General features: G+C 32.5%; 186 protein-coding genes, 1 tRNA gene and 16 pseudogenes (2 of these 203 running past the window's edge). 98 read left to right on the top strand and 105 right to left on the bottom strand.

The window, feature by feature from the left end; translation table 11 throughout:
* The 3 genes from AD998_01285 to AD998_01275 all read left to right on the top strand — a co-directional run.
* Window positions 1-133 carry the final stretch of a hypothetical protein gene (locus AD998_01285; protein KOY84961.1) on the top strand. Its footprint begins 302 nt before the window's first position, so only the last 133 of its 435 coding nucleotides appear in the window; its start codon lies off the left edge, out of view; its stop codon occupies window positions 131-133.
* 88 nt (window positions 134-221) lie between these two features.
* On the top strand, window positions 222-2,657 hold the full coding sequence (locus tag AD998_01280; GenBank protein ID KOY84960.1) for a 3-hydroxyacyl-CoA dehydrogenase: 2,436 nt from the start codon (window positions 222-224) through the stop codon (window positions 2,655-2,657).
* Window positions 2,658-2,744: 87 nt separating this feature from the next.
* Window positions 2,745-3,914: an acetyl-CoA acetyltransferase gene (locus tag AD998_01275; protein ID KOY84959.1), complete on the top strand. Its 1,170-nt coding sequence runs from the start codon at window positions 2,745-2,747 to the stop codon at window positions 3,912-3,914.
* A 22-nt stretch (window positions 3,915-3,936) separates the two neighbouring features.
* On the opposite strand, the pseudogene AD998_01270 reads toward AD998_01275, so the two are convergent.
* The 6 genes and pseudogenes from AD998_01270 to AD998_01245 form a co-directional block, all read right to left on the bottom strand.
* A pseudogene (locus AD998_01270) lies at window positions 3,937-4,388 on the bottom strand (hypothetical protein).
* A 3-nt stretch (window positions 4,389-4,391) separates the two neighbouring features.
* Window positions 4,392-5,114: a 4-hydroxy-tetrahydrodipicolinate reductase gene (locus AD998_01265; protein KOY84958.1), complete on the bottom strand. Its 723-nt coding sequence runs from the start codon at window positions 5,112-5,114 to the stop codon at window positions 4,392-4,394.
* Between the two features lie 27 nt (window positions 5,115-5,141).
* A pseudogene (locus AD998_01260) lies at window positions 5,142-5,588 on the bottom strand (hypothetical protein).
* Window positions 5,589-5,748: 160 nt separating this feature from the next.
* A complete protein-coding gene (locus AD998_01255; GenBank protein ID KOY84957.1) occupies window positions 5,749-6,624 on the bottom strand; it encodes a chromosome partitioning protein ParB in 876 nt (291 codons plus the stop codon).
* A 181-nt stretch (window positions 6,625-6,805) separates the two neighbouring features.
* Window positions 6,806-7,171, bottom strand: a pseudogene (locus AD998_01250) (hypothetical protein).
* A gap of 12 nt (window positions 7,172-7,183) precedes the next feature.
* Entirely contained in the window at window positions 7,184-7,969 is a 786-nt protein-coding gene (locus AD998_01245) for a chromosome partitioning protein ParA (protein KOY84956.1), read from the bottom strand.
* 199 nt (window positions 7,970-8,168) lie between these two features.
* Here AD998_01245 and AD998_01240 point away from each other — a divergent pair, with 199 nt between their 5' ends.
* Window positions 8,169-9,860, top strand: coding sequence for a hypothetical protein (locus tag AD998_01240; protein ID KOY84955.1), 1,692 nt, complete (start codon window positions 8,169-8,171; stop codon window positions 9,858-9,860).
* 48 nt (window positions 9,861-9,908) lie between these two features.
* Here the strand turns inward: AD998_01240 and AD998_01235 are convergent, their stop codons facing one another.
* Window positions 9,909-10,664: an imidazole glycerol phosphate synthase subunit HisH gene (locus AD998_01235; protein KOY88005.1), complete on the bottom strand. Its 756-nt coding sequence runs from the start codon at window positions 10,662-10,664 to the stop codon at window positions 9,909-9,911.
* Between the two features lie 306 nt (window positions 10,665-10,970).
* Here AD998_01235 and AD998_01230 point away from each other — a divergent pair, with 306 nt between their 5' ends.
* The 3 genes from AD998_01230 to AD998_01220 all read left to right on the top strand — a co-directional run bounded on the left by AD998_01230 (window position 10,971) and on the right by AD998_01220 (window position 13,005).
* The gene (locus AD998_01230) at window positions 10,971-11,345 is read left to right on the top strand and encodes a hypothetical protein (protein KOY84954.1); all 375 of its coding nucleotides are present in this window, start codon (window positions 10,971-10,973) and stop codon (window positions 11,343-11,345) included.
* Between the two features lie 9 nt (window positions 11,346-11,354).
* Entirely contained in the window at window positions 11,355-12,314 is a 960-nt protein-coding gene (locus tag AD998_01225) for a hypothetical protein (GenBank protein KOY84953.1), read from the top strand.
* Between the two features lie 118 nt (window positions 12,315-12,432).
* Window positions 12,433-13,005 carry a hypothetical protein gene (locus tag AD998_01220; protein ID KOY84952.1) on the top strand — a complete coding sequence of 191 codons (573 nt, stop codon included), beginning with the start codon at window positions 12,433-12,435 and terminating at the stop codon, window positions 13,003-13,005.
* 56 nt (window positions 13,006-13,061) lie between these two features.
* Here AD998_01220 and AD998_01215 read toward each other — a convergent pair.
* Together AD998_01215 and AD998_01210 are read right to left on the bottom strand one after the other, a co-directional pair.
* A tRNA-Ser gene (locus AD998_01215) sits at window positions 13,062-13,151 on the bottom strand.
* Between the two features lie 33 nt (window positions 13,152-13,184).
* A complete protein-coding gene (locus AD998_01210) occupies window positions 13,185-13,811 on the bottom strand; it encodes a hypothetical protein (GenBank protein KOY84951.1) in 627 nt (208 codons plus the stop codon).
* 168 nt (window positions 13,812-13,979) lie between these two features.
* Here AD998_01210 and AD998_01205 point away from each other — a divergent pair, with 168 nt between their 5' ends.
* The 13 genes from AD998_01205 to AD998_01145 all read left to right on the top strand — a co-directional run bounded on the left by AD998_01205 (window position 13,980) and on the right by AD998_01145 (window position 25,022).
* On the top strand, window positions 13,980-15,254 hold the full coding sequence (locus AD998_01205; GenBank protein KOY84950.1) for a hypothetical protein: 1,275 nt from the start codon (window positions 13,980-13,982) through the stop codon (window positions 15,252-15,254).
* Window positions 15,255-15,259: 5 nt separating this feature from the next.
* Window positions 15,260-15,844 (top strand): hypothetical protein, encoded by a 585-nt coding sequence (locus AD998_01200; protein KOY84949.1) that lies wholly within the window; start codon window positions 15,260-15,262, stop codon window positions 15,842-15,844.
* Between the two features lie 88 nt (window positions 15,845-15,932).
* Window positions 15,933-17,126 carry a Signal peptidase-like protein gene (locus tag AD998_01195; GenBank protein KOY84948.1) on the top strand — a complete coding sequence of 398 codons (1,194 nt, stop codon included), beginning with the start codon at window positions 15,933-15,935 and terminating at the stop codon, window positions 17,124-17,126.
* A gap of 47 nt (window positions 17,127-17,173) precedes the next feature.
* On the top strand, window positions 17,174-17,632 hold the full coding sequence (locus AD998_01190; protein KOY88004.1) for a hypothetical protein: 459 nt from the start codon (window positions 17,174-17,176) through the stop codon (window positions 17,630-17,632).
* Between the two features lie 116 nt (window positions 17,633-17,748).
* Window positions 17,749-18,093, top strand: a complete 345-nt coding sequence (locus tag AD998_01185; protein KOY84947.1) for a DNA-binding protein — start codon at window positions 17,749-17,751, stop codon at window positions 18,091-18,093.
* A 41-nt stretch (window positions 18,094-18,134) separates the two neighbouring features.
* Entirely contained in the window at window positions 18,135-18,671 is a 537-nt protein-coding gene (locus AD998_01180) for a hypothetical protein (GenBank protein KOY84946.1), read from the top strand.
* Window positions 18,668-19,330 (top strand): hypothetical protein, encoded by a 663-nt coding sequence (locus AD998_01175; GenBank protein ID KOY84945.1) that lies wholly within the window; start codon window positions 18,668-18,670, stop codon window positions 19,328-19,330. The genes AD998_01180 and AD998_01175 overlap by 4 nt, the downstream gene beginning before the upstream one ends.
* Before the next feature lie 14 nt (window positions 19,331-19,344).
* Window positions 19,345-19,839, top strand: coding sequence for a hypothetical protein (locus AD998_01170; GenBank protein KOY84944.1), 495 nt, complete (start codon window positions 19,345-19,347; stop codon window positions 19,837-19,839).
* 129 nt (window positions 19,840-19,968) lie between these two features.
* On the top strand, window positions 19,969-21,099 hold the full coding sequence (locus AD998_01165; protein KOY84943.1) for an ATPase: 1,131 nt from the start codon (window positions 19,969-19,971) through the stop codon (window positions 21,097-21,099).
* 59 nt (window positions 21,100-21,158) lie between these two features.
* Window positions 21,159-21,638, top strand: coding sequence for an adenylate cyclase (locus AD998_01160; GenBank protein ID KOY88003.1), 480 nt, complete (start codon window positions 21,159-21,161; stop codon window positions 21,636-21,638).
* A 94-nt stretch (window positions 21,639-21,732) separates the two neighbouring features.
* Window positions 21,733-23,478, top strand: a complete 1,746-nt coding sequence (locus AD998_01155; GenBank protein KOY84942.1) for a hypothetical protein — start codon at window positions 21,733-21,735, stop codon at window positions 23,476-23,478.
* Window positions 23,479-23,506: 28 nt separating this feature from the next.
* Window positions 23,507-24,022: a hypothetical protein gene (locus AD998_01150; GenBank protein ID KOY84941.1), complete on the top strand. Its 516-nt coding sequence runs from the start codon at window positions 23,507-23,509 to the stop codon at window positions 24,020-24,022.
* Between the two features lie 16 nt (window positions 24,023-24,038).
* Window positions 24,039-25,022 (top strand): magnesium chelatase, encoded by a 984-nt coding sequence (locus AD998_01145; GenBank protein ID KOY84940.1) that lies wholly within the window; start codon window positions 24,039-24,041, stop codon window positions 25,020-25,022.
* Window positions 25,023-25,115: 93 nt separating this feature from the next.
* Here AD998_01145 and AD998_01140 read toward each other — a convergent pair whose 3' ends face one another.
* Window positions 25,116-25,808: a hypothetical protein gene (locus AD998_01140; protein ID KOY84939.1), complete on the bottom strand. Its 693-nt coding sequence runs from the start codon at window positions 25,806-25,808 to the stop codon at window positions 25,116-25,118.
* Window positions 25,809-25,921: 113 nt separating this feature from the next.
* Between AD998_01140 and AD998_01135 the strand changes: the two genes are divergently transcribed.
* The gene (locus AD998_01135) at window positions 25,922-26,953 is read left to right on the top strand and encodes a hypothetical protein (protein KOY84938.1); all 1,032 of its coding nucleotides are present in this window, start codon (window positions 25,922-25,924) and stop codon (window positions 26,951-26,953) included.
* Here AD998_01135 and AD998_01130 read toward each other — a convergent pair.
* A complete protein-coding gene (locus tag AD998_01130; GenBank protein KOY88002.1) occupies window positions 26,946-27,485 on the bottom strand; it encodes an RNA methyltransferase in 540 nt (179 codons plus the stop codon). The genes AD998_01135 and AD998_01130 overlap by 8 nt on opposite strands.
* A gap of 279 nt (window positions 27,486-27,764) precedes the next feature.
* On the opposite strand from AD998_01130, the pseudogene AD998_01125 reads away from it, so the two are divergent.
* The 4 genes and pseudogenes from AD998_01125 (at window position 27,765) to AD998_01110 (ending at window position 30,214) form a co-directional block, all read left to right on the top strand.
* Window positions 27,765-28,037 (top strand): annotated as a pseudogene (locus tag AD998_01125) (hypothetical protein).
* A gap of 41 nt (window positions 28,038-28,078) precedes the next feature.
* Entirely contained in the window at window positions 28,079-28,945 is an 867-nt protein-coding gene (locus AD998_01120) for a hypothetical protein (GenBank protein ID KOY84937.1), read from the top strand.
* A gap of 70 nt (window positions 28,946-29,015) precedes the next feature.
* Window positions 29,016-29,297, top strand: coding sequence for a DNA-directed RNA polymerase subunit omega (locus tag AD998_01115; protein ID KOY88001.1), 282 nt, complete (start codon window positions 29,016-29,018; stop codon window positions 29,295-29,297).
* 95 nt (window positions 29,298-29,392) lie between these two features.
* The gene (locus AD998_01110; protein KOY84936.1) at window positions 29,393-30,214 is read left to right on the top strand and encodes a hypothetical protein; all 822 of its coding nucleotides are present in this window, start codon (window positions 29,393-29,395) and stop codon (window positions 30,212-30,214) included.
* A gap of 30 nt (window positions 30,215-30,244) precedes the next feature.
* On the opposite strand, the gene AD998_01105 is transcribed toward AD998_01110, so the two are convergent.
* Window positions 30,245-32,176, bottom strand: coding sequence for a 1-deoxy-D-xylulose-5-phosphate synthase (locus AD998_01105; GenBank protein KOY84935.1), 1,932 nt, complete (start codon window positions 32,174-32,176; stop codon window positions 30,245-30,247).
* 816 nt (window positions 32,177-32,992) lie between these two features.
* Between AD998_01105 and AD998_01100 the strand changes: the two genes are divergently transcribed.
* Window positions 32,993-34,813, top strand: a complete 1,821-nt coding sequence (locus AD998_01100; protein ID KOY88000.1) for a hypothetical protein — start codon at window positions 32,993-32,995, stop codon at window positions 34,811-34,813.
* A 25-nt stretch (window positions 34,814-34,838) separates the two neighbouring features.
* Window positions 34,839-35,348 carry a hypothetical protein gene (locus AD998_01095; GenBank protein KOY84934.1) on the top strand — a complete coding sequence of 170 codons (510 nt, stop codon included), beginning with the start codon at window positions 34,839-34,841 and terminating at the stop codon, window positions 35,346-35,348.
* A 4-nt stretch (window positions 35,349-35,352) separates the two neighbouring features.
* Here the strand turns inward: AD998_01095 and AD998_01090 are convergent, their stop codons facing one another.
* Together AD998_01090 and AD998_01085 are read right to left on the bottom strand one after the other, a co-directional pair.
* Window positions 35,353-35,895, bottom strand: coding sequence for a hypothetical protein (locus AD998_01090; GenBank protein KOY84933.1), 543 nt, complete (start codon window positions 35,893-35,895; stop codon window positions 35,353-35,355).
* Window positions 35,896-35,956: 61 nt separating this feature from the next.
* Window positions 35,957-37,819, bottom strand: a complete 1,863-nt coding sequence (locus AD998_01085; protein KOY84932.1) for a tRNA uridine 5-carboxymethylaminomethyl modification protein — start codon at window positions 37,817-37,819, stop codon at window positions 35,957-35,959.
* Between the two features lie 220 nt (window positions 37,820-38,039).
* On the opposite strand from AD998_01085, the gene AD998_01080 reads away from it, so the two are divergent.
* A complete protein-coding gene (locus AD998_01080) occupies window positions 38,040-39,290 on the top strand; it encodes a diaminopimelate decarboxylase (GenBank protein ID KOY84931.1) in 1,251 nt (416 codons plus the stop codon).
* Here the strand turns inward: AD998_01080 and AD998_01075 are convergent.
* Genes AD998_01075 through gmhA form a run of 3 tightly spaced genes read right to left on the bottom strand, consistent with a single transcriptional unit; the run spans window position 39,287 to window position 42,524 of the window.
* On the bottom strand, window positions 39,287-40,999 hold the full coding sequence (locus AD998_01075; GenBank protein KOY84930.1) for a hypothetical protein: 1,713 nt from the start codon (window positions 40,997-40,999) through the stop codon (window positions 39,287-39,289). The two genes, AD998_01080 and AD998_01075, sit on opposite strands and share 4 nt — an antisense overlap.
* A gap of 1 nt (window position 41,000) precedes the next feature.
* Window positions 41,001-41,933 carry a hypothetical protein gene (locus AD998_01070; protein ID KOY84929.1) on the bottom strand — a complete coding sequence of 311 codons (933 nt, stop codon included), beginning with the start codon at window positions 41,931-41,933 and terminating at the stop codon, window positions 41,001-41,003.
* 12 nt (window positions 41,934-41,945) lie between these two features.
* Window positions 41,946-42,524 carry a phosphoheptose isomerase gene (gene gmhA, locus AD998_01065; protein KOY84928.1) on the bottom strand — a complete coding sequence of 193 codons (579 nt, stop codon included), beginning with the start codon at window positions 42,522-42,524 and terminating at the stop codon, window positions 41,946-41,948.
* A gap of 134 nt (window positions 42,525-42,658) precedes the next feature.
* Here gmhA and AD998_01060 point away from each other — a divergent pair, with 134 nt between their 5' ends.
* From AD998_01060 to AD998_01035, 6 genes are all read left to right on the top strand, one after another.
* Window positions 42,659-42,874: a hypothetical protein gene (locus AD998_01060; GenBank protein ID KOY84927.1), complete on the top strand. Its 216-nt coding sequence runs from the start codon at window positions 42,659-42,661 to the stop codon at window positions 42,872-42,874.
* Window positions 42,871-43,674: a UDP-diphosphatase gene (locus tag AD998_01055; protein KOY84926.1), complete on the top strand. Its 804-nt coding sequence runs from the start codon at window positions 42,871-42,873 to the stop codon at window positions 43,672-43,674. The genes AD998_01060 and AD998_01055 overlap by 4 nt, the downstream gene beginning before the upstream one ends.
* Before the next feature lie 63 nt (window positions 43,675-43,737).
* Window positions 43,738-44,472, top strand: coding sequence for a hypothetical protein (locus tag AD998_01050; GenBank protein ID KOY84925.1), 735 nt, complete (start codon window positions 43,738-43,740; stop codon window positions 44,470-44,472).
* 15 nt (window positions 44,473-44,487) lie between these two features.
* Window positions 44,488-45,525, top strand: coding sequence for a pseudouridine synthase (locus tag AD998_01045; protein ID KOY84924.1), 1,038 nt, complete (start codon window positions 44,488-44,490; stop codon window positions 45,523-45,525).
* Between the two features lie 66 nt (window positions 45,526-45,591).
* On the top strand, window positions 45,592-46,101 hold the full coding sequence (locus AD998_01040) for an NADH dehydrogenase (protein ID KOY84923.1): 510 nt from the start codon (window positions 45,592-45,594) through the stop codon (window positions 46,099-46,101).
* 99 nt (window positions 46,102-46,200) lie between these two features.
* Window positions 46,201-48,087 (top strand): 3-phosphoglycerate dehydrogenase, encoded by a 1,887-nt coding sequence (locus AD998_01035; protein ID KOY84922.1) that lies wholly within the window; start codon window positions 46,201-46,203, stop codon window positions 48,085-48,087.
* A gap of 23 nt (window positions 48,088-48,110) precedes the next feature.
* Here the strand turns inward: AD998_01035 and AD998_01030 are convergent, their stop codons facing one another.
* The gene (locus AD998_01030; protein KOY84921.1) at window positions 48,111-48,488 is read right to left on the bottom strand and encodes a hypothetical protein; all 378 of its coding nucleotides are present in this window, start codon (window positions 48,486-48,488) and stop codon (window positions 48,111-48,113) included.
* Window positions 48,489-49,779: 1,291 nt separating this feature from the next.
* Here AD998_01030 and AD998_01025 point away from each other — a divergent pair.
* Both AD998_01025 and AD998_01020 read left to right on the top strand, forming a co-directional pair.
* A pseudogene (locus tag AD998_01025) lies at window positions 49,780-50,067 on the top strand (hypothetical protein).
* Between the two features lie 53 nt (window positions 50,068-50,120).
* Entirely contained in the window at window positions 50,121-50,864 is a 744-nt protein-coding gene (locus AD998_01020) for a hypothetical protein (GenBank protein ID KOY84920.1), read from the top strand.
* Window positions 50,865-50,868: 4 nt separating this feature from the next.
* On the opposite strand, the gene AD998_01015 is transcribed toward AD998_01020, so the two are convergent.
* The 5 genes from AD998_01015 to AD998_00995 all read right to left on the bottom strand — a co-directional run bounded on the left by AD998_01015 (window position 50,869) and on the right by AD998_00995 (window position 56,349).
* Window positions 50,869-51,750 (bottom strand): class A beta-lactamase, encoded by an 882-nt coding sequence (locus AD998_01015; protein KOY84919.1) that lies wholly within the window; start codon window positions 51,748-51,750, stop codon window positions 50,869-50,871.
* 21 nt (window positions 51,751-51,771) lie between these two features.
* A complete protein-coding gene (locus AD998_01010) occupies window positions 51,772-52,893 on the bottom strand; it encodes a hypothetical protein (GenBank protein ID KOY84918.1) in 1,122 nt (373 codons plus the stop codon).
* A gap of 3 nt (window positions 52,894-52,896) precedes the next feature.
* Window positions 52,897-55,203, bottom strand: a complete 2,307-nt coding sequence (locus AD998_01005; protein KOY84917.1) for a hypothetical protein — start codon at window positions 55,201-55,203, stop codon at window positions 52,897-52,899.
* Between the two features lie 97 nt (window positions 55,204-55,300).
* Window positions 55,301-55,861, bottom strand: coding sequence for a hypothetical protein (locus AD998_01000; GenBank protein ID KOY84916.1), 561 nt, complete (start codon window positions 55,859-55,861; stop codon window positions 55,301-55,303).
* Window positions 55,862-55,863: 2 nt separating this feature from the next.
* Entirely contained in the window at window positions 55,864-56,349 is a 486-nt protein-coding gene (locus AD998_00995) for a hypothetical protein (GenBank protein ID KOY84915.1), read from the bottom strand.
* A gap of 176 nt (window positions 56,350-56,525) precedes the next feature.
* On the opposite strand from AD998_00995, the gene AD998_00990 reads away from it, so the two are divergent.
* From AD998_00990 to AD998_00975, 4 genes and pseudogenes are all read left to right on the top strand, one after another.
* Window positions 56,526-57,455, top strand: coding sequence for a hypothetical protein (locus AD998_00990; protein KOY87999.1), 930 nt, complete (start codon window positions 56,526-56,528; stop codon window positions 57,453-57,455).
* Between the two features lie 40 nt (window positions 57,456-57,495).
* Complete coding sequence (locus tag AD998_00985) at window positions 57,496-58,863, top strand: hypothetical protein (protein KOY84914.1); 1,368 nt, start codon at window positions 57,496-57,498, stop codon at window positions 58,861-58,863.
* 103 nt (window positions 58,864-58,966) lie between these two features.
* Window positions 58,967-59,743: a hypothetical protein gene (locus AD998_00980; GenBank protein KOY84913.1), complete on the top strand. Its 777-nt coding sequence runs from the start codon at window positions 58,967-58,969 to the stop codon at window positions 59,741-59,743.
* A gap of 692 nt (window positions 59,744-60,435) precedes the next feature.
* Window positions 60,436-61,371: pseudogene (locus tag AD998_00975) on the top strand (hypothetical protein).
* Between the two features lie 416 nt (window positions 61,372-61,787).
* Here the strand turns inward: AD998_00975 and AD998_00970 are convergent.
* Window positions 61,788-64,205, bottom strand: a complete 2,418-nt coding sequence (locus tag AD998_00970) for a hypothetical protein (GenBank protein KOY84912.1) — start codon at window positions 64,203-64,205, stop codon at window positions 61,788-61,790.
* A 250-nt stretch (window positions 64,206-64,455) separates the two neighbouring features.
* On the opposite strand from AD998_00970, the gene AD998_00965 reads away from it, so the two are divergent.
* From AD998_00965 to AD998_00950, 4 genes are all read left to right on the top strand, one after another.
* Window positions 64,456-65,100: a hypothetical protein gene (locus tag AD998_00965; GenBank protein KOY84911.1), complete on the top strand. Its 645-nt coding sequence runs from the start codon at window positions 64,456-64,458 to the stop codon at window positions 65,098-65,100.
* Between the two features lie 172 nt (window positions 65,101-65,272).
* A complete protein-coding gene (locus tag AD998_00960; protein KOY84910.1) occupies window positions 65,273-65,917 on the top strand; it encodes a hypothetical protein in 645 nt (214 codons plus the stop codon).
* A 206-nt stretch (window positions 65,918-66,123) separates the two neighbouring features.
* A complete protein-coding gene (locus AD998_00955; GenBank protein KOY84909.1) occupies window positions 66,124-66,786 on the top strand; it encodes a hypothetical protein in 663 nt (220 codons plus the stop codon).
* A gap of 153 nt (window positions 66,787-66,939) precedes the next feature.
* Window positions 66,940-67,617: a hypothetical protein gene (locus AD998_00950; GenBank protein ID KOY84908.1), complete on the top strand. Its 678-nt coding sequence runs from the start codon at window positions 66,940-66,942 to the stop codon at window positions 67,615-67,617.
* A gap of 283 nt (window positions 67,618-67,900) precedes the next feature.
* Here the strand turns inward: AD998_00950 and AD998_00945 are convergent, their stop codons facing one another.
* The 5 genes from AD998_00945 to AD998_00925 form a co-directional block, all read right to left on the bottom strand.
* Window positions 67,901-68,275 carry a hypothetical protein gene (locus tag AD998_00945; GenBank protein ID KOY84907.1) on the bottom strand — a complete coding sequence of 125 codons (375 nt, stop codon included), beginning with the start codon at window positions 68,273-68,275 and terminating at the stop codon, window positions 67,901-67,903.
* Between the two features lie 110 nt (window positions 68,276-68,385).
* Window positions 68,386-69,207, bottom strand: coding sequence for a dihydroxynaphthoic acid synthetase (locus AD998_00940; GenBank protein KOY84906.1), 822 nt, complete (start codon window positions 69,205-69,207; stop codon window positions 68,386-68,388).
* A gap of 32 nt (window positions 69,208-69,239) precedes the next feature.
* Window positions 69,240-69,956 carry a hypothetical protein gene (locus tag AD998_00935; GenBank protein ID KOY84905.1) on the bottom strand — a complete coding sequence of 239 codons (717 nt, stop codon included), beginning with the start codon at window positions 69,954-69,956 and terminating at the stop codon, window positions 69,240-69,242.
* Window positions 69,953-70,807, bottom strand: coding sequence for a hypothetical protein (locus tag AD998_00930; GenBank protein KOY84904.1), 855 nt, complete (start codon window positions 70,805-70,807; stop codon window positions 69,953-69,955). The genes AD998_00935 and AD998_00930 overlap by 4 nt, the downstream gene beginning before the upstream one ends.
* A gap of 31 nt (window positions 70,808-70,838) precedes the next feature.
* A complete protein-coding gene (locus tag AD998_00925) occupies window positions 70,839-71,741 on the bottom strand; it encodes a hypothetical protein (GenBank protein ID KOY84903.1) in 903 nt (300 codons plus the stop codon).
* 115 nt (window positions 71,742-71,856) lie between these two features.
* On the opposite strand from AD998_00925, the gene AD998_00920 reads away from it, so the two are divergent.
* Window positions 71,857-73,722, top strand: a complete 1,866-nt coding sequence (locus AD998_00920; GenBank protein ID KOY84902.1) for a peptidase M41 — start codon at window positions 71,857-71,859, stop codon at window positions 73,720-73,722.
* Window positions 73,723-73,733: 11 nt separating this feature from the next.
* On the opposite strand, the gene AD998_00915 is transcribed toward AD998_00920, so the two are convergent.
* The 3 genes from AD998_00915 to AD998_00905 all read right to left on the bottom strand — a co-directional run bounded on the left by AD998_00915 (window position 73,734) and on the right by AD998_00905 (window position 78,878).
* Complete coding sequence (locus AD998_00915) at window positions 73,734-74,765, bottom strand: hypothetical protein (protein ID KOY84901.1); 1,032 nt, start codon at window positions 74,763-74,765, stop codon at window positions 73,734-73,736.
* 69 nt (window positions 74,766-74,834) lie between these two features.
* Entirely contained in the window at window positions 74,835-78,635 is a 3,801-nt protein-coding gene (locus AD998_00910) for a methionine synthase (GenBank protein KOY84900.1), read from the bottom strand.
* A gap of 27 nt (window positions 78,636-78,662) precedes the next feature.
* Complete coding sequence (locus tag AD998_00905; protein ID KOY84899.1) at window positions 78,663-78,878, bottom strand: hypothetical protein; 216 nt, start codon at window positions 78,876-78,878, stop codon at window positions 78,663-78,665.
* Between the two features lie 371 nt (window positions 78,879-79,249).
* Between AD998_00905 and AD998_00900 the strand changes: the two genes are divergently transcribed.
* Entirely contained in the window at window positions 79,250-81,526 is a 2,277-nt protein-coding gene (locus AD998_00900; GenBank protein ID KOY84898.1) for a hypothetical protein, read from the top strand.
* A gap of 128 nt (window positions 81,527-81,654) precedes the next feature.
* Entirely contained in the window at window positions 81,655-83,469 is a 1,815-nt protein-coding gene (locus tag AD998_00895; GenBank protein ID KOY84897.1) for a molecular chaperone Hsp90, read from the top strand.
* A 31-nt stretch (window positions 83,470-83,500) separates the two neighbouring features.
* On the opposite strand, the gene AD998_00890 is transcribed toward AD998_00895, so the two are convergent.
* From AD998_00890 to AD998_00875, 4 genes are all read right to left on the bottom strand, one after another.
* The gene (locus AD998_00890; GenBank protein KOY84896.1) at window positions 83,501-83,887 is read right to left on the bottom strand and encodes a hypothetical protein; all 387 of its coding nucleotides are present in this window, start codon (window positions 83,885-83,887) and stop codon (window positions 83,501-83,503) included.
* A 5-nt stretch (window positions 83,888-83,892) separates the two neighbouring features.
* Window positions 83,893-85,440: a chemotaxis protein CheY gene (locus AD998_00885; GenBank protein KOY84895.1), complete on the bottom strand. Its 1,548-nt coding sequence runs from the start codon at window positions 85,438-85,440 to the stop codon at window positions 83,893-83,895.
* A gap of 68 nt (window positions 85,441-85,508) precedes the next feature.
* The gene (locus tag AD998_00880; protein ID KOY84894.1) at window positions 85,509-88,586 is read right to left on the bottom strand and encodes an acriflavin resistance protein; all 3,078 of its coding nucleotides are present in this window, start codon (window positions 88,584-88,586) and stop codon (window positions 85,509-85,511) included.
* 7 nt (window positions 88,587-88,593) lie between these two features.
* Window positions 88,594-89,646: a hypothetical protein gene (locus AD998_00875; protein ID KOY84893.1), complete on the bottom strand. Its 1,053-nt coding sequence runs from the start codon at window positions 89,644-89,646 to the stop codon at window positions 88,594-88,596.
* Between the two features lie 164 nt (window positions 89,647-89,810).
* On the opposite strand from AD998_00875, the gene AD998_00870 reads away from it, so the two are divergent.
* Complete coding sequence (locus AD998_00870) at window positions 89,811-90,836, top strand: DNA polymerase III subunit delta (protein ID KOY84892.1); 1,026 nt, start codon at window positions 89,811-89,813, stop codon at window positions 90,834-90,836.
* Window positions 90,837-90,847: 11 nt separating this feature from the next.
* Window positions 90,848-91,453, top strand: a complete 606-nt coding sequence (locus AD998_00865; GenBank protein KOY84891.1) for a hypothetical protein — start codon at window positions 90,848-90,850, stop codon at window positions 91,451-91,453.
* A gap of 20 nt (window positions 91,454-91,473) precedes the next feature.
* Here the strand turns inward: AD998_00865 and AD998_00860 are convergent, their stop codons facing one another.
* From AD998_00860 to AD998_00830, 7 genes are all read right to left on the bottom strand, one after another.
* A complete protein-coding gene (locus AD998_00860; GenBank protein KOY84890.1) occupies window positions 91,474-91,926 on the bottom strand; it encodes a D-tyrosyl-tRNA(Tyr) deacylase in 453 nt (150 codons plus the stop codon).
* 99 nt (window positions 91,927-92,025) lie between these two features.
* A complete protein-coding gene (locus AD998_00855) occupies window positions 92,026-92,772 on the bottom strand; it encodes a glycosyl transferase family 2 (protein KOY84889.1) in 747 nt (248 codons plus the stop codon).
* Window positions 92,773-92,845: 73 nt separating this feature from the next.
* Window positions 92,846-95,935 (bottom strand): leucyl-tRNA synthetase, encoded by a 3,090-nt coding sequence (locus AD998_00850; protein ID KOY84888.1) that lies wholly within the window; start codon window positions 95,933-95,935, stop codon window positions 92,846-92,848.
* A gap of 163 nt (window positions 95,936-96,098) precedes the next feature.
* Window positions 96,099-96,962 carry a hypothetical protein gene (locus AD998_00845; protein KOY84887.1) on the bottom strand — a complete coding sequence of 288 codons (864 nt, stop codon included), beginning with the start codon at window positions 96,960-96,962 and terminating at the stop codon, window positions 96,099-96,101.
* Between the two features lie 32 nt (window positions 96,963-96,994).
* Window positions 96,995-97,459, bottom strand: coding sequence for a hypothetical protein (locus AD998_00840; protein ID KOY84886.1), 465 nt, complete (start codon window positions 97,457-97,459; stop codon window positions 96,995-96,997).
* Between the two features lie 280 nt (window positions 97,460-97,739).
* Window positions 97,740-98,156: a chemotaxis protein CheY gene (locus AD998_00835; GenBank protein ID KOY84885.1), complete on the bottom strand. Its 417-nt coding sequence runs from the start codon at window positions 98,154-98,156 to the stop codon at window positions 97,740-97,742.
* 52 nt (window positions 98,157-98,208) lie between these two features.
* Window positions 98,209-99,753, bottom strand: coding sequence for an aldehyde dehydrogenase (locus tag AD998_00830; GenBank protein ID KOY84884.1), 1,545 nt, complete (start codon window positions 99,751-99,753; stop codon window positions 98,209-98,211).
* Window positions 99,754-99,995: 242 nt separating this feature from the next.
* Here AD998_00830 and AD998_00825 point away from each other — a divergent pair, with 242 nt between their 5' ends.
* Window positions 99,996-101,108: a cytochrome C peroxidase gene (locus tag AD998_00825; GenBank protein ID KOY87998.1), complete on the top strand. Its 1,113-nt coding sequence runs from the start codon at window positions 99,996-99,998 to the stop codon at window positions 101,106-101,108.
* Window positions 101,109-101,157: 49 nt separating this feature from the next.
* Here AD998_00825 and groEL read toward each other — a convergent pair whose 3' ends face one another.
* Both groEL and AD998_00815 read right to left on the bottom strand, forming a co-directional pair.
* Entirely contained in the window at window positions 101,158-102,786 is a 1,629-nt protein-coding gene (gene groEL, locus AD998_00820) for a molecular chaperone GroEL (GenBank protein ID KOY84883.1), read from the bottom strand.
* 67 nt (window positions 102,787-102,853) lie between these two features.
* Complete coding sequence (locus tag AD998_00815) at window positions 102,854-103,138, bottom strand: molecular chaperone GroES (GenBank protein ID KOY84882.1); 285 nt, start codon at window positions 103,136-103,138, stop codon at window positions 102,854-102,856.
* Between the two features lie 281 nt (window positions 103,139-103,419).
* Between AD998_00815 and AD998_00810 the strand changes: the two genes are divergently transcribed.
* Complete coding sequence (locus AD998_00810) at window positions 103,420-104,760, top strand: adenylosuccinate lyase (protein KOY84881.1); 1,341 nt, start codon at window positions 103,420-103,422, stop codon at window positions 104,758-104,760.
* Window positions 104,757-105,383, top strand: coding sequence for a hypothetical protein (locus AD998_00805; protein ID KOY84880.1), 627 nt, complete (start codon window positions 104,757-104,759; stop codon window positions 105,381-105,383). The genes AD998_00810 and AD998_00805 overlap by 4 nt, the downstream gene beginning before the upstream one ends.
* A 31-nt stretch (window positions 105,384-105,414) precedes the next feature.
* Here the strand turns inward: AD998_00805 and AD998_00800 are convergent, their stop codons facing one another.
* The 5 genes from AD998_00800 to AD998_00780 all read right to left on the bottom strand — a co-directional run bounded on the left by AD998_00800 (window position 105,415) and on the right by AD998_00780 (window position 108,997).
* Window positions 105,415-106,083 (bottom strand): hypothetical protein, encoded by a 669-nt coding sequence (locus AD998_00800; GenBank protein ID KOY84879.1) that lies wholly within the window; start codon window positions 106,081-106,083, stop codon window positions 105,415-105,417.
* 65 nt (window positions 106,084-106,148) lie between these two features.
* A complete protein-coding gene (locus AD998_00795; GenBank protein ID KOY84878.1) occupies window positions 106,149-106,721 on the bottom strand; it encodes a hypothetical protein in 573 nt (190 codons plus the stop codon).
* Window positions 106,722-106,753: 32 nt separating this feature from the next.
* Window positions 106,754-107,494, bottom strand: coding sequence for a subclass B1 metallo-beta-lactamase (locus AD998_00790; protein ID KOY84877.1), 741 nt, complete (start codon window positions 107,492-107,494; stop codon window positions 106,754-106,756).
* Between the two features lie 110 nt (window positions 107,495-107,604).
* Window positions 107,605-108,165 (bottom strand): hypothetical protein, encoded by a 561-nt coding sequence (locus tag AD998_00785; protein KOY84876.1) that lies wholly within the window; start codon window positions 108,163-108,165, stop codon window positions 107,605-107,607.
* Window positions 108,166-108,352: 187 nt separating this feature from the next.
* Window positions 108,353-108,997: a hypothetical protein gene (locus AD998_00780; GenBank protein ID KOY84875.1), complete on the bottom strand. Its 645-nt coding sequence runs from the start codon at window positions 108,995-108,997 to the stop codon at window positions 108,353-108,355.
* A 62-nt stretch (window positions 108,998-109,059) separates the two neighbouring features.
* Between AD998_00780 and AD998_00775 the strand changes: the two genes are divergently transcribed.
* From AD998_00775 to AD998_00750, 6 genes and pseudogenes are all read left to right on the top strand, one after another.
* Complete coding sequence (locus AD998_00775) at window positions 109,060-109,665, top strand: ABC transporter ATP-binding protein (GenBank protein KOY84874.1); 606 nt, start codon at window positions 109,060-109,062, stop codon at window positions 109,663-109,665.
* A gap of 93 nt (window positions 109,666-109,758) precedes the next feature.
* Window positions 109,759-110,976 (top strand): annotated as a pseudogene (locus tag AD998_00770) (hypothetical protein).
* A 73-nt stretch (window positions 110,977-111,049) separates the two neighbouring features.
* Window positions 111,050-112,114, top strand: a complete 1,065-nt coding sequence (locus tag AD998_00765) for a transcriptional regulator (protein KOY84873.1) — start codon at window positions 111,050-111,052, stop codon at window positions 112,112-112,114.
* A 66-nt stretch (window positions 112,115-112,180) separates the two neighbouring features.
* Window positions 112,181-112,489: a hypothetical protein gene (locus AD998_00760; GenBank protein KOY84872.1), complete on the top strand. Its 309-nt coding sequence runs from the start codon at window positions 112,181-112,183 to the stop codon at window positions 112,487-112,489.
* Between the two features lie 59 nt (window positions 112,490-112,548).
* The gene (locus AD998_00755) at window positions 112,549-113,211 is read left to right on the top strand and encodes a hypothetical protein (protein ID KOY84871.1); all 663 of its coding nucleotides are present in this window, start codon (window positions 112,549-112,551) and stop codon (window positions 113,209-113,211) included.
* Complete coding sequence (locus AD998_00750; protein ID KOY84870.1) at window positions 113,211-114,185, top strand: hypothetical protein; 975 nt, start codon at window positions 113,211-113,213, stop codon at window positions 114,183-114,185. The genes AD998_00755 and AD998_00750 overlap by 1 nt, the downstream gene beginning before the upstream one ends.
* On the opposite strand, the gene AD998_00745 is transcribed toward AD998_00750, so the two are convergent.
* The 6 genes from AD998_00745 to AD998_00720 form a co-directional block, all read right to left on the bottom strand.
* The gene (locus AD998_00745; protein ID KOY84869.1) at window positions 114,166-114,675 is read right to left on the bottom strand and encodes a hypothetical protein; all 510 of its coding nucleotides are present in this window, start codon (window positions 114,673-114,675) and stop codon (window positions 114,166-114,168) included. The two genes, AD998_00750 and AD998_00745, sit on opposite strands and share 20 nt — an antisense overlap.
* A 58-nt stretch (window positions 114,676-114,733) precedes the next feature.
* The gene (locus AD998_00740) at window positions 114,734-116,263 is read right to left on the bottom strand and encodes a catalase (GenBank protein ID KOY84868.1); all 1,530 of its coding nucleotides are present in this window, start codon (window positions 116,261-116,263) and stop codon (window positions 114,734-114,736) included.
* 99 nt (window positions 116,264-116,362) lie between these two features.
* Entirely contained in the window at window positions 116,363-117,301 is a 939-nt protein-coding gene (locus AD998_00735) for a hypothetical protein (protein KOY84867.1), read from the bottom strand.
* An 88-nt stretch (window positions 117,302-117,389) separates the two neighbouring features.
* On the bottom strand, window positions 117,390-119,249 hold the full coding sequence (locus AD998_00730) for a hypothetical protein (protein ID KOY84866.1): 1,860 nt from the start codon (window positions 119,247-119,249) through the stop codon (window positions 117,390-117,392).
* A 133-nt stretch (window positions 119,250-119,382) separates the two neighbouring features.
* Window positions 119,383-120,591, bottom strand: a complete 1,209-nt coding sequence (locus tag AD998_00725) for a hypothetical protein (GenBank protein ID KOY84865.1) — start codon at window positions 120,589-120,591, stop codon at window positions 119,383-119,385.
* Between the two features lie 62 nt (window positions 120,592-120,653).
* Window positions 120,654-123,515 (bottom strand): hypothetical protein, encoded by a 2,862-nt coding sequence (locus AD998_00720; GenBank protein KOY84864.1) that lies wholly within the window; start codon window positions 123,513-123,515, stop codon window positions 120,654-120,656.
* Between the two features lie 101 nt (window positions 123,516-123,616).
* Here AD998_00720 and AD998_00715 point away from each other — a divergent pair, with 101 nt between their 5' ends.
* The gene (locus AD998_00715) at window positions 123,617-124,564 is read left to right on the top strand and encodes a hypothetical protein (protein KOY84863.1); all 948 of its coding nucleotides are present in this window, start codon (window positions 123,617-123,619) and stop codon (window positions 124,562-124,564) included.
* 1 nt (window position 124,565) lies between these two features.
* Here the strand turns inward: AD998_00715 and AD998_00710 are convergent, their stop codons facing one another.
* Window positions 124,566-125,468 carry a hypothetical protein gene (locus AD998_00710; protein ID KOY84862.1) on the bottom strand — a complete coding sequence of 301 codons (903 nt, stop codon included), beginning with the start codon at window positions 125,466-125,468 and terminating at the stop codon, window positions 124,566-124,568.
* A 202-nt stretch (window positions 125,469-125,670) separates the two neighbouring features.
* Complete coding sequence (locus AD998_00705; protein KOY84861.1) at window positions 125,671-126,561, bottom strand: NAD-dependent dehydratase; 891 nt, start codon at window positions 126,559-126,561, stop codon at window positions 125,671-125,673.
* A gap of 162 nt (window positions 126,562-126,723) precedes the next feature.
* Here AD998_00705 and AD998_00700 point away from each other — a divergent pair, with 162 nt between their 5' ends.
* From AD998_00700 to AD998_00690, 3 genes are all read left to right on the top strand, one after another.
* A complete protein-coding gene (locus tag AD998_00700) occupies window positions 126,724-127,044 on the top strand; it encodes a hypothetical protein (protein ID KOY87997.1) in 321 nt (106 codons plus the stop codon).
* Between the two features lie 115 nt (window positions 127,045-127,159).
* Complete coding sequence (locus AD998_00695) at window positions 127,160-128,974, top strand: acetate kinase (protein KOY84860.1); 1,815 nt, start codon at window positions 127,160-127,162, stop codon at window positions 128,972-128,974.
* Between the two features lie 89 nt (window positions 128,975-129,063).
* Window positions 129,064-130,125, top strand: coding sequence for a hypothetical protein (locus AD998_00690; protein ID KOY84859.1), 1,062 nt, complete (start codon window positions 129,064-129,066; stop codon window positions 130,123-130,125).
* Window positions 130,126-130,163: 38 nt separating this feature from the next.
* Here the strand turns inward: AD998_00690 and AD998_00685 are convergent.
* The 7 genes and pseudogenes from AD998_00685 to AD998_00655 all read right to left on the bottom strand — a co-directional run bounded on the left by AD998_00685 (window position 130,164) and on the right by AD998_00655 (window position 135,065).
* Window positions 130,164-130,427 (bottom strand): annotated as a pseudogene (locus AD998_00685) (hypothetical protein).
* Between the two features lie 160 nt (window positions 130,428-130,587).
* Entirely contained in the window at window positions 130,588-131,226 is a 639-nt protein-coding gene (locus tag AD998_00680) for a Tellurium resistance protein TerD (GenBank protein KOY84858.1), read from the bottom strand.
* 73 nt (window positions 131,227-131,299) lie between these two features.
* Window positions 131,300-132,142 (bottom strand): hypothetical protein, encoded by an 843-nt coding sequence (locus tag AD998_00675; protein KOY84857.1) that lies wholly within the window; start codon window positions 132,140-132,142, stop codon window positions 131,300-131,302.
* A gap of 3 nt (window positions 132,143-132,145) precedes the next feature.
* On the bottom strand, window positions 132,146-133,105 hold the full coding sequence (locus AD998_00670) for a 3-oxoacyl-ACP synthase (protein KOY87996.1): 960 nt from the start codon (window positions 133,103-133,105) through the stop codon (window positions 132,146-132,148).
* Window positions 133,106-133,140: 35 nt separating this feature from the next.
* On the bottom strand, window positions 133,141-133,740 hold the full coding sequence (locus AD998_00665; protein ID KOY84856.1) for an Appr-1-p processing protein: 600 nt from the start codon (window positions 133,738-133,740) through the stop codon (window positions 133,141-133,143).
* Window positions 133,741-134,523 (bottom strand): enoyl-CoA hydratase, encoded by a 783-nt coding sequence (locus tag AD998_00660; protein ID KOY84855.1) that lies wholly within the window; start codon window positions 134,521-134,523, stop codon window positions 133,741-133,743. It lies immediately after the preceding gene.
* 20 nt (window positions 134,524-134,543) lie between these two features.
* Window positions 134,544-135,065 carry a hypothetical protein gene (locus AD998_00655; GenBank protein KOY84854.1) on the bottom strand — a complete coding sequence of 174 codons (522 nt, stop codon included), beginning with the start codon at window positions 135,063-135,065 and terminating at the stop codon, window positions 134,544-134,546.
* A 121-nt stretch (window positions 135,066-135,186) separates the two neighbouring features.
* On the opposite strand from AD998_00655, the gene AD998_00650 reads away from it, so the two are divergent.
* From AD998_00650 to AD998_00635, 4 genes are all read left to right on the top strand, one after another.
* Complete coding sequence (locus AD998_00650) at window positions 135,187-137,160, top strand: hypothetical protein (GenBank protein KOY84853.1); 1,974 nt, start codon at window positions 135,187-135,189, stop codon at window positions 137,158-137,160.
* A 13-nt stretch (window positions 137,161-137,173) separates the two neighbouring features.
* Window positions 137,174-137,776: a hypothetical protein gene (locus AD998_00645; protein ID KOY84852.1), complete on the top strand. Its 603-nt coding sequence runs from the start codon at window positions 137,174-137,176 to the stop codon at window positions 137,774-137,776.
* On the top strand, window positions 137,757-138,209 hold the full coding sequence (locus tag AD998_00640; protein KOY84851.1) for a CMP deaminase: 453 nt from the start codon (window positions 137,757-137,759) through the stop codon (window positions 138,207-138,209). Before AD998_00645 ends, AD998_00640 begins: the two co-directional genes overlap by 20 nt.
* A 132-nt stretch (window positions 138,210-138,341) precedes the next feature.
* Window positions 138,342-139,229 (top strand): 5'-nucleotidase, encoded by an 888-nt coding sequence (locus AD998_00635; protein ID KOY87995.1) that lies wholly within the window; start codon window positions 138,342-138,344, stop codon window positions 139,227-139,229.
* Here the strand turns inward: AD998_00635 and AD998_00630 are convergent.
* Together AD998_00630 and AD998_00625 are read right to left on the bottom strand one after the other, a co-directional pair.
* Entirely contained in the window at window positions 139,226-140,257 is a 1,032-nt protein-coding gene (locus AD998_00630) for a hypothetical protein (protein KOY84850.1), read from the bottom strand. The two genes, AD998_00635 and AD998_00630, sit on opposite strands and share 4 nt — an antisense overlap.
* 12 nt (window positions 140,258-140,269) lie before the next feature.
* Complete coding sequence (locus tag AD998_00625) at window positions 140,270-140,578, bottom strand: hypothetical protein (protein KOY84849.1); 309 nt, start codon at window positions 140,576-140,578, stop codon at window positions 140,270-140,272.
* A gap of 103 nt (window positions 140,579-140,681) precedes the next feature.
* On the opposite strand from AD998_00625, the gene AD998_00620 reads away from it, so the two are divergent.
* The 3 genes from AD998_00620 to AD998_00610 are packed head-to-tail and all read left to right on the top strand — an operon-like array spanning window position 140,682 to window position 142,717.
* A complete protein-coding gene (locus AD998_00620; GenBank protein ID KOY84848.1) occupies window positions 140,682-141,080 on the top strand; it encodes a molecular chaperone DnaK in 399 nt (132 codons plus the stop codon).
* A 2-nt stretch (window positions 141,081-141,082) separates the two neighbouring features.
* The gene (locus AD998_00615; protein KOY84847.1) at window positions 141,083-141,643 is read left to right on the top strand and encodes a segregation and condensation protein B; all 561 of its coding nucleotides are present in this window, start codon (window positions 141,083-141,085) and stop codon (window positions 141,641-141,643) included.
* A 42-nt stretch (window positions 141,644-141,685) separates the two neighbouring features.
* Window positions 141,686-142,717, top strand: a complete 1,032-nt coding sequence (locus tag AD998_00610) for an alpha/beta hydrolase (protein ID KOY84846.1) — start codon at window positions 141,686-141,688, stop codon at window positions 142,715-142,717.
* Between the two features lie 104 nt (window positions 142,718-142,821).
* Here AD998_00610 and AD998_00605 read toward each other — a convergent pair whose 3' ends face one another.
* Window positions 142,822-143,505, bottom strand: a complete 684-nt coding sequence (locus tag AD998_00605; GenBank protein KOY84845.1) for an aminopeptidase — start codon at window positions 143,503-143,505, stop codon at window positions 142,822-142,824.
* Between the two features lie 290 nt (window positions 143,506-143,795).
* Here AD998_00605 and AD998_00600 point away from each other — a divergent pair, with 290 nt between their 5' ends.
* The gene (locus tag AD998_00600; protein KOY84844.1) at window positions 143,796-145,553 is read left to right on the top strand and encodes an aspartyl-tRNA synthetase; all 1,758 of its coding nucleotides are present in this window, start codon (window positions 143,796-143,798) and stop codon (window positions 145,551-145,553) included.
* 26 nt (window positions 145,554-145,579) lie between these two features.
* Here AD998_00600 and AD998_00595 read toward each other — a convergent pair.
* Window positions 145,580-146,329 (bottom strand): annotated as a pseudogene (locus AD998_00595) (hypothetical protein).
* A 1,490-nt stretch (window positions 146,330-147,819) separates the two neighbouring features.
* Window positions 147,820-149,481 (bottom strand): hypothetical protein, encoded by a 1,662-nt coding sequence (locus AD998_00590; GenBank protein KOY84843.1) that lies wholly within the window; start codon window positions 149,479-149,481, stop codon window positions 147,820-147,822.
* Between the two features lie 109 nt (window positions 149,482-149,590).
* Here AD998_00590 and AD998_00585 point away from each other — a divergent pair, with 109 nt between their 5' ends.
* Entirely contained in the window at window positions 149,591-149,944 is a 354-nt protein-coding gene (locus AD998_00585; protein ID KOY84842.1) for a hypothetical protein, read from the top strand.
* Window positions 149,945-149,975: 31 nt separating this feature from the next.
* On the opposite strand, the gene AD998_00580 is transcribed toward AD998_00585, so the two are convergent.
* Window positions 149,976-151,988, bottom strand: coding sequence for a DNA ligase (locus tag AD998_00580; protein KOY84841.1), 2,013 nt, complete (start codon window positions 151,986-151,988; stop codon window positions 149,976-149,978).
* Window positions 151,989-152,019: 31 nt separating this feature from the next.
* Window positions 152,020-153,588 (bottom strand): methylmalonyl-CoA carboxyltransferase, encoded by a 1,569-nt coding sequence (locus AD998_00575; protein KOY84840.1) that lies wholly within the window; start codon window positions 153,586-153,588, stop codon window positions 152,020-152,022.
* 227 nt (window positions 153,589-153,815) lie between these two features.
* Here AD998_00575 and AD998_00570 point away from each other — a divergent pair, with 227 nt between their 5' ends.
* Genes AD998_00570 through AD998_00555 form a run of 4 tightly spaced genes read left to right on the top strand, consistent with a single transcriptional unit; the run spans window position 153,816 to window position 159,229 of the window.
* Entirely contained in the window at window positions 153,816-156,140 is a 2,325-nt protein-coding gene (locus AD998_00570; protein KOY87994.1) for a hypothetical protein, read from the top strand.
* Window positions 156,141-156,158: 18 nt separating this feature from the next.
* On the top strand, window positions 156,159-156,686 hold the full coding sequence (locus AD998_00565) for a hypothetical protein (GenBank protein ID KOY84839.1): 528 nt from the start codon (window positions 156,159-156,161) through the stop codon (window positions 156,684-156,686).
* Between the two features lie 39 nt (window positions 156,687-156,725).
* Entirely contained in the window at window positions 156,726-158,432 is a 1,707-nt protein-coding gene (locus AD998_00560; GenBank protein KOY84838.1) for a hypothetical protein, read from the top strand.
* A gap of 41 nt (window positions 158,433-158,473) precedes the next feature.
* A complete protein-coding gene (locus tag AD998_00555) occupies window positions 158,474-159,229 on the top strand; it encodes a hypothetical protein (protein ID KOY84837.1) in 756 nt (251 codons plus the stop codon).
* Between the two features lie 3 nt (window positions 159,230-159,232).
* Here AD998_00555 and AD998_00550 read toward each other — a convergent pair whose 3' ends face one another.
* The 20 genes and pseudogenes from AD998_00550 to AD998_00455 form a co-directional block, all read right to left on the bottom strand.
* Window positions 159,233-160,450, bottom strand: coding sequence for a hypothetical protein (locus AD998_00550; protein KOY84836.1), 1,218 nt, complete (start codon window positions 160,448-160,450; stop codon window positions 159,233-159,235).
* Window positions 160,451-160,507: 57 nt separating this feature from the next.
* The gene (locus tag AD998_00545) at window positions 160,508-160,918 is read right to left on the bottom strand and encodes a hypothetical protein (protein ID KOY84835.1); all 411 of its coding nucleotides are present in this window, start codon (window positions 160,916-160,918) and stop codon (window positions 160,508-160,510) included.
* Window positions 160,909-162,909, bottom strand: a complete 2,001-nt coding sequence (locus AD998_00540) for a hypothetical protein (protein KOY84834.1) — start codon at window positions 162,907-162,909, stop codon at window positions 160,909-160,911. Before AD998_00540 ends, AD998_00545 begins: the two co-directional genes overlap by 10 nt.
* 47 nt (window positions 162,910-162,956) lie before the next feature.
* Window positions 162,957-165,275 carry a hypothetical protein gene (locus tag AD998_00535; GenBank protein ID KOY84833.1) on the bottom strand — a complete coding sequence of 773 codons (2,319 nt, stop codon included), beginning with the start codon at window positions 165,273-165,275 and terminating at the stop codon, window positions 162,957-162,959.
* A gap of 92 nt (window positions 165,276-165,367) precedes the next feature.
* A complete protein-coding gene (locus AD998_00530; GenBank protein KOY84832.1) occupies window positions 165,368-166,624 on the bottom strand; it encodes a hypothetical protein in 1,257 nt (418 codons plus the stop codon).
* Between the two features lie 92 nt (window positions 166,625-166,716).
* Entirely contained in the window at window positions 166,717-168,141 is a 1,425-nt protein-coding gene (locus AD998_00525; GenBank protein ID KOY84831.1) for a glutamate dehydrogenase, read from the bottom strand.
* 453 nt (window positions 168,142-168,594) lie between these two features.
* Window positions 168,595-168,885 (bottom strand): annotated as a pseudogene (locus tag AD998_00520) (hypothetical protein).
* Entirely contained in the window at window positions 168,882-169,289 is a 408-nt protein-coding gene (locus AD998_00515) for a hypothetical protein (protein ID KOY84830.1), read from the bottom strand. Before AD998_00515 ends, AD998_00520 begins: the two are co-directional and overlap by 4 nt.
* Window positions 169,290-169,307: 18 nt before the next feature.
* Window positions 169,308-170,396: a hypothetical protein gene (locus AD998_00510; GenBank protein ID KOY84829.1), complete on the bottom strand. Its 1,089-nt coding sequence runs from the start codon at window positions 170,394-170,396 to the stop codon at window positions 169,308-169,310.
* A 64-nt stretch (window positions 170,397-170,460) separates the two neighbouring features.
* Window positions 170,461-171,150: a hypothetical protein gene (locus tag AD998_00505; GenBank protein ID KOY84828.1), complete on the bottom strand. Its 690-nt coding sequence runs from the start codon at window positions 171,148-171,150 to the stop codon at window positions 170,461-170,463.
* Window positions 171,144-171,521 carry a diacylglycerol kinase gene (locus AD998_00500; protein KOY84827.1) on the bottom strand — a complete coding sequence of 126 codons (378 nt, stop codon included), beginning with the start codon at window positions 171,519-171,521 and terminating at the stop codon, window positions 171,144-171,146. The genes AD998_00505 and AD998_00500 overlap by 7 nt, the downstream gene beginning before the upstream one ends.
* Before the next feature lie 86 nt (window positions 171,522-171,607).
* Window positions 171,608-174,013, bottom strand: a complete 2,406-nt coding sequence (locus AD998_00495; protein ID KOY84826.1) for a hypothetical protein — start codon at window positions 174,011-174,013, stop codon at window positions 171,608-171,610.
* 456 nt (window positions 174,014-174,469) lie between these two features.
* Window positions 174,470-175,405, bottom strand: a complete 936-nt coding sequence (locus AD998_00490) for a hypothetical protein (GenBank protein KOY84825.1) — start codon at window positions 175,403-175,405, stop codon at window positions 174,470-174,472.
* Window positions 175,402-175,680: a hypothetical protein gene (locus tag AD998_00485; GenBank protein KOY84824.1), complete on the bottom strand. Its 279-nt coding sequence runs from the start codon at window positions 175,678-175,680 to the stop codon at window positions 175,402-175,404. The genes AD998_00490 and AD998_00485 overlap by 4 nt, the downstream gene beginning before the upstream one ends.
* Before the next feature lie 15 nt (window positions 175,681-175,695).
* Complete coding sequence (locus AD998_00480) at window positions 175,696-176,628, bottom strand: ABC transporter ATP-binding protein (protein KOY84823.1); 933 nt, start codon at window positions 176,626-176,628, stop codon at window positions 175,696-175,698.
* A gap of 27 nt (window positions 176,629-176,655) precedes the next feature.
* Window positions 176,656-177,366, bottom strand: coding sequence for a hypothetical protein (locus AD998_00475; GenBank protein KOY87993.1), 711 nt, complete (start codon window positions 177,364-177,366; stop codon window positions 176,656-176,658).
* Window positions 177,367-177,454: 88 nt separating this feature from the next.
* Window positions 177,455-179,161 carry a hypothetical protein gene (locus AD998_00470; protein ID KOY84822.1) on the bottom strand — a complete coding sequence of 569 codons (1,707 nt, stop codon included), beginning with the start codon at window positions 179,159-179,161 and terminating at the stop codon, window positions 177,455-177,457.
* A 65-nt stretch (window positions 179,162-179,226) separates the two neighbouring features.
* Window positions 179,227-180,144, bottom strand: coding sequence for a hypothetical protein (locus tag AD998_00465; protein ID KOY84821.1), 918 nt, complete (start codon window positions 180,142-180,144; stop codon window positions 179,227-179,229).
* Window positions 180,145-180,494: 350 nt separating this feature from the next.
* Window positions 180,495-181,346, bottom strand: a complete 852-nt coding sequence (locus AD998_00460; protein KOY84820.1) for a hypothetical protein — start codon at window positions 181,344-181,346, stop codon at window positions 180,495-180,497.
* 122 nt (window positions 181,347-181,468) lie between these two features.
* Window positions 181,469-182,380: a hypothetical protein gene (locus AD998_00455; protein KOY84819.1), complete on the bottom strand. Its 912-nt coding sequence runs from the start codon at window positions 182,378-182,380 to the stop codon at window positions 181,469-181,471.
* On the opposite strand from AD998_00455, the gene AD998_00450 reads away from it, so the two are divergent.
* Window positions 182,321-183,424, top strand: coding sequence for a hypothetical protein (locus AD998_00450; GenBank protein KOY84818.1), 1,104 nt, complete (start codon window positions 182,321-182,323; stop codon window positions 183,422-183,424). The two genes, AD998_00455 and AD998_00450, sit on opposite strands and share 60 nt — an antisense overlap.
* Here AD998_00450 and AD998_00445 read toward each other — a convergent pair whose 3' ends face one another.
* The 4 genes and pseudogenes from AD998_00445 to AD998_00430 form a co-directional block, all read right to left on the bottom strand.
* The gene (locus AD998_00445; GenBank protein ID KOY84817.1) at window positions 183,425-183,691 is read right to left on the bottom strand and encodes a hypothetical protein; all 267 of its coding nucleotides are present in this window, start codon (window positions 183,689-183,691) and stop codon (window positions 183,425-183,427) included.
* Between the two features lie 13 nt (window positions 183,692-183,704).
* Window positions 183,705-184,535 (bottom strand): annotated as a pseudogene (locus tag AD998_00440) (hypothetical protein).
* A 1,116-nt stretch (window positions 184,536-185,651) separates the two neighbouring features.
* Entirely contained in the window at window positions 185,652-186,557 is a 906-nt protein-coding gene (locus AD998_00435; protein KOY84816.1) for a serine dehydratase, read from the bottom strand.
* Between the two features lie 24 nt (window positions 186,558-186,581).
* Window positions 186,582-188,183, bottom strand: a complete 1,602-nt coding sequence (locus tag AD998_00430) for a nucleotide pyrophosphatase (GenBank protein KOY87992.1) — start codon at window positions 188,181-188,183, stop codon at window positions 186,582-186,584.
* 176 nt (window positions 188,184-188,359) lie between these two features.
* On the opposite strand from AD998_00430, the gene AD998_00425 reads away from it, so the two are divergent.
* From AD998_00425 to AD998_00395, 7 genes and pseudogenes are all read left to right on the top strand, one after another.
* A complete protein-coding gene (locus AD998_00425; GenBank protein KOY84815.1) occupies window positions 188,360-190,957 on the top strand; it encodes a hypothetical protein in 2,598 nt (865 codons plus the stop codon).
* 122 nt (window positions 190,958-191,079) lie between these two features.
* Window positions 191,080-192,267: an N-acyl-L-amino acid amidohydrolase gene (locus tag AD998_00420; GenBank protein ID KOY87991.1), complete on the top strand. Its 1,188-nt coding sequence runs from the start codon at window positions 191,080-191,082 to the stop codon at window positions 192,265-192,267.
* Between the two features lie 102 nt (window positions 192,268-192,369).
* On the top strand, window positions 192,370-194,211 hold the full coding sequence (locus AD998_00415) for a hypothetical protein (protein ID KOY84814.1): 1,842 nt from the start codon (window positions 192,370-192,372) through the stop codon (window positions 194,209-194,211).
* Between the two features lie 82 nt (window positions 194,212-194,293).
* Complete coding sequence (locus AD998_00410) at window positions 194,294-194,902, top strand: hypothetical protein (protein ID KOY84813.1); 609 nt, start codon at window positions 194,294-194,296, stop codon at window positions 194,900-194,902.
* 99 nt (window positions 194,903-195,001) lie between these two features.
* Window positions 195,002-196,051 carry a hypothetical protein gene (locus AD998_00405; GenBank protein KOY84812.1) on the top strand — a complete coding sequence of 350 codons (1,050 nt, stop codon included), beginning with the start codon at window positions 195,002-195,004 and terminating at the stop codon, window positions 196,049-196,051.
* Between the two features lie 2 nt (window positions 196,052-196,053).
* Window positions 196,054-199,128: pseudogene (locus AD998_00400) on the top strand (acriflavin resistance protein).
* Between the two features lie 1,429 nt (window positions 199,129-200,557).
* The gene (locus AD998_00395; GenBank protein ID KOY87990.1) at window positions 200,558-201,526 is read left to right on the top strand and encodes a hypothetical protein; all 969 of its coding nucleotides are present in this window, start codon (window positions 200,558-200,560) and stop codon (window positions 201,524-201,526) included.
* Window positions 201,527-201,538: 12 nt separating this feature from the next.
* Here the strand turns inward: AD998_00395 and AD998_00390 are convergent, their stop codons facing one another.
* The 3 genes from AD998_00390 to AD998_00380 all read right to left on the bottom strand — a co-directional run bounded on the left by AD998_00390 (window position 201,539) and on the right by AD998_00380 (window position 203,646).
* Window positions 201,539-201,868, bottom strand: a complete 330-nt coding sequence (locus tag AD998_00390; protein ID KOY84811.1) for a hypothetical protein — start codon at window positions 201,866-201,868, stop codon at window positions 201,539-201,541.
* A 77-nt stretch (window positions 201,869-201,945) separates the two neighbouring features.
* Window positions 201,946-202,776 (bottom strand): hypothetical protein, encoded by an 831-nt coding sequence (locus AD998_00385; protein ID KOY84810.1) that lies wholly within the window; start codon window positions 202,774-202,776, stop codon window positions 201,946-201,948.
* A gap of 69 nt (window positions 202,777-202,845) precedes the next feature.
* Window positions 202,846-203,646 carry a hydrolase gene (locus AD998_00380; GenBank protein KOY84809.1) on the bottom strand — a complete coding sequence of 267 codons (801 nt, stop codon included), beginning with the start codon at window positions 203,644-203,646 and terminating at the stop codon, window positions 202,846-202,848.
* Window positions 203,647-203,741: 95 nt separating this feature from the next.
* On the opposite strand from AD998_00380, the gene AD998_00375 reads away from it, so the two are divergent.
* Complete coding sequence (locus tag AD998_00375) at window positions 203,742-206,129, top strand: hypothetical protein (GenBank protein ID KOY84808.1); 2,388 nt, start codon at window positions 203,742-203,744, stop codon at window positions 206,127-206,129.
* A gap of 2 nt (window positions 206,130-206,131) precedes the next feature.
* Here AD998_00375 and AD998_00370 read toward each other — a convergent pair whose 3' ends face one another.
* Together AD998_00370 and AD998_00365 are read right to left on the bottom strand one after the other, a co-directional pair.
* Window positions 206,132-206,836: a hypothetical protein gene (locus AD998_00370; GenBank protein ID KOY84807.1), complete on the bottom strand. Its 705-nt coding sequence runs from the start codon at window positions 206,834-206,836 to the stop codon at window positions 206,132-206,134.
* Between the two features lie 51 nt (window positions 206,837-206,887).
* A pseudogene (locus AD998_00365) lies at window positions 206,888-208,036 on the bottom strand (hypothetical protein).
* 312 nt (window positions 208,037-208,348) lie between these two features.
* Between AD998_00365 and AD998_00360 the strand changes: the two are divergent.
* From AD998_00360 to AD998_00330, 7 genes and pseudogenes are all read left to right on the top strand, one after another.
* The gene (locus AD998_00360) at window positions 208,349-209,395 is read left to right on the top strand and encodes a hypothetical protein (GenBank protein KOY84806.1); all 1,047 of its coding nucleotides are present in this window, start codon (window positions 208,349-208,351) and stop codon (window positions 209,393-209,395) included.
* 61 nt (window positions 209,396-209,456) lie between these two features.
* Window positions 209,457-209,969 carry a hypothetical protein gene (locus AD998_00355; protein KOY84805.1) on the top strand — a complete coding sequence of 171 codons (513 nt, stop codon included), beginning with the start codon at window positions 209,457-209,459 and terminating at the stop codon, window positions 209,967-209,969.
* Between the two features lie 82 nt (window positions 209,970-210,051).
* Window positions 210,052-211,035, top strand: a complete 984-nt coding sequence (locus tag AD998_00350) for an aspartate-semialdehyde dehydrogenase (protein ID KOY84804.1) — start codon at window positions 210,052-210,054, stop codon at window positions 211,033-211,035.
* Window positions 211,036-211,196: 161 nt separating this feature from the next.
* Window positions 211,197-211,436: pseudogene (locus AD998_00345) on the top strand (hypothetical protein).
* A 282-nt stretch (window positions 211,437-211,718) separates the two neighbouring features.
* On the top strand, window positions 211,719-212,780 hold the full coding sequence (locus tag AD998_00340) for a recombinase RecA (GenBank protein ID KOY87989.1): 1,062 nt from the start codon (window positions 211,719-211,721) through the stop codon (window positions 212,778-212,780).
* A gap of 96 nt (window positions 212,781-212,876) precedes the next feature.
* On the top strand, window positions 212,877-214,580 hold the full coding sequence (locus AD998_00335) for a hypothetical protein (GenBank protein KOY84803.1): 1,704 nt from the start codon (window positions 212,877-212,879) through the stop codon (window positions 214,578-214,580).
* Window positions 214,581-214,634: 54 nt separating this feature from the next.
* On the top strand, window positions 214,635-215,846 hold the full coding sequence (locus AD998_00330) for a tryptophan synthase subunit beta (protein ID KOY84802.1): 1,212 nt from the start codon (window positions 214,635-214,637) through the stop codon (window positions 215,844-215,846).
* A gap of 47 nt (window positions 215,847-215,893) precedes the next feature.
* Here AD998_00330 and AD998_00325 read toward each other — a convergent pair whose 3' ends face one another.
* From AD998_00325 to AD998_00315, 3 genes are all read right to left on the bottom strand, one after another.
* A complete protein-coding gene (locus tag AD998_00325; GenBank protein KOY84801.1) occupies window positions 215,894-216,220 on the bottom strand; it encodes a heme biosynthesis protein HemY in 327 nt (108 codons plus the stop codon).
* 62 nt (window positions 216,221-216,282) lie between these two features.
* The gene (locus AD998_00320) at window positions 216,283-218,838 is read right to left on the bottom strand and encodes a hypothetical protein (GenBank protein KOY84800.1); all 2,556 of its coding nucleotides are present in this window, start codon (window positions 218,836-218,838) and stop codon (window positions 216,283-216,285) included.
* 222 nt (window positions 218,839-219,060) lie between these two features.
* On the bottom strand, window positions 219,061-219,366 hold the full coding sequence (locus AD998_00315) for a hypothetical protein (protein ID KOY84799.1): 306 nt from the start codon (window positions 219,364-219,366) through the stop codon (window positions 219,061-219,063).
* Window positions 219,367-219,485: 119 nt separating this feature from the next.
* Between AD998_00315 and AD998_00310 the strand changes: the two genes are divergently transcribed.
* Both AD998_00310 and AD998_00305 read left to right on the top strand, forming a co-directional pair.
* Window positions 219,486-221,927 carry a phenylalanyl-tRNA synthetase subunit beta gene (locus AD998_00310; GenBank protein KOY84798.1) on the top strand — a complete coding sequence of 814 codons (2,442 nt, stop codon included), beginning with the start codon at window positions 219,486-219,488 and terminating at the stop codon, window positions 221,925-221,927.
* Between the two features lie 132 nt (window positions 221,928-222,059).
* Window positions 222,060-223,586, top strand: a complete 1,527-nt coding sequence (locus AD998_00305; protein ID KOY84797.1) for a magnesium chelatase — start codon at window positions 222,060-222,062, stop codon at window positions 223,584-223,586.
* 29 nt (window positions 223,587-223,615) lie between these two features.
* Here AD998_00305 and AD998_00300 read toward each other — a convergent pair whose 3' ends face one another.
* Complete coding sequence (locus AD998_00300) at window positions 223,616-224,905, bottom strand: hypothetical protein (protein KOY84796.1); 1,290 nt, start codon at window positions 224,903-224,905, stop codon at window positions 223,616-223,618.
* A 128-nt stretch (window positions 224,906-225,033) separates the two neighbouring features.
* Here AD998_00300 and AD998_00295 point away from each other — a divergent pair, with 128 nt between their 5' ends.
* The 5 genes and pseudogenes from AD998_00295 to AD998_00275 form a co-directional block, all read left to right on the top strand.
* Window positions 225,034-226,488, top strand: a complete 1,455-nt coding sequence (locus tag AD998_00295; protein KOY84795.1) for a nicotinate-nucleotide adenylyltransferase — start codon at window positions 225,034-225,036, stop codon at window positions 226,486-226,488.
* Between the two features lie 71 nt (window positions 226,489-226,559).
* Entirely contained in the window at window positions 226,560-228,305 is a 1,746-nt protein-coding gene (locus AD998_00290) for a signal peptide peptidase SppA (GenBank protein KOY84794.1), read from the top strand.
* 51 nt (window positions 228,306-228,356) lie between these two features.
* Window positions 228,357-228,938: a crossover junction endodeoxyribonuclease RuvC gene (locus AD998_00285; protein ID KOY84793.1), complete on the top strand. Its 582-nt coding sequence runs from the start codon at window positions 228,357-228,359 to the stop codon at window positions 228,936-228,938.
* Window position 228,939: 1 nt separating this feature from the next.
* Window positions 228,940-229,692 (top strand): annotated as a pseudogene (locus tag AD998_00280) (hypothetical protein).
* 417 nt (window positions 229,693-230,109) lie between these two features.
* A pseudogene (locus AD998_00275) lies at window positions 230,110-230,686 on the top strand (hypothetical protein) (it continues 275 nt past the right edge of the window).

Raw genomic sequence — 230,686 nt, 5'->3', positions numbered from 1 at the left:
AGCTGGAACATATGTTCCCGTAAAAGTTTCATGGGGATTTTACTTTTGGTTGACAAGTATGGTAATGGGAGGCTTTTATAGATACTTTATTCAATATCAAGATATAATAAATAGTCTATTTAACTTTTTCTAAAAAACAGTATGCAAGCCGAATATTTTTTTGTATATTTCGGGCAAAATCGTTTTTTGTTAATCACTTTTAGGTTTAAACAAAATATATAATGGAAACAACCTTAGAAAAAAACAAAGTTCAAAAAGCTTATGAAACACGCCGAATTCGAAAGGTAGCTGTTTTAGGAGCAGGTGTAATGGGAAGTCGAATTGCTTGTCATTTTGCCAATATTGGAGTGGAAGCCTTATTATTGGATATTGTTCCAAAAGACTTAACTCCAGAAGAACAAGCCAAAGGCTTAACATTAGACCACCCCGCCGTTCGCAATCGTATTGTCAATACTGCCTTCCAAAACACCATCAAATCTAAACCTGCTGCCCTTTATAACGAAAAATTTGCTAATCGTGTAAAATTAGGAAATTTTGAAGATAATATGGCAGAAATTGCTTCTGCAGACTGGATTATTGAGGTAGTAATGGAGCGTTTGGATATCAAACATAAAGTATTTGAACAAGTTGAAAAATACAGAAAACCAGGTACACTTATCACATCTAACACCTCTGGTATTCCCATTCACATGATGGCTGAAGGTAGAAGCGATGATTTTAAGGCTCATTTCTGTGGTTCTCACTTCTTCAACCCTCCTCGTTATTTAAAATTATTAGAAGTTATCCCAACTCCTTATACAAAACCTGAAGTCGTAGATTTCTTGATGGAATATGGAGCTCAATTATTAGGTAAAACAACTGTATTGTGTAAAGATACTCCTGCATTTATTGCTAACAGAGTAGGCGTTTATGCTATTATGGATGCTTTGCATACAATTGAATCTATGGGGTTAAGCGTAGAAGCTGTTGACAAACTAACAGGACCAGTTCTTGGAAGACCTAAATCAGCTACTTTCAGAACTTTGGATGTAGTAGGTTTGGATACCATGACACTCGTTGCGGGCGGTTTGGCTGCCAATGCTCCTCACGATGAAAGCAAAGAATCTTTTAAGTTGCCTAAATCACTTGCCTTTTTAAAAGATAAAAATTGGTTAGGAGATAAATCAGGACAAGGTTATTATAAAAAAGATAAAGAAACCAAAGAAATTTTCGCTTTAGACTTGAACACACTTGAGTACAAACCTCAAGAGAAAGTAAAGTTTAAGGCTCTGGATGCAACCAAAATGATTGAAAATGTAAAGGAGCGTTATCCTGTACTTTTAAAATCAGATGATCAAGCAGGTGAGTTTTACAGAAAAACATTTGCATCTGTTTTTGCTTATGTAGCAAATCGTATTCCTGAAATTGCAGATCACTTATATCAAATTGATGATGCTGTTTCTGCTGGTTTTGGCTGGGAAGTTGCTCCTTTTGAAAGTTGGGATGCAATTGGTGTAGAATATGGTTGTCAGCTTATTCAAGAAGCTGGTAAAACAGTTGCTCCTTGGGTACAAGAAATGCTTGCAGCGGGACATACTTCTTTCTATAAATTAGAAAATGGCAAACAATTATATTATGATATTGCTTCAAAAAGCTATAAATCTATTGCAAAAAGTGGAGAGATTATCATTTTAGACAATATTCGTAAAACTAATAAAGTATGGGGCAATTCAGGCACAACTCTTTTTGATATTGGAGGAGGAGTTCTTGGTTTAGAGTTCCATACCAAAATGAACTCTATTGGTGCTGAAGTAATTGAAGGTATCAATAAAGCTATTGAAATTGGTGAAAAAGACTTTAGAGGTTTGGTAATTGGTAATAATTCAGAAAACTTTTCGGCAGGTGCAAACTTAGGTATGTTATTCATGTTTGCAGTAGAACAAGAGTGGGACGAAGTGAACTTGATGATCGCTCAATTCCAAAAAACTATGATGAGAGCAAGGTATTCTGCTATTCCTGTGGTTACAGCTACTGCTGGACTTGCTTTGGGTGGTGGATGTGAGTTAAATTTACATGCAGATCATATCCATGCACATGCAGAAACCTATATGGGTTTAGTAGAGTTTGGTGTGGGGCTTATTCCTGCTGGTGGTGGCTCTAAAGAAATGGCTTTGAGAGTTTCTGATTCTTTTAAAGAAGGAGATGTAGAGTTTAATAGTCTGCAAACTGCTTTTATGAATATTGCTACAGCAAAAGTTGCAACATCTGCACATGAAGCCTTAGAAATGGGTTATTTACGTAAAAATGATACAATTGGAGTAAATCGTGCATTCCATATCGCAGAAGCTAAAGCTAAAGCTATTGAAATTGCAGAAATGGGATATTCACAACCTAAACAAAGAGATGATATAAAAGTATTAGGGAAAGGTGCTTTAGGTACATTGAAAGCTGGTATTACAGGTATGGTTTACGGCAGATTTATTTCTGAGCATGATGCTAAAATTGCTGAAAAATTTGCTTATGTAATGACTGGTGGTGATTTGACAAGTCCTCAATTTGTATCAGAACAATATTTGTTGGATTTGGAAAGAGAAGCATTTTTATCACTTTGTGGTGAAAAGAAAACTCTTGAGCGTATTCAAAGTATTTTGACTACAGGAAAACCTTTGAGAAATTAAAGATATAATCTTCATACTTTGGTATTTTGATTAATAATTCTGGATTTCCAAACAAAATTCAATATTCACATTAAATTGAAATTCATAATGAACGCATATATAGTGGCTGGTTATCGTACAGCCGTAGGAAAATCTAAAAGAGGTGGGTTTCGTTTTACTCGCCCTGATGACCTTGCTGCTGAGGTTATCAAACATTTGGTAAAGTCTGTACCTAATTTTGATGCCTCAAGAGTAGAAGACCTTATCGTTGGTTGTGCTATCCCTGAAGCTGAACAAGGTATGCAGATTGGTAGAATGATTGCTTTGCAATCATTGCCTGTAAATGTTCCTGGTTTTGTAATCAATCGTTATTGTGGCTCTGGTTTAGAAGCAATAGCAATTGCTTCTGAACGTATCAATGCTGGTATGGCAGATTGTATCATTGCTGGAGGAACTGAATCTATGTCTCTTGTACCCATGATGGGTTATAAACCCGCTCTAAACTTCCAAGTAGCGACCAATCATCCAGCATATTATTTAAGTATGGGACTTACTGCTGAGCAGGTTGCTCAAGATTATAAAATTGGTAGAGATGCTCAAGACGAATTTGCTTACATTTCTAATATGAGAGCTGTTGAAGCTATCAAAAGTGGTAAATTTAAAGATCAAATTGTACCTATTAGTGTTGAGGAAGTTTATGTTGAAGAAGGTAAAAAGAAGAAGAAAACTTGGATTGTAGATACAGATGAAGGACCAAGAGCAGAAACAACTGTTGAGGCTTTGGCTAAATTAAAACCTGCATTTGCAGCAGGTGGAAGTGTAACAGCTGGAAATTCTTCTCAAACTTCTGATGGAGCAGCTTTTGTAATGATTATGTCTGAAAAAATGGTTAATGAGCTTGGTTTAAAGCCTATTGCTAGACTATTATCTTACAGTGTAATGGGCGTTGAGCCTCGTATCATGGGTATCGGTCCTGTGGCTGCTATTCCTAAGGCTTTGACTAAAGCAGGCTTAAAGCTTTCAGATATTGGCTTGATTGAACTCAATGAAGCATTTGCGGCTCAAAGCTTAGCTGTTATTCAAGAATTAGGTATTGATAAATCTATCACCAATGTAAATGGTGGTGCTATTGCTCTTGGACACCCCTTAGGCTGTTCTGGTGCAAAGTTATCTGTACAACTATTTAATGAGATGCGTTTAAGAAATGCCAAATATGGTATGGTCAGTGCATGTGTAGGTGGAGGACAAGGAGTTGCAGGTATTTTTGAATTGTTATAAGAAACTAAAAGCCTTTGTAAAATTACAAAGGCTTTTTTTCTATTATTTTTTGCTTGATTTTTTCTATCCAATCTCCATCATCTGGTTTGATACAAAGCACCTCAAAACCATATTTTTCTCCTTCTATTTTTACCCCTTCACTATCATCTATCAATAAATCTATTCCAAAAGCAGGAGGGTATTTACTGGCTTTATGCTTTGCTTTTTTATTATAAACACTTTGATTTACAACACCTTGCAAATGTGTTCCATTTAACCAAAATAAAAAGTAGATATAAAATTTACTTCTAAATGAGGTTGTGTAAATCCATGTTTCTATTTTATTGTTTTGACAAAAATGAAAAATATTTGTTGTATTTTTCTTAAATGTTCCACATGAAACATTTTTGCAAATAACTGATATTTAGGATTTTGTACTGAAAATTTATGATTAGATGGTATCAAACTATCATCCAAATCGAAGGCAATTCGCATAAATTATAAAGCTCCAGCAAGGAGGTCTTTCATTCCTAAAACACCTTTTTTATCTTTGATAAATTCAGCAGCAAGTACAGCCCCTAAAGCAAATCCTTTTCGGCTGTATGCTTCATGTTTTATTTCTATAAAATCTTCAGGAGAACTATATGTAATAACATGTGTACCTGGGACATGTGGTTCTCTTTTAGAAATAATGCCTATTTCTTCTTGTGCTTCTGTTTTTTGGTTTACCCAACTTATTTTTTGTGGATAGTTTTCGATAATACCTTTTGCCAAACTAATAGCCGTACCACTTGGAGCATCTTTTTTCTCTGTATGATGAATTTCTTCCATACTTAATTGATATTGACTATGCTTACTCATTAATTTTGCAAGATATTCATTAAGCTGAAAAAACAAATTTACTCCCAAACTAAAGTTTGATGCATAGAAAAATGCTTTTTCTTGAGAAACAGCAAGTTGTTCGACTTCTGATTGTCTGTCTAACCATCCTGTTGTACCAGAAACAATAGAAACTTTGTTATTCAAAGTTGTTTGAATATTTTCAAATGCTGTTTCAGGCTGAGTAAACTCAATGGCTACATCTGTATTATTGGAATTGATTTTGAAAAGGTCTTCTTTATTTTCGATATTAATTCTAAAAGAGATATGGTGTCCACGTTCAAGGGCTATTTTTTCAATTTCTTTACCCATTTTTCCATAACCAATCAAAGCGATATTCATAATTGTAAAAAATTTTATGTTGAAGTCTCAAAACTGTAATTTCTTTTTATTTTTTATTCCAAACTGTATGGTAGTAGCAAAATATGCCTGCCCTTGTGGGCTAAAGTCTATCTTAGGATATATTTTAAGGCTTAAATTATCACTAATATCATAAGTAGAAAAATGTGCATCCACAATTGCATCTACAACTGTTAGTCCATAAAATACAATACTTCCAATAATAAGCTGTTCTTTACTTCTTCTAAATTCATTTCTTAAAAGAGCCGCTTGATCTAGATTTATATTATTAGGATTTCCGGTGAGGAATGCTTCCTGATAAATTCCTCTATAATACTGATAATAAGCATTATTCCAGTAAATACCATAACCCAAACCCATTGCACCACCATATACCAAAGGTAATTTCCAATATTTTTTATTATAGATTTGCCCCCAACCTGGCAATACAGCAGCTCGAAGTGCTGCTATTTTGGGCGAACGTCCCTTTAGTTTTTGAATCGTATCTTTCTTACGAATTTGACTAGTGTCTGTTTGAGCGAAATTTAATTGGGGTAAAAAGAAAATTAGGAAAATAAGTAAAACACTTATTTTCCATTTTTCAAGGTTTTTAAGATAAATATATTGGAGTGTTAAGCTAAACATTTAATATATCAAGTATGCGATTCAAGTCTTCTGTAGAATTAAAAGGTATTTTTATTTCCCCTTGATTTTTGTTATTAGCTTGTACAGATATTTTCGTGCCAAAATGTGATGATAGCTTTGTTTGAACTTGTTTTATTTCAAAACTATTTCCTGATTTTGTAGGAGTTTTTACCTTTGTCTTTGATGCTGAAAGATTTCTTACCATATCTTCCACAGCCCTTACAGATAAATCCTCAAGTAATATTTTCTTCAAAATAGCAATTTGGTCATCTGGATTGTCAACATTGATAATAGCTCTTGCATGCCCCATGCTAATCTGTTTATCTCTCAGAGCAGCCTGAACCATTGGAGGTAATTTCAATAATCGCAAATAGTTTGTAACAGTTGTTCTATTTTTACTTACTCTATCTCCTAATTCTTCTTGCTTTAAATTACATTCTGAGATTAGTCGTTGATAACTAAGAGCAATTTCAATAGGATTTAGGTTTTCTCTTTGAATATTTTCTATCAAAGCCATTTCGAGCATTTGCTGGTCGTTGGCCGTACGAATATAAGCAGGTATCGCTTTAAGTCCTGCTCTTTTAGAAGCCTGCAAACGGCGTTCTCCTGAGATTAATTGATATTTACCTTCACTTAATCTTCTGACAGTAATAGGTTGTATAATACCTTGTAACTTAATAGATTCAGATAACTCATTGAGAGCATCCTCATCAAAGTCAGTACGAGGTTGATATGGATTAACTTCTATACTTTCTACATCTATTTCGTTGATACTGGCTTGTACAATTGTTGGTTTTTCATTTTCTTCCTGTTGAACTGAGTCTGTAAGTAATGCCCCTAAACCACGTCCTAATACACCTTTTTTCATCTTTTTTACTTTTTATCAATATCTAGAATTTTAGGCAAAATTAAGAATTTTTCTTAGAAATCATGAACATCTTTATAATAAAGTATATAGTAGAAATAAAAATCAAGCTTATAATTCCAAAAATTAAGATATTAGGTAGTGTACCTACATTATTTTTAGCAATATTGATATTGAAAATCTCTACAATACACATAACTAAAATTGTCAAAAATTTTAAATATCGAAGCATCTGATTGCTCAAATAATATAGTTTGAAAGCATTTTCTTCTGTAACAGTTACAGGATAGTTGAGGAGGTGAGGAATTTTTTTAAGAACAGATAGTACAATGTAGATAATGGTTGCTAAAATGGCTAAGATAAAAAGGTTGTTTTTATGTCCGAAACCATCTGCTTGTCCATTAAAATTAAAATGAGTTGGTATTCTTTCTGGGAGATTAGAATAATGATATAACAACCATACCCACATAAAAAACAATAGAAACCCTGTTAGGATTTCTATTGTTTTATCTAAAGGCTTTATTTCCAAATTAATTTTGGGATTGCTCATCAGAGTAAAAATTTATTTTACAGCACTTTTTTTAATTTTATTTTTCTCAAGAATTTCTTTAGCAAGTTCTAAATAGCTTGCTGCTCCTTTACTTGAAGAGTCATGTTGGATTGCAGGAAGTCCAAAACTTGGAGATTCACTTAAACGTACATTTCTTGGAATAACTGTTTTAAAAACCATCTGTTTGAAGTGATTACTTACATCTTCTACAACTTGTGTAGAAAGGCGAACACGGGAATCATGCATAGTAAGTAATATTCCTTCTATTTCTAAGCGTGTATTCAATCTAGATTGAATAATTTTAATAGTATTGAGTAATTTTCCAAGTCCTTCTAAAGCAAAATATTCGCATTGAACAGGTACAAGAACAGAATCAGCTGCTGTAAGAGAATTTACAGTTATGAGTCCTAATGAAGGCGAACAATCTATTACTATAAAATCGTACTCATTTTTAATAGCATTGAGTGCAATTTTCATTTTTTCTTCTCTACTTTCAAGATTAATCATCTCAACTTCTGCACCTACTAAATCAATATGTGAAGGTATTAAGAAAAGATTATCTATAGATACGGGCAAAGTAGCTTGAGCTGCACTTGCACCATCCACCATACATTCGTAGATACTTGTTTGTATTTGCTTAGGATTATGCCCTAAACCTGAGGTAGAATTTGCCTGAGGGTCAGCGTCTACAAGCAATGTTTTATAACCCAAAGTAGCCAAACTTGCAGCTAAATTGATGGCTGTGGTTGTTTTACCTACTCCTCCTTTTTGGTTCGCTATGGCAATAATTTTACCCATATTTAAAAATAGTGTTAGTATGTAAGTTCAAAACCGTTTGTTTATATAGAATAAAAGCAAGAAACGTTTTTTTTTTCTAAAAAAAAATTTAATTTGCTTACCAAAAATAATATATATTTGTGATGTTTCTTGTAAAAGTGAATTTTCTTAGAAAATTTATGCAAATATAGAACTTTAATTCAAACAATTTCAAAATTTTATGATGAGACAATTATTATTGTTCGCTGTGGCTTTATTTCTCTTTGCTTCTTGTGGTGGTAAAGAAGATAATGGAGGCAAGAAAGTCTTTCGTTACAATCAAACTGGTGGTCTGAATTCACTAGACCCTGCTCAGGCTCGAAATAGAGCAAGTGTTTGGGCTACGAGTCAAATTTTCAATGGACTTTTGGAATTGGATGAAAATATGCACCCAACACAATCCATTGCAGAGTCTTACTCTTGGGACTCTACAGAAACGGTTTATACCTTCAAATTAAAGAAAAACATTCGTTTTCATGATGATCCTTGCTTTCCAGGTAACACAGGAAGAGAAGTTCATGCTGATGACTTTGTTTATAGCTTTCAAAGAATTTTGAATCCTAAAACTCGTAGTACAGGTGCTTGGATTTTTAGAGGTAAAGTACACCAAAATCCTGATTCTGCATTTATAGCTCTTGATAGATATACATTACAGATTCGTTTACAGAAAAAATTTCCTCCTTTTTTAGAGATGCTTACGATGCCTTATGCATTTGTAATACCAAAAGAAGCTATTGAAAAATATAAAGATGATTTTAGGGCACATCCTATTGGAACAGGAGCTTTTCAATTAAAAGAGTGGAAAGAGGGCGAAAAGCTGATTTTATCTAAAAATGAACATTATTGGAAGATGGATCATGATGGTCGTAAATTACCATTCATTGATGTTGTACAAGTTTCATTTATCAATGACCCCAATCAAGCATATAATGAATTTGTTGCTGGTAAATTAGATTTTATTACAGGACTTCCTGAAACAGCAAAAGATATTTTGGATAAAGGAAAGGTGAAAGAAGAATTCCGTAAAAAATATAATGTTGATAAAGTTCCCTACATGAACACTGAGTACATTGGTTTTCAGCTTAATACAGGAAAATATAAAGATACTACACATCCTTTCTTGAAGAAGAAATTCCGTCAAGCTTTAAGTTATGCTATTGACAGAGATCAAATTGTTCTTTCTTTACGTAATGGATTGGGAATGCCTGGTATTTCAGGTATCACTCCTGCTGCACTTCCATCTTTTGATTCTGTAAGAGTAAAAGGTTATACTTATAATTTAGCAAAAGCTCGTCAATTATTAAAAGAAATTGGTCATGAAGGTGGAAAAGGTTTACCTGAATTAAAACTTCATACTTATCAAACGGACAAAGAAATTGCAGAGTTTATCAAAAAACAATGGAGTGAAATTGGTGTAAATGTTACTATAGAGAGTAATCAGTTTGTAACGCATCAACAAATGGTAGATGATGGAAAAGTTACTTTGTTTAGAGGTTCTTGGTTAGGAGATTATCCTGATGCTGAAAATTATTTTGCAATGTTCTATAGCCAAAACTTCTCTCCTGTAGGTCCTAATAAAACAAACTTTGTAAGCAAAGAATTTGATAGACTTTATGATGAAGCACAATCGAAGGACGAACATGATGAAAACCATCTGCTTCTTTATAAATACTACCATGATATGGATAATTTATTGATTGAAGAGTCTCCTATTATCGTATTGTATTATGACGAAATTTTAAGGATTTATAATAAAAAATTAAAAGGTTTAAAAACTAACCCTACTAATATTTTATTCTTAGAAAATGTAGATTTTGGAGATAAGGCAGAAAAAGAAGGTGAAAAAGAAAAGAAAGCAACTGCTTCAAAATAATAACTAGTATTTGATACTAAAAGGATAGCTAAAATTAGCTATCCTTTTTTATTGTCTTACTGAAATATTTTGCTGATATAAATAGCTTTTTAAATCTTGAATGGCTATTTCTTTAAAGTGAAAAATACTTGCGGCAAGAGCAGCATCTGCTTTACCTGTTGTGAATACTTCTGAAAAATCTTGTATTGAACCCGCTCCTCCAGAGGCTATTACAGGAATGGAAACAGCTTCTGAGATTTTGGCTGTAATAGATATATCAAAACCTGCTTTTGTCCCATCTGCATCCATAGATGTAAGTAAGATTTCACCAGCTCCTCTTTCTGCTACTTCTTTTGCCCATAAAAATGTTTGTATATCAGTAGGTTTACGTCCTCCATGAGTATGAACATAATGAGTTTTATCAATATTTTTAGTATCAATGGCTAGTATAATACATTGACTACCAAATTCTAATGCTAATTCATCAACAAGCTTAGGGTTTCGTACTGCTGAAGAATTGATAGAAATTTTATCAGCTCCTGCATTTAAAAGTTCTGATACATCTTGTTTACTACTAATTCCGCCACCTACAGTAAAAGGAATATTGAGATGGGCAGCAATTTCTTTTACCAAAGCTACCAGTGTCTTTCTACCTTCAACTGTTGCATTGATATCTAAGAAGACTAACTCATCAGCTCCTTCTTCTGCGTAGCGTTGAGCTAATTCTACAGGATTTCCAGCATCTATTAAATTTTCAAAATTTACACCTTTTACTGTTCTACCATCTTTTATATCTAAACAAGGGATAATTCGTTTTGTGAGCATAATAGTTTTTATAAAATGGAAGGCAAATATATAATTTTTATATTTTCTGTTTTCTTTGTTTTTTACATTTATCACTACAATACAAAACTTCGTTCCATACTTTTTCCCATTTTTTTCGCCAAGAGAATGGTCTTTTGCAAATTACACAGGTTTTTTCAGGCAAGTCACTTTTTTTTCGCATTTTAGCCATTCATCTATTTTTTTAAGTAAAACCCTTCTTAATAGTTGAGTGTTTTATATTTTTACTATTATTTTTACTCTCAAATGAACTAATATTATTTTTGTTTTCGTTAAAGTAAAGAATTCATGATAATGGAAAATACATATAAAGAATCCGCCCCCGAACGTCCTGAAGCAAAGAGAAGTGTTTTTCTTTGGATTGATAATTTAGTAAACGTAGATTTTCTTACCCAAAAAAGAAAACCTATCAATTATATTCCTTATGTACTATATCTCACAATTTTAGGTATATTTTATATCAGTAACACTCATTATGCAAGGAAGCTCCAACGACAAATTATTATTTTAGAAAAAGACGTCACTAATCTTCGTTCTGACTATACACAATCTCAGGCTAAGTATATGAATACTACAAAGTATTCAGAAGTCGAAAAGCGAGCTAAGGATATGGGTCTTGAACGAGCCGAAAAAGTTCCTTATCAAATCATTATCAAAAAATAACCCTATACCATGAAAAAGTATCTTATTTTAGCATCATTACTCTTATTTATTGTAGATGTTGCTATTGCACAAAAAAAAGTAAAAAACTCAGCAAAAAGCAGTATTACTCCAAATTTAGAACTTGAAAACTCTGTTTTTTGGGAAATTTCGGGAAAAGGAATTAAAGAACCATCTTATTTATTTGGTACACACCACTTATATCCACCAGATTCTGTTAAGAAGAATGAGTTTATAAAAGAGAAAATCAGAAAAAGCAAAACTGTTATTGGCGAAATAGCATTAGATAACATGATGGCTACATCCATGGCTATGATGAAAGTAGCTATCATGCAAGATACAACACTTAAAGATTTGTTGGGGGAAAAGAAATTTAACCAAGTAGATGAATATTTACAAACAAATATGGGCATGAGTGCTGCTCTTTTTAATAAAATGCGTCCCATGATGCTTATTCAAATGATTTCTGTAAAGAAGATTTCTAAAGAATTGGGCTTAGATGAGAACAAAATGATGAGTGGCGACCCCAGTAATAGTTTGGATGGATATTTTCAAACGTATGGAAAATCTTTAGAAAAAGAGATTATTGGTTTGGAAACTGTTGAATTACAAGCTAATGTTTTATTAAAAGGGTCGTCTTTACAACGCCAAGCTGAAATGTTGATGGAAGTTATTGAAGATAAAGGTTCACAATCATCAGAATCTATGAAGAAATTGAATAAGTATTATGCAGAGCAAAATCTGAATGAATTGGCAAAATTTGGATTAGATGACAAAAATATGAAACCTGAAGAATACAATTCTTTACTAAAAAACAGAAATGACGCTTGGATGCCTCAAATCTACAAATTAGTTCAAGAAAAACCAGTTTTTATAGCTGTAGGAGCATTGCATTTAGTTGGCAAAGATGGCTTGATTTATCAATTACGTAAGCAAGGTTATACCGTTAAACCTCTCAAAACTAAGATATAAAAATTGATTCATTAAGCCGTAATATAATTTGATAAACAAAAAAGTTTCTTTCATAAAAAGACCCTCTATATTTTATGGAGGGTTCTTTATTTTTGAGAAATTTTAAACAAAATGTATTATGAAAAAGCTACAATTTCCTTTTCTACTTTTACTAACAGTTTTATTCATGGGTTCATGTATTTCTTCTGAATATCTTATAACTGATAAAACTGCATTTGTTGATGATGACCAATTAGTTGGCTCTTGGAAGTTTGTTCCTCCAGCTAAAAAATCTGCTGAAGAATTAGAACTTCCTATTGATAAAATTATTTTCACAAAAAGCTCTTCAACAGGAACATACACCCTTGATATCAAGAATAAGCCAACAGAAGGTGAACAGCCCAAAGAAGATAAACCTTTAGATGCGTATATATCTATACTAAAAGGAACAAAAATCGTTAATTTTGGAGCAGAAGAAGAAGGTAAAAAAGGATATTGTTATTTTAAGTATAAAGTAAAAGATGGAAAATTATCTGTATCTCTATTTTTTGAAAAAGGTGTAAATGAGGCAAAAGCCAAAGGCAAAAGATATGATGCGAGTAATGCAAAACCTACAAAGTTTGCAAGTGAAAAGATTTTCAGAGATTTTATAGCTAAAAACTTGAATAATAAACTTTATTGGAGTGAAGAGCTTGTTTTCACAAAAGAGTAGATGTAGAATATATAAAAAGAAAAGCTATCTATAATATGTATAGATAGCTTTTCTTTTTGAGGAGAAGAAGAGATTCGAACTCTCGATACAGTTTCCCGCATACACGCTTTCCAGGCGTGCCCCTTCAACCACTCGGGCACTTCTCCAATTTTTAGGAATGCAAATTTAGTAAATTTCCTTTAGAGTGTGTTATAGTAATCAAATATTTTTATCATGTCAAGACGTTGTTGTACTCCCAATTTATTCTTTTTCATAAATGTTTCTAATTGAGAAGTCTCTTCTTTCATTTGGGACAAAAATTGTTTTTTACTTCCTGTTCTCAGTTTTACAATTTTTCCGCTTTTATTCATAATGTAAAACTCTGTAATGATTCTATAAGAAAAAGTCCGTCCTCCTGTACCATACCAACCCCATCCTGCTTGCGGATTCATGCGAGTTTCTAAATACTCTGTTCCTAATAGTGTTACTTTGTTTCCCTCTGTAAGCACCTCAAAAAAAGTAGCAGATTCATAACTGATATTAATGTTTTTTGCATACATAAGGGTTAAAAATCTTCTATTTGCTTTCACTTTACTATCATAAAACGAAAAACTCTCAATGTTTCTTGCATTAAAGGTTTTTAGTGTTCCTCCATTGTCTACCATCACTGTTTGTTGTTTGGTATCATATTTTATTTGTCCTCCCCATGTATTTCCTTCTTTATCTTTTACACTCCCTGCGTGGAATGTTCCTTCAGCAAGAATTTGCCCACAAACATTTTGACTTATGCCAAGTAAAATTGTTAAAATTAAAATAAAGGCTTTCATATCTTCTTTGAATTTAAGTATTTATTTACAAAACAATTTAAAATCACAATTTATCTCTCTAAATTTGCAAAATAATAATTTGATGTTGTAGAATTTTTTGATAACTTTTTTTACAATTTATAATAATTTATAACCATAGTCGTTTTTATAGAAATTACTACAATAAATATGCGATTTTACATTTTACTTATCATTATTTGGGGTTGGATTGGCGTGTCAGTTGCACAAAAGCTGACAAGAAGGGCTTTTTTAGGCATTGATCCAGTAGAAAAAAATCAAGTTTTAGTTATCAATAAGATTTATCCCAAAACTGCTGCAGAAAGGTCTGGAATGAAAATCGGAGATGAATTATTGAGTATCAATGATTTTCAGCCTCATTCTATTCAAGAGCTTATTCAAGGACTTAAAAAATTTAGTCCAAAAGAAAAAGTAAAACTAAAAGTTCGTAGAAATGATCAGGAAATAATTCTTGATGCTCGTTTAGATGAAGCACCCAAAGAAATTACCTTTGCTAACAGAACCATTTATGGCGAAATCCCTGTAAATAATGCTGTTTTACGTAGTATTATTACGGTTCCCCAAAAAGAAGGTAAATATCCTGCTGTAATTTTTATTCAAGGGGTAGGTTGTTATCCTGTTGATACTCCTATGGATACTACTTATGGGCATGTTCAAATGTTGCGTCATTTAAGTAAAAACAATATTGTAACCATGAGGGTTGAAAAATCTGGTGTTGGAGATAGTCAAGGTACTCCTTGTGAAAAACTTGATTTCCAAACAGAATTAGCTCATTTCACAGAAGCTCTCAAAGCCTTAAAAACATATCCTTTTGTAGATAAAGATAACATTTTTGTAATTGGGCATAGTTTAGGAGGCGTAATAGCCCCTATGATTGCACAAAAAGAAAATGCAAAAGGAGTTGTGGTTTATGGTACTATTGGTCAGAATTGGACAAATTATTTGATAGACTCTCGCAAGGCAATGGCTATACAAAAAGGAGAAGATTATGAAGATGTAGAAGAATGGACAAAAAATGTAACAGATTGTAGCGTTAGATTTTTTATGCAAAAACAACATTTAGATAGTGTTTTTAAATATAATTCAGATTGTCAAGACTTTTTAAAAAGATTCAGTTTCAGAAGTCCACAATATTGGTATCAATTAAGTGAGATTAATGTAGCTCAACAATGGAAAGAATATAATGGTTATGTTCTTTCCATTTGGGGAGAATCTGATAGGTCAACTTTTGCTTCTGAACATCAGCTTATTACAAATATTATCAACCAACATAATCCTAAAAAAGGAACTTTTATCAAAATAAATAGAGCAGATCATAAAATGTGTTTGCGTAACTCCCAAGATACTGATAAAGAATCTGATTTTAATCCACAAATTGCTGAAAGCATTTACGAATGGATAGGTAAAGTAATAGGAGGTTTATAATATTTATGTTAAAAGCAGATATTCGTAAAATATATAAAGAAAAAAGGCTTTCTTTATCTGAGTCTTCTTTTAAAGATAAAAATAATACTCTTTCTAATCTTTTTATTTCTTGGGATAAAATAAAAAACATTGAATTTATTCACACTTTTTTACCCATTTTATCTCAAAAAGAACCTGATACTTGGAGTTTTATTCATAAAGCTTGGGAACAAAAACCTAAAATTTCTTGGATTATCGCAACTACAAACTTCAAAAAGAAGGAATTAGCTCATTTTCATCTAAACAAAGAGACCAAACTACTTACCAACCAATGGGGAATTAGTGAACCTGTTGATGCCCAAATATTTTCTATCGAAAATATTCAAATGGTTTTAGTTCCTCTTTTAGCTTTTGACAAACAAGGGTTTAGAGTAGGTTATGGACAAGGGTTTTATGATCGGTTTTTGGCTCAATGCCCTCAAGTCATTAAAGTTGGTATATCATTGGAGCCCCCTTTGGAAGAAAATATCACAGATATAGATAATTATGATGTGTCTATGAATTATTGTATTACTCCTGAAGGCATCATTGATTTTTCCAAACAATTTTAGAATACGTTTGTTTTTTGTCGTTAAGCAAGCTAACTTTGTAGTTGGTTAGATTTATTTTTGTTGATTATTTTATTTTTACTGAAAATTTATGGGTTGTTCTTCTTGTTCTTCAGGAGGTTGCTCTACTGATAAATCATCTGGTTGTGGGGGAGGTTGTAAAACAGGTGGCTGTAATAAAATGAACTCTTTTGACTGGCTTTCTAATATGGATTTGCCTGTTGACCAAAAGTTTCGTATTGTAGAGGTTCGTTTTAAAAATGGCAATAAAGGTTTTTTCCGAAATACCCAACATTTTGATTTATATACTGGTGATGCAGTAGTTGTAGAAGCACAAAACGGTTATCATTTGGGGCATGTTTCTTTGCAAGGTGAGCTTGTCCGCCTCCAAATGTTAAAAAAAAATGTAATAGAAGAGAACGAAAATATCCTCAATATTTTGCGTATAGCCTCTGAAAAAGATATTGAAAAATTTAAGGAAACTCAAGCTCGTAATTTGCCTACTATGTTTAGAGCAAGGCAAATTATTGGAGAACAAAGTTTGCCTATGAAACTTTCAGATGTTGAGTTTCAAGCAGATAATACCAAAGCTACTTTTTATTATTCTGCAGAAAATCGAATAGATTTTAGAGAGTTAATCAAAATTCTTGCTTCTGAGTTTAAAATTCGTGTTGAAATGCGTCAAATTTCTCTTAGAGAAGAAGCTGGTAGGCTTGGAGGTATAGGCGTTTGTGGGAGAGAGCTTTGCTGTTCTACTTGGCTAACTGATTTTAAGAGTGTTACCACAACGGCTGCTCGTTATCAAAATCTTTCTCTAAACCCTGCTAAACTCTCTGGACAATGTGGAAGACTCAAATGTTGCTTGAATTATGAATTAGATACATATATTGAAGCTGTTAAAGATTTTCCAAATATTGAAAAACCTTTAAAAACCAAACAAGGAAACGTAAGTCTCAAGAAAACTGACATTTTTAAGAAAATTATGTGGTTTGGTTATGAGAATGATAGCAATTGGCACCCTCTTACTATTGAAAGAGTAAAGGAAATCATGGAGTTAAATGAAAAAGGCATTATTCCTGAAACTTTAGCACAAATAGAAACAGGACAAGTTTCAGCAGAAGCTAAAAAAGCAAAAGAGATTGCTACAGAAAAAGGAGCTATTCAGGCATTGGATAAAAAATTAAAAAATAGAGAGAAAAAAAATCTAAAAACTGAAAAGCCTAAAACTTCAAAAAATCATCCTAATAAAAATAACAAACAACATCCTCCAAGAAATAATAAATAATGAATTCCTATAAAAAAATTCTATTTTTTAGCTTTTTGATTATCAATATGACGTTTCTTAGTGCTTGCAAAGAAGAGGGCGTTGTATTTGAAGATAATGAGAGTATTAAAGAAGGAAAATGGGCTATGGAAAAACCTGTAAAACTAAACTTTGAAATCAAAGACACTTCCAAAGCCTATAATTTGTACTATAATATTCGTAATGAGCTTTCATATCCTTACTATAACGTATATGTTACTTATTATTTACGTTATCCTGATGGTAAAAAAGTTGATTCTTTATTGCAAGATGTTGTTCTTTTTCATCCCAATACAGGTGAGCCCTATGGAATAGGAACTGGAGGTATCAGGGAGCATCAATTACCTGTTTTTCAAAATTTTAAGTTTAAGCAAAAAGGAAAGTATACTTATGAGTTCAAGCAATTTATGCGTATCAATCCACTTAAAGGGATTCTTTCTATGGGTTTACGAATTGAAGATGCTCAAAGTGAAGTACATAAAAAATAATCATTCAAAAAAATATATTCATAAGGGAAATTTTTTAAATATTTTTTTGTGTAGCGATAAAAATTTCTAATTTTACGCACTCAATAAACGAAAGGTTCAACTAAAATTTAAGGATTGTGGAAGAGTACAAAGAAACCAACGACCGAGCTGCGGATGTTTACTCTAAAAGAGTAAGGGCAGGTAAAAGAACTTATTTCTTTGATGTAAAATCTACAAGAGGTAGCGACTTCTACCTTACTATCACTGAAAGCAAAAAACGTTTCCGTGATAATGGATTTTACTACGAAAAACATAAGATTTTCTTGTATAAAGAAGATTTCGGGAAGTTCATCGAGTCTTTAGAAGAGGCTATCGTGAAAATTAAAGAATTGATGCCTGATTATGACTTCAATCAAGTTGTAGAGCAGGAAGCTTTTGAAAGCAATGATGAGGCTCAAGAAAGCGAATTGAAATGGGAATAAAAAAAGAGGCTTAAGCCTCTTTTTTGTTTTATATTTAGCTTATGAAAACCCAATATTTAGAAGAGCTTAAGTTTCTAAGAAAACGTATTCCCATTCCCATCTCTCAGGCAGTTTCATTATTAAATGAATATCAAGGAAATACAGATATTATTCAAAAAATATTTAAAGAACAATGTATCCAAGAAATTATAGAAGCAACTGATTGCTCTTGGGAAATTGCAGAAGAAGCCTATCGTTATACACGTTATGACATTACCAAAGCCATTACATTAGTAATTGAAGATGAATTTGATAGAAATTATGTCTTTCATTCTGAAATCACCAAAGAAAAGTTAGAAATTGTACGTGATTGGCTCAATTGGATGACTGATTATCATTACTGGGAGCTACCTTTATCTTTAACAGAAACAACAAATATTGTAATTGACATTTTAACACACCTAAAAGATTTTGATGAATTAAAAAATATTTTAAATTCTAATCCTATTCTTGATGAAAAAACTTTCAATTTGTATAAAGATAAATTAGACAAAGCCCTCAGCAGACATTGGCGAAATTTAAACAGAGATTTTGAATGAAATATTGTATTATAGTTTTATGTGCAAGTTTTTTGTTTTTTTCCTGTAAAGAAAAAAGACATACTAAAAGTTTTATTGTTTGGAAAAATACAGAAGGTATCAAGAAGTTTGTTCATATAAAGGATAAGTCTTACAGGGCTTTATTTTTACATACTAAGGAGAAAAAAATAAATGATACCATTTCGCAATCTATAAGTAGTTGGTTTGTAAACAGCTTGATTTTTAGTGATTATACCGAAAATATCAGCCCTAATTACGTAGATTTAGTCGATATAGGTATGTATGAGTTAGATTCTAATAACACACCTATGAGACTCAATGGTGAAATTTTAAGAAAACAGCTACTCAAAAATGGATACTTAGAACATCATATTCAATATATTTCTAAAAGGAACATTGGACTTACCTATGACATCAAAAGAAAAACGAAATCTCTAATAAAATCTATTGATACTTTGGATATTAAATGTTCAGATTGCATGATTATACAAGGCTCCTCTATAGTGAAATTGATTTACAATAATTTAAGCAATAAAAAAGATACAATGGGATACTCAGAAAGTATAAGTATCTTAAAAAAAAATGAAGGACTTATATTCTTTGGCAACAAAGAGAACAACATTAGTAATTTTTATGTTTTAGAAAAGTATTTAGAATAAAATCACCCTACTATATGGCAGAAAACGTTTTCATCCCTCAGAATTCAACAAAAAAAGATATTTATAATGCCCTTGTACCACAAATAGATGGCATTTTACAAACAGAAACTGATCTTACAGCCAATTTAGCAAACTTTGTAGCTATTCTCAAAGAAGCTTTTGGATTCTTTTGGGTTGGCTTTTATTGGGTAAAAAATGAACAATTAGTACTTGCTCCTTTTCAGGGAACATTGGCATGTACACGTATTGCTTTTGGCAAAGGTGTTTGTGGGGCTTCTTGGAAAGAACAAAAAACCATCCTTGTACCTGATGTAGATGCTTTCCCTGGGCATATTGCTTGCAGCTCTCTTTCAAAATCTGAGGTAGTTGTTCCCATTTTTCAAAATGAAAAAGTTGTAGGAGTTTTAGATGTAGATAGTGATAAACTCAACGATTTTGATGAGCAAGACCAAATTGGGTTAGAAAATCTTATCAAAATTTTAGAAAAGCATTTATCTAAAATGCAATAAAAGCCAAAAACATCCCATTATAAAATCTTTATTTCTAAAAACTAAAAAACTAATTCATTTTCTTTTTCTTGAGAGAGTAATTTTTTTATATTTGAACATCTACATTTTTAGAATTAAAAACTTACAGAAATGGCAAAAAAAACCACTAATAATAGTAGTTCCACCAGCAACACAAATAGTACTGGCGTTCTTCGTCAGCATGCTGAAATACAATTTGCCCAAGAATTAGAAGAATTAAAAAAACAAGATTCAGGAAATGTTCCACCTCTCTGGCATATGTCTCCTGCATCTGTAGTTATTTACCTAATGGGTGGTAAATTAAAAAATGGTTTTGAAGTAAGCCCCAAATATATTGGTTCTCGCAGATTGATGGAAATAGCTGTTGCTACACTCACTACTGATAGAGCTTTGTTGTTGTATGGTTTACCTGGTACAGCAAAATCTTGGGTATCAGAGCATTTATCTGCTGCTATTTCTGGAGATTCCACTTTGCTTATTCAGGGTACAGCAGGTACAGGTGAAGAAGCTGTTCGTTATGGTTGGAATTATGCTCGTTTGCTTGCTGAGGGTCCCAGCGAAAATGCTTTGGTAGTTACGCCTATGATGGTGGCTATGAAAGAAGGCAAAATTGCTCGTATTGAGGAGCTTACTCGTATCACAGCAGATGTTCAAGATACATTGATCACCATTCTTTCAGAAAAAACAATGCCTATTCCTGAATTGAATACAGAAGTTCAGGCTGTAAAAGGATTTAATGTTATTGCAACAGCCAACAATAGAGATAAAGGTGTAAATGAACTTTCTGGAGCATTGAAACGCCGTTTCAATACGGTTATTCTTCCATCACCAGAAAGTATTGAGGAAGAAGTAGATATTGTAGAACGTCGTGTCAATAGCATTGCTAAAAACTTAGAATTGCCTGCAGAAATGCCTCCTCTTAAAGAAATAAAGAGAATTGTTACGATTTTTAGAGAGTTGAGAGCAGGTGTAACCTTAGATGGTAAAACCAAAATTAAAACTCCTACAAGTACGATGAGTACAGCAGAAGCTATTTCTGTGGTAAACAGTGGTTTAGCTTTGGCTGCACACTTTGGTGATGGTACGATGAGTGCTTTGGACGTAGCTTCTGGTTTAGTTGGTGCAGTTGTAAAAGACCCTATACAAGATAAAGTTGTTTGGACAGAGTACCTTGAAACAGTTCTTCGTACACGTGAAGATTATAAAGATCTTTACAAAGCTTGTAAAGAAATGATTCTTTAATTTTAAGAATACTTGTGTTGAAAGCCTTGCTTTTGCAGGGCTTTTTTATTACTAATTTTATGGGATTAGAAATTGAAAGGAAATTTTTAGTAAAAAAAGATATTTGGAACATTCTTTCTATAGAAAAAGGAGAGTTTTACAAACAAGGTTACATTTCAACAGAACCTTCCAAAACAATGCGAGTACGACTAACAGAAAGCCATGCCTTTTTAACTATAAAAGGCTCCTCACAAGGGTTTTCAAGAATGGAATTTGAATACTCTATCCCACAAGAAGATGCCAAACAATTATTAGAAAAGTTCTGCTCAAATATCATCAGTAAAAAAAGGTATAAAATATTTTATCACAACCATTTATGGGAAATAGATGTATTTTTAGAAGATAATGAAGGACTTATAATTGCTGAAATAGAACTTACATCAGAAAATGAACATTTTGAACTGCCTCCTTGGGTAGACAATGAAGTAACCACAGATGAAAGATATTACAATTCTTATTTATCACAAAATCCATTTAAAAATTGGAAAAACAATCTTTAATTCTCTCAAATAAAAAAGATTATAGTCTTTGTTTTTCTTTTCTCTTTGCTGTTTTATCCTTACATTTGCACAAAAATGTACCGACTTATAAATCATGAAAAAACTTTTTTTTGTAATAACTATACTTGTCTTACAATTATCTGTTGTAGCTCAAAATAAAAAATTGACAGCTCAATATCAAAAAGGTAAAACAGCTTTAAATGCTAAACAATATCAAGAAGCTATTACAGCTTTTGAGCCTCTACAAAAACCTACAAAAGGAAATATTTATAGAGAATATGCCTATTTTTATACTGCTCTTTGTAATTTTAATCTAAAAAAATACAAAGATGCTGAAAAGTCTTTGGAGAACCTTTCAGAGAAGTTTCCTAATTGGGATAAAATGCAAGAAGCTTTGTATTTGCAGGCAAATATAGCTTTTGAACGCAAAGAAGATAATATAGCTCTTACTTATATAGATAAAATCAAAGATGCTTCTATTGCCAAAGATGCCAATGAAATGAAATCTTTTTACTTAGGCAAAAGAGAAATCAGTGCCTTAAAAAACCTTCAAATTGTTTATCCAAAAGACAAACAAGTAGCTCAGGTGTTGGTAGATAAGCTTGCAGCAGAATCCATTGAACCAGCAGATTTAGATTTGATTGATAGTTTAATAGAAAAACATGGACTCAGCCGTCCTGAAAAAACTCGTTTACAAAAAGTTTCTAAAGGTTCAAAAAGAGCATTTAAAGATACTTTGAATGTAGGTGTTTTCTTACCCATTAATTTCAAAGACTACAAAGACTCTAAAAAAAGAACAACAGCTACCAACTTAGGCATTGAGTTTTATCATGGAATGCGTATAGCCAAAAGACAATTAGATACTTCCAGAGTATTTGTAAATCTATTGGTGTATGATGTATATCAAAATCCTGATACATTGGAACTCATGTATAAGAAAAATGAATTTGCAAGAATAGATATGTTTGTGGGACCTTTTTATGATGAAGATTTTGCAAAAGCTCTCGAAATAGCAGAAAAGAAAGACATCCCGATTATCAATCCATTTTTAAGTACTCCTAAATTTTTAGATAGTAAAAATGCTTATTTTTTACAACCTACTGTGGAAACACAAGGTAAGCAATCTGCTACCTTTGCCATTAAAACATTTGGTAAAAAAGTTATTATTTTCCATAGCGACCTTGCTGATGACCTAAAACTCATGAATGCCCATAAAGCAGAAGTAGAACGTTTGGGTGGACAAGTGCTTGCTCAACAGAAACTTTCAGTTACAACTATTCCTCTTATTGAAGAAATTTTGGCAAAACCTGAAAATAAAGATGTTGCTTATATTTTTGTAGCAAGTCCAAGCCAAGCCGCTGCCGAAAAAATTATGGAGCAGATGAAAGAAAAAATGCCCAATGTGCCTATCATTACAACACTTGCTTGGAAAAAATTTGCTGAAATCAAACCTCAAGATTTAGAGGCTCAAAAAGTACATTTTATAGACCCTGATTATACAAGATTAGGAGGAGAAAAAGATAAATTAAAAATCCAATACAACCTTAAAGTTCGTCATGTAGAAATGTACAGCAACATGGTTGCTCCGCCTCTTGCTACACACAAAGGTTATGATGTTACAAGAACCTTCATTAAAACTCTTTATGAAAGCAAAGATAATTTTTATAAAAAAGTTGTGGATAATGAAGATTTTAAACGAACTTACAGAGGCTATATATTCGGAGATAAACAACGAGATAACCAATATGTACCTATATTAAAATATTCTGAGAAAAAACTAATTGTTGTAAACCCTCTTTTTGAAGAAAAGCCAGAACCCAAAAAAGATGGCAATCGATAATTTTTAAGCTTATTAAAACTATACTTTTATGGAAATATTTCTTGCAATTGTGTATTTACTAGTTTCTCTAATTTTAGGACTACTAGTTACATTTAGTACAACAAGGCTTTTTATCAGAGCTATTCGTAGAAAATATAATATTACACATCAAAATACTTCTTTTGCAATTTTACTTGCATCTGTTATTTTTTCAGTGGGTTATATTATTTCGGGTGTTTTAGAACCTGCTTTCAAAATGATAGCAACAGTAAGAATGCTTGAAAAGAATGGAGCTGATGTATTTTTTAGTGTTGTCAAATATGGCACTATTTTCGGAATTGTAGGCTTTGTTGTGTCATTTCTGGTCATTTTTTTAGCCATGTATCTATTTAATTTTTTAAATACAGAAATCGAAGAATTAGAAGAAATTAGTAATAACAATATTGCTGTTGGTATTTTAGTGGGTACAATTATTATAGTTATCACTTTATTCGTAAAAGGAAGCATTATTTTCTTCTTAGAAAACTTAATACCTTACTCAGAATTACCAAGAAATATAGGTTAAATACAGATTATAAATTATGGAGCATCAAGAAAATTTATTTGATAACAGATTAGACCTGAATGGTTTGCAAACAAAAGTAAGCCAAATAAAAACAGAGATTGGTAAAGTAATAGTTGGACAAGAAGATGTAATAGATTTGATGCTAACAGCTATTTTAGCTGATGGACATATACTTTTAGAAGGTGTACCAGGTGTTGCTAAAACCCTTACAGCAAAACTTTTTGCTAAAATTATGGCTATTGATTTCTCCCGAATTCAGTTCACGCCAGATTTAATGCCCTCTGATGTAATAGGAACGTCTATTTTTAATCTAAAAACCTCTGATTTTGAGTTCAGAAAAGGTCCTATATTTAGCAATTTAGTCTTGATTGATGAAATCAATAGAGCTCCCGCCAAAACACAAGCTGCTCTTTTTGAAGTCATGGAAGAAAGGCAAATCACTTTTGATGGTACAACTTATATTTTACCTCCTCCGTTTTTAGCAATAGCTACTCAAAACCCTATAGAGCAAGAAGGAACATACAGATTGCCTGAAGCACAACTTGACAGATTTTTATTCAAAATACAAGTAAATTATCCAAATTTAGGTCAGGAAATTGGTATTTTAGAAAAAGCAAATTCAAGAAAATCGAACTCCCAATTGGCTGGTGTTGAGCCTATTTTAGCAGGCCATGAAATTATGGAGTATAGAAAAGTTATCAAAGATATTCATGTTGAAAATAACTTGTTGAGTTATATAGCTCAAATTATAGACCGTACACGAAACAATCATTCTTTATATTTGGGTGCTTCTCCAAGAGCATCTTTAGCTCTTTTAAATGCATCAAAGGCTTATGCTGCCATTGATGGTAGAGATTTTATTAGTCCAGAAGATATTAAACATCTTGTTTACCCTATTCTAAGACATAGAATTATGCTTACTCCTGAAAAAGAAATTGAGGGTGTAAGTATCGAAGATGTTATCAATCAGATAGTACAGTCTATTGAAGTTCCAAGATAAACTTTATTCTTCAAAGTTATTTTGTTATCAAATTATTTAGAGGTAAAAAAGCAAGCTTTTATGCTTGCTTTTTTATTGATTTTATCTTGTTTATTATTTTGTTAAGTAATAACGGAAACCTAAAGAGAATGAAGGTCTGATAGAATTAGCACTCAAACCAAATGTAGAATTTGTGAATTTTGATTCGTTACCATTACCCAAATCCGTTTTTGAAGTAGTAGATGAAAAACCTACAAATCCAAAATTTGCTTCTAAACCAACTTTGCTTGTAGGGAAAAACACGATACCAGGTGTGATTCCTATTTCTAAATCTGTTGTTTTGGGTCCATCATTAGTTACAGTTGTATTTCCATTTTTTTCTTCTATTTTAGAACTTCCAAATGCTACACCTGCACCAAATGTACCTGTAAAACCAAAATTATCACCCACCATCCAATATTTACGAACATAAGGAGTAAAGCCAAAGCTTGTACCCGATGTTTTTTCATAATCATCTGGATCGTTATTATCTGGTACTTGAACAGAAGAAGAGTTTACTGATAGGTCTAAACCAACAGCCAATTTATCAGCTACAAAATAACCTACACCTGGTACAATAGAGAAAGTTGTTGATTTAACACCATCAGATTCAATAGTTGTTCCTCCAAGTGTTGTGGTAAATTTTCCAGAAGAACTTGTAAAACCTAAACCACCTCCAACAAACAACGTACCTTTAGAAGTTTGTGCAAAGCTACTCATAGCTGTAGCAAAAAGAATTGCAATTGTTAAAAGATTAATCTTTTTCATATTATGATTTTTAGTTGAAACTGTGATAGTGTTTACAAACAAAATGCCAAAAATAAATTTGTAGTCTTAAAATTTTTACTAAATTTTGAAGACAATTTAATTTTCAAGAAGTTATGAGGCATATAAGTTTGTTTTTTGTTTTGCTTTTTTTGAATGTCAGTGTGTATGGACAAACTGTCAAAGTAGATTTAGTGGCTCAAGAAAGCCCCACAGATGCCCATTTTAGGGGTTTATGGGTTGTCAATGAGTCTATTGTTTGGGCAAGTGGTACAAAAGGAAATGTAGTTAAAACTTTAGATGGTGGGAAAACTTGGCAAAAAATAGTTGTAACAGGTTTTGAAGACAAAGATTTTAGAGATATTGTAGCATTTGATGACAAAAAAGCTTTTATTATTAATGCTGGTTCGCCTGCTTATATTCTTAAAACTGAAGATGGAGGCAACTCTTGGACTTCTGTTTATCAAAATGATTCACCTAAAGCATTTTTAGATGACATGGGATTTTGGGATGAAAAGACTGGTTTTGTTTTTGGCGACCCAGATGATTCTGGTAAGTTTGTTTTATTACAAACCTCTGATAATGGAAAATCATGGAAAAATATAGGAGATAAACTTCCAACACCACAAGAAAACGAGGCAGGTTTTGCCGCAAGTGGCACAATTATGCGTTTCAAAGACAAGACCCATATATGGATAGGAACAGGAGGCGGGAAGGATTCAAGAATACTCTTTTCTAATGATGGAGGGAATTCTTGGAGTTTTTTTCAAACACCTATTTTAAGTGGTAAAAATTCTCAAGGTATTTTTTCAATGGCTTTTAAAGATAAAAAAAGTGGAATAGCTGTAGGTGGTGACTACACTACTCCCAACGAGCCGAACAAAACATCCATTTATACAAGAAATAGTGGGAAAACTTGGAAGCTATCTAAAAAAATGCCCAATGGATATCGTTCTTGTGTCTCTTATGTAAGAGGTGATATCTATATTTGTGCAGGAACAAATGGTTCAGACATATCCAAAGATGGAGGAAAAACTTGGCAGAGTGTTTCTTCAGAGGGTTTTAATACCATTCGCTTTGCTCAAAACGGAAAAGTTGGTTGGGCAGTTGGAAACAAGGGAAAAATTTTCAAGGTTTCAATTAATTAGCTTTTTTGAGTTGTTCATTTATTGAATGCCAACAAACAATCCCAATAGTTACAGAAACATTAAGCGAATGTTTTGTCCCAAATTGAGGTATTTCTAAACAAATATCTGAATTTGCGACAATATCAGCATTTACTCCAAAAACCTCGTTTCCAAATACAAAGGCATATTTTTTTTCTGTATCAATAGTAAAATTTTGTAACAATGTACTATTGTGAGTTTGTTCAATACTTACAATGATGTAACCTTTATTTTTTAGATTTTCTATTAGTTCATTTATTTTTTCTATATACTCCCAAGCTACTGATTCCGTTGCACCTAAAGCTGTTTTTTGTATTTCTCTGTTAGGGGGTGTTCCTGTAATACCACATAAATAAATTTTTTCTGCTGCAAATGCATCGGCTGTTCTAAAAGCAGAACCTACATTGTGTAAGCTTCGTACATCATCTAAAACAATCACAAAACTATTTTTATGAGTATTTTGAAATTCTTCTACTGAAAGGCGTTGTATTTCGAATGTTTCTAATTTTTTCATCTTCATCATGGAAAATATTTTGACAAAAATAAAACTCTATTTTCTTTTTTTGAGTTTTTGGCAAGGATTTTGACAATTTTTTTCACATACAAGGCAACTTTTTACTATATAATGTCGTCTTAGTGTTGAAGATTGTTTATTTTTGTAAATGTTATATCCTGAATCACTATGAAATTATTCTTTAAACTTACTTTTATTGCTTTTTTATTAATTGGGGTTTCTACTTTTCAGGCTTGTGCCAATACTATTGTTGAAGTGGTGCCTCCAAATACAGGAAAGCTATTTGAAAATCACCAAATTAGCATTTCAAATCCATACCCATATCCTGCCAATGAAGTTGTATCATTCAATTATCAGCTTCTACAAAATAATATAGATGCTAAAATTGAATTGTATGATGTTTTAGGTAATGAAGTTGGTTCTTATCGTTTACAATCTGAATACAACAAGGTTGTAATCCAAACATCTTCTTTAAAAACTGGTGTATATTTCTTTACACTGATTATAGATGGCAAAAATATGATTACAAAAAAATTAGTTGTAAATCATTGATTTTTAACTTAACTTTGCAAAAAATTTTTCAATAATTTTCTATGAAGAAGGCTTTTTTAGTGTGGGTGATATTATTATTAACTTTCTCTGCGTGTAGCAAACTTAATAAAATTCGTAAGAGCAAAGACCCTTTAGAAAAATATCAAGCTGCTATTAATTATTACGAAAAAAAAGAATATAACAACACCTTAATTCTATTGGAAGAAATAGAACCTTTGCTTAGAGGGAAAAAAGAGGGAGAAAAAGCTCAATTTGTAGTAGCTAACTGTTATTACAAATTAAAACAATATGAGATGGCTTCATATAACTTCAAGAGATTTTATGAAACTTACCCAAGGAGTGAGTGGGCTGAGGAATCTTTATATTTTCATGCTTATGCTTTGTATAATCAATCTCCTGAAAGTGAATTAGATCAAACTCCTACACTTTCAGCTATTCAATCAATACAATCTTACTTAAATTCTTATCCTCAAAGCAAACGTATAGAAGAAGCTAATGGGATTATTAAAGAGTTGAGAAGTAAACTAGAACTAAAAGCTTATCAAAATGCTTTGTTGTTTTATAATACTCAAAACTACAAAGCTGCAATTCAGTCTCTAGCAAATTTTGAAAAAGATTATTCAGACTCTGATTTCATAGAAGAAGTTTCTTATAAAAAATTTGAAACTGAATATAATTTGGCTCGTCAGAGTATCGTAAGCAAGAAAATAGCTCGTTTTAATGAAGCAATTGTATTTTATGAAGAATACAAATACAAGTATCCTAATGGTAAATATCTAAAGGATGCTAAAAATTTATATGAATCTTGTTTGAAACAAATAGAAGAAATTAAGAAGTTGGATAATCCCAATAAAAATAATTCAGAAAATCAAAGTAGAACTCCCAATTCGCAAGGCAATGAAAAATAACAAAAATCTTATTAGTGCATCTACTTCAGGTAAACTAACAACAACATCTGCCTCTCTTATTACAAGAGATATGTCTGATATTGCTAAAAGAACAGGCAATGTTTATGAATCTGTGTTTATTATTGCACAAAGAGCAAAACAAATTGCAGTTAAAACCAAAGAAGAATTAACAAATAAACTCAATGACTTTTCTTCTCCTATTGACAATCTTGAAGAAATCTTTGAAAATAGAGAGCAAATTGAAATCTCTAAATTCTATGAAAGAATGCCTAAACCTACTTTGGTAGCTACTGAAGAGTTTATTGAAGACAAACTTACTTGGAAATATCTTGATGAAAATCAAGGTGAGTAAATTTTCATAAAAGATTATAGATGAAATCACACAAAAATTTTTGTGTGATTTTTTTGTTTCTATTTTTTATATAAATTGCCAAAAACAAAAATAATATGAGCTTCAAATTAGGTGTACTGATTGTTCATGGTATTGGAAATCAAAATCCTGCCTACGCCAATGATTTTATCAAAGATTTACAGGAAAAAATCAGACTTTTTGATAAAAATCCTGATTTTGTAAAAATGATGCCTACCACTTGGGCAACAGAAGTACAACCCGACGAAGAAGAATTGTGGAGAAATGTATCTCATGGTGAGCCTCTTAATTTTGGTAAACTCCGCAAATTCTTGATTAGTTATGTGGGAGATGCTGTTGCCTATGGAGGAACTCCTAACAAAAGCAATGGTGTTTACCAAAAAATACAAAAAAATATCCATGAAACTATTGAAAAGCTTTACATAGACTTGGGAAAACAAGATAAGCCTCTCATTGTTATTTCACATTCTTTTGGAACACAAATCATTTCAGATTATATTTGGGATAGACAAAAAGCTCATAAAGAAAATAATTTAGACCTTCTTGCTGACAACGAGTTTGAGCGAATGAATACATTATCAGGTTTATTTACTTTTGGTTCAAGTATTCCTTTATTTACAATTGGTTATCATCCTTTAGAAGCCATTGAGTTTCCTCCCAAAGCATTGCCAGAAGATTTAAAAAATAAAGCTCGTTGGTATAATTTTTATGATGTAGATGATGTATTGGGCTATCCACTCAAAAATTTAAGTGAAAGTTATCAACAGAATGTAACTGATGATGTAGAAGTGAATGTAGGAAATTGGTTACAATCTTGGAATCCATTATGCCATTTTGGATATTGGAAAGATGATGATTGCCTCAATTCTATCGCAGAATTTATTGCAGGAGTGATATAAAAAAAGCCCTCTAAAAAGAGGGCTTTTCTATTAAAATGCTAATTGTTTATTTGAAACAGTTAATTTTTTGACTTCTGCGATAATTTGCTCATGAGCAAAACCTGCTTCTTTATGTAACTCTAATTGTGTTCCATGTTCATAAACTTTATCTTCCATACCTAAACGGTGTACTTTTGCACTATAACCTTTATCTGCCATCCATTCTAATACAGCACTTCCAAAACCGCCCATTACACAACCATCTTCAATAGTAAGTACTTTATCGAATTTTTGAAATATTTCATGTAACAATGCTTCATCAAGAGGTTTTACGAAACGCATATCGTAGTGAGCTGGAGATAAGCCTTGTTTTTCAAGCTCTTTATATATATCATTCACATAATTTCCTATATGTCCAATTGTTAGAATAGCAACTCCTTCACCATCCCTTAATTTTCTACCTTTACCAATCTCTAATTTCTCAAAAGGAGTTTTCCAGTTAGGCATCACACCTTCACCTCTTGGATAACGAATAGAAAATGCTTTTTTTCCACCTTCTTCCATATTAAGCATGGCTGTGTACATCAAATTTCTAAGTTCTTGCTCATTCATAGGAGCAGAAACTATCATATTTGGGATACAACGCATATAAGCTATATCATAAGCTCCATGATGTGTTGGACCATCAGCACCTGCAAAACCACCTCTATCCATACAAAATATAACTGGCAACTCCTGAATACATACATCATGGATTACTTGGTCATAGGCTCTTTGCATAAATGTAGAATAGATATTACAAAAAGGAATAAGTCCTTGTGTTGCTAAGCCTGCTGAAAATGTTACGGCATGTTGTTCACAAATCCCTACATCGAATGCTCTTTCAGGCATTTCTTTCATGATAATATTCATAGAAGAACCTGAAGGCATTGCTGGGGTAATACCCATTACTTTTGAATTTAATTTAGCAAGTTCAACCAATGTATGTCCAAAAACATCCTGATACTTTGGAGGTTGAGGTATTTCATGTACTTTTTTAAATATTTCTCCTGTTACCTTATCAAAAACACCAGGAGCATGCCATTTAGTTTGGTCTTTTTCTGCAAGAGCATAACCTTTTCCTTTGGTTGTTACACAATGCAATATTTTAGGACCAGGAATATTCTTAAGATCTGATAATACATGATATAAATGATCTATATCGTGTCCGTCAATGGGTCCAAAATAACGTAACCCTAAAGCCTCAAATAAATTACTGTGTTTAAGAAGTCCACCTTTTATAGTATTTTCTAATTTAGAAATAGCTTCTCTTGTCAATTTACCTATTTGAGTTTTACCTAAAATATTCCAAACCTCATCTTTAAGCTTATTATATGTTGATGAAGTTGTTATATCTGTTAAATAATCTTTCAATGCTCCTACATTGGGGTCAATAGACATGCAGTTATCATTTAAAATGATAAGCATATTTGCATCAGAAGCACCTGCATTATTCATTGCTTCGAATGCCATTCCACCAGTGATAGCTCCATCACCAATTACAGCAATGTGTTGTTTATTTATTTCACCTTTATATTTAGAAGCAAGAGCCATCCCTAAAGCAGCTGAAATAGAGGTTGAAGAATGTCCTACACCGAAAGCATCATACTTGCTTTCTTTTCTTTTTGGAAAACCAGAAATACCATTATGTAAGCGATTGGTATGAAATACACTTCTTCTTTCTGTAAGTATTTTATGCCCATAAGCCTGATGCCCTACATCCCAAATTAATTGATCATATGGAGTATCAAATACATAATGAAGAGCAACTGTAAGTTCTACCACACCTAAACTGGCTCCGAAATGTCCTCCATAAACAGAAACTATATCAATGATGTACTGACGTAATTCTTGCGTTACTTGTGGAAGTTGTTGAGGAGTAAGTTTTCTTAAATCTTCGGGTCGTTCAATTGTAGCAAGCAGTTGTCCAGGTTCGATGAGCATACAATAAAAAAAATTAAATGAAATTTGTATTTCAACTATATTCAGTAAGAAATTGTTTTTAGTTTTTTCAAATACAATGCCAAATTTACTGATTTTTTATCAACCTACCTAAATCATTTAAAATATCTTTTTAGTATAGCATTTCTTTCTCCTCATTTCTAAGAAAAATACAATTAATAAAAAAATATTATTATTTTTTTGTTGAAAATTAGGATATGTAGATATCCACAATTTTATAAAAAACTTTGTGGATAACACACTTTTTTTGTGGATAACTTGTGGGTAACCCTGTGGGTAACTTTTATTGGCATTCTAATTGCTAAGGAAATCTATCAACATTGTATGTGTATAACTATGTGGAAAACTCATTATTTTTCCACATTTTGCAAAAACTTTGTTTATAAGATTATGACTTGTTCACATTGTTCTCTTCATGCTTATCCACATGTTTATTCGATTTATCCACAATTATACCATGCTTATCCACATTTTATCCACATTTTTCGAGTACTTATCCACGTACTTGTGGATAAGTACTTATCCACATTTTATCCACATTTTTTTGATTTTTATGTGGATAATAGAAATAATATTTTTGATTATCAGTCGTTTATATTGTTTATAACACTTATCCACATTTTATAATTTATGTGGATAAGTCTGAATTTTCGTAAAAATCTTTAATTATCCACATACCAATAACAATAAAAATAGTTTTAAAAAATTTATTATTATTATTGTTTATAAAAAAAAGGAATGAAAAAAGTCGTTTGGAAAAAAAGAAAAAAATCGTTATCTTCTGAAAAATTCACTACTATGGAAAAAAGTCATATCAGAAAAATACTATATTTTATTTTTCTAATTACACTGATAAGTTCGCCTGTTGCAGCACAAGATTTACAACTTGCTGAAGAATACTTTGTACAAGGAAAATATGAAAAAGCTAAAGACATTTATGATAAACTAGCTCGAAATTCATCAAATTGGAGAAGTATTCATCAGTCGTACCTACTTACACTTATTAATCTGAAAGATTATAAGACAGCAGAAGATTTTCTTAAAAAACAAATTAAAAATGACCCTAACAATCTACCTTATAAGATAGATTATGGAGTTATCTTAGAAATGCAAACCAAAATAAAAGAAGCTGAGAAAGAGTTCGATAATGCTATTAGTATTGCTAAAAAAGATAAAGAAAAAACATTGACTACTCATGCTAACTTCGAAAGGTATGATAAGTATGAATGGTCTGAAAAGCTATTTTTAGAGGCAAGAAGACACGAAGGTGTATCAGATAAATATGCACTTCAATTAGGTGATATATATGCTAAAATGGGCAAAAAAATGCTTATGATTGAGGAATATGTAAAGCTATATAATAAGGATGAAGATTATGCTGAACATGTAAAAGGAATGTTACAAGATGAAATACGTTTGGATGAGGAAATGGATAAGCTGGAACAATATCTTCTAGGTGTTGTACAAGAAACTCCCAATCATACTGCTGGTAACGAATTACTTTTATGGCTATATATGCAACAAAAAAACTTTAGTAAAGCATTTTTACAAGCTAAAGCAATAGATAAACGCTTTAAAAAACAAGGTAGCCAACTTTTTGATATAGGAAGAATAGCTTTTGAAAATAGCGATTATCCTGCTACTGAAAAAATACTAGGATATTTTGTAGAACAATATCCTAATAGCGAATTGTATTATATTCCTGCCAGAAGATACTTAATTCGTTCTAAAGAAGAGGTAATTAAAAATGTATATCCCATTGATAAAGGAAAAGTTAAAACAATTATTAAAGATTATCAGGATCTTGTAAATTCTCAAGGGAAGAGTAGAGCAGTGGAAGCAATTAAAGATATGGCATTGTTGTATGCTTTTTATTTAGACGATAAAGATAAAGCTCTGAGTCTTTTGAATGAAGCTATTGAAGAAGCTAAATACAATTTGAAATTTACAGCTTTGTGTAAAATTGCTTTAGGTGATATTTATGTTCTGATGGGTGATTATGGTGAAGCCAGTTTATTATATTATCAAGCTGAAAAAGCTCAGAAAGATAGTCCAATTGCTTATGAAGCCAAACTAAAAAATGCAAAATTAAGCTATTATAAAGGAGATTTTGAGCTTGCTCAAACACACTTGGATATTCTAAAAAATGCTACTTCTCGTGAAATCTCTAATGATGCTATTGACCTGAGTGTATTTGTACAAGATAATGTAGGTATGGATAGTACTGAAACTGCTATGAAAGAATACGCTAAAATAGATTTACTAATATTTCAGAATAAAACAGATGAGGCTCTTATGGGTTTAGATAAAATGCTCAAAACTTATAGTGGACATAGCCTCACAGACAATATTTATTGGACAAAAGCTGGTATTTATATAAAAATGGGTAAACCTGAAAAGGCTGTTGAAATGTATGAACTAATTCTAAAAGACTATAAATTTGATATACTAAGTGATGATGCTCACTTTAATTTGGCTAAAACCTATGAAGAACGTCTGAATAACAAAGAAAAAGCCATGAATCTATATCAAGAACATTTGACTCAATACCCAGGGAGTGTGTATGTAGCAGAAGCTCGTAAACGTTTTAGACTTTTGAGAGGAGATAAGTTGAAATAGTAAAGATATGAAAAACATAATTTTGATGCTTTTTCTTTTATTTTATCAAATAAGCTTTGCTCAACTAAAAACGTATAAAGGAAAAGGTGTGGTAGATGATATAAAACGAGCCGATTCAGTGATTATATTGAGTCATTTGAATAGTAATGGAGAATACTCTCAAAATGGTAGTCTCTTGGATACGAGAGTTGTTATTAACGATTCAATAAATAATTTTATAATTAAAGAGAAACAGGTTTTAAACTTAAGCCAAAAAAAAGAATTAATAAAAATTATTAATACGGCTAAATATAAGCCACCTAAAGGAAAACCAACAGAAATTAAAAAAGCAGGTTGTTATATTCCACATCATTCAGTTCTAATTTATATTAATGGAGAGATATTTCATTGGGAAATATGTTTTAGTTGTATAGGTATGAGTTCTAATACTCATGATCATTATAGTAGTATTGATGATTTATTTGATAATAAAAAATATACCTTGCTTCAAGAGTTTTTTAAGAATCAAGGTATGAAATACGAGTTGAATAAGTAAAGTTCTATGATAATTCTATCAAATCAAAAATTTTACGAGATTCTTCAATACTTCTTATCGGTGATAATAATAAATATGAATTTCTAATCATATTTATTATTTCAAGATTTATATTAATATCATTTTTAGTTTGATAAAGTAAAGACAAAATAGCTGTTTTTAGAGAATTGGCATTACTTCTGATAGAATTTGGAGAATAACGACTTGGGTGAATATGAATATATTTATTTACTTCATTGCCTTTTAGAAGTGTCCAAATAGAGTTATCAGATAATTCTATTTCTTGGTAATTTTTATTTTCTTGTAACCATTTTAGATATTTCTCTTCCTCTAAACAATCTTTTTCCTGTAAAATTGAAATAACTTCTTGATAAATATTTTCAACTGAAAGCGAACCGATATACAAATCAAGAACTGAGTGTCCTATTATTTTTATTTGATTATTTAAGTCTTCAATTTGTTCAAACTCTTTAATTTGTTTTTGGATATATTTCCAATGATGTTTCCAAGCATTGAATAAAATAGGTGATAGATTTTCCGATTTCATAGTAATAAAAAAACTCCCATAGATTTTTTATGGGAGTGAAGTTAGTTTTGTAATATAAAAATTATTTACCCATGTAAACCATCAATATCGAAATATCTGCTGGAGATACACCACTAATTCTTGAGGCTTGTCCTAAAGTTTCAGGACGTATCTTATTTAATTTTTGTCTACCCTCCATCGATAATGCTTTTACTCGTTCATAATCAAAATCATCTCGAATTTTGAAATCTTCTAAGTCTTTCATTTTTTGAGCATTCTGCTGCTCCTTCACTAAGTAGTCTTCATACTTAATAGCAATCTCTGCTTGTTCTATTTCTTCCTCATTATATTTGCTTAAATAGATTTTTAACTCTTCATAATGTTTTGCTAATTCTGCAAGTTCTATTTGAGGACGTTTTAGTAAACTATAAAAACTGCTTTTTTCTTTGATGCCTGATGTACCTAAGTTTTCTAACGTACTATTAATTTCTTCAGGTTGTACTTTTTTCTGTTTTAAATCATTCAGAAGTTTTGCAATAGAATCTTCTTTTTTCTTTAAACGTTCTAAACGCTCATCAGAAGCTAAACCTAACTGATGCCCAAGTTTTGTAAGTCTGCTATCAGCATTATCTTGTCTTAATAAAATTCTATATTCTGCTCTTGATGTAAACATTCTGTAAGGTTCCTCAGTACCTTTATTGATAAGATCATCAATCAATACACCAATATAGGCATCCGAACGTTGCAGAATACAAGGCTCTTTCTCATATACTTTATTATGAGCATTGATACCAGCCATTAGACCTTGGCAAGCTGCTTCCTCGTAACCAGTTGTTCCATTAATTTGACCAGCAAAAAATAGATTTTCAATTAGTTTTGTTTCGAGAGTTAGCTTGAGTTGGGTAGGAGGGAAGTAGTCGTACTCAATAGCATAACCAGGTCTAAACATTTTCACATTTTCTAAACCTTGTATTTTTCTGATTGCTTTATACTGAACGTCCTCTGGTAAAGAAGTGGAAAAACCATTTACATATACTTCTACAGTTTGCCAACCTTCAGGTTCTATAAAAATCTGATGACGTTCTTTATCTGCAAAACGATTAATTTTATCTTCTACAGATGGGCAATATCTCGGACCTAAACCTTGGATACGTCCTGTAAACATTGGAGATTTATCAAAACCTGTTTTTAAGACTTCATGTACTTCCTGATTGGTATAAGTAATCCAACAACTCATTTGTTTTGTGAGTTCAGGAGTATCTAAAAATGAAAATTTACTTGGTTTCTCATCACCTAACTGTTCTTCAGTTGCTTCATAATTAATAGTCCTTCCATCTAAACGGGGAGGAGTTCCTGTTTTCATTCTGCCTGCTTCAAAACCTAATTCTACTAATTGTTCTGTAATACCTGTTGCTGCTTTTTCTCCTGTTCTACCTCCTCCAAATTTCTTTTCACCAATATGAATAATACCATTTAAGAATGTTCCACTTGTTAAAACCACAGATTTACTTTCTATTTCTATACCCATACTGGTTCTAATACCTGCAACTTTCCCATTTTTTACAAGAATTCCTGTTGCCATATCTTGCCAAAAATCAAGATTAGGAATGGCTTCCAAAGCTAATCTCCACTCTTCAGCAAAACGCATTCTGTCATTTTGTGTTCTTGGACTCCACATAGCAGGACCTTTAGAACGATTTAACATTCTAAACTGTATAGCTGTTTTATCACTAATTATCCCAGAAAGTCCACCAAGAGCATCAATTTCTCTTACAATTTGTCCTTTGGCAACACCACCCATTGCAGGATTACAAGACATTTGCCCAATTACTTGCATATTCATAGTAATCAATAAAACTTTGGAGCCCATGTTTGCTGCTGCTGCTGCTGCTTCATTTCCTGCGTGTCCTGCACCCACTACAATTACATCATATACTGGAAACATATTTTTTTATTTATCGAGTATGAAAATGTTCCACGTGGAACATTAGGTTATTTTATTTTTTACAAAGTTACAACAAAAACAAAGAATATGCATGATTTGTTCATTGTAAATAAGAACAAAAAATACAATGTTCCACGTGGAACATCTGAAATATTCTTTCTCCAAAAACGTTGATAAATAAGCCTTTTTCTGTATTTTTGAATAAATTATACCATTTAATATGCAACTTTCAACCAGCAACCAGTACCAAATTCAAGGAGTAAATGTCTTAGAACTCTGTGAAAAATTTGATTCACCTTTGTATGTATATGATGCAAACAAGATGCAAGAAAAGGTGAATCTCCTCAAAGATTCGTTTAAAGATGTAAATGTAAAAATAAAATATGCTTGTAAAGCTCTTAACAATTTATCAGTTTTAAAGCTTTTTAAATATTATGGAACAGGTTTAGATACTGTTTCAATTCAAGAAGTACGCTTGGGTTTAATGGCAGGCTTTGTTCCAAAAGAGATTATTTTTACGCCTAATTGTGTAAGTTTTGAGGAAATAAAAGAAGCTGTTCGTTTAGGAGTTGTTATTAATATTGATAATATTTCCATTTTAGAGCAGTTTGGACATGAGTATGGAAACTCTGTTCCTTGTTGCATCCGTCTGAACCCACACATTATGGCAGGAGGGAATCATAAGATTTCTACGGGGCATATAGACTCTAAATTTGGTATTTCTGTCCTTCAAACAAGACATCTTCTACGTGTAATCAAAACCAATAATATAAAAGTAAACGGATTGCACATGCATACAGGTTCTGAAATTGTTGATTCAGAAGTGTTTTTACAAGGTGCAAATATCCTTTTTGATATTGCTAAGGATTTTCCTGATTTAGAATTTATGGACTTTGGAAGTGGCTTTAAGGTTGCTTATAAAGAAGGAGACGTAATTACAGATATTGCAGATTTAGGAAAAAAACTTACAAAAGCTTTTCAAGGTTTCTGTAAAGAGTACGGCAAAGAACTAGAATTATGGTTCGAACCAGGGAAGTATTTGGTAAGTGAGTCAGGATATTTGTTTGTAAAAACAAATGTGATTAAAACTACTCCAGCAACAGTATTTGTAGGTGTAAACTCAGGGATGAATCATCTTATCCGTCCTATGATGTACGATTCGTTTCATGATATTGTAAATGTTTCAAATCCCATGGCTCCTACGAGAGTTTATACAGTGGTGGGCTATATATGTGAAACTGATACTTTTGGTTGGGATAGAAAGCTTAATGAGGTGAGGGAAGGGGATATTTTGTGTTTAAAAAATGCAGGGGCTTATGGTTTTACAATGAGTTCACAATATAATGCTCGTTTCAGACCTGCTGAAGTATTGATATTTGAAGGAGAAGCTCACTTAATCCGTCAAAGAGAGGCTTTAGAAGATATTTTAAAAAATCAAGTTGTTATGGATTTTGAAACAGTAAAACTTTAGAATCTACTAATAAATCCAAAATGTATTTTGGATTTCGTAACACTTAGACTTTGGTTTTGGGAGTAACCCAAAGCATAACTTAAATTGAAGATACCTCCTTTAGTCTGGAAACTTATACCTGTTCCAATACCAAAGGGGGTATCATTTGTTTTTATCTCAAGTATTTTTGTTTCTAAAATAGCTTGGTCATAAAAAAATGAAAAATAGGCATCATCTTGCCAAAAGAAACGATATTCTAATGTACTCAAGGCGTAAGAAGAAGCAAAAAAGAAATTCTGATTAAAACCCCGAATACTTAACAAGCCTCCTAAACGAAATAGCTCATTTTGAAGTAAGTTACTATTTAATAAAATGCCACCTTCAAGCTTTGTATACACACCACTTTTTTTGTTAATCATTCTATAAAAATTTTGTTTAAAATTGATAGTGGTTTGTAAACTTCGGAGTTGAATGTTTTTGTACAAACTATCAGATAAGAAAGGCAGGCGTTCAATAATCTTATTTCCTGTTTGTAAATCTAACTGTATTTGAAAACCATTTTTAGGTAAAAAAATATCATCTGTACGATTATACTCATAACCTAATCCATAAAAAGTATATTTGTTTTCTTGATTTATAGGTAGCGTATTAATATTGATATTGGGAGTGAAACCTGTTTGAGAACTTTGTACTCCTCCAAACAATTTAAAATTTGTATAGATATTGATAGGGTATGTAAAACGTAAATTCCTATTAATATTAACAAAATTAGTATCTTCTCTGAGAAGTTTAAAATTGAATTCAAAGTTGAGTTTAGAGCGAAAAAGTATGGGGTGTTTGTAAATGGCTTGGAGTAATTGATGATTAGGTTTGAGTTGCTGAAACTCTGCTTCTAAACTTTTAGCAGAATTAAATAAATTTCTTAGTTTTACTTGAGCTTGTCCTGTGAGTAATAAAGTATTTGGAGAAAGTTCATTGGGCATAAAACCTAAAATACCATCTATCTCATTACTTCTACTTTGATTTACGAAAAAAATAGGTTTTGCTCTCTGAGCTTCAAAAAGAACTTGAGTAGGTTTTGTTATTTTTATAAAACCTAAATTCTTTAATAGCTTTTCTGCTCTTTCAAGTTGTTCTTGACTATAAGATTCGTCTTTTCGGATTTGTAAATAGCGTTCTAAAAAAGAACGTTTTAATTTTAGATTTCCTTGTACACTCAGAGTATCCCAAGTAACATAAAATCCTTTTTGAAAATTGATTTTGGCAGAAATAGAATCATTCTTGTTTTGAATACTATCCAATTGAATTTTTGCAAAAGGATAACCTTTATTCTCTGCATTTCTTAAAACTCTTTCTGAAAAAGCTTCCCAAATACTAAAATCAAAAATTTTATTTTTAAAATCATTCAAAGAAAGTTTTCCTAAGAACAAATTTTCTATATTCCCTTGTTCAAGAGCTTTCCAATAAACTTCTTTATTTAAAATCACTTTAATATTTAAAGTATTGTTAAAATATTTTTTCTCTTGAATATTAGAATACCAATATCCTTTTTTTTGCAGAGTAGATAGAATATTATTTATATGAGACTCTCTTGAAAGAGAATCTATGAATTTTTTTTGATAAAAATAATGAATATTAGGTATAAATTCAATTTGTAAAGTTTTTTGAGCAAATGAAAAGAGGCTCAAAAAAAGAAAAAAAGGGGTTAGTATCGCAAGTTTTTTAATCAAATCATTTTATAAATTTTACAATACCATTTATTAAACCATCTGAAAGGGGTAAATCAGGTTTTGAATAAGTATCAAAATTCTCTTTCCTATCAGCAGAACTGGTTTTAAGCACATGGTTCATTTTTTCTATAAGCAAATATTGTGCTTTAGGACTTGCTTTTAATAATAATTGAGCCTCACTTTCAGGAATTTGTAAATCTGTTGTTCCTTGAACAACTAAAATAGGTAGAGTTAATTTTTTTATTTCTTCTTGTGGATTGTACTTGAGCCATGAAATCATGTAAGGTTGTACACTTGGACGGAAAAGACTGTAATACATTGGGTTAGGCTTTTCTATTTTGTTGCCTTTTTTCAATTCACCAAACATATCTGTTATATCTTTGAGTATATTTTCAGGTTGTTTTTGGTCTTTCAACTGTTGTAAAATCACTTCATCAATAGGTCTGCCTGTGCCTGCTAATGAAATGTATTTGGATACTTTAGAATTTTTAGAAGCAATCATTCCAACCAAAGAGCCTTCACTATGTCCTAAAATTATAATTTTATTAAATCTTTTATCTTTACTTATAATATCTATCCACCTGGTTACATCATTGATATATTGGTCAAAATCAAGATTATCTTCTTTAAAATTAGGAACTACGCTTTTTGCGATACCACGTTTATCATAACGTAGAGAGGCTATATTATTTTGAGCTAAACCTTCAGCCAATAATTTATAAGAATTAGATTTTCCTGCTAATGGATTATTGCCATCTCGGTCGGTTGGTCCAGAGCCTGCAATGATAATAACTAAAGGAACAGGAGTTTTATTTGTTGGAATTAATAAAGTACCTTCTACTATATCATTTTTGATACTTTCCTCTTTTGTATTTTGAGAAAATACAAAATTTACCCAAAATAGAAACAAAATAATTCCAACAACTTTTTTCATAATGATTATAGTTTATGATAACCCTAAACCCTTTTCAATCAGACCAATCCAAATATGGATAATTTTAATATGTATCTCTTGGATTCTGTCAGCATAACCCGTGTGAGGAACACGAATCTCAAAATCAGCTAATTCAGCCAATTTTCCACCATTTTTACCAGTAAGAGCAACAGTTGTAATGCCTTGATTTTTAGCTACTTCAAAGGCTTTTATAACATTTGTAGAATTTCCACTGGTACTAATACCTACCAATACATCTCCTGATTGTCCTAATGCTTCTATAAATCGAGCATATATGTGGTCAAAACCATAATCGTTTCCTACACAAGTAATATGTCCACTATCTGAAATGGAGATAGAAGGAAGAGCTTTACGGTCATTTCTATATTTTCCACTTAATTCTTCAGCAAAGTGCATGGCATCACAATGTGAACCACCATTACCACAAGCCAATATCTTACGATTGTTTTGGATAGCATCTATCATTTTTTGAGCCGTAAGAACTATTTTATCAAGGTTCTCTTTATCCTCAAAAAAAGAATTTAAAACTTTTTGAGCTTCCAATAATTCAGCTTTTACAAAATTTAACATACTGGCTTTTACTTTATGATGCAAATTAAGAAATAATCAAGGTTTCTCAAAATAAAATACCTATTTCAAGCATTTTATAGATAGTTGGAAAATTCAACAAAAAACGTTTTCTTTGCCATTCAAAAAGCTATTTTATGCAAAATTCAGAAAATAAACCTTTTCCTTTTGATAAAGCCAATTATATCATCATGATAGTAGGGCTATTACTTCTTTTATTGGGCTTTGTAATAATGGCAAGTGATAAAGAACGATATGGTTTTGGCTTTATGGGTATTACACTTGGTCCCATTGTATTATTATTAGGCTTTCTTACTCAATTTATTGCTATTTTCTATAAATCGAAAAAATGAGTTTATTAGAAGCTATTTTATTAGCCATTGTAGAGGGACTTACGGAGTTTTTGCCCATATCTTCTACAGGACACATGATTATTACGGCTTCATTTGCACAAATGAAAGCTGATAATTTTTTTAAAATGTTTATTGTTGCTATTCAGTTAGGAGCAATTCTTTCGGTAGTGGTATTATACTGGAAGCGATTTTTTCAAAGTATTGATTTTTATTTTAAACTCATAGTAGCCTTTATCCCTGCAGCTATAGTGGGTTTGCTTCTCAAAAAACATATTGATACCTTGCTTGAAAGAGTAGATGTAGTGGCTGTTGCATTGCTTTTAGGAGGCATAATACTTTTGTTTGTAGATAAATGGTTTTCTAAGAATGAATTAAATCAAAACCAAACCACTCAGGACATTAACTATAAAACAGCTTTTATCATTGGTTGTTTTCAGTGTATTTCTATGATACCAGGGGTAAGCCGTTCAGCATCAACGATTATAGGAGGGCTAACTCAACGCCTAAATAGAAAAGTGGCAGCAGAATTTTCTTTCTTTTTGGCTGTTCCTACTATGTTTGCTGCTACTGTCAAAAGTATTTGGGATGTAAAAGAAGATTTTTTGAATCAAACACAAGAACAATGGACTTTATTTTTTGTTGGGAATATAGTAGCTTTTGTAGTAGCTCTGATAGCAATTAAATTTTTTATTGGTGTTTTGACTAAATATGGCTTTAAAGCATTTGGTTGGTACAGAATTATTGTAGGATTGATATTATTAACCTTAATAATTAGAGGCTATTCTTTGGAAATGCTTTAGAAGTTTTTTATCTTACTCTTTTCTATATACTTGATGTTCAAAAGGCTTTTTATAGTAACTCTCATGTTTGTGTATTCTTTACAGGGATACTCACAAGGTGCTATAGATAGCTCTCTGGTGGAAGTACGTAGTTTTAAAGATAAAAATTTAGAAAAATTAAGAAATGACCCTGATTTTAACTACGAAGAAGAAGATATAAAAGATTATAATAAAGAAGATAGTGATTGGGAGTGGAAACAATGGCGTTATGAGCAGGAACAAAAAAGAAATGGTAAAAATCAAGGAAATGGAGAAAATGAATGGGAAGTAAAGAAAATAAGAAGACAAGAATCTCCTAAAATTCAACTGGGCGAAAGTGCTATTTATATTGCTTCAGCAATTGCAATCATATTTTTAGTGCTTGCCTTACTGGGAATCAATCCTATGAGTCTCTTTAGAAGAAATAATAAAATAGTTGTACAAGAAGTTCTGGAAGAAGATATTGATAAATTAGATAAAAGTAATTTAGATGAGAAAATAAACAAAGCAATAGCCAAAGGAGATTATACCCAAGCTGTAAGATTCTTATATTTAAAGACATTATTTTTACTTTCTCAAAAACAATATATTCATTTACAAAAAGAAAAAACTAATTTAGAGTATCAACAAGAACTAAGACAAAATAAAAAACCTTTGTACGAAGATTTTAAATATCAAAGTAAAATATTTGCCTATATCAAATATGGTGGTTTTGAAATATCGTCATCTCAATTTGATAGTTTACATACTCAATTCAAAAACTTACATAGTAAAATATAAGAATCCCATTAAAAAATGAATCAGGATGAACAAGATGACTTCTTGGAAGATGAAGATGTTTCGGAATTGTACGAACATTATAAAATTATTGTAGATAAGGGTCAAGGCTTGCTCAGAGTAGACAAGTTTTTGGTTGATAGAGTTCAAAATGCAACTCGTAATAGAATACAAAATGCTATAGAAGCAGGCTTAATAAAGGTAAATGATAAGATTATCAAATCGAATTATAAAATAAAGCCTTTTGATAGTATAACGCTTCATTTACCTACTCCACCTCGAAACAAAGAAATTCTTCCTGAAAATATTCCTCTTAATATTATTTATGAAGACGATGAATTTTTGATTGTCAATAAAGCTGCTGGAATGGTTGTCCATCCTGCTCATGGTAACTGGGATGGGACGCTTGTAAATGCTTTGGTATATCATTTTCAGCAACTTCCACACTTTAAAGATGGAGAAATACGTCCAGGATTGATACATAGAATAGACAAAGATACCTCTGGTCTTTTGGTAATTGGTAAAACGGAAAGAGCTTTAAGTTTTATAGCCAAACAGTTTTTTGACCATAATATTGAAAGAACATATTACGCATTGGTTTGGGGTGAACCTAAAGAGTCAAAAGGAACGGTTAATGCTCCCATTAATCGTAGTACAAAAGATAGGAAATTAATGGATGTGTACCCTTTAGACTCAGAAATTGGAAAAAGAGCTGTTACACACTATCAGGTAATACGCTCATTTAAATATGTGAGTTTGATACGTTGTAATTTAGAAACAGGAAGAACACACCAAATACGCATACACATGAAATCCATTGGTCATCCATTATTCAATGATGTATCTTATGGAGGGGATAAAATACGTAGGGGCAATGCTACAGGCAAATACAAAAAATTTGTAGAAAATTGCTTTGAAATGATGCCACGTCAAGCCCTACATGCAAAAAGTTTAGGATTTATTCATCCTACAACATTAAAACCTGTTTTTTATGAGAGTGAATTACCTGAAGATTTTCAAAATTTACTAAAAAAATGGGAAGATTATACAGAATAGAGTATTTCGAAACAAAATATTTCTAAGAATTGTTAAAATTATTATCTTGCTCAAAAATTAAGTTTTATGGCTGTACTTACTAAAGAAATTATTATTGAAGATATCTTAGCAAAATTTGAAGGTAGTTTGATTTTGGATGAACAAACAGCAACAGACTTGCCTCTATTGATTTGCAAAAGAGAAAGCATCATCAATCTTTTAGAGTATCTATATTTTCATAAACAATTTCAGTTTCAGTTCCTGACAACACTTTGTGGGATTCATTATCCTGATAATCAAGGAGCAGAGTTTGCGGTGATGTATCAAGTACATAGCCTTTTAAGTAATATTCGTTTGCGTTTTAAGGTGTTTTTATCTCAAGACGATTTGCATCTTCCAACACTTACAACACTATTTGCATCTTCTAATTGGATGGAAAGAGAAGCTTACGATTTCTATGGAATTATCTTTGATGGACACCCGAAGCTGACGAGAATTTATAACGTAGATGAAATGGATTATCACCCACTACGTAAAGAGTATCCTTTGGAAGACCAAACACGCCAAGATAAAGAAAATTTATATTTTGGAAGATAATACAAATAACTTTAGAATATAAAGTAAGCTCACTTGATAGTGGGCTTTTTTGCTTATTAGGGTTTTTCATGTAGTTTTGTATAAATACCAATACCAGCCATGAACAAATATATTATTATTGATTTTGACAGCACTTTTACACAAGTAGAAGGCTTGGATGAACTTGCCCGAATAGCCTTAGAGGGCAAACCCAACCAACAAGAAATAGTTTCTAAAATAGAAGAAATTACTAAAGCAGGAATGGAAGGGAAGCTCTCATTTGAACAAGCTTTGGAACAACGCATACAACTACTTTCTGCAAACAAAAACGACATCTTAAAATTGGTTGAGTTTTTAGAAAGTAAAGTATCTGTTTCATTCTCAAGGAATAAGACATTTTTAGAAACTTATTCAGGAAATATTTTAATTATCTCAAGTGGTTTCAGAGAGTTTATAGAGCCTATCGTGACTAAATATGGCATTAAACCTGAAAATATTTATGCCAATGAATTTGTATTCAATGAATCGGAAAATATCATAGGTTATGATAAAAATATTCTCCTCTCTAAAAATAAAGGTAAAGTTCTATTACTCAAAGAATTAAATCTAGAAGGAGAAGTGTATGTAATAGGAGATGGTTATACAGATTACGAAATGAGAGAAGCAGGGCTTGCCAATCATTTTTATGCATTCACAGAAAATATTGAACGCCCACAAGTAGCTGAAAAAGCCGATTACATTCTACCTAATTTAGACGAATTTCTATTTATCCATAAACTACCTATGCAAGTTTCTTATCCAAAACATCGAATAAAAGTTTTATTACTAGAAAATGTACATCCTAAAGCTCAAGAAATTTTTAAGAATGAAGGTTATCAAGTAGAAGCATTGAAAGGAGCCTTGAATGAAGATGAATTAATTGAAAAAATAAAAGATGTATCTATTCTTGGTATACGTTCAAAAACAAATGTAACAGCTAAGGTTTTAAAACATGCTGAAAGACTTATAGCCATTGGAGCTTATTGCATTGGTACAAATCAAATAGACTTAAATACTTGTATGCAAAAAGGGATAGCTGTGTTCAATGCTCCTTATAGCAATACAAGAAGTGTTGTGGAAATGGCTCTTGGTGAAATGATTATACTCACAAGGCAGATTGCAGAGAAAAGTCAGAAAATGCACCAAGGAATTTGGGATAAATCGGCAAACAACAGTAGAGAAATTAGAGGTAAAAAATTGGGAATAGTGGGCTATGGGAATATTGGTTCACAACTTTCTGTCATTTCAGAAGCTTTGGGAATGCAGGTCTATTTTTATGATGTGGTAGATAAATTGGCTTTAGGAAATGCTCAAAAATGCAATAGTTTAGAAGAACTTTTACAAATAGCGGATTTTGTAACACTTCATGTAGATGGCAGAAAAGAAAATGAAAATTTGATAGGAGAAAAAGAATTTGATTTGATGAAGCAAGGAGTTGTTTTCTTGAATTTGGCAAGAGGTCATATTGTTGATATAGAGGCTCTTGTAAAGAATATTCGTTCTGGAAAAATAGCGGGTACAGCTGTAGATGTATTTCCTTATGAACCTAAAACCAATGATGAAAGTTTTGAAAATGAATTGAAAGGCTTACCAAATGTAATTCTCACACCACATATTGGAGGTAGCACAGAAGAAGCTCAGGAAAATATAGGCACTTATGTTCCTAATAAACTCATAGAGTATATCAATACAGGAAGCACTTATGCAAGTGTAAATATCCCAAATTTACAGCTTCCTGCTCAGAAAAATGCTCACAGATTGCTTCATATCCATAAGAATACAGCAGGTATTTTAGCTAAAATAAACCTGATTTTGGCTAATCATCAAATTAATATTTTGGGACAATACTTAAAAACTAATGAAGAAATAGGATATGTAATCACAGATATAGATAAAGAATATAGTAAAGATGTGATTACAGATTTAAAAGAAATAGAAAATACAATCAAGTTTAGAGTGTTGTATTAAAATAAAAAGGGTTCATGCAAATATTATGAACCCTTTTTATGAAATTTATTATAAATTATAAAACCCAACCAACAAAAAGGATAATAAAGAATAAAAAATCCAATTGAATTAGAAACAAACTTAAGATTAAAAGTTTCATGCCGAATAATAAAAAACTCTGTTCCAAAAAATAGAATATGATTCAATATCATTGATAACCACCCTAAAAGACTTCTTTCTAAAAGATTAAAAGATAGAGTTCTCCAATACCAAGCTAACAAATAGCCATTAAAAATCAAGGCGATCATTACAGTAAAGCCTAAAATACCTAGTCCTTTATTCCATAAAATAGACCACAATACAAAACCTACGGGTATATTAAAGGCAAAACCTAATATGATGATTTTAAAAGATTTTGGCATAAGGTACAAGATTATGTCTTTTATAAGGTCAAAAATTGAACCAAATAAGACTTAACTATGAATAAACTTATTTTGGAAAGATCTTTGAGAATTTGTATATTTTCAAAAAAATGTTTGGGTTATGAATACACCTTTAAAACAAAAAAGCCCTTTAGTACCGATTATAGTGTTGGTGTCGGGTTTGGTAAGTGCATTTGCAATAGCCCCTATCACAGGGCAAAATGCTGTTGAAAAAGAATACAGAGGGGATTTTTCGAGATGGGAAGAAACTGAAAAAGACATTCAAAAAAATGTTATTAATTGGTTTAAACCATCAGAAATAGAGGATTTTACGAAAGATTTTGAAAATATAAAAAGTTCATATAAAAATGCAAAAACTCTTTATGAACAGAAAAAGAAAAGCTATTCGGTGATAGGATTACAAGATGTTTATACTGAAATGAGAATATTCAGGACGAATCAATCTTATTTCTATAATAAACATATTAGTCTCATTAGTTTGAAAAGTAAAACTAAGAAAGACATAGAGGGCATTACAGCACAACAAAAGATGCTCAATTCTAATGCTGAAAAATTAAAAGGAAAAATTAATGAATCTCCTTTTGAAGAAAGACATAAAAAAGCATTATTAGACTGTTTGGCTATTTTTAATACTTCTAATAATAAGATAGACAATAGTTTGCAACTGATTAATGAATTTTACGCTTCTAATTATGAAGGCAAATCTGCTGTTAGCCAACATACCTTAATGACAAATAGTGCTATTGCAGAAATAGAGTCAAAAAGAATGATGGGTAGTTATGAATATACTAATAATTTATTTGTAGGCTTTGTGAATGCTCCAGCAACGGTGCCTAATTCAATAATATCATTATCTAGGAATATTAATCTGATTAAACTTGAAACAAATATTAGTACATCACAACCCAAAATGTTGGTTAGTGGTTCACCAGCCATGAAAAGAACAGACTCATTATTAAAAATATGTATGAATTTGTTACCACAGGCTCAAATAAAGTCCACTAATAAAGAATACATAGATGCTTTGTTTATACTGGAAAAATTAGCTCCTTATGAAATGGCTCTTATGAATGAGTACAATACCCAAAAAGAATCTTATAATAACTTTATAACCCAATACAATGCCATTGATAAAGACTTGAAATCTACAAAAAGTGCGAGTATTAGTAGTTCTGATAGAAGCTCATACGATAGACTATCTAATGAAGCATTTTTGGCACAACAATTGGCATGGCAGTACGCTATGGCGGGTAATTGGATGTATGCTCAAAATCAGTTACAAACTAGTTCTGAAAAATCGAATAAAGTATATAATCTAGCTTTTAAGAAACCCTCAACACGTAGTTATTCATCTTCAAGTAGTTCAGGATCAGGATCTAAAAATTACAGTAGTAGCTCAAACTCTGGTTCTAAAAGTAGTAGTGGGTCGAGTAGTGGAAGTTCTTATTCTAGCTCTAGTAAAAAATCAGATTCACGTTCTTGGAGTTCATCATCAAGCTCGTCTAAAAAATCGAGTTCATCATCCTCTAGCTCAAGTTCCAAACGTTCAGATTCACGTTCTTGGGGTAGTAGTTCTAGAAAAAAACGTTAAACAATATAAAGTATTAAAATATGGGTTCAACTTATTTCTTTTTTTATGTAGGAATTATTGTAGCAATAGTAGGAGGTATTTGGTTGGTAAGGAGGCTATTATATAATCGTAAAATAACACAAACCGAAAAACAAATTGAACGAACTAAATTTGAAGAACAAATGGCTTTTGATAATGCTTCCGTTTACGATAAACTTCGTAAAATTCAAATAGGTAATTTGATAGTACATTGGGAAAAAAACTATCAGGTTTTAGGAAAAATGAAACTTGTAGAAATGACTTGGGACGAAAATGACAATCATCTTGAGACAGGTCGTTTTTTTCCAATATTGAGTGTAGATGATAAGAAAGCACTTATTAGTATGCCTAAAGGAGAAGGAGCTGATATTATTTGGTTCTTTTTACAAAGACAAAGTATTGAAAAACCTCTGACACCATTCTTTTTGGGGACAGATGATAACCCTGGACCAGCCATGCAGTTTGCAGATAGTGATCAAACAGCAGATGTATTTTTCAGTTTGCCTAATGGACAAGAACAATGGAAAATGGTAGATGTCGGGAGCTTCTTTTTTGAGGCTGAAGGTGAAAACTTTGTAGAAGGTAAAGGAGAAACTAGACATGTATTGGCTCAAAGTAAGGATGCTCCAAAACGCTATATGTTATACTTCGATTTGCTTGAAGGACAAGGCAGTAACGCTTTTTATGTTGGAGAAACTCTTAATCCTGAATCAGAAATAGAGTATATCTTGAGAAATAATCCATAAATTTTTATTTTGTGCACTCATCCCAAATCATTTTTGTGACATCTGCAATAATTTGCTCATTGGTTTGAAAATCTTCTTTGGAATTAGACACAAATACACAAACAGCAATGTAGTTTCCATTCGGTAACATAATGATACCCATATCATTAATAGCTGATGTAATGCCATCTTTATTGTCTGATGTTCCTGTTTTGTGAGCTATAATGGTATTTTTAGGTAAGAGATATTTCATTCTTTTTAAACCAGTAGAAGTTTCGACCATTGTTTTCCAAAGAAACTCTTGAGAGGTTTTAGAAAGAATATTCTTTTGATGAAAAATTTCTAAGAGCTGAACTGTAGCTAAAGGTGTCGTCCAGTTGGTAAACTGTACATCCCACTCTTTGTGCATTTCTTCTTCTGTTGCTTTGATAGCAATTTCTTTGATTCCTAAAGATTTAATATATTTATGGACTTTTTTTGTACCTCCCAATAGTCTGAAAAGAATATCACAACCATTGTTATCGCTGATTGCTACTGTATAATGAATAATTTCACTTAAAGGCAATTCTATATTTCCTTGTGGATATTTTTCTCGGAGAGGACTCCAAGTATTGGGCAGTAAATCTGACTTTTTTACTAAAATTTTCTGTTCTAAAGATAATTTACCTTTATCTACTTGATGCAAAACCGCCAAAGCTAAATGAAACTTATAGACACTTTGCATAGGATACTTTCTATAATTACCCCATGTAATGGTGTCTTTGCTTTGTAAATCATAAATAGCAATTCCTACATCTGCTTTTTTTGTTTTGAGCAAACTATCTATTTTCTGTCTGATATTTTGAGCAAAAGAGTTTTGAACAAATATTAATAAGAATAAAAGGCTAAGAATTTTTTTTGAGTACATACAAATAAAAGACAAAATGAATTAGTTTTTAGGTAGAGGAATTGTAAACCAAAAAGAACTACCTTTGTTTTCTTGACTAGTTACACCAATATTTCCTCCATTGGCTTCCACAAACGATTTACAAAGTAATAAGCCCAAACCAGTTCCCAGTTCATTGTTTGTTCCTTTTGTACTGAGTTGTCCTTCTTCAAAAATTTTCTCAAGATTCTCTTGACTAATACCTATGCCTGTATCATTACAGAAAACAGTAACTTGGTTATTATTTGTGAGTGTTTTAATTTCTATGGAGTCATTTGTGGAACAAAATTTAATCGCATTGGAAATTAGGTTACGAATAACTGTTTTGAGCATTTCTTTATCAGCCTTAATAGTTAAATCTTGAATGTTATTGTGTAGTATCGTAATTTTTTTTGCAAAAGCAATAGGTTTTAATAGTTCTATGGTTGGTAGTAGAACTTCTTGTATATTAAAACTAGAGACATTGGGTTTTGGTTGTTCAAACTGATTTTTTGCCCAATGTAAAAGATTATCTAAAAAGTTATTGACTTGTTCTGATTGGATGATAATCTTTCCAACAGTATCTTTCATTTCTTCTTGTGTTAAAGCATCATTTTCAAGAAGAAAAAGAGTTCCTTTAAGAGAATTTAATGGACTACGAGTATCATGAGAAACTACAGACAAAATTCTGTTTTTGAGTATATTGAGTGTTTCAAGCTCTTCTTTTTGTTCTTTAATTTTTCTGTAAGAGGCTGAAAGAGTAAGCATAGATTGTACTCTTGCCAAAAGTTCAATGGGTTCAATAGGTTTTTTGATATAATCAGCAGCACCAGCTTCCAAAGCAACTTTTAAGTCGTTGGGAGTAATCATTATTCCCGTACAAATAATTATAGGAATATCTTGTGTATCAGGGTGTTGTTTTAATTCGGAAATGGCTTCTAAACCATTCATTTCAGGCATTTCCCAATCTGTAATAATTAAATCGGGTTGTTTCTTAATAGCAATATCTACAAGTACTTTTCCATTAGGAACATTGATGAATTCAAATTGTAAGGATGATTTTTGCAGAATCTCAATAATAGCTCTTAAATTATCAGGTTGATCATCAGCTATTAACAATGTAGGCTTATCTTTCAGTGTAATCATATTTTAAGAATTTATTTCCTTTACAATCTGTAAATACAGAGGCTGATTCATAGTAAAAATAGCATTTCTTAATCGATTGTGCCAATGCTGAAGCCGTTCATTATCATCTAAAAAAGAGATACTTTGTAAAAGATTTTCTAAATCGGATACATAATATACTTCTAACTTTTGTAAAGCAGAGAAAAAAGGCTCTAATAATAATTTATCTTCATGCGAAAGTTCTAAAGAATCTTTATGCAAAACAAAATTTTCTTGAGTTTTTTCTCCAATGCTTTGACTATCAGATGTTGTAAGAGGTATTTTAAACCAAAACTCTGAGCCTTGTCCTTGCTGAGAGCTAACACCTATAATTCCATGATGAGCCTCAATAGCCATTTTGCAATAAGTAAGCCCTAAACCTGTAGAACGCATACCAATAGAGGAACGAGCTTCCATTTGCACAAACTTATTAAAAACCAAATGAAGTTTTTCTTCAGGGATGCCAATCCCAAAGTCTTTTACACTACAAAAAACTTGTTCATGATTTTTATTGACTTTGATTTGTACTTCTTGATTGAAAGAGGAATATTTGATGGCATTTGTTAATAAATTGACAAATACTCTTTCCAACATTTCTTGGTCAGCATAGACATACAAATCTTTTTGAATATCTTTTTTGATAACAATATTTTTCTGTGATATTAAGAAGTGTGTTTGATTCAAGGCATTTTCAACAATATTTGTAATATGGATAGTCCGTTTATCCAAAGAAATTTGAGCTTCTTCAAATTTTTGTACATCTAAAATATTAAGGACCAAACGTTGCATTTGTTGAGCATAACTTCGTATTTGTTCTGTATAATTAAGCATTTTTTGTGGTGAAATATTTAAAAGAGCATTGAGTGGGTTTTTTAAATCGTGAATAATCATGCTGGTCATGTTTTGTTTGAACTCGTCTAACTCCACTAACCTATGATTGATAGCTCTTAATTCTTCTGCTTGAGCAGAAATTTCTTCTTTTTGACTGGCTAATCTTCTATTATTCTGCATTCGGGTTTTATTACTTTTCCATAGAAAATAAATTAAGAAAAAGCTCAAGATCAGAATTACAATAAAACTGATAATCAATTTGTTTTTTTGCTCATTTTCAAGAAATTGAGCTTGTTCCTTTTCAATGTGTTTATCTATCTCTATCTGATTTTGAATTTCACTTGCCCTTTGATTTTCTTCTGCCAATTCAAGGCTATCTTTTAAATGATGAAACCTTTCTGAGTAAGCAAAAGCTTCTTTATAATCACCAAGCTGTTGATAATATAAACCACACATTTCATAATAATTTCTTGCTAGTCTTTTATTTCGACCTCTATCATGAGGTATATTGTTTGTGGCACTATCTTTATAAATCTTAGCATTTTTTAAATCATTTAATCCCAAATAAGCTTTTGCAATGCCCACTACAACATTGATGGTATTACCATCTAAACGAGTATTTTTGTGATTCCTTGTGGCTAAAGACAAATTGATAAGCATATAAGGAATAGCCTTTTCATATTGTTTTTCAAGAAGATAAGTGCTTCCTATATTACCATTTGCAATACTTATCCAAGCTGTATCTTTATAAAAAATAGCCCTCTCAATTACTTTTTTGAAGTAAAATCGGGCTGAATCGTGTTTTTCTTCATTACGATAAGACACACCTATCGTGTTGGTAATCGTTAAGTGTCTTCTCAAATCCTTTCCGTCAGTTTTGATGCCTAACAAAAAATATTCTCTTGATTTGGCATATAGTCTGCCTCGATAATAAACACTTCCAATAAAATAGTTAGCAGAATTGGAAAGACTATCATGAGACACTTGCTTACTGATTTCAAGAGCTTTGGTTGCAAAATACAAAGCTGAATCATATTTATTGGCTTGTAGAAAATAAGCCGATTTTTTCATTCGGAAATAAAATAAAGCAACAGTATTATCACCCTTAAACAGATATTTTTCTGCATTTTTTAAACTTTTAATTCCTAAAGGAGAGCTTTTATCAACAAGGGTATTTACTTCACTTAATTTGCTATAAATAATACTTTTGAAAAAAGGAGATTTTGTTTTGATGGCTTCTTTTTCAAGATATGTTATCATTCTTCTTCGACAGGTGTCATCATTTGCATGATTTACTACTCGTTTCAGATTTTGGAGTTCAAATATTTTCTCCAATTTAATTAAACTGTGAGCATCTTCTGTTTTATACAAATCAAAGAGAAGGCTATCTAAAACAGATTGAGCTTTAGAAGGCAAAATATTGTGAAGTAAAATAAATACAGCAAATAGGCGAAAAAACATATAAGGTGTGATCGGATTCAAAAGCTATTAAAAAAATAAAAAAAAAGCAAGGAAATATATATTATCCTTGCTTTTTAAATATTCAATAATCCATACTTTAAGTATTATTAAAAGAATAAAAAGTAGCACTTTTCCAGTTTACAATTAAATGCTCTTCGGGATTATCTTTTATATCGTAAAACCATGAATGTATGGGATTTTCAAACATATTTAAGGGTTTCTTAATTAAGAGCTCTTTAAGACTTTTATGAACATAGATTATGTCATCCCAAAGGTCTCTATTTTGAGTGTAAATATCCCCTTCACCATTGTCAAAAATCTCACCAGCTTCCAAAAAGAAATAATCACTTATCCTGTCAGGATTTTCTTCAAAAAACTTTTTAGTATCTGATAATGATTTTTCTAATAATTCTTGAGGTATTTGTTTTTGGGTTTTAAAATAATCCAATAAATCATAGAAAAATTGTAAGCCTTTTATGAAATCTCCTTTGATAGCTATTGGATGAGCATAGTTTTCCCATAATTGAGATTTACAGATTTCTGCATCTACCCCTAAAATGATTTTATAAAAAAACGGAATAGAGTTTTTGCACTCTGACAAATCTCTTAATTTTGTAAAACTTTGATTTGCACTATAAAGAAATGATCTTTTCCCCATAATTAATTGTCTTTAGATTTTTTTGTAGTGATAGCAACAATAAGAGTTGTCAAAATACCCATAATAGGAGCTCCAATAGTTCCTTGAATTATATAATTTTTCAAATTAAAGAAATCTTGGGCTTCTGTTAAAGTCATTTTTTTGTTTTTAACAGTAAAATTGATAGCGTTTGTAAAAAAATCTGGAGTGATGAATGTCAAAATAATATATTGTGATAGAGGAGTACATATTGTAACAATGAGTGTGATTATCAAACCTGAAATAACACCTTGTTTGTAAGTCATATAACCTTCATAAACATTTTTACGTTTATCTAGCAAGGCAAACACATAAATAGCAATAGCTGGAATAGCAATAAAATTAGTGTAAATAGGGTGTTTTTCTATATTTACATCGTGTAAGCCAATTGTTTTTTCAAGCAACATCCACAAGAAGGTCATTATTATAAAAATAATAGCCCATTTAATTTCAATAACAATGTTTTTCATAAAAGTTTTATTTAAATTGTTAGTTAATAAAACACTTTATGAGCAAATAAAGGTACTTAGTCCGTAAAATTTATATGTAGTATGTAATTAAAAAAAACATATTTCAATTGAGTTTGTATTAGAAATTTCACACATTTGTAGTAATTCATAGATATCAATTCAGCATGAAAAAACTAATCTTTTTATTTTTCTTTACATTTTTTGGTCAGGGGCTTATAGCTCAAACAGACACAGTAAAAATTGGATGTTATATTATTAGTTTACATGATTTAGACTTTATTGAAGAACAATACACCGCTCGTTTTTGGCTTTGGATGATTCATAAAAGACCTATAGAAAAGCCCACAGATGCTGTGGAACTACCTGATGCAAAAGATTATAAGATAGATAATATCATAGCTGATAGTCTTAATGGAAAAGGTTGGTTACAACTCAAAATAAAATCAGTGATGAAACAAAGATGGGAACTTCACAATTTTCCATTTGACAAACAAAAACTTAGAATTAAAGTAGAAAACCCACAATTTACAACCAAAGATTTAATTTTTATTCCTGATACTTTAGGAAAATCGTATGATCCGAAATTAGAAGTAGATGGGTGGAAAATAACAAGTTTTAAAATAACAAATGGAATAGGGCATTACAACACAGCTTTTGGAGATAATACACAAAAAAAGCCAGAATCCTACTATTCTCAGTTTTTAGTAGATATTACTATAGAACGGGATGCTTGGGGACTTTTTTTCAAACTTTTTTTAGGTATGTATGTGGCATTTGCAATATCTTTTGTAACATTTTTCATTGACCCAAGCCATGCTGAACCTCGTTTTGGATTGCCTGTGGGTGGTTTGTTTGCAGCAGTAGGTAATAAATATGTAATAGATAGTTATTTACCAGAAACATCTACTCTTACAATTGTTGATACTCTACATGGCTTAACATTCATCATGATTTTTGTAATCATTGCATTCTCAGCACTTTCGCTTCGCCAAGATGATGACGGACAAGACAAATTATCCAGTAATACAGATAGATTGGTCGCTTGGATATTGGGTTCTATTTATCTGATTTTCAATTTGGTATCAATTATTATGGCTTTGGATTAATATTTGTTTTGCTTAAAAAACCTCAAACCTCTTACTTCTTATGCAACGTAGAGATTTTTTAAAAAAGACAGGACTTGCAACTCTGGGCAGTCTTTTAAGCACATCATTGGCCAATGCCCAAATAAATACTCTTAAAAAAGGAGATACTATTTTAATTTTAGGAGCGGGTATTGCGGGACTAACAGCTGCCTATAGACTTTCGCAGAAAGGCTTTAAAGTAATTGTTTTGGAGGCTCGTAGTAGAATAGGAGGAAGAGTTTTTAGCTATTCTTTTCCAGAGATACCAAATTTATATGCTGAATTAGGGGCAGAGTGGATAGGGAAATCTCATAAACAACTAATAAAATTGTGTGAAGAGTTAAATGTAAAAACGGTTAAACATCAATACAATATTGATATGTTACTTCAAAACCAACATATCCGTTTTGATAAAGTTAAGATGGATAAAGTATGGGAAGAGAAAATAGCTCAAATATTTAAAGATTTTAAAAATTTATCTCTAAAAGAACAAAAGAAGATAGATTCCATTAGCTGGTGGCGTTTTTTGATGGAAAATGGTATTCCTGAAGACGCATTACTGATGAGAGAATTAAATGATAGTACGGATTTTGGTGAAAGCATTAGGCAAGTTTCTGCTTATGCAGCCCTTTCAGAGTATGCAGAATCAAGTGATTACAATGAAATGGATTACCAGATGATAGGAGGAAACTCTCAAATTATCAATGCGTTATCTGAAAAAATTGGTAAAGAAAATATTTTACTAAATAAAAAAGTAAATGCCATTATTCAAGATAAAAAAGTAAAAGTAGTTTGTGAAGACAAAACCATATTTGAAGGAGATAAAGTGATTTGTACACTTCCAACATTTGCATTTTCTAAAATAGACTGGCAACCACATTTACCACCATTAAAAAAAGAAGCTATCAGGCAACTACTGTATTCTCGTATCATAAAAATACAGTTGTTATTTAAAGAAAGATTTTGGGGTAGAGAGGATTTTGCTATGAATACAGATAGTTTATCTCATTTTATTTTTCACACAAGCCAACAACAAACTCATGAAAAAGGCATACTAACTTCTTATGCTATTGGTGATAAAGCATTTCTTCTGAGTCAAATGAATAAAACCCAACAAGCAAAATATGTATTAGATGCTTTAATGCCTGTTTTTGGTGATAAACAACATTTATTTGAGCAAGCTGTTTCCTATTATTGGGGAGGAGATATATATACACAAGGAGCATATGCTATTTACAATATCCATCAATGGTTTGGTATGAAAAGTATTTTAACTCAACCTTTTGAAAATGTATTGTTTGCTGGAGAATATATTGGAGAATGGCAAGGTTTTATGGAAGGTGCTGTACAAACTGCACAAGATTGTGTAGAGATGTTATTAAATAAATAAAATCATAGATAGAAAATCGCTAAAAAACTAATATTTTAGCAAGCAAATCATAAGAAAACCAATTTCTATGATTAAATTGTAGCCAAACAAAATTTTAAAAAATATGTCCGATTTAGTAATTGTAAGTAAACACGAATCTATAAAAACAATAAGCCTTAATAACACAACTCGAAAAAATGCCCTTACCAAACAAATGGTATTGGATATACACCAAGCAATTACAGAAAGTGAAACAGATGGCACAAAAGTCATAGTGCTTACAGGAGAAGGAAAAGATTTTTGTAGTGGAGCTGATTTGGTAGCAGGAGGAGCTGAGCTGATGTCGGGTGTTACAAAGTATTTAAAAGAATGTGTAAATCCTCTTATTTTGGCGATGCATAATACCAATATTCCTATTATTGCAAAAATCAGAGGTGTTTGTGTAGGTTTAGGGTTTAATATGGCACTGGCTTGTGATATGCTTTTTGCAGCTGAAGATACACGTTTCAGCCAAATATTTACGAATATAGCCTTATCAAGTGATGGAGGTGGAGCTTTTTTCCTTTCAAGACGTATAGGATATTACAAGGCATTTGAACTGATGAGTTTGGCTAGTATTTTTAGTGCAGAAGATGCATATAACCTTCGCCTTATCAATAGAGTATGCACAGAAGAAATGTTGGATAAAGTAGTAGATGAAATTAGTGAACGTTTAGCAACAGGACCTTTCATTGCTATCAAAAATACCAAAGCTAATCTTAAGGAGGGTTTTGAGGGGACTTTAGAAAAAACATTAGAATTGGAAGCTGATAATCAAGGAGTTAATTTTAAAACAGAAGATTTTGCTGAAGGTGTTCAAGCCTTTTTACAAAAAAGAAAACCAAACTATACAGGGAAATAAATTTGCATTAGTATCAATTTGAGTTTATGAGTGAGGTTCAAAAGAAGAACAAGAATATTCTTAAAAGGATATTGTATTATTTTAGGGTAGATTTTACCACTATTCAAGGAAGGCTGACAGGAGGCTTTCTTTCAATGGCTCTTATTTCATTTATTTTGATTCAAGGGGCTAATTATCAGTGGAGTAGAATGGTTGAAAATCGAAATGCTGTTATTGAAAAAATTGCTCCCATTCGATTTTATGCAGCGGAAATTACGGATAAAGTTGATGCAGGAATTGTAACTCTCGAAAAAGCTTTTCTATTCAATGATGAAAGTTTCTTGGAAGAATATGATATTTTGATGGAAAATCTTAAAGCTGATATGAATGAGTTACAAACTTATTCAGAAAAATCAAATAATAATACTTTGGTTGTTTTATACTCTAAAACTGAGAATCAAATCAATAACTTAAAAAGAGAAATTAATCAATTAAGAAACATTTATTCAAAAAGAAAGCAAATAGTTGGGATTGATAATGTAACACAAAGACTACAAAAAACGCTTCAATCTGATATTGCATCTATTGTTACAGATATTAAAAAGACAACTACGGATATCATCAATCTGCAAGACAACCTTGAACAGGATTATGATACAGCCTATCAAGAATTAGAAGAGTATAAGCCTTGGATTATATTTTTTGAATTTTTCATTGCTGTTGCCATTGCAGCAACCATTGGTTCACTACTTATTTTGGATATTTTACGAAGGATTCGCCGTATGAGAGATGCTCTAAAATTACTTGCAAAAGGGGATATCCCTCCCAAATTAGAAGAATCGGGTGATGAATTGAACACAATGGTGAAATCAACAAACGATTTAATCGTAAACTTGCAGGAAATAGAAACATTCGCATTGGATGTAGGTAATGGTCGTTTTGACTCTGAAATCTTGGTATTTGAAGGCAAAGGTTCATTGGGTACATCTCTTGAAGATATGAAAAATAGTTTGAAACTTGTATATGAACAAGAGCAACTAAGAGCTTGGGCTACAGCAGGTCTTGCTAAGTTTTCGGAAATTTTACGTAGAAATAATGATAATATAGAGATATTATGTTCTGAAATTATCTCAGAATGTGTCAAGTATTTGAAGGTTAATCAAGGAGGTATATTCATTTTGAATAAAAATGATAAGGAACAATTTTTGGAGCTGAAAGGAACATATGCCTATAATAAACAAAAAAGTTTGCAAAAGAAGATAAAATTAGGGGAAGGTTTGTTAGGGCAGTCATTTTTAGAAGGTGGAATTGTGCATATCAAGCAAATTCCACAAGACTATATGATGATTAGTTCTGGTTTGGGTAATTTACAGCCTAAAAGTTTGTTGATAGTACCATTACGATATAATGAGGAGGCTATAGGAGTAATTGAACTTGCAAGTTTTGATGATTTCCAGCCACATCATATAGAGTTTCTTAAAAACATTGCAGAAGTAACGGCTTCAACCATTATGTCTGCCTTTTCTAATGATGCAACTCGTTTGTTACTTTTAGATATGCGTTCCAAAACAGAATCTATCAAAGAACAAGAAGAGATGTTGAGATTAAATGCTGAAACTTTGGTTATTGGGCAAGAAGAACTTTCTAAAAACTTGGATGTTGCTGAAAAAGAGTTGTTTAAAATGAAACAAATTCTTGATAATATTCTGAGTCCTATTTTGGTTTATGATGAAAAAGGAATTATAAGATTTGTAAATAAACAAACAGAAACATTATTTAATTATGATTATGGTGAATTGAGTGATACAAGTATCAGAACCCTTTTAGAAATGTCACCTGATGAAATTAGAACAGATTTTGCAGCCAACAAAACACGTAGAGGAGGAGAGAATACTACAGTCAAAGAGTTAAAACAAGTTCGAGCTTTTTCTAAGAATGGAATGCAGTTTACTGTACAAATACAAAACAAAATTTTTGAAACAGGAAAAGAGCGTTTGTTAGTTGCAACACTTCAAACACAAAACTCATAAAAGAAAAAGGCGAGACTTAAATCTCGCCTTTTTCTTTATTTCTGCCCTCCATTACCATCTTCTCCTTGCTTAATATCGTCATTATTAAGGGTTTTCTTTTTACGAGGTTTTCTTTGTTCATTTTGTATTTTACCAAAATTGTAATTAAAACTCACTCTGATACCTCTATTATACTGATAAACAGTACTATTCGATTGGAAGGAATCTGTATTGAATTTAGAACGAATCACCATAGCATTAGCAAAAGGATTATCCAAACCCAATGTAATACCACCTTTTTCCTTGAATAAAGCTCTTCTTAAACCTAAATTGTAATAGAACCATGTTCCACTGATACCTTGTAATTCAACACGAGGAGAATTGATAATGCTAAATGATTGTAAACTGAAGTTTTTATTGAATTTATAAGAAATATTTACATTGCCATTATACATCCAACCTTCATTTTGATTGTTTAAATTCACATAATAGACGTTTAAATTACTATTGATACGTCCATTTTTCAAGAACTGAAATCCTCCAAATACACTCACACCATAACTATTGTTGGTTGCAAAATTATCGAAGGTAGTAGAAGAAATACCATTGGCATCTACGCTTCTAATAGAACTTATAACATCATTGGTGTTTCTCCAATATAATGTAGTATTGAATGATGTATTTTTTTTGAAAACACTATAACCCAATTCAAAATTGTTGGTCAGTTCAGGTCTTAAATTCGGATTACCAAAAGAAATATTTTTGTTATCTACAAAATTCACATACGGATTCAGATAGAATATAAATGGTCTTTGTATTCTTCTACTATAACTAATCTTGAATTGCCCTATTTTATCGAAACTTTTTGAAATAGCTAAACTGGGAATAAGATTATCATAGTTCTGATTAATAGTTGTGTCAGAAGATTTAAAATCTCCATTAATGTCAGTCATTTCGTAGCGTAACCCAGCTTTGATACCCAGTTTCTTTTTGGTATTCCAAGAGAATACAGTGTAGCCTGCCATTACATTTTGTTGGTATTCAAAAATGTTAGAAAGATTAGGCTGATTTATATAATTGTTTTCATTGAAATCGAATAAATCTAAACGAAAATCACTATTGACATTTCTTAGTGTAGCTCTTGCTCCTAATTCTAAAGTCTTCGAACTATCCAAAGGTTGAGTAAAATCTGTTTGGAAAGACCACTCCTGATTGATTGCTTCATTTCTATTTCTTTCTTGATAATCTACAATGGTGCTATTGGCAGGATTTTGTAAAAGCTCATAACGATTGTTATTGATACCTCTACTGTATTGAGCAATGACACTCCAATCTTTACGAGAATCTTTGAAAATACGAGTATAGTCAGCCGTAACATCTGTATTGCCATTGTTATAGGTTTGGTCTGTATCTCTAGCAAATTGTTGTAAAGGGTTTAAATTTTGGTCTGCAAAATTGGTAGATAAAATAGAGTTACTCATGTACCCACCTCTTGAAAAACGAACATTCGTACTGAAAGCATGTTTACTACTCAAATCGAACTCTGTATTCCAATTTCCATTCCCCCAAAAACCAAGATTATTACCATCATTATCCTGATTCAAAAAAGATAAATTTGGCAGGAGATTATCTCTATTTGTTTCACTACGAAAAGGAGCATACCAAGCCCCACCACCAAAAGATAAAGATGTCCCTATTTTTTTTCTTTTGATGTTTAAATTTGTAAACAAATTGCTGTTTCTTGTGCCAGCAGCCGAAAATATGCTACCATTTACTCCCTCTAATGTTTTCTTTTTGGTAATGATATTGATAATACCTGCTGTGCCTTCTGCTTCATATTTGGCTGATGGATTGGTAATTACTTCTACTTTTTTAATCATGTCAGCAGGAAACTGCCTCAAGGCTTCACCTACATTGTTTGCCATCATAGCAGAGGGTTTCCCATTTACCAATATTTTTACATTAGAGTTACCTCTGATTTGAACATTGTTATCCAAATCTACAGATACCATTGGAGCTTTACGAAGTACATCGGCAGCTGTACCACCTGCGTTGGTTAAGTCTTTTTCAGCATTATAGACTATTCTATCTGGAAGTTCCTCAAGCAAATCTTTTTGTCCAACGACTTCAATACCTTTGATTTCTGAATCATCTTTGAGAGTAATATTGGAGAGAGTAATTTCTTTCTGAGTATCAGAAATAGTAAGAGAATCAACGATTTTATCAGTGTAACCTACAAATCGAGCTGTGAGTTTGTAAAAACCATTGGGAACATTCTCAAGTGTAAATTTACCTTCTTCATTTGTTGTGTTGCCTTGTACAACTTTTTGAGTGGTTTTGTCTTGTAAAATAATGGTGGCAAAGCCTACATTTTGCCCTTTGGTGTCTTTGATTTGTCCTGTAATTTTTCCTTGAGCAAGCCCCAATAAAGAAAAACTACAACAAAAAATAATGAGTAAAGTTGTGCGTATCATAGCAAAAGTTGTCTGAAGTAATAATGAAAATAAAGAGTTAAAACGTTTTATATATAGGTTTTTGTATAAAAGACACAGTATATTGTGAAAAGTTGCACAAAAAAAGAAAAAAATGGAGGTGGATTTCACACAAAAAGAGGTATGAATTGCAAACTCACACGAGCAGGTATAGTTTTAGTTAATTATACACTATATGAACTAGTCTTATAGTAGTATTGAGTAAAATATAACTTCTTAATTTAATTGGTTGATGAATAAACAAGACAAAATATTAAGAATAACTAGAAGTTTTATATGGAGTACTTTTGGCAATATTTCCAAAAACATGAAATCTATTTTTTTATTGGAAAATGCCCATCATGAAAATATGGATTTTACGATTTATTTTGTATTTGATAAAAAAGCTAAGGAATTAGAATTAGAACAGGCTTTAATTCTGGGTCAAGATATGGAAAATGATTTAGAATATGTTAATGGTAAATTATGTATAGAATATGATTATATAGTAAGCTATGAAAACCCAAATAATTCAGATATTATTCTATGTTTATTCGCATTAAATAATCAATTACAAGATTACCAAATCTATCATTTTTTAGAAAAAGAATATGATATTAATTTTTCTTATAAAGATAAATGGATAGCTTTTTTTGCTCAAATATTGGTAAACAATGTATTAGAAACAACTATTAAAAGCACTTTAACCATTGAAGAAAACAATTATAATTCCATAGTAATTACATTTTATCAAACTTCAAATAATCTTAAAGAGCAGGTTTTGATATTTGAAAAAAGTCTTCAAAAATATATAAAGGAAAGCAAATTAAGTATCCATTTAACAATAGTTGCTTATAACATATTAGACAACCCAACTCTCATGAGTAAAGGTTTTTAGCCCTTGTTGGTGTTTTAGCACAGCGACACCAACAAGGAATTGTTTATTTTCGTTGGTGTTCTTCACCAACGAAGGCAAAAGATATCTCCAATTTAACTGCCATGGCTGGCATGATTGATGATGCAAATAATACTGATAAATACCTCATTTATCCAAACTGTGCCATAGGTTTATGAAAAAGTTGTGTTGTTTTGTTTTCTTAGTTTTTCTTGCTTGTACCCATGAAGAGGATACAAAAATATCTCATAACCATATTAAAATTATTGTACAAGACAGTTCTAAATATCATATAAAAAAAGGAGCATTCAATCCCTCTGGAATGTATGAAGGAGAACGTTTCATATTAAATTTATGCTTTTATTCAAGAAATATTGATTACCCAAAGTTATCTATTGAAAAGACACATATAGACTCTTTGACCAAAAAAGGTATTATTCCAAAAGAAGATAGTAATGGTAACCTTATAGAGTATAACTTGAACAAGAAAAATCGGCAAGTAGTTTATTATGAAATTACGGATAAAAAGAGTTGGCAAAAACATAAAACCATTGGACGTTTATACTCAATTGGTACACAAGAAAAAAATGCAATAGGTGGTGGAGATATTTACATTTCTGATACAACTTCTAAATTTGGATGGTTTGTTGTACAAACCCATCCTGTTTTTATGCCATCAGGCTATATTCCAAAAAAAACTTTAAAATCCTTAAAAATCACAAGTACTGAACATAAGGCAAATGAATTGTGTCATAGCGAATATTCTAAAATTTCAAACTCTGTTTATCGAATTATTTTAGATGAAGAAGTAAAAAAATAAAATAAATGCTGGTGCGAGCTTTTTTAGCTCTTATTAGTGTTTTAGCACGCAACACCAACAAGGAATTGTTTATTTTCGTTGGTCTTCTTCACCAACAAAGGCAAAAGAGCAGACACACTTAAAACAAAACTTAGGACAGAAATACTTAAAAATTCCACTAAATATGAATATCTAAGTGTAATTTCACCTAATTCTGCAATAGTGATATGAAATTGTTATATTTTTCACTGCTTTTATTATGGGGATGTGATAAAGCAAAAAATGAAGAAATTAAAACAGTAAGTTTAGATTCTGCTAAATATGATGGAATGTATCTTGGAAGCAATTACGAGATAGCAGGTACATATCATAGTTCATATTTTTTACTAACCATTTGCCACTACATAAGATATGAGAACTATGAAGATTGGTGGTCAGCAAGATATTCTACCAAAGGTGAGGACTATTATAAAAAAACAAAAGAATCTAAAAGCGTTATATATTATGAAATAATAAATTTATCAGCAGCTTTCAAACCTAAAAAATTAGGTAAGTTATATTTTTCTAAGCTAAATTTTGAAAATGGAGAAAGAGTTATTTATACTTCTGATACAACAAGCAATGGTTTTTATTTTCAAATAGCTAAGCAAAATTTTATATCATATAAAAGCAATTTAGAAGGCGTTTTGGTAAGTAAATTAGTTAATTCTTCTCTTGATAGTTTTTGTGTAGAAAAAGAACATAAACCTGAATGCTTTTATGGTATTTACAAAGACGTAGTAGAGGTACCCTATCGCATTATTACAGATGAAGAAATAAAAGACCCTACAACTAAAGTGAAAAATGAAGAGTTCATGAGGTCTATTAGCTCATACCAAGCTAAAAAATAAGATATGCGAGTTGCAAACTCACACCAGAGGTCATTTGATATTTACTAATTATGCAATAGGCTTATGAGATGGCTGTATATTATATTTGTATTTCTGATGAGTTGTAAGATTCATCACAAAAGCGAAAGAAATTTTTCTGACTCAATCAGGTATATGTTCGATAAGGGAGAGATTTCTGGTGTATATTTGGGTATTTATGATTCAAAAAGTATTCAATTTAATTTATATATCTATGAGAATTGCTATCAAAAAATAAAAACAATTTTCCAAGAAAAAATATCAGAAGAGATGAAGATATTGGAAAGCAATTTTGATAGAAAATATAATGAAGACTCTATTAGATATGATGAACAAGAAAGAAGACTTGCTAAATATAATAAAGCAAAATATCCATATTTTTTACCTCGTCGAATGCGTGATTTTACTGGAAATACAGAAGAAACTGATAAAATCGTTTACCAAAATTTGGATTCTATTCCACGTGCCTATTATGAGATTATTAATTTAGGACTTTGGAATAAACCTAAACAAATAGGAAAATTGTATTTACTCTATGAAAATAAAAATGCAGGTTATCAAGGTAAAAGGCTATTTATTTCTGATACCACACAACAATACGGCTTTTTTATTTTAGAAACAGTAATGAATAGGAATTTACCAAAACCTTCTCCATCAGAAGTCTCTAATTATAAAGCTTTATTTCTAGATGACGTCAATTTTAGAGGTGTGGGTAGCAATCAAATTAGAGAGTTGTCAGATAGAATACTTTCACCTTATCAGGTAATTAAGGATGAGGAGTTTAATAAAAATAGGAAGAAACGTAAAAAATAGCTTTCAATTATTTCCTCTTGTGATTGGTATATTACCAACCACAAACTTAGCTAGGTCAGGAAAACGAATCAAAAAAGAAATTTATTTGTAAGAGATAACAATAATTAGAATTTTAATGATTATTATAATCTTTAAAATTTCATCCAATCTCAAACTTAAGAAACAATTTTATGAGAATAGAGTTGATATGTATAATGATGTGCCATATGTACAATATAGACTATTTTGGTGAGCAGTCCCTATAGGTACACAAAAAAAATGGCACATCAAATTTTTTATAAAATCAGTTTGGGCGATTTCTTACAAAAGAAACAAACTCTTTTTGGATATGCCAGTCTTTTGATAATTTGAGCAAAGATGTTGCTTCTATTTCGCTTACATAACCTTTGACCCTATTGGCATCCCATGCCTGTACCAAAAAAGAAAGACGAGTTTGATTATCAAGTGTTTGGATGGTATTGTTGAAGAAACCTCTTGCCCTTTCAAAAGAACTAAAATGGTCTTGAGCAATGAAATCGTTTACCCATTCAAGCTCTTCATAACCATCTATTTCTTTGGCTGTTTTCTCTAAGATTTTTCTCTCTTCATCATCTAAACCGTGATAATTGAAAATAACAGCTTTGAGCAACAATAAGGCTTTTTTCTGTTCACTTGTCATGGTATTGATGATTGTTTGGATAAAGTTCTGTTACAAATATAATAAATTCAAAAAAAATACAGTTGTTTTTTGTATTTTTTTTGAATTTATGAATAAAATTCTCTTATCTACTAAGGGAATTTTGGATATTTTTGGAAGTCAGGCTTTCTTTTTTCTAAGAATGCTTTTTTACCTTCTTGAGCTTCTTCGGTCAAGTAATATAAAAGTGTAGCATTTCCTGCAAGTTCCTGAATACCAGCTTGTCCGTCTAATTCTGCATTCAAACCCACTTTTATCATACGCAATGCAAGAGGGCTCAATTCTTGGATTTCTCTACACCATTGTACAGTTTCTTCTTCCAATTTATCGAAGGGTACAACAGTATTGACAAGACCCATTTCTAAGGCTTGCTCTGCACTGTATTGTCTGCACAAAAACCAGATTTCACGAGCTTTTTTCTGCCCTACCACACGAGCCAGATACGAAGAACCAAAGCCTCCATCAAAACTGCCCACTTTAGGACCTGTTTGTCCGAAAATAGCATTGTCAGAAGCAATACTCAAATCGCAAACAACATGCAACACATGCCCACCACCAATGGCATAACCATTGACCATTGCAATCACAGGTTTGGGTAAGGAACGGATTTTTTTCTGTAAATCCAACACATTCAGACGAGGTACGCCATCCTCTCCAATATATCCACCTGTACCTTTTACATTTTGGTCGCCACCACTACAAAAGGCTTTATCGCCTTCTCCTGTAAGAACAACTACATTAATTTTATCGCTGTATCTACAATAATCAACAGCTTCAATCATCTCCATAACCGTTTCGGGACGAAATGCGTTACGATAACGAGGGCGATTGATAGTAATTTTTCCTATACCTTCAAAAAACTCAAATTTAATGTCTCTGAATTCTTTAATGGCTTCCCAAGCAAATTTTGACATAATTATCTGATAATGTTTATAAATGAACGATTTTATTGTTTAATAATTTTTCCAGAACCCTTAATCGTAATCTTTTTTTCTTTGGGTTCTTTTGTATATACCACATTTCCAGAACTTTCTATCAATACATCCAAAACTTCAAGAGGTTGAACCAAGATATTATTTTGGCCTTGATGTATAATTCTTGCTGAATGAGTAGCTAAATTAGAGGCATCAACCTTGCCATAACCTCTTGTAAAAATGGAAAGTTCACTACTTGTACCTTCAAGAGTAATATCAGCTCCCAAGTTGTAATACAAAAACAAACCAATGGCATTGATATTCAGATTTATTTTGGGATTTACGTCAAAAATATCTAATTGTAAATATCCAAAACGTAGATTTTCTTCACTAGTCAAATTTCCATAACTTCGCCAATTAATATAACTTATATTATTGATTCCTACATACACTTTTACAGGAATATCATAACTCCTCAACCAACTACAAGAATTTTTATTGCTGATAATCAAGGTGCTATCTTCTCTGAGTTTGAAGTCTATACCATTTATTAGTTTTTCTCCTGCCTCTAAAAATATTTCATTTCCTTCAACCAATTCTACACTAATATTATCTTCTGCCCATACACTTTTAAAATATCCAATCTCTTTTTTTATTTTTTGTACTGAGCCTGTTTCTTTGAAGCATTCTTTTGGTTTACAATTGCTTATGAAAAAACAAACAAAAAGAAAAATCAAAAATCTTATCATAAAATATGAACTAAATCCTGATAGTTTTTTGTATTTGGTATAATTTCCAATTCCTGCAAGGTATCTTGTACTTTTTGTATCATGGTTTCAGGGATTTCATTGGTTTCATCCCAAATAGTTTGATGTAACCAGTGAGCAGTGTCTTCTAAATCTATGTTATATCTATCAGCCAAGATATGGATGATTTGTGGACGTTGCTTAAACCCTTTTACATAATAATTAAGTGTTTGGCAAATTGTTTTAATAACAAACTCATGCTTTTCAAGAACATCTGTTCTTACTGCCAACACAAAACAAGACCAAGGTGTGATGCATTGTCCAATTTGTTTTAATTCACCATTATCTACATAAGGCTGTGTCATCACTTGTTCCCACATAAATGTATCAGCAAGATTACTTTTAAGCCCTTCTCTGATACCATCTAAGTTTTTAAGCAACACAAATTGCATTTTTTTTGTATTCCAATTTAAATCTCGCCCTTTTACATAAGCCATGAGGTGTGAACCTGATCCAAATCGGCTGATACCAAAAAATTTCCCCTCCAATTCTTCAATCCCTTGGAAAGAACTGTTGGCATTTACATAAATACCCCAAGTAAGAGGAGATTTTACATAAACTTTTATAATTTTAGCACCATTGCCTTTTGCTATATCAGCTACAATACCTTCTGTGAGGCAAATAGCCATATCTAATTCGCCTTCACGCAGAGCTTTGGTCATAGAACCAGTACCGCCTGCATGATCAATCCATTGTAAATCAATGTTTTGATTTTTGAAAACACCTTCTTCAATCGCTAATCGCCAAGGGAGATTGAAATGTTCGGGAACGCCACCTAACTTCAAAGAAATCATCTTAAATAAATCTTATATCTTATGATATTCATTAAAACAACTTAATCTGAATATCTTTTTGTTTTATCTGAGGAATTTTGAGTTGCAATTTACAAACATTATTTAACTTTTGAATAAAATAAACAGATAAGTCTGGAGCAAGCACATTATCAGGTTCATGTACAAAAAAATAAAGCGTTTTAAGACCTTGTTCAAACCAATTTTTGAGTTGTTCTACCCAAGTATCTATACGTGTATAATCAGTTGGGTGTAAAGTATTTCCAACAAAACGAATGAGTAAAGTATCTGTGGTAATGCGTTGATGTAAAACATCTCTCCTGCCTGCAACATCAGTAATAACTGTACTTATGTGGTGTTTTTCTAGAATTTGAGCAGTTTTTTCAAAAGCATCATTTTTAAACCATGAAGCATGCCGGAATTCAATAGATAAAGGAATTTCTTTTGGAAATGAGTTTAAAAAAGACTCTAAAATATGTAAATCTTTGAACTCAAAAAATGGAGGTAATTGTAAAAAAGAAACGCCCAAATGTTCTTTTAAACCTGCAATGGCATCACAAAATTCCTTGACCATCAGTCCAACACCTTGTAGTTTCTTTTCATGGGAAATGGGTTGAGGAAATTTGGGTGAAAACTTAAAACCTTCAGTTACATCTTCTTTCCATTTTTCAATAGTTTCTTTATCTGGAACTCTGTAATGAGTAGTATTCAGTTCAATACTATTGAATTGCTCCGCATAATATTTCAGGTAATCTTTGCTTTGAGCATTGGAAGGATAAATTTTACCAACCCATTCTTTGGTTGCCCAAATGGGACAGCCCACATAAACCTCCAACGTTTTATCGTATTTTTGAGCTAAAACCCTTTTATTTTCGCTACTTTCAGTAGGTAACGAAAAATCTATATGACTAATGTCTTTCAGTTTTCCAAAATCCATTTTTTCTCAAATTATAAATTGTTATCACATAAAATTATAAGATATAAATATAACAAAAAAAGCACACTTTTTGATTATATTTGTAGTCCATGTAATGCGTAAATTTTTTTGAAAAATTATGGTGATAGACAAACAAGAGCTTGCTGCAAAGAAAAAAAAATTAGAAGAGTGTAAAGAATACTTAAAAACAGAATTTATTGGAATTGATAACATCATTGATGACCTTATCAATTATATAGAAATTTGGTATCTGATTCCTGAAATCTTAAACCGTCCCATTATTGTAAACCTTTGGGGAATGACAGGTGTTGGAAAAACAGATTTAATCAGGAAAATGGTTAAATTTATTGATTTCCAAGATCGTTTTGCAGAAATAGAATTAAGTAATATAGACCAAAGTGGTTGGAGCAATAGTGTTGCTCAAATTTTGGAAAATTATGAAATCAATGATGAAAAACCTTCGATTATTTTATTTGATGAAATTCAGCGTTTTAACACGCTCGATGAAGAAGGAAGACCTATGCCTCAAACCAAATTTACAGATTTTTGGGAGCTACTAAGTGATGGAAGATTGAGTAGAAAGGAACGTCAGGATTTAGACTATATTCTGTTTAATTATATGAACAGAAAAAAAGACAAAGAACGCAGAAAAGCTCGTGGTGAAGATATGTATGAAGAAGGAAGTTCTGTGAGTCTTTGGGATGCAAAAGACTTGAAGAAAAATTTGAGTCTGGATTCTAATTATGATGAAATAACTGAACTCACAGAATCGCAGGTAGTAGACTTAATTCTTCAGTCCAAAAAGAAAAAGAAAATCTATGAGCCTATCAACCATAGCAAATCGCTAATTATTATTAGTGGTAATTTGGATGAGGCTTTCAGAATGGCAGATCAAACCAGCGAAGCTGACGTAGATGCAGATATTTTCCATGCATTTACCAAAAAAATTACGTTGGTAGACATTAAAAATGCTCTTTCTCGAAAATTTAGACCTGAGCAAGTAGCTCGTTTTGGTAATATACACCTTATTTACAACTCTTTACGAAGAATAGATTTTGAAAATTTGATTGAAAAAGAGATTCAAAAAATTATTATTGATCGTAAAGAAAAGCTAAATATTGATATTACGATTACCAAGAAAATGAATGAATTAATTTATAACAATGGCGTTTTTCCTGTACAAGGCGTACGCCCTGTGTTTAGTAGCATCATTGACATTTTAGAATCTTGCTTGAATCAGTTTGTGTTTACAGCCATTATCAACGATTTTACAAATATCCATATTGACTACAACAAAAAAGAACAAAGAATAGAGGCTTTGGTGGGCAATGTTAAATCGGAATATCCTTACGTGGGACGTATTGATAAAATCAGAGAATCCAACTTGGATGATGTAGTTGCCAATATCAGTGTACATGAGGCAGGACACGCAGTTGTATATATGAAACTCATGGGATTGGCTCCATTGCAATTGAAAAGTAAAATAGCCAGTAGCTATGCAGGTGGCTTCACATTCCCTCATCAGATATACGAAACCAAAGAAAATATTATCAATAAAATCAAGATTTACTTGGCTGGTGGAATAGCTGAAGAAATTATTTTTGGAAAACAGAAAGCCAGTGTCGGTAGAAGCCACGATAGAGACCAAATAACAGTTTTAGCGTCTGATTATTTCAGAAGATTCGGTTTTGATGATGCGTTTCAAGCTGTGTATAGTCTGGAGGCTTATCCTTACAAACTTGATTCGTATGTTACAGATGCTGAGATAGAAAAAATGATAGCTCAATTAGTGGTTGAAACTAATGAACTTCTCATGCAAAATATTGATTTGCTGAAAGATATAAGTAGAGAACTTGCCAATAAAGGAAGTTTAGATTCTTCTGAAATAGCCAAAATATCTAAAAAACATAAAATAGAAGTAGAAGTTCGTGAAGAGGGCTACCTTCATATTTATGAATACAAAAAGAAGATGATGGAGTAAGGGTAGTAAAATTAATAATAAGATGAAATAGGAATCTTTATTTCATCTAAAACAGATAAGTTTTCTCTAAAATATGTTGAAACAGAATCAAGAACTGATTTTTTTATCCAAGATTCCAAATTAGGTATGTATAAACATCTTCGTGTAGCACCAGAAAAAGCAACTTCATTTTCGGGTATTTGTAAGTAAATTACAACTATTATACTTTTGTTACTCAAATGTTCTAAATTCAAATTTTTATAAACAGATTTTAATCCTCTTTTAAAAGCATTTTCATGAGAACCTCCTAAAAAACATAAATTATTGTTTACATAGGAATATGAATAATATATAGGTTTATTTTTTTTGTCTAAATCATTGGTATAGGCAAAAACTATATCAAGTTTATAATCATTTTTTTCTGTGTGAATAGTAATAGGACTTGATAATAAAGTTTTCTCAAATGTCAAATGAAAAAAATGTTCTAATATTCCTTTGGGATGATGAAAAGCAGATTTAAAATTATTTTGCTTATCCTCAACAATAAACTTTCGGTCAGGGTTTAAAAATGATAACTCCTGAAGCATATTCATTAAATTGGTATAAGGTAAAGTATTGAGTGAGAAAACTCTTTTATCAAGAATAAATTCTATTATAAAATTAGAACGGTTTTTATTTTTTGTTTTAATATAATTTCCTTCTGAAAAGTGTAACTCTTCTTTTTGAAACTTAAAAACACAACTTGTAGATAAAGCATTTAGAACTATAAAACCAAATTGTGTAGATGAGAAACTACCTATTGGAATAAGATTTATATGAAGATATAGATTTTGAATTTTAATAGGTTCAAACCAACAAGTGTCAAACTTTATTTTATAACTATCTTTATTGATGAGTATTTGGACAGTACACCAATTTTTATTCTCTAATGAATTCTCTAAAATTTCTCGGAATATATTCAATATACCACTTCTATCAATACAACCAATATACATCCCAGGTCTTTTTCTAATATGTTCTACGGATGTTAATACTTGTACAGTTTCTTCATTATAAATATCCATCGAAATATGTTTTTAAAATAAAAAGATACGCATTTTTGTGCGTATCTTCAAGTATTTGTAAAGCTTTTCTTAATAATTCAAAACAGGGCTTAACCAGCGTTCTGCTTCATCTAAAGTCATTTTTTTGCGTTTGGCGTAATCTTCTACTTGGTCTTTTCCTATCTTTCCTAAACCAAAATATTTACTTTCTGCATTGGAAAAATACATTCCTGAAACGGCTGCTGTGGGATACATCGCATAGCTTTCTGTAAGCGTAATGCCTATTTTTTCAGTTGCTTGTAAAAGCTGGAAAATCATGCCTTTTTCTGTGTGGTCGGGGCATGCAGGATACCCTGGAGCAGGGCGTATACCAATGTATTTTTCTTTAATCAAATCTTCATTTGTAAAATGCTCATTCTTCACATAACCCCAAAACTCTTTGCGTGTACGCTCATGCATCAGTTCAGCAAATGCTTCTGCCAAACGATCTGCAATGGCTTTTACCATAATGGCATTGTAATCGTCATGGTCTTTTTCGTAAGCTTCAACAATTTTTTCGATACCAATACCCGCTGTAACAGCAAAAAAGCCCATATAGTCTGTTTTGCCTGTTTCTTGTGGAGCAATGAAATCTGCTAAGGCAAAGTTTGGTAAATTTTCAGCTTTTTGGTTCTGCTGACGAAGTGTATGCAATACTTCAAGCGTTTCAAAATTATTTTCTGCTACCAGAATGTCAGCATCTTGTTCTTTTTCCTGTTTTTTCTTAGGTTGGGAAACTTGATGTTTGTGTTCACCATGTTTATCGCATTGTGTAGTAACTTCTACATTTTCAAAATCATATAAAACAATATCGTCATCTCCTACACTGTTGCATGGGTAAAAACCTATGACTGCATTGGCTTGTAGAGATTTCTCTGCAATAATTTTCTCAAGCATTTTTTGAGCATCTGCATAAAGCTTTCGAGCCTCTACCCCAACGATTTCATCATCTAAGATTTTAGGGAATTTCCCTGCCAACTCCCAAGTTTGGAAGAAAGGAGTCCAGTCAATATATTTTGCTATTTCAGCTAAATCGTAATTGATAAAATACTGATTTCCTAAAAATTGAGGTTTTGTAATTGTTTGGCTGTTCCAATCAATTTTTACCTTATTTTTACGAGCTTCTTCTAAAGAAATATAGTTTTTATCAGATTTTCTGTTCAAAAAGTCTTCTTTAATTTTAATGTATTCTTCTTTAATATCAGCTACAAACTTTTCACTCTCCCCTGCTTCTTTGGTGAGTAATTTGGTTGCAACAGGTACACTTCGGCTGGCATCTAATACATGAACTACAGCACCAGAATAGTTATGAGCAATTTTTACAGCTGTATGAGCTTTAGAAGTTGTTGCTCCACCAATCAACAAGGGTACTTTAAAGCCTTCACGCTCCATTTCTTTGGCAACACCCACCATTTCATCAAGACTTGGCGTGATAAGCCCTGAAAGTCCGATAATATCTACATTTTCTTTTTTGGCCGCTTCCAAGATTTTTTGTGTAGAAACCATTACACCTAAGTCAATGATTTCAAAGCCATTACAAGCAAGTACTACACCCACAATATTTTTACCAATATCATGAACATCTCCTTTTACAGTAGCCAAAAGAATTTTCCCAGCCGAAGAAGAGGATGTATCAGCATTTTTTAATTTTTCTTCTTCCATAAAAGGCATGAGATATGCCACAGCTTTTTTCATCACCCTTGCTGATTTTACTACTTGAGGCAAGAACATTTTACCTTCTCCAAACAAATCACCTACGATGTTCATTCCATCCATCAATGGACCTTCAATCACTTGTAATGGTCTTTCAAAAGTATGTCTGGCTTCTTCTACATCTACTTCAATATAATCTGCAATACCTTTCATCAAGGCATAAGCCAAACGTTTGGCTACAGGTTCGTTTCTCCACGATAAATCTACTTCTTGGGTTTTCCCTCCTTTATCTTTAATTTTTTCGGCAAAAGAAACCAATCTTTCAGTAGAATCAGGTCTTCTATTCCAAAGAACATCTTCTACCAATTCCAATAAATCTTTTGGAATATCTTCATAAACAGCCAATTGTCCTGCATTTACAATGCCCATATCCATACCAGCATGGATGGCTTTGTATAAAAATGCTGAGTGCATCGCCTCACGAACTACTTCATTGCCTCTAAAGCTGAAAGATATATTACTTACACCACCAGAAACTTTAGCATGAGGTAAATTTTCTTTTATCCAACGGGTTGCATTTACAAAATCTATTGCATAATTATTGTGTTCTTCGATACCTGTGGCAACAGTGAGGATATTAGGGTCAAAAATAATATCGTTGGCAGGGAAACCTACTTGCTCAGTAAGAATATTATAGGCTCTTTCACAGATTTCAATACGGCGTTCATAACTATCAGCTTGTCCATTTTCATCAAAAGCCATTACAATCACGGCTGCACCATATTTTTTAACTAAATTAGCTTTCTTGATAAAATCCACTTCACCTTCTTTAAGTGAAATAGAGTTTACAACAGCTTTTCCTTGTACACATTTTAAACCAGCTTCAATAACACTCCACTTAGAGCTGTCAATCATGATAGGTAGTTTTGCAATATCTGGTTCTGAGGCAATTAGGTTTAGAAAGGTAACCATGACGGCTTCAGAATCTAGCATCCCTTCATCCATGTTTACATCTATCATCTGAGCTCCACCCTCTACTTGATTACGAGCTACAGCCAAAGCCTCTTCATATTTTTCTTCTTTGATAAGCTTTGCAAAAGCCCTTGAACCTGTTACGTTGGTACGCTCACCCACATTGATGAAACGAATTTCTTTGGTAGCTTTGAGAGGCTCTAAACCTGAATATTTAGAAATTTCATCGTTCTGAGGCAATGGACGAGGCTTATATTTTTTAGTAAGGTCTGCAATAGCCTTGATGTGAGCTGGTGAAGTGCCACAACAGCCACCAATAATATTGACAAGCTCATCTTTCAAAAAGCCATCAATAATGGATGCCATTTCTTCAGGAGTTTGATCGTACTCTCCAAAGGCATTGGGTAAGCCTGCGTTGGGGTGTGCAGATGTAAAAAATGGAGCTTTCTGAGCAATTTCTTCTGAATACGGACGTAATAAGTCAGCACCTAAAGCACAATTGAAACCTACAGAAAGTAATGGCAAATGTGAAACTGAAATTAAAAATGCTTCTGCTGTTTGCCCTGAAAGTGTGCGTCCTGAAGCATCAGTGATAGTTCCAGAAACCATGATAGGTAGTTTTTTACCTGTTTTTTCAAAGAAACTTTCTATAGCAAATAAAGCGGCTTTGGCATTTAGCGTGTCAAAAATAGTTTCAACAAGTAATAAATCTGCCCCACCCTCTACCAAACCTCTTATCTGTTCTGTATAAGCTTCTACGAGCTCATCAAAAGTAATAGCTCTAAATCCAGGGTTATTGACATCAGGAGAAAGCGAAGTGGTTTTGCTGGTTGGACCTAACGAACCTGCTACAAAACGAGGTCTATCAGGAGTAATAGTTTTATATGTTTCACAAACTTCTTTAGCAATTTTTGCAGATAAATAATTTAGTTCATACACCAAATCTTCCATGTGATAATCTGCCATCGAAACAGAAGTACTATTAAAAGTATTGGTTTCTAAAATATCAGCACCTGCTTCTAGGTATTTTCTATGGATTTCTTTGATAATTTCGGGCTGTGTAATAGAAAGCAAGTCATTATTTCCCTTCAAATCATGAGGGAAATCTTTAAATCTTTCACCACGATAGTCTTCTTCAGTCAGCTTATATTGCTGAATCATTGTCCCCATTGCACCATCCAGCACAAGGATTCTCTCTTTCAGTATTTCGTAAATATTAGTCGTCATTTTTGTATAGGAAATGGTTATTATCTCTTAAAACTCTTTTATCAATTCAAATCTTTTTATTTTTTTGCCTTCCCATTCTATTTCTTCTGTGAACATAGACAAAGGTCTTACCCAAACACCATATTCACCATACAAAGCTCTATAAACTACAAGTTTCTCCCCTGTTTCTGAGTGAGTAGCAATCTCAAAAACTTCGTATAAATTATTTTTGTAGTGTTTGTAGATACCTCTGGGTATATTCATAGTTATTTTCTTGAATTATTAGTATTTAACTAAATCCAGAGAGATAATTTCATAAAAACAAGCGTAGGCATAAGTAGATAGGCTACACTTATCTTTCTCAAAACAAGTTTTGAGGGGGATTTGGCACCATTTTCCTTGCGGGTGGAACGGTTGCCAAGCCTTCATAGACCCCATGTCTCAGGCTTTCTGGATAAGTATGCAAAATTAACAAAATATTTTGAGATAAAGTTTAGATATTTGAAAAAACATATATTTTTGATTTTAAAACAATGATTTTCAATTATTTATATTCACATTGTCATATTCTTGACTTTTTTCTTTACAAAATGCTTTAAAAGAATTAATTTGCTAAAAAACTATCAATAAATACTATGGACGATTTTTTTGACGACGACTTCAATGACGACCCCAAAGATTTAGAAACACTACTTAACAACTATCGTAATTCCCCAAAAGATTATGATGCTGTTGTAGATTTAGGGTATCATTACTTGGATACCAACGATTTTGAAAATGCTATTAAGTATTTCTCTGAAGCTCACGATTTAGAACCTGAAAACCCTGAAGCTATAGAGCAACTTGCTTTTGCTTACAGAGAGCTTCGTAATTATGCAAAAGCTCTTGAATATTATTATGTAGCGGATAAATTAGAGCCAGACGAAAATTGGATTCTTAAAAATATAGGTTGGTGTCTGTCTTCGATGGGTAGATACGAAGACGCTTTAGAATATCATATTCGTGTGAATAGAACAGAACCTTCTGATGCTTGGAATTTAAGAAATCTGGGTTGGTGTTATTTAAAACTTCACGATTATAATACTGCTCTTAAATATCATCTTAAATCGGATGAGTATGAAGGGAACAATCCTTGGAACTTGGGTAAAATAGGTTATTGTTATGGGCAAATCAAACAGTTTGAAAATGCCTTGACTTATCATTTAAAAGCTGCTGATTTAGACCCTACAGATGCTTGGAACTTGAGTAACACAGGTTGGGCATATTCTTCTATTGGTAATTACGAACAAGGACTTTCTTTCCATAAAAGAGCAGCTGATTTAGACCCTGAAGATGCTTGGAATATGAGCCAAATTGGTTGGTGTTTGTCCTCTGTTGGTAAATATGGAGACGCTATCGAGTATCATGCAAAATCTGCTAAATTAAATCCTATGGATTCTTGGAATACAGGGAATTTAGGTTGGTGCTATGGAAAAGTGGGGAAATTCCAAGAAGCTTTAGAATGGCACTTGAAAACTATGGAGGTTAATCCAAAAGATGACTGGAATGTTGGAAATGTGGGTTGGTGTTACCAAAAACTTGGAGATTATACAAAAGCATTAGAGTATCATCTCAAAGCCCACGAAATCAATACACAAGATTCTTGGAATGAAAGACAAATAGGCTGGTGTAATTTTATATTGGGCAATTTGGAAGAAGCTCGTTTTTACTTAGAACGTTCAGAAGATTTGGGTAAAAATGGTGTAGTAATGCTCATGCTTGCTCATGTGTATTGGTGCTTGGGGCAAAAAGATAAAGCAGTTAATTATTATCAAGAAAGTATTTTGCTTGCTCCTGATGAAGAAACATTCTTGCGAGATTATGACAGTGATTGGTCTTTGGTGCAAAAACATGGTATTAATGAAAAAGAATACTTTGTGATGCGAGAAAATGTCATAAACTATCGAAAGAATAACGCTCAGATTATCAAGGCTGTAGAGTCTGGAAATGTCAATGATTTGATTAGAACAGTGGAAGACAATCCACAGAATTTTACAGCAAATTATGAGTTGGGTAATTATTATAAAAATAAAGAAAGAAATTATGATAATGCTCTTAAATATTATTTACAGGCAGAAAAATTGAATGGAGAACATAGCAATCTTTTAGAGGAAATCGCCTTGTGTTATAGAGAAAAAATGGATTTAGATCGTTCAGCAGAGTATTATAAAAAATCGGATGCTCTCAAACCTAATAATACATGGATTTTGAAAAATATTGGTTGGTGCTATTCATCGCAAGATAAATACGAAGAGGCTTTAGAATATCACTTGAAAGTATTTAATTTAGATGCTACAGATGCTTGGAATTTGAGTAATACTGGTTGGTGTTATTTGAAACAAAAAGATTTTGCTAAAGCTGTTGAGTTTCTATTATTAGCTGAACGCCAAAGCCCCAGAGATGGTTGGGCTTTAGGTAAAGCAGGCTGGTGTTATTATAAATTAGGTAATTATCAAAAGTCTTTGGAGTATCATTTAAAAGCTCAGGCAAATAATACTTCTGAGCCTTCATGGAATTTAGGAAGAATAGCACAAACTTACTTAGCTCTGAAAGATATAGAAAAAGCTCAAACATATATTTCCGATTCGTTGGCTATTGAAGATGATGCTTATTTCAGAATTGTGGCTGGACATATTTGGTTGTGTTCTCAAAAAATTGATGAAGCTCTTAAAAATTATAAAAATGGAGCTGTTCGTTACAGCTCTTGGAGCAATTTTTCTAATGATTTTGAGATAGATAGACAAGCTGTTTTGTCCTATGAAATTCCTGTTGAAACGTTTGAAAATATCAAAACGGAAATGGAAGATTTCTATAATAAAAATAAAGATGGAGGTTATGAAGACAATAACCCCCGATATGACAGAGACAGATAGAATTATATAAATTTTAATAAAAAGCTTCAAGAGTAAAATTTTGGAGCTTTTTTTGTGTCAATTTGTCAGGTTTTATGGCTTGGAATAGCTTTTGAATAGCAGTCTGTAAAACCAAATAGAATAAAAATATGCAAGCCAAAGGTACACTTTCAATCAATACTGAAAACATTTTCCCTATTATCAAGAAATTTTTGTATTCAGATCATGAAATTTTCTTGCGTGAATTAATTTCAAATGCTGTAGATGCTTGTCAAAAACTAAAAAGTTTGAGTTCTTTGGGCGAGTATACAGGAGAGCTTGGAGAATTAAAGGTAAATGTGTCTGTTGATAAAGAGGCAAAAACCATAACCATTTCTGATAATGGAATAGGGATGACAGCTGAAGAGATTGACAAATACATCAATCAGATAGCATTTTCAGGAGCAAATGAGTTTGTACAAAAATATCAAGATAAGATTACAGATGCTCGAAACCAAATTATCGGAAATTTCGGTTTAGGATTCTACTCTGCTTTTATGGTTTCTAAAAAAGTGGAATTAGACACCAAATCATATCAAGATGCTCCTGCTGCCAAGTGGACTTGTGAAGGAAGCACAGAGTTTAGCATAGAAGGTTCAGAGAAAAAAGAAAGAGGAACATCCATCACTTTGCATGTAGCAGAAGATTCAGAAGAATTTTTAGAAAGCTCTCGCCTGAAAGATATTCTTAAAAAATATGCCCGTTTCTTGCCTGTAAGTATAGAAATAGAAGGCGAAAAAATTAATGAAACACAACCCATCTGGACTCGCCAACCCAGTGAGTTAAAAGACGAGGATTATCTAAAATTCTATAAAGAATTATATCCTTTTTCAGAAGACCCTCTTTTTTGGATTCACCTCAATGTAGATTACCCATTCAATCTGACAGGGATTTTATATTTTCCTAAAGTAAAAAATAACATTGAACAACAAAAAAACAAAATTCAGTTATACTCTCGCCAAGTATTTATCACTGACGAAGTAAAAGATATTGTACCTGAATTTTTAATGCTTTTACATGGAGTAATAGATTCACCAGACATTCCTTTGAACGTTTCAAGAAGCTATTTACAAGCAGATGGTAATGTGAAGAAAATCAATAGTTACATTACCAAAAAAGTAGCTGATAAACTTAACGAGCTTTTTAAAGATAACAGAACTGGTTTTGAAGAGAAATGGGATAGCATTGGACTTTTTGTAAAATATGGAATGCTTACAGATGAGAAATTCTATGAAAAAGCTGAAAGATTTTGTTTGCTAAAAAATACGAAATCAAAATATTATACATTAGAAGAGTATAAAAATTATATACAAGTAAACCAAACTGATAAAAATGGAAATTTGGTATTGCTTTATACCAACGATTTTGAAAAACAGTACACCTATATAGACTCTGCTCATAAACGAGGTTATGATGTATTAGTTTTGGAGGGTATGTTGGATAACCACTTTGGCGAAATGCTTGAAAGAAAGTTGGAAAAAACGCAAGTTCGTAGAGTAGATTCGGAAGTGGTGGATAAACTGATTCAGAAAGAAGATAGTCAGGCATCTGTATTGAGTACAGAAGAATCTGAAAAGGTCGTAGAGTTGTTTAAAAAAGTGATTAAAAATGATAAAGTAACAGTTGAAGTACAAGCGATGCCTTTAGATGAAATGCCTGTACTGATTACATTACCTGAGTACATTCGTCGTATGCAAGAGATGAGTAAAGTACAAGGTTGGGCATGGGCTTTGAACGAAAATACCTTCAATGTAAGTATCAATGGAAATCACGAACTTATCCAGAAGGTACTGAAAGAAACAGATGAAACGACTCAAATCAAATTAGCTCAACATCTTTATGATTTAGCACAGCTTTCACAAGGAATATTATCAGGAGCATCATTAAGCGAATTTGTAAACAGAAGTATCAATTATTTAAAATAAAAGCAAAGCCCCAAATTAATTTGGGGCTTTTTTAGTTCATCCATTCTCCCAAATAAGGATCATAAATGTGAGTTCCTTTTAAATTACCTATGGTTTCTACAAGTATAAGTTGTTGATTATAAAATTTTTCATCAGGATCGTCTTCTGCATACATATCAATTCGAGCATTGCAGTTTTTGAGACAAGGATGTCTCTCTGACGATTCCTGAGCTTCTTGCTCTACAAAAGAATCCTGCATAAAAGGCAACCAAATATGATAATTACCTAAAACTATGGTTATTTTTTTATTTTGTAACTGAATAGAAACATCAGGTTTTTTCAAGAAATCAACATTTTCTAAAATATTCTTTAGCTTCTCCATTGAAAAATCAGCATCTTTTTCAACCCAAATGCTGTAATTATAATAATGAAAACCCATTATTTTTATTTAGATTTTAAGGTTATAAATGGAATAATCATTTCTTCCATAGAAATACCACCATGTTGAAATGTATCTTTAAAATAGCTTACATAATAGTTGTAGTTATTAGGGTAAGCAAAGAAATAATCTTCCACAGCAAACACATAAGTGGTTGATATATTGGGTTTTGGTAAAAATAGTTTTTCAGGCTTACGAGCATCAAAAACTTCTTTATCGCCAAAGCTCAGGTTTTTACCTTGTTTATATCTTAAATTAGTATTTACATTTTTATCTCCAATAATCTTGAAAGGACGTTTCACTCGAATTGTTCCGTGGTCAGTCGTAATAATAAGTCTTCCTTTTGCATCTGCAACTCTTTTAACTAGCTCAAGTAGAGGTGAGTGCATAAACCACGATTTTGTAATAGAACGATAAGCGGCCTCGTCAGGAGCTAACTCTCGAATCATCTGCATATCTGTACGAGCATGCGAAAGCATATCTACAAAATTGTAAACAATTACATTCAAATCGTGATGCATGAGGTTTTTAAAATTATCAACAAGGCTTTTTCCTTGTGTATTGGTGATAATTTTATTGTAAGAAACTTTGAGATTGAGTTTGTTTTTTTCTACTTGTTTTCTCAAAAAGTCTTCTTCATGAAGATTTTTCCCTTCTTCATCATCTTCTCCTTTCCACAATTGAGGATAATACTTTTCCATATCTGAAGGCATCATGCCTGCAAAAATAGCATTACGAGCATAAGCTGTAGTAGTTGGTAGAATAGAGTAATAAAGACTTTCTTCTTCAATATTGAAGTACTCACCAATAATAGGTGCTAAAATTCTCCATTGATCATAACGGAGATTATCTATCAGAATGAAAAATGTTTTATCTTCAAAATTAGGGAAAACTTTTTTCTTAAAAAGCTGATGAGAAAGAAGGGGTTTGTTAGCTGAAGGATCGTTGAGCCAACTTTCATAATTTTTACAAATAAACTTTGTAAAATTGGTATTTGCCTCACTCTTTTGCATTTCTAAAACTTCTCTCATACTTTTATCTTCAGATTGCTCCAAAGCCAACTCCCAGTGTACAAGTTTTTTATAAACATCTCCCCATTCTTCATGGTCAAGATTATCACCAAAAGCCATTGCTAAATTCCTAAAATCTTGTTGATAATTGAGATTTGTTTTTTCGCTAATGATACGTTTATTTTCTAAAATTTTCTTTACAGAAAGTAATATTTGGTTGGGATTGAGAGGTTTAATAAGATAATCTGAAATTTTTGCTCCAATAGCTTCCTCCATGATATACTCCTCTTCACTTTTAGTAATCATCACTACAGGAATATGAGGTTTAATGGTTTTCATTTGGCTCAAAGTTTCTAAACCACTCATTCCAGGCATATTTTCATCTAAAAATATAACATCAAAATTTCGCTCTTGAAATAAATCTAAAGCATCTGAACCACTATTGACAGGAGTTACTTCGTATCCTTTTTGTTTTAAAAAAAGAATATGTGGCTTGAGCAAATCGATTTCATCATCAGCCCAAAGAATTTGATAGTTCTGCATAAAAAATATTTTAGAGGAAAAGGTATAAAGGATACAACTGGCTATAACAAGAAAAATGCCAAGAAATTTTAGACCCTTTCGAGTTCTTTATTATGAACTTGTTTTTTGCGTGATAAATACATATAAATAGCAGGAATTACATACAATGTTAGGACTAAACTAAATAAAAGCCCTCCAACAATTACAATTCCCAAAGGCATACGACTTTGGGCAGCAGCACCCAATGAAAGGGCAATGGGCAATGCACCCAGCATGGTAGCCAATGAAGTCATCAGGATGGGGCGTAAACGCTGCTTAGAGGCTTCCAAAAGAGCTTCCAATTTTGGTGTACCATGTTCTCGTTTCTGGTTTGCAAATTCTACAATCAAAATACCGTTTTTAGTAACCAAACCAATGAGCATAATCATGCCAATCTGAGAAAAAATATTCACAGTTTGTCCAAAGATCCAAAGACTTAATAATGCTCCTGCAAGTGCTAAAGGTACTGTAAACATGATGATAAGTGGATCAATAAAACTCTCAAACTGAGCAGCTAAGACCAAGTAAATCAATAATAAAGCTAATAAAAATGCAAAAGATGTGTTGGACGAACTTTCAGCATAATCTCTGGATGGTCCTGAAAGAGAAGTAGCAAAAGTATCATCTAATAAATTTTTACCAATGGCTTGCATGGCAGTTATTCCGTCCCCAATTGTTTTACTTGGAGCTAAAGATGCTGAAATCGTAGCAGATTTATAACGATTGTAATGGAATAACTGAGGAGGATTACTGGTTTCTTTAATGCTTACAAGTGTACTAAGCTGTACAAGCTCATTACGATTGTTACGAATATAAATACTACTCAAATCTGTTGGCTCATCTCTATTTTCTCTACTTACTTGCCCAATGACCTGATACTGTTTGCCATTCATCAAAAAGTAACCAATTCTTCTACCACTATAAGCTGCTTGTAGTGCTTCAGCTATATCGGCAGTTGTAACGCCTAAGTCTTTGGCTTTGAGTCTATCTACTGTAATTTCAATTTCAGGTTTATTGAATTTTAGGTTGACATCTACAGCTTGAAACGTTCCACTTTTTCTAGCTTCTTCCAAAAATTTGGGAATAACAGATTTGATTTTCTCAAAGTCAAAATTTTGTATAACAAACTGAACAGGCAAAGCACCTCTTGAACCTAAACCTACAGAAATAGTTTGTTCTTGAACTACAAAAATACGCCCATCATTAAACTGTGATAGCTTTTTATTGGTATAGTCAACTAGTTCTTTTTGTGAACGAGTACGTTCATTGGGTTCTGTTAAGATTGCTCTTAAAAATGCAGAATTTGTACTACCTCCTGCAAAAGTAGCTGCCGTTGAACTAAATACTAGTTTTGCTTCAGGAATAGAATCTTTTAAAAATGTAGCAAATCTATCTACATAATCTGACATATAATCGAAAGATGTACCTTCTGGAGCAGTTACACTCAAACGAAAATTGCTTCTATCTTCCATAGGTGCTAACTCTGAGGGTAAAGTTGTAAACAGCCAATAAATTGCTCCCATACAAACACCAATAATCACGAAAGCTATAAACTTAACTTTTACAAAAGCTTGTAAAGTACTTTTATACCCTGATTCCATTTTTTCGTAAAAAGGTTCTGTAACTCTATAAAACCAAGAGGGTTTATCATCTTTTTTATTGAGCCAAACATTCAAAACAGGTGTGAGTGTAAGTGATACAAAAGCTGAAATAAGTACAGCTCCAGCTACCACTACTCCAAACTCTTTGAATAAAGAACCTACAAAACCTTGTAAGAACAAAATGGGTAAAAATACAACTGCAAGTGTAATAGAAGTAGAAATAACAGCAAATAAAATCTCGTTACTGCCTTCTTTGGCTGCTTTTTGGATTGGATAGCCTTGTTCTAATTTTCTGAAAATATTCTCTGTAACGACTATACCATCATCTACGACAAGCCCTGTTGCAAGCACAATACCCAGCATGGTAAGAATATTGATAGAATAGCCGGCCAAATACATAATGAAAAATGTCGCTATCAACGAAACTGGAATATCAATGAGAGGGCGAATGGCTATGAGCCAATTACGGAAAAATAAATAAATAATTAACACCACTAATCCAAAGGCAATTAACAGTGTTTCAGCTACTTCTACAATAGATTGCTTGATATATTTGGTTGAGTCGAAAAGAACTTGAAAACGAATATGTTCAGGAATTTCTTTTTTGAGCTCTTCTAAACGTTTGTTAAACTCTTCTGAAATTTTAACATAATTAGACCCTGGTTGTGGAATAATAGCCAGAGCTAAACCTCCATTTCCATTTAGTTTCCAATTGGTTTCTTCTATTTCTGTACCCAATTCTACACCTGCTATATCTTTGAGGCGTATAATACCATCTTGTGTGGAACGAATCACAACATTTTCAAAGTCTGCTTCTGTAGAAAGCTTACCAATAGTCTTAATGGTAAGTTCCGTTTTATTCCCAAATACTTTACCACCAGGAATTTCTATATTTTCTCGATTGAGAGCTTGTTGGATGTCATTGATGGTAACATTGTATGCCTGCATTCTTTCAGGTTTAAACCACAGACGCATAGCATAGCGTTTATCACCAAAAATATTAATACGACTGACATCAGGTATGGTTTGCAATTTTTCTTGTAGAACATTTGCTGCAAAATCGTTGATTTCTAAGATATTAAATTTTGTACTTTGTACTGCCAATATGATAATCGGGTCTGCTGAAGCATCAGCTTTTGAAACAACTGGAGGTGCATCCAAATCTTGTGGCAATTGGCGTGTAGCCTGCGAAGCTTTATCACGAACATCATTGGCAGCAGCCTCCAAATCTACATCCAAATTGAACTCTACAGTAATAGTGCTACTCCCTTGCGAACTGGTAGAAGAAATAGTCCGAACACCCTGAATACCATTAATCGCTTTTTCCAAAGGTTCTGTAATCTGGCTTTCAATAATATCAGCATTGGCTCCTGTGTATGATGTTCGTACAGTAATCACAGGAGGATCTATAGCTGGATAATCCCTGACACTCAAGAATTTATAGCCAATCCCGCCAAATAGCATGAGAATAATAGACATGACTACTGCAAAAACTGGACGGCGTAAACTAAATGATGCTAAACTCATAACTCTATTATTGAATAACTTTTTTAACAATCACTTGGCTTGTAGGCTTTAAAAATAAAATACCTGTAGTAGCTACTGTATCACCTGCTTTTAAACCTTTTAAAATCTGAACTTTAGATTCTTTTCTTGCACCTGTTTCTACATCAGTAAAAATAGCCTTACCACTTCGTATAATAGCCACTTTTTTGCCTCTTGTTTCAGGAATAATGGCATTACTAGGTACAAGAATAGCTTTTTGGGTTTGGGCTGTACCTACAAATACACGAGTAAACATACCTCCTAAAACGCCTTCTGTACTACCTTCAACCCTTGCTCTTACCTTTAAATTTCTTGTAGTAGCACTAATTTGAGGTTCTATAGCAATAATCTGAGCATTGAGTAAGTTTTCAGTACCTTCCACTTTCAACGAAACTTTTTCGCCAAGTTTTATTTTTTGAATATATTGTTCTGGAACATTGAAATCTACCTGAATATTCGTATTTTGGAGTGTAACAATAATATTATTAGGAGAAACATAAGCTCCCAAACTCACTTGTCGAAGTCCTAATTTGCCTGAAAAAGGTGCTGTAATGACAGTTTTCCTGACTTGAGCTTGTACAAACTCTATATCAGCTTGCAGGCTTTGTACTTGGCTCAAAACTTGGTCATATTCTTGTTGGTTTACACCACCTACTTCCAAAAGCTTTTTGAGTCTTTCTTCATTTTTTTTTGCAAGAACTAATTGAGCTTGATTTTTTTTGAGTTGAGCCTGTAAATCATCACTATTTAAGCGACCAAGTACAGTTCCTTGTCCTACAAAGTTACCTTCGGGGATACTCAAAGCCACAATTTTTCCAGAAGCTTCAGGACGAATTTCTACAAAATCTTGCGATTGTAATGAGCCACTTACTTCCAAAGGACTTGTAAAATCTACTTCAGTTGCAATAATAGCTTCTACTGTAACAGGAGGTTCTTTTTTAGGGGCGTTATTGCTTGGAGTATCCTTGCTTTTCCCATTTCCTGAACTGCAACTGTATAAAAATAACGTATAAGCGATAATAGAATAACTAAAAAATTTCATTAGATAAGATTGTCTGTTTTTAATAGAACGTTTTTTAGAGGGATTTTGTGTATAAAATTACGTTTTTTTATCTATTTTTGAATTAAAACAAAGCCTATAAGTTTTTATTTCGATTAATTAATAATTTCAAACCTTATAAGTTTGTATAGAAAATAAACTGCATCATGCCTATATCAAAACCTGAAGATATTCTCAAAGATTTACAGTCTAAAAAAATAGCTCCTATTTACTTTTTGCATGGCGAGGAAACTTATTATATAGACCAAATTTCTGATTATATTGAAGCCAACGCCCTACCTGAACACGAAAAAGGATTCAATCAAGTTGTGATGTATGGCAAGGACTCCCAAATGGGACAAATTGTAAATAATGCCCGCCGTTTCCCCATGATGGCAGAAAAACAGGTGGTAATAATCAAAGAGTTTCAGGAAACCAGCGATTTACGTAGTGATGAAGCCCATAAAGTGCTTCAAAAATATATAGAAACAGCTTCTCCTAGTACAGTTCTGGTATTGGCTCACAAACACAAATTATTAGACAAACGTAAAGCCCTTTACAAAGCCCTCGAAAAAAACGCTGTGGTGCTTGAAAGTAAAAAGCCCTATGACAACGAAATACCCAAATGGATAGAAAGTTATGTTCGCCAAAAGCAATATAGTATTTCACCTACAGCTACCCTCCTGCTCGCCGAATTTGTAGGAAGCGATTTGACAAGGCTCGCTAGCGAAATAGATAAAATGCTCTTGAATATTGGTGGAAGTAAACAAATTGAAGAAGATTTGGTAAGAAAGTATGTAGGACAAAGTAAAGAATACAGTATTTTCGATTTGCAGAAAACCCTGATAGACAAAGATATACTCAAAGCCAATAGGATTATTCATGTTTTTTCACAAAACCCAAAGGATAACCCCATTATCCCGATGGTAACCATTCTGTTTCAGTTTTTTACAAAAGTATTGCTTACTCACCAAACCACAGACAAAAGTGATAATGCTTTGGCTGAACTCCTGAGTGTCAATCGTTTTTTTGTGAAAGATTATCTAAATGCCAGCCGAAAATACCCTTTGCCCAAAGTGATACAAATTATTCATTTCTTACGAGAAGCCGACCTGCAAAGCAAAGGCGTAGAATCAGGAAGTATGGAAGAGGGGGATATACTCAAAGAATTGGTTTTTAAGATTTTACATTAAAAAAGAGGTCTATGTACTCAATATTTTTTATTTTCTGTTTAACAGCTTTTTCCCCTCAAAAAGATGATATTCATAAATTAGTTATGAAATGGGATGATGTTACAGAAGCAAATATGGATGCCTATTATCAAACTTGTAAAAATGATAGCTCTTGGTTTATTTTGAAGGATGTTTATAAAGAACTAAGAATATTTGAGCGTAATGATTTTTTGAGATATTTAAAAAAAGAAGGAAAGTTGAAAGATAGAATGTTTATAATAGAGTTGACAGGACATTTTTTTAGGACATTAGAATATCGTTCTCCAAAAATGCTTGTAATTACTCAAAATATAAAAGGTAAGCTATATATTAAAGATTATGAGATAGGAACAGGACATAAGAATGAAGATTGGATATTACAAGGAATAAAAGAAATCGAATATTTTGATTTAAAAGAAACAGTAAAAAATACTATAGATTGTACTAAATATACAAATCATCTTTACACAAGTTTTACAATTTCTTATCTTGAAAATATTTATGGAGATACAAAAATTTATAGTAGATATTACGATTATGATAATGTAAATCCAGCAAGTATTTTATATAAATTCTTAAAAAAAGGCTGGGGAGATTAACTCCTGAAAAATGATTAGAGTTACTTCCTATTTTTAGAATCAATGATAATGGTAACAGGACCATCATTGAGTAAATTTACTTGCATATCTGCTCCAAATTCACCTGTTTGGATGGATTTACCTAATTCTTGAGAAAATATAGCAATAGATTTTTCGTAAAGAGGAATCGCTATTTCTGGGCGGGCAGCCTCAATAAACGAAGGACGATTGCCTTTTTTGGTGCTTGCAAATAATGTAAACTGACTTACAAGCAGAATATTTCCACCCACATCTTGTACCGAAAGGTTCATTTTTTGTTCGCTATCCGAAAAAATACGCATCTGTACAATTTTTTTGGCAAGCCAGTCAATATCTTCTTGGGTGTCATCTTGCCCGATACCCAACAAAACAAGCAAACCTACCCCAATTTCCGAATGGAGTTTTCTCTCAATGGTTACAGATGCGTTTTTTACACGCTGAATAACAGCAATCATACTTTAGATATTAGACTTGAGATATGGGATGCAAGGAAATGAAAGAAAGAGAAAAAACTTTTAAATAATTTTTTCTCTCATCTCCAATTTCCAATAAATTTATTTCCCTGTCAGAACTTTCCACTTGAAAATCCCCAGCTTTGTAAAGAAATATCTCAACGAAACTCCCAAAACCCCAAAACCGTATTTCATACTACGCTTAAAATTGATAGAAGAAGCCTCTTTGAAATATTTGGTAGGACAAGTTACTTCTCCAATTTCGTAACCTTTATAAAAAATTTGAGCAATCATCTGATTATCAAACACAAAATCATCAGAATTATAAGTAAAATCTATACTTTTAATTACCTCTCCCGAAAAAGCTCTATAACCTGTATGATACTCAGAGAGTTTCTGATTCATCAATACATTTTGCGAAAACGTCAAGAAACGGTTTGCAATGTATTTGTACATGGGCATTCCTCCTTTCAAAGCACCTTTGCCCAGTATGCGAGAACCAAATACAACAGGATATAAATCATTTCCAATAATGGAAATCATGGCAATCAGAAGTTTTGGAGTATACTGATAATCAGGGTGTAACATGATTACAATATCCCCACCCAACTCCATAGCTTTTTTATAACAAGATTTCTGGTTACCACCATAACCCTTGTTTTTCTCGTGAACGACAATATGCTTGATACCAAGCTTCTGACCAACAGCTACAGTGTCATCTTTGCTGGCATCATCTACCAAAACCACTTCATCCACATACTCAAAAGGAATCTCTTGGTAGGTTTGTTCTAAGGTTTTTGCTGCATTATAAGCAGGTAAAACAACAATTACTTTTTTATTTTGATACATAATATTTAGTACAGAGTAATGAGTAGAAACACAAATAACATACAATAATTTATCATTTATAACTCATCACTGCTTAGATTACTACGTTTACAATTTTCTTTGGAACGACAATCACTTTTTTCGCAGGTTGCCCTTCTAACCATTTTTGTACAATTTCGTTCTCCAATACAGCTTTTTCAATGGCTTCTTTAGGCATATCCAAAGCAAACTCAATGTTTGTTCTATGCTTGCCATTGATGGAAATAGGATAAGAAAACGAATCTTCTTGTAAATATTTCTCCTCTAAAATAGGATAACTAGCTGTGTTAATGGTTTCTGTATGCCCTGATAAACTCCACAATTCTTCTGTGATATGCGGAGCATAAGGAGCAAGCAACACCAATAATGGCTCTAAAATAGACTTTTTATTGCATTTTAAATCAGTCAGTTCGTTTACACAAATCATGAATGTACTTACAGGTGTATTGAAAGAGAAACGTTCAATATCTTCTGTTACACGCTTGATGGCTGTGTGTAAAGCTTTAAACTCTTCTTTGGTAGGTTCAGTCTCCGAAACATTCAATTCTCCTTTATCATCATGAAACAAACGCCATAATTTTCTCAAAAACTTGTGAGTTCCTTCAATTCCGTTGGTATTCCAAGGCTTAAATTGCTCCAAAGGACCTAAAAACATTTCATACAAACGCAAAGTATCAGCCCCATAACGTTCTACAATATTATCAGGATTTACAACATTGTACCAACGCTTCGACATTTTTTCTACTTCATACCCACAAATATACTTTCCATCTTCTAAAATAAATTCTGCATCTTCTAAATCAGGTCGCCACTTTCTAAAAGCATCTATATCAAGAATTTCATTTTCTACAATATTTACATCTACGTGCAAATCAATGGTTTCATAATCTTTTCTGAGATTATGAGAAACGAATAAATTAGGTAATTCATAATCATTTAAAGGGAATTGTAAAAAATCACCTCCACTCAAGGCTGTTTTAATGCGTTCAATGGTTTCACCAACATTCACAAAAATTTCCTCTACAGAAACAAACATTACTTGGCAACCTTGTGGCATAAATTCGGCATATTTTGCTAAATACTCTTGCCAATTTTCTTTGATGATAGACTGCGAACGAATTTCAACAGCAATATTTTTTTCTTTGTGTAGAAAATCCAATTTCAAATCGCCAGAAGTAGTTTCTTGCGTAAAACCTAAAGGAAGTAAATATTCTGTCAATCTTTTAGAAGCATGAACTTCTTTATATAAAACCTTATAAGCAAAATTACTACGTCCCTGAATCATTCCTTGGTTAATCATTTTTTGGAAAGGCTCAGGCTTTGAAATATAACCTAAATCAAATAATGCTTTATTCCAAAAACGACTGTATAACAAGTGTCCTGTACCATGCTCAGCACCACCAATATACAAATCTACATTTTGCCAATATTGTTCTTTCTCTTTACTTACAAACTCCTTATCGTTGTTTGCGTCCATATAACGCAACCAATACCAGCTACTACCAGCCCAACCTGGCATAGTGCTTAATTCGTATTCATATTCATTCTGATATTTCCAGTCTTCTGCTCTGCCCAAAGGTGGCTCACCCGATTCTGTAGGTAAATATTTGTCAATTTTAGGAAGTTCCAATGGCAATTCTTTTTCTTCAATGAGTTTGGGAATACCATTTTTAAAATAAACGGGTACAGGCTCACCCCAATAACGCTGACGGCTAAACACTGCGTCACGCATTTTGTAGTTCACTTTTTTTACACCAAAATTATTTTTTTCTGCAAATTCAATAGCTTTTTCAATGGCTTCATTGCTTTCCAAACCACTCAAAAATCCAGAATTAATCATCTTGCCATATTTCTTCTCTGTTGGGTTCTCAGCATCTTCTGTACCTTCTATTACTCTTACAATAGGTAAATTAAAATGTATTGCAAAACGATAATCTCTATCGTCTGAACTGGGTACACCCATTACGGCACCAGTACCATAACCAGCCAGTACATATTCAGCAACCCAAACAGGAATTTGCTCATTGGTAAACGGATTGATAGCATAACTGCCTGTAAAGGCACCTGAAACAGTTTTGACATCTGCCATACGGTCTCTTTCACTTCGGTTGGTAGCTTTTTCTACATAAGCTTCTACCTCTGCTTTCTGAGCAGGTGTTGTAATCTGGCTAACCAATTCATTTTCAGGAGCTAAAACTAAATAAGTTACTCCATAAATAGTATCTATACGAGTCGTAAAAACTGTAATGGTGGCTTCATTGGTAGCCAATTTGAAAGTAACTTCAGCTCCAATACTTCTACCAATCCAGTTTTTTTGTACTTCTTTGATACTCTCTGACCAATCTAATGTTTCTAAATCGTTCAAAAGACGTTCTGCATAAGCTGTAATACGCATCATCCACTGACGCATCAATTTACGCTCCACAGGATAGCCACCACGCTCCGAAACACCATCTTTTACTTCATCGTTGGCTAGTACAGTTCCCAATGCAGGACACCAGTTTACGTATGCGTCTGCAAGGTATGTCAAACGATATTTTAATAAAATGTCAGATTGTTCTTGTTCAGAAAACCCATTCCATGCTTCTGCTGAAAATACAGGGGTGTCTTCATCACAAACAGCCTTTACTTGTGCATTACCATTTTTCTTAAATTCAGCAATAAGCATATTGATATGTTCAGCTTTGTCTGTTGCTTTGTTGTACCAAGCCTCAAACAAACGCATGAAAATCCATTGTGTCCATTTGTAATAATTAGGGTCAGAAGTTTGTACTTCCCTGTCCCAATCATACGAAAAGCCAATATTTTTTAATTGTTCTTTATAACGAGTGATATTTTCAGTAGTAGTAATGGCAGGATGTTGCCCTGTTTGGATAGCATATTGCTCAGCAGGCAAACCAAAGCTATCAAAACCCATTGGGTGCAATACATTGAAGCCCTTAGCTCTTTTATAGCGAGCAATAATATCGGATGCAATATAACCCAGAGGATGCCCCACATGCAAACCAGCTCCAGAAGGATAAGGAAACATATCGAGTACATAATATTTAGGCTTAGAAGAATTTTCTTGTGTTTGATAAGTATTTTTCTCTGCCCAATTTTTTTGCCATTTGGGTTCTATTTCTCTGAAATTGTAATCTGCCATCGCTTTGTGAAGTAAAAATTTTTGCAAAATTACAATTTGCAAAAGACTTTGAAAAGAGAAAAGCCAAAGAAATAGAAGTATTTATGAAAATTTTTATTTTTTATGCAATAAAAAACCCTACAAAATTGATTTTGTAGGGTTTTGAAAAATATTTATTGTATTATTAGAAGTAGAATAAAACGTTGATAGCTCCATTAAGGTTATCCACACCAGCTCTAATACTAGAGAATCCACCATTTCTGAATACTTCAGTTTCAATTTTACGTACAGAACCAGCAGCACTGTCCCAAGTCTCAGTTGTAACAATACCTTTTCCTTGAATGCTTCCACCTAAAGTATAGCCAAATTCGCCACCAATAGAGATTTTAGGAGCAAAGAAATACTCAACACCTACGAAACCTCTAGCACCAACAAATAAATTAGCACTGTTTCTTTCAGTTAAAACTCTTGAGAAACCATTTGTATTATTTGTGTTACCAGCAAAGTTTGTAGTTTCAGGAGCATTGAAATCTTGAGTGATAGCATTGCCATACTGGTATTTTACTCTGTTTCCAGATACACCAAAAAGGAATTCACCACCATAAATACCTTGCAATCTTCCTTTTCCTCTACGTTTTTCGTAACCACCAGCCAATAAAACATCTGTAGATGTTACAGTTCTCCAATCTTCATTGAAAGAAGGAGCTAAAGGATCAGGAGATATATTGCTTGCAAATACGATAGCTTTTTGAGTATTAGCTCCAGTATTTAAGGCAAATCTTGCTCTTAAAGCTGTGTTTGCATTCAACATTTTTTTACCAAATAAAGCTACAGGAACGTTGCTAGGGTTGTTTACGTAAGTAAAAGAAGGGTTTGCGGCTCCTCTTGTTACATAATTTAAAAATTGGTTGGCACTAATTCCAATAGCAAACTCTTTCTCTTCAGGTAAAATAGGAGTACCTTTCTTAGAAGTTAAAGAAGTTTCATCTTGAGCAAATACATTTGCACAAAGTGCGAATGCTGCCAGAAAAGAATATATTTTTTTCATTGAATTAATCTGTTTCTAGTTAATGGAGAATATTAGTAAGCTAAATCTTGGATGAATGAACCACCTTTGTAAACAGTTACATCTGCAGCTGCAACGCTGAATTTTTTACGAACAGCAGTACCACCAAGAGCAGGAACTTGATTAGCTTCAAAATCACCACCACGTACAGAAACTGTGAAAGGTTTTTCAACAGCGTCAATTTCTACACTATATTTACCATCAGAACCAATAGTTGCTTCATATACTTTATCAGCATAAGTTACACTAGAAGAAGGATTTAATACAAGAGATTTTGTGCTAACAATTACAGAAACTTTTAGACCAGTAGGTACAGAACCTTGACGACCAGTTTGGTTTAAATCTAAATCTACAGTTGCTAAACCAGTGATAGTCGCTTTACCTGTAGGAACTGAAGTAGGGTTATCTGCATTTTTGTTTTTGCAACCACCAAAAGCTAAAGAAGCTACAACTACTGCTGAAAGAATAATTCTTTTCATAGGAATACTTTTTTTGATTAAAAATTTAAGAATAAAATAATACAAATTACTTCACAAATGTTATGCCAAATAAGATAACGATTTTGTTGTTTAAAATGATTTAAAACAAACTTTTATTTGGAAATAAAATGTTTTGCAAAAATAAAAAAATGAATCTTAATAGAACGTAAAGATTTATGAAAGGCGTAGTTTCTTTTACCAATAGAATGTTATGATATACAAAAAGCATCTTTTAAAAATATAAAAGATGCTTTTTGTAAAAATGTCAGTATTTGTCAGCCTAAACCTCTAATTTTTTGAGATTGTCAGGAGATAAGGGCTTATTGATATACTTTTTAACATATTGATATTTTTTTGACTTGCTCATATCCTGAGGGTTGATAGATGATGTCAGCATCACAATTTTACAATACTCTTTTGTAGTATGACTAAGTGTATCAAACTCATCTAAAAACTGAAAACCATCCATTAAAGGCATATCAATATCTAAAAAAATAAGCTCAGGCAAGCCCTGATTACCTGTAATAGGGGCTATTTTTTCGATATTTTTCAGAAATTCTATGGCACTCTTGCCCCCTGTATGTGTAAAAATATAGTCGCAAATATTAGAAGCTTCTATAATTTTTTGATTAATAAGGTTATCAATTTCATTATCATCAATGAGCATAATAGCTTTATAAGGTTTTTGGGCTGCCATATAGTTCTTTATTATTGAGTTAAACTTGAGTTAGCAAATAAATAATTTTTTTTTAAAAATCAAATTTTATTCCTTGAGCCAAGGGTAGCTGAGTACTATAATTGATAGTATTGGTTTGGCGACGCATATAGGCTTTCCAAGAATCAGAGCCAGATTCTCTTCCTCCACCAGTCTCTTTTTCACCACCAAAAGCACCTCCAATTTCAGCTCCTGATGTACCAATATTTACGTTGGCAATACCACAATCAGAACCAGCATAAGCCAAAAATGTTTCTGCTTGTAATAAATTGGTAGTAAAAATAGAAGAAGAAAGTCCTTGTTTTACACCATTTTGGATGGCAATTGCATTTTCTACTTCTCCACTATATTTGATAAGATATAAAATTGGTGCGAAAGTTTCCTCTTGTACCATTTCATAACTATTTTCTGCTTCTACAATTGCAGGGGTTACATAATTTCCTTTTTCTGAAAGAACTGTTCCGCCTACCAAAAGTTTCCCCCCTTCTTTTTGAACATGTTCCAATGCTTTTTCAAACATTTTAACAGCATCTTGATCAATAAGTGGACCTACCAATGTTTTAGAATCCAAAGGATTACCAATTGGTAAATTAGGATAAGTTTTTACTAATCTGTTTTTCACTTCTTCATAAACTGAATCATGCACAATAAGTCTACGTGTTGTTGTACAACGTTGACCAGCTGTACCTACAGCCCCAAATAAAGTGGCTCTGATAGCCATTTCTAAATCAGCATTTTCTGTTATAATAATAGCATTATTTCCTCCTAATTCTAAAATAGTCTTACCTAATCTTTTAGAAACAGCTTCTCCTACTTTCTTACCCATGCGTGTAGAACCAGTGGCAGAAACTAAAGGAACTCTTGTATCATTAGACATTTTTTCGCCAATAGTAGCATCTCCAATAATTAAACTAAATACACCTTCAGGCAGATTATTGCTTCTTAATACATCTGCAATAATATTCTGACAAGCTAATGCTGTAAGAGGAGTTTTCTCTGAGGGTTTCCAGACAGAAACATTTCCACAAACAGCAGCAATCATGGAGTTCCAAGACCAAACAGCTACAGGAAAATTGAAAGCTGAAATAATACCTACAATACCTAATGGATGCCACTGCTCATACATACGGTGGTCTGGGCGTTCAGAATGCATGGTCAAACCATACAATTGGCGAGAAAGTCCTACTGAAAAGTCACATATATCAATCATTTCTTGGACTTCACCTAAGCCTTCTTGGAGAATCTTACCCATTTCGTAAGTAACTAATTTCCCTAAAGCCTCCTTATGTTCTCTTAATTTATCTCCTATTTGTCTTACTATTTCTCCTCTTTTGGGTGCAGGGATTTTTCTCCAAATCTTAAAAGCTTCTTCTGCTTTTTTTATAACTATTTCATAGTCTTGTACAGTAGCCATTTCCACAGTAGCTATCAACTCTCCATTAATAGGTGAAAAAATTTGTTTTGTGTTTCTTTGGCTATTTAGTTCTGCCCAAACTAAGCCTGTGCTATAAGCTGGATTATGTGTTTTAATACCAAGCTTTTCTAAAATACCTTGAATTTCTTGATGGGCTGTTATCATAAAAAAATGCGTTGTTATGTATTTCTCTACACAAAGATAATTATAAAAATTGGAAAATAAGAAAGAATAAAAAGCTTATCAAAAAAAATTAAGAATAGCCTTAAACCTTTTTGCTCTTCAAATATCTAAGTTAAAAAAAATGTTTATTTATGTTTAGAAGCAACTTAATTTTTAACTATGGAATGCTACTGATAGCCTTATGTTTGGGTTCTTGTAGTAAAAAATCTGGTAATGATACAGAACTGCCTACACCATCGCAAGATGCCAATATATTGGCGGAGTTTTTTGGCTCTAACATTGATTTGAAAAGTTTAGCAAATTATGCAAATCAAACAGTGCCTGCTTACATCACCAAAAGAAATGGAACAGTTGCTTCCAATGCAAAAGCTACCTTGGGGCGTGTGTTGTTTTATGATAAAAGTTTATCTTTAACCAATACAATTTCTTGTGCAAGTTGTCACCAGCAAAGTTCAGCCTTTGGAGACCCTAATTTAGCAAGTACAGGTGTGAATGGTACAACTGGAAGACACTCTATGAGACTTGTGAATGCTGCATTTTCTACAGAAACTCGTTTTTTCTGGGATGAAAGAGCTACTTCTTTAGAAAACCAAACTACTAAACCCATTCAGGATCATAAAGAAATGGGGTATAGTGGGCAAGATGGTGATCCAAGCCTTAACGACTTACTCATAAAACTAAAAGCAATTGACTATTATCAAGTACTGTTTAAGTCTGCTTATGGTGATTCAGAAATCACAGAGGCAAGATTGCAAGAAAGTTTGGCTTCTTTTATTAGAAGTATCCAATCATTTGATGCCAAATATGATGTAGGAAGAGCAAATGCTCCAAATGACGGTGCACCTTTTGCAAATTTTACAGCTTTAGAAAATCAAGGAAAGAATTTGTTTTTAACTCCTCCACAATTAGATGCAAATGGTGTTCGTATTGGTGGAGGTGCGGGTTGTGGAGGTTGTCATAGAGCTCCTGAGTTTGATATAGCCCCCAATAGCAGAAATAATGGTATAATTGGTGTGATAGGAGGAGGAACGGATTTTACAGTTACTCGTTCACCATCTATCAGAGATGTTGTAAAAGTAGATGGTTCAAGCAATGGAGCTTTTATGCACAATGGTTTTACAAACCAACTATTAGGAGTTGTAAATCATTATAATCAAATACCTATGGCAAGTATTACTGGGAACACTAATCTTGATCCCCGACTTCTTCCACAAGGTAATGCCCAAAATTTGCAACTAACACAAACAGAAAAAGATGCATTAGTTGCTTTTATGCGAACACTTAGTGGTACAAATATTTATACAGATAAAAAATGGTCTAATCCATTCATCAAATAAAAATAAAAAAGCCACTCAATTGAGTGGCTTTTTTATTGAGAAGGTGATATTACATCATACCATCCATTCCTCCCATGCCTGCTGGCATTTTAGGAGCATTGTTTTCTTCTGGTTCGTCAGCAATTACACACTCAGTTGTAAGTAATAATCCAGAAATTGAAGCAGCATTTTCAAGAGCCAAACGAGTTACTTTTGTAGGGTCAATGATACCAGCCTCAAACATATTTTCGAATTGGTTTAAACGAGCGTTATAACCAAAATCCTTTTTACCTTCTTTTACTTTATTTACAATTACAGAACCTTCACCACCAGCATTTGCAACGATAGTTCTTAAAGGAGATTCTAAAGCTTGACGGATAATGTTTACACCAGTAGCTTGGTCATCATTCTCAACTTTTACACTGTCTAAAGCCTCAATAGCTCTTACCAATGCAACACCACCACCAGCAACGATTCCTTCAGCAATAGCAGCACGAGTAGCATGCAAAGCATCATCCATTCTGTCTTTTTTCTCTTTCATTTCTACTTCAGTAGCAGCACCTACATAAAGAATAGCTACACCACCAGAAAGTTTTGCAAGTCTTTCTTGTAATTTTTCTTTGTCGTAGTCAGATGTTGTTACTTCAATTTGAGCTTTGATTTCGTTTACACGAGCTTTTACAGCATCTTTAGAACCTTTACCATCAACAATAGTTGTATTATCTTTGTCGATAATGATTTTCTTAGCTTCACCTAAATAATTACCAGCACTTTCTAAAGTGAATCCTTTTTCTTCAGAAATTACTTCGCCATTAGTTAAAATAGCGATGTCTTGTAACATAGCTTTTCTTCTATCACCAAAACCAGGAGCTTTTACAGCACATACTTTCAATGCACCACGTAAACGGTTTACTACTAAAGTAGCCAATGCTTCACCATCTACATCTTCAGCGATAATTAATAAAGGTCTGCCAGATTGAGCTACTTGTTCTAATACAGGAAGGATTTCTTTCATAGAAGAAATCTTCTTTTCTGTAATTAAAACGAAAGGCTTCTCTAACTCAGCTTCCATTTTTTCAGGATTTGTAACGAAGTAAGGAGAAAGATAACCTCTATCAAACTGCATACCTTCTACAGTTTTGATGTCATTAGCAGTACCTTTCGCTTCTTCAATAGTGATAACACCATCTTTACCTACTTTCTCCATTGCATCAGCAATCAAGTTTCCAATTTCTTCATCACTATTTGCAGAAATAGTAGCTACCTGAGCAATTTCTTTATTGCCTTTGATAGTTTTAGATTGTTTTTTAAGGTTTTCAATTACAGCAATTACAGCTTTATCAATACCTCTTTTCAAATCCATTGGGTTAGCACCTGCTGCTACGTTCTTGATACCAGCATTAAAGATAGCTTGAGCAAGTACAGTTGCAGTTGTTGTTCCATCACCAGCCATATCAGCAGTTTTAGAAGCAACTTCTTTAACTAACTGAGCACCCATATTTTCAATAGAATCTTTCAATTCGATATCTTTTGCAACTGTTACACCATCTTTAGTGATAGCAGGAGCTCCAAATTTCTTATCTAAAATTACGTTTCTTCCTTTAGGTCCAAGGGTTACTTTCACGGCATTAGCCAAAGTATCAACCCCTTTTTTTAATTTTTCTCTAGCGTCTGTTTCAAAAAATATTCTCTTAGCCATAACGTTTTACGTTTGATTGGTTTTTAATAATGAAAGGAAATGTTAGTTTGAAGTTGAGGACTTCAGATTAAAGAATAGCAAAAATATCAGATTCACGCATGATGAGGTACTCTTTGCCATCAACTGTAATCTCTGTACCAGCATATTTGCCATAAAGAATTTCATTACCTTCTTTTACTGTCATAGGCTCATCTTTTTTGCCTTTTCCAACAGCTACCACTATACCTTTTTGAGGTTTTTCTTTTACAGTATCAGGAATGATAATGCCAGAAGCTGTTTTAGTTTCAGCAGCAGCAGGTTCTACAAGAACTCTGTCAGCAAGAGGAGTGATTTTCAACTTATTCTTTGCCATATTTTTTTTTAATGTTTATGTTTAGACTATGCTAAAATTCGTACTTACTTTATTGCATTTTGTATGCCAGTTCTTTTTTTATTTTGTTAGCCAAAACCTTTTAAGTGTGTAATTATCTTGAAATCAGATTTTTATAATTTTTAATTAGCAATTTTTAATGTCATATAAATACTGACATTTTTTCAGGTTTTGTCAGATTTATGTAAAAGTTTTTTTTATTTCTCTTCTTTCTCAAAGTTTATTTAAATTGCGACTTCTTTTCTAAACATCAATATTATTTTATGAGTACGCTTTTTGCTATTTCGCCTATAGATGGGAGGTATCATTCACAAACAAAAGATTTGTCAGAGTATTTCTCTGAATATGGACTGATTCGTTATCGAGTATGGGTAGAAATAGAATACTTTATAGCTCTTTGCCAAAAACCACTACCCCAACTACAAAATTTTGATAGCACTCAATATGATAACTTGAGAAACATATATAAGAATTTTCAGCCTGAAGATGCAGAAAATATTAAAGCTATTGAGAAAACTACAAACCACGATGTAAAGGCTGTGGAATACTTCATTAAAAACCATTTTGAAACAATGGGATTTTCTCAATACCAAGAGTTTATTCATTTTGGACTTACTTCTCAGGATATTAACAATACAGCTATACCTCTAAGTCTAAAACATGCTTTGGATGAAGCCATTTTGCCTGCCTTTGATAAACTGTTAGAGAAAATAGATTTTTTTGGAGAAGCTTGGAAAAATATTCCAATGCTTGCTCATACACATGGACAACCTGCCAGCCCTACTACTATAGGAAAAGAGTGGAAGGTATTTGTTTCAAGACTAAAAGGACAAAAAGAACAACTTAAAAATATTCCCTTTTCTGCTAAATTTGGAGGAGCTACAGGTAATATGAATGCTCATTATGTGGCTTATCCACAAATAGAATGGCACCAATTTGCAGAGGAGTTTGTTAAATTATTAGGGCTAGAAAGAAGTTACCCTACTACACAAATAGAGCATTATGATAATTTAGCAGCAATTTTTGATAATTTTAGAAGGCTTAATACCATTTTGATGGATTTTGCTCGTGATATTTGGCAATATATTTCCATGGGATATTTTAAACAAAAAATAAATCCTAATGAGGTAGGTTCATCAGCCATGCCACACAAAGTAAATCCTATAGACTTTGAAAATGCAGAAGGTAATTTGGGAATAGCCAATGCTCTTTTTGAATATCTTTCGGCAAAACTCCCAATTTCGAGGCTACAAAGGGATTTGACAGACTCTACAGTACTTAGAAATATTGGAGTACCTTTTTCTCATACAATCATTGCTTATAAGTCTCTTTTAAAAGGTATTGATAAATTAGAACTGAATGAACAAGCTTTAAAAGATGATTTGGAAGATAACTGGGCAGTTGTAGCTGAGGCTATCCAAACAATATTAAGGAGAGAGGGCTATCCTAAACCATATGAAGCACTTAAAAATTTGACAAGAACTAAGGATAAAATTACACAACAATCTATTCAAACTTTTATTGAAGAATTGGAGTTAGGAGAAGAAATCAAACAAGAATTAAAGGCAATTAGCCCATACAATTACATAGGAAAAGTACTATGAAAGACTTTGAAGAGAGAATACAAAATATAGAAAAAAGGATAAAAGAGGGTTTGCCAGGAATGGGTTCACAAATAAAAATGGTTTCTGAGACATTTAAGAACCGTTATTTTGATATGCAGCCCAATGAACAAACAAGAGAAGGAGGAGTCCTTATTTTATTATATCCTGAATCTAATCAATTACATTTACCTTTTATTTTAAGACCATCCACTGAAAAAGGAGTACACAGTGGACAAGTGGCTTTCCCAGGTGGGAAAAAAGAAGAAACAGATAAAAATGTAATTCATACTGCTTTGAGAGAGGCAGAAGAGGAAGTGCATTTGGATACATCACAAATAACGGTCATAGGACAACTTAGTCCATTGTTTGTCTTTGCAAGTAATTTTATGGTATATCCTACATTGGCATATACAAATACACCACCTTTGTTAAAACCTAATCCAAGTGAAGTTGCTGAAATTTTTTCAGCAAATATTGAGCATCTCAAACACCCTGAAACTATCAAAAAAACGACTATTAAAACCCCACAATATACATTTGAAACACCTTATTATGATGTAGATGGTAAAATTATCTGGGGGGCTACTGCCATGATGTTGAGTGAATTACTTGAAATATTATAAAAAAGATGTTAAACACTTGTTTAAACTTTATTTAAGACATAAATTTACTACCATCCCACTCTACTCCTTCTGGAAATAACATTTCCAGCCTGTTTTTCATTTCATTTGCAATGAGTAAACCGTTTCCGCCCTGTTTTTCTAAATGAGCAATGATATTTCGATAACTTTGTTCATCTCTGTTTTGACTAAGCTTAAAAACATTTTCCATTTTATCAACCTTTATTTCAAAACCTACGATGGCAGGAAGCATTTTCTTCAAAAAAGTTTCTGGAAGGTTATCATATATTGTTGGAGAAGAGGTATTGTTATTCTCAAATTTTAAGGTGAATTTTTTCATCAGGCTAATTAATTCTTCATCAGAAATGAAATTGATTTTCCCTTTCGCATGAACACTCATATAATTCCAGGTTGAACCAATCTGTGGATTTGAATACCAAGAAGCACTCACATACGTACTTGGACCTGTAAATACAACTAAGGCTTGTGGGTTTTCTACGAAGGCTTTGTGGTGGTCTGTATTTCGCATGATGTGTCCTTGTAGGTACAAATTACCTTCTCGTTCTTCAAAAAGAATGGGTATTTGTGTTGCTACCTGCTCTCCTGTCTGATAACTACCTGTTAAAAAAGCGAAAGGATAGTCATTTAGGAATTGAAACAATACATTTTTGTCGGTTTCTTTAAAATATGGAAGTTGATACATAAACGATTTGTTTTTATTGTACAAACTTCTAAAATTAGAGTGATATAAAAATTGCCATAGGACAATTAATATTTTTTAATCTGCCTCCTAATTCTGCTCAGCGATGTAGGTGTCACTCCAATGAATGAGGCAAGGTATCTCAATGGGATGGAGTTCATATAGGAGGGTTTAGCCAATAAATCTAGATATCGTTTTTCTGCTGAATCTGTTTGAAGTGCTGTAAATCTACTTATCAAATTGAGTACAACATCTTCCCAAAAATTTTTCATCATTACCTGAATTTTTGGTTGTGAAATTTGAAGTTTATGGAGTTCTTTTTTGGATAAAGAAAAAATTTGGCTGTCTTCTATGGCTTGAATAAAATAATTTGAAGGTGCTTCACTAATGAAACTATAAACTTCTATGGCTGATGAGTGTTCAAATGAGAACCATACAGATACCTCAATATCATCTTTTAGATAGTATAAACGCAAACAACCATTCTGAACAAAACATAAATCTTTACAAACTCCTCCTTGAGTTAATAAAAATTCATCTTTCTTCATGGTTTTAACTTTAAACCTACTTGCTATATCTTCTAATTCATTATCAGAAAAATCAGCATATTTCAATAGAAAAGTTTTTAAATCAGCATACATCATGGAACTATTGCATGAGTTTCAGTATATGGTTAGCGAGAATCTTTATTTTTAAGCTTTTTAGCCATCATGATAGAATGCTTCAAAGAGTTTATATTTTTCCAATCACTATGTGCTATGATGATAAACTTTGGGTTTCGGCATTTTTTCTGAACTTTTTTTAAAGTAGATTCATATTCATTTACGTTTGCATCGCCTAAATAACCTAGATTTTCTGCATCAACACCTTTGATTAAGCATCCACCATAGAGGATTTTTTCTTTTTTAAACCAAATTATAATATTGTCTGTGGTATGCCCTTGCCCAGGGTAATAGATTTCAAAAGAATACTGCCCAACTTTAAAGGTAGTATCCTTAGTCATTAAAAATTCAGCCCTTTTCTTATCATTTTTTTTACTTAATTCATCTGTAAGTACAGTTGTATAGGTTTTAATTCCAAGTTGTTTGTAATATTCAAGTCCAGCAGTTTTATCACTATGCCAATGTGTTGCAAAACACATAACCACATTTTTGTTGTGCTTTAATTTTATACTGTCGAGCAAAGGTTGAAATTGTGTTGTGTCCCAAGGAGTATCAATCATTACAACACCATCATTGGTTACAAGATACATTCCATTCGCAGGTACTTGGCTATCTTCGTATGTGTTGTAGGTTGTATAAATATAAAAGTCGCCTGTTAAATGGGAGATTTTAAGTTTTGCTTTTTCTGTTTGTCCAAAGATATTGGTTAAAGAAAAAATAAAAGTGATTGTTAAGATAATTACTTGTATCATGTTTATGTAAATAATTTAGTCATAGGCTGTATTAACTGTAAGATCTAAGTAAATTAAATTATTTAAGATATGTAAACAAAAAAGCTCCTTTTAAGGAGCTTTTTATCAAATTATTTTTTAGTTGAGTCTTTCTTTGTGCTGTCTGTCTTAGGTTTTGAATCCTCTGTTTTAACAGACTCTCCAGTCTTTAATGTAGGGAATTTACCACCTGCTTTTGTGATGAATTCTTCCTGTTTTTTAATTAAAAGTTTGTACTCATCTGTAACTTTATCGTGTTTATCTCTTATATCTTTGTGTCTAGAGTAAAATTCTCTGTGTTTGTCATCAGCTTGTTTGTCAGTAATTTCGCTTTTTTGATGTTTTTCTAATGTAGAAGTATGCTCATCAATCATTTTTACGTGGTCACTAATCAATGTACTATGGTCAACCATTAATTTATTAAGTTTCTCAACAACTTCATCATAACCCAAATCGTGTTGAGCTTTAGCAACATCATAAATAATTTTTAAAGTGTCAAAATGAGATTGAAAAGCTCTACGCTCTTCTTCCCAACTTGAATGTTCTTTAGTTAGGTCAAGATGTTCTTGTTGAAGTTCGTTATTAAATTCTTGATTGCTTTTTCCACTCCCCTTTTGTTCGCTTGTTGAGTTACAAGCATAAAAAATAGTCATGAAAGTGATGCAAAAAAGGTAGAAGAATGATTTTCTCATAATCGTGTATGTTAAAAGTACATTGTTAACAATTTTTTATCTAAAATTAATAAAAATTTGTTCGCAAAATTAAATTAAAATTTAATTTTTTTGGAATTTTAATAAAAAAACTTTGAAAAATCAAATCTAATAAATAATAAAAATAACTCTATTTCAAAGTTTTAATCTCTTTTTCAATTTTAATACTTTCCAAATCATATTTAAAAACTACTTTTTTCTTAGCTATTTGTTCCAATGTAGGTTTTAAGATTAATTCTGCATTTTTTTTTGTTTGGTCTAAAATATTGGCTTCTAAAGCTAATTCTTTTATTTTTTTTTCAGCTTCTTTATAAGCATTTTCTAAAGCTTGAGAGCTTTTATCATTAAATTTTCCGAAAAGACCTGATTCAATATCATAAGTTTTTGATTCTTGATGATTGACTTTAGAATAACATAATTCAGGAGGAGGAAGCTTGATATAAAGTTTTGTGCTGTCTTCAAATATATCTTCTTTCTTGATTTTTGTCAAATCTATACAACCTACGGCTTCACCACTAATAATCACTAAAATTTTACTTCCTGTACCATACCAAGAAGAGTTCCCTACTTTATATTCAAGAACATCTCTGAATTTATATTTTACTAACTCCAATTTGCCCATAGCTTCAATTTGGTCTATAGTAATATTATGTGTAATAATGGGTTGTGGAGGTTCTGATCCAAAAATTTTCTTTTTCGCAAAATCCCAAAGAAGAACTATTGCAACTAAAAATATAAGAATTACAGCAACCCTAATAGACCATTTTACAAACATAACTTTCCTGATTATTTGTGTTTTGACAGCTTTCCCTTATTTTTAGGAAAAAATAAATCTTTATGTTTCAGATTTGTGCTGAAAATTTAGGAAAAAAATTTCATTATGAATGGATTTTTCGCAATTTCTCATTCAAATTCCAATTTGGTAAATCTTATGCAATCGTAGGAAATAACGGAAGTGGTAAATCCACACTTCTACAACTACTTTCGGGCATTATACCTGTTAGTGAAGGGAAAATTATTTATCAAAAAAATGACAAAAATATAGATTCCGAAAACTTTTATCGTTATATAGCTTGGGTAAGTCCTTATTTAGAACTTATAGAAGAAATGACATTAATAGAGATAGTTCAATTTCATCAACAATTTCAGAATCTGGAAAAAAATACAGAAATGTTTATAAAAGCTTTAAGATTAGAAAAAGCAACACATAAATATATCAAGAATTTTTCTTCTGGAATGAAACAAAGAGTAAAATTAGGCTTAGCAATGTATTCTGAAACCCCTGTTTTATTTTTAGATGAACCTACCAGTAATTTAGATGAAGAAAATATCAATTGGTATAAGCAAGAAATTAGTAAACAACTGTCTAAAAAACTTATTATTGTTGCTTCAAATCAGGTAGAAGAATATGATTTTTGTGAAGAAATAATCAGACTTGGGTAAATGGCTTATCGTTTTGTACTAAAAATATCATCATTTTTATTTCTAATAGCTGGACTAGCTATTTCAGCCTATATTACTTGGCAAAAAGACTATATAATTACTACTTTTTTAATTATATTTGGACTACTAGCTTGTATAGGGACAGTCCTTTCACTTATTCATAAAACCATTCAAAATTTCTATGAATTATTCACAAGTATAGAAATGGATGATTTTAGTCAAAACTTTACTTTTCAGAATACGTTGCCTCTCCACTTGCAAAAATCTTTACAAGATGTTTTTCATAAATTTCAAAAAATAAGATTAGAAAAAGAAGCCCAATATTTATATCTGCAATCTGTAGTACAACATATACCTGTAGGGATTTTTTCGATTTGCCCAGAATCCAAGATAGATTTTTATAATACAAAACTACTTTCTATACTTAGATGTAATGCATTCAAGAAGTTGGATGATTTGCCAGAATGTTATGCGAGCCTTGTGACAATTATAAAACGAGAAGAGGTAACCAAACAACTTATTAGGCTTTTGGTGGAAGAAGAAGTATTAGAATTGGTAGTTACAGTTTCAAGAATACAAATTTCAGGAAAAAATTATACAATAGTAGCTCTGCAAGATTTCCAAGCAGAACTTGAAGAAAAGGAAATGGATGCATGGCAAAACCTTACACGCATTCTTACCCACGAAATCATCAATTCTGTAACACCCATTGTGTCTTTAGCCTCAACAATTTCAGAAAATCTAAATGAGTCACCAGATGATATAGATGATAGTAGACAAGCAATAGAAGTAATAGAAAAGCGTTCTAAAAACTTAATTCATTTTGTTCAGGAGTTTAGAGCCTTTACAAAGCTTCCAACTCCAAAACCTCAAAATATTGTTTTAAAAGAAGTTTTTGAAAGATTACAAACGTTGATCTCAAAAGAAGTACAAGAACAAAATATCTATTTTGTATATAGAGTCAATCCAGAAGGTTTATACTTGTATGCAGATTTAATGATGTTAGAGCAGATACTTATCAATTTACTTAAAAATGCAATACAAGCAGTAACATCTAAAGAGGAAAAATGTATTATAATGGATGCTCATACGGATCATTTGGGAAAGGTGATTATCAGAGTACAAGATAATGGTGTTGGAATCAGTAATGATGCCAAAAAAAGTATATTTATTCCATTTTTTACTACTAAAAAAACAGGTTCGGGCATTGGTTTAAGTCTTTCCAGACAAATGATGAGAGTACAAGGAGGCACAATTTCAGTTCACTCTGTTCTTTCAGAAGGGTGTACTTTTACATTACGTTTCTCTTAACTTTTTGATTGATATTTAAAATTTAGTAATTTTGTTATAGGTTCGTGTTCTGTTCATCCTAATACCTATATTTATGGCTAAATCTATATTGTTGATTGAAGATAATGATGAAATAAGAGATAATACTAGTGAAATGTTAGAATTGGCAAGTTACAAGGTATATACAGCTAATAATGGTAAAGTAGGTGTTGAAAAAGCATTGGAAGTAAAGCCAGATCTTGTTATTTGTGATATCATGATGCCAGTAATGGATGGTTATGGAGTTTTACAGATTTTTATGCATAATCCAGAGCTTTCTGTAACGCCATTTATATTTCTTACTGCAAAAACGGAAAGAACAGATATCAGGAAAGGTATGGAAATGGGAGCAGATGATTACTTGACAAAACCATTTTCTGAAGCGGAGCTTTTAAGTGCAGTAGAAAGTCGTTTGAGAAGAAGCGAAAATCTTAAAAAGAGTATAGTTTCTACAGAAGACTTTGAAAGTTTTTGGAATGAAGCCAAAGCTGATACTGATTTGCAAAACCTAACAATAGATAGAAAAGTTTTTCATTATAAGAAAAAACAAATTATTTATTCAGAAGGAAATGAGGCAAATAAGCTTTTTTTTATAAAAAAAGGCAAAGTAAAAACCTATCAGAGCAATGCAGATGGGAAAGAATTCATTACAGGTATTTTTTGTGAAGGAGATTTTTTTGCATATATACCTATCTTAGAGGAAAGTAGTTACACAGATTCTGCCGAAACACTTGAAGAGTGTGAAATTATAACTGTTCCTAAAAATGATTTTTTAACAGTTTTACATAAGAAACAGAGCGTTGCTCAAAAATTTATCAAAATGCTGGCAGGATCAGTTTCAGAAAAAGAAAAATTTTTGGTTGGAATGGCTTATAATTCGTTACGTAAGAGAATTGCAGATGCATTAGTAGCTTTGTATCACAAATATAAACAAGAGCAATCTTCCAATACTGATGCAGGTATTCAAATATCGAGAGACAATCTTGCTTCTATTGTAGGAACAGCTACAGAATCGTTAATTAGAACGTTAAGTGATTTTAAACAAGAAGGTTATATAGAGATTAACGAAGGTAAAATCTTTATTAAAGATGAAAGAAAATTAGCAAATCTGAAATATTAAAGCTAAAAAAAAATCTCATGGCTACCTTTGTTTTTCATTTTTTTATATATTTGAAAAGTTAAATGAATGAAATATATGTATTACCCTAATAGAAACCCTTTTTTATTGTTTTGGTCTTATGAGCCAAACCAGCAGATTTCATTGGCTTTTGATGAAGATGATGATAATGATGCAGACGATTTTGATGATGACGACGACTTGGAAGATGAAGATGAGTTCGAAGATGACTGGGAAGATGATTATGACGACGAGGACTTGGAAGAACTCTTTGATGAAGAAAACATAGAAGATTTTGATGAAGATGAATTTGTCGAAGAAGAAGATGATGATTGGGATGATGGTGAAGATGATGATTATTATGCAGACGATTTCTAACACAAAAATATTTAGCAGAAAGGCTTTCCCTTTCTGCTAAATATCTCTTATTTTTATCAATGATAGCTTGTGCCAAAAAAATATTCTTTCTGCTTTTCATAAGCTGTTCTTCACTTGCTCAAACACCTCAACAATACTTTGGAGAAAAATACAAAACGGCTCTTTCTTTTGTAAAAACCTATAAAAATCTATTTGTTAAGTATTTAGGAAAAGAAAATTCCCCTAAAGCAATTGCTATCATTTTTCCTGAAATACTTCGATACAATACACTCTCCAACGAAGCAGAATTACAACTTTTAAAGTCTTTGTATATCCGATTTGGAAAAAAATATGCTGATTTCTCTATTGGGTATTTCCAAATGAAACCTTCTTTTATAGAAACATTAGAAAATATTTTAGGTAAGAGTGTAATGGATACACCTGAAAATAGAGAAAAACGACTGTTAAAAATGATGGATGTAGAAGGGCAAATCCTCTATTTAAAAGATTATTGGAAGATAATGCACTCAAAATATCCTGATATACACAAGGAAAATAATGCATCACAAGTTAGATTTTTGGCGAGTGCCTATAATTATGGATTTTTAGCTTCAGAAACGAAAATATTAAATTGGAGCAAAGAAAAGGCTTTTCCTAGCGGAAAAAACTCATCTGTTCGATTTTCGTATGCTGATATAGCTGAGGACTTTTATTTAAAAGAAATCCCTAAAATATTTCGTTGATGTTTAGAACAAAACTTAAAATATCAGAAAGATATAACTTGATAACACATCAAAAACCCATTTTTAGCATTGGATCGTGTTTTGCAGAGGCAATGGGCTCAAAATTAGAAAATTGTAAATTTGAAGTTTTATATAATCCATTTGGAACAATCTTTAGCCCATTGGCTATTTTTAAAATATTTAAACTAATCTTTAATCAAGAAAAATTTTGGGAAGAAGGTTTTGTTGAAAACCCTGATAAAATATGGTTTCATTACGACTTTCATTCTGATGTAAAAAATTTAGGATTAGAAGGTTTAAAAAAAACTATTGAAACACGGATAAATACTTCTCAAAAACTTTTTAATAATGCAGAAGTGATAATCATTACTTTGGGAACAGCTTGGGTATACCGACATCTTGCTAGCAACCAATATGTTGCAAATTGCCATAAAGTACATCAAAATCAATTTGAAAAAATATTACTTTCTGTTGATGAAATATGTAAAGATTATAGCCTTATTGCTCCATTTCTAGAACGCAAGAAAATTATCCTTACTGTTAGCCCTGTAAGGCATATCAAAGATACTTTACCATTGAATGCAGTCAGTAAATCTGTTTTAAGATTGGCTTGCCATTACCTCCAAGAGAAGTATAAAAATATCATTTACTTCCCTGCTTATGAAATCGTAAATGATGATTTGAGAGATTATCGTTTTTACGCAGAAGATATGTTACATGTAACTCCACAAGCAGAAAACTATATTTGGGAAAAATTTATGGAATCATTTATGAATGACTCAACTTTATCTGTTGTAAGTCAATGGAATAACATCCAAAAAAAACTGAACCATAAGCCATATAACCCTGCATCTTCAAGCCATCAAAAATTTCTTGAGCAACTTTTAAAGGATTTAGAAAAAATGCAAGGTTATATAGACTTAAAAAATGAAATAAAGCTGGTGAAGGAGCAAATTATTGAAGGAGTTTTATAATAGACTCATGTCCTTGATTAGTAGCATAATCTAAAGGAATTTTACCAAATTGGTCTTTTTGTAATTTATTAGTTTTATGTACTAAAAGAAGTTTTACAATTTCCTCATGGCCAAAAGTAGCAGCAAAAAACAATGCATTTGCCTGATTCTTATTAAGAATATTAGGATTAGCACCTTTTTCTAAAAGGAATTTTACCAACTCCGTTTTTCCTTTAAAGCAAGCTCCCATTAAGGCTGTATTGCCTGTATCATCTTGACTATCAATAGAAATTTTGTTTTCAATTAGCCATTTTACTGTTTCGGGTTGGTTGTTATAAACGGCTAAGATTAGTAAAGTATAACCTCGTGAATTTTTCACATTCAAATCACCACCTTTTTCTTTATATGTTTTGAGAACAGTCAAATTATTCTCTCGAGCAGCTTGGAATATATCTTGTCCAAAAACAAGATTGGATAAGCCTAAAAACAAGATTAAAAATACGATTTTCATAAAATATGAATTTAATGATTGAAAAAAACTCTGCCTATTTAGGCAGAGTTAAAAAAGATTATTTAGTAGAAACTGTTTTGATAGCTCCTTCTACTTCTTCTCTTGTTAGATTAAGCTCTTTAGCTAAACGCTTGCCGTAATCATTATCAGCCATATAGAAATAGCCAATCATTATTTTTACAATTTCTTTATTTTTCACTTGTTTCAACTCTCCAGACAAATTTTTGATAAGACTTGTTTTACCTTTCTCATCTAGTTGCTTGTAAAAATCACCTGCTTGTTTGAAGTTATTTGGTTTAGAAATTTTCATTTGGTTGAGCGTAACATCTCCATAACGAGCATTTGTAAATTTATTTTGAGAAGCTTCAGGTTTGTCTTCACTTCGAGAGGGTTGATAATTGACATTACTTTTTGTTTTTTTATTGCTAAAAGCACCATCCTGATTATTAGAATTTACTTGAACCAAAGGAGCATTTACTGGAAGTTGTTGAAAATTACTACCTACTCGATAACGTTGTGTATCAAAATAAGAGAAAAGTCTACCTTGTAAGAGTTTATCTTCTGATGCCTCTACACCTGGAATAAGTGTTCCTGGAGAGAAAGCAGACTGCTCTACATGCTCAAAAAAGTTATCAGGAATTTTATTTAAAATCATAGTACCCACTAAAACAGGCTTAATCAATTTTTCATCCCAATGTTTGGTGGCATCCAAAGGATAAAAATCAAATTTATCAAATTCGCTTGCTTTTATCATTTGCACATACAAATCCCATTGTGGGTAATTACCTTTCTGGATGTTTTCATACAAATCAGTAGTAGCATGCTGAAAATCTTTAGCTTGTAAAGCTGATGCTTCATCTGCAGTTAGATTTCTTTCACCCTGTTTCGTTTTCCAAGTATATTTTACATAAACAACCTCATTATTACTGTTTACCCATTTGAATGCATGAACACTTGAACCATTCATTTCTCTATAACTTGCAGGTATTCCAAAATCAGAGAAAACTCTGGTAAGCATATGAGTAGATTCTGGAATATGTGAAAAGAAATCAAAAAAGCGATTCGCATCTTGTTTATTGGTGATAGGAGAAGGCTTTAAAGAGTGTACCATATCAGGGAATTTCATGGCGTCTCTAATAAAAAATACAGGTAAATTATTACCAACGATGTCATAATTTCCTTCTTCTGTGTAAAACTTAGTAGCAAAACCTCTTGGGTCTCGAAGTGTTTCAGGTGAACCTACTCCATGAATGACCGTTGAAAAACGAACAAAAACAGGTGTTTTTTTTCCTTTTTGTGATAAAAATTTTGCTTTGGTAGATGTAGAAAAGTCATCAGCACTGATGAACTCTCCATAAGCTCCTGCTCCACGAGCATGTACTACTCTTTCAGGAATGCGTTCTCTATCAAAGGCTGCAAGTTTTTCAAGTAAATGAACATCTTGTAGTAAAACAGGACCTTCATTACCAATAGTTAATGAATTTTGATTATCTCCAACAGGAGAACCCGTATTGGTAGTGAGATTTTTCTGGCTAAATGCTACTTGACTAAGAAGCATTGCAGATAAAATAAAATGGATATTTTTCATAAGAATAAACAATTTGGAACACAACAAAACTATGATGTTTACTCTTATAATGAAAACTGATATTTTAAATACTACATATAGATTTTATCTATATAGTTTCTAACTTGGAATAATAACTAATTCGTTTTTTTGATAACTATTTGAAATAAGATTTTGATTCACAATAGTTTTGATATCATTTGTGAGAGCCTCTATGATTCTATGTTTAGCAAAAGGTCTGAAATGCACTAAACTAATTTCTCGAACAGGAATGGGAGATTTGAAAAGACAAACCTTCTGTTTTTGAGATGCTTGTAAAGTCTGATAATATAGCTCTGGAATGAGTGTAAGCCCACCAAATTCATCCACTAAATTTAAAAGAGTTTCAAAAGAATTAGCTTCAAAATAAAAATTATAAGGATTTAGATGTTTCTCTTTTAAGGAACAAAGTTGAATAAATTGTTCTCTTAGACAATGCCCTTCTTCCAACATCCAAATTTTATGATCTTTAAGTTCTTCAGGTAATAGATACTTTTTTTCAGATTCAAAACTACCATATACCATAAGAGTTTCATAATAGAGTATATTTTCTTCTATTTCATCTAATTGTAGAGGTGTTGCAAGAATACCAATATCAATATTGCCTTCTTTAAGTTGTTTAATTAGATTTTGAGTTGTAAGTTCTACAATATGAATATGTAATTGAGGATATTTTTCGAGGATTGGCTTTAATATTTTGGGTAAAAGTGAATTGGCTACAGTTGGAATAATTCCTATCTTGATATTACCAGCCACAATGTTTTTTGCTGCCTGAACAATATTTTTGAGTTCATAACTTTCATGTAAAACTTTTTTTGCTTGTAAAACAATTTCAAGTCCTATATCTGTAGTAATGATGGGATAAGCTTTTCTATCAAAAAGCATTACATTTAGCTCTTCTTCCAGCTTTTTTACCATAGCACTTAGTGTAGCTTGTGTTACATTACAATGTTCAGCAGCTTTGCTAAAGCTCTTTAATTGGTCTATAGCTACGATATATTCTAATTGTTGAAAATTCATTTTTTAGAAATTTACCCAAATAAAAAGAAAGGCTTGTGTTTAAACAAACCTTTCTTCAAAATAGAATTTATATAATAGTTATAGTTGTTTATTTTTTACCTAATAATTGTGCTGAGCGTATCATACGGATAAATTCTGTTCTGTAACCTTCTTTGTCATCACCTTTAGCAGATTCAGCCATTTGTAATGCTTGGTCTAAAGTAGCATTTCCTTTAAATTCAGAGTCTCTCATCACCATTCCAAATGCAGCTACACAAGCAGCCCAACGGAAATTTTGTGAAGATTTTTCAAAACTTGTGCTTTTATCTACAACAGGTTTTTCAATCAATTTACTTACATCGCCACTGGGTTGTTTGTAACGAAGCTTTACATTCATAATCTCATTCGATTTGTAAGCATTAGTATTTACTTGAGTATTCTGATATTTTAGATTATCAATACCTGCAACTACTTCGTTGCTACTAGCAGGGATAATTTCGTATAATGCTGTAACAGTATGTCCAGAACCTAATTCTCCTGCGTCTTTCTTGTCATCATTAAAATCTTCATTTTTTAAGGCTCTATTTTCATAACCAATTAATCTATAGCCTTTTACTTTGGTAGGGTTAAACTCTACTTGGATTTTCACATCTTTGGCAATTGTAAATAAAGTACCTCCAAATTCTTGAATAAACACTTTTTGGGCTTCTTGTATTCCATCAATGTAAGCATAATTTCCATTTCCTTTATCTGCTAAAATTTCCATTTTGCTATCTTTATAATTACCCATTCCAAAACCTAATACAGTTAAAAATACGCCTGTTTTACGTTTTTCTTCAATGAGTCTTTCCATTTCGGCATTGCTGGAAGAACCAACATTGAAATCACCATCTGTTGCAATGATTACACGATTATTACCATTTTTAGCGAAATTTTCTTCAGCCACTTTATAAGCCAATTGTATGCCTGCACCACCTGCTGTACTTCCACCAGCTTCTAAACGGTCAAGAGCTTGTAAAATTTGCTCTTTATTGTTGGTTGCTGGTAAAACCAACCCTGCAGCTCCTGCATATACGACAATCGCAACTTTATCTTGCTGACGCAATTGGTTTACAAGTAATCTCATAGCTGATTTTACCAAAGGCAATTTGTTTGCAGAACTCATTGAACCTGAAACATCTATCAAAAATACAAGAGTTGAAGGAGGTAATTTGTCAGTAGGAATATTTTTGCCTTGTAAGCCAATCTGAACTAATTGATGCTCTTTATTCCAAGGACATTGAGAAACTTCAGTATATACTGCAAAAGGATTATCATCTTTAGGATCTTCATAATTATAACTGAAGTAGTTAATTAATTCTTCTACTCTGATAACATCTTTGGGAGGAAGTTGCCCACCATTGATAAAACGACGCATATTACTATAACTTGCTCTATCTACATCTATCGAAAAGGTGGATAAAGGATTTTGGGTAACGCCTAAAAATCTACTTTCTCTTACTGCATCATATTCCTCTGTGTTATGCTCAATTGGGTCAGTAGGATAGTAATTTCTTTGAATACTTGGCAGATTATGTACATCTTTGGTTGCTCCCATATACATTTTATTTCTTTCAATTTTTTTTACCTTACGTTCAATCTCTTGTTCTTTTGCTATTTTAACAGGTTCTTTTATATTTTTTAATTGAATATTTACAACAAGGGTTTTGCCAACACTTACTTGTTTTGTTTGGTAACCAGTTAAACTAAAGCTCAGGACATCTCCAACTTGAGCTTCAATACTATAATTTCCTTTTATATCTGTGGAAGCTTTTTTACTATTTTTTTGAGAACTAACCAAGACATTGGCTAATGGTAAGCCATTTTGGTCAGTTACAGTTCCTGTTACAGTTGTCGCATCAGGTTTTTTCCACGAAACGATGGCTATGCTCAAAATTGCAACTAACCATATTAAAACATGCTTTTTCATAAAACTTATATTTAAGAGTGATTTCTTGTTCTTTGTAATAAAGATGAAAACACTCTTAGATTTCCATAAATTTTTCTGAAAAAAAGAATAAAAAAAAAGAATATTGCCTTTTAAATAATTAATAGATAGGGTTTTAATCTTTGTTAATAATGCTTTTGTAAGCATGTAAAATCTTGGGGATTTGTGTAGCCCAGTAAATAACACCCACCATCAGTAAGGCTGCAGCCCAATAAGGCATATGATAGTCTATTCCATAAAAAAAACCTCCTAAAGCAGGGCCTGCTGCTCGAGCCAATGAACCAAAAGATTGATTGATTCCTAATATTTTGCCCTGTTCCTGCATAGAAACAGATTTAGAAATCATGGCACTAAGAGCAGGATTGAAAAAAGCACTTGAAAGTCCTAATAATACAATACCTAATAATTCAAAAGGAATAAAAAGAGATTTTGAAGCAAAAAGAGGTAAAATAATACCTGCAATAGCGAGCATAATGCAACCATACAAGATAAGTTTGTATTCTCCAAATTTTTTATTGAGTTTGCCCAGAAAAAGTCCTTGTGATAAGGCAGTAACAACACCCATAAAAGAAAAAGCATAACCATTTTGTTCATCACTAAATCCTGCCTGTTCTTTCCATAACAAAGCAAGAGGGATTTGCATCATCATAAAAGCTACTACAAAACCAAAAGAAAGCCATAAAATCTCTTTAATAGTATCTCTCCTTAATGCAGTTTGTAAATCTTTTATAGGATTTAATTGTATTTTACTTTGTTTGTTTTTCTCTTTAAGGCTTTCAGAAAGTAGAAAAAATGCTAAAATAAAATTGAAAAGGCATAGCAGAGCTATTGTCCAACCTATATAACTGACTCCATAATTTTCTTTGACATAACCACCTATAGGAGGACCTAAAATAAGTCCTAAACCGAAAGCAGCACCAATAATACCAAAATTTTTAGCCCTATTTTGTGGCAAACTCACATCTGCAATATATGCTTGAGCAGCAGAAATATTGGCAGAACCAATACCAGCCAAAGTTCTTGAGGCAAATAAAAGGAATAAAATATCTGCATAAGCAAAAACTACATAAGCCAGTCCTGTAATAGCAACACTAATTAAAATGACAGGTTTTCTGCCAATTCTATCACTCAACGAACCCCAAAATGGAGCAAAAACGAAATTCATAAGAGCATAACATGCCACCATGACTCCTATTTCAAAATCAGTTGCATGTAAGTCTTTGGCATAAGTGGGCAAAATAGGAATAATAATCCCGAAACCTAATAAATCAATGAAAATGGTAACAAATAAAACAAGAAGAACTTTTGAAGTTTTAGCTGGCACAATGGTAGATGTAAAATGATAAATACTGCTCTCTTAATTATTCATACACAACATTGTATAAATTATTTGAGTTTCTTTTTAAGTTTAATAGTTTTTAAATCGCTTAAAAAGAAGGCTTCTTTTGTTTCTTTGTGGTGTGCTTTGCGTAAGTTATTATCAAAATTTCCAAAACGATAAATATGTCCATCTTCTTGAAAAAGTAAGTGAGATGCATAATTCTCTTCAGCAACTGCTAAATTTTCAAGAAATAAATTAAGCCAACGACTTACACTATTGTCGTAACTTGCATGCTTAAAAGGAGATTTGCCTATGATATACAACATATTGACAGGGCGTGTAAGAGCCACATACAATAAGTTTAGGTTTTCTAAAATATGTTTGTAATTTTCTTCTTGCTGATGATTTGCTATAGTTTTCACCTTTGAGCTTTTCATGCGTACAAGCAAATGAGAGGGTTTTTGTTGATTGTGAATGGGCAAATCAAAATCATCAGAATCCACCCAAATAGAATTTCGGTAATCGGCTTTTGTACCCCAATCTGCAAAAGGCAAAATAACAACGGGATATTCTAAACCTTTCGATTTATGGATAGTGGTAATAGTAATAGCATCACTATCAGCAGGAATATCTACAGCTACACTATGTTTCTTTTTGTGCCATTCAGTAATAAAATCATCTAAATGATGTTTTTTCTGCCTTTCAAACTCAATAACCCAATCCAGAAATTTGAAAATAAACTCCAAACGAGTAGGATGTTCTTGTAGAATTCTAAAAATTCGGAGCAATTCTTCAGTCATTTCATACAAACTCAAAGATTGCAAATAATTGTAATCAATAAAATAGCCTTTATCTGAAAAAAGCTCTAAAAAGTTATTTAAAGAGGCATTTTTGCTATAAACAGCCTTCCTGATAGCTTCGTTTTGTTCTTGAGTAGGTATGAGTTTTAAAATTGTTTTATAAAACAGATACAATGCCTCTGACTTTGCCAAGTTGTTTTCTGGATTAGCAATGACTTTGAGCATAGAAACTAAAAAATTCACTTTTTCATCCGCCGAAATAACCAAAGAATCTACTGAAATAATGCTAAATCCTTTTTCTTTGAGTAATGTAGCAATCTGGATAGCTTTACTTTTTTTACGAAATAAAATAGCTATATCTTTTAATGCAAAACCTTTGTTTTGAGCATCTTCTATAATCCTAAGAACTTCATCTTTGGTTTGTTCTTCATAGTTTTTGCCATTTTTTTCTTTAGATTTTAAAATAATCTCAACAGCACCATTTTTTTGAGTATTGTTGGGTAGTTGTTGAACAAATTGTTCATCATAAACTTGCTTCACAAAAGGTAAATCACCTGCAATTTGGTCTGTAATTAGTCTGAAAAAAGCATTGTTAAACTCTACTATTTCGCTGTTACTTCTGAAATTGGTTGCCAAATTCTTTCTTACTACATTATTTTGAATAGTTTGGTAACGGTCTGCAAGCAAGTCGGCTGCTTCTGTATGGTCTTGAAAGTGTACTGAAGCTATTTTTTGAAGTTTAGCAATGCTTGTATCTCCTTGTAAAGCATCATTGGCATAAGCTAAATGAACAATTTGCTCCATTTCTCCACCTCTCCAACGATAAATAGCTTGTTTGGCATCACCCACAATCAAATTCATGTTGCCCTCTGCCAAATTATTTTCTGCTAAAGGCAATAAATTATGCCATTGAAGCACTGAAGTATCTTGAAACTCATCTATAAGCAAATGATTATAACGCTCCCCAAGTCTTTCATAAATAAATGGAACAGGTTCATTCTGAACTATTTTGGCGATTTTTTCGTTAGTTTCACTAATGTAAACAATGTTGTTTTGGATTTTAAATTCCTCAACAGCCTGATGAATCTCGCCTGTAAGAGCTACTTTGTAAAAATCGTTGAGTGTTTCTTTGATAAGAAAATAAGTTTCCTTGCTATTAAGCCAATAAGAGCAAATATCTGATAATAAAGGTTCTAACTCGGGAATAGCATCATCTAAAATACTACTTTTAGGATTTTTTTTTGCGTTGGAATACCATTTCCCTTCTTCCAAAATTTCCAGAACGTAGCTATTAGGTATTTTTTCATCCATTTTTTTATCAACAATCTTATGGATGAACCCTCCCAATCCTCTATCACCTTGGTAAAAGTCTTTAAAATCTAAGCCTTTTCTTTGTAGAACTTGTTTGAATAGCTCAGCTTTTCCAACCAAAAAAGCTTCCAAATCATCAATAAATTTTTTTAATTCATCTATACATTTTTCATATTGAGGTAATTGTGTTTGTCCTAGTTTTTTGGCAATGGGTCGGCTTTCTTCTTTGTAAAGGTCTTTTGTAAAGTCTGCTAATTTTCTATGAATATCTCGCCAATATGTTCCATTATCAATTTCATCAATTACAAATTTGAGTAAAAAATTAGTTACTTGTTCCTTCCCTTCCATGCCTATTTGAGCAATCAATCCATCAGCTGCATTGGCTGTAAGTGTATCAGTATCCATATCCAACTCATAGTTCATGGGAACGTTGAGTTCTTGAGTAAAAGCAGAAACCAATCGGTTGGTAAAACTATCAATAGTACTAATAGAAAAATCTGAATAATGATAAATAATTTGCTCAAATGTAGATTTTGCTCTGTTTTGTAGCTCATCAAGAGTAATATTCAAATCTTGAGCAATTTGATTTTGTAAATCAATATCTTGGTTATTGATAAAAGAAAGCAGTTTTGAAAGTACACGAGCTTTCATTTCTTGAGCTGCATCTTTCGTAAAAGTAATAGCAAGAATCTTCCTAAAATAAGTAGGATTGAATCTGTTTTCACTAGTATCTATGCCTAAAGCAAGTTTTAAATATTCTTTGGTAAGTGTGTATGTTTTTCCCGAACCAGCCGAAGAAGTGTAAACTGTAAACATATTGAAGAAAAGCAAATAAACTCAAATATACCATTTTTCATGCTCCTTACAAAAACATTTCTAAATTTTACTAATTTGCAAATTCTTGAGAAAATAAAGACATGGAAAATATACAAGTTGACTTCCTACAAAAAATAAAAGATTTATTACCCAGTCATATTTCGTTGGTGGATGAGCTTTCAGAATTATTGAACCTGAGTAATGATAGTGTTTATAGACGTATCAGAGGCGAAACAGCTTTGAGTTTGGAAGAGGCTTTCAAAATAGCTGAAAAATACAAAATTTCTTTTGATACATTCCTTAATCAAAAAAGTCAAATTCAAGTAGTTTTTGAATATGATCCTATTGGTACAGAGAATCAACTGGTAGCATATTTAAACATGATTTTGACAGATTTACAACTTTTAAAAGAGAAAAAAGGCTATTTGATTTACTCAGCAACTGATTTACCTATTTTTTATAATTTTACACATTCAGAACTAACAGCCTTTAAATTATATAGTTGGATACGATACACCAATCATGTAGAAATGCCTTCAAAGTTTGAGTATGATATAATTCCTAAAGAATTGATAAATCTATGCAAACAAATTTATCATGCATATCAGGTTATAAAAACTTCTGAAATTTGGACAGATTATACCATAGATAGTACATTGAGGCAAATAGAATATTATTACGATTTAGGCTTGTTTGCTAGCTCAAAGGATGCTCAACTGATTATAAGTCAATTACAGGAAACTGTGCAAATTATTCAAAAACAAGCCTCAGACCAACAATCTGATTTTGAGTTGTACCAAAGTGAAGTAACACTAGATAATAATTGTATTTTAAGTAATATTCAAGGAGTGAGAAAAGTGTACCTAAGGCATCAAAACTTAAACGTTTTAATTACCCAAAATACTCATTTTTGTGAAGAAACTGAAAATGACTTAAATACCACTCTTGGCAAATCTATGCTTGTGAGTGGTATTTCAGAAAGGCAACGACATCAGTTTTTTCAGAAAATTTACCAGAAATGCGAGAATACTATTCAAAAATTAAGATAGACTATTCGCTATACAAACCAACCAAAACACTGATTTCCTCCATAGAATTAGCCATTTTTCGGATACTTTCGTACAGACTATCTTGAGCAGAAATAAATGTAGATTGAGCATTGGTGTTATGCCATAATTTTACAACTTTGGTATTAAGAGTTGGATTTTCTTTAGGTAAATTTATCCAAATCTCTTGTAATTTCGCTTTTAAAGAAGTTGAAAGGTCTTTACGAACACTTACTGGACCATTTGTAATAGGTTCTGAAGTCCAGAGAATATTAAAATCTGATTTTTTGTATTTACCTGATTTTGTGAGCTCTTCTAAATCTGTATAAGAAACGGCACCAATTTTTAATTCCCCAAGACTAATTTTATGAATCAACTCTTGATGTGAACCAGCAAATTGGACATCTTTAAAAGATATTTCAGGTTGTAAATCCAAACGATTTAAAAATAAACGAGGAATTAAGTGTCCTGAAGTAGAAGAGGCAGAAACAAAACCCAAAAGATACTGAGAGGCTTGTTTTTTTAAATCTTCCAATGTTCTGATTTGTGTAGAAGGGTGAGCAATCAAGCAACTCTGATAAGTAATAGCTTTTTTTTGAGCGTTGGCAACTACAACCAAAGCTTCCATATTACCTTCTGATGACGCAAGAACGTAACCAAAGGTATTCATGAGAGCTACATCCAATTTTCCTTCTTGAATTTGCTCTAATGTTTTTCCAGCTTTTAAAGAGTTGATTTTTACGACAATTCCTAATTTCTGTGAAAGATATTGAGCTAATTCATCTACAGTTTTTTGAGATTCGGCAGATTTGTTGATGTTAGAGCCAACACCTAAATATAAAGTGTTCTGAGCTTTTGAAATGTAAACAGAAAATACTAAGGCGAGTATTAAAAACAGATTCTTCATGGTAGTTTTGTGGTGTGTTTATTTGCTACAAAACTACTTTATTCACTTTGACTTAGATTGAACCAAAGTTTAACTAAACATGATATTTCTATTGAAATAAGCTGTTTTTTTTAACGTTAAAGTCAATTTTATAAAATAGGTTTTACAATTTGATAAACCCAGAAACAAAACTTTAAGCCTTGTTTCTAGGTTATATAATATTCTATGAATGTTGATATGCCAAAGCAAACTCTTTTGCAAAATCTTCAATACTTGTAGGGTTTGTATTTTCTGTAGTACGTTGAAAATCATTGAGATATTCACCCGAGTTCAAAGCACTAAAGAGTTCATTATAACCATCAGCAATGGTTTCTGGAATACCAACTTGCAACATACCTGCTTTTGCATCAGCCATTGAAAAAGCAATATAGGGTAACTCAGGCTTCCCGATAGCATGCCCCAATACTTTACTAACTTCTTGCATGGTTAAATCTCTTTGTCCTGGTACAAAAACATGCTGAAAACCAGAGAAGCCTAACTGAAGTAAATGTTTCGTAGCTACATCTGCAATATCGTTGGTGTGTACCATTGGTATTTTTGCGTCTGTATTTAAAGAATACCCCATAATACCTGCTTGCTTAATCATACCTATTTGAGCAAAAAAGTTTTGCATAAAGAAACCTGCTCTCAAAGAAAGAACATTAAGACCATCAATTTTTTTAAGATTTTGCTCAAATTCATACAAACCTGTTACAGGTCCTGCCCCTTGTGGCAATTGAGCTCCATTAGAACTTAAAACTACAACATTTTTAACAGATGAATTTTTGAGAGCAGAAGAAATAGCATTTCCTACTTTTCTTTGGTAATCTCTCCAAGGTTCTTGTAAATCCCATTTTGGTGGAATAAGTGCATAAACAGCCTTAGCTCCTTTAAACTGTTCTGTTAAAAATGTAGTGTCTTCCAAATCACCTATTGCTAATTCAGCACCCAACTTTGCCAAATCTTGTAGTTTGTTTTCATCTCTACCAATGGCTTTTACCTTTTCGCCAGCTTTTAATAAATTTTCAGCAATTCTTTTACCTGTATTGCCTGTTGCACCTGTGATTACGTACATAGAAGTATATTTTTTTAGTGAAAAATCAAAAATTACTTGACAAAGTAAGTCATAATAGTTTATATTTGTCAAGTAGTAAAAATAAAATTACATAGTAATGTTTTTCATACCAATGTTGATTATTAATGTTTTATGATTAAAGAAAAAACAAAAAAAATTGCAATGTTTGTTTGCTCGCCTGAAACTTGCCCTGTTACATATACCACCAGCATTATAGGTGGACGTTGGAAACCTATCATCATTTATCTGATTTCTGAGGGTATTTGCCGTTTTGGAGATATGCAACGTTCTATGCCATTGATTACCAAAACAATGCTTACACAAGAATTAAGAGATTTGGAACGAAATGGAATTATTCACAGACAAGTATTTGCAGAAATACCACCAAGAGTAGAATATAGTTTGACAGATTGGGGCAAAAAAACATTACCAGTATTGCAAGCTATGGCAGTTTGGGGAAATGAGTTTAGAGCAAAACAATAGACTTTGTAAAGTTTAGAATAAAAAGTTTCATAAATAATTGATTTATCTCATTATTTTAGACTACTTTTTTTTATTAAACTTGTAGAGATTTCGTTTCAACTCAAACAAAATATATATGCAAATTTTAGTTGTAAATTGTGGAAGTTCTTCTGTAAAAGCAGAAGTAATAGATTTAACATCAGGTAAAAGAGTAATTGTGATGAGCGTAGATAGAATATCTGATGCTCAACCCAAACTTAAATTTTCGGATAGCGAGGAAGTTTTAAGTTGCCCAGGCAGTGGACATGATCAGACTCTTTCTTTTGCATTTCCTCTCCTCATTAAGAAATTGGATGCCTCTTTACTAAAAGGTGTTGGACATAGAGTTGTACATGGAGGTAAAATATTTGATGAGCCTGTAGTTATTACAGAAGATGTTGAAAAACAAATAGATGAATTGAAAAGTTTAGCCCCACTACACAATCCAATTAATTTATTGGGTGTTAAAATTGCTAAAAAATTCTTTCCTGATATACCTCATGTTGCAGTTTTTGATACAGCTTTTCATAGTACACTTCCTCCAAAAGCAAAAAATTATGCTTTACCCAAGAGCCTAATTGATAAACATCATATTGAGCGTTATGGATTTCATGGAACAAGTCACCAATATGTAGCAAAGCAAGCAGCAGATTACTTAGGAACTGATATTCACGATTTGAGAATAATTTCATGTCATTTGGGAAATGGAGCAAGTGTTTGTGCTATTGAGCATGGGCTATCTGTGGAAACCAGTATGGGAATGACTCCACTCGAAGGGCTTGTGATGGGTACTCGTAGCGGTGATTTAGATGCTGGAATTATTACCTACCTTATGGAGAAAGAGGGAAAAACATGGCAGGAAATCAGTGATATGCTTAATAAAGATAGTGGAATGAAGGGTATTGCTGGGAGTAATGATATGAGAGATTTAGAAGAAAAAGCTGCTGAAGGTGATGTCAATGCTCAATTAGCCATTGAAATGTTTGTACATCGCTTGCGTAAATATATAGGTTCTTATGCTGCTGTAATGGGTGGTGCTGATGTTCTTATTTTTACAGCAGGAATAGGTGAAAATAGTACATCCTTACGTCATAAAGTTGTTCAAAAGCTTAATTTTATGAGAGCAATTTTAGATGATAATAAGAATAAAATGCTCAAGTTTATTGGGGTAGAAAATGTAGAAGAAATTTCAGCATCAAATAGCCTTTGTAAAATTTTAGTAGTAAAAACAGACGAACAATTAGCTATTGCAGAACAATCTGCCAAACTGATAAAATCTGCTAAACTTAAAGACCAAGGACCTAGAAGTATTCCCATTGCTGTTTCGGCTCGTCATATTCACCTTACACAAGAAAGTGTAGATATTTTGTTTGGAAAAGGTTATCAACTTACTGAACACAAGCCTCTCTCACAACCAGGGCAGTTTGCTTGTAAAGAAATGCTTACGCTTGTTGGACCTAAAAATAAAATTGAAAAAGTACGTATTTTAGGACCTACTCGCCCCAAAGATCAAGTAGAAATTTCAAGAACAGATGAGTTTTTCTTGGGCATTGATGCTCCTATTCGTGAGTCGGGGCATGTAGAAGGCTCACCAGGGCTTACACTTATTGGACCCAACGGAAAATTAGATTTGAAAGAAGGTGTAATATGTGCTTGGAGACACATTCATATGCACCCAGAAGATGCAGAATATTTTGGGGTAAAGGATAAGGATATTGTTGAAATTCGTATCGAAAACCAAGAAAGGGGTTTGACATTCGGAAATGTACTTATTCGTGTATCTGAGAAATTTAAACTCGAAATGCACATAGATACAGATGAAGCCAATGCTGCTGAACTCAATCAAGGGGCTGAAGGTTCTTTAATGCTTACAGAAGCTGGTGGCATGCTCACCAAGAAAAAAATTGGATAGTTTTGTATATAAAAACTAAATATTCTTAGACCTTTATAATATTTTTATATTGTAAAGGTCTATTTTTTAACAAAATACTTCAAAATTAGGTGTTATTATTTCTTTTAGAAACTGAAGGCTGGTATAAATTAGATTGGTTTTTGCCCAAAACATGGAAAGAATATGTTTGGCAAAATCCTATTTGGTTATATACTATACCATTTTTATTACTTCTGCCATTTTTTAGATGGCTCTTGGCTTTGCCAATCAAACAAAAGTTTGAAATGGTTTTGCCTCAGAATATTACCAAACTCAGAAAAAGAACTTGGCTTAGATTTATACCTGATGGAATTTTAATGCTTTGTTTATGTCTAATAGCTATTGCATTAGCTCGGCCACAAAAAGTTAATGAAAAGATAGAACGTTATTCTGAGGGGATTGATATTGTACTAGCATTGGATATTTCGGAATCTATGCTTTATGAAGATTATAGTCCCAATAGATTGCAAGTTTGTATTGAAACAGCTAAAAAATTTATTGAAAGTAGATTATATGAAGATAGAATTAGTTTGGTTGTTTTTTCTGGAGAAGCTTTTACGCTTGTTCCACTCACCACAGACTACGATTTACTTAAACAGTACCTTTCTCAGGAAGTTCAAATTAATATGACTGAAAGTGAAGGAACAGCCTTAGGGGATGCTTTGGCTGTGTCTATCAACCGTTTGGAGCAGAGCAATGCCAAATCGAAAGTAGTGATATTATTGAGTGATGGAGATAACAATGCTGGGAAAGTACAGCCTTTGGAAGCATGTCAAATTGCCAAAGAAAAACAGATTAAAATTTATAGTATCATTGCTGCCAGCAGAAACGAACAAGTTCCTTATGGAAAAGATGCCTTAGGAAAACCAGCTATGTATGAAAATTCTATTGATGAGGCAACTATGAAGCAAATGGCAACTACAACACAAGGAGCATTTTTTAGAGCAGATGATGCAATATCATTACAAAAAGCCTTTGATAAAATCTCAACTTATGAGAAATCCGAAATTATGGAAATTAATTATGTTCAATCTAAAGATTATTATAGAATCTATTTGATTTGGGCTTTCATTGTATTTTTATTTTGGCTCATGCTCAAAACAACTTTTATGAATAATGCTTTAGAAGATTAAAAACAAAAAAGCTCTTTTTAAGAGCTTTTTTGTTTCTTTCTTTCTTTTTTTGTAGTGACAACCACAACACCATTTGCTCCATTGTATCCATAAAGAGCGAGTGCATAACCATCTTTCAATATTTTTATGCTTTTTATATCTTTTAGATTGATATCTGTGAATTTGTTTTTATCGACAGGGATGTCATTGATAACATATAAAGGTTCATAACTTTTCCTAATACTATCAATATAAACTATTCCTTTAGGTGTATGCATAATATTAACACCAATACAAACTATTTTTTTAGGTTTCTGAATAATACTGTCACTCTTTATTTTGAAAATGTTACCATACACAGGGGTATATTTTTTTGCAGAATTTTCAATGAATGGACGATTTGTTTTAGGTAAAAAGTTATAAACTTTTTGCCCAAAAGAGAACAATGGCAATAAAAAAAGTACGAATAAAAATCTCACAATTTTAATTCAAATAATTATTTTGAACGTATAAAATTGTTTCATCAATGTTTTTGGTAGGAGTTGCCTCTCCAATAGCTGTAAACTCCCAATTATTTCCATTTCTAACTAGCTTACCCAAAACCATAGAAACATTGCCTCTGAAAGTTTCTTCTGCTGAAAGGTTAAAAGTAGCAAATACAGAATCTACTCGTTTAGCAGAACCTTCAAATATTCTGATTTTAGAATAAGGAATATCAGCAAAGTCTTGTCCATTATAAGAATTCAAATAAAAGACAATATACTTTACTTTTGGATTTACCTGAGTAAGTTTTACTTCAATTACTTCATTATCTAAACCATCATCACCATAAATGTCTCCATCTCTATCATCTCCACTATGGCTGATAGCTCCATCTTTGGAACGAAGTTTTCTGTAATATACAGTTTCTAAGATTTGTCTGCTCTCATCGTACATGGTTACACTACCATCCAAATCAACAGCTACAGTTTGCTTAAATAAATTGAATAATACAGCTTTTTTAATAGCTCCCCAGTTCAAGCCAATACACACTTCTTCTAGTTTTTTGCCTTCTTTTTCTAAAGATATTTTGCTGCCTTTGCTTAGATTAATACCCGTTTTTTTATTAAGTTCTATACTCATAGGGAATCGGTAAGTTTAGATTTTGGGAGTAAGTTAGATATAAAAAAGCAATTTTAGAAAAAAATACGAGAAATCAAAATATTCTACGAATGCTATGTAAATGATGAGAGTATTCTGTTTTCTCTGCATCCCAAATACCTGTTTGGTCAAGTTTATCAACTCGTATTTTTCCTCTTGCATGTATAATCTGGAGGTTTTTATTTTGAATCCAAGCTATTCCCACATGAACAACCCTGCCATCTCTTTGGAAAAACACTACATCACCAGTTTTTATATCTTTTAAGTCTTGAATATTTTCTCCTATTTCAGCTTGCTGATAGGCATCACGAGGGATAAATTTTGAGAAACTTTTGAATATTTCTTGTACGAAACCAGAACAATCCGCTCCAAAAAAACTTTTTCCTCCCCATAAGTAAGGAATGTTTTTGTATGTTAAAGCTCTTGAAATGAGTTTTTTAGTGTTGATTTCTGTGTTGTCAAATACATTACCTTTATACCAAAAGGTTTTACCATCTACTTCAAAAAAAGCTTTGTTTCTGGGTTTCAAATGATTTTTTTTATCTTCTTGTATCCAAAAAAATGGCAAAATAGCTCCTTTCGTCAAACACATAAAGTTTATGATATTGCTTTTGGTATCTAACAAATAACAAGATGCTTGGATATTACTGACAATCTTGTGTTTGTGGGTATTTTTCTGATAGCTTTCAAAATATTCTTGAGAAATTTCATGAATTTGTAAACTATCTACCCAACCTTCATAATTGTCAAAATAAGTTAATATTTTGTACCACTTCTTATTTTCAGAAACTTCCTTAATTTCAAAAATTTCTCCAAATCGTAATTGACTTACTTGTTCCGATTTATCAGAAGCCTCTCTGCGTATGGGGCTTATATCTAAAAGGCAAATAGCATACATACTCTATTCATTAATATATTCTAAAAGCATTGAACCATACGAATAACCACCTCCAAAAACACTCATTACAATTAGATCTTTATGTTTATATCTTGATGCATTTTCTGTAAGAGCAATAGCACAACCTGCACAACCAGTATTACCCAAATACTGAATGTTAGAAACAACTTTTTCCATAGATAAACCCAAATTTTCAGCAACATTTTGAGTAATACGCAAATTTGCCTGATGTGGAATGAACCATGCTACGTCTGTAATGGTCTTATTATTTTTTGCTAAGATTTTTTTACTAAACCCTGCCATGTATTCACATGCATGTATAAAAACATCTTTGCCATTATTCATCATAAATCCCTCATTGATAGGTCTTAAAAATACACTATCAGTAGCTTTTCCTAAGCCTCCTCCACCACCTGTGATGATGTCAAGGATTTTGAAATAAGGCAAATTTTCAGGGCGTTCTTTACGAATTACAACAGCCGAAGCACCATCACCCCACAAATGTCCACTGGTTTTATCTGTTTCATCACTATAAGCTGTATTATGGTCTGAGGCAACTACCAATGCATTTTCAGCTTTATTGGTAGCAAAATAACCTTCCACTATCTCAATAGCATTGATAAAAGATGAACAAGCCGTAGAAATAGAAACAACAGGAATGTCATATATATTCAAATACTTTTGAGCATGATGAGCTAAGGTATGTATCGTGTCATAAGGAGTGTAAGTTGCTCCTACAATTAAATCAATTTCTTGTTTTTGAACTATTTGGTTATTATGCATTAAATTTTCAATAGCTTTGATAGCTAAAGTATGTGTATTTTCTTCAATACTTGCTTTTCTACGTGTCTGAATACCTGTTCGAGATAAAAACCAATCTTCACTCAAACCTGTAATATCACTAAAATAACTATTATCTATTGTTTTTTCGGGTACATAAGAACCCATTGCATATAGGTACATATTAGGATGGTTTTTATAAAAAATGGTTTGGTGCATTAATGTGTCCAAATCATACCTTGTGGATTGATATTCCAATGATATTTTTGAGCATCTCCAAAATTTGAAAAATCCATTTTTTGTTCTAAAATAATTTCTTTATATGCAATATACATTTGTCTTGCAGCTATGATAGGTTGCATTCGTCCAACTCCTGTACAAAGCCCTGGGATAGCTACAGAATTGATTTTAGAATCATTCTTTACCTTAATTAATACTGCTTTCATAGCTAAATAAGCATTGATAGATGTATCTATATTAAAGTTCGTAGGAACTCTCATGGTTGGTGCGGAAATTAGATAAGGAACTTTTGCATCTCCTGTTTCTAAAATTAGAGACTGCCCTACAAGAAGTTCACCTTCTGGTAGATTCTTGATAATAGCTTGTAGTTTTTTCTCTAAATCCCAACCAAATCTTTCAGAAAGAGCATAGTCTAAACCGCCATCCATAAAACCAAATGAATTGGCAGGGCTTACTACTGCATCACATTCAATTTGAGTGATATCTCCTTCTTTAATTAAGACATTGGGTTCATTCTCAAAGAATTCACACCAAGCCTCTATCATTTTAGAGCTTATAGCTGATAAAATAATTTGCATTTATTTTCCTGTAAATTTAGGCTCTCTTTTTTCTAAAAAAGCACTTGTCCCTTCTCTAAAGTCTTCTGAACGAGTAGCTTTTAAAAATGAATTTGCCTCAGCCTGATAACCAGCCTCGTTATATACGCCTGCATTTACAGCTGTAATAATTAGTTCAGCTGCAGAAGGACTATTTTTTATGATTTTTTTAAGAAGTTCTTTGGCTTTTGCAATAAGCTCTTCTTTGCTTGCAAGTACATAATTGACTAATCCCCACTGCAAAGCTTCTTGTGCGGGAATCATGTCTCCAGTAAGCATCATTTCAAGGGCTTTCCCTTTGCCAACAATCAAAGGCATACGTTGTGTGCCTCCATAACCAGGTAAAATACCTAGCTTAATTTCAGGTAAACCAAATTTTGCATTTTCGGAAGCTAAACGAATATGGCATGCCATAGCTATTTCGCAACCACCGCCTAATGCAAAACCATTGACAGCAGCAATGACAGGTTTAGGACAGTTTTCGATTGCTAAAAAAATTTCTTGACCCTCTTCTGCAAATTTTCTACTATTGACTTCTGTAAGTTGGGCAATCTCAGAAATATCAGCTCCAGCTACAAAGGCTTTTTCTCCTGAACCTGTTAAAATAACGCCTCTAATGCTGTCATCATCATAGATAGATTGAAAAGCATTTCTTAATTCTGCTAAGGTTTCTATATTAAGAGCATTCAGTTTACTTTCTCTATTAATAGAAAGTGTAAGAATACCATCTTCCAACACCCACAATAAATTGTTAAATACTTTCATAAATACTTTGGTTTGTTTTTTTAGACTAGATATCTTTCTAAAATGATTTTTGTATGATGGATTTCATGTCCTGCAAGCATGAAGGCAATGGCAAGAGGTGTTACATCATAGCCATTTGCATTTCCTTTTAAGTTTAATGCACTGGCATCTATATTTTTAAATAAACTGATATTACTGATTCTTATTGCTTCAAACTCCTCAATAATTGATGATAGAGTTCTTTTATCTGCGAGAGAGTGTTGTACAAAAGTGTCTTGGTCAAAGCCCATTAAAGATCTTGTATCTCCACGAGCAATAGAAATAGCTCTGTAAGCAAAAATACGTTCAGTATCTACAACGTGCAACAAAACTTCTTTAATACTCCATTTTTCAGGGGCATATCTAAAATTTGCTTTTTGCTCATCAATTTGGTTGTATATTTGCTTTACAATCTTGATTCGTTCTTGAAGAACATCCAATATGTTGTCGTTATTTATATGCTGAATATATGTTTCTGCATAAGGAGGGTATTCTCCAGCTAAAGGTTTCTGATAAAGAGACATTTTGAGAGATAATTTTTCTGCAAAATAGAACGTTTTATAATGATAAAAAATAATTTTGATAACAAAATTAAGGCTGTATTGAAAAAATAGATTTATTTTAGCCATTCAAACATAAACAATTATGAGAAAAATCTTAATACTTTTTATATTAAACCTCATCTTATTCCCAAGCTTAGCACAAATTCAGTGGGCAAGTAAAGTAATAGGAGTCTCATCTGAAAAGAAAGGAGATGGGTTGCAATATAAAGCAGAACAAGTTTTAGGGAAACCTAATGTATTGCCTTTATTTAAAAGTAGTCCTTCTGCATGGTCACCTGCACAAGCAGAAAATGATATTAGAGAAGAATATATCCATGTAGGTTTTGAAAAATCTATTGCTATCAAGCAAATTGTGATTGCAGAAAGTTTTAATGCGGGTAGTATTTCGCAAGTATTTGCCTATGATGAAGCAGGAACAGCCAACTTGATTTACAAAAATCCATCTATGGGTTTTGTAGCAAAGGGAAGATTACTGAATATTGCTATACCTCAAACACCTTATAAAGTAGTTTCTGTTAAAGTTACGCTCAATACGGCCAAAGTGGTAGGTGAAAATCAGATAGATGCAATAGGAATTTCAGAATCTGACAATACTCCTGAAATTTCGCCCACTATTGTAAAAAATGCTACTAAATTTAACCCTGAACCACTCAGTTCAGAAGTTAATTCACCTTATTTGGAAGCCAATCCCGTTTTGAGTCCTTCAGGTAAAAGATTGTACTTCACAAGATTAAATCACCCTGAAAACACAAAAGATACCATCAAAAATCAAATAGTTTATAAACAAGACATTTGGTATGCTAATATCAATGATGATGGTACATTTGGAAAAGCTATTAATGTGGGTTCACCACTCAATAATCGCCAACATAATGCAGCCTTCACAATAGCTCCAGATGAGAGTTATATGCTCTTGAATAACAGGTATTTGCCTGACGGAAGATTAGATAAAGGCTTGTCTATTACGAGAAAAACATCAGATGGGAATTGGGGAAAACCAGAACCTCTTAATATTGAGGATTTTGTCAACAAAAGTGATTTTTCAGAATTTTGGCTTTCAAAAGATGGTAAGGCATTAGTAATGTCTATCATCGATGATAAAACACAGGGAGGTAATGACTTATATGTTTCATTTAGAAAAACAGAAAATACATTTTCAAAGCCTGTGAATATGGGTAAAGTGATTAACTCAGCGGGAGAAGAAGCCACTCCTTGGCTTGATGAAGATGGCAAAACACTCTATTTCTCATCTACTGGTTTTTCTGGTTTTGGGGATTTTGACATTTTTGTCTCAAAAAGACTAGATGATACTTGGACAAACTGGTCAGAACCTGAAAATTTAGGTTCAAGTATCAATACCAATGGTATGGATATTTATTTTTCTAAACAAGGTTTTTTTGGTTATTACAGCTCAAGAGGAGATATTTATAAAGTACGAATGCTTGAGCCAATTTTAGTTTTAAGTGGTAAAACGTTAAATGCTAAAAATAATGAACCTATTTCTGCCAATTTAATCATTGAAGAAGCAAGTCTTAAAACACCAACTACCCTTAAAACTGAACAGGGTAATTACACCACTAAACTGAATTTAGGTAAAAAATACTTGATTACAGCAGAAGCAAAAGGCTTTTTTCCAAGAGAAGAAATTGTAGATGCTTCTGAATTAAAAGATTATACTGAATTACAAAAAGACTTTCTACTTGTTCCTCTTGAAAAAGATCAAGCCATTCGATTGAACTTTATCTCGTTTGCCAGAGGAGAATCTCTTTTGCTACCAGAATCGTATGCAGAATTGAACAAAGTAGTAAAAATGATGAACGATAACCCCAATGTAAAAATTCGTTTGGAAGGGCATACAGAAATCTATGGTAATAAAAAAGGCTTGATGAAACTCTCTAAAAACAGAGTTGTTGCTGTAAAAGAATATTTAACAAGGCAAGGTGTTCCTAAAAAACGCATTGACTATAAAGCTTTTGGTTCTACTCGTCCTCTTACTACAGAAGATACAGAAAAAGCAAGACAACTTAATAGACGTGTAGAAATTAGAGTAATTTAAAATGAAAAATATAATGATGAGATTTGTTTTATTGATAATAGTTTGTTTTTCAGGTATATATACACAAGTTTTAGGGCAAAATATAAAACTCTCCAAAGTGCAACTAACACCTGGTATCTCCATATCAATGCCCAAAGATTTTGTATTGATGAATGATGAGATGCTTGCCAAAAAATACTTTACTCCTAAAAAACCAACAGCTATGTATACAAATAGCTCAGGAGAAGTAGATTTGGGTGTAAATATTACAAATACATACTGGCAACCTCAGGACATAGCCATCTTAAAAGATTTATTCAAAGGTAGTCTGAGGGCTAATTATACAAAAGTAGAGTTTCTGAAAGAAGAAGTGATAACTATCAATAAAAGAAAATATGCTGTTTTGGAGTTCATAGGGATTGTAGCTGATGATGATGAAAAAGCAAATGCTTTAGGACGAAAAAATGCTATTTCTAAATATAACTACATGATGTACACAGTAGTAGAAAATAAAGTAGTTGTCATTAATTTTAATTGCCCACGAAAATATCAGCAAGAATGGGGTATGATTGTTCCTCAAATTATGCAAACTATTAAAATTAAAAACCTAAAATTGAATGAGCCTAAAAAGCCTTGATGCTGATTATAAATGGATGAATTTGGCTTATAGTCTGGCTCTACAAGCATACGAAGAGAATGAAATTCCTGTTGGAGCTGTGATTGTAGCTCAAAATAAAGTAATAGCTAAGGCATATAATCAAACAGAAAGATTAAAAGATGTAACTGCACATGCTGAAATTTTGGCTATTACAGCTGCTTCAGAATATTTAGGAAGTAAGTATTTGACAAACTGCACTTTATATGTAACACTTGAGCCTTGCGTAATGTGTGCTGGAGCTTTGGCTTGGTCTCAAATTTCAAAAATAGTTTTTGGGGCTAAAGACACTGCAAGAGGCTTTTCTCGATTGGAACAAAATGTTTTACACCCTAAAACACAAACCATAAGTGGTGTAATGGCAGAAGAATGTGAGGAATTACTTAAAATTTTTTTTTCTAAATTAAGAAGCTAAAGCCTCATTTTTAAATTATTAAGAAAACTTCACTTTGCTTTTTTATGAAAAAAATTGTAGAATCGCAAAAATATCTTTATGAGCACCACTCGTCGAAAATTCATAAAACAAGCAACAACAGGTCTAGCAGCTATTACCTTTGCTCCACAAGAACTTTGGGCAAAGCCTGAACCTGTAAAACTCACAATTTTGCATACAAACGATATGCATTCTCGTGTTGAACCATTCCCGAATGATGGTAGAAAATGGGGTGGTTTGGGAGGAATGGCTCGTAGAGCAAGTCTTATTAAGCAAATTCGTCAGCAAGAATCCAATGTTTTGCTTTTGGACGCAGGAGATATTATTCAGGGAACACCTTATTTCAATTTTTTTGGAGGTGAAGTGGAATTAAAACTCATGAGTCAAATGGGTTATGATGCAGCAACACTTGGTAACCATGATTTTGATAACGGAATAGCAGGATTGGAAAAAATGCTTCCTTTTGCAAAATTTCCTTATTTGATAGCCAATTATGATTTTTCTCAAGAAAATAATCTAAAAACAGTTTTCCAGCCTTATAAAATATTTGAAAAACAAGGAGTTAAAATAGGTGTTTTTGGTTTAGGAATAGAATTAAAAGGGCTTGTTTTAGATAAACATTTTGGAGGAATAAAACACATAGACTCTATTGGAGTTGCTAAGGAAATGGTGCAGACACTCAAAGCTCAAAAATGTAACCTCATTGTTTGTGTTTCTCACTTAGGGTATAAATACGAAGAAGACCCCAATAGAATATCAGATTCTACTTTGGCACAAAAGGTAGAAGGTATAGATGTTATTTTGGGTGGGCATACCCATACTTTTTTAGATAAACCCGATGAAATAGTTTCAAAATCAGGGCATAAAACAATCATCAATCAGGTGGGTTGGGCTGGTATTCGTTTGGGTAGAGTAGATTTTGTATTTGAAAAAGGGAAAGTTAAATCTACACCACAAACAACAAGTTCAATGATTATCGGAGAGGAATTTAATAAATTCTAACGTTTGGCTTTGGTAAGAATAACTTTTAAGTGCATTCGGACAATATCTCCCATATTTTTACATTTCAAAAAGTCATTATTTTTATGGAAATCAGCTAATTCTTTTTTTAGCTGATTTTCTTTTTCAGGTGTGGAAATCGTATCTTTTCGCATGGTATCAATCAAATCTTTCACTCGATAACGAGCCGATTTGAGCCTACGAGCCATGAGAGTCCTTTCTTCTTGTTGGTATTGTTTGGCAGTTTCTAAATTGACATGCTTCACACACAAATCTACAATGGGGTTATTTTCCTTGAAATATTGAGGTAAATACATTTTTCGTTTACCTTCAAACGATTGTTGGTCAAAGTCTATGGCTCTTACTCTATATTGCTCATTATCAAAATCTGGTGTGATATCTATCACATAATTATAGGAACGCATATCGCCTAGAAGCCTAATAAAACAACGTTCATTAAATTTTACAAATTCTTTGGCAATACGAACTTGATTGAGCTCTGGACGTTTAAGATAATTCTGGATAAAAGCATCACCAGGAATGCCAGCAATGTGTTCTTCTATAAGGGTTTCTTTATGAACAATAAAATTGATACGATTAGGAGATAATAAATGCTCTAACTCCAAACCATAAATACGAGAAGCATCAGCTCTTTTGATGTAAAAATAATCGTAATTATCATTAAAATGATTGATAATTCGGATACGAAAAGGATTAGAATTTCCAAAAACACAATAATCTATTCTATCTACATGCAAATGCTCCATGACAGAGGTATCACCATCTGTTTTTAGTAAAGCATATACCAGAGTAAGAGCCGTATCAAGCTCTTGCATCATTGATTGTGAATAAATAACTGAGTTCCAAAGAGTATCTTTGCCTTTTTTGTCTATAACAGGAAAAGCATCTGAATATCTAAGCAAATCATCATAAGAAACAGGCAGATGCGTATTCCTGCCATATTTTTGCAAGTATTGCTTTAATTCTTTGGAAATTAAGTAAGATGGTTTTTTTTTGGAAATTTCAATCATAAAATGTTGAGATTAAGCTTCTCCCATTTTACCACCAAAAGGAAGTGTTAAATTATCATTACCTCTTGTAATTTTTCCAAAACTTTCTTCATAAATATCAAGATTTTCTTTGAGAGCAGCCAGCAAACCTCTTGCATGTTCAGGAGTAAGGATAATGCGTGAGCGTACTTTTGCCTTAGGCATTCCAGGGAGCATACTAATAAAATCCATCACAAATTCACTGGGTGAATGTGAAATCATTACTAAATTTGAATAAATACCTTGAGCCACATCTTCAGACAGTTCTACGTCTATAGGCTCATTTTGTACCTTCTTTGCCATAACTTTAGGTTGTTTTTGGCAAAATAATAAAAAATCTTAAAACAATGCTTATTTTTCTGCTAAGGAATACTTAAATTTGCACAAAAATTAAAGTTTGCTCAATATGAACAAAAAGACAACAGATACAACCGAAAAAACACGCTATTCGGAAGAAGAGTTGAAAGAATTTGAAGAGCTAATCCAGAAAAAATTGGAGCAAGCTAAGCAAGAACTAACTGATTTGAAAGAGACTTTGACCAAGAAAAATGATCCTGGTACAGACTCTACAGCTAGTAATTCCAAGCTTATGGAAGATGGTTCTGATACTTTGGAAAAAGAGAATGTAACACAACTTGCAGCAAGACAACAAAAGTTTATTCAGCAATTGGAGTTGGCTCTCATTCGTATTAAGAATGGTACTTACGGGCTTTGTATTGATACGGGCAAGCTGATTCCTAAAGAACGCTTGATGATAGTGCCTCATACACAGCACTCTATAGAAGCAAAAATGAGTAAAAAGTAATAATGGATTTTCTTCAGAATCATATTGAAGCCCTTATTTTTGTTGCGACAGAACCTATCAAGCTAATAGATATACGGAACTGCCTCATCGAAATGTTTGAAGCCGAAATACCAGAAGAAAATATTATAGAAGCAATAGAAAAACTTCAAAAAAAATACGAAGAGGATATCTATTCTTTTCAGATTTATGCAATGGCTGGTGGATATCAGTTTCTGACAAAACCAGCCTATCAGGCTAGTATAGGAATTTTACTTAAACAACGTTCTAAAAAACGATTGTCTAATGCAGCTTTAGAAACATTAGCTATAGTAGCCTACAAACAGCCTGTTACGAAAACTGAAATAGAACAAATACGTGGTGTCAATAGCGATTATGCTATCCAAAAACTTTTAGAGAAAGAACTTTTAGTACTTAGAGGAAAATCAGATACAGTAGGAAGACCCTTGTTATATGGCACAAGCGATAAGTTTATGGATTATTTTGGTATTAGTAGTTTAAAAGATTTACCACAACCCAAAGACATTACTCCTGATGAGAATGCTATTGGGGATGTAAACGAATAACTTTGTGGATAAAATTTCTGCAAAGTTATATTTTTGATATAAATACGCAATCAATCAGCCATGGTGAAAACTTTAGATTTGGCATTACAGGGTGGTGGCTCACATGGAGCTTTTACTTGGGGTGTTTTGGAAAGATTACTAGAAGATGAACGCATCCAAATAGATGGTTTGTGTGGAACAAGTGCTGGAGCAATGAATGCTACGATTGTATCGTATGGTATGATGCAAAACGGCAGAAAAGGAGCAATAGACTTATTGTATAAGTTTTGGAAGAAAATTGCAGATGAACAACGTTTTTCTCTCATACAACCAAGTCTCTTGGAAAAAACATTTGGAGATGGAGGAAAATTAGACTACTCTCCTGTATATCAAATGCTGGATTTTTATACCATGCTTTTTTCTCCATATCAATTTAATCCGTTGGATTACAATCCTTTAGAAAGCTTATTGGAAAGTTTGGTAGATTTTGATGAATTAAAATCTTACAAAGGTTGTAAACTTTTTGTATGTGCTACTAATGTTTGTACAGGCAGAGCAAAAATATTTTCAGGAGAAGAAATTAGTTTGAAAGCAGTTATGGCATCAGCTTGCTTGCCATTCTTGTTTAAGGCTGTGGAAATAGATGGGGAACATTACTGGGATGGTGGTTATATGGGCAATCCTCCTATTTTTCCATTAATTAATGACACTGCTACCGCCGATATCTTACTCATACAAATTAATCCTATCAAAATTAAAGAGTTGCCAAGAAGTGCGGATGAGATTAGAGATCGTATCAATACCCTGAGTTTCAACACAAGTTTGATGCATGAGATGAGACGTGTAAACTTGGTACAGAGGCTCTTACAATTGGGTTTAGATTTGGACGGGAAATCACGTAAACTAAATATTCATCACATTAATCCTGAAGAACTCATGAGTGAAATGAGTATTTCGAGTAAATTGAATGCAGATTGGAAGTTTTTGTTACGTTTGAGAAGCTATGGCAGACAAGCGGCAGACGAATGGCTCGACCAAAATTTTGATAAAATAGGTGTAGAATCTACTTGCAATCTCAGAGAAATATTTTTATAAAATTACACAACAAAAAAGGCTAAGATTCAATACCTAAATCAATTTGTTAGTATTTAACTGCTTTGTTCAAATTTGATTCTAACTTGAACAAAGCAAATGTTATTTTATTCTGGTGTTAATAATTCTTCAAAAAATGCACCTATTTTATTTTTCCTATCTACAAAATGCAATTCGAGAATCCAATGCCTTTTATTTCCATACTTATCCAATTGAAGTATATCATTATGATTATCGGGATGTACATCTAAACATAAATCATTGGGGTCATCAGGTTGTTCGTGTGGATAATAGCCTATAATATGTCCTGCAATAGCATTTCCAAATTCATACCCATAACGTTTTGCCAAATCTGTGGCATAATGGAAAAATTCTGCACCTGTAAGCTTGGACTGTTTAAAATACCAGTTATTTCCTTCATACCAAGCAGCCTCTATATCTTCTTTGATTTTGTGTTTTAAAGGATTATTACCTAAAACATAAGTTCTGCCTAAATCAGCTTCCCAATTTTCAAAAACAGGGTGGAAATCAAAGAAAAGAATATCATCATCTTGAATAATTAAGTCTGAAGGATTTGAGCTATAAGGTTGTAGCGTATTGATACCTGTTCTTACAATCTTTTTACCCCAATGCGTTTCTGTGCCAAAGTCATCTTTTGCAATTTGTACAATTTCATCACAAAGTTGCTTTTCTGATTTGCCAGAAACGATTAATCCTCTGTCTTCAATGGTTTTAAATAATTCTTTTGCCTTTTGTTGTGCAAGAAAAAGATGTTGTGTTGTATCATTCATAAGTTTGAGTTTTTTAATTCTTTGAATATATTCCTAAATATCTAAGACTACATAAAACGCCAATCATTCTAAAAGATTGTATGGTTCCTAAGAGTTCTCCATTACTTTTAATATTTTAGAAATAAGGTTTTAAGTTTGATATTAAATGATTTGTTATCAATGTTTTATAATTTCTCTAATAAAATTTTATGGAATTATTTTTAAGATAAAAAAACAAACAGATGCAAAATAATTAAATTTGCATCCCTCAATGATTGAGGAATTTATAGAATTTGAAAGATATAAAAACCATGCTAAGAACACATACTTGCGGAGAACTCCGAATAGAACAAAAAGACCAAACAGTAAACCTTTGTGGTTGGGTACAAACCATCAGAGATAAAGGAAGCATCTTGTGGATAGATTTACGAGATAGATATGGAATTACTCAAATCACTTTAGAAGAAGGAAAGTCTGCAAGTGATTTATTTGATACAGCTCGGAAGCTTGGACGTGAGTTTGTAATTCAGGTAACGGGAAAAATAGCTGAAAGACTTTCCAAAAATCCTAAGATTGCAACTGGAGATATAGAAGTATGGGCTGAAAGTATTAAAATATTAAATACTTCTGAAATCCCTCCCTTCAAAATAGAAGATGAAACAGATGGTGGTGATGAGCTTCGTATGAAGTATCGTTATTTAGATTTGCGTAGAAATGTAGTACGTGAAAACCTAATGCTTCGTCATAAAATGGCAAAAGCAACACGTAATTATCTTGACAACCAAGATTTTATAGAGGTAGAAACGCCTGTTCTTATCAAATCTACACCTGAAGGTGCAAGAGATTTCGTAGTACCCAGCCGTATGAATGAGGGGCAGTTTTATGCTTTACCTCAATCACCTCAAACATTCAAGCAGTTGCTTATGGTTTCGGGCTTTGATAGATATTATCAAATTGTAAAGTGTTTCCGTGATGAAGACTTGAGAGCTGATAGACAACCAGAATTTACACAAATAGATTGTGAAATGTCTTTTATTGAACAAGAAGACATTTTAAACACATTTGAAGGGCTTGTACGCCATTTATTTAAAACTGTAAAAGGCTTAGAAATAGCAAATTTAGATAGAATGACTTATGCAGATGCCATGAAGTTTTATGGTTCTGATAAGCCTGATACTCGTTTTGAAATGAAGTTTGTAGAACTTACAGACATTGTGAAAAACAAAGGTTTCCAAGTGTTTGATAGTGCTGAACTTGTGGTAGGAATTTGTGCAAAAGGAGCATCAGAATATACTCGTAAACAGTTAGATGAACTTACAGAGTTCATAAAACGCCCCCAAATTGGAGCAAAAGGTTTGGTATATGTGCAATGTAAAACTGATGGAACATTTAAATCATCAGTAGATAAATTTTACTCACAAGAGGACTTGAAAGCATGGGCTACTGCCATGAATGCTGAGGCAGGTGATTTATTACTGGTTTTGAGTGGTGATGACTACAAAACACGTAAGCAACTCAATGAGTTACGTTTGGAAATGGGAACTCGTTTGGGATTGAGAGATAAAAATACATTCTCTTGTCTTTGGGTATTGGATTTTCCATTATTAGAGTTTGATGAAGAACAAAATAGATGGTTTGCCATGCATCATCCTTTTACTTCACCAAAACCAGAGGATTTGCATTATCTTCAAACTGGAGATTTAGGAAAAATCAGAGCAAATGCTTACGACATGGTGATTAATGGTGTTGAAGTAGGTGGTGGTTCAATCCGTATTTTTGATAAGACCTTACAAGCCAAAATGTTTGAAATTTTAGGCTTTACTGCTGAACAAGCAGAATCTCAATTTGGCTTTTTGATGAATGCTTTTAAATATGGAGCTCCTCCACATGGTGGAATCGCTTTTGGTTTTGATAGATTGTGTTCTTTATTTGGTGGTGCGGATAGTATTAGAGATTTCATTGCATTCCCTAAAAATAATTCGGGTAGAGATGTGATGATAGATTCTCCTTCTGAGATTAGTGAGGAACAACTCAAAGAACTGAGTATTTTGGTAAATACAAAAAAATAAAAATAAGCTCCTAATTTTTTAGGAGCTTATTTTTTTAAATAAATCTGAAAAGTAGTACCTGCATTTACAGCACTTCTAATATTTAAAGAGCCTTTGAGAGCTTCCACTTGAATTTTAACAAGGTGTAGTCCTAACCCTTTCCCTTCTACACCTTCATGAAATCTTTTGTAAGGAGTAAAAATTTTATCCTTGAATTTCTCCAAATCAATTCCTAAACCATTATCAGAAAACTCAATAGAAATAAAATCAGCAGTTTCAGCAGTTTTGATAGTAATGATTAATTTTTTGCTGGTAATTCTATACTTGAATGCATTACTGATTAAATTATAAAAAATACTATTAATATAAGCCTTTACAGAATATATTTCATTGACCTGTAATGCTAAATCTAAATCAAAATCAATACTTGGATAATCTGATTTGATATTTTCTAGATTTTCACTAATTCGTTCATAAATATGGACTAACTCATAAACTTCTTTTACATTCTTTTTGATTTCTAAAATTTTATTCAAATCTTTTACAATAGAATCTAACTCCAAAGCTGAAGTACCAATATATTCTATGATTTTAAAATTTTCTGAACTATTGGTATTACCCATATCAATACAACTGACTAAACCTCTCAGACGTGCAATAGGAGAACGTAAGTTGTGAGCTAAAACATAGGCAAATTGCTCTAATTGGCTATTAGTTTGAATTAATTCTTGATTTTTTTGACTCAATTCATGAGTCCTAAGAACAACTTCATCTTCTAAGTTTTTGTTATATGATAAAAGCATTTCATTTTTTTCATTGATGATTTTTTCGCTTTTAACCACTTCATCAAGAGCTTCTCTTAAAAAAGCTTCGTTTTCATGAAGTTTCTGGATTAAGATTTCTTGTTCCTGATTTCGCTCATAAATCACTTCTGTTTGGGATAAAATTTCTTGTTGTTGCTCCCAAAGTTCTTCATTTTGTCTGTTAATTTCTTCGTTTTGATTTATTATGTTGCTTTTTTGTTTCAAAATAACAACATTCAAAAGATATTGTCGTCTGAGCAACCAACCTAATACACCAATAAGTAAAATCAAAATACTAATCCCAATCCAAATGAATCTTTCTCTTCTTGTAGCCTCTAATCTTTTACTCAATAGCTCTTTTTCTTTGATAGAAACTTCAAAATTTGTTTGTGTCTGTAATACTTCAGAAGCTTTTAAAAAATTCTGTAAAGAATCGTAATAAATATTGGCTTGTTTTTCATAAAACAAAGCTTTTTCAAAATCTTTAAGCTTAAAATAAATATTGGAACATCCTTTATACGTAGTAAAACGATTATTAAATTCTTTATCTGGCAATGAATCTAAATATTGAAGAGATTTTTGATAATACTCAAGAGCTTCATTAAATTTATTTTCTTGGTAGTAACTATCTGCCCAAAAATTTGATGTTGCAACTACGTTGCCCCAGATTTTATACTTAATGCAAGTATCTATATCTATCTTCCAATGTTTGCGAGCAGAATCAAACATTTTTTGAGCAGCATAAACATCACCAAGATTGCCTGTTAAAATCCCTATCCAATCATTCCTATTGAACTTCTGAGCTACTTCTGTAGCTTTCTGAAAGTATTGAATAGCTTTCAGAAAATTATTTGTCTTTCTATATATCAGTCCAATTGCATTATAATAATTAATTTGCTCTTGTTCGTTTAATACAACCAGATAAGATTCTTGTATTTTTAATAAGGAATTCAACGACTTATCCCATTGTTTAAGTCTGTATTGTACAAGCCCCATATCGTAAAATAATGAGTTTGCTTTTTCAGACATATTTATTTTTTCATAAATAGATTGAGCTTCCAAAGCATAAGCCATAGCTTTTTGATTATTCTCACCAAGAACATATAACGAAGCCAAAAATGCTGATACTTCTGCATTCTCATAAAAAGATTCTGTTTCTTTTGCTTTATAATATGCCTCAAAGGCTAATTCTAAACTTTTTGCTTCTTGCTTTTGGTCAAAATAATATTTAGCCAATTCTATTTGAGCAAGTAAAGACATCTCAACAAAAGAAACTTTTTGGCTTTTGGCATAAAATAATTCTAAGGACTTTTCTAAATTCTTTTTTTCTTTAACTTTTCTTATTTCTACAATCGTTTTATGAATAATTTCTCGATAGTTTTGTTTTGTAGCCTTGGGTATTTGGTTTAATAAGCTATCTAACCTGTTTTGAGCCACTCCTGAAATAGAAAGAAAAAAAAGATACGCATACAAATACCTTTTCATTAATCATCTGTAAAAAAAGATTTCCAAAATAAACTAAACATTAAAAGTCCCGCAGCACTAAAACCAATAATACTAAGGGTTGAAATTTTTGAAAATTCTACATTTGCCATCATAGAAGAACCTACCAATAAACCAACTATCAAAATGCTAATGGCTAAATAACGAATGGCTTTCGTAATGCTTTGTATAGCAGGTTGATAGCCCATTAATTCAGTCTCGATATGGATTCGACCTTTACGTAATTTATGCAAGATTTCCCGTACTTCACGAGGGAAATCAGTTAAAAATCCTACAAATGAGCGTGCAGTATTAAGAGCATCTTCACCTAAGTTTTTGGGAGAATATTGATCTAAGAAAATTTTAACTCCATAAGGTTTAAAAAACTCGTAGGTTTGAAATGTAGGGTGAATGGTTTTTCCGATACCCTCTAAAATAGTTAAAGCCCTTAGAATAATAAAAACACCACCTGGTACTTGAAGCCTAAAATCTCTAATGATTTCTTGTAATCTGGCTGCCATATCACTCATACTTGACTGATTTACATCCAATGAAACAAAATCATCAATCAGTTCGCCTAAGGCCGCTTCAAATATTTTGTCATCTTCAATAGCTGAATCAATAGCTAAAGCTTTGAAACTTCGAGCCATTTCTTTTGGGTTTTGTTGAGCCATTGCAATGAGGACACCAGCAAAAGCAAATCTGTCGTTCTTTGTGAGCTTTCCAACCATTCCAAAATCAATCAAACAAATACGCCCATTTTCTTGAATAAGGATATTACCTGGGTGTGGGTCAGCATGAAAATAACCATGTTGAAAGATTTGAGTTAGGTAAATATCCATACCAGCCTCAGCTATTTTGGTTGGTTCTATACCCCATTTTTTAAGTTGATTGACATCTGTAATTTTACAACCTTTTACAAATTCCAAAACCATTACTTGTTTTGTAGTGTATTCTAAAAAGGCTTTAGGAACATAGAAGTTTTTATAATCTTTGTAATAAGTTCTAAATTGGTCTATATACCGAGCTTCATTGGTATAATCTAATTCTTTTTTAATACTTTTTTCAAAAGCCACTACAATATCCATAATATTGTAAAAGCCTTGTTCTTTGAAGAAATTATCTCCTCTTTTTACAATGTCTTTGATGATAGCTAAGTCTGTCATTACTTTTTTAGCGACATCAGGGCGTTGTACTTTCACAACTACTTCTTGCCCATCTTGGAACTTAGCCAAATGTACTTGCCCAATAGAAGCAGAGCCTATAGGTTTATCACCAAATTCTAAAAATATTTCCTCAATAGGTTTTTTAAGCTCTTGTTCAATAATTTTCTTCGCAATTTCTGTTGGAAATGGAGCTACTTGGCTTTGTAATTTTTCAAATTCGTGCTGATATTCTTCGGATACAATGTCAGGTCTATTAGCTAAAATTTGGGCTAATTTAACAAAAGTGGGTCCCAATTCTTCAGCAGCCATACGTGATAGCTGTGGTCTCGTATATTTTTCTGTTATATTTTCTCCTCTTAAACGAGCTAAACGCCTACTGGCTGGTATAATAGCTTTTAGAGGGGTATTGGCAACAATATCTTCAAAACCATATTTCAATAAAATATTGGTAATTTGTCTAATTCTTTTTAAATTTCGTATTGTTTGACCAAAGAGCATATAGCCTTAAAAATTTTAAAATGTAAGATGTTATCAAATTACAAAAAAGATAACCAATATTTGCAAAATAGTGTTAATTTCAAAATAATAAAAAAAATATTTCAGATGTATGGAGCATAATTTCAATTTTATAGTAATTGGTATAGCAGTGGCCATAGGGGTTTTCATTGCAAATCGTAGAAAAGCTAATAAAGCTAAAGAACAACAACAAGTGCAAAAAAGTGGTTTTGAGCTTACAGATGAAATGATTATGCGTTTTGCGAATTTGAGAGGTGGAATTATTTCTGCTCAAGAATTATCTTCACAAACATCTTTGAATAAAGACCAAGCTCAAGAACGTTTGGAAAAATTAGTGAATAATGGATATGCTCAATTAAGAGTAAGTGATAATGGAAATGTTTTGTATGATTTTAAACAAAACATCATTGATAATAACGAAAAGAAAAATTCACAATTGTTATAAAAATAAAAAAGAGGCTTTTGCCTCCTTTTTATTAAGAAATCATTTTAATAAAATCTTCCTCTGAGATAATTTTGATACCCAATTTCTGAGCTTTTTCAAGTTTAGAAGGGCCCATTTTATCACCTGCTACCAAATAATCTAATTTCCCTGAAACTCCAGAAAGCAATTTGCCTCCATGTGCTTCAATTTCACCTTCAATACCCTCTCTGCTAAATTGGCTGAAAACACCCGAAACCACAAAAGTTTTGCCTGCTAAACTTGTCCCCTTTTGCTCTACTGCTTGCTTTTGAGTAACCAAACTTAAGCCAGAGGCTTTTAACCGTTTCACAATGTCTTGACTATCAGGTTCGGCAAAATATTCTACAACACTTTGTGCTATTCTATCTCCAATTTCAGGCACTTGAGTGAGCATTTCTAGAGTGGCTTGCGATAAAGAATCTATATTTTCAAAGTAATCAGCTAATTTTTTTGCAACAGTTGCTCCTACAAAACGAATACCCAAAGCAAATAAAACTCTTTCAAATGGAATCATTTTCGATTCCTCTACATTCTTGATGATTTTCGTAGCTGATTTCTCTCCCATTCTATCCAATGCTTCTAGTTGGTTTTGCTTTAAATCATATAAATCAGCAAAATTTTTGATTAAACCTGCATTGTATAATTGTTCAATAATTTTTTCGCCCAAACTGCTGATATCCATAGCTTTTCGCTGAACAAAATGCTCAATTTTACCTTTGATTTGAGGTGGACAACCTTTTTCGTTAGGGCAATAATGCAATGCTTCACCCTCCTTGCGTACCAAAGTTGTATTACATTCAGGACAATTTTGAATATAAATCAAAGGAATGCTACTTACAGGACGTTTTGTTAAATCAACACCTGTTACTTTGGGTATAATTTCACCACCTTTTTCAACAAAAACAGTATCACCAATACGTAAGCCTAAACGTTCAATCTCATTGGCGTTGTGTAATGAGGCTCTTTTGACGGTTGTTCCTGCCAATTGTACAGGTTTTAGTTCTGCTACGGGTGTTACAGCTCCTGTCCTGCCTACCTGATAAGTAATTTCTTGTAAAAGTGTTCCTACACTTTCTGCTTTATATTTGAAAGCAATAGCCCAACGAGGAGATTTTGCTGTAAGACCAAGTTCTTCCTGTTTAGAAAAATTATTCACTTTGATAACAGCTCCATCAGTTTCTACGGGCAATGTATGGCGTTTCTGTTCCCAAGCTTTGATGTATTCTAAAACTTCCTCTATATTTTTACATTTTTTATAAGTGTCAGAAACCTGAAACCCCCATTTGCTTAATGCTTCTAAAGCTTCTGAATGAGAAGGATAAGGTAGATTCTCTCCCAATAAAAAATATAAGAAGCAATCTAAACCACGACGAGCTACTTCAGCAGAATCTTGCAATTTTACTGTACCTGAGGCTGTATTTCTTGGATTGGCATATAAAGTTTCGCCTATATCCTCTCTGTCTTTATTAAGTTTCTCAAAATTTTGTTTGGACATAAAAACCTCTCCACGTACCTCAAAATTGGTGGGATAATCGCCTGATTTGAGTTTGAGTGGAATTGTTTTAATCGTTTTAATATTGGTAGTTACGTCATCTCCTTGTACACTATCTCCACGTGTAACAGCTTGTTTCAAGATGCCATTTTCATAGGTAAGGCTCATCGAAACGCCATCAAATTTCATCTCACAAACATATTCAATATCGTCTTGTGTATTTAAAAACTTCTTGACACGTTCATCAAAATCTCTTACTTCTTGCTCTGAGTATGTATTACCCAAAGAAAGCATAGGATATTTATGTTTTACAGAAGCAAACTCTTTAGTAATGCCCCCTCCTACACGCAAAGTGGGCGAATCAGGTGTCTTATATTCTGGAAACTGACCTTCTAGACGTACTAATTCTTCTAAAAGTATATCAAAATCATAATCAGATATTTCTGATATATGTTCTTGATAGTATTTATCGTTGTAATAATTAATTTTCTGAGAAAGTTCTTCTATTCTATTTTTAGCTTCTTGAGAGTTCATAAAAGTTTGAGAATTAAGTTTTAGTTAGTTATTATAAAGGAATATTTCCATGTTTCTTTTTAGGTAATACAGCCACTTTGTTTTCAAGCATTTTAAATGCTTTGATTAATTTTTTGCGTGTTTGTGATGGCATAATTACTTCATCAATGTAGCCCCTGAAAGCTGCTCTATAAGGGTTTGCAAATTTCTTCTCATACTCATCTACTTTTTCCTGAAGTTTGGTTTCAGGATTTTCTGCTTCTGAAATTTCTTTCTTGAAAATGATTTCAGCAGCACCTTTTGCACCCATTACAGCAATTTCGGCAGTAGGCCAAGCATAATTCATGTCTGCTCCAATGTGTTTAGAGTTCATCACATCATAAGCTCCACCATAAGCTTTGCGGGTAATGACTGTGATTCTTGGAACAGTAGCTTCGCAAAAAGCATACAATAGTTTCGCTCCATGTGTGATGATACCATGCCACTCTTGATCTGTACCAGGTAAAAAGCCGGGGACATCTTCAAACACAAGTAAAGGAATATTAAAGCTATCACAAAAACGAACAAAGCGAGCAGCCTTGATACTTGCATTGATATCCAAAACACCTGCAAGTACAGCAGGTTGGTTGCCTACAATTCCAATACTTCTGCCACCTAAACGAGCAAAGCCAACCACAATATTTTCAGCAAAATTTTTATGAACTTCTAAAAAGCTACCTTCATCTGCTACTGTTTCAATGATTTCTCGCATATCGTAAGGCTGATTAGGATTATCAGGGATAATATCATCCAAAGAAGGTCTAGATTCATCGCCCGTAGTCTCATAAGCTACCATAGGAGTATCTTCTTCGCAATTTTGAGGCATATACGAAAGAAGTTTTTTGATATGCTGAATAGTATCTATTTCGTTGGCACAAGAGAAATGTGTAACACCAGATTTTGTACTATGAGCAGAAGCACCACCCAAATCTTCAGAACTTACATCTTCATGAGTTACAGTTTTAACCACATTAGGTCCTGTAACAAACATATATGAAGTGTTTTCTGTCATCAAAATAAAATCTGTGATGGCTGGTGAATATACTGCACCACCAGCACAAGGACCCATAATGGCAGAAAGTTGTGGAATTACTCCTGAAGCCAAAGTGTTTTTGTAAAAAATATCAGCATAACCAGCCAATGATACAACCCCTTCCTGAATTCTTGCTCCACCTGAATCGTTGAGTCCAATCACAGGAGCTCCATTTTTCATGGCTAAATCCATGATTTTACAAATTTTTTCAGCATAAGCTTCTGAAAGAGAGCCTCCAAATACAGTAAAATCTTGCGAAAAAACATATATCAAACGTCCATTAACTGTTCCATAACCCGTGATAACCCCATCTCCTAAGAAATGTTGCTTATCCATTCCAAAATCTTTGGTTCTGTGCATTACAAACTTTCCGATTTCTTCAAAAGAACCTTCATCTAATAATAAATCTATACGCTCACGAGCTGTTAATTTGCCTTTTTTATGTTGTGAAACTATTTTGTCAGCACCTCCTGCAAGTAAAGCTTCTTCATTTTTTTGGCGTAAAACTTCGTATTTTTCGGATTTCGTTTTTCCTGAATTCATGGGCATATAAATTGTTAGATTTTCTCAAAATTGATAGGTTCAAAAATAATTAAAGGCATTATTTTCTGCAAATAACTTTGAATAAAGATATTGGAAAGTTCTAAAGTTATCTGCTAAAAGTACAAAGTTTTTGGAAAAATCTTGATACATTTGTAATATGTGTATGCAATTGGAAGTTCCCTTATCAAAACGAATATATGCTTAAAAAACAGCTGAGATGGCTTTATAGATATATATGGTTGCCTATTGTTTCAGTAGTATGGTTCTCTTTTCCTATTCAATTATTGTTGTTAAATCTTCGTAAAAATCATTTGCTACATATTTTGTGGCTATTATTGATAGGTATTACAATTGATTATGTGGGCAGTATGATGGGACTTTCCTATCTTTTTTTAGAACCTGAATATATCAATCGAGTAAATGTTTGGAGTTTATTCATCTTAGGCATTACCCTTGGAGGTTTTACAATGTCTTATCATATTACCTGTTATATTCTAGATTCACATAGATTTGGCTTTTTGGGGCATTTACGATATCCATTTTTTAAATATTGTATCAATAATAGTTTTTTCCCTGTTGCGTTTCTAACTATTTATTTGTGGGAATTTGTAGCTTTTGAGCGAGAAAGTGCCATGGAAGTAGAAAGTGAAATTTGGTGGAATGTATCAGGTTTTGTAGGAGGTTTTTCTTTGATGTGTAGTTTTTTCTTTTTGTACTTTTTCTTGACTAATAAAGATATTTTCAAAGTATTGAAAAAAGCAAGTGAAGGTTTGAATGTAAGTTTAAGAAAAACAAAAATTGCAAAAATAAATATCAAACAACGATACGATTCTGCCCGAAAAGATAAAACAAGAGTGGATTTCTATTTTGCTTCACCTGTACATTACAAGCGTGTAAGAGAAATGATAGGCATAGATAGAGTGGCACTAATGAAAGTTTTTAGCCAAAATCATTTCAATGCTGTAATTATTCAATCTACCATTTTTGTCGCTGTCATGATTTTGGGCTATTTTGAAGAAAATCCATATTTCCAGATACCTGCAGGAGCAAGTTTAGTTTTACTACTCACGCTTGTAGTCATGTTTGTGGGGGCATTTACATTTTGGCTTAAAAATTGGGTAATTACAGCTTTGATGATTTTACTGATAGGGTTTAATGTTGTTACAAAACGAGATTGGTTTAATCAGGCTTATGAAGTATATGGAATTAATTATGAAACTCCCAAAAGGCCAGAGTATTCTACGAAAATGGTTAGAGATAACGTAAATGACGAAAACTTTAAACAAGATTACAACGAAACTATTGAAATATTAAACAATTGGCGAGCTAAATTTCCTAAAAAAGAGCCTCCAAAAATAGTTTTTATTTGTAGTAGTGGGGGTGGTCAAAGGGCTTCTGTTTGGACAATGCGTACACTACAATATGTGGATAGTACTTTAGGGGGGCAACTAATGAACCATACAATCTTGATGACAGGGGCTTCTGGAGGGCTTGTTGGGGCTGCTTATTTCAGAGAATTGTATTTAAGACAACAAAAAGAAAAAATAGATATTTATGCCAATGAATATTTTGAAAATATTGCAAGAGATAATCTCAATGCTATTACATTTAGTTGGGTTGTAAACGATATTTTCTTTCGATTCCAAAAATTTAGTTACAAAGGACGTACCTATTTCAAAGATAGAGGTTATGCCTTTGAGCAACAACTCAATGAGAATACAGCTGGAGTACTCGATAAATCACTTGGAGATTATAAAGAACCTGAAAAGTTAGGGCTTATACCCATGATGGTACTTTCTCCCACCATTGTCAATGATGGTCGAAAACTTTACATTTCGCCTCAGCAAATGTCTTATATGTGTACACCAAGTATCTTTCAGAGTAGATTTTTAAACCAAAAGGTGAAAGGAATAGAGTTTTTGAGATTTTTTAAAGACCAAGACAGTCAAAATCTTCGTTTCTTGAGTGCATTACGCATGAGTGCTACATTTCCGTATGTTGCTCCCAATGTAAAACTGCCTAGTGAACCCGAAATGCAAATCATGGATGCAGGTATTTCAGATAATTTTGGAGTAGAAGCTGCTGCAAGATTTATATTTGTGTTTAAAGATTGGATTCAGAAAAATACTTCAGGAGTAATTATTGTATCTATCAGAGATACACAAAAAAATAAGCCTATCGAAAAAAGAATACAACCCTCTTTATTCCAAAGATTATTTACCCCATTAGAAGGGATTTATATGAATCAAGAATATATGCAGGATATTAATAATGATAATTTGGTAGAATATATACAAGGTAGTTTGGGCAAAACAAAAATACACAGAGTAGAATTTGAATATATTCCTATCTCTAAGAACTTAGATGAAATTCATAAAAATCTTGAAAATCCAGAGAAAATAGACCCTAATAAAAAAATTATCATTGAAAGAGCTGTTTTGAGTTGGCATTTAACCAAAAAAGAAAAACAAAGTATTCATAGAACAATTTTTGAACTTCGTAATCATAGCTCTGTCAAGTATCTTGCATCATTGCTAAATATACCTATATCTTATTAAAATTAAACGTTTTACATCATGAATGAAGCTCAATTACAACGCATAAAATCGAAAACAGAGGAGTATATCAACTCTTTAGAGAAAATTCAAAATAGACATCAGGAATGGACACAAACAACAAAAAGTTTAGTTATACAAACTTTGGATAAAATTGTTCAATCTATACCTAACGAATGGTATGTAGGTTTACAAGAGTACAACGATAAAGCTCCACAAAGTATTAATTTAGAAGCTGCTTCGTTACATCTAAAAAATATGTATAGTGGTATTGTATATAAAACAATAGATAGTGTAAAATCGTATGTGAAATATGGAGGGATGTTGAGCTATGCCCAAACATATAACCGAACGATTACTGTTAGTATTTATTATCCTCATATTGAGCAATGGGTAGAAAAAAGAGAACCTTTGTTTTTAGGGAATTTCGAGCCTTCTGAAATTACAGAGGATTTGATTTTTAAGCACTTAGAAGATTTTTTGAATGCTATGACAGAGTGGGAAGACAACGAAAGAGACCCAATTGGCTTCAATTTTGGTAAAGGTTAATTCATAAAAAATTATATATTTGCGAGCTAATTGTTTGCTATGAGAAAGAAAAGCTTTTTGAAATATACACTAATGCTAATAGTTATTGGCATTACAAATTTTATTGCACAAAACTGGATTTTTAGAATAGACTTAACTGAAGATAAACGCTATACGATTTCGGATGCGACAAAGGAGATTTTAGAAAATCTAAATGATGAAATCCGAATTAAAGTTTATTTGGAAGGCGAAAGTTTGCCTGCAAGCTATCGAATGTTTAGAAACGCTATAGCCGAAAACTTGGATGAATTTAAAAGGTATGCTGGTAAAAACCTGAAAGTGAAGTTTATAGACCCTTTGGCTATCAAAGATAAGGCTGAAAAAGACACCCTTATCAAAAGCTTTCAACAAAAAGGAATAACACCAACACCTATTGCAGTGTATAAAGAAGGTGAACGTTCCGAAAAGTTTATTTTTCCTGCTGCTGAAATTTCTTACAAAGATTTAGAAATTACTGTTCCACTTATTAAAAGTGATGCAGCAGCTCAAGCCGTAAATGAAGAGGTAGAAGCTCGTTTACTCAATAGTTCTATTGAAAATGTTGAATATTCTTTTATTTCAGCTATCAAACAAATTACAGATACAACTACTCACAGAGTAGGTTTTATTTATGGACATGGAGAATTAGCTTTGCCTTTTATAACAGATGCTGCTCGTGCTCTTTCTCAAAAATATGCAGTTTACCCTGTTGATTTACCTAAAAGCCCTACCCTAGATGGTTTGGATGCCATTATTATTGCAAAACCAGATTCTACTTTTAGCGAAGATGACAAATACAAATTAGATCAATTTCTGATGAAAGGTGGCAAAGCTTTGTTTTTTGTAGATGCTTTAGACATCAGAGAAGATAGTATCAATACAAAAGAGGGTGCTGTCGCAATTCCATACACCAACTTTGTCCAAAGTATGACTCCCTTTTTCTTTAATCTTGGGGTTCGTTTTAATATGAATTTCATAGAAGATGTTCAAAACTTTGGTTTTTTAGGCTTTGTAGTAGGAAATTATGGCGATAAACCTAAATTAGAAGTTTTGCCTTGGAGACATTATTTAAGTATCAGAAATTATTATCCACATCCAGTTGTCAAAAACTTAGAACCTGTTTTGGGACGTTACGTAAGTACCTTAGATACAGTGGCTTCTGCTGCTAAAATCAAAAAAATCCCTTTAGCTAGTTCATCTACTTATACACGAGTTGTTTCATATCCTGTTATCATTAAATATGATGAAGCTCGACAACCTCCTGATATGAATATCTATAAACGAGGCAAAGCTGAAACAGTTATGTTTTTGCTTGAGGGGAAATTCACATCTTTATTTGCCAATAGAATTCTGCCCTCCGACCCAAGAGCCAAAACATTTATCAAAGAAGGAAAGCCCACAAAAGTTTTGGTGTGTGCAGATGGGGATTTTTTAAGAAACTCTGTAAATCCCAAAACAGGACAAATAGCTCCTTTGGGATATGATAAATATTCACGTTATCAGTTTGCTAATAAACAATTCTTACTCAATATGTTAGATTACATGTTGGATGATAATGGAATTATTTTAGCAAGAAATAAAGAAATTTCACTTAGACCCTTGGATAAAAAGAAATTACAAACAAATAGAACATACTGGCAATTTATCAATGTAGCTGTACCTTTGGTATTTGTAGCTGTCTTTGGAATTATTTGGGTTGTTTTAAGAAAAAGAAAATATGCTAAATAATTTTAATATATTGTAGAGCTTATAATCAAAAACTTATATCTATGAAAAAGCTTTTTGTAGGGATAATGATGCTTTACTGCATCACATCCTATGCTCAACAGACTTTTTTTACTATTCCATCTGGTGAGATAACCCACAGAGGCAAGATATTTTATCAGTTTCAAAATAATTTTTTAAGCCCATATATTCAAGGAACTCAGGCAAAATTTGACTTTTGTTATGGTATTGGGCATCATTGGGAGTTAGGCTTTAACTTAGATACAGAGCTCAACTGGAAAAAAAAACATAAGTTTTTTGAAATAGAAGATACTTTAGGTATCAATCCAGTAACACCTCTTTTACTTTTCAATATGCAAAAAGGAATCCCTTTATTGCCACACCCCAAACTACGTTTAAACATTGGGACACAATTTGGTACAAACCTTATACACAAAGAACATATCCGTTTTGCCTATATGGGTTATGTCATGCTTGCTTCCGAGTTTAAAGAAGACTGGCACACAAATATAGGTGTATATGTTACAAACGATGCATTTGCTGGCAAAGGAAGCCATATAGACGTTTTTGGAGGCATTGAAATCCCTTTTTCAGAACGTTGGGCAGTTATGGCAGATGCTACACTTGGAAGCAACTCTAATTGTATAGGTACTTTGGGTTTCTCATATAATCCAACCAATAGAATGCAATTATGTTTGGGTGGAATAGCTCCTATGCCCAATAATCCAATTAAAGAATATGGTGTTGTTTTTGAATTAAGTTTATTTGGATGGGATTTTTGGGATAAAAATGAGGATTAAAACTTACAAATTATCTCTTAAATCTGTTTTTAAAGCTTTCTTAGCTGGAAAATAAGCTACAAGCATGGTACAACCCAAAATAGTGATAAAAGTAAAAACAAAATCCAACCAATCCATACGAACGGGATAAGCATCTATTACCGAAGCAGTTAATCCCATTTTTACATATCCAAATTCTTTTTGCAACCAACATAAACTAACTCCTAACGCCAATCCAATCAGAGCACCTGAAAGAGCTATCATCAAACCTTGTTGGATAAAAACCTTTTGTACAAAAGATTTTTCAGCACCCAAAACCTGCCAAATTACAATATCTTTTTTCTTTTCGATGGTAATCATGGTGAGCAGAAAGAATATATTGAAACAAGCAATCAGAAACACAAATGAAAGAGCAATTCGAGTAACTAATTTTTCTATTCTGATGGCCCTCAAGACTTCAAATTGTTGTTCTTCTTGATTTTCAACTTTAAAATCAGAACCTAAAACCTTTTTCAGCTCTTCTTGAACTTTGAAAAGTTCTTTTTTATCCTTCAATTTGAGTTCAAGATAACTACGTTCTTGTGGACTATAACTCATTAAATCTTCTGTAAACTCAATAGGTACAATGATATATTTACCATCATGGTCATACTCTACTTCAAAAATTCCTGAGGGTAATACAGAAAGTTTAACAATATCTTTTTCTGACATTCGTATTTTTTCTTTCCGATTGGGATACCAAATTTCTATAATTTCATCTCCCATGTTCATTGTGAGCATCTGAAAAACACCTAATCCAATTACAGCTCTCGCATAATCATTTTCATAGAGTTTGAATTCACCAGCCCTGACTTGTTTGGCAAGTCCTTCTAAAGCAACAAAGTTCTCTGTAACCCCTTTTATTTTGCCTACCATTTGTCTGTCTTTGTACCGAAAAACGGCATCATCCTCTATGGCTTCTGAAATAACTTTGATATCTTTAATATTTTGGATTTTTTTCTTAATGGTTTCATCATAAACAAAAAATTTGCCTTTTGATGGGCTAATTTTAAGTTCAGGGTTTAAAATATTATACTGTTGTTTGATAACATCTTCTAAACCATTAAATACGGAAAGCAGTATAATAAAAGCCATTGTTGCAAGGGCTATTACTAATACTGTAATAAAAGAGATAATATTGATAAAAAGGTTTTTCTTTTTAGATAGAAAATATTTTTTTGCTACAAAAACTGAAAGATTCATACTATAGGTCTTAAAAGGCTGAAAATACAAAATCTAAATAGATTTTACAAAAGAAGCCTACAGCCTTACACCTATTAACAGCATATCATCTCTTTGGAGTGTTCCTCGTTGGTGAGTTAGAAGCATTTGTTCAATTGCATCAAATTGTTCCTGCATACTTTTATTAGCTACAGAAGAAATTGCATACTTGAGTTTGCCTTCACCCAATTTTACACGCTCAGCATCATTTTGGTCTGTAATACCATCAGAACACAAATAAATACAAGATTTAGCGGGTAACACAATACTTTGGGTTTCAAAATGAATACTTTCATTTTGTTCACCTCCAATAGATTTTCTTGAACCTTTAAATGTAAAAATCTGATTATCAGTGCCTTCTGTATAATATAAAGGACGTTTTGCTCCTGAGAAAGAAATTTTTGTTGTGCCATCAGGTTGTTTTTCCAACAGGCATAATGCTAAATCCATCCCATCCCTGTTGCCTGTTTCCTTAAGACAGTTTTAACTTCCTCATGAAGTTTTTCTAAAATGATAGAGGGTTCTGTAATTTTATTATACAATACAATTTTTTCAAGCATTGTATTGCCTATCAAACTCATAAATGCTCCTGGTACTCCATGCCCTGTACAATCTACAACAGCAACAATAACTTTATTATCTACTTCATTGAGCCAATAAAAATCTCCAGAAACCACATCTCTTGGTTTAAATATCACAAAATGCTCTCCTAAGAGTCTATCCATCTGCTCTTTGTAAGGAAGAATAGAAGTTTGAATAGTTTTGGCAGCATTGATACTTTTCTCGATTTTTTCGTTTTGTTCTCCTAAAGCTTCATTTTTTTGACCGATGGCATCTCTTTGAGCCATAATTTCTTCTTGTTGTTGTCTAAGCTCTTCAGCTTGCGTTTGCAATTCACCATTTTGTTCCTCAATAGTTGAATTTTTGGCCGCCAATAATTTGTTTTTCTTTCTGTTTTGTATCAATAAATAACCAACACCTGCCAAAAAAATTGCTAAAATACCTAATCCAAGTGTTGCAAAAAACCTTTTCTGAGATTCTTCATTAGCTTTTAAATCTGAGAGTTGTTTTTCCTTTTCGAGAACTTCTCTTTTACGTTGTTCTTCTTGGCGTTCAGCAGTACGCTTTTGTTTTTCTAACTCTTTATCTTTTTCCAAAAAAGCAACTTGTTGTTGTTGTTTTTCTGATTCTGATTTTTGACGAATCAATTCCAATTGTTGCTCTGCTCTTTGTTTTTCAATAGCTGCATTTTTTATTCTTTGATTTTGTAACTCTTGCTGGTTTCTTAAACGCTGGATTTCACTTTCTCGAAGTTTAGCTTCCTGCTGAGCCTTTTCTTTTTCTAAACGTGTTTGTGTTAGTTCTAAGGCTTGTTTATCTTTTTCAGCTATATCAGCTTTGATTTCTCCTTCCTTCTTTTCAATTTCTAATTGTTTTTCAATTAATTCTTGACGTTGGCGATTTTGCTCCTCTTGGTATGCTTTCTGTAAGTCTAAATATTTTTGATAGTTTTTCTGATATTGCTTCAAATCTTGTTGTTGTTGATAAACATTTGCTTTGATTTGATAACTTGACATTAAAACTTCTTGTGCTCTTGACTTATTTGTCCCATTCAATTCTCTTTCTGCTTCTGAAATGGCATCATCTATATAGGCAAGAGCATTTTCATTTCGATTTGCTAAAAACTCATTCACTGCTAAAAAATTATTTATTTTAGCCTCTTCTACTTTATTGTTCTGAGATTTGCGAATCACCAAAGCATCTTCATAGTATTTTTTAGCTCCTTTAAAATCACCTTCATTCGTGAATGTTGAGCCTATATTCATCAAGGCAACAGCTCGAACATTTGTATTCCCTTTACTTTTACTAGCAATTTGTTGGTTAATTTTAATAGATTGGTCAAAGTTATCTAATGCCTTTGGTGTATCTCCTAATTTTTTATAGTTGTAACCAATATTGTTATAAGTATTAGCAAGAGAAGGCAAATCATTTTTATAATAAACTACTAATTCTTTGTAATAATCAATAGCAGCTTTATAATCCTTTGATTCTGTACTAATTGTAGCTAGCCCTTCTAGTGTTTCTTTGATTTCTTCTGTGTCTTTAGCAGCTTTTTCTATTTCTAACACCTTCTTGTAGCCTTCAGTAGCTTTGGGGTAGTCTTGCATGAGTAGATACGCCAAAGCAATATCTTTTTGTGTTTCTCCTTGTTGATGTAAAGGTTTTTTATTAGATTTTTCTAATTCAAAAGCTTTCTGATAATATTCAATAGCTTTGCTATATCCTTGTTGTTTTTGATATAAAAGCCCTATTTGCTTAGAGAGCATAATTTTAGACTCATCATCTTTTGCTTTGTTCAATTGAGCTATTAAGTCATTGACATTTTGAGCATACATAGGGAGCCCAAAAGTAAAGAGCCATACAATAAGTAAGAAACGCATAAGTCTAACAGTTTTTGTTAAATATATCAATTTTAAAAAAATTATATTTAAAACTTTAAATTAAATCCCCCCATAATGCGTATTGGATTTTGAGGTGCTCCATTTGCAAATTCTGCTTGTGCTGCTGCTCCTTGCAAATTAGCTTGAGGAGAAGCACCTAAATTTACAGCATAACTTCTTTGATCTAAAAGATTTCTAGCTTGTAAAAATAAAGTACAATAGTTATTTACGAAGTAATTTGCATGTAGATTCAAAAGAGAATATCCTTGTAACCTTTGTCTTTTGTTATTATCTGTTTGACTTCGTGCATATGAGAATTGTTCATTGATAAATATTCCTCTTAAGGAAAAATTGAATCTTCTGCCCAAATCCATCTCCACTCCAGCTTTAAAAATGAAAGGTGAAATAGCAGGTAATTCAATTTTTTCTTCATTACCATTATTGTTGATGTTATTTACACTTCCATTTACATAACTTGTTGAAAAATAGCTTATAATTTTATTGTTCTTACCAAAACTCTCTCGATATTCTAATTGTAAAGCTCCTCCATAATTAGTTTGTTTACCTCTATTGATAGCTACTTCTATAAATGCAACAGGCCAACCTTCATATTGTCCATTGTATAAATTTCCATTGGTAGCATCTGCTCCATAATCAAATAATCCATTACTTAGAGAATAAAATCCGTTCAGATTCGCTCTGAAATTTTTACTGTTAAAAGCAAAAGCCCCTTCTATTGTTTGAATGGTTTGGGGTTTTAAATTAGGATTAGGCAATCTGAAAAAGAAGGATTGATAAGTTGTACCATTATCAGGGCTAAAAAATGTACCAAATTGATCAAATGCAGCTAAAGGTGAAGGAGCTAAAAATGCAGATCCATATAAAAGTTTGGTACTGAAGTTTTTATTGATCTCGTACACTAAACCCGCTCTAGGATTAAATGAGCCTCCATAACGACTACTATAATCGTATCTGCCACCTAAAGTCAAATATATTTTTTCTAAAAGAGATATTTGAGATTGGATAAAACCACCCACATTAGAATATCTCAACTCAGGAATATCAGCTCGTATACCATTAGGATTATTTGGTTGAATAGAACCTACAATAATAGGTCTTTGAGTTCTATTATAAATTGGTGATTGTAAATCATGCCCACGAGGATTAGAAAAGAAACTTTCGTAAGTAAAACCTGTGGTAAAATTTATATTGTTGTTAAGTGTATAAGTTACAATTTGTTCACCTTTCAGCATTTGTCCTTTAGAAAATAAATAAGCAGTTTGTAAACCTGTATAAACGTTTCTAAAACTTGACTCTGGATCTAGATTATATAAACTGCCTACCAAGAAGCTATTTAACTGAATTTTACCTAATGTTTTATTGTAAGTAATATTACCCATCGTCACGCTATGTCCAAAAAAGTTCCCTTTGTTATGTACAGTGTTATCAGGGTTTACAGCAAGTGTAGAGGAGTTTACAGATTTATTTTTAAAAAGTGTAAATGAAAAATCGCTATAACGAACATTTCCATGAATAGCATAGCCTTGTAGAGGATCAATACTATAAATAGGATTAACATTTGATTTAATAGGTCCAAAAACAGTATTGAAAGTACCAGAAGCCAGATTACTCTCCATAGTTTTATACTCTTCTTGATAAAACTTACTTAATTGAGGCATTGCATCTATCATGTATTGTGCAGAAAGCGTATAGCTTAATTTCTCAGTTGCTTTCTTTGCTAAAGAAACATTTCCTAAATAATAATTATATGCTCCTATCATACCACTAGCTTCATTTTTTTTAATGTCACTAGCTGTTTTTGTAATAATATTAATTACACCAGCAAAAGCATCTGCTCCATAGAGTGCTGAGGCAGGACCAAATACTATTTCAACTTGTTTTGCTAAATGTACAGGATAATTTTCTATAATAGGAATAATATCATTAGTAGGGGAATTTGCCCGAACACCATCAATGAGTAAAATAAATTTATCATTTGCATTGGCATTTGTTCCAGTAATGCCTCGTATAATAATATTATTATTCCAACGAGGGTCAACCAAATTATCTACTCGTACATTGGGGACATCTAACAAAAGTTCAGATAAAGAAGTATATCCTCTTCTTTGAATCTGTTCAGCAGTAATAACAAATACTGTTCCTGGTGCTCTACTTGATTTTTGTTCAGCTGTACGGCTGGTTGTAATGATGTTTACATCCTCAAAATCATCTGAAGTATTTTTCTGCTTTAAAAGTTCTTCTACTTCTATTTCGTGAGTACTTGGGCGTAACGTATCTTGACTATATGCCTGTAAACCAATAATATATAAACTTAAAAATAAAATAAACTTGTATACATTTACCATAGCTTTTTGTTTTAGATATTTAGCAATATAAATAAAAAAAGCAAAAATCCAAATTGTATGAATATTATCTTTATGCTAAGTTATAATGGTTATTATTTTTTTGATAAAAGTTTAGCAACCTCCTCTAATACTTTTCCCGCTCCACCAATATTTTGTATCACATATTCTTTGCATATTTGAGCTGTTTTTTCAAAGAAACTTTTTTCTTTATATAACTTTGAAAACAAAAGTTTAAAATTTTCTGCATTATTAATACTAAAAGCACCTCCTTTTGCTATCAGGTCTTGAGCTTCTCTAAACTTCTGATAAGCTTTGTTTCCAAAAAAAATAGGCATTCCAAAAGTAGCAGGTTCTAAAATATTGTGCAATCCTTGTTTAAAGCCTCCTCCTACAAAAGCAAAATCTCCATAACGATACAAGGCAGATAAATAACCAATGTTGTTAATTATAAGATTATTATAGTTTTGAGGACTTTCTGCCTGATTCAATTCTGAGAATAAAATAGTATTCTCTTTGAGCTCATTTTTTATAGATAAAATTTCTTTTTCATGTATTTCGTGTGGAGCAATGATAACTTTTAAGGGTTCTTGAAAATCTTTGAGAAAAGTCTTTAATATAACCCAATCTTCGCTCCACATACTCCCTACAATGAGCAATGGAGTATTATTTTTAAACTGTTCTACTTTTTCGAGTGTTTGAGTTTGTGAAGCTATCTGAAAAACTCTATCAAAACGAGTATCAGAGGCAATAGAACAATGATGAATATTGATAGATTTCAATAATTCTAAAGAACTGCTTTCTTGAACAAAAATATGAGAAAAAAAAGAAAGTATTTTCTTATGAAAACCTCCATAAGACTTAAAAAATAACTGATTTTTCCTGAAAATAGCAGAAAATAAAATGATAGGTATCTGCTTTTGAGAGGCTTGAGACAAATAATGATACCAAAATTCGTATTTTGTCCAAAGTATTATATTGGGTTTAATAATGTCTAAAAACTGCTTTGCATTACTTGAAGAATCGTGTGGTAAATAACAAATAACATCTGCTTGGTCGTAATTTTTACGAATTTCGTAACCTGAAGGGGAAAAAAAAGTAAGAATAATCTGAAAATGAGGGTGTTGTTTCCTAAATCCTTCTAAAACAGGTCTTGCTTGCTCAAACTCACCTAATGAAGCACAATGAAACCATGCTTTAGGCGTATCTGTCTTGATTTTTTGTTTAAGATTTTCAAAAAGATTTTGTCTGCCTTTTATCCAAATTTTGGCTTTGGAGTTTCCTAAAAAGGCTGCAAGAGTAATGAGGCATCTGTATATATTGACAGATAAATTATAAAATAATAATCCCAAAATGCTATGAGTTAAGTGGTTATAACAAAATTGCAGAAACTCGAATCCAAGTTTCTGCAATTTTAGTATTAAAAAATTGTATAAACAACCTACTAAGGGAAAATACCCAACATTTGATAGCTCAATGCAATCTTACGGATAGAAATATAGAATGCTGCTGTACGTAAATCTCCAAGCTCAGGCTTTTCAACCAAAGCATCACGAATTTCTCTGTAAGAGCCAATCATGGTATCTTCTAAGCCAGAACGTACAATGTCCTCTTCGTCAGCACCTTGTACAATTGAAGCACGTTCTTCAAATGTAAGTTTATTGCCAGTAAGGGCTTCCATTGTATCTACAATTTTACTATAACTCTTTTCTTCTGCACGCTTACCCATTCTGCCAAAACGAACGTTAGAAAGGTTTTTAAGCCACTCAAAATAAGATACTGTTACCCCACCTGCATTCAAATAAAGGTCAGGAATAATTACAACACCTTTCTTCAAAAGAATGTCTTCTGCTTGCATGGTGATAGGTCCATTTGCAGCCTCAGCTATTACTTTTGCTTTAATTCTATCAGCATTGGCTTCTGTAATTTGGTTTTCTAAAGCAGCAGGAACTAAAATATCACATTCCATTTCAAGCATAGAAAGAGAATTTTCAATATTGGTTGCTCCAGCAAAATTTAAGATAGATTTATTGGCTTGACGATGTTTGAACAGTTTTTCAATCTCTAAACCATCTGCATTATATACTCCTCCTTCATATTCAGCAATACCAACCACTTTTGCACCCGCCTCTTGTAAAAATTTGGCAGCATGATAGCCTACATTACCAAAACCTTGAACAATTACAGTTTTTCCTTTTAAGCCTACAGTTAAACCAATCTTTTTAGTATCATCTTCAAAATTAAAGAACTCACGAAGACCATAAAATACTCCTAAACCAGTAGCCTCTGTACGTCCTCTAATACCACCAATGCCAATGGGTTTACCAGTTACACAACCTTGAGCATTCGTATCACCAAATTTGAAAGTCATGTAAGTATCTGCAATCCAACCCATTTCACGTCCACCAGTTCCATAATCGGGTGCGGGAACGTCCACAGCAGGACCTATCAGGTTTTTCTTGATAAGTTCTGTAGCAAAACGGCGAGTAACTTTTTCTAAAACTTTTTCAGAAACTGTACGAGGGTCAATTTTTACACCACCTTTAGCACCACCAAACGGAACATTTACAACAGCACATTTGAATGTCATCAGAGTTGCAAGTGCTTTTACCTCGTCTTCGGATACCTCTGGACTGTAACGAATACCTCCTTTGGTTGGTAGTTTGTGCATACTGTGTTGTACACGGATACCTTCAATGTTATGAATCTCCCCATCTATTTCTACAGGAAAGGTTACTTTATAAACACTGTTACAGTGACGTATTCTTTCAAGTAATCCTTTGGGTAAGCCTGTATGCTTAGCTGCTTTGTCGTAGTAGTACATCACGGTATCGAGGAACTTCTTGCCTTCCTCCAAATGATTAGCCATAAATTTTCTTGTTTTGAATCTGAAAATATTTTTGTGCAAATATCATAATTCTTCTCAGAAAAATCATAATTTTTCTTTAAAAACTTTTATTTGACTTTAATCATGTTTTTCTCTCCTAAACCATTTTTTTATTTTTTGCCAAAATGTTGAATGGTCTATGCAAACAAATCCAGCAGTAACAATAATTTCTACTGTTTCCTCATCACTTATCAATTCTACTATCCAATCATTAGGAATAGCTTTCACCACAAAAGAAGTATCTCTGAAACCAACTCCTATTATCTCAATTTTACTTAAAGAATCTTGTTGTGGAATCTCAAAAGAAAATAGTCCATCTGCATCACTTACTGCTCCGATATTTTTATTATTATCCAAAACAATACTAACACCAGGAATAGGAGATTTTTCTTTATCAACAACTTTTCCTTTGAGGGTAATGTTTTGCTTTTTAATATCTTGAGCATGGGCAAGTTCTATTCCTACAAAAGCCATCAAACTCAGCAAATAAGTATGCCACTTAGAAATAGTTGTATTTCTTTCTGGTTTTAAATACGTATTTAACTGAGTATTGTTGAGCCTGCCACAAACATTTTTATAATTTTTAAGGTAATTAATAATTTCTTGATTACTCTTATTTGTAAAATCTACAACTGTTTTCTGGCAATTCAGGCAAAAACGACCTTTCTCATGAGGTAGCATTTTTTGCCAATCTTCATTACATGGTTCAGGAATTGATATTTTCATAGTTTTATTTTTTCTTTAATTCTATCCCAAAAAGTCAGGTTTTTAATTTTGTCTTTTTCTGGAACATAAATTTCAGTAGTTATAACATAACAAACTTCTTGTGGATCTTCTTCTAGACTAATTTCCCCATCTTTTTTATCTATAATCGTAGAAACTTGGACTTTTTTGTTAAGTATATCTACAGCATTTATGAGCAAAATATCCTCAGGCGAAACTTGAAGAGTAAAAAAGCCATCTGCATCAGTTACTGTACCTTCTTTTTTATTAACTATTATAACACTAGCACCTGGAATGCCCTGCTTATCTTTATCAATTACTTTAACTTGGATAATGATATTTTGAGCCTTTAAAAATAAAGGAGAGATAAATAAAACAATCAAAAACAAACAATTACAAATTTTCATAGCAATCTATTTTAAACGTCAGCTTTTTATAGGAACAGTATCTTCTAAGGGTTTTTCTATATCATCTTCGTTACCAAGCAAATACCCAAACGCATTGAGTTGTGGTGTATGGTCGCAAATGATTTTGAAAATACCTGCAAAAGGCAAAAATAACACCATACCTGCTACTCCCCAAATGAGTCCGCCCAAGATTACAGCCAAAATAGCTACTAAAGCATTCAAATTTACTTTTTCACCAATAATGGCAGGAATTAAGATATTACTTTCCAAGAAATGTATCCCAAATAGTGTACCTACTACTGCAAGAGCAGGTGTAAGCGTAGGAGAGCTGACAAAAGCCATCATGAATGGTAAAGAAACACCAATAAATGTTCCTACATACGGAATAATGCCTAGAACAGCAGCGAGTACACCAAAGAAAATAGCATGTTCTACACCCACAATCAGTAAACCAATAGAATTTAGTACAGCAGCAATGAGCATCACAATCATTTTGCCTAATAAATATTGTTGTGTAACTTTTGATACCTTACTCATCACAACTTTCCCTTCTTCTTCATGAGGCTTGCCTAATAATAAAAGTACAAATCCCTTGATTTTATCACGATACAACAAAAAAAACAATAAATACAAAAAGAATAATGTGAAATCGAGAGCAATATGGCTAGTTGCTGCCGCAACTGTAGAAACATAGCTTTCAGCTAAATGAATGAGGGCTGCTGATTTTTCTTTGAAAAGTTCGGCTTGCTCTTCTGAATTCATACCTGTTTTATTTTCTACAATGTGTTGTAATACACCTATTTTCTCATAAAACTGAACTCTCAGCTTTGGTAAATCTTTTCTAAAAGAGCCTAATTGTAAAGTAAAAGCCCAAACCAATACGGCAATAATACCTGCAAATAGAAAAACACAAGCTAAACTGGAGAGCATTCGTTTGAATTTTGCTTTGTTCTCCAAAAAGCGAGCCACAGGTAAAAGTAACATTGCCACCAAACCTGCAAATGTGAGAGGTTTAAGGAAACTACCAGCTATATACATAGCTCCTATTGAAAGAAATAAAAGTAATAAAAAAGAGTTGATTCGATTGTTGAGTGATAGTTGAGCCATAAATTTGCATTTTATTCACTGATTTAGTAAATATTGCTCAATTATCAAAATTGCTTACAAAAAATTATAGAGGTGAGGTTGTTATTTTGATGTTATTTCTCTTTTGAAGCAATTTCAAAGACCAATAAACCATATTTAAAAATATTCCCATCAGAATCGTGATTCCCCATGTTTTAGGATGGTCAAAAGGATTTAAAAATCTGTCTGCTATATCAGAAAGTAAGGCATAAGGCTTTTGGATAATATCCCAACTGTTCCATCTGAGGAAACGACCTAAATACACACCAAAACTTGCTAAAAATAAGATAGCTACACAAGTAATCGTAGCCCAAAATGGTTTGATTTTTTTTGATAAAATACGTTCTATATCTGAAAGACTTAACATGCCAAATAAAAGCCCAGTCCATGCAAAAGATAAAATAAGCATTAAATCGAACCATTTGGGAACAGAAGTTTTTAGTTTTAAATGAAAAAGATCAGTAAGAATATAAGGAGCATTTGGAAAAAACAACAGCCAAGCACCCAAAACAATGATTGTTAAAAACTTGTTTTTCTGTAAATGTGGATAAGTAATCAGAAGGCTACTTAACGCCCAAGGAACAAACGAAAGGAATAAATTCCAATTAAGAAACAAAAAAGTCTTAGTATCAGTATAAACAAACCTGAAAACAGAGATTCCTAAACAAAAGAAGCTAAACATGGCTAAAAAAATAACTTCTTGAAGTTTGTTCGATTTATTGAGTTCGTTTAGCATAGTTTTAAAATTTTTGGAATAAAGATAATCAATCCTATTATCAACGCACAAATAGCACTCATCAGTACAGCAGAAGCTGCTAAATCTTTCGCTTTTTTGATTGTTTCGTGTTTTTCTGTTGTAACAAAATCAGCAAGGGTTTCAATAGCCGAATTGACTATCTCCATAGCAAAAACAAAGCCAATTGCAAAAATAATGGCTATCCATTCAGATAAAGAAATTTCAAGCCATGCCCCTAAACCAACAGCCAAAAATGTAGTAACCAAATGAATACGAGCATTATGTTCTTCTTTGATTAAAACCTTGAAGCCATTAAAGGCATATACAAAGCTTTTGAGGCGTTTGGTAACAGAGAAAGGCTCATTTTTCATAGTTTAATATTTTGAATACAATCTATAAAAAAAGCAAGCAGAAAAATCTGCTTGCCTATAAAATAGTTTTGTGTTGAAAAATAATCTTAAAATTTCAAGCCAACATTAACTAAGAAATTCGTTCCAGCCTGTGGATAATAGTAATTTTCCCAAGTTCTCTGACCATTTAAAAAGTAGCTAAAGGTATATCCATTAGGTTCATATTCTTCATTGAAAATATTATTCACAAGAAGGCTAATTTGCAAAGCTTTTAAGCCTTTGGTGGGTTTGTAAGTATAAGATAGACGAACATCATTAACAAAAAATGCTTGCAAACTTCTTTCTTCATTTTGAGTATTGTCTAAATATTGTTTTCCTACATATTTAGAAAGAAATGTTAATTCTAAGCTTTCATCTCCTAAAGGTTTAAAAATAAATTGATTAGCTCCTATAAAACGAGGTGAAAAAGCCAAATCGGGGTTTTTATAAGTATTCTGGATTTGCCCTCCATTGTCATAGTCATCTACAAATTCTGTAAATTCATTAATTTTATTTTGGCTAAAAGTAGCATTGGCTTGCCATGTAAAATGTTGAGAAACAGCCCAATTTCCTTCTAACTCAATTCCTAAACGTCTGCTACTGGGTACGTTGGTACGAATATAAGCTCCTACATCATTCACTTTGCCTGTTAAAATTAGCTCATTCTGATATTGCATCAAAAAGCCATTTACCTTGAAATTTGCTGTTTTGTGAGTTACTTGATAACCTAATTCTAAATTATTCAAGCGTTCTGCTTTGGGGCGACTTATGGGTGTAGATTCCACAAAATCATTTCTATTAGGCTCTCTATGAGCAATGCCCCAAAGAGCATACAATCTGTGTTGCTTGCCTCCAAAAGAATAATCTACGCCAGCTTTAGGGTTAAAGAAATTAAACTCCGCATTTTGTTGGGTGCTTTGCAAATTTTGGTCAAAACCTAAGAAATTATACCCTACCATTCTGTATTGTAAATCGCCAAAGGCAGAAATCTGCCCATTCTCAAGCACAAATTCTTTAGAAATTTTTACAAACTGGTTTAAATCTGTTTTGAAAGCATCATTATCATAATAACGCTGACGAATATTCTGATTGACAGCAATTTCAGACCAAATGATTTCTCCAAAATGTTTGCCTTCATATTTATTCCAACCACCACCATAAATAAGATTCCATGTGTTTTTATCATAATTTAATGAATACACAGTTCCATAATAATGGTTATCCAACCAACGTCTTCTGATGATATTACTTTCTGAAATGGTACTATCTCCAATTGTTACATCAGGTAAACCATATTTAGAAAAGGCATCTTTTTCCTTAAATTCTTCATAATATCCAAATCCACGAACATAAAACACAGATACATTTGCAGACAGATTATCATTAATTCTATGGTCTAAAATACCCTGATAATGATTTTGATTGTAGTTATCAACCTGATTATCATAAGTATATGGATTGTAAGTTCTGTTTTCTTTCAATATATCTTCTCTTACCCCAAACCAAGCCTGATAAGTACGTTCTTTGCCTTGCATCAGATTAAGGCGTAAGTTTGTTTTTTTACCATAATATCCACCTGAAAGGTATACTCCTTGTAAATCTGAAGATGCTCTATCAATAAAACCATCAGATTTAATTTTAGAAACTCTTGCATCTACCACAAATTTATTATCCATCAAGCCAGTAGAGGCTTGTATGGTGTGTTTCCAAGTATTGAAAGAACCCCAAGAATTATTGATTTCTGCCGAGGGCTTTTCTTGTGGTCTTGAAAAAGTTTGGATATTGAGACTTGCTCCAAAAGCTCCTGCCCCATTGGTGGATGTCCCGACACCTCTTTGCAAAGAAATATTTTGAGCCGAAGAAGCCAAATCGGGTGTATTTACCCAAAAAACTCCTTGAGATTCAGCATCATTGAGAGGAATACCATTGATAGTTGTATTGATACGTGTTTGGTCTGAACCTCTCACACGAATACCCGTATAACCCACACCTGCCCCAGCATCAGAATTGACCACCACAGAAGGTGTAAAATTAAGCAAGAAAGGTAAATCCTGCCCTAAATTTTGTTTGGCAATATCAGATTTTGAGAGTTCTGAGCGGGTCAGTTCTGTGATATAAGGAATACCAATTACCTCTACTCCACAATAAGTAGTTACAACCCCTCCTATTTCTTCATCTGAGGTTAGGATGATTACAAGAAACTTCTGATTTTTTTTTATAATAACCTCTTTTTCTTTAAAAGTAGGAGAGTTTACTGTAATAATAGAGCTATCTTTTAGATTGTTTATAGTAAATTCTCCATCTGCATCTGAAATAGTCCCCAGCTTTTTATTTTCTTTTAAATAGATAGTAGCACCAATAATAGGTTCTCCATTTTTGTCCACAATTCTCCCAGAAATAGTAAAAGTTTCTTGTGCCATGCTATACAATGGCAACAGCAAGCCTATGAATAGACTTAAAATTAGTTTTTTCATGTTGTATTTTAAATTATGAATGAAACACCGGAGCTTCAAGGGGGTAGCTCCACCTTTGATGTATTCACCTTGTACTCCCTTCGTCAGCATTACCTGCATCAGGTTCGTAGGGTATAATCTCAGCCTGTTATGTTAGGCACCCCTGTTAAATTTCTTGCAAAGGTAGTGTTAGTTTTAGGTAACTACCAAAGAAAATTTCGGTAAGTTTAAGATTTTATTGTTAATTGCTTGATAAACAGGTTTTTGATTTATGCTAATCTTGATGAAAATGCTACTTTTTTGACATTATTAACTTACTTGAATATATATTCTTTTTGTCTTGATACAAAAAGAATAAAAAAAATCAAGACGCTCCAATGCTTCCACGCACAAGTCTTCGCTCACCTCGCTGGAGCGTCAAACCCACGCTTTTAGAGTATTTTTATTAATCCAATCAACTTATATTTGTTTTTTGGATTAATTTACTTGTTTGAGATGATGAATAATCTTATGAGCCAGCGTTTCGCTTATTTTTTTGTAAGATTCTACTGTCCAGCCTGCTACATGAGGGCTTAAAATTACATTGGGAAAAGAAATAAGGGTGTTAAAAATGGCTTCTTGCTCTTGGGTTAGCGTATTTAGCTTTTCATTTTCTAAAACATCCAAACCAGCACCCAGAATTTTACCAGTTTTTAAACCAGAGCAAACAGTTTCTAAATCAACTACTTCACCTCTTGAGGAGTTTATCAGCCAAATAGGTTTTTGGAATTTCTCTAAAAATTCTTTGTTAAACATTTTTCGACTTGTTTCATCCAAAGACACATGAAACGAAATAATATCTGCTTTAGCCCAAATTTCTTCTAAAGAGCTTTCTTTGGCAAAATTATTTCCATAAAAAGGCTTTCTATCGTAAGCAAGGATAGTTGTATCAAAACCCATTAGCCGTTTAGCAAATTCTTTTCCTGTATTGCCATAACCAATAATGCCAACAGTTTTACCTTTAAGTTCTGTGCCTCTATTGGTTTCTCTGAGCCAAATTTTTTGACGTACTTCTTCGTTTGCAGTGGGAATTTTATTGAGAATCCCCAAAAGTAAAGCCATACAATGTTCTGCAACAGCATCTCTGTTGCCTTCAGGGGCATTGATGAGTGTGATATTTCGTTTTAGAGCTTCTTCTACATCAATATTATCCATACCAGAGCCAGCTCTCCCAACTACTTGGAGCTGAGAGGCTTTTTCTATGAAAACTCTATCAATTTGAATTTTGCTTCTTACAATTATGCCTGTATATTCTGGGATAGTCTCAAAAACAGTATCTTTTTGAATATCAGGTTGGTATGAAAAAGGTATGTTGTTTTGCTCAAAAGACTCAAGCAAATAAGGATGTAAATCGTCTATAATTAAAAACTTCATTTGATTATAAAGCACTCACCTAAAATTTTATCTTCAGCAGTTTTGTCTATAGCACTTGGATTTTCATAGTTTATTTCGGCCTTTCCTGCCATACAAGCACAAAGCTTATTCATATCTGTACCATCAGCTTTCATGGCATCATCTTTACTGTATTTATCTACACAGTTTTTTACGTATTTTTCTTTGTCTTTTGCTTCCCAAGCTCCTTTTTTACTGTTAGAGCCACAAGCAGCCAAAAGAATGGTGCAGAATGTAAAATAGAATATTTTTTTCATGAATTATTAAGATTTTTAAGCCTTAGCTTCTGCCTCCTGAGGCAAACCACCCACCAATTTAATGAAAATATCGTTCATTGTGGGTATATTTTCTTGGAAAATATGAATTTCTACCTGATTGATTAAATGAGCCAATAAATCGTTGGATTTAATAGGTGCATCCAAGCCTATCAAAGCATCTCTTGTGCCATCCTCATGCTCATGATGATTGATGATATTCATACCTTGAGGCAAAGTTTGTAAGTTGCCACTATAAGAAATTTTATAGGTATTGCTTTTGTATTGATTCTTTATTTCTTTGGTTTTGCCGTCTAAAATTTTCTTGGAACGATCAATAAGGGCAATATGATCACAAAGTTCTTCTACGGATTCCATTCGGTGTGTAGAAAATAAAATAGTAATGCCTTTCTTTTTCAGTTCAAGAATTTCATTTTTGATAATTTCTGCATTTACAGGATCAAAGCCAGAAAAAGGCTCATCTAATATCAAAAATTTGGGTTCATGTAGTACAGTTGCTACAAACTGAACTTTTTGTTGCATTCCTTTAGATAGGTCTTCAATATTTTTTTCTGCCCAACCTTTCATATCTAAACGTTCTACCCAATATAAGATTCTCTTTCGGGCTTCTTGAGCACTCAAACCTTTAAGTTGAGCTAAATAAATAAGTTGTTCACCAACTTTCATTTTTTTATACAAACCACGTTCTTCGGGAAGGTATCCCATTTGGTTTACATGCTCAGGTGTTAATTTTTGTCCATCAAAATACACTTCGCCCATATCTAAGCTGATGATTTGGGTAATAGTTCGGATAAGGGTGGTTTTTCCTGCTCCATTTGGTCCCAATAAACCAAAAATTTTATTGCTTGGAACATCCAAACTTACATTGTCTAAAGCTTTATGGTTTGCATATTGTTTGCTTACATTTCTAACACTCAGAATAGAACTCATAGCGTATGATGATTGGTTTTGTGTGTATTATTTACAAATAGTTGTTTTTAACTCTTTAGCTTCTGTATTTCCCAGTTTTTCGGCTTCTTCTAAGTTTTTACATGCATCTTCGGGCTTGTTCATACGAATAAGTACTTGTCCTAAATTTAAGTAAGCTTCTGAATATTTTTTATCTAACTCAAGAGCTTTTCTGAAATTTGTTTCAGCTTCCTTCAAAGATGCATCATCTCCTTTTTCAAAACAAACATTTCCTAAATTATAAAAAGCTTTTTTATCTTTTGGATTAAGAACGCAAGCCTGCCTAAAATCTTGTATGGCTTGTCCTAAATTATTAAGGTTATATTGTAAAACTCCTCTATTGAGATATAAATCAGCAGTTTTAGGGGATAGCTTGATAGCCTCATTATAATCTTTAAGAGCTTCAGGCATTTGCTTAAGTGTTTTTTTGAGTTCTGCTCTATTGAAATAAGGTTTATAATTATTTGGAGTAAGTTCAATAGCCTGAGAGTAGTCTAGCATGGCATCATTGTACTTGCCAAGTTCAAAAAGAGCTACACCACGAGCATTAAAGGCTTCGGCATTTTTTGAATCTTTTTCAATAGCTTTGTTTAAAAACTGGATAGCCTCTTCGGGGCGTTGTTCTTTCATTAGGTTTCTACCTTTTTCTAAAAGCTCTTCGGAAGAATTTCCACAAGAAAATAAAATGCTGAAAGTGAGATATACTATGATTTTTTTCATGATTGAGTACAAAAAATACAAATGTAAAGCAAAAAAATACCTTTGCCAAATAACTGACAAAGGTATCATTTTGTTGTTTTATAGAAAATTAGTTAGGCTTTTTTGTAGTACCACCTGTTTTAGGTGTTTGTTTTGGTGTATTGTTTGTTGTTGGAATAGCTTGTAATTTTAACATATCTTCTGCATACTTTACATAATCAGTTTTACTGGTTTTAGTATCCAAAATCTTCTGTGCATATTCTTTTGCTTTAGGCAAATCTTTTTTGCCAATGAAATAATTTCCATAATATCTGTAAACTTTTGCTCTGTTATCTTTCAATCTATTTGCCATTTTTTCTTTGTCTTTGGCTTCTGCAATGAGTTTGTCTGTTATTTCAAGATATTTATCGTAATATTCTTTGGCTTCAGCTTTTTCAGCAGCATCTTTTGCGTTTTTGGCAACTTTATTATCACCTCTAAAAAGGTATGCATTTGCTTCTTCAGGAGCAATAGCAATAGCTTTTGCTAAACCTTCATCAGCTTTGTCATATTCTTTAGAGAATGTACGGTAGTAACCAGCATACAACTGATAAGTATATTTTTTCTTAGTCCCTTTGTATTTACTTACAATTTCATCATAAGTATCAGCTACTTCTTTATATTTTGATTGATTACTCAAAGTATCAGCAATACGCTCAATATAAGCTACACTTTTTTCATTATCTTGTTCTTTATCAGAAGCTTTGCGTAAATTAGAAAATGCATCATCTTGGTTTTTTAATCCAAAGGCAATGTTTGCATAACACTCATAATCACCAGCAAAAGTAGCTTTAGGATTAGAAGCCATGAATTTATCTAAGTTAGCTTTAGCTTCTTGGTTCATACCATTTTTTTGTTGAGCATAAGCCAACCAACGATAATATTCTGGGTATTTTACTTTTCCTTCTAAAGCTTTTAGTTCAGAAAGAGATTTTTCGTATTTTTTAGTTTGATATAAAAATACTGCATAACGATAACGAACTTCCTCACTACGCTCCGAACGCTCCATATAACGCTCATAATACACAATAGCACTATCCAATTTATCAGCTTTTTGATATAATTCACCAATTTTACGATAAATAGGGGTATAGCTTGGGTCAAGACGCATAGATTCTTTGTATTCTTTCAATACATCAGTATAATCAGGATTGGGTACTAACAAACGTAATTCAGCTTGTTTTGCAGAGGGCTTACCACTCTTGCCAGCACTTCTATTAATTGCAAAGCTATAGTTTTTAGAAGCTTCTTTTCCATTTTCAGCTTTTTGAGTAGCTACATAAGCGTCTGCAAGAGCTGTATAAGTATCTGGAGTTGCATCTTTTAATTTAATAGCCATTTCCAAAATACGAACAGCCTCATTAGCATCTTTACTGCCTTCATGAGCAATATAAGATTCCCCTATTCTGTATAAAATGTCATGGTTTTTGTTTTTCGATTTGCTCATAGCATCATCAAATAAGGCTTTTGCACCTGCTTTATCACCTTGCATCAATTTTACTTCGCCCAAACCAACTTGGTTCAAAAGATTCTTTTTGTCTGATGCCAAACCTTTTTCAAAATTTGCTTTCGCAAGCTCTGCATTTTCTCTTTTAGCATAAAAATATCCTAAATAGTAATAATTTTCGGCTGTAGGCTTGCTCTTTACCAAATCCTCAAAAGTTTTCTGAGCAGAACTATATTGTTCCATATCCATAGACTTTAGCCCTTGCTGGATATTCTGTGCTTGTGCTACTACACCCACAAACATCAAAATAGATAAAATTTGTTTTCTCATTTTTTTAATCAATTAATAATCGTTTAAGTCTAAATAAAGTTATATAAGAAATTTTTGTTTGGTATTTATTTTTTCAAGATTTCGATTTCTCTCGCTGGAATTTTTGCGGGTAAAATACCTGATTTTAGTATAATTCTTTGTCCAATTTCCTGATTGATATAACTCGCAAATGCAAATGCCAAACCCATTCTTCCATTTTTTACCAAACTATAACATTCTCTTTTAAATGGATAAGTATTCTCTAGCAATGAAACTTGTGAGGGCTGTATATTGGCAATGGCTACAACTTTTACAGAAGACTTGAGTTTCTCAGTTTCTATATCACTGTTACTGAGCCAACCATATCCAACCAAGCCTATGCTATTTTTATCTTTACTTACTTTTTCGATAACCGTTTTATTCGACTTGGCAGCATAAATCTTTAATTTGGAAATATCACTAACTTCTAATTTGGTAGAAGTATAGTTGTAATTGCTGGAGTTTGCATTATCCAAAATAATAGAAATTTCAGCATCGGCATTGCCCGCTTTCACATCTTTCCAGTTTTTTATTTTTCCTGAAAACAAATCTTTAAGTTGCTCAATAGTCCAAGTAGTATCAGTAGATTCAGGATGTACTACTATTGCAACACCATCATAAGCTTGTACCCAAGAACGAACAACTGTTTTTTGCCTTTCAATCTCTTTTTTCTCTTGGCTGTTCAAATCTCTGCCCACAATGACAGCATCTATACTATCACGAAGCATGAGCTGAATAGCTTTGTCTTCAGGTAAAACTACAATATTGATTTTTGTCTTGTCATATTCATTTTCAAAAACTTTTGCTTCTTGTTGAATAATAGGTAAAAAAGCTTCATCTACAGCCACCGTAATGCTTCCACTAGTCGGTGTATCGTACTTTTTTGTCTCATAATTATTTTCTGTATTGGAATTACAAGCATATAAAGCTAAAAAGAAACAAATTGCAGCTAATCTATAAATCATAGTTTGTGTTTTGAAAGCGTAAACATATAAAAAAATAACTAAAAATTTAGCGTTTTTGGGTTTCTCTTCTCCAAGTTTTGTATAAGCTATAAACACGTGTTAAACGAATAATACCATATCCAATCGTTGCCCAACCTAATAAAGTTGCTAAATCGGGTTTTTCAAAAAAATTATGAAATACAATGAGTAATACCCCAACCATTAGGAATATTACTACCATAAACGTGCCAAATATTAAGTTTACTTTTTCGTGTAATTGCATAGATTATTTTGGGAATTGTTCACAATAATACAAAAAATAAAAGCCCTATCAAATTGCATAGGGCTTTTTGAAAAAATTATGAGTAAAATTATTGATTGAGAGCAAATTTGATAGGAATGGTTTTTCTGACACGAACAGACTTGCCTTTTGCATCTTTACCTGATGCCCAACGCTTCGTGATTTTCTCTAAAGCTCTTACAGATTCTTCATCACAACCATCTCCAATACCTTTCAAAACGCTGATATTAGAAATACTACCATCTTTTTCAACTACAAATTGTAAATGTACAGTTCCTTCTGTGCCTTTTTTACGAGCTAAAGATGGATAAACAATTTGTTTCTGTAATTGCTTTCTAAACTCATTGATACCACCCTCAAAAGCTGCATCTTGAGCTAACATAAAAGGTTCTTTTACTTCATTATCTTCTTTCTCTGTACCTGTCCCTTCCATTAGTTTACCTTTTACATCTGTGATGGTTTCTTCAGGTTTATTAACAGCTCCATCACCATCTTGTTTTTTATTGGATATAGCAGTATTTTTATCTTCTAATTCTTCATTTGTTGTGAGCTTCTTGTCAATTTTGTGGTCTTTAATTTCAATTACTTGAAATACTTCTTGATTTACAGGTGGTTGTTGAATAGGAGGGATAACAATTGTAGTAACCTTCGGTTTTTCAATCTCAGGCTCTTTAGGAAGAATGTCAATGGGAGTAGTGGTAGGCTCAATAGAAGTATCAATTTGTTTAACTACTTCTTCCTTAGGTAAAAAAGCCCTCTTAATAATCGGTGCTGCAAAAAGGGTTGCACTACTAAACACCACTACCAAAAGCGTGGTACTTAGATTTTTAGAATACTTTTTACGAAGCTCGTATGCTCCATACTGTTGGTTACGCCCCTCAAACCCCACATGAGGTTGGTAGCAGAAATCTTGTAAGTTCATAGGTTTTCAAAAATTTTATAGCGGATAGTATAAGAGTTTATAATGCTTAGCTGGGAGCATTATAAAGGAAATAATGAACTTTACAAAAACGGTGCCAACTTTTGCAACACTGATGCAGTTTGTTATTTACAGTATTGAGTTAAGTATTCAGAAACCTCTGTACTACCCAATTCCTGTGCTTTTTTCCAATTTTTACAAGCTTCTTGGGTGTTAGAAGTTTTAAGAAGAGCCCACGCTTTTTCTGAATATATTTGTGGATCGTAGTTTTTTAGTTTAAGAGCTTCATCAAAGTCTAAAATAGCTTCTTTGAATTTTTTTAAATCATTGTAAATCATGCCTCTTAATAAGAAACCATCAGCATCTTTCTTTAGAGAAATATATGTATTGAGGTGTTCTAATGCTTTTTTAGGATGCTTTTCACTTTCGAGTAATGCTAAATTGTAATAAGCTGAGGGATAACTCGAATTGGCAGAAATGGCTTGTAGATAACTATCTTGAGCCATTTGTGTGTATTTTTTGTCTTTCTCGTTTTCAGCAAGTTTTGTATATAATACGCCTAAAGCTGTATAAGTTCGGGCATCTTTTTTATCTAATTCAATGGCTTTTTTAAAGTCGGAGAGTGCTTGTGTATTTTTAGAGAGCCAATAATAAGCCACGCCTCTATTGTAATAGGCATCTTTATATTGTTTATCCAATTCAATAGCTTTTGTATAAGCATCAATGGCTTTATCGTATTCAGAGAAAGCATAATGAGCAAGCCCCATTGTTATATAAGCTTCAGAAATATTGTATTTCAGTTCTATAACTTGTTTGGAGAGTGCAATACATTCTTGTATTTGATTTTTGTCGAGAGCTTCTTTGGCTTTTTGTAAAAGTTCTTTAGCATTTTGAGCATTTATACTAAAAATGAAACATGCAAAATAAATTGCAAGTACCCACACTTTTTTCTTAATTTTGAGCATAGAAATCAAGTTATGAAAATCAAATATATTGTATGTATAGCTATTATAATAGCATTTTGTAACAAAACTCATGCCCAGAAACCTTTTGATATAGGTGTTTTACAAGATTATGGATTTGTTATCAAGCATTCAGTAAAAATAGGGCACTTACAAACACGTCCACTTGCTACAACACTGTACTTTAATAAATATCATTTAGGAAATGAAACTTGGATGAAAAAATTTAATCATCCTAAAACTTCATTTGCTCTTACATATTTCGATTTTCGTAATGATGTAATAGGCAAAACCATAGCCCTTACAAGCAATTTTTTGTTCCCATTATATAAAAAAAAGAAAAGTAATGCAGAACTAAAAATAGGAACAGGTTTAGTGTATTCTACAAATCCATTTGATATTCAAAATAATTTTACAAATAATGTACTCAGTAATAGATGGAGTTATGTGATGCAAATGGGTTGGTTTTGGAATTATATGATAGATAAAAATTGGCAATTAAAAACAGCTTTACAACTCACACATTATTCTAATGGAGCTTACAAGCTTCCAAATGCAGGTATAAACATTGTTACTACTAGTATTGGAGCATCTTATACTTTTCACCCTGAAAAAATAATATATACTCCAGCAACCAATACAATATTTTCAAGAAAGTGGCATTTGCAAACAGCTTTAGCAGGTAGTCTGATAGAGGCGGAAGTAAATCAGCCATATAAACATCAGGTAATCAATGTTGGAATATATGTAGGTAAGGATTTAAGCCAAACACATCGTTTGCTTGGTGGTGTGGATATTTCTTGGAATGATGGAATTAAATATCAAATAGAAAAAAAGTATGCTGATAGTTCTTCCAGACCTGATTATAGGCGTATGAGCATAGTAATAGGAGATGAAATTAGTTTTGGAAAAATGTCATTCAATATTCAGCTTGGCATATATGTATATAAACAGTTTACTGCTATTGCTGATATGCCATTCTATCAACGTTATGGACTCAAATACTATTGGCATAAAAATGTTTGGACAGGTTTATTTTTGAAATCTCATGCGGCCACTGCTGAGTCTGCGGAGTTTACAATAGGAGGGAGTTTTTTTAAAAGAAAGAAACAAAAATAATTACTCAAACCAAAGCATTCTTGATTCTTCATATTCAAGAAGGTTTGCAATTTCCTGAAAGTCATGCTGAATAGCTAAATCATAAGCTTTTAACCCAGATTTATCTTGAATCTGTAATAAAAGTAGCCGAGAACAAGACATACCTACACCAGATTCACTAAAAATAATACTTCTCACCAATTTCATATCATTAGCTTCTACTGCATAGAATAAACTTGTTCTTCCAAGAGAGTCTAATATAAAATTGTCTTTGTTTGTTTTTATCATTGATAAGTGATAATTACAAATTCTCTGTTTTCATGAGTGTAAAAGAAAAACAACTACCTTCATTCTCTTTACTTTCAACCCAAATATCACCACCATTTTTCTTGATAAACTCTTTACACAATAAAAGTCCAAGCCCTGTACCTTTTTCATTATCTGTACCTGTAGTACTTTTTACAGTATCCATTTTAAATAATTTATCTCTCACTTCTGGAGGCATTCCTACACCATTATCTCTAACATCTATTTGTACAAATTTCTCTTTGTTAAAGGCTTTTATACAAACTTCTCCATTTCTATTAGTGAATTTTAAGGCATTGGTAATAAGGTTTCTAAGAACAAATTTTACATGATCTCCATCTGCAAACGCATAAAGTTGAGGTTCTATATCTGTTTTCAAAAGAATTTCTTTTTTATCAAAGAGAATAGTCGATAATTCTAAATCATCTTTGATAATTTGATTAATGGAAACATTTTCGGGCTTAAAATCAACTTTATTCATCTGACTTCTTGCCCAAGTAAGCAAATCTTCAATGAGTTGTAAAACATTTTGTAAAGATTTGTTCAAGTCATTAGAGATTTTTTTGACTTCAGTGGTTGTCATTGCATCTGCATAATTGGAGAGCAGGTTGGTAAAACCAAGAAGAGAATTGATAGGGCTGCGTAAATCATGAGCAATAATAGAAAAAAAACGGTCTTTACTCTGATTTACTTCTTCGAGTTGTTCTTTTTGTTTCTGAATTTGCTCAAGAGCATTGCTTATTTCTTTGTTTTTCTGCTCAATATAATCTCTCTGAGCTTCTATTTCTGCTTTCTGCTGATTAATTTCTTCATTTTTGAGTGTAAGCACTTTGTTTGCTTTATCTCGAATTTTATAACGATAGTACAAAATCCCAAAAATGATAAGTAAGAATAAAAAAACTGCAATAGATGTAATAATAGAAATAGTAAAAAGGTTTTTTCTCTTTTCTTCTTCTACAATTTGTTTAATAGTATTTTTATCTTGCAAGCCATACTCTTTTTTGAAAATTTTGAGTTCATCCCCACCAGATAAATCCCATAGGAGAGCTAAGTTTTCATTACCAATGTGCTTACGAAGGATATCTTGTTTTAAAGTTTTAAAGTAAGAGCTTTTAAAAAAGGTATTGATTGGGTCTTGCCAATCATGATTTTTGGGTAAAATAAAGGCATAACCATCTCTAATATTTTTGAAAATAAATTGCCTTTTGATTCGATATCCTTTTTCATAATATTTCAAATAGATAGGAAAATCCATATAACCAATAGAGTTAGGTGTGTTATGAATAATCTCTACTAAATCATCAGTTCCTTCAATATATTTAACTGTAAAGTCATTTTTTGTATCTAATTTTAAAGCTTTTAAATCCAAATCATAGGTGCTTCCTCTTGCAGTAAAGCCTACTAGAGGAGTTTTATAATTGCTAAAATCTTCTTTATTTACAAAAATAGGAACATTTGCATGAGAAATGAGAACAGAAATATCAGGCATATATGAAGCTGTGAAATCCACAGCTCTTTTTCGATCTTCTGTAATAGAAATGGCAGATGCCCCAAAATAGCATCCTGATTTACTACGAATTATGGGCTCTACTTCTGAAAATAAAGAAACTTCTCGCCAACGAACACGAATTTTGACTTTATATTTTTTTTCTAAAAATGAGAAAAACTCACGTAATAAGTCTACTTCTATACCTTTTAAAACGCCATTTTTATCTTGATAAATGAAAGGTTCTAAACCTGTCCATACAACTTCTACATCACCTTCTTTTTTAGCCAAAATATCACTCCAGCTCTGAGAAACTTTATAGTTTTGAGCAAGAATGTTTGAAGCAAATAAAAAAGTAACAAAAAAAGATAGAAATAGCCTATAAAACAGCATTCAGGTGTTGATTATTTAACCAATATTAATAATATTTTATTTTTTTACAAAAAATAATGAATGTTATTGTGGAGTTTCGTCAGGTAAAATTTCAATATCTTGAATTAGAACCTTTTGAGCTATTTTTTTTCCAGTAAGGGTGGCAGCTAATCCTCCAAGAGCGGTTTCTTTGTAACGAGCTTCCATACTTTGTCCAATTTCGCCCATAGCCTGTACACATTCATCTACGGGGATAACAGAATCCATATCTGCTAAAGCAATTTGAGCTGATGAATAAGCAATGGCTACACCACTTGCATTTCTAACTATACATGGAACTTCAACCAAACCTGCAACAGGATCACAAACTAAGCCCAAAGTACACTGAATAGTAATAGCTACGGCATTAAAAACTTGATTTATTGTGCCACCAAGGCAATATACGATAGCTCCAGCCCCCATCGCTGCTGCTGAGCCTGTTTCTGCTTGACAACCACCAACTGCTCCAGCAATACCAGCATTTCGTTCTATAATTAGGGCAATACCTGCTGCAACGAGCAAACCTTCCATGATTTTTTCATTGGATAAATTGTGTAACTCTTGTAGAGTAAATAAAATGCCTGGTAAAATCCCTGAAGCACCTGCCGTAGGAGCTGCTACAATACGCCCCATGCAAGAATTTACCTCTTTGGCAGCAATGGCTCTGCTAATAAGTTTTTGGAATTCAGGTGATAAAACTGCAATGGGGAAGTTAAAAACCTTCTTTGCTCCATTGTTTACCATTCCTGAGCGTGAGGTCATGTCTTCTGTAAGCCCCGTTTGGATAGCATTACACATTACTTGATAAGCATTTTGCATATGTTGCCATATCTCTGCTTCTGTTCTACCTTTTTGTTCTTGTTCATATTCTAAAACAGGTTTATACAATGGTATAGTATTTTCTATACAATATTGTTTCCAGCCTTTAAAATCATCAAATAATATAGACATAATAAGCGTTGCTTAAAAATAAAATTATTTCTTTTCTAATATTTCTACAATTGGATTACCGATACAGCCATTGGGCTCTAAAATATGAAGTAAAGATGCTAATGTAGCTGCAATATCTGCAATATGTGTTTTTTTATATGTTTCTCCTTTATTAATGCCCCAACCATACCACAATAATGGTACGTGAGTATCATAGGCATAAGGTGTACCATGAGAAGTACCTCCTTTCTCAAAACCTTCTACCCAATTGGGCTTAAGAATTACTAGAATATCTCCACTTCTTTTGGGATGATAGATATTTTTCACCAAAGAGGCGTAATAATTAGGTAAAGTATTATCAATTTCATTATCCCAAAGATTTACAGTTGTATAAACTTCCTTTTGAGATAGAAAAACATACCGAACTTCATCATAAATTTGTTTTATGGTAATATTTTTTTGTCTTAAAAGCTCATGATTTAAATAAAGCTGTTCATTTTCTATATATTTAACCCAGTTGCCTTCTCCAAACTTCTTTTTTAAAGCATCGTTAATAAGTATTAAATGATAGCCTCTTGGATTATTTCCTGCGGGTATTTTATACTTCTTAGAAAAAGCTGGAATATCAGCTACACCATGATCAGCTGTTAAGAAAACCAAGTAGTTGCCTTTTCCTAACTCTTTATCAAAGGTTTCCAACATATCTGCAATTTCTAAATCCAAGCGTAAATACATATCTTGTGTTTCTATAGAAAATGGACCAAAAGCATGTCCTCCAATATCAGGAGATGAGAAGCTTACACACAAAAAATCAGTAAAATTCCCTTTTCCTAAACCCTCTTTTCTAAAAGCTTCTAGAGCAAACTCTTTTGTAAAAGTATTACCAAAAGGTGTATGTCCTAGTGTGTTGAAGGAGTTAATTTTATGAGGAAATGTAGGATTCGTCTCACCTGTAAGAGGTCTTTCATAAGATTGATTATCTGTTTCAGATGCTTTATAAGTTTCTATCTGCTTGAGTGTTTGCCAAGTGGTATTTACAAGTTGTTTAGCTCTGCCAGAATTATTGAAAGATTCTACCCAAGAAGGAAGTTTCTGAGTGTAAAATGAACTTGTAATCCATTTGCCAGTTTCCCATTCGTACCAATAAGCTCCATTAGCTGTGTGTCCTGCGGGTAGAATTGCTCCTCTATCTTTCATAGCTACTCCAATCACTTTTGACTGAAAATTATTTGAAAGCCTGAGTTGGTCAGTAATAGTTGAAGTAAGCATGTTACGAGGTGACATCTGTCCTGCTTTTGCAGTAGTACCTACACTAGTTACAGTAGTATCTTCTGCCACGTACATCATTTTACCTGAAAGTTCGTACCACTCATTGCCTACAATACCGTTGATTGCAGGAATAGACCCAGTATAAATAGCAGCATGTCCAGGACCTGTATAGGTTGTAGCATAATGATAGTTGTTATTATGGCAAGTAAAACCTTCTTTCATGAGCCTTTTAAAGCCTCTATCTGAATAATCATCATAATATCTGTACAGAAAATCATAACGCATTTGGTCAATGACAATACCTACAACCAATTTAGGTTTTGAAACTTGGGCTACTACATTAAAAAATGCAAGAAAAAATAAAAAAAATAGAGTAATAAACTTTTTCATTAGAAATTTAAATTTTGTACGAAAATATAACTTTTTTGAGAAACAATATGAATAAATGTAATAAAAATATCTATTTTTGTATGAAAGTAAACTTATAGTTTAGTAAAAAATATCTAAATAAATCCATTAAATAGTTATTTAAATCGCAAAAATTAAGAATACTTATGAAAAAAAATATACAATTATTATTATGGTGTATGGCTATACCTATGTTTATGATAGCTCAGTCATTACCAAATCGTTATAAAACAGAGTTATTTACCAATGCACAACTTACAATCACTAATAATGTAACTTTTAGCACAAATATTCCACATGTAGAAACAACAAGTTTGTTTGGACTTCAAACAGCCAATGAGGATTCTTATGGAAATGTGACAGTAAATCTCCAAATGAATATTTATCAGCCCAATAGCACTTCTGACACACTAACTAAACGACCAGTAGTGATATTTTGTTTTGGTGGTGGTTTTGTAACAGGCAGTAAAACTGAAGCCAGTATGATACAATTGTGTCAGGCTTTTGCAAGAAGAGGTTTTGTTACAGCAACTATAGATTATCGCTTAGGAATGAATATTACAAATGATGAATTGGCAAAAAGAGCTGTTTATAGAGGTTTACAAGATGGACGTTCGGCTGTACGGTTTTTTAGAAATAATGCAAATACCTATAAGATAGATCCTAACCAAATATATATAGCAGGACATAGTGCAGGTGGGTTTGTGGCATTGCATAATATTTATTTGGATAAAGATTCTGAAAGACCAGCCTCAACTCGCAACTATTTAGGAAGACCAGATTTAGGCAGTTTGGATGCAATAGGAGATAACAAAATAGATGCAAATGGAAATGCAGTAAGTGGGAAAGCAAATGCTGCTATGGGTTTTGCTGGGGCATTGGGAGATGTTAATTATATTGAAGGTTCAGGTGATATGGCTGGGGTATATTTTCATAGTTCAGATGATAATGTAATACCTTACACTTCTGGAGAGCCTTTTGGAGATTTTAGTTGGATTCCAGGGATTAACTTGCCAACCGTTTATGGTGGAAGTCTTCTAAATACAAGAGCTGGAAATGTAAATGCTCCAAAAACATTTTATCCATATACCAATCGTGGGCATGGTGTGCATTTTGATGGCTCTAATTTATATACAGATATAGCTCCAAGAGGAAGTGACTTTTTTTATGATTTTCGTTTAAAACCACTTGCAACTATCTTAAATGGAAATGCAACTGTTTGCAGTAACGACCTTACTCAAACTTATATGCTGAATCTCAATTCAGATTTTTATTTTGATTGGCAAGTAGTGGGTGGCACAATCAATACATCCAATTATGCTTATAAAAACTCTATTTCAGTTACTTGGAATGCAAGTGCCCCTACTCGTACAATTACTTGCACACCTTACAGTCGTCAGTTAGCAAGAGCTGGTTCGGCAATTTCTAAAACTATTATAATTAATCAAATTCCTAATATTGGCACTGCAATTGCCGATAAACTTTATCAAATTTCAGATGGTAGCCCAACTATTAATTTGGTGGGAGCATTCACTGACCCTGAAGGACAAACGATGACTTATACAGCTTCTACAAGTATATCAGGGATTGTAAACCCTTCTGTTTTAGGAAATATTCTAACCCTTAATATTATTGGAGCAGGAACAACCAATGTTACTGTAGAGGCTACAGATTTGGCAGGCTGTAAAAGAAGCCAGTCTTTTCAGATAGTTATCAATCGCCCTCCAGTAGTAGTTCAAGGTATTAGTAATCAAACTCTTATTTATGCGGAAAATCCCTTTGTAATAAATGATTTAGCAGCACTTTTCACAGATCCTGATGGAAATGCAATGACTTACGCCCTTGATGCAAACCCTGTGGGAGTAGTTGTGATGGATAGAACGGGAAATCAGGTTTCTTTCAATCCAAGTGATATAAATACAACAATTATTACCATTACTGCCAATGATGGGAGAGGAGGAAATACAAGCACTAACTTTACAATTACAGTAAACAAAGGGAATCAGGTTATTACATTTAACCCTATCACAACCAAATTTGTAGATGAAACCTCTGTAACTTTAATAGCAAGTTCCAATAGAAATTTACCCATTACTTTTAGCCTTGTTTCAGGAAATGCTACACTTTCTGGAAACACCTTGAATTTTAATCAAAATGGTACAATTACAGTAAGAGCTTCTCAAACAGGGAATTACTATTTTAACCCTGCAATTTCTGTTGAGCAGACCTTTTCTGTGATTAAAAGAGACCAAACTATTAATTTTGAACAAATTGAAGATAAAATCATCACAGAAGGCAATTTTGATTTACAAGCAACATCTACCAGTGAACTTCCTGTTACATTCGAATTGGTTTCTGGTAATGCAACACTTTCAGGAGAGAATGTAACTTTAAATGCTTTGGGTTTTGTAACTATCAAAGCAAGTCAAGCAGGTAACAATATTTACAATCCTGCTACGCCCATAGAACGTACTTTTTATATAGCTCCCAAAGATTTACAATTACAAATTAGCCCAAATCCTTTTAGAGATAAAGTTGAATTGACTCTACAAGGAAGGTATTTGGGAAGTGTAGAAATTATGATTTATGATGCCATAGGCAGAGTAGTTTTGAAAAACACATTTGAGAAAAATACTTTGCTTTGGAAAAAAGAATATATTTTGAATGGAGAAGCAAAGGATATGTATATTTTTAAAGTGATAACACAAGAAAAAGAATTTACACAAAAGATTGTAAAGCAGTAAAATGTAAAGAAGCCCTTGAATATTCAAGGGCTTCTTTTTTGTGAAAACTTTTCTAAAAAGAATCATGTTGTTATAGAAAAAAACTAAATTTGAAACTCTATTCAATTTTGAAAGTTTTATTCATGATACAACAACAAATCAAAGCTCTATCTAAAGAATATTTTGAAGAAATCAGGGCAAATAGAAGACACTTACACGCTCATCCTGAGCTATCTTATCAAGAATTTGAAACAGCCAAATTTATAGCCTCAAAACTAACAGAATATCAAATAGATTTTCAGTCGGGTATTGCAGGAACAGGGCTTGTAGCTCATATCAAAGGCAAAAATCCAGAATCGAAAACCATAGCCCTCAGAGCAGATATAGATGCTTTGCCCATTGTAGAGCAAAATAATGTTTCTTACAAATCTAAAAATGAAGGAGTAATGCATGCTTGTGGACATGATGTTCATACAGCATCATTACTTGGAGCTTGTAAAATTTTACAAAATTTAAAAGACACTTTTGAAGGAACAGTTCGTTGTATTTTTCAGCTTGGAGAAGAAAAAGTCCCTGGTGGGGCTTCTTTAATGATAAAAGAAGGAGTTTTAGAGAATCCTAAACCGAAAAGCATTTTAGGACAGCATGTGATGCCCCTTTTGCCTGTAGGAAAAGTAGGGTTTCGAGAAGGTATGTATATGGCTAGTGCTGATGAGTTGTATATCAGAGTAATCGGAAAAGGAGGGCATGGTGCTATGCCTGAAAACTGTATTGACCCCGTTTTGATAACTTCGCATATTATTGTGGCTTTACAGCAAGTAGTTAGCAGAAGTGCCTCGCCTAAAATTCCTTCTGTGCTTTCATTTGGGAAAGTTATAGCCAATGGAGCAACCAATATTATTCCTAATGAAGTATATATTGAAGGTACTTTTCGTACATTAGACGAAAAATGGAGAGGTGAAGCTCATCAAAAAATGGTAAAAATAGCAGAAGGAATTGCAGAAGCAATGGGAGGACGTTGTGAATTTGAAGTAAGAAGAGGCTACCCTTTTTTGAAAAACAATCCAGAACTTACACAAAAAGCAAAACAAGGAGCTATTGAATATCTTGGAGAAGAAAATGTAGTAGATTTGGATATTTGGATGGCTGCTGAGGATTTTGCATACTATTCGCAAATTACAGATGCCTGTTTTTATAGATTAGGTACTCGAAATGAAGCAAAAGGAATCATTTCAGGAGTACATACACCTACTTTCGATATTGATGAAGATGCTCTTGAAATAGGAGCAGGGCTGATGGCTTGGTTGGCTTATAAGGAAATTTCAGGATAGACAAGGTATTATATACCAGATACAAGACATTTAAAGTGCTGTTTTGTAAATTTCCATCAAAACGACATTCATCATTTACGCATTTATAATTCATCACTTTTTATGTGTGGCATAGCAGGTTTTCTTTCTTTTCAGAATGGTGTTTCAGAAGATTTATTGAAGCAAATGACTACTCGTTTGGCTCATAGAGGTCCTGATGCTGAAGGCTTTTTTTATGATGGAATATGTGGTTTAGGACATCGAAGGCTTTCCATTCTCGATTTATCTGAACAGGCGAACCAACCCATGACTTCGCATAATGGAAGGTATATTATTGTATATAATGGTGAAATTTATAATTTTAAAGAAGTAGCTGAAAAACTCCAGATAGAAACCAAAACAACATCAGACACAGAAGTTATTTTAGAATCGTTTGTTCAAAAAGGGGCCTCATGTGTACAAATGTTCAATGGAATGTTTGCTATAGCTATTTATGACACTGAAAAAAAAGAATTGTATCTGTTTAGAGATAGAATAGGCAAAAAACCACTTTATTATTTCTGGAATGGACATCACTTTGCGTTTGCTTCTGAACTCAAGGCCTTGATGGTTCTTCCTTTTATTAAAAAAGACCTGAATCATGAAGCTATAGAAGATTTCTTGCATTTGGGTTATATTCCTCGTCCTCATAGCATTTATCAAGATGTCTTCAAGATGTATTCAGGCTATTGGCTGAAAATCACCAAAAATGGTGTAGAAGAAAATATGTATTGGGACATTCAGGCTTGTATGAAGAAAGAAAGCCTAGAGGATGAAAAGGAAGCTTTTGAAAAGTTAAAACAACTTCTGACAAGTTCAGTGCAATATAGAATGATTAGTGACGTGCCTTTAGGTGTATTTTTGAGTGGAGGGATAGATTCAAGTACAGTAGCTGCTATTGCTCAAGAACAAAGCAAAATACCTATTAAAACTTTTTCTATAGGATTCAAAGAAGAAAAATTTAATGAAGCTCCTTTTGCCCAAAAAGTTGCTAAACATTTGGGTACAGAGCATTATGAACATATCATTTCTATTGAAGAAGCAAAAAAATTAATACCAGAACTGATTGATGTATATGATGAACCATTTGCCGATTCTTCTGCTGTGCCAACCATGCTGGTTTCGGAGTTTGCTCGAAAGCAAGTAACTGTAGTGTTAGGTGGAGATGGTGGAGATGAGCTTTTTTTAGGTTATGGAATGTATCAGTGGGCAAAAAGATTAGATAATCCAATTTTGAAGCTTTTTAGATACCCGATTTCTCAAATTCTAAAAACTCGTCCTAATAATATTGCTTATAAAAAGGCGTCATCATTATTTGCTTATCCCAAACGTAAAAAATTAGCGAGTCATATTTTTTCACAGGAACAATTTCTTTTTTCACAAAAAGAAGTAGAAAATATGGTGACTTTTCCCATCACAAATTCAGAGCCTTTACTTACTTCGCAGTTTGGGTTGCTCAAGTGTAATCCAATGCTTCAACAATCATTTTTTGATTTGCAATATTATCTTCAAGATGATTTGATGGTGAAAGTGGATAGAGCTACCATGAAATATAGTTTGGAAGCCCGTTCTCCCTTATTAGATTACCGTTTGGTTGAGTTTGCCATGAATCTATCTTCTAACCTGAAATTCAAGAATAAAACATCCAAATATTTGCTCAAAAAAGTATTGTATGAATATGTACCTGCCGAGTTTTTTGAACGACCCAAAAAAGGATTTTCTATTCCTTTAGCAGACTGGTTATTAGGGGATTTGAAATTCTTAATAGATGAATTTTTACATAGAAAGGTAGTTGAAAAACACAATATTGTAAAATATCCACAAGTGAAAGCCTTAAAAGAAAAGTTTTTGGCAGGGGATAAATACTACTACAATCGTATTTGGGCATTGATTGTGCTTCATCAGTTCTTAGAAAAAAATTTCTAAATCATCCATTTTAAAAAAAGTTACAAAAATATTTGGTGCATCAAACTTTTCTTACTTATTTTACAAACCAAATGGTCGGTTTATGAATGAAACGAAATTACATATACTTAAAATAGCTTTTAGGCTTTTTATACAAAAAAATTTTAAAGATGTTACAATGCAAGACATTGTAAGAGAAACAAAACTTTCTAAAGGAGCATTTTATCACTACTTTGAAAGTAAAGAGCAATTATTTATAGAAGTGATAGATACATTTTATTTGGGTGATGAAATGAACAATCAAAGTGATTTTGATAAATCTTCTTTGAAAAATTTTTATTTAAGTTATGTAAAACATTTACAAAGGTTTATAGGATTCATCAAAGAGTGTGTAAATGTTGAGAAAGAGGAAGATTATAATAATATGAACTATTTTCTCTTAGTTTTCGATGCTATCCATCGTTTTCCTGATTTTAAGGAAAAACTTAAAAATATGCATCTGGAAGAGCAAATCATGTGGGAGGAAATTATAGAAAAAGCCAAAGAAAGTAGGGAAATAGATACACCCATGTCAAGTCATCATATAGCTAAATTATTTATATACAGTATCGATTCGAACTTTATCCATAACATTCTCACAGAAAATTTTACCAAAGCTCTTACATCTATCGAGGATTTATGGGACGATTTTTATAAAGGATTAAAAAAATAATTTTTTTTGCTTATACAATAAACCAAACAGTTGGTTTGTTGTAATTAAATAAACCGAATGGTCGGTTTTTATGAATTGAAAAACTAAAAATTAAAAAATATGAAATCATCTATCAAAATTTTGCTGGTGATAGCCATTACAGCTTCACTGATTTTTGGAATAACTGTTATTTTAAACGGAAACGTTGAAAAACAAAATGCTCAAGCCAAAGAGGCACAAATAAAACCCCTTACAAGCGTTCAAATTGCATCTATACAAACAAAAAAAGTACAAGGTATTTTTAAAGCAACAGGTATTTTTAAAGCTTTTGAAACATTAGAGGTGCTTTCAGAAACAGATGGTAAAATCATACAGATTTACTTCGATTTGAACAACAGAGTAGCTCAGGGGCAGGTTTTAGCAATTATAGATGCTAAAACCAAACAAACACAAAGAAAAATAGCTGAAATCAATTATCAGAAAGCCAAAAGAGATTTTGAACGTTATGAGGCATTGTTCAAAAATAACAATCTTTCAGAGTATGACTTAGAAAATGCTCGTTTTCAGATGCAAAATGCAGAACAAAACCTGCAATTATCTCAGCAGGCTTTAGATTATGCAGTTATCAAAAGCCCTATTTCCGGAGTAATTTCACAAAAACTTGTAGGTATTGGGAAGGTATTGGGCGTAGGAACACCTATAGCAACTATTACAGATATTGCTCAACTACGTTTGTTTGTGAATCTGACAGCACAAGACCTTGATAAAGTGAAAGTTGGACAAAAAGTGCAAGTTGTTATACCAACCCGAAAAGAAGAAAAATTTGAAGGAGTCATCAAATCCATAGCCGTTCAGAGTACAGATGCGGGTACTTTTCCAGTAGAAATCCTGATGCAAAACAACCCAACAAAACCCATACTGGCAGGCATGAATGCAGAAGTAATATTGGCAGATAATACCCAAAAAGAAATTTTACTTGTACCTCGAATAGCAATTCTTGATAATCAGGTTTTTGTGATTGAAAATGAAAAGGCGATATCTAAAAAAGTAGTTTTGGGTAGAGAATATGGTGAAAATATAGAGGTGCTTTCAGGCTTGAAACTCGGCGACAAAGTAATTGTAAAAGGGCAAAATAATATAGAAAATGGTCAAAAAGTAAAAATTCAATAACTATGACACTCACAGAAATCTCCATCAAAAGACCTATCTTGATTATTGTGTTTTTATTGATAATCAGTTTATTAGGAATATTTGCCATCGGGCAATTGAAATATGAGCTATTACCCAAAATTAATGCTCCATTTGTTTCAGTAATAGCTGTGTATGAGGGTGCTTCACCTGCTGAAATAGAAAGTACTATTACCAAAAAAATTGAGGATGCTGTGGCTGGAGCAAGTAAAGTAAAACGCATTACATCACGTTCTAATGAAGGTTATGCTGTAATCAGTATTGAGTTTTTACAAGATACAGACCTCGATAAAGCCATGCAAGAGGTACAACGCTTTGTAAATCAGGTTGTACCACAACTACCTCAAGGTGCAAAAACACCTACTGTGGATAAATATTCGTTGGCAGACTTACCTGTTTTGCGTTTAGCAAGTACCTCAAGTCTTTCAGAAAAAGAATTGTATCAGATTTTAAAAGAGCAAATAAAACCTCATCTATCACAACTCAAAGGAGTTGGGCGTATTCAGTTGGTGGGTGGTGAAGAAAAAGAAATAAAAGTGTATTTGGATGAACAAAAGATAAAATATCATCAAATACCTATGTTGGCAGTGGTACAGGCTTTACAAAAATCAAATTTGGATGTACCTATTGGCAATATCAAAGATGAAGATGCTCAATTTGGTTTGCGTTTGAATGGGAAAATATCAGAGTTTGAAACCCTTGAAAATCTGGATATTGCAGTTCTAAAAGATGGAAGCAAAATTAAGCTCAAAGATATTGCTACCCTCGAAGATGGCAGTAAAGATGGTAAAACCATTACCCGACTCAATCAAAAAAACTCTATTGGTTTGATTGTTCAGAAACAATCTAATGCCAATGCTGTAGAGGTTTCAGGGCTTGTAAGAAACGAAATTAAAAAAATTGAGACAGAATATAAAACACAAAAACTAACTTTTGAAATAGCTGCGGATAGCTCAGAGTTTACATTAAAAGCTACAGAAACAGTTTTTCATGATTTGATTATAGCAGTTTTTCTGGTAGCTCTTGTGATGCTTGTCTTCTTGCATTCACTCCGAAATGCCTTAATAGTCATGATAGCCATCCCTTCTTCTTTAGTATTCTCATTTATAGGAATGTATATCATGGATTTTAGCCTAAATCTGATGACTTTATTAGCGATGAGTTTGGTAATAGGAATTCTTGTGGATGACTCAATTGTCGTTTTAGAAAATATTTATAGGCATCTGGAAATGGGAAAAGACAAAGTAAAAGCCTCTTTAGATGGCAGAAATGAAATAGGCTTTTCAGCTCTTTCTATTACACTTGTAGATGTGGTGGTGTTTTTACCTTTGGCTTTTGTCCCAGGCATTACAGGTGGTTTGGTAAAAGAATTTGCTTTGGTAATAGTGGTTTCTACACTTGCCAGTTTAATTGTTTCCTTTACGCTTACGCCCATGCTGGCTTCTCGTTTTGCAAAATTGGAGCATCTGAGTCCTAAAAACATTTTTGGAAAAATTATTTTAACCATAGAAAAGCAGATTCATAAGCTAACGAATTTTTACGTTTCTTTTTTGAAAAAAGGCTTGAAATTTCGTTGGGTTGTGTACTTTGTAGCTTTTGGTTCTATGATAGCATCTTTTAGTTTGGTAACAGAAGGTTATATAGGCGGAGAGTTTGTTCCTACCACAGACAAAGGTGAAATTTCTGTAATTGTAGAAACACCAGCAGGTACAAAGTTTGAAGAAACACAAAGAGTAGCTCAAAAATTTGAGGAAAAAATCCAGAACCTACCAGAAGTAAAAAGAATATTTAGCACTGTAGGGCTTTCCAATGACCCTTATTTTGGGGAAGTAATAGGAGATAATCAAATAGAGTTCTCAATTCTGCTTACAGATAAAAAACAAAGAAATAAAACTGTACTACAAATGTCTCAACAGATTCGAAACATGATTTTAGAGGAGGCAGGTACAAAAGTAAAAGTTTCGCCTGTTGGGGTAATAGGTGCTGAGGCTACTCCCATCCAGATTTTAATTAGTGGAGCAGATAGAAAGCAGATGTTTGAGTATGCACAAAAACTCAAGAAAATGACATCTGAAATTAAGGGAACTGATGATGTACGCCTATCTATACTTGCAGGGAAACCAGAATTAGATATACAAATCAATAGAGATAGACTCGCTAGTTTGGGATTAAATTTGGACGAAGTAGCTACAACCTTACGAGTAGCTCTTACAGGCTTTGACGATTTGAAATTCAGAGAAGGAAATACTGAGTTTCCTCTAAGGGTACAATTGGAAAAATCTGATCGTAATAAAACAGAACAAATTGAAAATCTGAGTTTTATCAATGCTCAAGGCGAACTTATTTATCTAAAACAGATTGCTGATATACAAATGATTACATCGGCTTCTGCTCTCGAACGCAGAAATAAAAATGCTTCTGTAACTATGTTTTCTAAGGCTATTGGAAAGTCAGTAAACGAAATTGGTGAAGAAATTAAACAAATAGTAGCCCAAAATCCTCCGCCAGCAGGCATTAAAATTAGCTACGAAGGGGATTTGGAAATGGCAGATGACTCTTTTGTATATCTGGGTTTAGCCATTACTGCAGGGATTACATTTGTGTACCTGATTATGGTTGCTCTTTATAATTCATTTTTATATCCATTTGTGGTATTGTTTTCTATTCCTGTGGCACTTACAGGGGCTTTGTTAGCTTTGGCTCTTACCATGAAAACACTCAATGTCTTTTCTATTTTCGGAATGATTATGATGCTGGGGCTTGTTGCCAAAAATGCTATCCTGATTGTAGATAGAGCCAATGAACTCAGAAAAGAAGGACGAAATGTATTGTATGCTCTTTTGGATGCAGGTAAAACTCGTTTGAGACCTATTCTGATGACTACCCTTGCCATGGTCATAGGAATGTTGCCTTTGGCTCTGCAAACAGGCTCTGGTGGTGAGTACAACTCTGCTTTAGCATGGGTACTCATAGGAGGGCTTACAAGTTCCATGATTTTCACATTATTTATTGTCCCTGCGATCTATTTAGAGTTAGACAGGATTTTAAAAAGATTTTCTAAGAAAAATATCATGAACGCTCAGAAAAATATTCTCGAAAAAGCTGTTGTAACGGGTCTTTTTATGATACTTACAACAATAAACGGATACTCTCAAACAACTTTGAGTTTAAAAGAAACTGAGATGAAATTAAAAATGAATAATATAGAACTGAACATCCAGAAAAAAGACATTCAAAAGTCTGAATATGGTGTGAAGGAAGCTCAAAGTGTATATTTACCATCTTTAAATTTGAGTGGAAATTATAACAGAAATATCAGACCACAAGTGTTTTTCCTGCCTGCAACTTTCTTCGACCCAACTGCCGATTCTAAAGAATTTCGTTCGGTAAATGCAAGTGCCAAGAATGTTTATCAGGCAAACCTGACACTTTCTGTACCTTTATTGCAGTTTGAAAACAAACCTATACTTGAAAATGCTCAATTAAACAAAGAAAATGCTTACTTAGCTCTTAAAACACTTGAAAATCAGAAATTAGCAGAATTGAGAAAAATCTATTTTGACGCTCTTTGGGCAAAAGCTCAACACGATTTTTGGATAGAAAATCTCAAACGCCAAAACAGAATACTTTCGGATGTAAGACAACGTTTGGAACAAGGCTTTCTAACAGAGGCAGATACACTACAAGCATACGTACAAGTCGAAAACCTCAAACCAAATCTTATCAAAACTAAAAATGCATACACACTTGCTGAAAATCAGTTAAAGCTTTTACTTGATTTACCAAGCCAAGAAGTTTTGCAATTTTCTGATAGTCTGCATTTTAATCCTAAAAATATTGTATTTTCTAATCTTGAAGCCAAGAAGAGAACAGATTTAGAACAACTAAATATTCAAAAGAAAATACTTGATAATCAGGTTAAAATAGAAAAAGCGAAATTAATACCTAATCTGCAACTTGTTGGGCAACATTCTATCCTTACACAACAAGAAAATTTCGATTTTAATAAATATCGTTGGGTTAATTCTACTTTTGTAGGACTACAATTAAATGTACCTCTGTTTAATGGATTTAGGCAAAACAATAAAATGGCACAAATTAAATTAGAGTCTGAGCAAACTTCAGAACGTTATAATTTTGCCATCAAACAAGTAAATTTAGAGATTCAGACACTTCAAAATACACTTCAGGAAACAAGTCTGCAACTCCAAACACAGGAAAAAGTGTTAAAAGCAGCCCAACGTTCTTACAATTTGATGTACGACCGTTGGAAAAAAGGAATTGTAAAACAAGGAGATTTGATAGATTCCGAAATGGTTTTACAACAAGCAAAATTTAATCATATTGGTTTGGTTTACAATTGTTTGCTTATAGAAATTGAACTGAAAAAAGCACAAGGTGAATAAACTTAAAACACGAGAAGCTTCTCGTGTTTTTTTATTTGTATGGCTTTGTGTAAATTTGTACCTTTCTCAAACATATATAACTATGATTCAGGCGATTTTAAAAAGTAAATTGAAAGAAGATGTTTGTTTGCAACTCAATATTCCCAACCACTCTTTCACTTATTTATGCGATTGTGGGCAAGCTTCTGATTTGACTATCAGTGATATAAAAAACATTCAGGCGATTTTTATCAGCCATACACATATAGACCATTTTTGCAATTTTGATACAATCTTAAGGCATCAGTTGCAAGTAAACCGAAAAGTAACGATTTGTGGACCCAAAGGAATAGCTAAAAATGTACAATCTAAGCTTTTGGGCTATAACTGGGATATTCTGCTCTCTGAAGAACAAGCTGCTGAGGCTTTGCATTACGAAGTAAGAGAAATATCTGAAAACCAAATAGATGTATATGTGCTTCATACACCTAAATGGGAATTGGAACACAAAGGCATTTTACAAGAGCAATATTTGTACGAAAATGAGGTTTTTAGTGTAGAATATGCGATTCTAAACCATAGAACGCCTTGTATTGCATATTGTTTTACAGAACACTCAAAAATCAGTATTCAAAAGGATTTGCCTTTTAAACAAGGAGAATGGATAAAGGCTTTGAAACAAGCTTTTGTAGAGCAAAATCCTGAAAAAGAGATACTCATAGAAGGAAATTTGCATAAAGCTCAAGACTTATTTGTGTATTTGGAAGAAAAAAAAGGCTCAAAAATAGCTTTTGTGATGGATCATTTGGCTTCTGAAGAGAACCATCAAAAGATTATCAATTTGTGCAAACAAGCTGATGAATTGTATATAGAAGCCTATTATTTGCATGAAGAGTTGGAACTTGCTGAAAAAAATCATCATAGTACAGCTTTTCTTTCGGGGCAGGTAGCTAAAAAAGCACACGTGAAAAAAGCGATTCCTATTCACTTCTCCCGAAGACACCAAACTGAAGAAGCCATTGTAAAAGTGGTAGAAGAATTTGAAAAAGGGTTTAATGAAAAATTTAATTGATAATTGAATGTTTCAAAAATGTCTCAAAAATTTAATCAATAGTTGATAGGCGATTTCCCAAATAATAATGGCTATTACCAAATGTATAATAACAATGTCCCAAAAACCATAAATATCAAATAGATGATGAATTATTCCCAAGGGTAATAAATACTTCAGTCCAATAATTGCAAATAAAGTTGTCAATATTGAAGTAATAAACTTCACTAATCGAGTTGTTTGCAAGAAAATTCCTGAAAAAATGAAATGAACAAGCATAACAGAAGGAATAACAGCAACTGACATTCCCAATTCTCTATGCTCTGTTACAATTACTAAAAGCATTGTTAAAATAAAAGGCATAATGCAACAAAATATTGCAAGAATAAAGTAAAATAAAAGTCTTTGTTGAAAAGATCTGTGAAGCATGAGATGGAGTCTTATTTGATAGTATTTTTGTGTTGTTTGAGTTTAAAGCTAATTAATAGTAAACTAAAAGTCAAAGAAATACAATAGGAAACCAGCGTTCCTAACCATATATCAAGTTTAGGAAACAACAACATAACAGAAATGGTATATATAAATAATGAAATCGAGCCTAAAGGGGCGTTTTTCATAAAATAAAAAAGCTGTTTTGGATGATAATAAAAATGTAAAATTACCAATGTTGCAAAAGTTGCAGCAGGAAACATTGTGAAAATACCACCCCAAAATGGATTTAATGTTTTGCCTAAAAAAACAACTATTGCAATGATACTTCCTGTGAATACTGCTCTAATAAATATTTGTGTTTTTGTATAATTAGGTCTATCCAAATTGAATTCATGATTTTTACTCTTCAATATAAAATGTGTCAATGTGATAATTATGAAGAAACCAACAATACTAATCAAGATATTAGAAAACTTATAAATAGCAAATGGAGAAACTAATACAAACCAAATAATGCTACTGATTGATAGAGAACATAATATTTGTGGAATTTTACTCCTAATATAGTTGGCAAAAAAAATAGAACAATAAATATAGATTACAGAGGAAAATATTACAATACCAAGAGGAATTAAGGTAGCTGGGATAATCATTGAAACATTTTTGGCATTTGTTGTAAGTCCTAAAAAGAAAAAACCTAAGACCAAAGTTGTTGGGAACATCATAATGATACCTGAAATATGTTGGCTGGTCTTTTCTGCAATTAAGGAAAGTATTGTTATCAATGAGCCTCCTACAAAAAAAGAAACTAATAACTGAAGTAATAAAATAGTTGTCATAAACTTGTATAGTATGCTTCTATGAAATAATCCCTAATAGGTTTGCCGAATCCGTTATTGTGTTCGTTTTTACCGTACTAATATTTTTTTCAATTCTGTTTTATAATCTTCATTGTCTGTCATTCCATTATGTCCTTGTCCATTGAGTGTAATGAGAGTATCTTGTTGTTTAAATTCATTTTTTAGTTTCAAAGATGAACCATAATAAATTACCTCATCCTTGTTTCCATGAAACATCACAACAGGCATTTTACAATTTTTCAGATACTCATTTGTCGAAAATTTGTATTTCAAAATAAAAGTTGGAACAAATGGAAAGTTGTATTGCATCATGTCTGTTAGGCTATAATAGGGTGCTTGTAAAATTAAAAGCTTTGGATTATTGGTAGAAGCAAGTTTGGAGGCAAGCCCTGTTCCAATAGAATAACCTAAAACGATTATTTCATCTTCTTTATATCTCTTTTTCAATTCGTTGTACACTATTTGATTATCTTGAAAAAGTTGCTTTTGGCTGTTTATTTTCCCCTCACTTTTCCCATAGCCTCTGTAATCAAGAATAAAAACATCATAGTTTAAATCTGTATATGTTTTGGCAACACTACCCCAAGAGCTTAAACTTCCTGCATTTCCGTGTAAATAAAAAATAAGTCCTTTTGAAGTGTTAGCTTTAAATAAAAGTCCATTTAATATTTTCCCATCTTGTACTTTTATGTTTAACTCTTCAAATTCTTGTTCAAATTTAAATGGATAACTCTTATCTAATTTTTGAGGAAAAAAAATGAGTTTTTCTTGAAAAAAATAAAGTAATCCACATAATGGAATGTACATGGAAGTTATAATCAAGAAGATTTTTATTATTCGGTTTTTCATGAACAATTTAGATAAGAATTACGCAAATTTTTACAGATGTATTTGGCAATATGTTTGTTTTATATTAAGTTTATTGAATGCTGTGCTTACCAAATATGAAAATACCTACAACACTATTATTTTTATCACTTTTATTTTTCTCAACACTACAAGGGCAATCTATACACCCAATAGATAGTTTGAAAATATTATTAAAAAATACAAAAGTTGATACAAGTCAAATCAATTTGTTACATCGGTTATGCCAGCAATATATTTCAAACGGATATTTTAACTTGGCTTTGCAAACAAATGAAAAGCTATTAGAAATAACTAAAAAAACAAGGTACTTAAAAGGGGAAAGCCTTTACTATCAAAACTTAGCTTTTTTTCACCAAAAAAACGAGTTAGGTTTTTATTACCACTGGAAAGCCATTAAAATATTACAAAAGCTTAAACTTTTTACAGAAGCTCAAAAAATTTGGGATGGATTCAGAAATTACTCTTCAACCAAAGAATACAAAAAAATAGCCATAGATTCGTTGGAAAAATGTATAGTTATTTACGAAAAAGAACCTAAAAACGATGTTCTATTAGCAGAAATATACAAAGTTTTAACATATTTATACATTCAGCAAAATGGATATGATAAGGCTTCAAATTATCAACAAAAAGCTTTTGAAATCTATAAGAAAAAGAATCATCATCAGGGAGTTGTAAGTTCTCTCTTGAATGGTATTACTATTTTAGAAAAACTTAATCAGCCTCAAAAAGCATTAGAGTATAGCTTAAAACTCGCTGAAATAGAAGACACTGTAAAAAACTCCGAAGATTTGGGTATATGTTTTCATTTAATTGGACATTTTTATTACAGAGTTCAAAATCGTTATGCCATCAGTATTGAGTATTTTTTGAAAGCAGTCGAATCGGTTGATAATAAGGATTTTGTATTGCAATCTTTAGATTTATTTAACATAGGATTGTTATATCGAAATCAAGATTATCATACCAAAGCCACAGCGTATTTTTTGAAAGCCAAAGAAATTGTAGAGAAAAACCCTTTGGAGTGTATGATACACATTACAGAAATTTATAATGCCTTGGGTTTTAGCTTAAGTTCAGAAAATAAACTAAAAGAGGCTATGAGTTATCATCTCAAAGCCAACCAAATAGCAGAAAAAGATAAAAATAAATTAATTCTTGCACAAAGTTTAGATGGAATAGGACAGATATATTTAAAACAGGAAAAATATAAAGAAGCTCTTGAATACTTGTTTAGAAGCCTGAAATATTCGGAGGATGTTAATAATCAAATACTAAACTCTTATATATATCTTTATATAGCAGAGTGTTACGAAAAATTACATAAGGAAAAAGAAAGCTTAGACTATGCTTTAAAATCTTATGATTTTGCGATGAAAGCAAATTGGGGAATTGTAAAAATCAAATCAAGTCTTTTAATATCAGAACTTTATGGAGAATTTTCCAAATTTGAAGAGGCGTATAGTTTTCAGAAAAAACATTTGGCTTTCAAAGACAGCATTCTCAATAAAGACAATGCAAATCATTTGGCTGATATAGAGGTAAAAATAGCTTTGCGAAAAACCAAGCAAGCCATAGAATTATTGGAAAAAGATAAGAAAATACAAGAGGAAGAAAATAAAAACCAGAGAATTGTACTTGGCTCTGTATTAGGTATTTTAGCAATACTGGGGCTACTGGCATTTGTCTTGTATCGTAACAATCGAGCAAAAATAAGGGCGAATATGAAACTTTTAGCTCAAAAAAAAGAAATAGAAACCCAAGCAGAAAAACTAACACAAGTAAATGCTACCAAAGATAAGTTATTCGCAATTATCGGACACGATTTGCGTTCACCTCTCAACTCTCTCAAGGGACTGTTAAGTCTTTTGGAGAATAGAAATATCAGTCCAGAAGAATTTATTTTATTTTCAGGAAAACTAAAAAGTGGAGTAGAACATGTTCATTTCACACTCAATAATTTGCTGGTTTGGGCAAATAATCAAATGCAAGGCATTGAAGCTAGACCCCAAAAAGTTGAAATAAATGCTTTAGTAAAAGAAAATTTCAACTTTCTGGAAGAAATTGCAAAAAATAAAAATATCACTCTCAAAAATAAACTTCCTGAAGCTGTACAAGTCTGGGCTGATGAACAACTTATCAACCTGGTTTTTAGAAATCTCATTAGCAATGCTCTAAAATTTACGTCAAACGGAGGAGAGGTCTTTGTATATGCAAAAGAAAATGATGATTCTTGGGAAATTGCTATTCAAGATACAGGAATTGGCATGAGTTCAGAAACATTTTCAAAACTTTTTAAACAAGAAGTACATATTACCACACATGGTACAATTGGTGAGAAAGGTACAGGCTTAGGCTTATTACTTTGTAAAGAAATGATAGAAAAAAATAAAGGTAAAATATGGGCAGAAAGCACTGAGAGTGTGGGCTCTATATTTAGGTTTGTATTGCCAAAAGGATAAGTCTATTTAGCTAATAACCTACCCACTACCAAAACCACAAATAAATGAGCCCAAACAGCTTCAATAACGGCTAAACGACTGATTAATAGGCTCGTATTGTCATATAATGGATTGAAGTTTCCTAAAATACTGATGCTATAAGCAATGGACTCCAAATAACTGGATAAATTGAGTTGATGTGAAAATCCAAGAGCTTTGGGGTCGAAGATACAGACAATATCATAAAGACCTCCAAATGCCCAAGCAATCATAAAATATACACAAGCTGAACCCCACAACCTTTCAATAGTGGTCATTTCCTCTTGAAAAATTTCTAAGATGGTATGATAAATAATGGTAATAGTACCCACAGAATAACAAATATGGACAGCCAAAATATAATATTTTTTACCTGCTATTTTTAAATCAATAAAAGGATTCTCAACAATGGTACCCATTACCAAACCAATAATAAAACATATAATTATTGTATTAAGTGTGATGGGGTTTTTGGTAAAAAGCCTAATCATCAAATATGTATAGAATACATACAGGGTTGAAAAAGAAAGAAAAATAACTTCTGCAATGATTTCAGCAATATAGCTTCCTATTCCTAGAAGAATTAAAAAATCTTTTGTTAAAAGGATATTTAAAAAAGCAATAATTTGTATAAATACAACAGCTTTAAAAGCTTTGGATGTGGTTTGATTTTGTAATTTTAGAAACATAAGATATTTTAATTTCCAACCAATTAAATAAAAAAAAAGAACTACAACAAATTAAGGTTGTAGTTTCTGATTATCAATGACTTTAAATAAATCGTGATCGGGAAATTTAATTTTTTGAATAGCTCGATTCATCATACCTTCCATTTCATAAGGAAAAAAAGAAGCCCTCCAAGAACCTGTATTGGTGATAAGTACCCATGAGTAACCATCATTTCGGCGAGTAAGGGATATATTGGTACTAGAAAGATTGCCTGTTCGCCACCATTTTTCTGCTGTAATTTGTTTCCAGCCTAACGGATGATGATTTTGTTTTAAACTGTCCTTTGGGTTAAAATGTGTCATTTCTGAGATGCTTGAGCTACTCAAAATATCTTGTTTTGTATCAAAACCATCAATAGCACAGACTAAGCGAAGCATATCCACCGAACTTGCTATCCACCCTCCAGCAGCACCCAAAGCTTCTGTGTTGTTGCCTTCATAAATTCTTGATGCAGAGTCTGTTGGATTGTATATAGAAATATTTAAGGGTGTACCTTCTGCTTCATAATAGCGTACTTCGTTTGCAAAACGCTCTTTATATCTGTTTTTACCAATTCTCATTCTGTCTGCTCCAATAGGACTTAGAACTTTTATTCTAACAAAATCTTCATAAGGCATTTGTGTAATCTCTTCAATCACAGTTCCTAATAAACAATAGCCAAAATTAGAGTAGTCATAAAAAGCCCCAGGTTCAAAATGACCTTTTTGCGAAAGCATAAAATGAATAGTTTCTTCAAATTTGATGGGTGAAGGCACTTTCATGGCTTGAGCAACCAATACTGGCACAAACATAGGGTCTGTTCGTAAATAATTACGCCAGCCTCCTGTATGTGTAAGTAAATGTCTTACAGTAACTTTATGTAAAATAGGGTCTGCAATCCAATGGTTGTATTTTTTGAGAATACCTTCTTCACCAAAAATTTTACTTTCTAAACTAAGTTTGTTTTCTTCTACAAGTTTCATAACAGCAACAGCCGTTACAAGCTTTGAGGCACTTGCTATCCTGAAAAGATGATGAGGGCGTGTTTTCAGATTTCGTTCTTTTTCTGCATAGCCAAAACCTTTAGCATAAACCAATTTACCATCTTTTACAACTCCTAAAGTCATACCTTGTATTTGCCATTGCTTAATAAAATTTTGAGCCATTGAATCCAAAAGAGCTGTTTCAGATGTGGATGATAATGTGTGTAAAGTATCCCAATGAATATTCTCAGTATCATCAATATTGGTAATAACAAGGGCATTTTTTGCGGGGAATTTTTGGGAGGATTGTTCACATGCTCCCAAAATGAGCCCTAAGAATAACAGGTAATGAAATTTCATAAAAATTATAAAGGTGTTTTGCCAAGATTTGCAAAAATACAAAAAAGTTTGTTTGCTGAAACTTCTACGGCTTTTAAAACTCTTTGTTTGATAAACTCATACTTTTTACGTAAAATTGCCATACTTTTATAGTATATAAAAAAACAAATCATGAAACAGATATTCATTACATTGTTATTCTGCTTTTTTACAAGCATTCTTTTTGCCCAAAAAAAGCCTAAAAATACATTTACTATAGCGTTCTATAATGTTGAAAATCTTTTTGATACAGAAGATGATCCAGCCATTGATGACTCTGAGTTTCTCCCTACTTCCGAAAATAAATGGGATAACGAAAAATATCAGAAAAAATTAGTCAATATGTCTTCTGCTATCAGTACATTAGGCTCTCCACAAGCTCCTGATATTCTTGGACTTTGCGAAATAGAAAATAAAAGAGTTATTGAAGACCTCATTGCTCAACCTGCTCTAAAAAATAAAAATTATGGAATAGTTCATTATAACTCTCCAGACGAAAGAGGCATAGATGTAGGCATGATTTACAAAAAAGATTTATTCAAACCTTTTGCAGAGAAATCTTGCAGAATAATCTTTCCTGAAGTCAAAGACAAAACAAGAGATTTTTTGATTGTTTCAGGGATTTTAGGTGGAAAAGATACCTTGCATGTATTTGTGGCTCATTTTCCTTCCAGACGTGGTGGATTGAAAGAAAGTGAACCTAAAAGAATTTATGTAGCTTCTCAAGTGAAAAGTAAAGTAGATTCTATTCAAAAAAGGTCTCCCAAAGCAAATATTATAGTGATGGGCGACTTGAATGATGAACCTATCAACAAAAGTATTGTTGAAACTATCAATGCTAAACCTTATTCTGAAGGCTTAAAACAAGGACAAATGTTTAATGCAATGGGTGTACTAAAAGCAGAAGGAAAAGGAACACATGCTTACTACAATGGTAAAGAAAAAATAACAGAATGGAATCTTTTAGACCAAATGATTCTTTCATCTAATCTGGTCAATAAAAAATCATCACTGCGTTACGTCTTAAAATCAGCAACCATTCATAAACCTGAAACACTCATGCAACAAGAGCCTGCTCAATACAAAGGACAACCCCTAAGAACATTTGCAGGTAAAAAATATTTAGGAGGTTATAGTGACCACTTCCCTGTTTTTATTCAATTAGCAGTTTATAAATAAAACTTTGTAAGTTATTTTTTTGTTGAAATCTACAAGATAACCCTTGTAGATTTTTTATTTTATGGAAACCGAAGAAATAGTTAATAAAGTTGCCCAGAGTGGACTGATTACTCTGGATATAAAAGATTTTTATCCTAAAGGAGAAAGAGTTGTATATGACTTAGCTCAAAATCTTTTTCAAGGGCTTATTTTAAAAGAAAAAGATTTTAGGCAGTTTTTAAAAGAACATGACTGGAATTCGTACCAAAATAAAAATGTGGCTATTATTTGTTCAGCAGATGCCATAGTGCCTACTTGGGCATATATGCTGTTAGCCATTCATTTAGAACCATATGCTGACTGTTTTGTTTTTGGTGATTTAGAAAGTCTTGAAATAGAGTTATTTAGAAAAGAACTGTTAAAGATAAATATAGCTGAATATGAAGGCAAGCGAATAGTAGTTAAAGGTTGTTCTGATTTGCCCATACCTACTTATGTGTATGTTGAAATTACTCGTTTATTAAAGCCTCACGTACAAAGCCTCATGTTTGGAGAACCTTGTAGTACAGTACCTTTATACAAGAAAACAAAATAATTTTTTGAAAATTTATCAAATAATCAAGAATATTGCGTTTCCAAAAAAAATATTATCAACCTTTTAACCTTTTTTAATTATTATGAAAATTGCTGTTGTGGGTGCTACGGGTCTAGTAGGCACCGAAATCCTGAAAGTTTTAGAAGAAAGAAACTTTCCCTTTACAGAATTGTATTTAGTTGCTTCAGAGAATTCAAAGGGTAAGAAGATTTTTTTTAAGAGTAAGGAATACACAGTAATAGGAATGGAAGAAGCAATAGCTCTTAAACCTGATTTTGCAATTTTCTCAGCTGGAGGAAGTACTTCGCTTGCTTTTGCACCTAAGTTTGCAGAAGTAGGTACAACAGTAATTGATAACTCTTCTGCTTGGAGAATGGATCCTACCAAAAAACTGATAGTTCCAGAAGTAAATGCTGATGTACTTACTAAAGAAGATAAAATTATAGCAAACCCCAATTGCTCAACTATTCAAATGGTTGTAGCTCTAAATCCGTTACATAAAAAATATGGAATTAAACGTATTGTAGTTTCTACTTATCAGTCTGTAACAGGTACAGGTAAAGCTGCTGTTGACCAATTGATGAATGAAAGACAAGGAATAGAAGGCAAAAAGGTATATCCACATCCTATTGATATGAATGTTTTGCCTCATATTGACTCTTTTTTGGACAATGGTTACACCAAGGAAGAAATGAAAATGGTGAATGAAACCAAAAAAATATTTGGTACTGATAAAATAGGTGTTACCTCTACAACTGTTCGTGTGCCTGTAATGGGTGGACACTCAGAAGCTGTCAATGTTGAGTTTGAAAATGATTTTGATGTGGAAGAAGTAAAAAATATTATTTCAAAAACAGCAGGAGTTATTTTAGAAGATGATGTGAAAAACAATCGTTATCCTATGCCTATTTTAAGTAAAGGAAGAGATGAAGTATTTGTAGGCAGAATTCGTAGAGATGAATCTCAGCCAAACACCTTAAATATGTGGATTGTTGCAGATAACCTGCGTAAAGGAGCAGCTACCAATGCTGTACAGATAGCAGAATACCTTATGTTAAAAAAATAGAGATAAATTTCTTTTTTTCTTAAAAAAAATGTAATATAGTGGCTTGAAAAATTAGAAAGTTACTCATATTATAAAATATTCAGATTATGAAGAAATTATCTCTACTTATTTTATTGACAGTTTTCTGTGGATTTGGAGCAATTGCTCAAAATACAGCAAGTACCCCCGAGCAACGTGCTACCATGATGACGGAAAGAATGGATAAGCAAGCCAGTTTCACAACGGAACAAAAAGTGCAAGTACAAGCTATTAATTTAGACGCAGCTCAAAAATTACAAACTGTTCGTCAAGAAGTTCAAGCAGGTACCATTACACAAACTACAGCTCAAGAACGTAGAAAAGCTATTAATCAAGAGAGAGAAACTAAAATTGTAACACTTCTCACTCCTGAACAAAGAAATAAATATACTAGAATGAAAACCCAAAGAGAGGCTAAATCAAATAATGCTAATTTGCCCAATACTTTTAAATCAAGATAAATATAACATCACAATAAAAAAATACCTACTAAATGTTTAGTAGGTATTTTTTTTCAAGAAAATAATTGGTACACAAAAATTTTACGGAGTAAATATTTTCCTTTGCTAATGTATTGATTAGATATTTAAAAGTAATATTTTTACAAAAACATAAATTCTACTAACATGGCAAAGAAAGAAAAAGAAACCAGTATCCCCGTTGATATGAAAGGCAAATTGGATGCACTAAAAAGTACAATGGAAAAAATAGACAAAGATTATGGGAAAGGAACTGTAATGAAATTGAGTGATAACAAAGTAGTTGATGTAGAAGTTATTTCAACAGGATCAATTGGTGTGGATTTAGCTCTTGGTGTTGGTGGTTTGCCCAAAGGTAGAATTGTGGAAATATTTGGACCTGAATCTTCTGGTAAAACAACATTAGCGATTCATACCATTATCCAATGCCAAAAAGCTGGTGGTATTGCGGCGTTTATTGATGCAGAACATGCTTTTGATCGTTCGTATGCTGAAAAATTAGGCATGGATCCTGAAAAAGTAGTTGTTTCTCAGCCAGATAGTGGTGAACAAGCTCTTGAAATTGCAGAACAACTTATTCGCTCAGGGGCTATAGACATTGTGGTTATTGACTCTGTGGCTGCTCTTGTTCCTAAAGCTGAAATAGATGGTGATATGGGTGATAGCAAAATGGGTTTACATGCTCGCTTGATGTCCCAAGCTATGCGTAAACTAACAAGTGTAGTCAATAAAACAAACTGTTGCTGTATCTTTATCAACCAATTACGTGATAAAATAGGTGTAATGTTTGGTAGCCCTGAAACAACAACAGGTGGTAATGCTCTTAAATATTATGCTTCTGTTCGTATTGATATTCGTCGTATAGGACAAATTAAGAATGGAGATGATATTTTAGGTAACCGTACTCGTGTGAAAATTGTGAAAAATAAAGTTGCCCCTCCATTCAAACAAGTAGAATTTGACATCATGTATGGTAGAGGTATTTCTAAAATTGGTGAAATTGTTGATTTGGGTGTGGAATTGAATGTTATCAAGAAATCTGGAGCAAATTTCTACTACAACGAAACCAAACTTGCTTTGGGTAGAGATAAATTGGTGAAGGCTTTGGAAGACAATCCCGATTTAGTGGAAGAGCTAGATAAGAAAATCCGTGATTTGATTGCATCTGGAGCAAGTATTCAAGAAATCCCTGCTGAGGAGCAAGAAGAAGCCGTAAAAGATGAGAAAGAAGAGTTAGTTGAAGAATAGTAGTAACAACTTCCTATGAAATAAATCGTAACTGGTTCGCTGGTTACGATTTATTTTTTTATCTTTTGCCCCAAAACAACTAATCTGGAATACAAAATGAAATCAGTAATATTGAACGGAAATCAGTTAGATATTCAATCTGTGGTGCAAATAGCTTTTAATGAAGCGAAAGTTGAAATACAGCCCAAAACTTATCAGAATATAGAAAAAAGCCGCAAATACATCGAAAAGCAGGTAAAAGAGAAGAAAATTGTATACGGTGTAACAACAGGTTTTGGTGCAAATGCTTCTAAAGTTATAGACAACTATGAAACAGCCAAAGAGCTACAACGAAACTTACTTATTTCACATGCTTGTGGTGTTGGTAAACCCTTTGAAAAAGAAATAGTGAGAGCTATTATGCTTATTAGACTCAATACACTTTTAGCTGGATTTTCAGGGGTTAAAAAAGAAACAGTATCTTTATTATCAGAGCTTATTAATCAGAATATACATCCAGTTATTCCTTCACAAGGCTCAGTAGGAGCTAGTGGAGATTTATGCCCACTTGCTCACATGGCAATTGTTTTGATAGGAGAAGGCTATGCGGAAGTAGATGGAAATATTGTATCAAGTAAAGAAGCTTTGAAAAAAAGAAAATTAAAGCCTATCACACTTGAACACAAAGAAGGAATAGCTTTGCTCAATGGTACAAGTGTAATGGCTGCTTTGGGAGCTTTAGGGATTTATCAGGCTAAAGAGCTATTATACAAATCTTTAAAAGCATCTTGTATGATGTTTGAAGCTCTTGGAGCAAGAAAACAAGCTTTCGATGAACGCTTACATAAAGCCCGAAAGCATGAACATCAAGAAAAAATAGCTACATGGGTAAGAGATTTTACAAAAGGTTCAAATCTGATGGGAGTAGAATCGAATGAACTGGCGGAAAAAATATTACAAAAAATACAAAATCATCTAACGATTCATCAAAAAGAAGAGTTAAAAAACTACTTGGAAATCACGCCTCATCAACTTTCAGTATTGTATCCATATTTGCCTGATGAAAACCAAAAAACAAGTTGGCAACGATTAAATGTTATTTTAAAATTTGCAGAAAAGAAAATTACCCCACAAGATTCTTACTCTGTACGTTGTACACCACAAGTTTTAGGAGCAAGTTTACAGGCTATTAGCCATACAGAAGGTATTATTTCTAACGAATTGAATGCAGCTGTAGATAATCCTCTTATTTTTGTAGATGATGATGTAGTAATTTCAGGAGGAAATTTTCATGGACAACCTTTGGCATTGGCATTAGATTATCTCAAGTTAGCTGTAGCAGAAATGGGTAATTTGCTTGAAAGGCAAATCAATAAACTAACAGATGAAGCAACGAATGATTGCTTACCAGCCTTTTTAGCAGCAGATACTTCAGGTTTACATTCAGGTTTGATGATACCCCAATATGTAGCAGCAGGACTTGTTTCTGAAAATAAAGTGCTTGTACATCCTGCATCAGCAGATTCTATTCCAACCTGTGCCAATCAAGAAGACCATGTAAGTATGGGTACTATTGCAGGCAGACAAGCTTTAGAAATGATTGAAAATGTAAGAAAGATTACAGCAATTCTGATGTTGACAGCCCACCAAGCTCTACACCTCAGAAAATTACAATTAGAACAAATTGATTATAAAATTAAGCTTGGAAAAGAAACAAAAGACCTACACAAAAAATTAGATAAAGTCGTAGGGTTTATTCATCAAGATAGATTCCTTCATGATGATATTCAAGCAGTTTTAAAAAATTGGCAAGAACTTTAGTATTTAAAGTATATTTCAACCAAAATATAAATTTATTTAAAAAATAAGTGTTTTATGACACCCAATGTAAGCAAAAGCCCTTCAATGAAAGGCTATTATGGAAGTTTTGGAGGAGCGTACATTCCTGAAATGTTGTTTCCTAATGTAGAAGAATTAGAAAATTCGTATCTACAAATCATTAACTCTGGAGAATTTCAAAAAGAATATTGGCAACTTTTAAGAGATTATGTTGGCAGACCTTCTCCATTGTATTTTGCAAAAAGATTATCAGAAAAATATAACACAAATATTTATTTGAAGAGAGAAGATCTAAATCATACAGGCTCTCACAAAATCAATAATACCATTGGACAAATTTTATTGGCTAAACATTTAGGAAAAAAAAGAATTATAGCTGAAACAGGAGCGGGGCAACATGGAGTAGCTACTGCTACAGTTTGTGCTTTAATGGGGTTGGAGTGTATTGTGTATATGGGCGAAGTAGATATTGAACGCCAACGTCCTAATGTTGAAAGAATGAAACTGCTTGGGGCGACTGTACGCCCTGCCACAAGTGGAAGTAAAACGCTGAAAGATGCTACCAATGAGGCAATTAGAGATTGGATTAATAACCCTATAGATACGCATTATATTATTGGTTCGGTAGTGGGACCTCATCCATATCCTGATATGGTAGCTCGTTTCCAGTCTGTTATTTCTGAAGAAATAAAAAAACAACTCCAAGAAAAAATAGGACGAGATTACCCTGATTATGTACTTGCTTGTGTAGGTGGAGGTAGCAATGCGGCAGGCTCATTTTATTATTTCATCGAAAATCCTAAAGTTCGTCTTATAGCCCTTGAAGCAGGTGGGCAAGGTGTAAATACAGGGAAATCGGCAGCAACTACGGCATTGGGCAAAATGGGTATTATTCATGGAAGTAAAACACTTTTGATGCAAACCAAAGATGGGCAGATTATAGAACCTTACTCTATTTCGGCTGGTTTGGACTACCCTGGTGTAGGTCCTATTCATGCCTATCTGTTTGATAGTAGAAGAGGTGAATATTATGCTGTAACAGATGAAGAGGCTATGGAAGCTGGCTTTATGGTCAGTAAAATAGAAGGTATTATTCCTGCTATTGAAACAGCTCATGCATTTGCATATCTAGAAAAACTCAATGCTAAACCTGATGAAGTGGTAGTTATCTGTCTTTCTGGGCGAGGTGATAAAGATTTAGCCACCTATATTAAATGGCAAGAAGGTACTTACAAAGGACATGAATAAAAAAAGGCTCTAATTTTAGAGCCTTTTCCTTTGATAAATGCTATTCTTTATACTGAAAAACTTTCTCCACATCCACAAGTACGTGAAGCATTTGGATTGACAAACTGAAAACCTTTGCCATTCAATCCATCAGAGAAATCTAAGGTTGTTCCCAATAAATACAGTAAACTTTTTTTATCTACTAAAATTTTGATGCCTTTGTCTTCAAAAATTTCATCATTATTTTGAATATTGGTATCAAAAATCAGGTCATACATCAAACCTGAGCAACCACCACCTTTTACAGCTACACGGATATTGTGCTCATTTGAATATCCATCATTTTGACGAATTTCAACAATTTTATTTTTTGCTTTATCAGTTACACTAATCATGTTCATAGGCGTTTTTGTGTAAAACTATTTTTTTTGTAAAAAAGTTTCAGAATATAATAGTTTTACTTTATTAAACCATCTGTCTGCTTTGCATTCATTTGAATGGTTGTAATGATTTTCTGATTTTTAATTTTTGAATTTTTTAAGAAAAGAAGTTCTTCAAGCTCTCCTAATCTCCAGTTCTCTACCATATTGGAGTAGTACAAGCTCCCAGGATTACCTGATTGCCCACCAGGATATATGCCATAAGCTCTTGGACTATTTGCTCCCAACATCACAACCATTCTCCATGAAGGTCCATGTGTATCACTGGTGGCATTGACGGTTCTTGAACTACCTGAGGTCATCAGATTTGATAAACCCAGATTAGGAATAAGCAAATGATCTAGATGGAAGCCTTTGTGCTTTCCCCAAAACCAGTTTTCATCATTGCCTTTGTGTTTTTCTTTTAGTTTATCAATAGCTTTGTTAAAACTTGTATTAATCAAGCTTTTTAAAGTTTCTCTATTGGTAGTACTGATATCATCAATCCATCTGCTTGTTGTATCCCTTAATAAAACTCTAAGTGTTTGGTCTGTGTTAGGATAATTAGGAATATAACCTAATTCATCTTGCCAAAGGGCTATTCTAAACTCTGTGAACCAGATTTCAAAGCAAGTTGCTCCTTGTGAATCAGATTGATAGAGGTAGTTCCATTTTTTTAGTATTTGATGTGTTTTTTGAGCATCTCCTTTGAGTTGTGTGGTATCAAGCATACTCAATAATTTTGGAAGTGCATCACGAGCATGAATACCCAAAACATCATTTTGTAACTCTCTCATGTTCTCATACTTGATGCGAGTCATTGCATTGAGTTTTTCATTGATACGAATAGCTCTTTCTGGAGAAATAAAATCGTATCCTACATAGTATGGATAGGTAGTTGTATCTGTAATCAGCTGATTTGCAGAGGCTACAAATTGTTGTTCTGGATTTAAAACTTTCGGGTTTTGGTTAAAAGGAATATACTCTTTGTATTCAAAAGCTGAAGAAGATCCATCTAAAACATATTTGCCTTGTCCATTCCAACGCATAGGAATTTTCCCTGCTATATACATTGCTATATTTTTATCAGCATCAGCGTAAGCAAAGGCTAATGAAGGGCAACTAAATGATGCAAATGAATTAATAAAATCATCATACTTTTTTGCTCTATTGAGATTATAAAAAGTCAATATTTCATTAGATGTACTATCTGCACCCACCCAATACATTGCATGTTGGTATGGTACAGTTATATTATATAAATCATTGGGTTTATTAGGGTACAATTTGGCAGGAGCTTCTAATACTACAGGTCCATGATGTGTGTACTGAATATATTCAAGAATATCTTTTCCTCCTTTTACTTTAATAATTTCTTTATGGGTAATAGTTTTTTTCCAAATACCATCATGAAAATACTCGTCTAATTTTTCATCTTTAAATTTTATTTGATAAAAATCTAAGCCATCTGTATAGGCACTTGTAATACCCCACGCTATTTTCTCATTAAACCCAATCACTACTGTTGGTGTACCAGGTAAAGAAACCCCATATACATTTACATTTGGGCTAACAAGCTGAATTTCGTACCAAATGGAAGGTAGCTTTAAACTTAAGTGTGGATCGCTAGCTAGAATAGGGAAGCCAGTTTCTGTTTTTTTAGCACCAATAGCCCAGTTATTACTTCCTTTACTTTTTTCTTCTTTGGGTTTATATTTTTCATTTAAGATGTTTTGTGTTTCTTCTAGGTTTTTAGCAATAGTTCTGCTGATTGAATCGTAACCCTTGGGGTGTACAAGTTTTTTTGCAGGTTTAAAATCAATAGGGCTTTTGGTAGGAATGACAGGTTGTACCCTAAAAGGATTGTGAGTATATAAACTATCAGTTACATTTTCTCCATACTTTGCCATAGCAAGTGAGTTGGCAAAATCATCATTTCCTGATACAGAAAGGTCGTAGGCAATGTATTTGAGTAATAAAACAGTTTTTAAAGATGTCCACTCTTCGGGTGCATAGTTTAAAACTTTATATTCAAGAGGTAACTCATGTGGAGATAGAGATTTGATATAAGCATTCACACCACTAGTATAAGCATTGAGAACAGATGCAGAAGTAGAGTCTTTCAACATATTATTCAGTGTTTTTTGAGCACTTCTCAATAGCCCCATTCTTCTTTGAGAACGGTCTACTTCAATAGTTTTTTCTCCAATAAACTCTGAAAGTCTGCCTGCTGCAAAATGTGTAAGAAATTCCATTTGCCACAAACGGTAAGAAGCAGTTATATAACCTTGAGCAAAATATAAATCATGGTCGTTTTCAGCAAAAATGTGAGGAACTAGCCTTTGATCTAAAATAACTTCTACTTTACTTTTCAAGCCAACAATATCTAAATTTATCTTACTTTTTAGATTTTTTGGTTCAGCATTTATCCAAAAACCATTAAAAGGATCTAAAAAAATACCAATGGGGGGAGCAGATGCTAAACTTTCAGGAATATAGCTTTTAATGAGTGGAGTTTCTGAAAGTTTATTTTGGAGTATGTACACCAAAATAATACTGATGAAAGATAAAAATATAGCTCTGAATATTTTCATGAAAAAGAATTTTAGTAATATTTTCTTTGTTTGTTAGCTCAAAAATAAGATTTTTATTTTTTTTCAAAAAAAAATAAAAAAAAATGCAACGTTTTTTCCTCTTTTAACGTATATATAATTGCATAGTGTTCAATTTTTGTTTAACTGGAAAGGGGCTTCAATATTTGAAGCCCTTTTTTAATTAAAAACAAAAAAAGAGGTACAAAATGCACCTCTTTATATTTATTTTTTAGGCTCTTCCTTTTTTTCCTCTTTTTTATCATCATCTCCAGCTACTTTATTCCAAAGACCAGAAACAAAACCTTTGGCTTTATCAAATGCTTCACCAGCATCTTCAGCTAAATCTCCTAGTTTTTCTTTTGCACCTTCTGCAAAATCACCTAACTTTTCTTTTGCTCCACCAGCCCAATCTCCTAACTTATCCATGAAACCTTCTTCGCTAGCTTGTGCTTTAAATACTTCTAATGCTTTTTTAGCTTGTTCTTCTGATAAACCAGCTTCAACTAATTTTTTTGATAATTCTTCCATGACGTTTAGAGTTTAAATTTCCTTAAAACTACAAAAAAAAAGAAAACTACAATCATCTTTTTATTTTTTTGTATTTTGCAAACCTAAAAAATAGATTACAAACATTTAAGGACATAGATATGAAAATTTCTTACAACTGGCTCAAAGAAATCATTGATATAACAGAAACACCTGAAACAATAGGTATAAGACTTACACAAGCAGGTTTGGAGGTAGAAGGTATAGACAAAATATTTTTGTGTAATGGAAAAAAAATAGAAAATGCTTTGGATGGTTTAGTGATTGGTGAGGTACTTACCTGCGAAAAACACCCCAATGCAGATAAACTTTCAAAGACCACAGTAGATATTGGTGTGGGGGTTGTTCCGATTGTATGTGGTGCAAGTAACGTGGCAATAGGACAAAAAGTAGTAGTAGCAACAGTCGGAGCTACTTTATACCCAGTTACTGGAGAATCGTTTACTATCAAAAAAGCAAAAATAAGAGGTGAAGAATCTGAAGGAATGATTTGTGCTGAAGACGAAATAGGTTTGGGGACATCTCATGAAGGTATCATGGTTCTAGAAACCACATTTGCCAATGGTACACCTGTCAAAGAATACTTCAAGGTAGAAGAAGATTATATTATAGAAATTGGACTAACACCTAACAGAGTAGATGCTGCTTCACATTTGGGTGTGGCAAGAGATTTAAAAGTTTTGTTTAATAAAGAACTTAAAACAATTGCTCAACAAAGTATTGAGGTTTCCCAAAACTGCCCTATCAAAGTAGAAATAAAAGATACAGAGGCTTGTCCTCGTTATGCGGGTTTGCTCATTGAAAATGTAAAAGTACAAGATTCTCCAGATTGGCTTAAGAATAGAATAAAAGCCATAGGTTTAAACCCTATCAATAATATTGTAGATGCTACAAACTATGTATTGCATCATTTAGGACAACCTCTGCATGCTTTTGATGCTGATAAAATTGCAGGAAAAACAATCATTGTAAAGAAAGTAGCCAAAGATACCCCTTTCATGACGCTTGATAGCATAGAAAGAAAACTTTCTGAAAATGACTTGATGATTTGTGATGCAGAAAAGCCACTTGCCATTGCAGGGGTTTTTGGTGGTTTAGATTCTGGCGTTACAAGTACAACCAAAAATATTTTTATTGAAAGTGCTTATTTTCATCCTGATAGTGTTCGTAAAACCTCACAGTTTCATGGTTTAAAAACAGATGCTTCTTTTCGTTTTGAACGTGGAACAGACCCTAATATGCCTGTAATAGCTTTAAGAGTTATTGCAAAAATAATTTTAGACATTGCTGGTGGAGAAATTAAGTATGGTATTACCGATGAATATCCAAAGTCTATAGAAGATTTTAAAATCAAAGTTTTATACAAAAATATTGACAGACTCATTGGCAAAAAACTTGAAAAAAGTTTTATTAAAAATACTCTAACAGGTTTAGAAATAAAGATATTGGAAGAAACAGAAGAGGCTCTTATGCTACAAGTACCACCTTATAGAGTGGATGTTCAGAGAGAAGCTGATATTATTGAGGAAATATTAAGAATTTATGGTTTCAATAATATTGAAATTTCAGATAATTTGAGTAGTTCGTTTATAGCTTCATTTCCTAAAATAGACAAATATCAGTTGCAAAACTTAGTAAATGAAGTACTTACAAGTAATGGGTTTTATGAAACTATTACCAACTCACTTACTAAACCTGCTTATGCACAGACTCTTAAACATTTAGATGAAGACAAAAATGTAGTAATCCTAAATAAACTCAGTGAAGAGTTAGAAGTTTTGCGTCAGAGTCTTATTTTTTCGGGTTTGGAAGTGCTTTCATACAATATCAATCGGAAACAGAAAGACCTTAAAATATTCGAGTTTGGTAAGGTTTATCATAAAAAAAGTTCAGAGGGTTCAGTTACAGATAAATATGGTGAAAAAACATATTTGAGTATTTTTGTAGCGGGCAATACTCATGCAGAAACATGGCAAGAAACTTCCAAAAAAGCAGAATTCCACTTTTTAGCAGGTATTGTGGATAAAATTTTAAGAAAATTACGTGTTAAAAATTTTAAAACAGAATCTGCAAGCCCACAGGCTTTTGCTTATGGATTAAATTATAGTTATAAGGGATATGTATTTGCTCAAATAGGAGAGTTACAACCTTATATTACAAAATTTGCAGACTTAAAAGGAAATGTATTGTATGCAGAATTGGACTGGGATTGGCTAGTAGCTCAATATCAATCTGAAAATACATATCAGGAAATTTCTAAATTCCCTGAAGTTCGCCGAGATTTATCTCTTATTTTGGATAAAAATGTAACTTATCAGGCCATTGAGCAAAAAGCACTTGAGTTGGAGAAAAAACTCTTAAAGCGTTTGAACGTATTTAGTGTGTATGAAGGTGAGCAAATAGGTGAAGGTAGAAAATCGTATGCCATTAGTTTCTTCTTACAAGATGATACACAGACACTTACTGATACTCAAATTGATAAAACCATGCAAAAACTCATGGAAGGTTTCAAAAAAGATTTTGGAGCGGTGATTAGAGATTAAACTAAAATACTTGAAATTATAGAAAAGCCTTTATAACAGTCTGTTATAAAGGCTTTTTGATGAAAAAGTAAACTCAAGAAACATTACGACTCAAAAAATGGTTTAAGATAAAACAACCAGTCCAACAAACCTATGAATCAACTATTAGGATTACGTACCTTAGGAGACCTTAAAAAAACAGGTTATCAGAGCCGTAGCATTAAAGAAGAGTTAAGAGAAAATCTCATTAAAAAATTAAGAAATAAAGAAAATGTATTTGAAGGAATTTGGGGATATGAGGAAACTGTAATTCCTGATATAGAAAGAGCCATTCTTTCCAAACATCATATCAATCTTTTAGGGCTTCGTGGACAGGCCAAAACTCGTATTGCAAGGCTTATGGTAGAGCTTTTGGATGAGTATATTCCAATTGTAGCAGGTTCTGAACTCAACGATGACCCTTTACTGCCTCTTTCTCGCTATGCCATAGACGTAATTGCAGAAAAAGGAGATGAAACGCCTATTTCATGGTTACATAGAAATGATCGTTATACAGAAAAGCTGGCAACTCCTGATGTTTCAGTGGCTGATTTGATAGGAGATGTAGACCCCATCAAAGCTGCAAGTCTCAAGTTGCCTTACTCTGATGAAAGAGTTATTCATTTTGGGTTGATACCCCGTTCACATCGTTGTATCTTTGTAATCAATGAACTCCCTGACTTACAGGCTCGTATTCAGGTTTCTTTGTTCAATATTTTGCAAGAAGGTGATATTCAGATACGTGGCTTCAAATTACGTTTGCCTTTAGATATTCAGTTTGTATTTACAGCAAACCCTGAAGACTATACCAATAGAGGAAGTATCGTTACACCACTCAAAGATAGAATTGATAGTCAGATACTTACACACTATCCGAAAAGTATAGAAATAGGTAAAAAAATTACTTCTCAAGAAGCTAAACTTGCCAATGCTCAGAAAGATAGGGTATATATTCCTGAATTACTGAAAGACTTGGTAGAGCAAGTTGCTGTGGAAGCTCGAAACAGTGAATATGTAGATGCAAAAAGTGGGGTTTCAGCAAGGCTTACCATTGCAGCTTTAGAAAATTTAGTCAGTGCAGCAGAAAGACGTTTGCTTCTTAATGGTGAAAATCTGACAACCCTAAGAATTTCTGACTTAATAGGTGTATTGCCTGCCATTACTGGAAAAATAGAACTTGTCTATGAAGGGGAACAGGAAGGTGCTGCCATTGTAGCCCAAAACTTACTTTCTAAGGCAATCAGAACACAATTTGGACAATACTTTATCAATCCAGAGCAAGGCAAAAAAATGAAGGATAAAAATCCTTATCAGGCTATTTTAGAATGGTTTGGAAATGGGAATTCCATTGATTTGCTCAATGATGCTCCACAAGAAGAATACAAGCAAAAACTCAAGGAAGTAAAAGGCTTGGAAGGTTTAATAAAAGAAACCTTTAAAAATTTACCAGAATCAGAATTTTATTTGATGATGGAATTTGCTATTCATGGATTGGCAGAGTATTCGCAACTAAGCAAAAAAATCTTAACTCGCAGTCTTCAATTTTCAGACATTCTTTCAGGAATGCTCAATATGCCTAATTTTGGCAAATATGAGGACGAAGATGATGAAGACGAGGATTTTGGATATAAAAAGAGATAAAAAAATAAAAAAGAGGCTTAGCCTCTTTTTTATTCACCCAGCATACCTGCTGCCAAAAGCAATTGTATTTCAGCGACTTTTAAGCTAAATAAACTCTGAATTTTTCGTCCTTCAGTATTTTCAGTTACTCTTTGAGCTTCTCTGATTTCAATAATATTGGATTGCCCTAACTCAAAGCGTTTCTGCATCAATTTTAGATATTCTTGGGCAGTTTGAGCATTTTTTTCCTCAGCTTTTGCTTGTTCACTTGCTAATAAATATGCTTGCCATTGTCTTTCGAGTTCTCCTTGTAAGTTTTGTTCAACACGAGCAAGTTCTAATTCTTGGGTTTTAGTTTGAGTTTTAGCAATTTCTAATTGACGATTATTAATGTTTCCATTATATAAGGGTAGTGTGAAATTAAATCCTACAAAAGGTCCATAATTCTGGTTGAGTAGCAAAAAACCTGCTGTACTGTTATTTCGAGTGTAAGTATAACCAGCATTGAGATTAAATGTGGGTAAACGACCTGCTCCAGCCTCTTGTTCTAAATTTTTATTGACTTCAATATTATTTTGAATAGCCTTTATTTGAGGTGAATTCTTTAAGTTTTGTCTAAGTTTTTCAATGGAAATATCTTTTTGAAAAGTAATATCATCTACCACCTCTATCTCGTCTTCAGCTTTTTTACCCATCAGAATATTGAGATTTACTTTAGCTTGTTTGATAGCTAAGTCTTGTGAAAAAACAGCTTGTCGCTGTGTATTGATGTCCAAATCAGCTAAATAAATATCCGTTTGATTGGCTGTACCCAATTCGGCACGTTTCTTTACAATTTCCAATCGTTTTTCTGAAACTTCTAAACTGCTTTGTAAAACTTTTTTAATTTGTTTCTGACGAATAATTTCTACATAAGCAACTGTTACAGAGGCTGTAATTTGTTGATTTTGAGATTTTAAATTGAGCTGAGAATTGCTTTCCTGTAAATCCAATCGTTTTTCTGTAGATGTTCCTCTAAAACCATTGAAAATGAGCCAGTCAGCTCGAACAGTGGCATTGAGATTATTGGAAGTAGCTCCATTTCTGTTGGTTTCTGTTCCGTTTGCAAGTAACTGATTGATACCAAAAAGTTGGTAGTTATCATTGATAAGCAAATTGACACGAGGAAGTTTGCCTGTATTGCCTGTAAAATTGTTTAATTGAGCTATTTTATTACTATTTTGTATGATTTGAATATCGTAATTATTTTTTAAAGCTGTTTGGATAGCTTCCTCTAAGGTGATTTTCTGAGCTTTTGAAATAAATGATATGAAAAGAAAAAAAACGAAATACTTTTTCATGGATTATGATAGTTGTTTAATAGATTCTTAAATCTTTAAATTTAACTCTAAAACTAGAATTTTAGTGCATAAAATTTGTATTATTCTTGTGCTTTTGTGTAAATTTAAGAAAAATCTAAACTTTTGGTATGGAAGACGAAAAGCTAACCAGTACAAGGCAAAAAGCCCTCACAATTAATTTAGACTCTTCTATTTATGGCTCTTTTGCTGAAATTGGAGCAGGGCAAGAAACAGCAGCTATATTTTTTAAAGCTGGAGGAGCATCAGGAACAGTGGCCAAAACTATGTCGGCTTATGACATGACCTTTAGTGATGCAATTTATGGCAAAGAAGAAAGTGGACGTTATGTTTGTGAGCCTCGTTTGGTAAAAATGCTTGCAAAAGAATATAGCCTGCTCGAAATGCGTTTGGGAGAGCAAAGAGGCGATAAAACTACTTTTTTTGCTTTTGCAGATACAGTTACAACTATCAATTTTTCTAAAACTGTACAAGGACAAGGCTGGTTGGGCGTTCGTTTCCAACTCAAACCACAAAGTCCGCCTAGTGATGTAATTGTTCATGTACGTATGAACGATAAAGATGCCATTCTTCAACAACAAGCGTATGGTATTTTAGGTGTAAACCTAATTTATGCTTGCTTCTTTCATTCAAAAAACCCTGATGATTTTTTACTTTCTTTGATGGATAATCTTTCAAGAGAAAGAATTGAAATTGACATGATTCGTTTTGAAGGTCCTGATTTTGAGGAAATTGATAACCGACTTGTTACTTTGAAAATGGTTTTATATGGTTTAGCGGATGCAGCCATATTTAATCCACAAGCAGAAATGCTACAACCAGCAGATGCTTTATACAAAAAAAATGTATTGGTACTGCGTGGACGATTCAGACCTATTACCCATGTAAATATGGATATGTTTAGAAAGTCCAGAAGACAATTTTTAACTGATTTACCTCCTGAAGAACATCAAAAAACAGTTGTTTTAGCAGAATTGACACTCCAAGACCTTAAACAAGCAGGTGGTAATAATAGTGATATTGATATTCAAGATTTTCTAGACAGAGTAGATATTTTGTGTACACTTGGACAAAATGTAATGATTTCTAATTTCCAAGAACCAGATAAACTTATTGCCTATATTTCTCAGTTAACACGTAAAAAGATTGCAATAGTAGTTGGCAGATTGCTTCTAGAGCAACTCTGTGATGCAACTCGATACGAAAAACTTAGAGGAGGAGTTTTAGAGGCTTTTAGTAGGTTGTTTATCAATGATTTACATGTATATGTGTACCCATATCTACAAGATGGAATACCCCAAACTTTTGAAAACTTTGATGTACCACCACTCTTAAGACCTCTTTTGGAATATTTAAGGGTAAATGGAAAAATCACAGATATTGTAGATTATGATGAAGATGTACTTCATATCTACTCCGAAAAAGTACTTGCCATGATTCGGACTGGCGAACCTGGTTGGGAAGAAATGGTGCCAGAAATTGTAGCAGAAAAAATAAAAGATAATTGTTTATTTGGCTTTCCTTGTGTAGTGGTAGGAGGTAAAAGACGTTTTGTGGAAACATAAAATATTTTTCAAATCATACTTTTTGTTTCCTTCTAACGTTTTGAATTAAAGTATTAAAATTTAGATTTGCTATGGTACAATTTTTGAAATTTGTAGGTGCTACCCTTGTAGGGTTATTCTTGTTTTGTTTAATAGGGATTTTTATATTAATGGGTATTAGTTCTTCCTTTTCGTCTTCGGAAAAGCCTGATGTAGAAGAAAATAGTGTTTTGATGTTAAACCTTTCAAGACCTTTGGCAGAAAGAAGTACTGAAGATCCTTTTGAAGGATTAAATTTGCCACTTAACAATACACCTGCTAAATTAGGTTTGTTAGAAGTAGTGCAATCCATTAGGAATGCTAAAAATGATAAAAAAATAAAAGGCATTTATATCAATACTGAAGGAGTTTCAAGTGGTTATGCAGCCCTTAAAGAAATTAGAGATGCTTTGGTAGATTTCAAAAAATCGAATAAGTTTATTTATGCTTATGGCGAATATTATACTGAAGGGGCTTATTATTTGTCTTCGGTAGCTGATAAAATATATCTGAATCCTATTGGTTTGGTAGAATTTAATGGTTTATACTCAGAAGTGCCATTTATTAAGGGTGTACTTGAAAAATTAGAGGTAAAGCCTGAAATTTTCAGAGTGGGAGAGTTTAAAAGTGCTATTGAGCCTCTGATGTTAGATAAAATGAGCGAAGCCAATCGTTTACAGGTTACATCTTATCTAAATGCTATTTATGATGTTTACTTGAAAGATATTTCAGCTTCACGCAAAATAGATGTTGCTAAATTACGCCAAATCTCTGATTCGATGCTTGTTCGTAAACCAGAAGATGCTATTACTCATCAACTAATTACGAATATAGGTTATGAAGATGAGATTTTAGAAATTTTAAGAAAAGATTTAAAAGTTGATAAAAAAGAGAAAATTAAATTTATAACAGTAAATACTTATTATAAATCGATTGAATCCAAATACTATAAAAACAAGATAGCTGTGTTGTTTGCAGAAGGAGATATCAACAGTGGAAAGAGTACAGATGAAAGTATAGGCTCAGAAACAATTGTAAATGAGCTTCGTAAACTTCGTAAAGATGATAAAGTAAAAGCTATTGTTTTGCGTATCAATTCACCAGGGGGGAGTGCTTTGGCATCTGATGTGATGTGGAGAGAAATCATGCTTACAAGAAAAGAAAAACCCGTAATTGCTTCTATGTCAAATGTAGCAGCATCAGGAGGATATTATATGGCAATGGCTTGCGATACGATTGTAGCTCAAGAAAATACAATTACAGGTTCTATTGGTATTTTTGGTGTACTTTTCAATGCTGAAAACCTACTGAAAAATAAAATAGGCGTAACAACAGATAGAGTAACTACAGGAAAATATTCTGATATTGGAAACCCTGTTCGTTCAATGACACCACAAGAAAGACAAATTATCCAAGAAAATGTGGAACGAGGCTACGAAACTTTCACAACCAAAGCTGCTCAAGGACGCAAAATGAGTGTAGAGAATTTGAAAAAAATTGCTTCAGGAAGAGTATGGTCTGGTAGCCAAGCCAAAGAAAATGGATTGGTAGATGTAATTGGAGGTTTGGATGTTGCTATTGAAATTGCTGCAAAAAGAGCAAAAGTTACAGAGTATCAACCTAAATATTATCCAGTACAACAAGATTTTTTTAGTAAACTAAGTGGTAAAAGTAAAGAAGAAGCTCTCATTAAAGAGCAATTGGGAGAAGAAACATACTTATACTATAAAACTCTTCAAAAAATAAAAAATCTACAAGGTGTTCAAGCTCGCTTGCCATTTGATTTGGTCATTCGTTAATACAAGCCTTTGTAGAATCTACAAAGGCTCTTTTTCTTAATCCATACAACATTGAAGAATATAGAAACTGAAAAAATTATTTTGGGTATTGACCCTGGTACTCGTATTATGGGATATGCAGTTATTAAGGTATTGGGTAAAAATATAGAGGTATTACAATATGGTGTAATAAATTTAGAAAAATATACAAATCAAGAGATTAAACTTAAAAAGATATTTGAAAGAGTAACACAAATTGTAGATGAATTTTTACCAGATGAAGTAGCTTTAGAAGCCCCTTTTTATGGAAAAAATGTTCAGTCTATGCTGAAATTAGGAAGAGCTCAAGGCGTAGCCATGACGGCTGCCCTCATGCGAGAAATTCCTATTACTGAATATGCTCCACGTAAGGTAAAACAATCTGTTACAGGCACAGGTACAGCTTCCAAAGAAGATTTGGCTGTTATGCTTGAAAAAATTTTAAAAATAAAATTTGCAGATAATACTTTGTTAGATGCTTCTGATGCTTTGGGTGTAGCCCTTTGCCATCATTATCAGGGTGGTGTAAAAACTAATAAAGCCAAAGGGTGGGGCGATTTTCTGAAAGAAAACCCAGATAAAGTAAAAAAGAAAATAAAGAAAAAGACAGAATAAAATGGAAACAAATACCCAAGAACTCAAAAATTTTGAGTTTGGTAATGCTACAGATGTTGGTTGTAAAAGAGATAACAATGAAGATTATTTGGGTTATTTTCAGACCCAAAATGGACACCTTTTTGTGGTTTGTGATGGAATGGGTGGACATCAGGCTGGTGAAAAAGCTTCACAACTGGCAGTAGAAGTCTTTAAAAGATATTTTACAGAAGGCTATCATGCAAACCCACCAGATGCTTTGCAAAAAGCTACAATTGAAGCAAATAAAATAATCTTTGAAACTGCTCAAAAATATGCTGAATATGCAGGAATGGGAACAACACTTGTTGTTGCACTCATTAGGGATAATCAAGTATTTTATGTGCATGTAGGTGATAGTAGATTGTATTTGTATGAACAAGAAACACAGAAACTACATAGAATAACCAAAGATCACTCTTTTGTACAACAATTGGTGGATAATGGAATCATCACTGATTTGGAAGCGGAAAGCCATCCCCGAAAAAATGAAATCTTAAGGGCTTTAGGTGTAAATAATGTAGTTGAGCCAGAAGTAGGAATTTCAGCAATTCTCCCTGCTGATAATGATGTACTATTATTATGCTCTGATGGCTTGAATAGCATGATTTTAGATACTCAAATTCAAAATATCATTGCTGATAATACTCAAAATATTTTGCAGAGAACAAAAAACTTGATAGAAAGTGCTAAACAAGCAGGTGGCTACGATAATATAACTGTTCAACTGATACGATTTTATGCACAAAATAGAAAAAAAACTATTTTGCCTTTTCAAAAAGTAAAAAGTCAGAATGAAGAACCTTCAGAAAAAAAGATAAATACTCAGAGTCAAAATATAAAGAAATTTTTTCCTGCTATATTGCTTTTAATAGGTATTGTGACTTTTGGGGTCTGGTATATTCAAAATAAGAATCCATTTGTAGAAAAGGCAAAAAAAATGGAGGATTCAACAATTATCCAAAAAGATACAAGTAAGAGAAGTTTGTATGATGAAGAAAAAGCAATAGAAAGAGAAAAAATTAAAATGGATTCATTGAAAAAAGATTCTATCAAAAAGGCGAAACAAGAGAATAAAACAGAAAAATCTGTAACCAAAGAGAAAACTAATACCACGAAGAATAAGAAGTAAAGATATAATGGACGAATCGTTATGCAAGGCAGAAAAATACAAAATTATATCATAGAAAGCGTAATAGGAGAAGGAGGAATGGGCACAGTCTATAAAGCCCACCATGTTCTTATGCAAGAAAGAAAAGCAGCCATCAAGGTTTTAAACCCTCAGCTTTCCAAAAATATACAAATTAAAGAACGTTTCAAAAATGAAGCTTCAGCCCTTGCTAGACTGAATCACTCTAACATTGTGGCTTTATACGATTATATTGAAGAAGGAGATGAAGCCTTTTTGGTAATGGAATATGCAGAAGGGGTTGTTATAGATGATTTAATTAAGCAAAATGGAAAAATTCCTGAAACGAAAGCTAAAGATATTTTACGCCAAATTGCTGAAGCATTGGCATATGCTCATAGTCAAGGAATTGTACACAGAGATATAAAACCTTCAAATTTTATTATTACTCCTGATAATAAGGTAAAAATCCTAGATTTTGGAATAGCAAAAATGCTTTCTGGAGAATCAAGACATTTGACAAAAACGGGTATGAGAATGGGTTCTATTTATTTTATGAGTCCTGAACAAGTAAGAGGAGATAAAGATATTACCCACAGAA

Source organism: bacterium 336/3, from assembly GCA_001281695.1.
Lineage (GTDB): Bacteria > Bacteroidota > Bacteroidia > Cytophagales > Thermonemataceae > Raineya.
The sequence above is the reverse complement of the archived record's forward strand: the minus strand, read 5'-3'. Positions and strand labels throughout refer to the sequence as shown.

What these genes read in the sequence shown, in the direction of transcription:
- AD998_01280 (KOY84960.1), top strand. Translation starts at nt 222, where the DNA reads ATGGAAACAACCTTAGAAAAAAACAAAGTTCAAAAAGCTTATGAAACA.
- AD998_01275 (KOY84959.1), top strand. Translation starts at nt 2,745, where the DNA reads ATGAACGCATATATAGTGGCTGGTTATCGTACAGCCGTAGGAAAATCT.
- AD998_01265 (KOY84958.1), bottom strand. Translation starts at nt 5,114, where the DNA reads ATGAATATCGCTTTGATTGGTTATGGAAAAATGGGTAAAGAAATTGAA.
- AD998_01255 (KOY84957.1), bottom strand. Translation starts at nt 6,624, where the DNA reads ATGAAAAAAGGTGTATTAGGACGTGGTTTAGGGGCATTACTTACAGAC.
- AD998_01245 (KOY84956.1), bottom strand. Translation starts at nt 7,969, where the DNA reads ATGGGTAAAATTATTGCCATAGCGAACCAAAAAGGAGGAGTAGGTAAA.
- AD998_01240 (KOY84955.1), top strand. Translation starts at nt 8,169, where the DNA reads ATGATGAGACAATTATTATTGTTCGCTGTGGCTTTATTTCTCTTTGCT.
- AD998_01235 (KOY88005.1), bottom strand. Translation starts at nt 10,664, where the DNA reads ATGCTCACAAAACGAATTATCCCTTGTTTAGATATAAAAGATGGTAGA.
- AD998_01230 (KOY84954.1), top strand. Translation starts at nt 10,971, where the DNA reads ATGATAATGGAAAATACATATAAAGAATCCGCCCCCGAACGTCCTGAA.
- AD998_01225 (KOY84953.1), top strand. Translation starts at nt 11,355, where the DNA reads ATGAAAAAGTATCTTATTTTAGCATCATTACTCTTATTTATTGTAGAT.
- AD998_01220 (KOY84952.1), top strand. Translation starts at nt 12,433, where the DNA reads ATGAAAAAGCTACAATTTCCTTTTCTACTTTTACTAACAGTTTTATTC.
- AD998_01210 (KOY84951.1), bottom strand. Translation starts at nt 13,811, where the DNA reads ATGAAAGCCTTTATTTTAATTTTAACAATTTTACTTGGCATAAGTCAA.
- AD998_01205 (KOY84950.1), top strand. Translation starts at nt 13,980, where the DNA reads ATGCGATTTTACATTTTACTTATCATTATTTGGGGTTGGATTGGCGTG.
- AD998_01200 (KOY84949.1), top strand. Translation starts at nt 15,260, where the DNA reads ATGTTAAAAGCAGATATTCGTAAAATATATAAAGAAAAAAGGCTTTCT.
- AD998_01195 (KOY84948.1), top strand. Translation starts at nt 15,933, where the DNA reads ATGGGTTGTTCTTCTTGTTCTTCAGGAGGTTGCTCTACTGATAAATCA.
- AD998_01190 (KOY88004.1), top strand. Translation starts at nt 17,174, where the DNA reads ATGACGTTTCTTAGTGCTTGCAAAGAAGAGGGCGTTGTATTTGAAGAT.
- AD998_01180 (KOY84946.1), top strand. Translation starts at nt 18,135, where the DNA reads ATGAAAACCCAATATTTAGAAGAGCTTAAGTTTCTAAGAAAACGTATT.
- AD998_01175 (KOY84945.1), top strand. Translation starts at nt 18,668, where the DNA reads ATGAAATATTGTATTATAGTTTTATGTGCAAGTTTTTTGTTTTTTTCC.
- AD998_01170 (KOY84944.1), top strand. Translation starts at nt 19,345, where the DNA reads ATGGCAGAAAACGTTTTCATCCCTCAGAATTCAACAAAAAAAGATATT.
- AD998_01165 (KOY84943.1), top strand. Translation starts at nt 19,969, where the DNA reads ATGGCAAAAAAAACCACTAATAATAGTAGTTCCACCAGCAACACAAAT.
- AD998_01160 (KOY88003.1), top strand. Translation starts at nt 21,159, where the DNA reads ATGGGATTAGAAATTGAAAGGAAATTTTTAGTAAAAAAAGATATTTGG.
- AD998_01155 (KOY84942.1), top strand. Translation starts at nt 21,733, where the DNA reads ATGAAAAAACTTTTTTTTGTAATAACTATACTTGTCTTACAATTATCT.
- AD998_01150 (KOY84941.1), top strand. Translation starts at nt 23,507, where the DNA reads ATGGAAATATTTCTTGCAATTGTGTATTTACTAGTTTCTCTAATTTTA.
- AD998_01145 (KOY84940.1), top strand. Translation starts at nt 24,039, where the DNA reads ATGGAGCATCAAGAAAATTTATTTGATAACAGATTAGACCTGAATGGT.
- AD998_01140 (KOY84939.1), bottom strand. Translation starts at nt 25,808, where the DNA reads ATGAAAAAGATTAATCTTTTAACAATTGCAATTCTTTTTGCTACAGCT.
- AD998_01135 (KOY84938.1), top strand. Translation starts at nt 25,922, where the DNA reads ATGAGGCATATAAGTTTGTTTTTTGTTTTGCTTTTTTTGAATGTCAGT.
- AD998_01130 (KOY88002.1), bottom strand. Translation starts at nt 27,485, where the DNA reads ATGAAAAAATTAGAAACATTCGAAATACAACGCCTTTCAGTAGAAGAA.
- AD998_01120 (KOY84937.1), top strand. Translation starts at nt 28,079, where the DNA reads ATGAAGAAGGCTTTTTTAGTGTGGGTGATATTATTATTAACTTTCTCT.
- AD998_01115 (KOY88001.1), top strand. Translation starts at nt 29,016, where the DNA reads ATGTCTGATATTGCTAAAAGAACAGGCAATGTTTATGAATCTGTGTTT.
- AD998_01110 (KOY84936.1), top strand. Translation starts at nt 29,393, where the DNA reads ATGAGCTTCAAATTAGGTGTACTGATTGTTCATGGTATTGGAAATCAA.
- AD998_01105 (KOY84935.1), bottom strand. Translation starts at nt 32,176, where the DNA reads ATGCTCATCGAACCTGGACAACTGCTTGCTACAATTGAACGACCCGAA.
- AD998_01100 (KOY88000.1), top strand. Translation starts at nt 32,993, where the DNA reads ATGGAAAAAAGTCATATCAGAAAAATACTATATTTTATTTTTCTAATT.
- AD998_01095 (KOY84934.1), top strand. Translation starts at nt 34,839, where the DNA reads ATGCTTTTTCTTTTATTTTATCAAATAAGCTTTGCTCAACTAAAAACG.
- AD998_01090 (KOY84933.1), bottom strand. Translation starts at nt 35,895, where the DNA reads ATGAAATCGGAAAATCTATCACCTATTTTATTCAATGCTTGGAAACAT.
- AD998_01085 (KOY84932.1), bottom strand. Translation starts at nt 37,819, where the DNA reads ATGTTTCCAGTATATGATGTAATTGTAGTGGGTGCAGGACACGCAGGA.
- AD998_01080 (KOY84931.1), top strand. Translation starts at nt 38,040, where the DNA reads ATGCAACTTTCAACCAGCAACCAGTACCAAATTCAAGGAGTAAATGTC.
- AD998_01070 (KOY84929.1), bottom strand. Translation starts at nt 41,933, where the DNA reads ATGAAAAAAGTTGTTGGAATTATTTTGTTTCTATTTTGGGTAAATTTT.
- gmhA (KOY84928.1), bottom strand. Translation starts at nt 42,524, where the DNA reads ATGTTAAATTTTGTAAAAGCTGAATTATTGGAAGCTCAAAAAGTTTTA.
- AD998_01060 (KOY84927.1), top strand. Translation starts at nt 42,659, where the DNA reads ATGCAAAATTCAGAAAATAAACCTTTTCCTTTTGATAAAGCCAATTAT.
- AD998_01055 (KOY84926.1), top strand. Translation starts at nt 42,871, where the DNA reads ATGAGTTTATTAGAAGCTATTTTATTAGCCATTGTAGAGGGACTTACG.
- AD998_01050 (KOY84925.1), top strand. Translation starts at nt 43,738, where the DNA reads ATGTTTGTGTATTCTTTACAGGGATACTCACAAGGTGCTATAGATAGC.
- AD998_01045 (KOY84924.1), top strand. Translation starts at nt 44,488, where the DNA reads ATGAATCAGGATGAACAAGATGACTTCTTGGAAGATGAAGATGTTTCG.
- AD998_01040 (KOY84923.1), top strand. Translation starts at nt 45,592, where the DNA reads ATGGCTGTACTTACTAAAGAAATTATTATTGAAGATATCTTAGCAAAA.
- AD998_01035 (KOY84922.1), top strand. Translation starts at nt 46,201, where the DNA reads ATGAACAAATATATTATTATTGATTTTGACAGCACTTTTACACAAGTA.
- AD998_01030 (KOY84921.1), bottom strand. Translation starts at nt 48,488, where the DNA reads ATGCCAAAATCTTTTAAAATCATCATATTAGGTTTTGCCTTTAATATA.
- AD998_01020 (KOY84920.1), top strand. Translation starts at nt 50,121, where the DNA reads ATGGGTTCAACTTATTTCTTTTTTTATGTAGGAATTATTGTAGCAATA.
- AD998_01015 (KOY84919.1), bottom strand. Translation starts at nt 51,750, where the DNA reads ATGTACTCAAAAAAAATTCTTAGCCTTTTATTCTTATTAATATTTGTT.
- AD998_01010 (KOY84918.1), bottom strand. Translation starts at nt 52,893, where the DNA reads ATGATTACACTGAAAGATAAGCCTACATTGTTAATAGCTGATGATCAA.
- AD998_01005 (KOY84917.1), bottom strand. Translation starts at nt 55,203, where the DNA reads ATGTTTTTTCGCCTATTTGCTGTATTTATTTTACTTCACAATATTTTG.
- AD998_01000 (KOY84916.1), bottom strand. Translation starts at nt 55,861, where the DNA reads ATGGGGAAAAGATCATTTCTTTATAGTGCAAATCAAAGTTTTACAAAA.
- AD998_00995 (KOY84915.1), bottom strand. Translation starts at nt 56,349, where the DNA reads ATGAAAAACATTGTTATTGAAATTAAATGGGCTATTATTTTTATAATA.
- AD998_00985 (KOY84914.1), top strand. Translation starts at nt 57,496, where the DNA reads ATGCAACGTAGAGATTTTTTAAAAAAGACAGGACTTGCAACTCTGGGC.
- AD998_00980 (KOY84913.1), top strand. Translation starts at nt 58,967, where the DNA reads ATGTCCGATTTAGTAATTGTAAGTAAACACGAATCTATAAAAACAATA.
- AD998_00970 (KOY84912.1), bottom strand. Translation starts at nt 64,205, where the DNA reads ATGATACGCACAACTTTACTCATTATTTTTTGTTGTAGTTTTTCTTTA.
- AD998_00965 (KOY84911.1), top strand. Translation starts at nt 64,456, where the DNA reads ATGAATAAACAAGACAAAATATTAAGAATAACTAGAAGTTTTATATGG.
- AD998_00960 (KOY84910.1), top strand. Translation starts at nt 65,273, where the DNA reads ATGAAAAAGTTGTGTTGTTTTGTTTTCTTAGTTTTTCTTGCTTGTACC.
- AD998_00955 (KOY84909.1), top strand. Translation starts at nt 66,124, where the DNA reads ATGAAATTGTTATATTTTTCACTGCTTTTATTATGGGGATGTGATAAA.
- AD998_00950 (KOY84908.1), top strand. Translation starts at nt 66,940, where the DNA reads ATGTTCGATAAGGGAGAGATTTCTGGTGTATATTTGGGTATTTATGAT.
- AD998_00945 (KOY84907.1), bottom strand. Translation starts at nt 68,275, where the DNA reads ATGACAAGTGAACAGAAAAAAGCCTTATTGTTGCTCAAAGCTGTTATT.
- AD998_00940 (KOY84906.1), bottom strand. Translation starts at nt 69,207, where the DNA reads ATGTCAAAATTTGCTTGGGAAGCCATTAAAGAATTCAGAGACATTAAA.
- AD998_00935 (KOY84905.1), bottom strand. Translation starts at nt 69,956, where the DNA reads ATGATAAGATTTTTGATTTTTCTTTTTGTTTGTTTTTTCATAAGCAAT.
- AD998_00930 (KOY84904.1), bottom strand. Translation starts at nt 70,807, where the DNA reads ATGATTTCTTTGAAGTTAGGTGGCGTTCCCGAACATTTCAATCTCCCT.
- AD998_00925 (KOY84903.1), bottom strand. Translation starts at nt 71,741, where the DNA reads ATGGATTTTGGAAAACTGAAAGACATTAGTCATATAGATTTTTCGTTA.
- AD998_00915 (KOY84901.1), bottom strand. Translation starts at nt 74,765, where the DNA reads ATGGATATTTATAATGAAGAAACTGTACAAGTATTAACATCCGTAGAA.
- AD998_00910 (KOY84900.1), bottom strand. Translation starts at nt 78,635, where the DNA reads ATGACGACTAATATTTACGAAATACTGAAAGAGAGAATCCTTGTGCTG.
- AD998_00905 (KOY84899.1), bottom strand. Translation starts at nt 78,878, where the DNA reads ATGAATATACCCAGAGGTATCTACAAACACTACAAAAATAATTTATAC.
- AD998_00900 (KOY84898.1), top strand. Translation starts at nt 79,250, where the DNA reads ATGGACGATTTTTTTGACGACGACTTCAATGACGACCCCAAAGATTTA.
- AD998_00895 (KOY84897.1), top strand. Translation starts at nt 81,655, where the DNA reads ATGCAAGCCAAAGGTACACTTTCAATCAATACTGAAAACATTTTCCCT.
- AD998_00890 (KOY84896.1), bottom strand. Translation starts at nt 83,887, where the DNA reads ATGGGTTTTCATTATTATAATTACAGCATTTGGGTTGAAAAAGATGCT.
- AD998_00885 (KOY84895.1), bottom strand. Translation starts at nt 85,440, where the DNA reads ATGCAGAACTATCAAATTCTTTGGGCTGATGATGAAATCGATTTGCTC.
- AD998_00880 (KOY84894.1), bottom strand. Translation starts at nt 88,586, where the DNA reads ATGAGTTTAGCATCATTTAGTTTACGCCGTCCAGTTTTTGCAGTAGTC.
- AD998_00875 (KOY84893.1), bottom strand. Translation starts at nt 89,646, where the DNA reads ATGAAATTTTTTAGTTATTCTATTATCGCTTATACGTTATTTTTATAC.
- AD998_00870 (KOY84892.1), top strand. Translation starts at nt 89,811, where the DNA reads ATGCCTATATCAAAACCTGAAGATATTCTCAAAGATTTACAGTCTAAA.
- AD998_00865 (KOY84891.1), top strand. Translation starts at nt 90,848, where the DNA reads ATGTACTCAATATTTTTTATTTTCTGTTTAACAGCTTTTTCCCCTCAA.
- AD998_00860 (KOY84890.1), bottom strand. Translation starts at nt 91,926, where the DNA reads ATGATTGCTGTTATTCAGCGTGTAAAAAACGCATCTGTAACCATTGAG.
- AD998_00855 (KOY84889.1), bottom strand. Translation starts at nt 92,772, where the DNA reads ATGTATCAAAATAAAAAAGTAATTGTTGTTTTACCTGCTTATAATGCA.
- AD998_00850 (KOY84888.1), bottom strand. Translation starts at nt 95,935, where the DNA reads ATGGCAGATTACAATTTCAGAGAAATAGAACCCAAATGGCAAAAAAAT.
- AD998_00845 (KOY84887.1), bottom strand. Translation starts at nt 96,962, where the DNA reads ATGAAAAAAATATATTCTTTTCTGGCAGCATTCGCACTTTGTGCAAAT.
- AD998_00840 (KOY84886.1), bottom strand. Translation starts at nt 97,459, where the DNA reads ATGAAAAGAATTATTCTTTCAGCAGTAGTTGTAGCTTCTTTAGCTTTT.
- AD998_00835 (KOY84885.1), bottom strand. Translation starts at nt 98,156, where the DNA reads ATGGCAGCCCAAAAACCTTATAAAGCTATTATGCTCATTGATGATAAT.
- AD998_00830 (KOY84884.1), bottom strand. Translation starts at nt 99,753, where the DNA reads ATGATAACAGCCCATCAAGAAATTCAAGGTATTTTAGAAAAGCTTGGT.
- groEL (KOY84883.1), bottom strand. Translation starts at nt 102,786, where the DNA reads ATGGCTAAGAGAATATTTTTTGAAACAGACGCTAGAGAAAAATTAAAA.
- AD998_00815 (KOY84882.1), bottom strand. Translation starts at nt 103,138, where the DNA reads ATGGCAAAGAATAAGTTGAAAATCACTCCTCTTGCTGACAGAGTTCTT.
- AD998_00810 (KOY84881.1), top strand. Translation starts at nt 103,420, where the DNA reads ATGAGTACGCTTTTTGCTATTTCGCCTATAGATGGGAGGTATCATTCA.
- AD998_00805 (KOY84880.1), top strand. Translation starts at nt 104,757, where the DNA reads ATGAAAGACTTTGAAGAGAGAATACAAAATATAGAAAAAAGGATAAAA.
- AD998_00800 (KOY84879.1), bottom strand. Translation starts at nt 106,083, where the DNA reads ATGTATCAACTTCCATATTTTAAAGAAACCGACAAAAATGTATTGTTT.
- AD998_00795 (KOY84878.1), bottom strand. Translation starts at nt 106,721, where the DNA reads ATGTATGCTGATTTAAAAACTTTTCTATTGAAATATGCTGATTTTTCT.
- AD998_00790 (KOY84877.1), bottom strand. Translation starts at nt 107,494, where the DNA reads ATGATACAAGTAATTATCTTAACAATCACTTTTATTTTTTCTTTAACC.
- AD998_00785 (KOY84876.1), bottom strand. Translation starts at nt 108,165, where the DNA reads ATGACTATTTTTTATGCTTGTAACTCAACAAGCGAACAAAAGGGGAGT.
- AD998_00780 (KOY84875.1), bottom strand. Translation starts at nt 108,997, where the DNA reads ATGTTTGTAAAATGGTCTATTAGGGTTGCTGTAATTCTTATATTTTTA.
- AD998_00775 (KOY84874.1), top strand. Translation starts at nt 109,060, where the DNA reads ATGTTTCAGATTTGTGCTGAAAATTTAGGAAAAAAATTTCATTATGAA.
- AD998_00765 (KOY84873.1), top strand. Translation starts at nt 111,050, where the DNA reads ATGGCTAAATCTATATTGTTGATTGAAGATAATGATGAAATAAGAGAT.
- AD998_00760 (KOY84872.1), top strand. Translation starts at nt 112,181, where the DNA reads ATGAAATATATGTATTACCCTAATAGAAACCCTTTTTTATTGTTTTGG.
- AD998_00755 (KOY84871.1), top strand. Translation starts at nt 112,549, where the DNA reads ATGATAGCTTGTGCCAAAAAAATATTCTTTCTGCTTTTCATAAGCTGT.
- AD998_00750 (KOY84870.1), top strand. Translation starts at nt 113,211, where the DNA reads ATGTTTAGAACAAAACTTAAAATATCAGAAAGATATAACTTGATAACA.
- AD998_00745 (KOY84869.1), bottom strand. Translation starts at nt 114,675, where the DNA reads ATGAAAATCGTATTTTTAATCTTGTTTTTAGGCTTATCCAATCTTGTT.
- AD998_00740 (KOY84868.1), bottom strand. Translation starts at nt 116,263, where the DNA reads ATGAAAAATATCCATTTTATTTTATCTGCAATGCTTCTTAGTCAAGTA.
- AD998_00735 (KOY84867.1), bottom strand. Translation starts at nt 117,301, where the DNA reads ATGAATTTTCAACAATTAGAATATATCGTAGCTATAGACCAATTAAAG.
- AD998_00730 (KOY84866.1), bottom strand. Translation starts at nt 119,249, where the DNA reads ATGAAAAAGCATGTTTTAATATGGTTAGTTGCAATTTTGAGCATAGCC.
- AD998_00720 (KOY84864.1), bottom strand. Translation starts at nt 123,515, where the DNA reads ATGTTTACAGTTTACACTTCTTCGGCTGGTTCGGGAAAAACATACACA.
- AD998_00715 (KOY84863.1), top strand. Translation starts at nt 123,617, where the DNA reads ATGGAAAATATACAAGTTGACTTCCTACAAAAAATAAAAGATTTATTA.
- AD998_00710 (KOY84862.1), bottom strand. Translation starts at nt 125,468, where the DNA reads ATGAAGAATCTGTTTTTAATACTCGCCTTAGTATTTTCTGTTTACATT.
- AD998_00705 (KOY84861.1), bottom strand. Translation starts at nt 126,561, where the DNA reads ATGTACGTAATCACAGGTGCAACAGGCAATACAGGTAAAAGAATTGCT.
- AD998_00700 (KOY87997.1), top strand. Translation starts at nt 126,724, where the DNA reads ATGTTTGTTTGCTCGCCTGAAACTTGCCCTGTTACATATACCACCAGC.
- AD998_00695 (KOY84860.1), top strand. Translation starts at nt 127,160, where the DNA reads ATGCAAATTTTAGTTGTAAATTGTGGAAGTTCTTCTGTAAAAGCAGAA.
- AD998_00680 (KOY84858.1), bottom strand. Translation starts at nt 131,226, where the DNA reads ATGAGTATAGAACTTAATAAAAAAACGGGTATTAATCTAAGCAAAGGC.
- AD998_00675 (KOY84857.1), bottom strand. Translation starts at nt 132,142, where the DNA reads ATGTATGCTATTTGCCTTTTAGATATAAGCCCCATACGCAGAGAGGCT.
- AD998_00670 (KOY87996.1), bottom strand. Translation starts at nt 133,105, where the DNA reads ATGTACCTATATGCAATGGGTTCTTATGTACCCGAAAAAACAATAGAT.
- AD998_00665 (KOY84856.1), bottom strand. Translation starts at nt 133,740, where the DNA reads ATGCAAATTATTTTATCAGCTATAAGCTCTAAAATGATAGAGGCTTGG.
- AD998_00660 (KOY84855.1), bottom strand. Translation starts at nt 134,523, where the DNA reads ATGAAAGTATTTAACAATTTATTGTGGGTGTTGGAAGATGGTATTCTT.
- AD998_00655 (KOY84854.1), bottom strand. Translation starts at nt 135,065, where the DNA reads ATGTCTCTTTATCAGAAACCTTTAGCTGGAGAATACCCTCCTTATGCA.
- AD998_00650 (KOY84853.1), top strand. Translation starts at nt 135,187, where the DNA reads ATGAGAAAAATCTTAATACTTTTTATATTAAACCTCATCTTATTCCCA.
- AD998_00645 (KOY84852.1), top strand. Translation starts at nt 137,174, where the DNA reads ATGATGAGATTTGTTTTATTGATAATAGTTTGTTTTTCAGGTATATAT.
- AD998_00640 (KOY84851.1), top strand. Translation starts at nt 137,757, where the DNA reads ATGAGCCTAAAAAGCCTTGATGCTGATTATAAATGGATGAATTTGGCT.
- AD998_00630 (KOY84850.1), bottom strand. Translation starts at nt 140,257, where the DNA reads ATGATTGAAATTTCCAAAAAAAAACCATCTTACTTAATTTCCAAAGAA.
- AD998_00625 (KOY84849.1), bottom strand. Translation starts at nt 140,578, where the DNA reads ATGGCAAAGAAGGTACAAAATGAGCCTATAGACGTAGAACTGTCTGAA.
- AD998_00620 (KOY84848.1), top strand. Translation starts at nt 140,682, where the DNA reads ATGAACAAAAAGACAACAGATACAACCGAAAAAACACGCTATTCGGAA.
- AD998_00615 (KOY84847.1), top strand. Translation starts at nt 141,083, where the DNA reads ATGGATTTTCTTCAGAATCATATTGAAGCCCTTATTTTTGTTGCGACA.
- AD998_00605 (KOY84845.1), bottom strand. Translation starts at nt 143,505, where the DNA reads ATGAATGATACAACACAACATCTTTTTCTTGCACAACAAAAGGCAAAA.
- AD998_00600 (KOY84844.1), top strand. Translation starts at nt 143,796, where the DNA reads ATGCTAAGAACACATACTTGCGGAGAACTCCGAATAGAACAAAAAGAC.
- AD998_00590 (KOY84843.1), bottom strand. Translation starts at nt 149,481, where the DNA reads ATGCTCTTTGGTCAAACAATACGAAATTTAAAAAGAATTAGACAAATT.
- AD998_00585 (KOY84842.1), top strand. Translation starts at nt 149,591, where the DNA reads ATGGAGCATAATTTCAATTTTATAGTAATTGGTATAGCAGTGGCCATA.
- AD998_00580 (KOY84841.1), bottom strand. Translation starts at nt 151,988, where the DNA reads ATGAACTCTCAAGAAGCTAAAAATAGAATAGAAGAACTTTCTCAGAAA.
- AD998_00575 (KOY84840.1), bottom strand. Translation starts at nt 153,588, where the DNA reads ATGCCCATGAATTCAGGAAAAACGAAATCCGAAAAATACGAAGTTTTA.
- AD998_00565 (KOY84839.1), top strand. Translation starts at nt 156,159, where the DNA reads ATGAATGAAGCTCAATTACAACGCATAAAATCGAAAACAGAGGAGTAT.
- AD998_00560 (KOY84838.1), top strand. Translation starts at nt 156,726, where the DNA reads ATGAGAAAGAAAAGCTTTTTGAAATATACACTAATGCTAATAGTTATT.
- AD998_00555 (KOY84837.1), top strand. Translation starts at nt 158,474, where the DNA reads ATGAAAAAGCTTTTTGTAGGGATAATGATGCTTTACTGCATCACATCC.
- AD998_00550 (KOY84836.1), bottom strand. Translation starts at nt 160,450, where the DNA reads ATGAATCTTTCAGTTTTTGTAGCAAAAAAATATTTTCTATCTAAAAAG.
- AD998_00545 (KOY84835.1), bottom strand. Translation starts at nt 160,918, where the DNA reads ATGGATTTAGCATTATGCCTGTTGGAAAAACAACCTGATGGCACAACA.
- AD998_00540 (KOY84834.1), bottom strand. Translation starts at nt 162,909, where the DNA reads ATGCGTTTCTTACTTATTGTATGGCTCTTTACTTTTGGGCTCCCTATG.
- AD998_00535 (KOY84833.1), bottom strand. Translation starts at nt 165,275, where the DNA reads ATGGTAAATGTATACAAGTTTATTTTATTTTTAAGTTTATATATTATT.
- AD998_00525 (KOY84831.1), bottom strand. Translation starts at nt 168,141, where the DNA reads ATGGCTAATCATTTGGAGGAAGGCAAGAAGTTCCTCGATACCGTGATG.
- AD998_00515 (KOY84830.1), bottom strand. Translation starts at nt 169,289, where the DNA reads ATGAAAATTTGTAATTGTTTGTTTTTGATTGTTTTATTTATCTCTCCT.
- AD998_00510 (KOY84829.1), bottom strand. Translation starts at nt 170,396, where the DNA reads ATGGCTCAACTATCACTCAACAATCGAATCAACTCTTTTTTATTACTT.
- AD998_00505 (KOY84828.1), bottom strand. Translation starts at nt 171,150, where the DNA reads ATGCTAAACGAACTCAATAAATCGAACAAACTTCAAGAAGTTATTTTT.
- AD998_00500 (KOY84827.1), bottom strand. Translation starts at nt 171,521, where the DNA reads ATGAAAAATGAGCCTTTCTCTGTTACCAAACGCCTCAAAAGCTTTGTA.
- AD998_00495 (KOY84826.1), bottom strand. Translation starts at nt 174,013, where the DNA reads ATGAAAAAACTAATTTTAAGTCTATTCATAGGCTTGCTGTTGCCATTG.
- AD998_00490 (KOY84825.1), bottom strand. Translation starts at nt 175,405, where the DNA reads ATGAAGTTTTTAATTATAGACGATTTACATCCTTATTTGCTTGAGTCT.
- AD998_00485 (KOY84824.1), bottom strand. Translation starts at nt 175,680, where the DNA reads ATGAAAAAAATATTCTATTTTACATTCTGCACCATTCTTTTGGCTGCT.
- AD998_00480 (KOY84823.1), bottom strand. Translation starts at nt 176,628, where the DNA reads ATGAGTTCTATTCTGAGTGTTAGAAATGTAAGCAAACAATATGCAAAC.
- AD998_00475 (KOY87993.1), bottom strand. Translation starts at nt 177,366, where the DNA reads ATGAAAAAAATCATAGTATATCTCACTTTCAGCATTTTATTTTCTTGT.
- AD998_00470 (KOY84822.1), bottom strand. Translation starts at nt 179,161, where the DNA reads ATGAGAAAACAAATTTTATCTATTTTGATGTTTGTGGGTGTAGTAGCA.
- AD998_00465 (KOY84821.1), bottom strand. Translation starts at nt 180,144, where the DNA reads ATGATTTATAGATTAGCTGCAATTTGTTTCTTTTTAGCTTTATATGCT.
- AD998_00460 (KOY84820.1), bottom strand. Translation starts at nt 181,346, where the DNA reads ATGAACTTACAAGATTTCTGCTACCAACCTCATGTGGGGTTTGAGGGG.
- AD998_00450 (KOY84818.1), top strand. Translation starts at nt 182,321, where the DNA reads ATGAAAATCAAATATATTGTATGTATAGCTATTATAATAGCATTTTGT.
- AD998_00455 (KOY84819.1), bottom strand. Translation starts at nt 182,380, where the DNA reads ATGAGTTTTGTTACAAAATGCTATTATAATAGCTATACATACAATATA.
- AD998_00445 (KOY84817.1), bottom strand. Translation starts at nt 183,691, where the DNA reads ATGATAAAAACAAACAAAGACAATTTTATATTAGACTCTCTTGGAAGA.
- AD998_00435 (KOY84816.1), bottom strand. Translation starts at nt 186,557, where the DNA reads ATGTCTATATTATTTGATGATTTTAAAGGCTGGAAACAATATTGTATA.
- AD998_00425 (KOY84815.1), top strand. Translation starts at nt 188,360, where the DNA reads ATGAAAAAAAATATACAATTATTATTATGGTGTATGGCTATACCTATG.
- AD998_00420 (KOY87991.1), top strand. Translation starts at nt 191,080, where the DNA reads ATGATACAACAACAAATCAAAGCTCTATCTAAAGAATATTTTGAAGAA.
- AD998_00415 (KOY84814.1), top strand. Translation starts at nt 192,370, where the DNA reads ATGTGTGGCATAGCAGGTTTTCTTTCTTTTCAGAATGGTGTTTCAGAA.
- AD998_00410 (KOY84813.1), top strand. Translation starts at nt 194,294, where the DNA reads ATGAATGAAACGAAATTACATATACTTAAAATAGCTTTTAGGCTTTTT.
- AD998_00405 (KOY84812.1), top strand. Translation starts at nt 195,002, where the DNA reads ATGAAATCATCTATCAAAATTTTGCTGGTGATAGCCATTACAGCTTCA.
- AD998_00395 (KOY87990.1), top strand. Translation starts at nt 200,558, where the DNA reads ATGATTCAGGCGATTTTAAAAAGTAAATTGAAAGAAGATGTTTGTTTG.
- AD998_00390 (KOY84811.1), bottom strand. Translation starts at nt 201,868, where the DNA reads ATGCCTTTTATTTTAACAATGCTTTTAGTAATTGTAACAGAGCATAGA.
- AD998_00385 (KOY84810.1), bottom strand. Translation starts at nt 202,776, where the DNA reads ATGACAACTATTTTATTACTTCAGTTATTAGTTTCTTTTTTTGTAGGA.
- AD998_00380 (KOY84809.1), bottom strand. Translation starts at nt 203,646, where the DNA reads ATGAAAAACCGAATAATAAAAATCTTCTTGATTATAACTTCCATGTAC.
- AD998_00375 (KOY84808.1), top strand. Translation starts at nt 203,742, where the DNA reads ATGAAAATACCTACAACACTATTATTTTTATCACTTTTATTTTTCTCA.
- AD998_00370 (KOY84807.1), bottom strand. Translation starts at nt 206,836, where the DNA reads ATGTTTCTAAAATTACAAAATCAAACCACATCCAAAGCTTTTAAAGCT.
- AD998_00360 (KOY84806.1), top strand. Translation starts at nt 208,349, where the DNA reads ATGAAACAGATATTCATTACATTGTTATTCTGCTTTTTTACAAGCATT.
- AD998_00355 (KOY84805.1), top strand. Translation starts at nt 209,457, where the DNA reads ATGGAAACCGAAGAAATAGTTAATAAAGTTGCCCAGAGTGGACTGATT.
- AD998_00350 (KOY84804.1), top strand. Translation starts at nt 210,052, where the DNA reads ATGAAAATTGCTGTTGTGGGTGCTACGGGTCTAGTAGGCACCGAAATC.
- AD998_00340 (KOY87989.1), top strand. Translation starts at nt 211,719, where the DNA reads ATGAAAGGCAAATTGGATGCACTAAAAAGTACAATGGAAAAAATAGAC.
- AD998_00335 (KOY84803.1), top strand. Translation starts at nt 212,877, where the DNA reads ATGAAATCAGTAATATTGAACGGAAATCAGTTAGATATTCAATCTGTG.
- AD998_00330 (KOY84802.1), top strand. Translation starts at nt 214,635, where the DNA reads ATGACACCCAATGTAAGCAAAAGCCCTTCAATGAAAGGCTATTATGGA.
- AD998_00325 (KOY84801.1), bottom strand. Translation starts at nt 216,220, where the DNA reads ATGATTAGTGTAACTGATAAAGCAAAAAATAAAATTGTTGAAATTCGT.
- AD998_00320 (KOY84800.1), bottom strand. Translation starts at nt 218,838, where the DNA reads ATGAAAATATTCAGAGCTATATTTTTATCTTTCATCAGTATTATTTTG.
- AD998_00315 (KOY84799.1), bottom strand. Translation starts at nt 219,366, where the DNA reads ATGGAAGAATTATCAAAAAAATTAGTTGAAGCTGGTTTATCAGAAGAA.
- AD998_00310 (KOY84798.1), top strand. Translation starts at nt 219,486, where the DNA reads ATGAAAATTTCTTACAACTGGCTCAAAGAAATCATTGATATAACAGAA.
- AD998_00305 (KOY84797.1), top strand. Translation starts at nt 222,060, where the DNA reads ATGAATCAACTATTAGGATTACGTACCTTAGGAGACCTTAAAAAAACA.
- AD998_00300 (KOY84796.1), bottom strand. Translation starts at nt 224,905, where the DNA reads ATGAAAAAGTATTTCGTTTTTTTTCTTTTCATATCATTTATTTCAAAA.
- AD998_00295 (KOY84795.1), top strand. Translation starts at nt 225,034, where the DNA reads ATGGAAGACGAAAAGCTAACCAGTACAAGGCAAAAAGCCCTCACAATT.
- AD998_00290 (KOY84794.1), top strand. Translation starts at nt 226,560, where the DNA reads ATGGTACAATTTTTGAAATTTGTAGGTGCTACCCTTGTAGGGTTATTC.